Raw genomic sequence first — 230,686 nt, forward strand, 5'->3', positions numbered from 1 at the left:
CGATAAGAGATAAAATCTGACTAAAAACATTTAAATTTATCATGGCGGTGTGTTATAATTTTGCAATTTAAATATAGCAACTTTGCTATATCCAAACACCGCCACTTTTTAAACGTTTAGGACGCAAGTGTGTTTTTATGATTTATGTTATCTAAAAGATAAGTTTTGATTATTTAATGGTGTGCTAAACCTGTTTAGGTAATAATGTTGTTGATATTAATTAAATATTTGTTAACATTACGGTAAATTATAAACCAAGTCAAAGCATCAACTTTGATGCAAAATTCTAAACCAGACTAAAAATGCAAAAAACATTACTAATCAGTATGGCATTGGGTCTCTCATACCCCACTTGGGCTAATGTAGAGCGTGATTATGTCAAATTGAATCAAGAGGTGCGCAGTATTGCAGTTCAATCTACCGTGAAAGGGGTGGTAAAAGACAAAAACGGAACAACCTTGTCCGGAATTACCATTACCAATTTAACCAGCCAAAAAACAACCTCAACGAATGTAGCTGGGCAGTTCACGATCGAAGCTACTACAGGGCAAAGACTCAAATTGACAGGGATAGGTTACAGTGAAAAGATCGTCAACGTGACGGGCGGGCAGATCGATATCATCATGGAATCCAAAGATACCGAACTGGAGGAAGTTGTAGTGGTCGGTTATGGTACGCAGAAAAAAGTGAATCTTACCGGTGCGGTAGAGCAGGTTGGGTCAGAAGCTTTTGAGGGACGCGTACTGGGTAATGCAAGCCAGATGCTCCAAGGGGTGATTCCCAACTTAAATGTAACCCCAGCAGATGGTAAACCCAATCGGGCACCAAGTTTCAATATCCGTGGGACAACTTCCATTGGGCAGGGGGGAAGTGCACTTGTCCTGATCGATGGTGTCGAGGGTGATCTTTCAGCGATCAATCCCAATGATATTGAAAGTGTAACGACACTCAAGGATGCTGCTTCATCTGCGATTTACGGCTCCCGCGGTACCTTCGGAGTAGTTTTGGTCACAACGAAGCGTGCCAAGTCCGGAAAAACTTCGATCAATTATTCTGGAAGTGGCTCCTTCCAAAAACCTGTAACGTTGCCCAAATTTGTGACAGATGGTTACGAATATGCTTCGCATTTCTTTACAGCCTATAATGCCTGGAACAATTATTCTTCCATTCCGAGCAAGCTCAACAAGACACAGATCTTTACAACAGATTGGCTGGAAGAATTTAAGAGAAGAAAAGAACAGGGTATTACTGAACAGGTTACAGTAGACGATAAGGGTAATTATGTATACTACGGTAATGAAGATTATTATGGCATGCTGATCAAGGATAATACGTTTGTCCAGGATCACAACCTGTCCATCAGTGGTAATTCAGAAAAAATGGATTACTATATTTCCGGACGTGCTTACGATTATAATGGTATGTACCGCTATAATAGCGATAAATATAAAACCTATAATACGCGTGCAAAAGCCGGCCTTCAGGTGACAGAATGGTTGCGGATAAGCAATAATATCGATTTTAATTATGCCAAATACAGAGACCCATCGACTGCTGGCGAAGGTGGAAATATCTGGCGCAATATTGCCGATGAGGGACACCCTTCTTCGCCGATCTTTAACCCTGATGGATCTATGAGCTTCTCTGCAGCCTATACAGTAGGGGATTTTATCTACGGTAAGAATGGTACGAATACAGCAAATCAGGATCTCCGCAACACAACTTCTTTCGAGACTAAGTTTTTCAACAATACATTCCGCATTAAAGGGGATCTGACTTTTAGAAATCGCGATTTTAATTCGGTAAGAGTCCGTGTGCCTGTTCCGTATAGCACACAAGAGGGAAAGATGTTGCGGTTGGAAACAAGTATGAACGACAATATTTATCAAGTAGACCAACGCTACCGTTACTTGTTTGGAAATCTCTACAGTGAATATGAACGCACAATAGGCGATCATTATTTTAAGGGTTTGCTCGGATATAATTATGAGCAGCGTACGTATAATTCAACTTATATTACCAAGACAGGTCTACTCAATGATGACGTTGAAAATATCAACCTGGCAGTAGGACAGAATACCACAGCGACAGCGGGGTATAACAAATACCGTAATGTCGGTGTATTTATGCGCGCAAATTACATCTTTAAAGACCGTTATCTTTTTGAATTTAATGGTCGCTACGATGGTTCGTCCAAATTTCCGACAAATCAACGATGGGGACTGTTCCCTTCCGCATCCGTGGGCTGGCGTATTTCTGAAGAGCCATTCTTCCAGGTGGACAAAAGAGCGCTTTCTGATCTTAAGCTAAGAGCGTCCTATGGTTCATTGGGTAACGGTAATGTCGATCCGTATTCCTATTTGGATATTTACGAGATCAAGATTATGGATCGGGTATTGAATGGACAGAAGCCGGCGTATACCTCGGTGCCTAAGGTGATCCCAGATAACTTAACCTGGGAAACGGCACGCACGGCAAACTTAGGTCTTGATCTATCGTCTTTAAATGGAAAACTGACTTTTACAGGCGATATCTATCAACGCAAGACCTTAAATATGTATACCTTAGGTGTAGCTTTGCCTGACATCTTTGGTGCGGAGTCGCCGAAAGGAAACTATGCTGACATGACCACAAAAGGTTTTGAAGTGAGCCTGACTTATAAGGATAGATTCGATCTGAACGGTAGTCCTTTCAATTGGTCCGTAAGGGGTACTTTGGCTGATTATAGATCCAATATAGACCGTTACGAAAATAAAGAGGGTTTAATCAAAGATGGCTCGTATTATGAAGGTCAGCGAATCGGCGAAATATGGGGCTATGTAACGCAGGGTTTATTTCAGAATCAGGCGGAAATTGATGGTGCTGCAAAACAAAAATTGATCAAATCGTCAAACAATGGTACAATATATCCAGGTGACGTACGTTTTGCGGATCTAAATGGTGATGGTGTAATTGATTATGGAAATAATACGATTTATAGCCATGGTGACAGAACTGTAATCGGTAATGCCGATCCACGATATATCTATAGTTTTAACCTTAATCTGGATTGGCAAGGTATTTATTTCTCGTCTTTCTTCCAGGGTGTGGGTAAGCAGAATTGGTACCCGAGCAATGAATCTATTTTTTGGGGACAATACAATCGACCTTACAACAACTTGCCGGAATGGCACCTCAACAATTATTGGACTGAAGACAATCCAAACGGTTATTTTCCTCGCTATGCTGGGTACAATGAATCTATCAAAACAACGCCACAGACAAGATATCTGCAGAACGTTGCCTATATACGGATGAAAAATATACAGATCGGATATAGTTTTCCTAAATCTGTAACCAACAGGTTAAAAATTAGTAGTCTTCGGGCTGGACTTTCGGGCGAAAACTTATGGACCTGGTCGCCTCTTTACAAAAAAACGAAGGATCTCGATGTCGGTAATCTGGGCAAATCTGATCCGGAGATCGGAACGGGTTCTGGCGACGGATTTAACTATCCGATTATGAAGAGTGTTAGTTTTAATTTATCTATTGGCTTATAGTTTTTTATTATCATGAAAAAATTATTTTATATACCTATTGTTGCGCTTTTGTTCTCCTCCTGTGAACTAAACGAGCTGCCGAAGGCAGGTGCCACCGAGGAGGATATCTTCGGGAGCGAAAGTGGATTAAAAAATTACAGCAACTCATTCTATCGGAATATTACCTCTGGTAGTGACGCTTATAAAGGTGACGCTATGGCTGACTATTCGGCCGTAAATAGCCTCAATGATTTTATGGTCGGCGGCGCTTACAGTGCTGAGATCAGTTCGGGGTGGTCCTGGACTACCCTGCGTAATATCAACCAATTGATAGCTAAATGTAATAGTCCCAAATTGAGCGATGCCATCAAAAATAATTATATCGGCTTAGCCCGCTTTTTCAGAGCTTGGTTCTATTATGAGAAAGTAGTTCGTTTTGGCGATGTGCCTTGGGTAGATCACCCTTTGGCGGTTGATGAGACGGATATTCTTAAAGCACCACGGGATTCGCGCGAAGTGGTCATGAAACACATCATGGAAGATCTGGACTTTGCCTACGCCAATATCACAAATACGGCGGGCGACGGTAGTACGGTTAATAAATGGACAGCACTGGGTTTGAAGACCCGAATCGCGCTGTTCGAAGGAACATTTCGTAAATACCAAAAGCTCAATTTGGCTACACAGCCGGAAGTATTTTTCCAGATGGCGGTAGACGCTGGCAAGATTTTAATGGAAAATGGTCCTTATGGGCTTAATATCTCCGCAGATCCTAAAACATCACAGCGACAGTTGTTTACCAGTAATACTCCAGTGACAAAAGAGGTTATGTTGGCCGTAACTTTCAGTAAAGATCTTGCGCTTTTGAACGACGCCAACTGGTGGTGGACATCTGCAACCTACGGTCCACGTTTAAGTTTGGTAAGGCCTTTTATCAATAGTTTTTTGAATGTTGACGGTACTCCTTATACGGATAGACCGAACTTTCAGACTGAGGAATTCTATGAGGAGTGTCAAAATCGCGACTTGCGCTTGGCGCAGTTGATCCGGACGCCAGGATATTCCCGTAATGGACAGCCTGCTCCCCCAAATTTTGCAAGTTTTACTTATACGGGGTATCAACCGATCAAGTATACTTTAGACGATCCCTATTACGACAATGGCGGTTACAATACTAATGCAGTTCCTTTAATGCGTTATGCTGAAATACTATTAAATTATGCTGAAGCGAAACAGGAACTAGGTACGTTCAATGATGCGGATTGGTCGAAAACTATTGGAGCATTACGTTCAAGGGCAGGAATAACAAGTGGAACGAATACACTGCCAACCAAAGTGGATACCTACTTGAAAAATACCTTCTTCCCCGAAGTCAATAGCCCCGTGCTTTTAGAAATACGTCGGGAAAGACAGGTGGAATTAGCTCTGGAGGGTTTCCGTTTCAATGATTTGAAGCGATGGAAACTTGGACCGCTTATGGCAAATTTGCCTTGGACGGGAATTTATATCCCTGCTTTAGATAAGCTGATTGATATCGACCACAATGGAACTCCAGATGTCGTGTTCTATGATGGAAGTAAATCAGCTCCTTCGATAACTGTTCCTGCAGGAGTAGCCAAGGTGGCTATAGGGGGTAAAAGTACCAATTTCCAGACAATGACTTCGGACAATCACCTGGAATGGTTTAAAGCTGTGAAGCGTACTTGGGATGACAACAACAAGCAATACCTTTACCCAATTCCGTCTGCAGCGATTGTGCTGAACGGAAATCTGACACAAAACCCAGGTTGGAGTAAATAGGAATTTAACTTATTCGTCCCCATAAAAGAGGCTCCTTGCATTGCAAGGAGCCTCTTTTATGGGGACTTTAGATTATATGGACGCTAGATCTAGGTAATTTTAATTAAGTTTAGGTGGAGCAAAACCAGTATATATGAACTTAGAAATTAATTTACCCACCTATTCCGAAGAGTTGGGGCTACAGGCGTCATGGGAACCTGGATTCGAAATTGCAGTTCAAGTTGTTGCCAACGAAATTGTAATTCGAGCCAACAAACAGGGACTTATTTCATTGGCCAAGCAACTTTTGATACTCGCGCAGGATGAGGTGCCTAAAGGCGCCCATTTCCATTTGGATGAAACGAATGCCCTTGAAATGAACGCTGTTCCGATGATTTTTGAAAAACGATAAAGATCATGAAAATACATCACCTCGTAAGAAGCAGCCTACTTTTTTTATTTTTAAACTGCATGACGTTGATGGCTGTTGGGCAGGAAATTTTGTATGTATTTCCAGATTCCGTAGAGAGAATACTGGAACAACATTTAAGTAAATACAGCCTAAATAATGATAAAGAAAGGGTTTATTTGGATCTCGCTAGAAACGATAAATTTTATCGGTTAACAATCGGAACCTATTTTGTTGACCGGGATGATGATGTGACCCGTTGGATTAAAGCGAGCAATCGCTTGGGTCTAGTTAATACAAAGAAATATCCCCTGTTGATTGATGTGGATTTTGATTTCGGCGCACCAGAAGAGACGGCTTTGGGGACTTTTGGAAAACGAGAAGGAAAGGTCAAACGTACGCGGGTTCTGATGCATGGCTTTAGCGTGAAATTCACTAAAAATGAAGCGATTTTGAAAGAATAGGATAACAGGCCATGGGTACAAATCTCTCCCTATAAAAGTCGGTGGATATAGACTTTTATAGGGAGAGAATAGCAAAGACGTTTTTGATTCTTTGTTTTGTGTTAGCGTCTTTCTTGGTAAACGCCGATTTCGTTTACGACCGCATGGCCTTTTTCTGGTTTAATGCTGAAGCGTAATTTTTGTCCCAGTACTTCATCAAAGCGGAAGATCTTGATGCGGCCCTGTTGTACCGCTGTAACCGCGATAGGATGCCATTTTCCATCTTTCAGATAGGATAAGTTATACTGTGAAGGATTGTCTTTTCCTTCGGTAATAACAACACTATTGAAAGCTTTACTACGTTCAAAATCCAATTCATACCATACTTCACCTTTGACTGCCGGATTGGAGACCCAGGCACTACCAAAGTTATCGTCGTTGGCAAAATCCATAATGTTCATATCTTCGCTCCAGCTACTGTATGAAGGTACTTGTTTGGCCATATTGTGGTCGACTATTGGTGCCTGGTAACTTGGTAATGAGTTGTAGCTGGGTTTATTTTTGTATAATGTACCGATTGTCTTCAGTGCATCAAGTGCATTTTGATCCATCAGACCATCACTATTTGGTGCTACATTGAGCATAAAGTTGCAATACGCGTTGTTGTACGGAATTACAAATTTCTCGACCAATTCATTGACGTTTTTAACTGGGGTGTTCGGAAACGATGTTTTCCAGAACCAATTTTGCTGTAAGGGAAGACAGGCCATTGCCGGCAATTTGTTATGCTCCTTGGAGATAAATTGACCCGCGCCTTGTTCGTACGATTTGATATCGGTGTAAAACAACGCATCACCGGGGTATTTTGCCGAATTGAGATCCATCAATAAACATTTCGGTTGGAGTGATTTGACAAGATAATAGATGTCATCGAAAGGAACATCATCGTACGAAATACGCGACCAAGGGGCGTCCCATCCATCAATGACCAAGGCGTCGATTTCTCCGTATTGGGTCAACAATTCCGTCAGCTGATCTTTGATCAATTGGATATGCGCTTTGGTAATGGTATGTGGACGTATGCCCTGATGCATATCCAAAATGGAATAATAAAGCATAACACGCAAACCATTTTTGCGGAAAGCATCCGTAAATTCTTTAACAACATCACGATGTAAAGGCGTGTTCATTACATTATAATCTGTTGTTTTGGTATTCCAGATCGGGAAGCCACTATGGTGCTTGGTGGTTAGGCAACCATAGCTCATATTGGCCGATTTGGCAGCTTTAGCCCATTGATCTGCGTTGAGCTTCGGAGATTTGAACAGTTCAAGTGCGGCGTTGGGATCGGACCAGTCTTGTTCCATAAAAGTTGGCATGCCATAATGGATGAACATACCGAATCCAAGATTGACAAAGTCGAGCTGACTCTGTTCGAGGACCTTCTTTGAAAAACCGGATTGTGCCAATAACGTGTTGCCCAGTAAAAGAAAAGATAGGCAGTAAAGTAGGGGCTGTGAAATTTTGGACATAATTTGCTAAGTTGTTATGTTGTAAAGATAGGTCAAGGTTGTGTTATTTAAGCCTAATGGAAACCTAACGAAAGCCTAATAAAAGCCTAATAGATATCTTGATTCGACAAATTGATGTTATTTTTAAACCATGAAGAGTACCGGTAAAAATATATATCCTTGGGCATTTGGAACAAGCTTCTTGATCTTGACGGTGTTGATCGGTTTTCTGATCTTCAATACGTATAAGCTTGAAGACAAGAATTATCAGATTGGACAGCTCAACCGGATCCAGAATGCTTATGGAGCTGTTATTATGGATGATAAGATATTCCCGGGGGGAGATGCCATATTCCAGACAACATTGGTACCCTGTTTGCCGAAATGGTATGAAAAAAAAATAAATAAGTCCGCAGACGCAGACCAGTACGGTAACCATTGTATGAATGGCTTTCTCGATCAGATGCGGAGGCAGCAGTCGTTAGACAGCATTTTTCGTCGGATCGTACATCAGCAAGGGCTCGATACGACACTTGTTTACCTATTCCATTTTGATAAATTGGAAATATATAATGCAAGAGACCGTGCCTGGACGACTTTCTATGCGTTAGCAGCCGATGATCGTGCTGGTCTAATTAGTGGCAAACTCAAGCGCGGAACAAATAATAATAGGGTATTCCAACTGTCTGTTAGTGACAAGAATCCTATTCCTTATCGTTTTACCTATAGCCTGTATGTTGATTATGAAAATAGGGACTGGCGTCTTGTCCAACGGATGATGCCCGTGTTTTTACTCTCCTTAGCTTGTATTGTTGTGATCGTATTATTGAGTTATCGAACCTATCGTAATTGGATCAACCAACGTAAATTGGCGGACCTGAAAACGAGTTTTCTAAATCATATGCGCCATGAATTTAATACACCGCTGACGACAATTTTGATCAGTGCACATAGTTTGATCGATCGTGAAACAGGAAAAGACGATAAGGAGGTGGCACAACTTGGGCGCATCGTGGAAAGGCAAGCCAAACGACTCAAAGCTTATTTTGAACAGGTCATGGGATCTGTGGCATTACAGGAACAAGAGGCTAAAATTGTATCCGTTTCTATTGATCGGCTGACACAGCAAATATTGAAAGAACTTCATTTGCGCTACCGAGGTGAAATTGAAATTCAATATGAACCTTTAGCTGCCGATGTGGAGATGAGTCTTGATGAAGATTATTATTTTTCAATCTTAGATAACCTGGTATCCAATGCGATAAAATTTAACGATAATAGTAAGAAGACGATTCAGTTTAGCTGGGAGCAGCAAGGTCATCATTATAACCTCAAAATAGTGGATAATGGGGTTGGGATCGCCACTGCAGATCAGGAAGCGATATTTACAGCATTTTATAGAGGGAAACTATCCGGTAATAAACCTGGACTAGGACTGGGGCTTTACTATGTCAAATCTTATTTGGACAGGCTGGGTTGGACGATCCAAGTAGCAGGCGGTAAGTCTGGTTCCGGTACAATTTTTTATATTTACATGAGTAATGTGGCATTCAATGGCAAAAGATAAGATTGATATCCTTTTGATTGAAGACGAACCTGATTTGGGCGAAGTTTTCTCACGTTATTTGCGATACAAAGGCTTTAGGGTACGCTGGGAAAGTACGGCGCAAGGAGGCTGGGCGGCTTTTCAGTCTTGTGCCGTCAAATTACTAATTATTGATGTGCAGTTGCCCGATGGTAATGGTTTTGACCTGGCGCAACAAATGATACAATTGAATCCTGGGCAACCTATTTTCTTTTTGACAGCACTTCATGAACGCACATCGCGACTCAGAGGACTTAGTCTGGGCGCTGTTGATTACATTGCGAAACCTTTTGACATGGACGAAATATTGCTCAAGATTCGCAATTTATTGACCGTGGCAAATGCGCCCGAAGTGCAGACGAATCCGGAAATCGAACTTGCTATCGGTTGTCTGTTGCTCAACATGGAACGCTATAGTCTGCGTGATGGGATGGGAAGCATACAAAAGCTCACAGTCCGTGAAGCTGAATTGCTGCGGCATCTGGTCCTTCATAAAAATCTATTGGTCAATAAAAAAGATCTCCTGCTGCAGTTTTGGGGTAATACGGATTTTTTTAACGGTAAAAGCCTGGAGGTTTTTATCTCCCGACTTCGTAAATTGCTGCAGATGGATCGCAAACTTCATATCGAAAGTATCTATGGAGCGGGTTATATTTTACACGAAAATGAAGGTGTTTAACGACCGGATCTATTTAAAGAAATACTATGTTATACGAAAATATTCTTAACAATGTGTCCAAGTGCATTGCTTTGACAGCGGAAGAAACCGAACAATTTACTGGTTTATTGACAGCAAAGAAGGTTCCCAAAAAAACGATGCTATTGGAGGAAGGGGAGGTATGTCAGTTTGAAGGATATCTTCAAAAAGGTTGTGTCCGGATTTATTATCTGGATGAAAATGGTTTTGAAGTAACGCTGGCTTTTGCTGTCGAAGATTGGTGGATTAGTGATATTGCTTCATTTCATTATCATACACCATCTAGTTTATACATGGAAACATTAGAAGACAGTGAGTTTTTGATGTTAACACCAGAGACGAAAGAGAGATTATTAGAGACTGTTCCAAAGTTTGAGCGAGTTTTTCGTATGTTGGTGCAACGTCGGCTCGCTGTTCTGCAAAATAGGCTGATCCATACAATGGCCAAACCAGCCGCCGATCGCTATCTCGAATTTATTGAACTATACCCGACTATCTCCCAAAGGGTACCGCAATACTATATTGCATCCTACCTGGGGGTTTCACCCGAATTTGTCAGTATTATACGTAAGCGGCTTGCTGCAAAGAAATAATAAGCAGTTCGAATGGCTCCATTTTGAAACACGTAGGTGATGACATGGGCTATTCGATTTAGAAAAAAGAAGGATGCTTTCCAAAAAGTGAATGTATTTATGCGTTGAGTTTTTCGGTAGCTTGATTTGAGCTGTGTACCAACTATATTTTGAGCTTTCGGACAACTAGACTTTGCAAAAGGTATGAGATATTTGCTACCTTTAGGCTGGGACTGATTTTAGCTATCGGTACCCATAATCGCAGAGCCGTTTAAAATAAATTGTATTGAGCATGGAAGAGAAAGATTTTGGGAATGCCTTTTTGTATTCCTGTTATGTCGAGAAAGCATTTGGGCACGAACAGTTCATTCCCGAACATGTCGTTTTTTTTCAGCTATCTGGTGAAACACATCTGGACCATCAGAAAGGAAAATTGGTGGCGACAGAAGGGCAGATTGTGGTTGCCCGTAGAAACCAACTGGCCAAAGCTTTTAAATATCCCGCGAAAAATAATATTTACAAATCTGTTTCAGTATTGCTGGGGGCTGATCGGCTGAAGCAATACGCGATGGACCATCACCTCAGTTCGGACAAAAAGTATCAGGGTGAGTCCAATGTTGTACTGGAAAGTAACCTGTTTATAAAAAGTTATTTTGAGTCATTGACGCCCTATGCGGAAGCCATCGACCGAGTGAGCCCGCAGATGGAAAATATCAAGATCTATGAATTGATCACCTTGTTGTTGGAAAGCTATCCACAGTTAAAAGACCTGCTTTTTGACTTTTCGGAGCCGCATAAGATTGATCTCGAGCAGTTTATGGTTAAAAACTATCGGTACAATGTGCCTTTAGAAAACTTTGCGAAACTAACAGGGCGGAGTTTAGCAAGCTTTAAACGTGATTTTGAGAAAATATTCCAGACCTCTCCCCGAAAATGGCTGCAAGAAAGACGTCTTTCTGAGGCTTATTATCTAATTGAAAATAAGCGTCAAAAACCTGCTGATTTTTATCTTGATCTGGGTTTTGAAAACCTTTCTCATTTTTATGCTTCTTTCAAGGAGAAGTTTGGCATAACACCAGCGACTATCAATTCCGTTGCTTAAAATTATTTCTGCCACCAATAACTAGGTGTTAAAGGGGGCTGATCGAGGTCAATGACCTGGCCGATCATGGGGGTAAGCATAGGCTGTTGTTGTCGTATTGCTTCCTTGGAAATACGTTCTAGAGGTTCATTCCAGGCATGATTGGCCAATACAAACTTGGACGAATGAACCGGAAACAGTAAGGAAGCTTTGAGATCATGTGCCGCTTGGACAACCTCCTCCGGCATCATGTGTATGTGTTTCCAACTGAGGTCGTATTGGCCATTCTCCAATATAGCCAGGTCAAAAGGGCCCAATTGATTACCTATCTCTTTGAAGTGGTTATCGTAGCCGCTGTCCCCGCCTAAATAGAGCCGCATGGAAGGTGTCTGGAGCGCATAGGATGCCCATAATGTGTTGGCAGTAAATATACTGCGGCCTGAAAAATGTCTGGCGGGCGCAACTGTTACACTGAAACCATCATCCAAGTTGATTTCGTCCCACCAATCTTTTTCGATGATCTGCTCAGGACGATATCCCCAATATTCAAGATGGGAGCCAACACCAAGGCCAACAATGACTTTTCCAACCCGGGGTTGTAGTGCCTTTAACGTCTTATAATCCATGTGATCATAATGGTCATGTGATATAAATAGATAGTCAATCGGCGGTAGAGCAGATACGGTAGAGACATCGGCTCCTTTAAACGCTTTTACACTTCCTGGAATAGGGGAAGCACTGCCACTAAGGACAGGATCGACGAGTATGTTCTTACCATCGAGACGAAGGAAATAAGAGGAGTGACCAAACCAAACAAGCCCATGAGGCTGACTTAACAACTTCTCCCAGTCGATATCCACTGTTGGTATAGTATATTTGGGACTTGTTTCATTGGAGCGCTTAAAAAAATAATCGTATAGGGCGACGGTCCAGGGCTGCGTAAGCTGTGGTGTAGGGCTGCTATTCTGGAATTTTCCGTCTTTAAACTGTTTCGATAGTTGTATGCGTTGAAGTCTTTCACCCGAGGGTCTTTTGCCGAATTGTGGATGCATCATATATAGTCCGATAAGAGCGATGAGAACAGTCAGTCCTAAGATTGTTCTTTTCAAAAACCGAAGCCACTTATTGCTGTTGTTTCTTGTTGCCATCTGCATATTGTATAACAACAAAGATAAGACTGCTGAGACAGATCTATTTTTGCTGATAGCTCAAATTTATGTGCTGTATGGCTCATTTCGGCGGATTCATCCGATCCACAATATAAAGAAAGTCTTAAAGTCCATAAAAATTAATCTTTTACGCTCGGGAGTTGGTTGGATTATAGTTGGCTGGATAAAAAAAAGGGGGCAGTCCAATCTTTTTGGACGCCCCCTTCTTTTACCCTTTATAAGGTTTTTTAGCGGCTTCGATGAGCTCTTTCATCTCTAATTTAATGTAATCTACATTTGGGGTAGATCCTGTAAGAAAATAACGTATATTTCCTTCCTTATCAATAATAAATTTTGCTGGAATTCCTTTGACTCCGAATTTCGCGGCCATAACTTCTCCGGTTTGCGGATCTTTTTGATCGTCATAGAGCACTTCAAAAGGATAATTATTCTTGGTGATAAAGGATATCACATTTTCCTTATAGTTCTTATCACGCTCCCAGGTATTCATGAATAAGAATTGTACATCCTTATCATCTGCATAAGAGTCCTGTGCTGCCTTCATTCCTGGAAATGAACGGATACATGGTTGACACCAAGTTGCCCAAAAATCCAATACCACAACTTTTCCCTTTAAACTGGCTAGGGATACTTTTTCGCCTTTAAGATTGAGTAATTCAAAATTAGGTGCAGGTTTAAAAGTTGCCATTTCTTTGATATGGTTGCGAATGTTTTGCGTTAACTCTATTTTTAAGGATGCATTAAAATTCTCGTAGCCTTGAACAGATCCATTCAATTCAGTATATAATTTTTTAAGATCATTTTCGACCGCAAATTGTCCTTTAGCATATAACTTGGTGAGAATATTATATGCCTCAAGCTTTCTTCCTGTGCCCATTAAAGATTTGTAGTATACCATCGCTAGACCATCCGCTTGCTCTGGTGCTGCATTTAATGCATTTTCTATATAACCTAGCGCTTCAGTAAATTTTTTCTGTGAAACGAGTATATTGACATAAGCTGACATGGAGCTTGCATATCCCATGGCTGCAAAGCGAGCCTTATTGTCTTTTTGATCCTCTGGAAGGGTTAAATAGTAATAACTATCATCCATAGCTGTTTTTAAGAGTGGTGCTGCAGTAGTCGTATCACCTGTCCTCAGGAGGATTTGACCAACAGGGATATATCCATTTCCGCGCCAGAATCGTTCTTTCATTTCTCCTAGATAATATATTGCTTTTTGTGCATTTCCATCGTTGGCAAAACTTTGTGCTAAATTAGCCAATACATAATCATAAGTCAGTGGTTCTTCCTTGAAGTTTTTAACTGGCCATTTTTTGATAAGGTCGTTATACGCTTTTTCTTTTTGTACTGGCGTACTTGCATTGTAAAAAATATCTGTGATAAAGGCATCACGGGTTAGTGATCCTTTTGGATATTTTTTCTTAGCCAGTACTTCTGCAGATGCCTGCAGATCTTCCTTCCCTAAAGAACGCAAAATGTTGATTGTAGTACGGTAGTCTTCTTCCGATTTATACGTCTTTAATTCGCTCATTAATACATTAGCAAGCGAATCCTTTTGTACCAACGTACCTTTTTCTATAATGGGGAGATACTGTTGGTATTTGTTTTTTGCTGGTTGTTGTGCAAAAGATGCTGTTAGCGAAAACACCAACGCAGCCGTTAAGATTTTTGTTTTCATTTTTTGTCTGTATGATTTTTTAAATTCATTAATCTTCGTATCCTGGATTCTGTGTCAGTTTATTGTTGATCAAAATCTGGGCTTGTGGAATAGGATACAAGACATCCGTGGCCTGCCAGTTTGATTTGATTGGAGACAATACAGCGGTAGCACGATCGGTCCGCTTGAGGTCGAGCCAACGATGGCCGAACTCACCGAAAAATTCGTGCAGGCGTTCCATTTCTATTGCAGATAGTAATTGTGTTTGGTTTAAGCTTGAATTAAGTCCTGCAAGTCCAGCGCGAGAACGGACAGCATCCACATCTGTTCGGGCTTCGGCAAGTTTTCCCAGTTTAGCCCTCGCTTCCGCGCGAATAAGATACTGCTCGGCTAAGCGAAGCATAATATGGTATTCGGAACCTGTTCCCGAGGATATTTTATATTTGGTTATGGCATAATAGATTTTGTTGGAGACCGTTTTTGAACTTGTCCAATTTGTTTTTCTTAAGTCAACCGTCGGAGATGTCTCAAAGCTATTATACACAGCGTCCGGTAGAGTGTAGCCGGGTGTAGCTGTAGCCGCGGTAATATAATTGGAGCCAAATGTCGTTACTCCCGTTTGATTGCCAAGTTGAAGAATAACCTCATTACTTGAGTTTACAAAATTTTTATCTGGTGTCGGCATGCCATAATCAGATGACTGTAATACTTTGGTCGCATAAGATTCGGCATTTTGATAATCCTTTTGGTAGAGATAAACTCTTGCCAATAGTGCGCTTGCAGCAGTTTTGTTAGCTCTTCCTCTCGGGCTTGCCGTTGCATCATAGGCCGTCGCCATCTTACTTTCCGCATCTTTTAGATCAGCAATAATCTGATCATATACTTGCTGTGCAGAAGTTCGCGGAAGAATTGCATCTTCAAAAGCGTGGAGGTCATCACGTAATTGCAATGGCACATCACCATAGAGGTTGACGAGATAGAAATAGGTATAAGCCCTAAAAAATTTCGCTTCGCCCAGGAGCTGATCTTTTACACTTGGGGTAAGGCTGGTGGATGCTTCGAGACCCGATATCGCATTGTTTGCATTCTTGATAAGTTGGTAGCAATTTGACCAGAAATTAGCGACATTCCCATTTGTGTTCAGCAGGTTATTGCTGGCGAATTCCGAGGTATTTGCATCAGCCGCATTGTATTGAAGGTCGTCTGCAGCGATTCCTGTATAAAAGGTTGAAGTCCCAGCGAGATTGATGCTTAATGTTGTGGTATACAATCCGCGTATGACACTATTTGCAGAAGCATCTGTAGAGAATGCTTCGCCAGCTACAACTTGTGTCGGTGGAGCGCCCAATTCCACAAATTTTTCGCAGGAGCTGGTCAAAAGAGTTCCACTGGTAATTGCTAATAATAGTATATTTTTATTGATGTTTAATTTCATGATCTCTAGTTTTAAAATTGACAGTTAAATCCAAATACAATCGTCCGCAATGGAGGCAATACCTGGGCAATCGTTCCAGTTCCTAAACCAGATGGACCGCCTTGCACGGTCGTTTCGGTATCCAGGACATATTTGTTCTTGGCCCAAGTAAAGAGATTTTGCCCTTGCATAAATACATTACAATTAGACATTTTTAATCTCGAAGTCCAGCTTTTGGGCAGGTTGTAAGATAAATTGACAGACCTCAATTTAATATAGGAAGCATCCCCATAGACAGCATCAGAGCTGGTATATTGATTATAAGAGTTGCTTAATGCAACTCCATCAGCTGAAGATGCCGGTACTGTCGGGATAATTGCTCCCGGGATATTGGTATTGCTGTTATTTGGTGTCCATCTGTCCAACCAGTAATCATTTTGGTTGAGCATAGCACCCGGTCTCGTGTTGAGGATTTTAGTTACTCCAAAGCGGTGGTTAAATTGAAAAAATACGCCGAGCTCGAAGCCTTTGTAGGAAAAAGTATTGTTAAATCCACCATAGAAAGGTGTACCTAAGTTAGCAACGTATCGGTCATCGCCCGTTATAGCCCCATCGCCATTGCGGTCTTCGTATAACGCTCTTCCTGTTGTGGGGTCTACACCTTGATAGTGATACAAACGGACCATATTGAGCGGCTCACCAACTAGAAAGCTACTTGAATAAAATGTGTTTTCAATTCCAGGAAATTCGACAAGTTTGTTTTTATAAAACGTGAAATTAGCAGATGTTTTCCATGTAAAATTTTCATTTGTAATATTGGTGGTGTTCAACTCCAATTCCAAGCCTGTATTTTGGATCAATGCCGGTAGGTTTTCTTTGTAACTGTTGTAGCCCGTTTGAGTACTTAAAACTAAATCAGTTATCTGGTCAGAAGAACGATTTCTGAAAAAGTTTCCCGTAAACAAAATTCGATCTTTCAAGAAACCTAGATCTAAAGCAAACTCCAGTTTTTTGGTTGTTTCCCACTTGATATATTCATTTGGAAGTGTTCCAATATTCATGGAAGGATTATTCAGATATGCGGTTGTTGAAGAGTAGAGTGGAAGATAAAGGTAATTTGAAATTTGATCATTACCTGTAGTTCCATAGCTCGCTCTCAATTTACCAAAACTTAAAAACGTTAGATTATCTTGTATAAAATCCTCTTTTCCAAAGACCCATCCTAGCCCTATTGCTCCAAAATTTCCGAATCGGTTTTTAGGTCCAAAACGAGATGAGCCATCTCTTCTAAAAGTTCCATTAAACAAATATTTCTCTTTCCAGTCGTAATTTACTTTTCCGAATAGTGCATTGTATTTGTAATATACGAGGTTATTGCTGGCAGTGAATAATCCTGCGGCACTGAGCGAACCTAAAAGTGCATCGTTTGAATAATTAGAACCATTGGTTGTCTGTGAACGGGATGAATTTTGCTGAAAACTTGTTCCAATTAATGCCGTAAATTTACCTTCGCCGATACTTTTTACATAATCCAATGTCGGTTCAATAATCCAATTTTCGGCCTTTGTATTAGAGAAACTGGAAGATCCAAGCGGGTTGGAGACGGTGTTATTTAAGGAAGTAATTGGGCGTTGATTATTTTGGTTCAACTGTGTGATGGTATAGCCAAAATTTGCTTTTGCTGTCAGTCCAGGTAGAATTTTGTAACTCAGATTGGCGTTCGAGATCAGATTATTGGTATTACCAAAGTATTTCCGTTCGAGCAAGGCGATTGGGTTGTCAATAAAAGCTGATGACGGTAACCAATAGTATTTTCCATTGTCACCATAGATTGGATAATTGGGGGGCAAATTGTAGAGAGATGTGACATCAGAGGAAGGCATATCGGAATTGTCGTTGGCATAGCTAACTGATAAAGCGGCATTGAATTTTTTGTCAGAGGAGGTGTGATCCAAGTTTAACCGTGAGGTAAAGCGACTGTTTTTGCTATCTCCATAAAAAACAGTACTCTCGCGTCTATATCCCGAATTAAAGAAAAAACGGGTAGATTCGTTTCCACCAGACATATTCGCTTGAACGTCGGTAATATGTCCTTTGTTTCCAATCAGCATTTTCTGCCAATCTGTCGATTTGTTCTGATCCCATAACATAAGATCTGGAGCGTTATCGGCTGTAGGTGTAACTCCAGCATTAGCAAAAGCCTCTTTTCTTAGCGTGAGATATTGTTCTAGATTCAACATAGGGATAAAGTGGTTGACCTCGGTAAATCCGGTGTTAAAGTTTACACCAATGCGAGTACGACCTGCAGATCCTTTTTTTGTGGTGATCAATACGACACCATTTGCGCCCCGGCTACCATAGATCGCTGTAGCGTCGGCATCTTTCAAGACATCGATACGTTCAATATCCGCTGGATTAATCATGCTGAAGGGACTTAAGCCGCCTGAAGAAGCTGAGATACCAAATGAATTGAGGTTATCTGTTGCAGGTTGTCCGCCGTTAAAATTGGTAAATGGAACTCCATCAACCACGTATAGCGGTATTGAACCAGAGGTTGTTCCACTTAATGACGCTTGATTCCTAATCTGAATCTGAACAGCACTTCCGGGCACACCATTGTTTTGGGCGATCAATACACCGGACATTCTTCCCGATAGTGCGGCAAGGGGATTACTTACAGGTTGAGAGGTAATGTCCTTCGCTGTGATCGAAGCAACTGATCCCGTATTCAGTCTACGTGTTGTCGTACCGTAGCCAATAACAACCACTTCTTCTAAGCTTCCTTCTTCCGGTTTCAGTTTAATAGGAGTAGAATTGGCAATAAGTTGCTTCGCAGTGATATCAACCTTCTGATAACCAATAAAAGAAAAAGTAATAATGACATCGTCATTTGGAATACGCAGTCCCCATTGTCCATTGACATCCGTTGCGGTACTCGTTTGCATATTGCGGTATTCTGCTTTTTGCCAGTCCTTTATGATAACAGATACTCCTGCCAAAGGCGTTCCATTTTCATTGACTACTTGGCCCGCAATGTGTTGCTGATTCTCTTTTTTTTCTTTTATAGCGATAATGTCATTGTCCAATACTTCCCATGTTAGGTTGCTCCCGGCCAGAGACTGGGAAAGAAGATCTTTTACACTGATTTTCTTTCCAACAATATTGATTGTCGAGTTTGGGAGAGTCGATTTGCTAAAGAACATTTTGTATTTGCTCTTGTCATTGATTGTTTGAAATACATCTTCGAGTTTTCCTCCCTGGACGGAGACATCAATTTTTTCAGTTTGAGAATAGGCGAAGCTCTGTATATGCATGGCGCTAAGACAAATGAGCAGTAAAGCCAATCTTGACTCTTTTCTAAATTTGGGTTTTGTTTTGTTCATGTGAGTTATATAGGTTGATTGTTTTTAGAGTAGTTGTATTTGATTTTTCCCCGTTTTTTTAATTTGAAAGTAATTGACAGTTTGTAATGCTTTTAGGATATTTTCTAGTTGTTCGTTTTCGAATGTTGCTGAATAGCGTTGGTTAGCGACTGCTTTGTTTGTAATTTTAATTTCCACGCCATACATGCGTTCTAGTTTTAAGGCAATATCCAGTAATCTATCATCTTGAATGGTAATCCGATTTAATAACCATTCGGTTTCTAAAGCGGATCCGTCTTTTTCAGAGATGGAAAATGGCTGAATAGCTATTGCCATAGGAGCCGATGCGGTTTTAGTAGTTGTAGATGGGAATTCCTTTTCAACTCCATATACCTTTCTGATCACAAACTTTTCTTTGGGCTTTAATATAAATTTCTGATTGTCAGTTCCTTTTTTCCAGATGGATACTTTGCCACGTACCAAAGCTGTTTGGGCATTATTTTCTTCGGCATAATCGCGCACATTGAAAGCGGTTCCCAGTACGCTAATTTCCATTCTTGGTGTATGAATAAGGAAGGGCTTGGATGGATTTTTGGCGACATCGAAAAATGCTTCCCCAATCAAAGTAACTTCACGTGTGCTGGAATCTTTGAATGAGGCGGGATAGATTATTTTGCTCGAAGCATTAAGTGTAACTTTTGTACCATCTTCTAGAACAATTCGCTGCTGTTGTCCGTTTGTTAGCGTAATTTCTCGATTGTTTGGTTGCGCAATTTTGTAAAGATAAAGAGCTGTAAAAGCGATACAGAGGATAGCTGCAGCTGCTGCAATTCTAGGGAAATTGAATGTTTTCTGATTCCTCCGAGTCAGTTTCTTTATAATTCTGCCATGAATGCGTGCTTTGAGTGCTTTCTGTACATGATCGGGTAGTGTTTTGATTAAATTCGGTCGGGATGAAAATGAATCGAAAAAACGTTCCACGACGTCCATTTCTTCCGAATTGGCTTCGCCTTTTAAGTATTTGTCAATTAGCTTTTCGAGCTCTTGGTTAGGATATTGCATATGATTAGTACAATGTTCACTTAAATAGTGCCCCTAAAAGGAAAAAATGTACTAGTCTAAATTGGTGTTTATTTGTAATTTACTTATTTACAGTTGTATAAAATTATGAGTAGCGTCAAAAAATGTTGGATAACAAGTTTTTTTAATTTTTGAATTGATACTCCGAGGTGATTTTGAACTGTATTTTGGGAAGTTTCTGTCAAATCACTAATTTCTTTTGTGGTAAGTCCATCTAAGTATCTCATTTTAAAGATTTCTTTTCTTTTTTGTGGGAGATGGGCTACCCATTGTTCAATTAAAGATTTTAAATCCTTTTCGGCATACTGATCTCCTTCCAGAATTTCATAACTTCGATAAAGGTGATGATTTTCTTCGATAAGGATATTTCTGCGTTTGTTTTTCTTATAGGTTTCAAAGACTTTGTATTTCATGCATGCAATGAGGTAGGATTTCAGGTTGTGAATCTCTCTACTGGGACAGTGTTCCCAAAGTTCAATAAATACATCCTGAACAATCTCTTCACAGGAAGCTAAATCTTCGAGTCTTTTGTAAGATTCATCTAAAAGTAAAGACCAATATTTATCATACAAAATATTGAAAGCCTCTAAATCGCCTTCTCGGAGCCTAGCTAACAAGCTTGCATCATTATGAGCTGGATCTTTATCGTTTTTCATGATATGATAGTGTGAAGTTGAATTCCTTAGATTGGTAGGGTTGAGGAATGTAACTTTTTTTCAATATTACAGATTTTATTAAATAAGGTCAAGATCTGTACGTATTTTTTATTTTTTGTGTTTAATCTTTTGAAATTCATTAAACATTTGACATCATCATTTGGGCTTATATTCATAAGAAATTGGTTTTTGAGCCGTAATTAACTCAAAATTAGGTTGAATAAAATTAAAATAGAATTCACTTTTAATTTTTCGAATAAATAGTCAAAAGTACATTTGTTTTTGGATGAGTACTGAAATTTATCTTGTTTTATGCTTGCAGAGCCATAAAAAATTCGGTTTTTATTGTCAAGGTTTAATAATATTTTAAATTAATAAAAGACCCCTAATGTTCATTAAATTAGAAATGCGTGAACTGATTGAATCTGCAAAAAAAGAAAAAAAAGGATAGTTGTCAGGATAGCAACAGATTTTGCTAAATCGTATCTTCGAAGGAGAGGATAAACCAGCGAAGCCCCGATATGTACTTTCGGGGCTTCGTTGTATCGGGGCTTCGCTGTATAAGTCATCCAAGCAGGCCCCTTAATCCATCGGCTTAATTTGATCAGGATAGGGGACCTGCTGTCCCGTAGCTTTGTAGGTCGGCAACTGAGCCTTCCAAGTCCGGAGCTGATCAGAAAGTAATTTGCTGAGCTCGCTGGTTTTTCCTTTCATTTTTGGGGCAAGGTTGTTGAGTTCACCGATATCTTGCTGCAGGTTGTAAAGTTCAAGCTTCCCATTTTTCATGTCGTAAAGCAACTTATAATCTCCTTGTCTTATTGCCGAGAAAAAGTTGATTCCAGGGCCATCTGGCACTGTCCACTTGTTGGGGATATTCCATACCAATGGCCGGCTGTTCCAATTGTCGGACCTATTGCCTTCCATTAAGGGCAAAAGATTTTTTCCATCTGGTTTTTCCTGTACGAGCTGATAGTGATCTATTTTGGCTAAACTGAGAATCGTTGGAAAGAGATCTTCGACCATAACAGGGGTAGCATCTGTGCTTGCAGGGTGCTGCTTGGCCTGTTTGATCAACAGAGGAACCCGGATTCCACCTTCGTAAACCGACCCTTTCCCAGCTTTTAATGGTAGGTTCTGTGTATGGCTTGGTCCGGTGCGCATTGGGCTGAGGCTTAGTCCGCCATTGTCGCTAAGGAAAATAATGACGGTGTTATCGTACAGGTTTTTGTCTTTAAGAAATTGAACGATATCACCCATACTTTTGTCATAACCTTCGACTAGTGAAGCATAAGCTGCTTCAGTGGAATCTAAGCCGCGGTCGAGGTATTTTTGTACAAAACGTGGATCGGGTTGGATCGGGACATGCACCGCATAGTTGGAAAAATTAAGGAAAAAAGGCTCCTTACGGCGTATAGGTTCCTCCAGTGCCTTCAGCGCCTCCCGGGTTAAGGCTTCCGTTAGAAATGTGGATGTGCCATGATATTCCATAAGATCGGGAACCGCCTGATAACCTGCTTTACCAGGAAGGTTACCGTAATTCTGCTCGCCATAGTAGTTTTGTGGGTGCCCAGCGGAGTGTCCTGCAATATTGACCATAAAACCCAAATTTAAAGGGCTGGCACCAGGTGTTCCGGCAGATCCCCAATGTGCTTTGCCCACATGAATGGTATAGTAACCATTGGCCTTAAGGATGCTTGGAAATGGAGTAGCATATATCGTATGTGGTATATTGGGCACAGGGCTTAGTCCGTTGATATTCCAATCCGGTGGATTCAACAATTCATCTTTGCTATCGGTCGGGGTGTCAGCCTTGGGATGGGTCCAATTGGTGACACGATGATGAGCAGCATTTAAACCGGTCAGAAAGCTCACCCGGGAAGGTGTGCACACCGGTGTTGCATACGCATTGGTAAATTTAATGGCTTCTTTGGCCAATGTTTCCAGATAGGGGGTATGAAACTTTTCGTTGATCGGCGTTTTGACCTTGTAAAATGGTTCGGACATGTCCTGCCAACCGAGGTCATCCACAAAAAACACGACAATATTGGGGCGTTCTGTTGTGGGACTAAGTTGTGCCTTGCTTTGGCTCTGCGCCTGCAGCAATAACCCCATATTTGTAAATAGGGTCGCTAATAGGATAAATTTGCTATTTTTCTTAGAAAGTATCATAAGCATTAAAAGTATGAATAATAGGTTGGCCAATGGCCTTATCTATTGTTAATTTAATTTGTGTACAGCGAATGGGGCCTTTCAATTGAATGATACATTTGTTACCAACGGACGAACCCGTAAATAGTGTTTGCCATCCCTGCTTTGTTTTCGCAGTAATGTGGAAAGCACGTATACGTTGTCCTTGATCAAGGCTTTCTTCAATCATTAACTGGGTAACAGCTTTCGCCTTTTTAAAGCGAATAAGCTCTTGTTTTGGGTCTAGATCCTTTATCGGACTACCATATTGACGTTTGATCTCACTTCCTAGTTCTTCTAATCGCCGCCGATCTATTTGCGGCACAAGCCCCAGGGTGTCGGGTGTAACTCCTAAGATCAAAGTTGCATTTCTGCCGACAGACTTTTGATACATATCCACAAGGTGGTTAAGAGAAAATACCGAATTTTCGTCATTTGGTTCCCAAAACCATTCGTGTCGACCGTTTGCTCCGCGGAGCGGGGCATCAGCCATTGCAGGCATAAAATAGGTTCCATCCGGATCACCGGTTTTTAAGAGTAAGAAATCGTTTGTGGAAATTGCCCTTGGACAACTCTCTCCTGCGCCGGTATAAGGAAAAGGAAACATAGACCAGCATGGATAATGTACTGTTCCAGACTCGGAACCGCCCCATCTTGCTTCTGCCAGTTCGTCGTTATGATAGAAAAGGCAATTAGGTTGATATTTTTTTACAATTGGGAGCACATTTGGAGCACCTTTCTCAGGGCTGCTGGCTCCACCATCAAACCAAATCTCAAACAGTGGACCGTACCATGTGCATAGCTCCTGTACCATTCCCTCGACCATTTTATTATAGTATTTTTGCCGTTCTATTTGCTGCTGTCCAGTACCGATTGCTTTAAAATCGTGAATACCAAGGTAAGCGTTCCAACGAATCCCTACATAAATACCTGGTTTTATCCCGTGTTTGATACAGGCTTTTATAAAATCACCAACAAGATCTTCTTTCCCGTTTTTCCACCCTAAAGCACTCGTGTTATAGGGATTGACTTTTGAGGGATAAAGGGCAAATCCAGTTTCATGAGTCGCGGTAATGAGTGCGAATTTAGCCCCTGCTAATTTTGCGCTCAGCACCCATTGCTCGACATCCAGTTGTTGCGGCTGGAAAATGTGTATATCAGGAACCGGAACAATACGATTGGATTGCTGTTGATATGCCTTCCGGTCAAAGACATGCAGATCATAGTGAAAGATGATACCAAATTCGGCTCTCTGCCAAGCAAGCTGCTGTTTATTTGGGAGGGCGACAACTTGAGCATATATGCTTGGGCAGGAAAGCCCAAGCATGATAATAAACAGCAATAAATCGTGGTATGGTTTAGTAACCCTCATTTTGCGTTAAATTTGGGTTTGCATCAATTTGTTGGAGCGGGATAGGATAAACGACCTGGTATTCTTTGGCTGCATAACCTCGCTCTTTGGCTGACTGGATAAATTTTCCATGTCGAATCAGGTCTTCGCGACGCAATCCTTCAGAAAAGAACTCTCGCCCACGTTCCGCCAGTAGAAAATCACGCAACAATAATTTGTTAGTATAGTCTGCTAATTTGAGCAAAGTTGTATTGGCACGTTGACGAACCTGATTGATGAGGTCGATACTCTCTTGATTAGGACCATTTAGCTCATTAAGTGCTTCAGCACGACTTAAAAGAACATCGGCATAACGTATGTAGACAATATCGTTACCCATATTTTCGCCCACACCGTTTGGATCTGGCCAGTATTTGAAGCTTCGTACATCATTGAGGGCTTTACCATTGTTATCCTCGAGCAATTCCACATTTTTACCAGAGATATCGGTATAGTTTCGTATGAGCAGTTCACGTCTTTTATCGTTCGATTCAAAGGTTTTGTAAAATGCACTATAGGTACGGAATTGTGCACCAAAATTGACCCAGTTGGTGAGAATAGGGTAGTTTGGCGGGAAAGCATGTGCCATGTAGTTATTTTGATAGCCTGCCTGCGCGATACAAGGTGCCCTAAAGATGTATTCTTTATTGCTTTCACCTTCAATGGCAAAAAGCCGTGGATAATTACTATACAGTTCATATTGATGAAGGTCTATAATTTCCTGAGTGACATCGGTCAGCTTTTTCCAATTTTTTTCTTTGAGATAAATCTTCATTAAATACCCAAGAGCGGCACCTTTTGTTGCCCTGCCTATTGGACTTTCTGTAAGCGGTAAATATTGTTTGGCAAATTCAAGGTCACTGATGATATAGTTGACAAAGACATCTCGGTCGGCTCTTTTGGCATTTTTTCCAATTTCTTCGATCTCTTGGGGACTGGCGCCGACGGGGATATCAATCAAGGGGGTAGGGCCGAATAAATTATAGAGGAAATAATAAGATGACGAGCGGATAAACTTGGCTTCGGCTTGTATTTTGTTGAGTTTGGCCGGGTCTAAGCCATTGAGCTGATTGGATAGAATGATAACCGAATTTGCACTGGCAATGGCTTTATACATTTTCTCCCAGAATGAATTTAAAAAACTATTATTGACAGACCAATTAAACTGGATAAATGGAGCGGCATCTTTTTCAAGGCCACCACCCGTTTCAAAGGCAATATCTGTGTTGAACTCATTCATCATATAGGTATAGTTACGATGATCATAAGCAATAATACGGGATTGCGCATAAGCTCCTGTAAGCAGTGCATCAATGCCAGTCTCATCGGCTAAGAATTTGTTGGGGTCGTATTCTGTATATACTTCTTCTTTCAAAAATGAATTGCAGCCTATCGTCGATAGGGACAGCAATAATATGGTGAGATATTTGAGTTTTAATGTTGTCATGTTAGTCGAATTTAGAGTGTAAGATTTAATCCCAATCGAATCGTGCGTGCTAAGGGGTAGCTATTGTAGCTCACTTTGGAAACGGCACTAGTTCCTGTCGCACTTGCGTCAGGATCATAACCTTTATATTTGGTCCAAGTTGCCAAATTCTCTAGTGCCAGAAATATATTGACGCGATTGACTGATTTTCCATTTTTCAATACCTCGTAGTTTAAATTGATATTTTTGAGTCTTAAAAACGATGCATCTCTTACAGTCATTGAATTGATAATATAGTCGCCACCATAGGCTGTAGGGTTTACGCCGCTCGGATATTGATTGGTTGGGTTTTCTGGTGTCCACCTATTCAGGTAGTATTCGGATAACCTGTTGCGATATTCGTTGGTAGGATAGAGGGTTTCGGTGATATTGGCGTCTAACATACTAATTCCGCCTACGTATTGAAGTAGGAAGTCCAGTGAAACATTTTTATACTTGAACGTATTGGAAAGGCTCAGATTGATGGAAGGGAAAGGTTTTCCTAAAATAGTTCGATCTTTTAAGTCTATTTTCCCATCTTGGTTCTGATCTTTAAAGCGAATATGCCCCGGCTTTGCTTCAGGTTGTGCTGAATTTTTTATCTCCGCATCGTTCTGAAATATTCCCTCCGTCTCATACCCATAGAAAGATAACATGGGTTGACCACGTTCTACAAGTTGATAATTGGAGATAAAACTGGCAATAGATCCCGTAATAAGTTGTGGAATAAAATCTGGTAGCTCTTTGACTTCATTTTTTAGTAAGGCCAAATTAAATAGACTATTCCATTGCCATTGATCACGAATAATATTTTTACTGTTTAACTGAAAATCAATACCACGGTTTTCAACATTTCCAAAATTGACCATGTAATTGCTAAAGCCCACCACTGAAGAAATGGGTTTACTGAATAGTTGATCCTTAGTGTTACGTTTGTAAGCGTCGACAGACCCCGTAATTCGCCCACGCAGAAGCTCAAAATCTAATCCTAGATTTATTTCTTCCGTAGATTCCCACCGTAGATTTTTATTAGGTAGTCTCGCAGGGACAACACCCTGATAAATCTTATCACCAAAGACAGCATTTCCCGACGCGACCAAGGTGTTGATTGTTTGGTAATTGTCTATTCCTTGGTTTCCTAATCGTCCATATCCAAATCTCAGTTTAAGCGTCGTACCATTTTCTTTCAAATGGGAAAGAAAATCTTCATCCGTTAATTTCCAGGCAAAAGCTCCGGACGGAAAAAATGCAAACTTGTTTTCTTCCGAAAAGCGCGATGTACCATCTGAACGCAGAGAGGCTGTAATAAAATAACGATCGTTAAAATTATAATTGATACGGCCTAATACACCATTGAGTCTGTTTCGGCTTTTACTAGAACTTACATTGTCGCCTTTATCACCATCTCCACTCTGTAAAAGGTTGTAGGAAGTGACGTCAGATAAAAATTTCATTGAACTGGCTCCCACGCCTTCACTTTGAAACTCTTCAAATGTTGTTCCCAATAAGAAAGCCAATTGATGTTTTCCAATTTTTTTATTGTAGTTGAGTAAAAACTCGCCCAACCATTGGTGGCCACTTGACGCATTTTTTGAACCCAATCCGCCATTGGCAAGACCGTTTATGGTCGATCGGTCCGTATAACTGGAGTTCATCATGTTGGCGGTACTTCCGCCAACACGTAATGTTGCTGTAAAATCGGTAAAAGGTTTAATTTCTGCGGTAATCAATCCATAAAATGTATTGGAGATATTTCTATTCTCCTTACCATTGATTAGGGCCAGTGGATTGTCTAAAGCGATAAAATTATTAAGGTAGTATCGACCATGTTCATTGACGTATGCCGGTAGCGTGGGGTCAAATTGCAATGCGCTATTGAGCGGGCCCGCGGCTTCATTCACTCCATTGGATGTATAGATTGCTTGCTGGTTACCACGGGTATAATTTCCGTTTATATTGAATTTTATATAATCCTTTGGTCGAAATTCCAGATTTGTTCTGAAATTAATTTTAGCGTAGCCCGAGTTTTTTACTAGACCATCCTGGTTGAAATAATTTAGAGCGGTATAGAAATTACTCTTATCCCCACCGCCGGAAAAGCTAAGTTGATGATTCTGTACGACCGCATTTTTTCTAAATATTTCATTCTGCCAATTGGTTCCTTCTCCCATGTTGTTGATCTGGTCTTCCGTAAAAATGGCGTCTTTGTTTGCATCTTTTCGGATAGCATTCAGAACTTGCATGTATTGCTTTCCGTTAAGGACATCCAATTTTTTTGATACATTTTGAAACCCGATATAACTATCATATTTCGCTATAGCTGTGCCAGATTTTCCTTTTTTTGTTGTAATAAGCACTACACCGCTAGCCGCACGAGTACCATAAATAGCAGCTGCTGAGGCATCTTTTAAGATGTCTATTGATTCGATGTCATCCGGACTTAAACTACTAGGGTCGATACCAGGTAGCCCATCTACCACAATCAGGGCATCATTACTACTGTTAATGGAACCTGCACCCCTGACCTGTATTTTGGTTCCTGCCCCAGGCGCCGAATTGGTTTGGCTGATGGTTACACCTGGTGCCTTACCATTGATCAACTGAAGGGCGTTGATATTGGATCCTTGTGTGAAATCCTTAGCTTGAACGGCAGAAATTGAACCTGTGAGGTCTGATTTTTTTTGAACACCATAGCCCACAACAACGACTTCCTCCATTTCATTGATTTGAGGCTCTAAAGTAATGACGAGCTGTTGGGACCGTTGAAAAGATATTGTTTTCTCTTTAAATCCAATAAAATTAATGCGAAGCTCACCACTGGGCGGAGTCTTGGCAAATTGAAAATCACCATGTTCGTCTGTCGCCACAGATTGTCCGGTGCCGACGAGCAGAATAGTGGCTCCGGCAATAGGCTTTCCAGTATTGTCTTTTAATTTGCCCCGAAGATCCTGTTGAAATGTGTTGTCTTTTCCAGCTGTGATTGAAGCAGAAGCATTGGGATGGATCAAAATTGCATTATTACGCACGCTATAGGTCAATTGCTGATCGGCGAGTAATATGCGTAGAGCTTCGGCTAAAGGCTTGTTGGTAATGCTGAGATTCATTTTTTTGTCTTCATCAATTTGTTGAGAATTGTAAAGAAAGTCTTTGCCACTCTGTTTTCTAATCTTTGTTAAAATAGATTTGAAGCTTTCCCCTTTCACATGTAGCGAAATGTTTTGTCCATAACTATTTGCACTGACATGGAACGTGGCTATTACTAGAAACAGGATAATCAGTTTCATAAAAATCATAGTTTTTACGATAATCCTGGTCGTAGGATATCGAAATGAATAAGAAGTTTTATACATTTGAACTGGATAAATTGATTAATAATTTTCGTTTTGTTGGTCGTTATCTAACTGCGGGAGTGTTGGAGCACTTCCGTTTTTTTATTTAAAGTTTATTTATTGGTTACATAAATGCCTCCTTCTTTTATGTTGAATCTCAGGTTGGAAACTTCCTCTAGATTTTTGAGTAGATCACTTAGATCATTGGTGCGTCGATAGGTTCCTGAAAATCTATCCTCGCTTTGTGAGTTGATCTTAATAAATTTAACATCATACCAGTCTCTAATTTGTTCGGTTAATTGATAAATATCCACATTCTCGAATTTAAAATAACCTTGCTGCCATGCCAGGATATCCGTTGTATCTATTTCGGTTTTTTTAGGTGTTGTAGTTTCTCCGTATGCTTGCTGCCCAGGAGAAAGGTGGATCACAGTCTTTGGACTACTAACCTTTACTTTCCCTTCCAGTAATGAAATCCTTTCTATACTGTTAGGGTAACTTTGGATATTAAAATGTGTTCCCAGCACCTCGGTAGTATAATGTAAACCTTGTACAGAGAAGGGCTGTCGATCGAGATGAGTGACCTCAAAATACCCTTCGCCGACTAATTGTACCTGACGTTCCATTTCATTAAAGCTTCTCGGAAACGTAATCTGTGAATTGCTATTGATCCATACTTTTGAACCGTCAGGTAGAACAAGTGCTTGTGTTTGCCCTTTTTGGGTTTGAATAGTCAATTTCGTGTTGTTGGCTAAAACATGTTTGTCGGCTTGTCGAAAAACAAGAGTGCCCGCTGAATCCTTGACAATCCCATAGGTTTTGAAATCGGATTGCTTCAATGGGATGTTGTTGCCGTTAGTATTGTTGCTGGCATAAATAAGACCGCTATGTTTTTTCAGAAAGATTTGATTTACTGTAGTGTCGTGTTGAGGGGTCTCATCCTTATTTTTGTCGGTAAGCGTAAATAAAAGTGCTGCAAGAGAAATTATACCAATGAAAATGGCTGCATAAGGGAGGAAGGTTTTCCAACGGCTATTTTTTATGGCACCGGTCTGATACGGGGTATCTTGAACTAAATGCGCGTGGATATTGGACCAAATCTTGTCTTTTTTATTTTTTTCTAGCGCGACTTCCTTGGAATATTTGAGGTAAAATTTGTCAAATTTAGCCAAAAGATCGGCACTAGGATTAGTGGTCAGTAGAACTATTAATTGTCGCTCCTGTTCTGGACTAAGCTTATTTTCTAGATAGTCTTTGACTAAGTTTTCAAACTCAGAATTGGTCATCATGATATTGGTCTTTATTATAAGAACAATATTGAGTTGGGCTAAGGACTAGTCGATGAAAAAAAAAGTAAAAAATAATAGGGGATAGATGATCGAAGAATCTCCTGGAGTACCCTTGAGTTCTTCTTTGATAAATTTTAAAGAAGACACCAAATGATTTTTTACGGTATTTGTCGAAATGGATAACTGTTGCGCTATTTCCTGATGTGATAGTCCCTCGAATCGACTCATACGAAATACGAGTTGCTGTTTTTTGGGTAGCTTTTGAACCAATTGTTCCAGTGCTTCGTTCACTTCTTTTTCCGCCAAAGGGTCTTGTTCAAAAATGCAATCATGAGATCCTTCGGAGCATAGGGGTTCGAAGAGGCTATGGTATCTTTTAAGCTGTTTGAGCCTATTGAAGCATTTATTTCGACTGATTACATAGATAAATGTTCGAATATTGCTGTCTATATCTATTTTTTCTCTTGAGTCCCAGAGCTGGAGAAAAGTATCCTGTACAATTTCTTCTGCAATGTGCTCATCCTTTAAAATATGAAGCGCAAATTGGTAAACCATTTGCGCATATTTATCATAAAGTACCCTTAGGGCAATTTGATTACCCCGAGATAATTTGTGCAATATGGCAATGTTGTCTTTCAAATGCTGTTCTAAATGTTGTGTATAGCGTGCCTAGATAACCCGACTATTACACCTGGTTAGATGTTTGCTTTATTGAACGTAAGCTATTCTTTACGAAATTCGGCTGTTACGAACTTCGCGAAGAATATACTAAGATAGTAAAATCTCTATTAATCCAAGGTTTGTAAATCACTTTGTTTGCCATTTACCGTATTGTTTGAAATACTGCTATTTGCGACACGTTCAAAAAATAAGGGCTTTTTATTCCAATGAAAAGCAGGGTATTCCTTATTGGTCTTGATTTGGTTGTTGCGAAAGACCAATCCATTGACTGATTTGGCATAAAGAATAGGCTTATCGAAGGTTTCAAAGCGGTTGTCTTCGATGACGATATGGCTATGGAAGTATTTCTGCTGATTTTTTAAATCCGGAATTTCTGGATAGATCGATATAATCGCATTGGTAAATTGGAACATATTGGTCAAGGCATTGATGAAAGTATTGTTCCGGATGCGAATATCGTGACAGCTGCCAGTTTCATACCAACCATTGGCATCGCCACACAGGAGAATAGCTGTACCTGAAGTATGATCAAAGAGGTTGTTTTCTATCAGGGTCTTTTTGGGTGTACTGAATAAAGCACCTCGTGCTCTATTGTGGCGTACGGTATTGCCACTAAATAGTACACGTGGGGTCCACGTAAGGTTTTCGATGCCAATATCCATTTTTGTTGGGTCAATAGCAGGGTCCAAAGCATTACTTAAAGTAATCTTGAATTCGCGGATTGGATCTGAGGCTTTCTCGCGTAAAACGCTAATGGATTGGATCTTATTTTTTTTGTCCCAGAGTTCCATTGTACTGGATCGGATAAATTGGACCGTATCCCCCTGGTAGCCCCAGTCAAATCCGTAGGATTGATCGTGCATATAACGACCGATCAATGTTTTGTCATCTAGTCGTTTGGTGATCTTCAGGTAGGTGCCATGGATATTGATGGCATCATCCATCATATTTTCATAAAGTCCATTCTTCGATACAATAACACCCTTGCAACCCGAAAAATGTGTTGCGTCGGCCTGAGCCGTAAAATAACGGGGATCCTGATCGCTGCGAAGTGCAATTCGGAAACCTTCCAATGTGATGTTGTCCGTTAATTGAGCTAACAAACCCATGCCTTCGGCGTAATGGACGGCGATATTTTCAAGCCGTATATTTTTTCCTTTATGGACAAATATGCCCGGATTGGGACGAAATCCAGCGCGCATGGCAACGACGGTACCCGGTATAAGCTTGCTGTTCTTCCATTGCTGCGCTTGAATGATACCCGGAGAGAGCTCCTTCACTTTGGTTGTGCCCACGCGAATATCGCTTGTATTATAGACAATGCGTTTGGTCTTTTCTTCAAAGGCAATCCCCGATGTCGGTCTCAGTTGCCAGCCTTCACCGGTATTGTAAAATATACTGTCTTTAATCGTATAGGTTACCCAAGGTGCAGTTTGATAAGTAATTGTACCGTTGATTGTATCGTTTTGTAAAATCTTGACCTGGCAGATCTGGGGACGCTCAAAATCGATGTGGATATTTTTCAACGTGAGGTTTTTATTCTCGATCAATGCAATTGGTAACATGCGGCCATGATAGATAAAGTCTGATCCTTGTCCATCAATTGTGATGTTGTCGCAATTTTCAAATGCCATACCTACGGTCTTGGGGTTGTCCTGATCGTGATTGGAGATGTAATATTCGCGGATTAGTGCCCCTTCTGGATGAAAGTCATAACGTCCCTTTTTGAATTTTAAAATAATAGGTTCTTTCTTGCCAATCTTGCTGAAGATGGATTGAATAGCTTTATTGACCAATGCAGTACTATTGTTGCCCATGTTGGGAACAACACCATAGGTGGAAAGATCGATAATCTTCGTTGCGGACTGCGCAAGGCAGTTAAAATACATGAATGGTAGGAGAAGGATAAGCAAATAAGGTTTTAGGATGTTCATGATGTCCTGCTATTGATAAATTGGTTTATATCGCACAATTTCCCTATGGGATTTGGCTTGTCGAATATAGGGATAATCGTTCAACATCCAAATTAAGTCGTGAAGCGTAGCGTTTTTTTTACGCATGTGAAAACATGGTTTTACTCATAAATGGAGGCAAAATACACGATGAAGAAGAAATTTGGTGTTAGGCAAAAGATCGCTACACCCACTGCGGTAATAGTTGCAGAAATTTTAGATTTCTATTTAAAATTTTATATTTTTGAGATCAGGCTTAATCTAAATTGTGAAGAAAAAATCAAGACATCTTTTTCTGGTTTTATGGTTTGTACTGATCTGTCAGATTGGATCGGCGCAATATGGGTTAGAATTTGCCAGTCACAACATGGAAGCCGATAAGCGGACTAGTCTGCAGATCGGTACCAAGGAATCGATTTCTTTTCAACATAAACTGTCTGTTTCGTTCGATCTTTCCTTTTTGCCACTCCAACAGGATTATTTTGGTTATATCTTTCGACTGATTACGGATGATGGTGTCAATATCGATTTGATATACGATCGGCGGCTTGATCAGGACAAACATTTTAAATTGGTAGTGGGGGAGGACTTTACCCCGGTATCTTTCAATATCACAGCCTTACAGTTGTATTATAACTGGACGCCAATGCGCCTCGAGCTCGATATGGATAAAAAGGAGCTTTATTTTCAGGTTGGAACGGCCCGGTATTCCTATCGGCTCAATAAACAGTTTGCGCCTCAGTTTAAGCTCGTTTTTGGTGCAAATATGATGAAGAACTTCCAGACGATGGATGTTCCCCCCATGCGCTTAAAGGATATTCGAATTGCGGATAATAGCAAACTTAAATACTATTGGCCATTGAATGAGTCTTCAGGCACCAAGAGTTTAGATGAACAAAAAAAGAGCACAGCGGAAATCGGTAATCCGATCTGGATCAAACGGCAACGTAGTGAATGGAAAACACAGTCTTCTTTTACACTGGAAGGGCAAGCTAGTGTGGCCTTTGACAAAAATGAAGAAACACTGTTTTTTGTTGGAAATAAGCGTTTAATGATCAGTAAAATTGGTGGTAGTGACTTACGTTCGCAGGAATATGCCGATGGCAAGCTTTTGCTTGTCAATGGTAGCCAATCGCTTTTTGATCCGATCAAAAAGAACGTCCTGAATATCTCCATCGACCAAAAAATCGTTGCTGCTTATGATTCCACCAGTCGAACATGGAATAAACAATTTGATTTTCCTGCTGTAGGCACAAACTATTGGCTGTTCAACAAATATTTTAATTCGTCCGACACGAGTATCTATATGATCGGGGGCTATGGACATTTTAAATACAAAGCGGGCGTATTGCGTTATCATCTGCCCACACAATCTTGGGATAGCATTCCTTTTACAGGTGATGAAATTTTTCCGCATTATCTTGCGGGAATGGGGCAGGGAAAGGATGGGGTATACCTGGCCGGTGGTTATGGCAGTTCCACAGGAGATCAAATGTTGAATCCCCGCATTTCAAATGATTTTCTTAAGCTTGATTTTAAAAACCGAAAGTCTCTAAAAGTTTACGAATTTTCATCTGCATTCGCCGATATGGTATGGGCCAATAGTCTGGTCGTTGAAGATAGTAGTGGACTGTTTTATGGATTGATTTTCCCGAATAATAAATTCAAAACACATTTACAACTGGTGGCAGGTAGCCTCAAAGGGACACAATACCAGTTTCTGGGGAGCAGTATACCCTTCGATTTTCATGACATCCGTTCTTTTGCCGATCTCTATTATGCGCCGAAATCTAAGTCCTTCGTTGCAGTTACCTTGTTTTATGATGATAAGACCGATTTGACTAAGGCAACGATTTATACTTTGCTGGCTCCCCCTTTACCGTCTGAACAGGGTATAATACCTTTGGCTAAGCCTACGCTGCTTAAATACTGCCTTTATGCCCTCGCTGTAATGGGATTATCGCTCTTGATCTGGTGGTATCGAAAAAGAAGCAAGCAAAAAAAACAAACTATTTCCGTCATGGAAACCGATAAAATAGGAGAGCCGCACCTACAAGCAGGTCCCTTGAAGGAGACTGAACAAGATAAGAGCGGGCAATTGGTAGATCTTCCGCAACCCAAGAAAGTGGCCGAGGGATTTGAAACCCGACATGGCGCCGGAATCTACCTTTTCGGCGGCGACTTACAGATTGTGGATCTTGGTGGAAAAGAAATCACAAAGAAGTTTTCGCCATTGCTTAAAGAAATGCTGCTGATTTTTATTCTCTATACCGTACGATGGGAGCGGGGAATTAGCTCAGAGAAGTTGACTGAGCTATTTTGGTCCGATAAGAGCCAGTCCAGTGCGCGTAATAATCGATCAGTGAACATCGCCAAGCTCAATAGTTTACTCGAGCAATTGGGTGATTTTAGGGTGACCAAAAAAAGTGGTTACTGGTGCATTGAGCCAATGGATACAGTATATATCGATTACCTCCGCTTCAGCAGGATGGTATCCAATAAAAAACATTTTACAGAAACTGAAATTAGAGAATTACTCGATATAATTGACAAAGGTGGCTTCCTTTTCGAAGTGGACTATGAGTGGCTCGATAATTTTAAAAGTGAAATGTCTATTCTGGTGCTCACAACGTTGGGCAATTTTATTGAAAATCTGAATGTGCAGGATAATGCTGAACTGATTATTGAGATCTGCAATAAGATATTCTATTTTGATGAAATCAATGAGGAGGCGATGATTCATAAATGTCGTTCCTTGTTACAGCTGGGCTATCACAGCCTGGCCTTACAGTGCTATGAGAATTTCTGTCAGATCTACGCTCGTTTATATGGTGAAGCTTACCCCAAAAGTTTTAAAGACTGTCTAGATTAAGAAAAAATATTTAAAATTTTAATATGTTGATATACAGTTGTTAATGGTGTTTTTGGATGACTGTTAATCTTCTGTTAATCTTCTATTATACCCCTCGCCAATATATTCGTTTTCATACTTAATAACCAATCAAATGAAAGCGAAAAATTATCTTCAACTCTTCCCTAGGGAATAGCGGTAATGGACTGTTTGTAGCAAACAGGTCCTCCCTAAATACATAAACCTAATACATAATTCAATAACCAATTTAAAACAATACATGAAAACAAACTTCATTTTTAATGAAAGGCCACTGCCGTGGAACAAGCTCCGTAGTTACCCTTGGCAGTGGGCATTGTCCTCGCTGCTGCTATTGTCTCCAATGGCAACCATCGCGCAGCAACAGCAGATCGAAGGTAAGGTGCAGACTTCAAAGGATAAGCCGATCGCTGGGGCTTCCATTACAGACCTCCGTACCGGGCATACCACATCGTCTGATGGTCAGGGACGCTTCAAGATTAGCGCATCGCCGGGAGATAAACTCGTGATCACTTTTGTCGGTTACCGCAAGACTGAAATGATCGTTGGGCAACAACGCCTCATGGATGTGTTGCTCAACGAAGATAATACAAGCTTGGAAGAGGTCGTGGTTGTGGGATATGGCACGCAGAAAAAGGCTTCGTTAACAGGGGCGATATCATCGGTGAACAATAAAGAAATCACAGTAACAAAAAATGAAAATGTGGTCAATATGTTAGCCGGTAAGATGCCCGGTGTCCGTATCAGCCAACAGTCGAGCCAACCGGGATCGTTTGAATCAAATATCGACATCCGCGGAATGGGTGAGCCCCTGATTGTGGTTGACGGAATCCCCCGTGATAAAGATTATCTGTCACGCATGGATGCCAATGAAATCGAAAGTGTATCCGTATTAAAGGATGCTTCAGCAGCTGTTTACGGTGTGCGCTCGGCGAATGGTGTTCTTTTGGTGACCACACGCCGGGGAAGCAATGAAGATGGAAACTTTGAAATAAACTATTCCTATAATCGTGCCTGGCAAAAGTTTCTTTATGTTCCCAATACGGTGGATGCCCTTGCCTATATGCAGCTTAAAAATGAACAGATAGGCCGCGATTTTAATAGTAATTATCCGGCGAAGATGCCTCATATTTTTGGACCGGCAGATTTTGAAGCGTATCAGAACGGCACAAAAAAGACATCCAATTATGTCGATGCGGCATTTGACAAAGTATCACCACAATATCAGCACAATCTTTCCATCAACGGTGGCGGCAAGAAAGTTAATTATTTCTTCAACCTGGGCCATATGGATCAGATGGGTGCTTACAAAAGTAAGAGTCTCAACTATAATCGCTGGAATTTTCGCTCCAACATTGATGCGCAGATCACAGATCGTCTGAAAGCGTCTTTGGATGTGGGCGGGTATGCCGATGAGACCAACCAACCACGTACGGATATCTGGGCCGTCTACAAACAAGCCTGGAGACAAAGACCTATTGTGCCGATCTATGTCAACGACAATCCCCTTTATCCGAATTTTGAGATGATCGATAACGAAAATCCGGTCGTGGTAACGGACTCCAAACAGACTGGCTATCGTAAATTTTTACGTAAGCAATTCAACGGTATTATCTCTTTAGACTATAAGGTACCCTTTGTGGAAGGCTTAAATGCGAAGGCAACCTATAATTATGATTTCAAGTACAGTGACAATACGGATTTCAAAAAGTCCTATTTTTTATATAGCTATACACCACCTGTCTATGATGGTAACGGCCAGATTATAACCCCTGAAAAGTATAATGCACATGAGAAAAATGCTCCTACGACCGTGAGGCGGAGTTCCTATCCGGATACACATTCCCTGATGCAGTTCTCGTTGAATTATAACCGTCGTTTTGCCGAAAAACACCAGGTCTCCGGTTTGTTGCTTTTCGTCGAAGAATATAACAAATGGGATAGCTTCTATGCACAGCGGGAGATCATGGTCAATTCGGAATATCTATTTGCTGGTGAGGACAAGAACCAATTGGCAAATATGGAAGGTATTGCCGAACGTACAGCACGAGGTTTGGTCGGTAAGTTCAATTACGATTACTTAGGTAAATACATTGCCGAATTTAGTTTTCGTTATGATGGCTCATCTAAATTTCCAAAAGAATCGCGCTGGGGATTTTTCCCGGCAGCCTCGGTGGGTTGGCGTATCAGCGAAGAAGGGTTTATTAAAAACAACTACAATTTTATCAATAACTTAAAAATAAGGGCATCCTATGGTAAGCTGGGGGATGACCGTTCGGCAGGTAATTACCCTTCAACCATCGTTGGTTATGCACTGGAACCCAATGAAACGGGGTGGATCTTTGGTGGAAACCTCGTGAATGGGGCCCTGCCTACTGCAATTCCCAACCCTAATCTCACTTGGTATACTTCCAAAACTGCTGACGTGGGTTTGGATATGGATCTATGGAACGGCAAGCTGGGCTTGACTTTTGATTATTTTAACCGTAATCGCTCAGGCCTTCTAGCGACAAGCCTTGACTTGATCCCTGGTACTGTTGGTGCCAACCTACCGCAGGAAAATCTGGAAAGCGATCGCACGTTCGGCTATGAGCTCTCTTTGACACATCGCAATAAGATCAATGATTTCAATTATTTTATTAATGCGCAGGTCTCTTCTACCAAGAGTCAATTTCTAAACCGCGTAGAATCAAAAGCGGGTAATTCGTATGACAACTGGCGTAACCGCTATTCTAATCGTAATAAGGATATCTGGTGGGGCAAGGAGTACGCCGGACAGTTTGGATCGTATGAACAGATTTATAACCACCCAACATTGGTAAGCAGCGGCACATTGCCTGGTGATTATTACTATCAGGACTGGAACGGCGATGGAGTGATCAACGATGCCGACAATCATCCTATTGCAACGTACAATATGCCTTTGGTCAACTATGGTTTTACGTTAGGAGGATCGTGGCGGGGTCTGGATCTAACGATGAATTTTCAGGGTGCTGCAAAAGTGTATGTACAGTATAGTGAGGTACTGGCAGGACCACTGCAGTTTGACGGTGGTGCTTTGACGCAGTTTTTGGACCGTTGGAGACCAGTTGATGCCGGTGCCGATCTATTTAACCCAAGCACACAATGGCTTGCTGGATATTATCCTTCTACTGGCTCTGCCATGGCCGAAGGAACCCGGGCGGTTCAAAATGCCTCCTATCTGCGTCTTAAAACCTTAGAACTGGGTTATTCTCTCCCGCAACAATGGTTGAAGACATTAAAAATAAAGAATCTAAGGATCTATGCGAGTGCTTATAACCTGTTGACATGGACGGGTCTCAAATATACCGATCCCGAGCACCCAGGGTCTGCCGGAGGTTCTTCATCGGGTGATATTGATGTGTACAAATATCCCATCAATAAAACCTACAACATTGGAGCATCCATTAAATTTTAATCTCAAAACGAACAAAACATGAAAAAATCAATCGCTATAGCAATCATTGGCCTTTTTCTGTGCTCGGGCATGCAATCCTGTAAAAAAATGGATCTGGATCCACTAGGGGTATTAGGTGAAGATGCGCTTTTTGGAAATGAGGCTGGAGCACGTAAATATGTCGCTGGAATGTACAGCTATCTACCCATAGAAGACTTTGTATATCATCCTGAAAGAGGATTTAGATGGGACAATTATTGGCAAAATTCGGAAACGCTTGCGGCCATGAGTGGCGAGATGACCGGACAATTTTGGGGGGTAGCTGGGGCACAGGGCTTTGGTTACTGGCCATATGATCGCATCCGGAATGTCAATACCCTGATTGCAGGCCTACCTAAATACAAAGCCAATTATACCGAGCAGGGGTACAACCAGATCTTTGGGGAAGCCCATTTCCTACGGGCTTTCTATTATTTTGCTTTGGTTAAGCGCTACGGTGGGGTACCTATTATAAAAGACGTGCAGGATCCAACAGCCGATAAAGAACAGCTCTTGGTTAGCAGAAATAAAGAATCTGAGGTTTATCATTTTATCAATGAAGACTTGCAGGTGGCTATTTCAATGATGTCTGGAAGCAGCGAACGTGGCCGCGCCAACAAATATGTGGCAGCAGCTCTACTTTCCCGCGCCATGTTGTATGCCGGTAGTATTGCTAAATATAGTTCGTATAGCAATCTCTCTGGCGATGCCACAGACAAGCAGTTGGTAGGTATCAAAAAGGAAGAAGCGGAATGGTTCTTCAAACAGGCTTATGATGCTGCAACAACCGTGCTGGCAGGACCGTACAGTCTGTACAATAAAAATGCACAGGATAAGGAACTCAACTACGTAAATTTGTTTTTGGACTTAGACAGCCCTGAGGATATTCTGATCAAGGAGTATAGTCTGACCGCACCACACAACAACCGTCTCAAACATAGCTATGACGCTACGCATTTACCCAATCCGACCTTTTCGAGTGACAATGAGTCTGCGGCATACCCCGTATTGAATGTCGTGGAGTTATTCGGTGAACTTCCAATCACTGATGCGGGTGGAAAACCAGTACGCTATACGGACCGTAAACAGCTGTATGCCGATTTGGAACCTCGTCAGCGGGCCACATTTTACTTCTCGGGAATGGAATTGCGCGAAGGCGCCGAAAGACGGAGTTTTGATATTCAGCGTGGACTCTATAAAACCTTTCCCGGTAAGGCTGCTGATGCACAGATGGGCGCGGGTACTGCGGCGATAAATAGCGAGTCAAATCGAATCTTGGCTGGCCCCAAAAATAGCCTGTTTGATTACAATGGTACGAAGATCAACATAACAGGCGAGCATGGCATGTGGAAAGATGGACATGCCAACAACACCCGAACTGGATTTTACATCCGTAAATACATTAACTATAAAATGTCTACCAAGGATGTGAAGTTATATAACAGTACACAACCCTGGAAGGTCTTTAGGCTCGCTGAGATACTTTTGAATAAGGCAGAAGCTGCTTATGAACTTGGCCTGATCAAAAATGATGATGCACTTAAACAGGAAGCATTTCAATACATCGCGCAGATCCGTAATCGTGCTGGTGCCAAGCCTTATCTCTATACAGCTGCTTCGGCAAACCTCTCCGGTAAATATGGTTATCCGTTGGATGGAAATCTGCAATTTATACGCGAGGAGCGCGAACGTGAACTTTGCTTTGAAAATCACCATTGGTGGGATATGCGGAGATGGCGCATTGCAGATGTGGAGCTCAACAACTTTGTACCCAATTCGCTGATGCCTTACCTTGTATTGGATGAACTGAAATATGCTCCGGGCGGTGAACGGATCAACTCCTTTATTTTTATTCGCGAAAAGGAACCTTGGAATAAGACGTTCAACTTTGAAAAGAAATGGTATTATGAACCTATTCCGGGTGGAGAACTGAACAAAAACCCTAATCTATATCCACAGAACCCTATTTACTAACCGAGCGGAAATGAGAACGATATATTTATTTACAGCATTGACAGGCTTGTTATTTTTAAATGCCTGTTCGAAAACAGATAATTACGATGGCCCGAATGCGAGTATGAAAGGGCAGGTCATTGATAAGGTAACGAATAAACCCTTCCTGACCGGACAGGGCGAATTTAGCATCCGTTTGCTAGAAACCAGTTGGAGCGACAATCCCGCACCGCAGGATATTGCCGTCAAGCAGGACGGATCGTATAACCATACAAAACTCTTTCAGGCAACGTATACCCTCCAGCCCTATGGTGGCGCATTTTGGCCAGCACAGAAGATCGAAGGTTACCAACTGGGGGCTAATGCAGAACAAAACTTTGAGGTGACCCCCTACTTACAGATTAAAAATGTGAAGTGGACCTTAAAAGCGGAAAATAAACTGGAAATCTCCTGTACGCTTGCCGCACCTATTACAGGTGGATTGCCGCAAGTGATTGAGGTTCGCCCATTCCTGAGTCTGACACCATACTGTGGGGCTGGCAACCGTATTGATGCGTATTATAAGGATGAATATCGCGCATTGATCAATCAAAACTGGGAAAATATTGGCAATATGCAGACCGGAGAAGGGAAGGAAACTTACACGGTCAAGGATATTCCATTGAAATCAGGGTACACCTATTATGTACGGATGGGTGCAAAAGTGCGCGACACCTACGAAAAATTCAATTATTCGGAAGTGGAGGTTATTAAAGTACCTTAAGTAAAGAATCTAAACAATGAGCGGGACTTGGTGCCCGCTACTACTACTCAATACTAAATAATTATTCGGATGAAACAATTTATCAAAGCAGGTTCCAGATGCCTATTGGGCATGACATTATTTTTTGCCACACACTTGCAGGCGCAAGATAATCCATTTATCAAACATATGTATACCGCAGATCCTTCGGCACGGGTATGGGCCGATGGCCGCCTGTATGTGTATGCTTCACATGATATTGCTCCGCCTCAAGGTTGCGATCTGATGGATCAGTATCATGTGTTTTCGACGGCGGATATGAAAACATGGACCGATCATGGCGAAATATTACGCGCCTCACAAGTCCCATGGGGTAGAAAAGAAGGTGGATTTATGTGGGCTCCGGATTGTGTCTATAAAAATGGTACTTATTATTTTTATTTTCCACACCCGAGTGGTACGGAGTGGAATAAGACCTGGAAAATAGGTGTAGCTACGAGTAAATCACCAGCAAAAGATTTTGTGGTACAGGGCTATGTAAAGGGGGCCGAAGCACTTATTGATCCGCACATCTTTATCGATGATAATGGACAGGCCTATTTTTATCAAGGGGGCGGTGGTGTCTGTAAAGCGGGTAAGCTCAAAGACAATATGATGGAGATTGATGGTGAATTGCAAAAGATGGAAGGTTTGGAAGATTTTCACGAAGCTTCATGGGTACACAAGTATAATGGGAAATATTATCTGTCCTATTCTGACAATCACGATGAGAACTGGAAAGATGGAGTAAAAGGGGATAACCGCATGCGCTATGCGGTAAGTGATAGTCCAATGGGACCATGGAAATCAATGGGCATCTATATGGATCCGACGAATAGCTATACAAACCATGGCTCCATTGTCAAGTTTAAAGGTAAATGGTACGCTTTTTACCATAACAGTGAATTGTCACAAAAAAATGGCGAATTCAACGATTGGCTTCGTTCCATCTGCGTAGACCGCTTGGAGTACAATAAGGATGGCAGTATCAAGAAGGTAAAGCAGACTGGATTATTGACAGGTCCCAAATAATCGATGGACACGAAGACGATATGTTGCCAAAAAAAATTAACTTTAGGGGCGGAACAACTGTTTCGCCCTTAAACCATCGAACACTTAATTGTTTAAAATGCTAACGAAGAATATCAAACGTAAAACCAATACATTGTTACGCACAATATGTTGCTGTTCTCTTCTTTCGGTCAGTATGCTAAAAGGTTTTTCCCAAGCTAAAATGACGAAAGATTATGTTGACTATGTCAATCCTTATATGGGAAACATCAGCCATTTATTGGTGCCAACCTACCCAACGGTCCACTTGCCAAACAGCCTTTTGCGCGTTTATCCTGAGCGGGGAGACTATACGTCAGACCGTCTGTTTGGTCTGCCGCTTATCGTTACCAGCCATCGTGGAAAATCGGCTTTCAATCTTAGTCCCATGGTGAAATTGCCGGGCAGTTTGAAACCGGTACAACTGTATAGTTACGATCAGGAGGAAATACATCCGTATGCCTATTCGGTGCTATTGGATCAAGAGAATATTCAGGTAGACTATGCGCTGTCGCATCAGTCGGGGATGTATACCTTTACGTTTCCGACAACTTCGACAAAATACCTTCAGTTCAACTCACAGGAAGGGAAACTTCAATGGGATGGACGGGGACTTTCGGGTACACAGGATATTGGTAATGGTACGCACGTGTATATTTATGCTATTCCCGAATCCAAGCCTGTTGCGGTAAAGCGACTGCAAGGCCAACAACTGGAAAATGCAACAGAAACTGCCGGTAAGAATTCGTGTATGATATTGGAGTTTAGTCAGGCAGGGACTAGCTTGCGCATGAAATATGGTGTTTCATTTATCGATGTCGCACAGGCAAAAGCCAATTTAAAACGTGAAATCAGCGATTTTGATCAAAAGAAGCTAGCTGAAAAAGGGCGTAAAATATGGAACGATGCTTTAGGTAAAATTGCGGTGGAAGACGACAATGAGTCCAATAAGCATGTGTTTTATACCTCCTTATACCGCACCTACGAACGGCCAGTCAATATTTCTGAGGATGGACGTTATTATAGTGCGTTCGACGGTAAGGTACATCAGGACGAGGGCAAATCTTTTTTTACCGATGACTGGATCTGGGACTCCTACCGTGCACATCATCCATTGCGGGTACTGTTAGATCCAGGTACAGAATCCTTGATCCTCAATTCTTTTGTCCGGATGTCTGAACAAATGGAGCAGCCTTGGTTGCCTACTTTCCCTGAGATTACCGGTGATAGTAGACGGATGAATTCCAATCATGGTGTAGCAACTTTGTTGGATGCTTACCGCAAGGGAGTGCGTAATTTTGATATCAAGAAAGCCTATCTGGCAGCAAAAGGTGCGATTACAGAAAAGACACTAGCTCCTTGGTCGGGTAAAGCCGCAGGGAAATTAGACGAGTTTTTTAAGGAGAAAGGCTATATTCCAGCATTATATCCAGGTGAAAAAGAAACGATACCAGAGGTAAACGGTTTTGAACGGAGACAACCGGTCGCTGTAACCTTGGGTACCTCTTACGACTTATGGTGCTTGGCACAGCTTGCTCAAGAATTGGGTATTCAGGCTGATTATGATCTCTTTATGAAGCAATCTTTCAATTATCGAAATCTTTTCAACGAACAGACCAAATTTTTCCATCCCAAAGATGACAAGGGAAATTTCATCATGCCTTTTGATTATGTGTTTTCTGGCGGACAAGGAGCACGGGAGTATTATGGTGAAAACAATGCCTGGATCTATCGCTGGGATGTACAACACAACATTCCGGATCTGATCAAATTGATGGGGGGAAATGAATTGTTTGTCAAGTACCTCGATGAGATGTTTCAGCAGCCTTTGGGTCGGTCGAAATTTGATTTTTACGCACAGCTTCCAGATCATACAGGTAATGTTGGACAATTTTCCATGGCGAACGAGCCGGCTTTGCATATTCCTTATCTCTACAATTACGCCGGACAACCTTGGATGACACAGAAACGGATACATAAACTGATCGGTGAGTGGTTTAGAAACGATCTAATGGGGGTACCGGGTGATGAAGACGGTGGCGGGATGTCAGCTTTTGTGGTCTTTTCCCAAATGGGCTTCTATCCTGTAACACCAGGTCTGACTTCCTACAGCATCGGATCTCCATTTTTTCAGAAAGTGAGCATACAGCTTCCTAATGGCAAGTCTTTTGTAATTATCGGCAAGAATGCATCTGCAAAAAACAAATACATTCAATCGGCGAAATTAAATGGTCAGCCGCTGAACGTTCCACAGCTGACCCATGCCGATGTGCTGAAAGGTGGCACATTGGAATTTGTGATGGGGGATAGCGCAAATCGAAATTGGGGAAACTAACAAAGCTTGCTTACCGGCATGTGTATGTCAGAAAGTAAAAAAGGTAAAAAGCGCTGTTGATCATCGATCAACAGCGCTTTTGTTTATGGATAGCTTTGTCCTATTGTCTATACGCGGTAGGATATTCGCCTTGCTTTAAATCGAATAACCAAAACTTTGATAAGCAGCTCAAATATGGATGCTCCCTTATTGAAACATATCGGGGGTAATCAAGACTGCTGTACCTTTTGTTCCATTCCGTTCGATCTGTTTACCTGCATAGCTGATACAGACCGGACCATTACTGCTGGGTAGGATTTCGGCTTTTTTAAGCTTACCGTTTTCCCATTGTATATTCACCGTACGATTACCTCTTGCTTTAAGTCCGGTTACGCTTCCCTGATCCATGTTGTGGCTTAAAGCGGGTAGCAGCTCGATCAGGTAATTGTTGTTTTTGTCCCTGACCTGGCTTTGCAGCAGCATTTCGGCAATCGCTGCGGTCGCGCCAAAGTTCCCGTCAATTTGGAAAGGTGGGTGATTATCGAACAGATTGGGCAGTGTCTTGTCACTGATCAGGTTATACAATAAGCGGTAGGCATGTTCTCCGTCATGCAATCTATTCCACATATTGATTTTCCAGGCTAGACTCCAACCTGTACCATGATCGCCCCGACTTAATAGCGTCTTTTTTGCAGCTTCGGCTAGTTCGGGCGTATTAACGATTGAAATCTGGTTGCTCGGATGCAAACCAAATAAATGTGAGGTATGCCTATGATTTACCTCTGTCTCTTTATAATCTTCGATCCATTCCATAATGCGGCCTGTTTCTTTGCTGATTTGTGTTGGAATAAGTTTGGTTAAGGCAGCTTGACAGCGTTGTCTGAAATCAGGATCGCAATCTAAGAGCTTTGTGGCTTCAACACAATTTTGCAGGAGGTCGCGGATAATCTGTGTATCCATGGTGGCACCGTAGGTAAAACTGGAAACTTCACCCGATGGTAGGATAAAACTATTCTCAGGGGAATGTGAAGGGTTGGTGGTCCAATAACCGGCAAATGATTTACCTTGGGGGATTTTGACCATAAAATCCAAAATAAATTCAGCCGCTCCTTTCATAATAGGATAAGCCTGGACTTTTAAAAATTCTCGGTCGCCAGTATAGTTATAATGTTCCCAGGGGTGCTGCGCCATCCAGGCCGATCCCATGGGCCAAATGCCCTGTACGCCATCGGCTGGAGCTGTGTAGCCCCAGACATCGGTGAGATGATGTACCACCCAGCCTTTGGCTCCATAGAGCTTGCTTGCGGTACGCTCACCAAAAGGAATTAATGCCTTCGTCAGGTCAAATAGGGGCTTATGCAATTCAGAAAGATTGGTTACCTCGGCAGGCCAATAGTTCATTTGCAAATTAATATTGGTATGAAAATCAGCATTCCAAGGTGGATCCATCTGCCAAGCCCATAAGCCCTGCAAATTTGCCGGCATATGTCCTGGACGTGAACTGCTGATTAAAAGGTAACGACCAAACTGAAAGAATTTGTTGACTAAGGTATTAGGTACCTTTTGCAATTCTTTTGTCAACCGAATGAGTGAATCGGTGGGTAGTTTTGCGAGTTTATCTTGTTCTGGATCAGGAAGATTCAACTTGACCCGATTAAAATACTGTTGGTAATCTTCTATATGAGCTTGTTTTAACTGTTGATAATGCTGTTTGTTCAGGCTACTGATTACCTTGCGGCAGCTTGCAAGTGGATCAATATCCACCGGGGTTTGTGGATAGGCGATATGCTTCAATCCGGGATAATCCGTAGCAGCGGTGACGATGATGGTAATCTCATCTGCTCCGGTAATCGCTATGCGGCCGTCGGCATTGATAAGTTTACCGCCTTTAAGGATTACTTTTGCAATTGCGGCAAACTTTGTTCCGCGCTCATGGGCATGAGCAGATTGGCCAATTTGCCCCTGAAGTAGCAATTGTGTGGGATCTGTCGGATCAGCCGTGCAACTGAAATCCTGGGCTCTTTTCCAGGTGAAGTTTAGATCGAGTGCCTGTTTCTTGTTTGCTGTATAATGGATGACCATCGCGTTGGCAGGAGCTGAAATGAATGACTCGCGAAAGAACTTGACGCCATTATACACGTAGCTTGTTTGTTGCAATGCACGCTCAAGATCAAGCGAGCGCGCATACTGTTCAGCTTTAAGATGGGGCATATCAAACCATAGTTCGCCAAGCGACTGATAGGGTTTGATGTTTTTGGGTAAGCCCATCAAAGTTGTGTCTGCAAGGTCGATTGCTTCTTTATTTTTACCTTCAAAAAGAAGTTGTTGTATGCGGGGCAGATACATTTTCCCCTTGGGATTATTGGGATCCTGCGGATGACCGGCCCAAAGCGTACTTTCGTTCAGTTGGATGCGTTCATCGGCGACACCACCAAAAAACATAGCACCGAGTTGACCGTTACCGAGCGGTAACGCTTCCTCCCAAACTCCTGCGGGGCGTGCATAGCATAACGTTAAAGGGCCTGCGGAAAGACTTGCTGCCGACTGAATCTGTGTGCGGTCTGTCCAGAATTGCGTGATCTTATGTTGCCGCTGACTAGCTGGGGCATCTATTATTTTAGTGGACTGCTGTGCCTTAATTGTTGTGTTGCCCATCAGTAGCAGTGCGCAGTATAGGAGCGTTTTTATTTTCATCTTTTAGTTTCTTTTTGGTTGTTTTACGGGGACTGAGGTTTTGGTTTTTAGGTATTTGCTTGCCTGTCCGGTTAACCAAAGATAATGATCATTGGGAAGATTATCTTCAATACCGACAAATGAACCTGTTCCATTAAGTGGGACATCTTTTTGATGCAGTGTCTTGAATATGGCGGTACCTTCGTCGACTTCATCAAACATGGCGATGTAGAGCATTTGAGCACCAATAGAAAGGTTATACTGTAATTGTTTCCATAAGAAATTTCCGGAATCACGAGGGACAAAGGCACGTGAACTCCCAGTCATGTTCGTCCAGGAGAATCCAGGGAAGCAAAGTGGAGCATAATCGATTTGATGTTGTTTGCACCAGTCCATATCATCTTTGATCAAGGATTTGAACTGATCGAATCCGGCCTGATTATATCGACCAACAAACCAAGGCATAATGATATCTGATTTTTTGATGAGTTCATGCAAAAATGGATCGGATTCAGTATCCTGGCGTAATTCTCGCCAATAAGTCGGTACGCCAAGAAGTACGCTATAGCCGTTTTGTTTGAGGTAATTGACAATACGCTCGGCTGTTTTGAGATTATACTTGCGACCGTCGTTAAATCCGATACCCCAAACGGCAATCAGTGGTTTGCCATGATGAAAAAGATAGGTTTTGGCGCGATCACGCTTTTTGAGGTTCCATTCTTTTTCAAGGGCGGCTACATCGTCCATTAAGATTTTGTCGTCACCATCTTTAATGCCACTAAGGTCGTACATCACGCAGATTGCGCGGTCAAATTCATTGGCTGAATGAATAGCCGAAGTCAACACTGTGTTGAAGTGGTTGCGACCACTGGGGTTAGCGATCTCACCCACGAATCGTTGCATAAATACGCCATCGATTCCGTATTGTTGCATCCATTTAAAATGGAGGTTGACGGAAGAATAGTCATGTGCGCTATAGAGTTTAGCGGGCTTTCCCTCTTTTGTCATAAAAGAACTGTCATAGGTTATTTGATAGGCGCTGACGTCGGGCCAAAAATCGATATTTGTAGAACCGGGTTGGAATCCGTTTTTTCCACGGTAATGGTACCATCCGCGGTCTGCACCATCCGTAGGACTATTGAACCAGCCTTGGTAGCCGGCCATAACAAGGCCGCTATACGAGTCGTATTGTTTTTGTGCGAATAGTAAGCCTACCGAAAAAAGTAGACAGATGCCAAGAAGATGGAATTTGAGCGTTTTAGCTATCATATCGATTTATAATTAAGTTATGCCGCTAAATATCGATTAACCCAATTAATAGTCCATTAATAAAGTATTAATGGAACATATAAGTATTTGTTTTTAATATAACAACAGCGTTCCAGCTTGGATGCAGCCGGTTGCATTGTTTTCTATACTAAAAAAGTGACAAAGTGAATTTCAATAAATAGAAGTCAATCGATTGCGTTATTTACGCAATCGATTTCGTGACACCGTTGTTTTGTTCCCATAAAATATCCCTCTAATTTAACGGGCTGAACCAGTCAATCTAATACTAAACTGACAGACTCAATTTTACTAACTATTTAATTATGATTTCAAAATTTACAAGTAACCAAAAGGTAAGCCTGCTTGCTATTGCTCTTCTTGTTGCGTCTTCGCAAAGTTTGTGGGCCGCAGAAATGCCGATTGCATTTAAACATACAGCAAACAAGGTCGCTCAGAACCAAGTTACCGGGAAAGTAACCGCAGAAGATGGTCCTCTTGCGTCTGCGACTGTTTCGGTCAAAGGAACATCGGTATCGACATCTACAGATGCAAAGGGAACATTTGCAATTCGAGCTAAAGCTGGAGATATTTTGCTTGTTAGTAGCGTTGGCTACAAAACCAAAGAAGTGACAGTTACAGGAACGACCCTATCAATTCAGCTGGAAAGTAATAATGAGGCATTGGAGGAAGTGGTCGTTGTGGGATTCGCTAAACAAAAGAAGGTAAATTTAACCGGTGCGGTACAAGCGATCACGTCAAAAGATCTACAGGATCGTCCGGTTACCAATGTATCTTCTGCGATCCAGGGTAAATTTTCGGGTGTAACGATTACCCAAAATTCAGGACAGCCCGGTAAAGACAACGGTACGATCCGTATTCGTGGGCTGGGTACCATCAATAATGCGAATCCGCTTGTTATTGTTGATGGAATAGAAAGCTCGATGAATAATATCAACCCCAACGATATCGAAAGTGTTTCGGTATTGAAAGACGGACCTAGTGCAGCAATTTACGGCTCTAAGGCTGCAAACGGGGTTATCTTGATTACGACCAAAAAGGGCGGTAGTGGCAAGCCGCAATTGAATTATACAGGCTATGCCGGTATTCAGGATCCAACACGTCTACCGGAATATATGAACTCTTATGACCATGCTGTTATCTTAAATGAGGCCCTTAAAAATGAAGGGAAGACACAGCGTTTTTCCCAGCAGGATCTTGAACTTTTCAAAAATGGATCTGATCCGGACGGTCATCCCAATACGGATTGGTTAGGACTGCTCTACAAGGGATCGGGCTTTCAACAATCGCATAATTTGCAAGTTACAGGTGGAACAGAAGATGTGCAATATATGGCTTCGGGAGGCTACTTAGGACAAAAAGGCGTTATCAAGGTAGCGAGCTCTGACCGTTATAATTTACGCACAAATGTTGGTGCAAAAGTATCTTCAAGACTTCGATTTGATCTAGGACTGGCGTATAATTATCAACGTATCACCGAACCTGTAAATCCTTATACCGGTGATATGGCGCAGATCTTTAGACAGGTAAACCGTATTCCTAGTTTTATTCCTTATAAATACAGTAATGGTGTATATGGTCGTGGTAGCGATGGTAACCCAATTGCATGGATGGATCTCGAAGCCAAGGATAATATGACCTATAAACATACACAGGTCAATTTCTCCGGTGAATTTCAGATTATGGATGGACTGAAGATCAAACAGGTTGTAGGCTTTCAACCGATTGACAATATGTCTTCCAAATTTGTCAAAGACATCCAATACTATGCGCCAAATGGTGATTTGGGACCTAAACAAGGGGTGAATAATTTGACTGTTTATAACTTCCAATCCGAACGATTGACTTTTCAAACCTTGATGACCTATGACAAAAAGATTGGTAACCATCAGATCAATGTTTTAGGCGGTTTTATGGATGAAACATTCCGTGCGGATTACTCCAGTGCTTATGCACAAGGTTTCTTAAATAATGATTTTTCGGAACTGAATTTGGGTAGCAAGGACGGAATGAAAGTCGATGGAGGAGCCAAAAAGCTAATATTACGCTCTTTCTTCGGTCGTATCAATTATGCATTTGCGGATAAGTACCTATTGGAAGCCAATGTGAGACGTGATGGAACATCGCGATTCTTGGGAAGCAATCGTTGGAGTACATTCCCGTCGTTCTCAGCCGGCTGGCGTATTTCTCAGGAAGATTTCTTTAAAGAATCTTCTTTGTCCGATGTAATCTCAGAATTGAAATTAAGAGGCGGTTGGGGTAAACTAGGAAACCAACAATTAGCGGCAACATCAGACAATTCATATCCTTCTTCCGACGCTTATTATCCAGGCTTATTTACCATTTCTCCTGGTTATAACTATTCTTTTGGTGGTGAGATTAGTTCCGGTGGAGCCATCGTAGAATCGGCAAATCCAATATTAAAATGGGAGTCAACGACAAGTACCAACATTGGTTTGGATCTGAACTTCAAAAATAATCTGGGCTTTGTATTTGAATACTTTGACCGTAAAACTGATGGGGTGTTGTTAAAACTGCCTGTATCGAACTTATATGGTCTTCCAGCGCCTTACCAAAATGCAGGAAAAGTGCAAAATAATGGGGTAGAGCTACAAGTAAATTATCAAAATAGCATCGGAGATTTCAAATATAGCATTGCAGCAAACGGTTCTTATATCAACAACCAGATTAAAAAATGGGCCAGTGACGAACCACAGGTCAATGGAACTTTCTATATCTATGAGCAGGGACGACCAATCCGTTCGTTTTATGGCTACGAAACTGCTGGAATCTATCATTCGGACGAAGAATATAAAAACAGTGGTATTCAAGGTGTGAACGGAACTGTAGGTGCTGGTGATATTATCTACAAAGATCAGAATGGCGATAAAAAAATCGATGGAAATGACCGTGTATATCTAGGTTCGCCCGATCCAAAATTTATCTTTGGTCTGACCTCCAATATGAGTTATAAAAACTTTGATCTGAGCCTATTCTTCCAAGGTGCGGCTAAAGTACAGGGATATCTTTGGGGCGAAGCCATTGGCGGGATCTCGGGATCGGATAAACCGACAACCATTTTTGCAGATCGTTTCAATGCAGAGACCAATCCAAACGGATCTATGCCGAGGGCGTTGACCAGTTGGTCACAAAATAGTCCTTCAGGCACACCTTCTGATTTCTGGATCCAGAATGCAAGTTATGTCCGCTTGAAGAATATCACCTTCGGTTATACCTTACCAAAAACGTTTACGGATAGAATCGGTATTAAGGGGGCTAAAGTATACTATAGTGGACAAAATCTCTTGACTTTTACCGGATTTGCTAAAGGATTTGATCCGGAGGCGCCAGCGGATTCTAGAGGTAATTACTACCCACAGGTGAAAACAAATGTGTTTGGTCTTAACGTAAACTTTTAATTGAAAATCATGAAACTTAGAAATATAACGATTGCATTGAGCGTAGCCACCTTACTGTTCTCTTGTCAAAAACTCGATCAGGAACCGTTGGATGCCTATAATGCCGATAATTTTTGGAAAACGGAAGCTGAAACCGATTTTGCTGTAACAGGTTTGTACAGCGGTACAAGGGGAAGCGACGGTAAGCTGGCCGAAGGATCTGCTTGGGAAGACGGTACCCAGATCTTTTACATGGACTGTACGTCGGATAACTCCAATAGTGATTTCCCTTGGGAAGGATTCCAGGCTTTAGGAAATGGCACCGCAACACCGACAAACGCTGGAAATGCAGAGGCACGCTATACGTACGAGCATATCCGTCGAGCCAATTACATCCTTGAAAATATTGAAAAATCGCCGGTTAATGCTGAAAAGAAGAAGCGGCTGACCGCCGAGGTACGCGTTATACGAGCATACAAGTATTTTGATATGGCAACCTTATTTGGGGGAGTACCTATCATTACGAAAACTTTGACGACAGAAAATTCGTTCGTACCTGCAAATACGCAAAAGGAAGTATTGGAATTTGTGGAAAAAGAATTGAAAGAAGCTGCTGCAGATTTGTCGTTTGCTAAGGGAGGCGGCCGTATGTCCAAAGGTGCTGCCCTTGGTTTATTGGCGCGCTGTTATGCTTTTGAGAAGAAATACCAGGATGTCATCAATACAACACAGGAGATCATTTCTTCGGCTAATTATAAATTATTCGATGATTATGCGACCTTATTTGAAGAGGCAAATGAAAATAACAGTGAGGTCATGATGAATATCGAATATTTGGTAAATATTCAAGGATATACTTCACTTGGTATTATGCTGCCCAATTCAATGGGGGGATGGGGGTCTATTGTACCAACACAGAGTCTGGTAGATGCTTACGAAACTGCCGATGGACAGACTATTGGCGAGTCAAAATCTTATGACCCTGCCAGTCCATATGAAAAAAGAGATCCACGCCTGGGCGCAACAATTGTTTACCCAGGAGCACTGTACAATGGTAAATATTTCGATCCATTAAATCCGAAATCGGAAGATTATCCATCTGGTCCAGATAATGCATCCAGCACAGCTTACAACTATAAAAAATATATCCAAAATCCGAGCAGTTATGCGAACATTTGGAACGTAGGTACCAACATTATTGTGATGCGTTATGCCGAAATGCTTTTGTTAAATGCGGAAGCAAAGATTGAATTGGGTATCGTTGATAATAGCGTGTATGACAATATCGATCTAGTTCGCCAGCGCGCTAAGATGCCAAAAGTAGACAAAGCCGTATACAGTGGCCAGAGCAAACTGCGTGAATTGGTACGTCGTGAGCTGCGTGTAGAATTCGCCGGAGAAGGACGCCGTCGCTTTGATATTATTCGTTGGGGAATAGCCAAAGACGTAATGAACGCTCCTGTAAATGGCGCGCTGTCCAAAGGTACGGTGGATCCTAAAACAGGCAAGGTTACTTATACTTCGTTAACTGATCGCTTTTTCTCTGAAAATAGATCGTTCAAAGCTGGAAAAAATGAATTGTGGCCAATTCCACAAGCTGTCATCGACAATAGTAAAGGAACGTTGAAGCAAAATGTAGGGTATTAATTTTCTCCTGCTATATTTTTTACGAAGCAAGCAAGCAAGCAAGCAAGCAAGCAAGCAAGCAAGCAAGCAAGCAAGCAAGCAAGCAAGCAAGCAAGCAAGCAAGCAAGCAAGCAAGCAAGAAGGCGGTTAAGTGTTATACTCACTTAACCGCCTTTTTATTGTCATGTTATATTTCTAATTTTTTTTGTGTAATTTTTTATGGAAAAAGAAAAAATGATCATCATATATTAAAATACGTCCTACTTTAGCGTAATACGCAGTAGATAGATCAATTATGAATTATATAAACTGAGATAAATGAGAAGTGTTCTATGCGCACTTGCGGTAACGATTATCTTAATCTTATCGTTTAATAAACTTGTTTATGATGATATGCCCGTAGCCAACGCTACGATAGTATTGACCGAAGTAAATCGTCATAAACAAGACGTCAAAAGTATCTTAATGACCGATAGTAATTTTTCGGATTTAAGTTTTTTTGATGCTATGCTAAAAAACAATAGAATCCTGATGTTGGGCGAAATGATGCACAATGATGGCGAAACTTTTAAAGCGAAAGCCAGGATCATTCGTTATCTCCACGAACAGCTGGATTATGATGTTGTTTTATATGAGGCAGGGCAGTATGATATGTGGATGATGAATGCACAGATGGATACCCTGATGGATAAGTCGCAGGAAAAAACGATCGGTGGTACTGGACTATTCGACTTCTGGTGGCAAAATCAGGAAAATCAGCCCCTCTTAACGTATTATAAAAAAACAAAATCAACAGAGCGTCCAATGATCCTCGGCGGATTTGATATCCAATTTTCAGGCAGGGGCTTATCAAATATACGCGTAAAATTATTGGAAGATTTCCTGCTTAAAAACGGGATAGATTCGACCAAATATCCGTTATTGAAAAAAAATAGCAACAGGCTGGAGTATCTAACTTATGAACCTTTTGCCAGTAAACGGCTCAATGCGAACGAAAAAAAACAGTTCCTGGCAGAACTGGATGAGTTGAACCGTAGGATCCGCAGCGGCGTAAAAGACTCGGAGCATCTGATCTATAGCCGATATCTGTCTGATATGAAGCACAACTTTGACAAATCTTGGCGCTATAAAACTGGGTCGATGCAGAGCATGCATTTTAGAGATTCACTGATGGCGGAAAATCTAACCTATCAGATCGATTCGCTTTACGCCGGCAAAAAGATTATCGTCTGGTGTGCCAATATCCATAGCTTTTCTGCGCCATACAATAAAGATTATCGGCCCCTCGGGACTTATCTAAAGCGTAAATACGGCGCTCAAGCGTATAGTCTGGATTTTACTTCCTATGGAAGATATGATAAAACTGGCCGTCTTGTCGATAGAGTGGGTAAGTTGGCCGTGGAAAATGTATTTCATGCCACTAAATCACCCTATTTCTTTTTGGATCTTCGTCAGTTGCCCAACAATAGCATGTTAAAACAACGTTTTAGTTCAGTCATTAATCAGGGGATTGATGAAGAAAGAAAATGGCACGAGTTTATCGATGGCATTTTCTATATCGATATCAATAAAGATCCAATTTACCGCTAACAGCATGGAAAGTATCTTAACACAACAACTTAGCTTTAAAATAGGCGCAAAAACAATCTTGGATAATATTAGCCTACAAGTCCCAGACAGGAGTATTTATGGATATCTCGGCCGAAATGGGGCGGGAAAATCCACAACAATCAAATTGCTTTTAGGTCTTTTGGAGGATCAGGCAGATACGATTTTTATTCAGGGAAATAGTTTAAAGGCGCATCCCATAGGTGTTTATGCCAATGTTGGAAACTTGATTGAGGCCCCATGCTATTATACTAAATTGACCGTTTTTGAAAATTTAAAGTACTTGGATATCATCCACAAAAAAGGCAACAAACGCATTGATGAAGTATTGGAAATGGTAGATCTTCTTCGGGAAAAGAAGAAAAAAGCCAGTGCCCTGTCCATGGGGATGAAACAGCGGCTGGGAATAGCGATGGCGATTTTTCATGATCCGCAATTGCTTATCCTGGACGAACCATTAAATGGTCTCGATCCACAGGGAATTGTCGAAATGCGCAATTTGTTTTGTCATCTCAACGAACAGGGAAAAACGATCTTTCTTTCGAGTCATATTTTGAGTGAGCTTGAAAAAATAGCGACACACATTGGTATCATTGAAGGTGGGAAAATGATTTTCCAGGGAACCAAACAGGAGCTGCTGGGACAGGTTGACCGAGAAGTGTACCTACGTACAGCCAGTCCCGAAGCAACAGCTTCGGTTTTGCGAAATAACGGGTTTTCTGGTGTTAAAACCGATGGAGAAAGCGTTGCCGTCACTATCGGCGATGATCTGCAATTTGGTCTTATGATCAAATCTTTGGTCGAAAAGCAGATTGATATTTATGGATTGGAATCCCGTAGTGCTGATCTTGAACAAATTTTTATAAACCTTATCACTCGTGTCAATGACTAATACATGCTATACCGCTTTCTTGTCGGAAAAGTACAAACTCCTACGCAATAGGGAGATTTTTGGGGTACTGATCGTCCCTATGGTGCTCGTTTTTGCGATTGCCGGTTATATTATTTATGATGTTATAGATTCAGGAGAGGCAGTGGCGGTTCCTAACCCTTGGAAACTTCTGCTTGGCAGATATGTTTTTCAGTTTTTTTACCTGCTCTATCCCATCCTTGTTGCTTTATTCGTCTATGCCTGTTGTGATGTCGAGTATAAGAATAACAATTATAAAATACTCTTTACCCTACCCATCAGTAAATCGAATATTTTCTTTTCCAAAGCCGTCTTTATCCTGTTGACCTTACTGTTTTCAATACTCTTTGCTTACGCTGCATTTCTGATCAGTGGTTATCTGCTCAGTCTGATTTACCCCGTACTGGGGTTTCAGAATTATGATTTTAGGGTCGTAATCTTTTATACGTTTTTGAAACTTTTTATTACGCTCTCAGCTATCGCTATGATTCAGCTTGCCCTGAGCCTATTGTTCAGAAGTTTTATCTACCCAATTGGAGTAGGCATGTTTATGTTGGTCTTTTCCGTGCTTGTCGCACAGAAAAGTTTTTCGGATTTTATCCCTTATACAGGTGCCTATAATGCGGTAATGAATATCTTATCTGAGAATGATTCCTTTGCACGGCTAGACTACAGCAACTTACTGATGCTCGTCATATTTCTATTGATCAGTTTTTACTTATTCAAGCGGAAAGGACAGTTTTAATTTGCAGGCGCACCTGATGGGCTATTTTTTGTCAAGTTCTTTTTTATAAGTACTCGGAGACTGGCCATATTTCTTTTTAAAGGCCGAAGCGAAATATGATGCGGAGGAAAAACCGACACTGCTAAATATTTCGTTGATGTTTAGTCCTTCAGCCATAAGGCTTTTGGCTTTCTTTAATCTTCGTTCGATAATGTATTCATTGACGCTGCAATCAAGTAACTGTTTGACTTTACGGTAGAGCTGCACGCGGGAGAGGTGAAGCTCGTTGGCAATGCCATCGACACTCAATCGCGGGTCTGATAATTTGGATTCGACAATCGCGGAAAAATTGTTCAGAAAACGTCTATCGTTATCATTGACCTGCTCCGCTTGAGCGCTATCAAACTGTTCTACATTGCTGCTGTATTTTTCTTTAAGCTGATGGCGTGACTGTAGGATGTTTGAAATCCGTGTCCGCAGTAATTCGGCATTGAAAGGTTTAGTCATGTAGTCATCGGCCATTAATTTACTTCCTTCGAGCATCGTATCTTCATTGGCGAGTGCACTCAGTAAGATGACAGGAATATGTGCGGTCTGATAAAATGCTTTGATGTCCTTTAGAATATCCAGACCGCTACCATCAGGAAGCATAATATCCGTAATGACTAGATCTGGAAAATGTGTCTTCAACATTCCATTGGCTTGTTGCACATCTTTTGCCAGGAAAAGATTGTAATCCCTTTCTAATAGGGAGCGGAGATAATCTCTGATTTCATCATTATCTTCGACGATCATAATACTTTTTGATTTGTTGGATCGAAAAGAAAGATTGTTGTCTACCATCTTTCGTGTTGCCTCCAATATGTCGTCTTGTTGAAACAACGGTTTTTCTCCCTTGTCGAAATCGGCCAGTTCAGCAGGCTCGTAGTGACTATTTCCAATTGGCATACGTAGGGTGAATATCGATCCATGACCGGGTTTGCTACTCACAGTGATTTGGCCATGATGCAGTTCGATGATCTGTTTGGTGTAGGCGAGGCCGATTCCGGAGCCATTACGGCTACTGGCACCCTGATAAAAAGGATCAAAAATATGCTCAATATCACTTGGAGCAATCCCCAGGCCATTATCCAATACACGTAGATAGAAATAGTCTTTGAAATTGTTTTCTTCCAATATAATTTCAATTCTGCCACTTGCCGCCGTATGTTTGATCGCGTTGGACAATAAATTGGATAAGACCTGTTCCATGAGGTATTCGTCCATCCAAACCTCTTTCAAGCTTGTTTTGTTGACATAACTGACGGAGATCCTGTTTTTCTTAAATAAGGGTTTGAAACTACCTATTACCTGCTGAATAAATGGGTCAATGTAAACGATGGCCGCATGTAGCTTAATCTTCGATTTACTGATCCGATGGATATCAATGAGGTCGCTGACCAAACGTTGTAGTTTTTTTGCATTCCGTTTGATGCGCGACAACTGTTCTCTGACCTCTTCGGTAAGATCTTTTCGTAATTCAAGGTCCTCGATAGGCGCGATGATAAGGGTTAGCGGGGTTTTAAATTCATGCGAGATATTGGTGAAGAAATTATTTTTGATTTCTGCCGCTTGCTGAATTTGACTGTTCATCTCGACGATCTGTTTTTGTTGCGCAAGAATCTCGCTATTCTGGACTTCCAGATGTTTGTTCTTTTCCCAGTTGCTCCTGATCACGATAATAGAAATTCCCCCAAAGACAACAGCTAGCACCAAGCTAACGACCAATATATTAAGAACGGACTTTTGGCTTTGGTAAATCTTATTCTGTTCCGTAATAAACTCCTGCCTTTTGTCAATATCGAGCTGCTGTTGTTTTATTTTATCCGACTGCAGGGCAAGCAACTCCGCGTTGGTTTTATCGATGACAGAGGTTTCGAGTATATTCTCGCGGCGGTAGTTTTGGTGGTTGATGATAGCCAAGGCCGTTCGAATGGCTTCGGCCCCGCCAGTGGGGTAGAGTATGGAAGCGAACATTTTGCCCTGTATGATCTGTTCAAGGCCATTTCCGGGACCAGGAAGAGCATCAACACCGATTATCTTAATGTCCTTTTTGATCTGGGCTTCGTCCAATGCTTTTTTTACCCCCATGGCCATCTGATCATTGAATGTAAAGATAATATCACTCTGGCTCATGACGTTTATATGCTTACGCATTTCCAGATAGGCTTTATTTTTCTCCCAGCCGCCGTGAATGAGGCCGCTCACCTGAATCGCTGTGGCATCTCCAATTTGCTGGATAAAGCCTTTTTCACGCTCTATTGAAGCCGAGGTGCCCGATAGCCCTGTGACTAATCCGACCGAACCCTTTCCTTGTAAAATCGTGCGGCTATATTGACCGGCCAGTTTCCCGATGGCGAGATTGTCGGCGCCCACATAAGCATTATATTGGCCGGAGGAGGTCTTACGGTCTGTTACGATGACAGGTATATTGCGTTGGAATACAGAATCTACAATTGGCGTGAGTGGCTCGGCCTCATTTGGGGATACAATCAGAAGATCGATATCCTGTTTGACTAATTCGCGAATTTGATTGATCTGTACATTATTGTCGCCATGTGCATCTCGATAAAGAAAGTCAATATCCGGATTGAAGGAAAGTTCCCTTTTCATTTCTTCGAGCATGGTTTGTCGCCAGGCATCGTTTCCGATACACTGCGAAAATGCGATGACCTGCTTTTTCTTCCGGACCATTGGTTGGCATCCACAAAAAAGAAGCAGGATCAATATGCCACCATAAATGAAATATTTTCCCATGATTTTTTTCCCTTCAATATCCGAATATACATTATTTAGTTTTTTTAGGGTAACCTCGTCTTTGTTAGTGTATTCTTTACACTGATATGGAAACTTTCAAAAATGTATCATTTTCTAAATTTTCTGTTTAAAAAGTGAAAGTTTTAAAAAGTAATGCTGGTATAAGTTTCAGATTTTTAGTGTTTTAACGTTTTTTAAAAAATGTTACATAAATAAATGTTTTTGTGAAGCTCAAATTTAAGTTAAGATGAAACTAGGGTTAAATTTGGATTAATCAATTATAGATCATCACATGAACAAAAACACGGTACTAGCTTGGTCCTTTGTAGTGGCTTTAGGCGGATTTTTATTTGGATTTGATACAGCGGTTATTTCAGGAGCAGAAAAGGCCGTGCAGGAACACTGGCATTTAAGTGAGTTTCAGCATGGATTGACCATGGCCATTGCATTGATCGGAACAGTTGTTGGAGCAGCGCTGGGTGCACTGCCTTCAGATAAGTTGGGGCGTAAGAATACTTTATTTGCGGTTGCAGCTCTTTACTTTATCTCAGCAATAGGCAGCGCATTGGCGAATGACTGGACGATATTTATTTTATTCCGCTTTTTGGGTGGTATAGGCGTTGGCGTCTCTTCGGTAACTGCACCAATCTATATATCGGAAATATCTCCGGCGGCATCGCGTGGAAAATTGGTCGGACTTTTCCAGTTCAACGTCGTATTGGGGATTCTGATTGCCTATCTGTCCAATTACTTTATCGGTCAGGTAGGGGAGGAGTCCTGGCGCTGGATGCTGGGGGTGCAGTGCTTTCCGTCGTTGTTATTCTTCTGTTTGATCTTCCTCATCCCGGAAAGTCCGAGATGGTTGCTGCTGCACCGAGGGAATTTGGCCGAGGCAACGCGGATTATGAAAAAAATTAATTCGGATGGTTACGAGCTGGAGATTTCAAAAATTCAGGAGTCCAAAAACAATTCCGCAGGAGAAGGCAAACTCTTCGTTCGCGAAAATGCCAAACCTATTTTATTGGCCTTTTGTTTTGCGCTGTTCAATCAAGTTTCAGGTATCAACGCAATTATCTACTATGCCCCCCGTGTATTTGAAATGGCCGGCTTGGGCTCACAGAGTTCATTGCTTTCGACAGTTGGTATAGGGGTTGTCAATTTTATTTTTACGTTGCTGGCGATCAATTTCATCGATAAGGTGGGCAGAAGAAAATTAATGTTGGTGGGCTCGATCGGGCTGATTGTTTCATTGGCACTCGTTTCACATGCTTTTTATACCAACCAAACGACGGGTTTTGCGATCACAATCTATCTGATGAGTTTCATTGCCTTTTTCGCATTCTCGCAAGGTGCGGTGATTTGGGTATTTATTTCGGAAATTTTTCCGAACGACGTACGTGCCAAAGGGCAGACATTTGGTAGCTTGACACATTGGGTGATGGCGGCGATTATCACCTTTTGTTTCCCAGCCTTGACAGAAATGCTCGGTGGCGGGGGTACCTTCTTGATCTTTGCCCTATTTATGGTGCTGCAGCTTGTTTATGTGCTCAAGTTTATGCCGGAGACAAAAGGGAAATCATTGGAAGATCTTGGGCATACCATCAATCTACATTAGTCTTTAGCTGGACTACACCAATAGGTGTCGAAGTAGCCATGACGCGACTGGCGCCTATCGAAAGTTATTTAATCAAAGACAATGTGATAACATGTTGTGTGTATCTATTGTCAACATTGAATTTAAAGGGAAATATAATAATCAATTTGTTACTTGGTTTTTGGCGCTCGGCCGAAGCTTCGTATAAAAAGGAGAAAATATGAAAAACGGAGATAAATCAATACAGGGTATTTGTTTTGGCGAGGTTCTTTGGGACAATCTTCCTACAGGTAAAAAATTAGGCGGTGCGCCTTTGAATGTGGCTTATCACCTCAATAAATTGGGGGTTACGACGCGTATGCTAACGCGCATAGGGCGTGACGATAATGGTTACGAGTTGCGTAACGTATGTGAAGATCTGGGTATCCCGACCGATTTCTTCCAGTACGATGACCTGTTACCAACTTCAACAGTAGAGGTTTCGATCGATGCAAAACGCGACGTGCATTACGATATCGTTTATCCTGTAGCTTGGGATAGAATAGCGGTGGACAATGTTGTTCTTGAGGCAGTTGCAGCGGTGGATTTTTTGGTGTATGGTAGTCTAGCCTGTCGGGATGAAGTAAGTTTTCAAAGCTTGCTATTACTGCTGGAAAAAGCCCGCTTCCGGGTGATGGATGTCAACCTGCGTACACCTTATTTTGGTCCGGAAAAAATACATAAACTGTTGGGATACGCTGATTTTGTGAAAATGAATGCCGAGGAACTGCATGTTATTTCCGACTGGAATGGCGCAACGGATGCCTATACCGATCAGCAGCGTGTGGACTTGATCATGGAGCGTTTTGCAATTCAGGAGGCAATTGTAACCTATGGTGCAGATGGTGCGGTATATCATTATAAAAAAGACAATATCAGTTATCATTTTCCAGCCTTGAAAGTTCAGGTAGAAGATACCATCGGAAGTGGTGATTCTTTTTTGGCGGCTTTCCTGACCAAAAGGTTTCAGATGCAGGAAGGTGTTCAGCTGGAGGAAGTACTGGAATTTGCGGCCACCTTAAGTGGATTTGTGACACAGAGCCGGGGGGCTTGTCCTGAATATAACGATGAGGTCATCAATCGATTCCAATGGTTGCATCCGATCTTCAATGGAGCTCAGAAGCAACGGTAGGTAAACTGCTTCTTTACGAAGCAGTTTACCCGCTATCATAATCAAATAATCAATCTAAATCATTAACCATTTACTTATAACCAATTATGTTTACTAGACAGAAAGCAATGCTGCTCCCGTCTTTGGCACTTTTTTCTGTTGTCGCATTTGCGCAACAGACTGAAATCCGGGGAAGAATTACGGATAGTGGGACAGCAGGACCTATAGTAGGGGCATCTTTAGTGGTGAAGGGAACCACAATAGCCACCAAGACAAATGAAAAGGGAGAATTTGTCCTTCAGACTTCGGGCAATCAGGGTACATTGGAAATAAGCTATGTCGGCTATGCCTCCCAGGCGATTGCTGTAGCAGGAAGAAAGTTCCTCGATATTCAGCTTGCGCCTACCGAAAAGGGGCTCGATGAAGTGGTCGTTACGGGATATCAAACAGAACGGAAGAAGGATTTGACGGGTGCAGTGAGCGTTGTTAATGTTGCTGAGATGATGAAAGCTCCGGAAAATAACCCGATGAAAGCACTGCAAGGACGGGTAGCTGGTATGACCGTAACTTCGGATGGTAGTCCGAGTGGAGCGGCAACAGTGCGTATGCGCGGAATCAGTTCCATCAACAGTAGTCAGGATCCCTTGTATGTCATTGATGGAACCCCCACACAGGGAGGAATGCATGAACTCAATTCGAATGATATCGAAAGTATTCAGGTTTTAAAGGACGCTTCTTCGGCGAGTATCTATGGCTCGCGCGCAGCGAATGGTGTTATTGTCATCACGACAAAAAAAGGAAAGATGGGTGCCCCTAAACTTACAGTAGACGCCTATGCCACCAGTACGCATTTTAATAATCGCATGAAAGTGCTGGATGCCCAACAATATGGTCGTGCATTGTGGCAGGCCACCATCAATAATGGCGGAAACCCCAACGGAAATAATATTGGTTATCAGTTTGAATGGAATAACGACGCAAATGGCGTACCTCAGCTCAATACTGTTTTTGTTTCCAAGTATATCGACCGTGAACATACCATGTACACTTCCGATACCGATTGGTTTAAGGAAGTTTCAAAACCGGGATTGCAACAATCTTACAATGCGACATTAAGCTCCGGGACAGAAAAATCCAGCTCCTTTTTCTCCTTAGGTTATTTGCACAACAATGGGACACTCCGTTACACGGATTTCCAGCGGATATCTGCCCGGATGAATGCCGATTATAAATTGTTTGATGGACGCTTGGTGGTGGGCGAGAATTTTACGGTAAACAATACCGGTGAAGTGCAGGTACCGGGCGATGTGCTTGACCTTTCGTTAAAAGCATTGCCCATTATTCCTGTCCATACAGTAGATGGAATAGGATGGGGTGGACCAGCATTGGGAATGAACGACCGCCATAATCCCATGCGTGTACTTTATGATAACCGGAACAATAAATATAATTATTGGCGGTTGTTTGGAAATGCCTATGCGGATCTACAGCTTATAAAAGGTCTGCATGTCCGCACCAGTTACGGTTTGGACTATAGTAATTTTTACAAACGTAATTTGGAAGTATCCTATCGTTCGGGATTTATGAATAGCAGCCGGAGTGGGGTTAATATGGAACAGTCCCATGGAATGAAGTGGACTTGGTCCAATACGGCGACATATCGGAAACAGATTGATAAACATACCTTAGATGTGCTTGCCGGTATGGAAATGAACCGTCAGAATGATATCAATTTTAATGCCTATACTGCCGGAGATGGCGCCTTTGCCATAGAGACACCTGAGTATATGTGGCCAGGTGTGAGTACGGGCACAGCGGCAGTAGGCGGTGGCTCTACGGGATTCTCGCTGTTATCCTATTTTGGAAAGGCCAATTATTCCTATGATGACCGCTATCTGGCTTCCTTCACCGTGCGGCACGATGGCTCTTCCCGCTTTGGTAAAAATAACCGCTTTGCAACTTTCCCGGCGGTAACAGCGGGGTGGCGGATTTCGTCCGAGCGTTTTATGGCAAGTACGAAAAACTATATTTCGGACCTCAAGCTGCGTGTTGGATGGGGGCAGACAGGTAACCAAGGTATAGGTAATCTGGCTACCTATGCGCTGTTCGTTCCCGAATATGGTGTTGCTGATCCGACATGGAACATCGTGGATGGCACAGCATACGATCTCTCAGGCGCAGGAACGGGAAAATTACCGTCGGGATATCGCAAAATCCAAACAGAAAACAATGACCTGAAATGGGAAACCACAACGCAGACGAATATAGGCTTAGACTTTTCATTGTTTAATCAAAGTCTCTATGGTTCGATTGACTGGTATGTCAAAGCAACCAAAGATATGTTGATCAATCCAGCCTATATCGGTGTGGTCGGAGAGGGCGGTTACCGTTGGGCGAATGGTGCCTCCATGGAAAATAAAGGTTTGGACCTATCGGCTGGATATCGCAATAAAACATCGTTTGGACTGGATTATGATGTGATGGCTGTGTTCTCTACCTATAAAAACAAGGTGACACATTTACCCGAAGCGGTAGAAAACTCCTATGGAGGTCGTCAGGGAGATAATATTATCGGCCGGCCGCTGGGATCATTCTATGGCTATGTCACCGACGGTATTTTTCAGAATCAGGACGAAGTGGATGCGCACGTCAATCAGACCGGTAAGGGGATAGGGCGTTTACGTTACGTCAACGTCTATGATGCGGACAAACAGATTACGGATATGGACCGTACCTGGATCGGTAGTCCACATCCTGATTTTTCCTATAGTCTCAATATTGTGCTGAAATATAAAGGGTTTGACCTGTCGGCATACTTTCAGGGGGTACAGGGGATAGATGTCGAAAACTGGCTGAAAAAACAAACAGACTTCTGGAGTGTGGATGACGTCAATTCCAACAAAGGCCTGCGGTTGCTGAATGCATGGACACCACAAAATCCAACGTCGACGATTCCGGCCTTACAAACGACAAACAACAATGACGAGGGCCGCCTGTCAAATTACTTTATCGAGAATGGATCTTATATGAAACTCCGGAATCTGTCTCTGGGCTATACCTTGCCAACAGCAACAGCCTCACGCCTGCGTATGAGCCGGCTAAGGATCTATGTCACCGGTCAGAACCTATTTACCGTTAAGTCAAAGAATTTTACAGGTGTAGATCCTGAAAATGTAGGTTGGGGGTATCCAATTCCAACGACCTGGACAGCTGGGGTAAATATTGGATTTTAAAAAGGGGAGAAATAAGGCTATACACTTATAAATAATTTATACGGATGAAAAAAATAACCACTAAAATAGCGATACTTATGGTTCTTGCTGGACTACTTCCAGGATGTACCAAATTTTTGGATCAAACACCCAATGGTGTGCTGAGCTCCGATCAGGTTAAGGAGCCAGAACGATTATTGACAGCGACCTATGCCGCTTTGGGCAATGATCATTATGATGTCCCTTTTAGCTTATGGCCCTATGGTACGGTTCGGTCGGACGATGCATATAAAGGCGGATCGGGACCACAGGATATCCAGACCTTTCATTTTCTTGAGGTCTCAAATAACATTACAACCAATTTCGCGGAGTTGGATAAATTGTGGTTTCAATTGTACGTTGCAATTTCGCGTGCCAATACAACAATCAAGACCATACAGGAAATGGACAATTTCGACGGGAAGGAAGAAAAACTGGGTGAAGCACGCTTTCTTCGGGGGCATTTTTACTTTATGCTCAAGATCCTTTTCAAATATGTGCCTTATATCGATGAAAATGTACCAGTAGACAGCTATGAAACCGTATCGAATAGAGCCCTAAGCAACGATGCATTATGGCAAAAGATTGTAGCGGATTTTCAGTATGCGGTAGATCATCTTCCTGCTGTGCAAACGGAGGTCGGTCGGGCCAATCGTATCGCCGCTGCGGCTTATCTCGCCAAAGCCTACCTGTATAAGGGATACCGTCAAGACAATGCCGAACGTAATATGGTGACGGGTATCGATGCGGGAGATTTGGAAAAGGTTGTACAAAATACGGATATTGTGCTTTCATCGAACCATACGCTGGAAACCGACTTTGCATTTAACTTCTTGCCGGGCAAGTATGAAAATGGGACAGAAGCGCTCTTTTCAGTTCAGTTTTCAAAAGATGACGGGACAAAATTTGGGCGTGTTAACTTTTCTGATGTACTATCTGTACCTATGGGGCTGGGCTGTTGTGATTTCAATAAACCGAGTCAAAGCCTTGTCAATGCGTTTCGCACAACGGGTAAAGGTCTACCACTGGATAATTATAATGCGTTGAATAGCTTTAATACCTCCGAGAAGTACGACCCGAGGTTATTCCATACAGTTGCGATTCCGGGCTTACCGTACAAGTATAGTAGCAAAAGAACATACGAAGAAAGCTGGAATCGTAATCCGGCGGAGTATGCTGTTTACGCCTCGTTAAAAGAAAATGTTGATCCCGACTGTGATTGTTTTGTCCCCATGGTACCCTTCTATGCGAATACAAAGAATCGAATTGTATTGCGCTTTGCCGATGTGCTGTTGATGCGGGCAGAGGCGCTTATCGAGCTGCATCGTTCGATTGAAGCACTGCCATTGATCAATCAAGTGCGTACGCGCGCAAAAAATAGCACCTCACTTACGGGATATGCAAATGATAAAACGCTGATCGAAACCTACAAAAATGGAGATAATATTGTATGGACCGAAGAAAATGCCCGGAAGGCGTTACGTTGGGAAAGACGTTTGGAGCTTGCAATGGAAAATGGAAGATTCTTTGATCTGGTACGTTGGGGAATTGCAGACCAGGCCATGAATGCCTATTATGATGTAGAAAAGTCACGTCGATCTTATTATTCCTCGGCACATTTTACAGCAGATAGGAATGAATATCTGCCGATTCCCGAAGCACAGATCAGATTAAGTAAGTATCTGTACAAACAAAATCCAGGCTATTAAACAGGCATTTATTGTTGAACGATTAGTATAACCAATTATTCCAATGAACACATTAAACAATTATATAAAAGTAGGGATTACCATCCTGCTTATCGGGCTTCTCGCTGCCTGCAAGCGTGATGCGGATAGTACACTCAATTTGAGTGCAGATGTAGATGTACTTTCTTTCAAGGTCGGCAATACCATTGGGAAAGTAGATCAGGCAAAAGGTACCATTCTTGTTATGGTTCCTGAAGGTACAGATCTTTCGGCGGTGGCTCCGACAATTGAATTGCCCAGTAATGCAAAGGTTTCTCCAGCTTCAGGCATCGCCCAGAATTTTTCATTTTCTGGCACAACACCGATTACTTACCGCGTTTTTAATGGTAATCTATTTAATACCTACCAGGTAACCGTCAAAGAAATCAAAGCAGAAATAACGGCATTCCGCATCGGAGAAAAAGTAGGGATCATTGATCAGAAAAATAAAAGCATTAAAATTTACCTACCCCTGGGGACAGACCTAAAGAATCTATCACCTGCGATAGAATTTACAGCCGGAGCAAGCATAACGCCCAATCAGAGTGGGCCCGTAGATTTAAGTTCTCCCATAAAATACAGCCTTGCGTATATGGGGCAGACTTTCCAATACACGGTAACTGCCCTATTGGGTACAGAACCCAAACAAATCTTTATGATTTATAATGGTGAAACCAGCGTTCCACATTTCGACGGGTTAGGGGTGAGTACGGTAGATTCACCTTATCCCAATCCGAAAACCACTGGAATTAATGCAACACCCTTCTGTGCGTCTTTTGTACGGGACAATAAAACTGGTGAAGGCTGGCACGGTGGAGCGCTCTGGAATGCAAATAAAGTGACGATCAATCCGGCAGAATACGGGCGTTTCTCGATGATGGTATTGAAAGATGTAGCTGGTGATGTGCAATTGGAAATTCAATCGGATGGCGAACAGAATAAAGATTGGTTGCGTGCCAATTATTCGAAAGATCATGTCGGTGAGTGGCAAGAATTGGTTTTTCAGATTCCTGCCGGAAGAAAGGCTATCATTAACAATATACTGGTAATGCCACATGAGCATCCTAATGGACAGCCCGTGGCATTTCCTACCCAACGGATGTACTGGGACGAATTGAAGGCATTACCTAAAGAGTAATCGAATACAAACAAAACAAGTTATTATAAAAAGCAAAAATGATAGCTAATCCAGGGATTAATAGAAAGATTTAAATCATGAGACCAAAGATATATTTGCTTCCGACAGTATTCTTGCTAAGCTTGTTGACAAGTTGCAAGAATGGGGACGAGAGTTCGATAGGGCTGGATAGGCCCATGGAAATACTGCCTGTGGATAGTTCTACGGCTTGTATTTCGGGGCAGGAGGCGGGCCCCTATCAAAGGTTCTACAGACCCCAGCAGGGGTTTGTGGGCGATCCCATGCCTTACTACAATGCCAACGATAACAAGTTCTACTTGTTTTATCTGTATGAAAATGCCAACAGGCATCCGATTTATAGTACGCGGACAAGTGACTATGGAACATTTGAGGGCTATACCGAAGTCTTGTCGTCGGGTGCTGTGGGGAGTCAGGATGAATGGATCGGAACAGGAAGTTTTATTAAAAAAGGAACATTGTATTACTGTTTCTATACGGGGCATAACAATGTTTTTACGCCTGCGGAAAAGATTATGTTGGCTACGTCAACTGATTTAATGAATTGGACCAAGCAACCAGCAATGGCGCTGCAGGCTGCAGCGGGCTATGATCAAAATAATTTTCGTGATCCACAGGTTTATTGGGATGAAGGCCGCAATGCCTACGTCATGTTAGTCACGACACGAAAAGACGGAAAAGGAACGCTGGCACGTTATCAGTCGACAGATTTAAGCAGTTGGTCTATGATTGAACCGCTCGTTGCGACCACAGGGACAGTGGAGAAATATGGAATCGAAACAGATGCAGAACTATTGGAATGCCCGGACCTATTTAAAATGGGCAATAAATGGTATCTCTTGTTTTCGCGGATCAACCGGGATGAACATCGCAAGACATTTTATCGTGTTGCGGATTCCCCGGATGGCCCCTGGACGATCTGTCGGGATAGCGAAGGACATCATGAAACCTTCGACGGACGCTATCTCTATGCGGGCAAAACGGCTAGCGACGGTACGACACGTTATCTTTCGGGATGGTGTTCAACCGGGCAAACAGTAAATAATAACAACGAACTGCCCTGGGCTGGAAATTTAATTTCACACCAGTTGGTTCAGGGAGCTTCAGGACGTTTATATCCTAAAATTCCGGAAGCCCTAAACAGTAAATTCAATAAGGAAGTCGCCTTTGAAAAACTGAGCAATGTTGGTCAAGTTTCCGAATCGAATAAAACCTATAGTTTGACAGCGCAATCGGGCGGAAGAAGTTATGCACAATTTAACCGGAACACTTCATCCGTGAAAGTGACAATGACCATTGATGCTTCCCAATCCAGCAAATTTGGTTTTTCATTTGGCGCATGTGATGATCCGACCGAAGTGTATAGCATTGCTTTTGATCTGACTTCATCCAATCGTTGGAATATGCCGGCACTGTTTATGAACAAGGAGGCACGCGATGGCGGCGGAAGCAAAACAGAACTCAATTTTACGCCACTTACAGTACCGACCAACCGGATTTTTAACGTGAAAATTATTATTGAAAAATCGATTGGTATCGTATATGTGAATGACCGTGTTGCTTTTACCAACCGGATCTATAAAATGGATCAAAACCCTTGGACTATTTTTGCGGATCAAGGAACAGTAAAAGTGAATGGGTTGAAAATAGAAAAATCTTCCTAACAATTGAGACGATATTTGCCTATTGAAGCGAACAAGAACCTAATTAAAAATGTAAACAAAAGAAAAATGATAAAATTAAAGAAATACGGTGTTTTAATGCTCCTGCTAGGTGTTTTTGGTACAAGTCTGGCACAGACGGGACAGCATAAACAAGGAGATCCCGAAGAGAAGTATCGCCCACTTTACCATTTTACACCACAGCAGGGTTGGATGAACGATCCCAATGGACTGGTTTATCTGGACGGTAATTATCATCTTTTTTTTCAGCATAATCCCGAAAAACCCGTTTGGGGGCCTATGCATTGGGGCCATGCGATCAGTAAAGATTTAATCCATTGGGACGAGCAGAAGATCGCATTGTACCCCGATAGTTTGGGGACTATTTTCTCCGGTAGTGCTGTAATCGATAAAGATAACACGGCAGGTTTTGGAAAAGGTGCTATGGTCGCCATTTTTACCCATCACAATCATCAGGAAGAGGATCGAAAAACAGGATTGCATCAAAATCAAAGTTTGGCTTATAGTTTGGACAAGGGCCTTACCTGGACAAAGTATAAAGGCAATCCGGTATTGCCAAACCCTGGTATATGGGATTTCAGAGATCCAAAGGTGATGTGGCATGTGCATAGCCAGCGTTGGATTATGACCTTGGCTACAAAAGATTGTATTACTTTCTATTCTTCCAAAGATTTGAAAATATGGCAGAAGGAAAGTGAGTTTGGCAAAGAGGTGGGTGCCCATGGCGGTGTCTGGGAATGCCCTGATCTTATCCCCATGGATTACAAAGGAGCTACAAAATGGGTTTTGCTGGTGAGCATCAATCCAGGTGGACCCAACGGTGGCTCGGTGACACAATATTTTGTGGGTGACTTTGATGGGCATCAGTTCCGAACAGCGGATACTAAAATAAAATGGTTGGATTGGGGACCCGATAACTATGCCGGCGTAACCTGGAGTAACCTAGGGGATAGGCAACTGATGATTGGTTGGATGAGCAACTGGCAATATGCCAATGTGGTTCCTACCACAAAATGGCGTTCCTCCTCAACCATACCCCGTGTTTTATCTTTAGGAAAAGTTGGACAGTCGTTCTACGTCGCGAGTACTGTGCCCAAAGAAATTGAAACTGCATTTCGTCCACTAAAAAAATACCATGGCGGTGGAACGAAGGAAGTTTCGTTCGAGCAACATCTCCCACAAGCGTACCGTTTGGACCTCAAAGATTTGAAGCAGCAGGCTTTTAAAGTCATCTTATCGAATGAATATGGCGACGAATTGGTTATTGGTTATCGTGAAGATCAAAATGCCTATTATATCGATCGTTCTAAGTCCGGTGAAGTGTCTTTTAATGGAGAATTTCCAAAGACGGCTTTGGCACAACGGTTGCTAAATAAGGGAGCACTTTCTTTCAGTTTGTATGTTGATGTGAGCTCTGTGGAACTTTTTGCAGACGAGGGACTAACGGTAATGACCAGTTTATTTTTTCCGAACAAGCCGATAACCAAGCTGCGTATCGTGGGAGATAAAAAGTTGGAGTTTCAGGAAATCGGTATTTCTGCATTTAAGAGATAAGAGCTGGATTTTTGCCATTAAAGCGATCCTTGATAAGACAAGGATCGCTTTATACTTCGCTACTTGGTCTTATTTTCGAGGTGCAAGTGTGCTGGCATTAGTGTGGGGAAAGTCCACGCAAAATGATTTTTTTTGTAAACTATTGGACGGTACATTGAAAGATACGGATCAAATTTCGATGTATGATAAATATCCTTCATGGCCTCAAAGAGATTGGAGGGCCAAACTCCTGCTGTCCGGTCGAGGATGTCAACGTCCGGATTTTTAAACCAAGGCCATTCAGTTGGATGTTGATTGTAATAATATAAATAGTCAAGGGCCTGCGTGACCGATTTTCCGTCCTTCGTGGCGGTAAATAGGTTTTCTCCGGTGGCATTGTGTATGCACCACATGGAGGCTGTCAATGGTGCTAATGAAAAGTAGGTGTACCATAAACCTTTCTCACCCCGTTTTACTTCCTCAATAAGATGACCGTCAGCTGCGATCTTTTCAAAGAGATCAGCCTTGATTAAGGCTATTGTAAAAGAAAGCTCTTTTTGATCATCAAGAAAGTTTGCCGAAAGTAGATTCGCAAACCTCGCCCAATCCGCAATATTATTGGATTTTTCGCGTAAGAAATGTGTCGCTTTTTGAAAGACATCGATGGTCCAGACCTTAAAATGATCATGATCTTTCTTCGCCCAAAGGGGATCGTTTTTAAGTAATTCGGCAGCAATCATCAATCCGGCTCCCGCATAAGAAAGCACAACTGGTCCGTCAAACTGACTGTATTTTTTATTGATTGTGGCCCAGGAGTTAATGAAATATAAGGCCTTGGATGCATATTTTTGCTCCCCGTTTAAGGTATAGACCAAGGCCGTACAATAGGCAGCAAAAGCATCCGCATGGAGCTTTTTTGCCATAGCACGTTGGCCTTCTTTATCGCTGTAAAAGCCGGGTACACTAAAATCTTCAACAGCATGATGGTCAGTCAATAAAAGAGAATCGGCCAGCCTAATCAACTGCGTGTATGCAGTATATACAGGTTCGGATTTTTTGTTGATTTGCGATTTAACATAATTGACCTGGGTAACTGGGTGCATTAAGGATTGCCCATGACCATGTGAAGGCCAAATAAATAGGCCGACTATAAACATAAACAAGGTCAATCCTATTTTTAAAAATTGAGTGGTTTGGGCCTGTAAGCCAAAAAATAGATATATGAAATTTTGCATGGTTCTAAATGGATACGTTTATCGATTGGTTTGATCGCTATGGGGGGATTAGCTACTGCAAATTAAGAAAAAAATAACATAAGTTTACTGGTGTTCAGAAATTTCATTTGAATTATTGCAGCGAAGTAATTAACTTCATGGCTAGAATAATCAATTATGGACATCAATCAAAATCTGCCTGAGAAGGAACTCTTGTGCCAACTCCATCATGGAGATATGCAGGCTTTTGATATCTTGTACCATCGTTATAGCCAGATTATCTATGCCAATATCCTTAAGTTTCTGAAAAATGAAACTAGTGCCGAAGATTTACTTCAGGATGTTTTTCTGCGTATCTGGGAAAATAGGTCAAAAATAGATCCTGAACAATCTTTTGCAGCATTTCTTTTTACCTGTTCGCGTAACATCACATTTAATTTCAAACGACGCCTGAAATTGGAGATGGAATCTGAAGTCCAGCTCGCCTATGGCGCATTGGAATCTGAAAATACCATTGATAAGGTGCTCGATTCCAAGGAGGCCATGGTCCTGGTAGAAGACTTGTTGAGCAGATTGCCCAAACAACGCCAAAAAATATTTAGGTTATCTAAGCTTGAAGGTAAAAGCTATAAGGAGATTGCCGAAGAAATGGATATTTCTATTGCTACTGTTCGTGACCATATTGTTAAAGCAAATAAATTTATCCGACATGGTGCATTGCAGGACAATGGCTTCTCGGCCCTACTAATGATTCTGCTTCTACATGCTGCAAATTAATTTTCTACATGCTGCAAATTATTTTTTTTTCCGGAGCAGACCTTTATGCTACGAAGTGTGTATTTACTATTAAAAATACAGCTCAGTGGAGACCAATAAATCTAAAATAGACCAATTACTTCAAAAATATAAAGAAGGGAACTGTTCGCTTGAGGAGATCGAATGGCTACAGCATGCGCTTTCTGCTACCGACATCGGGGATCAGGATGCCATCGATCAGGCTATAGTCGCTAGTTTGCTTCAGCCTTCTGCTGCAGGGAAAATGAGTGAATCCAGGCAAAAAATAGTGCTCGGAAATATCAAAAAGCAAATTCAGCAAGGCACAGAGGAGCGCGATAAACCTAAGTTTTCAATCGTTTGGCCCTATTGGGCTGCGGCGGCTTGCCTGTTGCTCTTTATTTTTACAATGCTATTATGGCAGCAACAGACCAGTCCTGTTCAGGCAGACATTAACCTCGTGAGGATGCAAGACACAACGGGTGTTGTTGTAAAGCCTGGTGGAAACAGTGCTACCCTTCGTTTAGCGAACGGCACACTTTTAGAACTCGATAAACAGGCATCGGGAATTGTGATGGGAGAAAGTATTACCTACGAAAATGGAAAGTCTATCGCTGCTGCGGCATTAGATAAACAGGGGATGGCGGCAGATCCAAGTAAGGTTGTATTGGAGTTAGCCACTCCGCTAGGGGGGATATACCAGGTTACTTTACCCGATGGCACAAAAGTATGGCTCAATGCGGGCTCTTCGCTAAAATATCCGATGAGCTTTGCAAAAAATGAACGAAGAGTTCGTTTGGAAGGCGAGGCCTTTTTTGAAGTGACGAAAGATAGCGCACGACCTTTCAAAGTGCTGAGTAAAGGACAGGAAATTGAGGTGCTCGGGACTGCCTTTAACGTCAATGCTTATCCCGATAATACAGCGATTAAAACGACTTTAGTCAATGGGAAGGTTAAATTATCGAACGATAAACGATATTCAGAAGCGATATACCTGCTGCCAGGCCAGCAATCGACCAATACCAATAACGGAAAAATACAGCTCGCAAATGTGGATACAGCACCCTTTACCGCTTGGAAAGAAGGTTTGTTTTATTTTGACGAAACACCGCTTTCGGATGCACTGCAGCAGATTGGTCGCTGGTATAATGTCGAAGTGAAGTATAAAGGCGAGGTACCGCAAACACATTTCTATGGTCGTATAAAACGAAGCAAGCCGCTCCGCGACGTACTTGACGTATTGGAAGAAGGTGGGTTGCGTTTTGAGCTGAGCAAAAGCGATGAAAAGAATATCCTATATGTTAGACCGTTGTAATTAAAACCCTAAATAAAGATGAAAAAAGAAATGATCATGGATTCCACTTAATCCGGAAAAGGGTATAAGCAAAACAAAAAGGGCAGTGCTGGGGGGCACTGCCTTGAATTGGATGCATATACTTACAAGTGTTGCCCAAAGGCAAATTTTTGATAACCATTTATAAATAACATACAAACCGTACAAACATATGATTTTTTATCCATTTGTTAGGCTACACCCGTGGAGTTTAACTTTACGAAGTATACTGATTATGAAATTGATCGTACTCATTTCTTTACTGACCGCGATGCAGCTGTTTGCAGAGGGAAATGCGCAGACCATAAACTTAACCGCAAAGCATGTTACCTTAAATCAGGTGATGCGCGATATCCAAAAACAGAGTGGTGTTAATTTTTTCTTAACCGGCAAGTCATTGGCTCAGGCACGTTTGTCAGTCAATATACAGCATGCCAAATTGGAAGATGCATTAAATGCTATCGTAGCACCTTTGGATCTGGAGTGGATCAAAAAAGATGAGGTGATCGTGATAAAACCCAAGAGAAATCTGCCAAATACCGAACGCAAAGAAGTCCAGCAGCGGAGCATTGCTGGTAAAGTCGTTAATGGCAAAGGACAAGCCCTGGTAGGAACCACCATTACAGTGAAGGGAGCTAATATTTCTACGGTCACGGACCAGGATGGCAGGTTTACAATTCAGTTACCGGCGGCAAATGGCACTTTGGTATTTTCAAACATAGGCTATCAACGTTTGGAAAAAAGTGTCACTGGAAATGATGAATTAACCATTGTACTTCAGGAGGAGGTAAGTGGTCTGGATGAGGTGGTCGTCGTAGGGTATGGAAGCCAGAAACGCGCAAATGTAATTGGTGCCGTATCAACCGTGAACGGCAGTTCGGTAGAGAATAGGTCAACCTCCACACTTAGCTCTTCACTGGCTGGACTCGCGGCGGGCGTTAACGTACAGACCACAACGGGAAAACCAGGTGCAGACGGTGCTAGTATACTGATTCGTGGAAAAGGAACTTTAAACAATACGTCTCCCTTGGTTGTGATCGATGGTATTGTCGGATCTATGGATGCCGTTAATCCCAATGATGTGGAGTCAATTTCGATTTTAAAAGATGCGGCAACAGCAGCGATCTATGGATCCTTGGGGTCGAATGGCGTTATCTTAATTACGACAAAAAAGGGAGCCAAGGGAAAAAATAATGTGTCTTATACGGGCATGGTTTCGCTGTTGCGCCCCAATAATGTACCCGAATTTATTACCGATTACGCACAACATATGCGCCTTGTTAATGAAGGCTTCAAAAATTTAGGGCAAGCGGCTGTTTATACCGATGCAACAATCAACCTCTGGGAAGAAACGAAGAAAAATCCAACAGGGTTAACAGAATTTGGTATTCCCAATGAAGTCGCTTATCCAAATACCAATTGGGGCGATGTGCTTTTTGGACAACGCAAACTTTTACAAAATCACAATCTTTCTCTAAATGGTGGCAGTGAGCATACGCAATACCTCTTTTCAGTGGGCTATTTCAACAATCCGGGGACGATGCCCGAAACTGGAGCAGACAAGATACGTCTGCGTATTAACTTACAGTCTAAAGTTGCCAAGTTTTTAACTGTGGGTACCCAGACCTTTGGCGATATGCAGAATTTGAGTGTCGCCGATGTGGTCACAGCATATTCTTACCTGACCCAAACCGTGCCAGGAGTTTATCCTTTCTACAACGGGGTCTATGGTTTCCCGGCTGCGGCCGAAGAATCGGCTACTGCAAACAATGCCCTGGCTTTTCTAAATGGGATGGGTGGAAAGAACCAGGTCAATCGATTCAATACCACAATATTTGCGAAGTTAAATCTCATGAAAGGCTTGGAGTTTGAATCCAGGGTAAATTATAACCATGCCTATACCGAAACGAATTCGCATCAGGTGCCTTATGAGAAATGGAATTTTGCAACCAACAAATTAAGTACTGCGGCGCTGTCTGCGGGACAAATAACCACCCAGTATGGGTTAACCAAGAGCTACAATGTGATCGTTGATAATGTATTGCGTTATTCAGGATCTTTTGGTAAACACGATGTGGGCGGCATCTTGGGGTATAATGAACAGTATTTTAACCAATATAATATCGGAGCGGCCAAACTTGGGCTTGTGCATCCAGACCTGACAACATTTAATTCGGCGACGACAATGAGTTCCATTACCGGTGATGAGCTTGACTACGGTTTGCGGTCCTTTTTTGGTCGTGCAAATTATGCTTACGCTAATAAATACCTTGCGGAAGCGGTGGTACGGTACGATGGATCATCTCGATTTGGAACCGCCAAACGCTGGGGGCTCTTTCCGGCATTCTCTGCGGGATGGCGTATTTCGGAAGAATCTTTTATGAGTCCACTTAAATCTTTTGTGAATGATTTGCGAATAAGGGCCTCGTGGGGGAAAACCGGAAATAATGCCTCTCCGGGTAATTACGATCATCTTCCCTCGTATGGTACGGTAAACTATTCATTCAATAATCAGGCTGTTCGTGGTTTGGCACAGACTAAACTAGGAAACGATCTTTTACACTGGGAAACGACCACAACAACAAATGTAGGTTTTACAGCCACGGCATTGAAAAATAAATTAACGGTCGAATTTGATGCCTACCGTGCTTATACCGATGGAATCCTATATGTTCCGACCATTCCGGCGACAACTGGAACTGCTACTGCGGCAACGATGAATATTGCCGAAGTTAGCAAGCGGGGGATTGAATTGACGCTGGGATACCAAGATAAAATCAACGGTTTTAACTATGGAATATCGGCCAACTTCGCCTATAATACCAATCGGGTAGAAAAATATAAAGGAGCATTGTGGGAGGGCTATGTAACGGATGCGGCAGGTAATCGTGTTTACCAGTCCAATATCGGTATGGTTTCCAACGGTGTCAACCAGCGTATTTTAGAAGGGCACGAAATCAATGAATTTTACTTGTACAATGTATACCGAGGTTCGGGAAGCCATTTTTTAGCGGATGGTTCTGTCGATAAAAATGGAGGGCCACGCGACGGTATGATCCGGACGGAACAGGATATGGAATGGTTGAAGGCTATGGTCGCTGCTGGCTATTCATTTCAGCCTGCCGATGGCATAGACCCTACCAAGATATGGTATGGTGACTTGATCTATTCGGATATGAACGATGATGGTATCTACGGGAACGTCTATGATCAAAAGTTTATGGGCAAAAGAGAAACTCCAGCATTCAATTACGGCCTCAGTATCAATATGGCCTATAAAGGATTTGATGCATCCATGATTTGGTCCGCTTCTTCAGGTATGTCGTATTACTGGAATGAACTCTATCTCAATTCATCCATCGTTGCGCAGGGAAAATCGGTACCGGCATTGGTCGCAAATGACCATTACTATTATAATGCCGCAAATCCTTCCGATCCCAACAACCGGATAGCTGGTTATTATCCACGCTTAAAAGGAGTGACAGATGCACAGAATGGACGTACCAGTGATTATTATTTGTATAACGCTTCTTTTGTGAAACTACGTAACCTACAATTGGGTTATTCGCTTCCAGAAAGCTTGGCAAACCGTCTATCAATTGCAAAATTACGGATCTATTTAGCGGGTGAAAACTTGCTGACATTTACGAAATATCCTGGTTTAGATCCTGAGATAGGTTCAACAACAAATTACCCTTCAATGCGGCAATATTCACTGGGTTTGAATCTTACCTTTTAATTCGAATGACAATGAAAATGATGAAAAAAATAATAGCAATTGTATTGCTAACAAGTATATTGGGTTGCAAAAAAGATCTTTTGGATACCTCCCCATATTCATCGGTCTCCACCGCAACGATGTGGACAACCGACAATTTAACTGATTTAGGGATTGCGGGGATCTATAGTTCCTTTCGACTCTTAATGGGGCATAGCGGACTGATCTCACCTTATGAACTTTATCAGTTTGACCGTTTCTCCTATACTGGGCAGGCACGTTTTGATGAACCCTTATTGACAGGTACCATCACCGCCGGCGATCCATTATTTGTGAATGTTTGGAAGATTCAATATGAAGGTATTCAACGAGCAAACGATGCCTTAAAGAATATTCCCCTAAAGTCACCTTCTACAGCAGAAAAGAAAGCGAAATATATTGCGGAAGCTAAATTTCTACGTGCTTACTTTTATTTTCGGCTCAATCAGCTTTACAAAGGGGTACCCATCTACCTTGAGCCGTTTACTGCAGCCGAAGCCGTCAAAGGACGTAGTTCGGAAGATGATGTCTGGAATCAAATCCTAGCTGATTTGAACGATTGTATCGCAGAAACTAATTTTCCTGATCGTTATCCTGCGGGGAATGCGAATTATGGACATGCAACAAAGGCGGCAGCTTATGCCTTACGGGGTAAAGTTTATCTTTATCGAAAAGATTGGACAAAAGCTTCGGCAGATTTTCAAAAAGTAAAAGATGCTGGCCACTCACTCTTCGGAGATTATAAAGCTTTGTTTAAAGAAGCTAATGAACAGTGTCCTGAGATGATTTTTTCTATTCAGCATCGGAGTGAATCAGGCTATGGAAATAATATGCAATTGTTTTGTGGCTGGCCCTCGGTCTATTCGCGTGGCTGGAATTATTACATGCCTTCACCACATTTGGTCGATCTCTATGAAAATAACGATGGTTCTAAGTTTGAATGGGATAAAATTATTCCAGGATACAGTAGTTTAACCGAAAATGAAAGGGAGGTGTTTTTTCTGCGCAACAATCTCACGGAGGCCGAGAAAGCTGCTGCAACGTTGAGAGGTGCAAAGATGAGTCTTTACCTACCGCAAGGCAATGAGGAGCGTATAAAAAAAGCCTATGAAAATCGTGATCCCCGTTTGCAGGCCAATGTCGTGACGCCTTATTCGACTTTTAGGGGTGCCTATAATTTTACGAATGTTGAAAGTCTTCAATTTATGCGCTGGCCATTTCGCGGGCAGGCACAGGTAGACGGCGATATTCAGAGCGATACACAGATCAATTTCTTCTATTTCTATCGAAAATTTGTCGCTGAAGGAGTCAATGAGATTGTGGATCGCAATTATGGTCCTATCGATTTTCCGATTTTCCGCTATGCTGATATTTTATTGATGTGGGCCGAGGCCTTGAATGAAGAGGGCAAACTAAATGAAGCTATAGCAAAAGTTAACGAAGTTCGTCAGCGTGCAGGTGTAGCACTTTTAAATGCTAATGCTTCAACTGCCGTCGGTGGGAAGGAAGACTTACGCCTGCGTATTCGTAATGAACGTCGGGTTGAGTTCCCGAATGAGGGAATCAATTACTTTGACGAATTGCGCTGGGGAACCTGGAAAGAGAAGGTGTTTCAAGCAGGCAATGGACGTAAGCAGGTTTGGGGGACAAATGTTGGGAATTATAGCTATAAGGGTGACTTTTTGAACGTATGGCCTATCCCGACCTCAGAAATACAGATGAACGTAAACCTGGTGCAGAACCCAGGTTGGATCGATTAGTTTTATGGATATAAAATGAACCTAAACATGATTTTTTTTAGATATAGCCTATACTTTATTTATTTTTTGAGCCTTTTTCATCCTTTTTTTCTACGTGCGGATACAAGCGATATGGTAAAAAAAGGATTTGATTTGGCTCAGCGACAGTACGCTTTGTTGTATAAAGATCATAGCGATCTGCGTAAGTATCCACGATCGGCAGATCCCAAGGGGAAAACAACTTTTACTGATATCCGGGACTGGACGGGTGGTTTTTGGCCAGGCTGCCTTTGGTATGTCTTTGAGTATACCGGCGAGGATCAGTGGCGGGACGCTGCACTAAAATGGACGAATTCATTGTGCCAAAATCAATATAATACACAGCACCATGATATTGGTTTCGTGATGAACTGCAGTTATGGAAATGCCTATCGGTTAACTGGTGATACTACATTCAAATCAATTTTAATCCAGAGCGCCAAATCGCTATTGACACGTTTCAATCCGAAGGTTGGTGCAATTAAGTCTTGGGATACCTTTTCCTCTTGGGATGGTAAACATACGTATGAATTCCCTGTCATTATCGACAACATGATGAATTTGGAACTTCTTTTTTTAGCTTCCAAATTATCTGGGGATTCTGTTTATCGTAATGCCGCTATTCGACACGCCGAAACGACGCTGAAAAATCAATATCGCGCAGATTACAGTTCTTATCATGTGGTTACCTATGACCCCAATACCGGTGCTGTATTGAGCCGGGAAACGGCACAGGGGTTTTCGGACAATTCAGCTTGGGCTAGAGGGCAAGCCTGGGGATTGTATGGGTTTGTCGTGATGTACCGTGAAACGAAGGACCCTAAGTTTTTACAGGCTGCGCTAAAAATGGCTGAGTTTTATATAAAGCATCCGCGCCTGCCTCAAGATAAGGTGCCACAATGGGACTTCGATGTAAATCAAGCTGGATTTGTCCCAAACTGGAATTATCGCAAAGCAGATTTTGAGACTATTCCACGGGATGCGTCGGCAGCAGCGGTTACTGCTTCGGCATTGCTGGAACTGGTTGACTACATGGGAACTGGACAACAACAGGAATATTTGGATGTCGCCGAAGCGATCTTGCGCTCATTGGGTTCACCGCAGTACTCCAGTGCGGTTGGAGCAAACGGTTTGTTTGTGCTGAAACATAGTGTAGGCAGTATTCCGCATAAAGGGGAGATTGACGTCCCGCTAGTGTACGCAGATTATTATTATCTAGAAGCATTAATGCGCTGGAACAAGCGAAACCATCAGCTTACACAATTGATGAACGAATGGGGGGAGATGAATAGACAGAAGGCAAAGGCATTAAAAGATTTTCAGCAGCAGAAATTTGGTCTATTTATCCATTGGGGGCTGTATGCTATTCCGGCAGGTATATGGAATGGGCAAAAAATGGAAGATTTGGGTAGCCCGAGTGTTGCTGAATGGATTCAACTGGTTGCAAAAATTCCTCGGTCTACTTATGCAAAATTGGCGGATCAATTCTCCCCGCAATCTTTTGATGCCGATAAAATTGTTAAAATGGCCAAGGGTGCAGGGATGAAGTATCTTGTTGTGACGAGTAAACATCACGACGGATTTGCCCTATATGGTTCAACGGTTAGTTCATTCAATAGCAAACAGGCTACGCCCTTTAAACGCGACATCATTCAGGAACTTTATGATGCTTGTCTTCGGCATAAACTCGATTTTGGTATCTATTATTCACAGAATATCGACTGGCGGGATGGTAGCGACGGGCAATATGCGGTAACAAAGGCACAGCATGATCTTGTTCATGCCAAAACCGATGCTTTCGGTGTCAATCTTTGGGATCCCAGCGAAAATTCTTTCGCTTCGTATCTCAACGAAAAAGCAATTCCTCAGGTAAAGGAAATTTTGACGCGGTTTAAACAGTTGAAATATATCTGGTTTGATATGCCGGGATTGATGACTGCAGAACAGAGCTTTCGGTTCTATAAAACTGTGTATGATTGTAATCCACGTGTTATTGTCTCCGAGCGAATTGGCAATGGTATGGGCGATTATGCCATTCCTGGGGATAATCGGATTCCTGACTCTTCTGAGCGTTTTACCAGACCTTGGGAAGCCATTGGAACATTCAACCATTCCTGGGGCTATAAATCTTATGACCACGATTGGAAAAATGTGGATGAATTAAGGTATTGGCTCCTTGAAATTGTCAGTAAAGGAGGAAATTATATGCTTAATATTGGTCCAGATGCACAAGGAAATGTAGCCACACCGGTAAAGAAAAATCTTGCTATCTTAGGGAAATGGTTGCGGCGCAATGCCGAAGCGGTTTATGGGACATCGCCTTGGACCATTTCGCATGAGGGACCAACAACAGTTCGGATAACAGATACCGAGCAACGGGAAAGGGAAGGATTTAAAGTATCTTTTACAGCCTTGGATTTTTGGTTTACACAGAAGAATGATTTTGTATATGCGATGGCTCTTGTAGTACCCAAAGATGGAATCGTCAACGTACAGTCCCTGAACCAAAATATGGCTAAAGTGAAATCAGTGGAAATTCTAGGGTTTGGTCGGATCGATTTCCAGCAGGATAACCATGGATTGCAATTGAAATTACCCAAGAAGATACAAAACAGCAGCTTGGGCTATGCGCTAAAAATAAAACTAAGCTAATCCCGCTATTAGCTTTATCAATTATAACGATGTTGAATCTATTATTAAAAACAAAAAAAATACGCTTTTTGCCATTATTGCTCTGCTTTAGTATATGGTATGTGCAAGCGGTTGGACAAAAAAAAACGGATAATTTTCGCTGGGACGATGGACAAAAAGTACTTTTTTTAGGCAATAGCATTACTTACGCGGGGCAATATGTCGCTATGACAGAAAGTCTATTCCTGAGCAGTCACCCGAAAAGGAAACCTCAGTTTATTAATTCGGGCTTACCAAGTGAGACCGTTTCTGGACTCAGTGAACCGAATCATGCCGATGGAAAATTTCCACGCCCCTGTCTATTTGATCGACTGGACAATGTGCTTGATAAAATAAAACCTGAGGTTGTTTTTGTTTGTTACGGTATGAATGACGGCATTTATCTCCCTTTTGATGCTATCCGTTTTGAAGCCTATAAAAATGGAATTATCCGTTTGCACAAACGTTTGGTCGATCAGGGCGTCAAACGCATCCTATGGATGACACCTCCAGTGCATGATGATCCGCAGCTTCGGCTCAATGGCTACAATAAAGTATTGGATCGTTATGCCGAATGGCTTATTGGCTATGCCAAGATGCAGTCCTGGGAAATCATAGACCTGCATTTTCCCATGCGTCGTTACTTGGAAGCTAAGATCGAGAAAGACGCTCAGTTTAAACTGGCCGCAGATGGGGTGCACCCCGGAGAGTTGGGGCATTGGCTAATGGCTAAGGAAATAGTACAGCACCTGATGCCTGATTTCCCGATTGAAAGCGCATGGGATGACAATTTGCGCAGTCAACCAAAACTTCGCCAGTTATATACGCTTGTTTTGAAAAGGCAGACGATGATGAAAGACGCATGGCTCACCTATACAGGTCATAAACGACCTGGACTATCCAAGGGAATTCCAGTAGAAGATGCAAGCAAAGCATATGCTGTTATTCAGGATGAAATTAAAGCGTTGGGTTTCTGATCGGCGATAGCTTGCAATCCGAATAAATGAACTTTTATGTATAAATCTATATCATGATGAAAATCAATTTTTTTAAATGGAAGTGTGCAGCAGCTGTGGGAATGTTGCTGTGTATGACCGATGTTGCTATTTCACAGACCAAATCGCCACCGTATGAAGGTGTTGCAGGTTGGCAGGAGACGCAAGATAAACGTATGGAATGGTTTAAAGAGGCCCGTTTTGGGTTATTTATCCATTGGGGATTGTACAGTGCTGCAGGTGGTTCTTTTGAAGGGAAACAATATCCACAACATTATGCCGAATGGATACAAACCTGGGGGAAAATTCCCAGTAAGCAGTATGCCGAAGTACTGAAACCAAAATTTACTTTAGGTTCTTTTGACCCAAAGTCCTGGGCACGCCTTGCGAAAAAAACGGGAATGAAGTATATGGTACTGACCTCCCGACACCACGAAGGCTTTAGCCTGTTCAATAGCCAGCAACCTTATGCTTTGAAAAATGATGTTACGGGTACGGCAAATTTATCGCCGAAAGGAAGAGATCTTTACCGCGAAATTATGGATGCTTTCCGTCAGGAGGGAATGAAAGTAGGAGCTTATTATTCGCTCTTGGATTGGCAGCATCCCGATTCTTATGAAGCTTTTCAGCTGAACCCGAATGTGAATAAGCATCAGCCAGATCATGAACGTTACAAAGCCTATCTCTATGGGCAAATCAAGGAACTTGCACAAAACTATGGGCGGCTGGACGTGCTGTGGCCCGATTTCAGCAGTAAACAGCATGAGGGGGAAGCCTGGGGGACAAAGCATATTTTGACAGACCTGATCAAATGGCAGCCTAATATTATTATCAATAATCGATTTTGGAACGGACTCGAAAATAAGAACGGTGATATCGGAACTCCCGAAAAATATATTCCACCAACAGGTTTGCCGAGTATGTACTGGGAGGTAAGCCATACCATGAATGAAAGTTATGGGTATAGCGCCCATGACCAAAATTGGAAAAGCTTTTCCAAGATCATGCAATTATTTGTGGAAACGGTGAGTAAAGGGGGAAATTTCCTGTTAAATGTCGGACCCGATGGTGACGGAGCCATTCCTGAACCTGCGGTGCGGATTATGGAGCAAATCGGGGAATGGATGAAGGTCAATGGCGAATCTATTTACGGTACCACCGCGAGTCCTTTCCAAGCCTTGGATTGGGGGTATTGTACCCAAAAAAATGGGAAGCTGTATCTGCATGTTTTTGATCGTCCGGCCGATGGAAAAATAAATCTGCCCATCAAAAATAAAGTGACGGCTGTCTACGCCCTAGCTTCACCTAAAATGAACTTAGAATCCACTTTAGAAAACGGAAGACCAGCAATTCCTGTCGATATCTTCGACAATAAGAAAGGACCGAAGGTTATTGTGGTCGAAATCCAGGGAAAGCCAATTGTTGAGGAAAGCCTGACCCAAACACAGGCAGATGGACGTATCGTGATGAACGCAAATAATGCAAAATTACAGGAAGGAAAGGGATTAAAAATTATTGGTGCACATACCCATGATCCAAACCGCCCGAACGCCATTGGTCAATGGAAAGACCTTGCGGATAAAGTTTTTTGGGATATCAAAATTCAAAAACCAGGGAAGTATCGTGTGCTCGTCAATTATCTGGCGAATAGCAAGCAGCACGGAAAAATTGTACTCTCGATACTCGGGCAGCAGATCCAGTGGACATTCGTAGCTGAAAAAGAAGCTAAATTTAAGGAAGTGGCTATGGGGATCATTGAGGTATCCCAGCAAGTAATTGGTGAGCCCAGTACCAAGGTGATTTTGCAGGCTACAGCCATCGAAGGCGATACTTTGCCAGAGATTGCTTCGATTACTTTGGTTCCTATACAAGAATAAACTATCTTTAAGAAAACCTGAACAAATCATCCATACATAAACCATTTTGCCGCCAAGAAACGGATAAATACGTATAAGGCAAGCAGAAAAATAAACTATCCATAAAGAATGAAAAGAAGAGAATTTATAGCCAAGGGAATTGTGTCCTCTTTGGCTTTTACAATTGTTCCGCGCGTTGTGTTGGGAGGCAATGGATTTCTTGCCCCAAGTGATCGAATCAATCTTGGGTTTATTGGTGTCGGAAAACAATCCTATACCTTGATGAATGGCCTCAATCGCTGCAAGGAAATCGCAAGTCTGGCTGCCTGCGATGTAGACCGTAATAAGTTGGCCGCATTTATTGCTGCGACAACGAAAAAACAAACGGAATTGTCAAAAGCACAGACCGAGATCAAGGCCTATCATCATTATCGGGAACTATTGGATCGGAAAGATATTGATGCTGTTGTCATTGCTACACCCGATCATTGGCATGCGCAGATTGCAGTTGATGCCGCTAAAGCTGGCAAAGATATTTATTGTGAGAAACCCCTTGCATTGACCATTGCCGAAGGTCGTGCCATGGTCGATGCAACCCGAAAATATAAACGTGTATTTCAGACGGGCAGCATGCAGCGTTCTTCCTATAATTTTAGACAGGCAGCAGAACTGGTTCTCAATGGCTATATCGGCAAAATCAAGGAAATCAATGTTTCTGTGGGCGAACCGGTCAAACAATGTGACCTTCCCTCTATGCCAGCCCCCGATTATCTCGATTGGGACATGTGGGTAGGACCTTCACCATATCGGGGTTATAATCCGATATTAAGCCCACCTTTGGAAGATGATAAATGGGCCTGGTGGCGCGGTTACCGTGATTTTGGTGGCGGTTACATCACCGATTGGGGTGCACATATGTTTGACATCGTACAATGGGCCTTGGGCATGGATGAATCGGGCCCTGTTCAGTTTAATCCACCCAAGGAAGCCAACAGCAATAGCGGGCTCTCGTTTAGCTATGCCAATGGCGTTCGGGTAAACCATGTGCAGTGGGGAGTACATAATGCGATCCAATTTATCGGTGAAAAAGGTAAGATTGAAGTAAGCCGCGAATTTATCCGCTCGAATCCAGAAAATCTGGCGAATCTTAAACTGACTTCTTCTGATCGTCGTTTGTATTATAGTGATAATCACTATCAGGACTGGGTTGATGCGATCAAAAAAAGAAGTAAGCCTATCTGTGATGTTGAAATAGGTCACCGGACGAGCTCAGTGTGCAATGCCATCAATATTGCGTATGAACTTCAAAAGGATTTAAAATGGAATCCACAAAAAGAACAGTTCGACAATGACTATGCTAATCTCATGCGCAGTCGCCCTTATCGCGGGGAATGGGATTTTAGAAAGTTCTAGTCTTTAAGACAAGTTTTCGATACAGACCTGACAAGATTTTTTTGTCAGGTCTGTATGTTTATTGATCAATAAATCCACAACAATTTAGTGCCGAAGAATCTTATTTTCGACAATAACTAGTGATAGAAATCGAATTGCCTACTTGACAAGTTTGAACTCCTATTTTCTTATGGTCACCTTCGCTATTTACTCGTTTTATAAACGGATCTTACTCGGAGTTTAGTCGGTATTTATTCGCTAACAACCGAAGAAGCACCGAACAAGCATCGAACAAAGTTATAACTAAGCCCGAAAAAGGTATCAAGTAAAACTAATTTTTTGACAGGCCGAAATTGGCATTCGAAGTTGCTACGAATCAGTCCTATTTAATCGAAATTACTCCTGTTGTGACAAGTGATTTCAAAAACTTACCCGCAGGTAGGTATTTCTTCAATTGGGATGAAGAAGCTACTTTTGAAATATTCAAATTGACGATTAAAGGGAAAGACGATATATTGGGCTTGATTTCATTTGAAAGAATTTCAAAGGAGATGCGAATCCATGTGAGGTTATTAACCGCATCAGTAGAAAATGTAGGGGCAGCTAAAATTGAAGATTGATGAGTACTTGAACTCCGGTGAAAGTGATATGGAACATCAGTTTACGTCATTTTTAAATGTCTATATACATCAACGAAACAATGGCATATCAAGATGAGTGGCGAGAAGAACTTGAAAAGAAAATTTGCTATTCTGGACAGATAATTGCTTTATTTGTATCCAACAATTATTACATTCAAACAGCAAAGGGAATCTTGATATGTCGCAATTAACAATAGTAGATCTGGCCAAAAAACTCGGCTTGTCAAAATCGACCGTTTCCCGTGCATTTCGGGATAACGTGGACATTAATCCAGCGACAAAAGCTCGGATTTTGGCTATGGCCGAAGAAATCGGTTTTTCGCCAAATGTTTATGCGAGTAGTCTAAAGGCAAATAAAAGTCTGACCATTGCGATTATTATTCCCGAATTTGGTAATAAATTTTTCTCGCAAGCCATCAAAGGAATTGAGGCTGTGGCGCGCTCCAAGGGTTATCATACCTTGATTTATGTGACGGATCATCAGGTGCAAAATGAAGCCTCAATCGTACGTTCACTAGCCAATGGACGGGTGGATGGCGTTATCATTTCGGCTTCGGGTGAGGGTAAAGACCATTCGCATTTACAACTTTTGGCAGAGCGCGGCATTCCGGTCATGTTTTTTGACCGTGCATACGACGATTGGAAGGGGGGGTACATTACGGGTAATGACTTTGATTCAGCTTACCTGGCAACCAAACACCTGATCGATAATGCCTGTAAACGGATCGCTTACCTTGCGATTAATCCGAATGTCTCTATTGGTAAGGTGCGTAAGGATGGCTACGAAAAGGCGCTGCAGGAAGTGGGGATTCCGATCAGACCAGCGCTTATTTTGGATACGGTCAATGATGCCGATCAGAATATGAAAGATATCGCCGACTTGATCGAACAGGAGAAACCCGATGCCATATTTGCCTCGGTAGAACGTCTTGCTATTTCGAGTATACGAGTCGCCAAGCAGCTCGCAATTCGTATTCCTGAAGATCTTAAAATCATTTGTTTTTCTTGTTTGGATATCGCCGATCTGATTGACCCGGCACTGAGCGTAGTGAAACAACCAGCCTATGAAATGGGGCAATTAGTAACAAAATACCTATTGGATAAGATGGAAGACCCCGAAAATACTAAGTTTGCTAATTCGGTTTACCTTGATTCCCAGCTTATTTTTCAAAAATCTAGCCTGAAATAAGAAAAAAAATATTTGTTTTTTGTAATCCCATTATTTAGCTTTGAATACTTTCGGGAACATTCCCGAAAGTATTTAAATAATCAATTTGTATAAAATATTGGATAGGGGAATCCAGCAATCGCCATAAGCGATTGCTTTTTACCTTGATTTCGGGAACGTTCCCAATTTCAGATTCCAAGTAAAGCTAATTATCGATGGGGAAGCATATCTCTCGTTTAATAGGGTATCTCTGGGTGATTGTCCTATTATCATCATGTGCAAATAAGAAAGATATCGTGGATGTCGAGCAACCTCCTGTTATAGAACAGCAGGGATCTGGTTTGCTCAATCTTTCCGACCCATTTATCTACTGGGATCAGGAAATTACTATTCAATTTGATTTTTCGAAAGGAAATGCGGCTTTAAAAGGAAGCACTACCGACCTGTACCTACACACCGGGTTGATTCCTGTCAATGGGGGCAGCTGGCAACATGTAGCAACAGATTGGTCTAAAAATGATAATGCCTATAAACTTAAATTTGTTTCTGCTGGTTTATATTCATTCACATTTACCCCCTCCAAATTTTTTAACCTGACTAATGGCGGAGAATTTGGTCAGATGGCACTTTTAGTCCGCAATGGTGATGGGTCGCTGGTCCAACGAAACAAAAATAATTCAGATCTATTTCTTCCTCTTGTAACGAGCAATACACAGGCCATTCGTTTTGTTTCGCCTACGCTGCAACCCACAGATCCAATTACCCTGGAACAGATGTACACCGTTGGGGATAATCTGAAGCTAAAAGTACAGGCAACGCAGTCCGGGAAAATCAGTATCTGGGATAATGGTTTATTGCTTGCTGAATCTTCTGCGGTACCGTCATTAGAAAAATCGCTCAGCCTACAGAGCAATGGCCTGCACGAGCTTGAAGCACGTCTTGAGGCTGGGGGCAAAATATATTTCAGTAAAGCACAGTTATTTGTGCAATCAAAACCTACCATCGCCGCACTCCCGATCGGCATCAATCCAAACGGAACAACGATAAACAGGGAAAAAGGGGAGGTCAGTTTTGCGCTCACAGCGCCATTAAAAACGAGTGTGTATGTCTTGGGCGATTTTAATAACTATAAAGCGTTACCAGCCTATGCGATGAGCCAGACACCAGATGGCAAAACCTGGTGGGTTACCGTATCGAATCTGGATTTCTCTAAAAAACAGACTTATCAGTTTTTGGTGGACGGTCAGCTGAATATCGCCGACCCCTATGCTGAGCTGATTCTTGATCCGCAAAACGACGCGGCACTCGGACTGACCGCGGCGGCTGTACCCACTTATCCCGCTGCTGCGCAGGGAGTAGTTGGTGTATTGGATCTTCCAGCCAAGTCTTACTCATGGAAAACCACGCTATTTAATAAGCCAGCTCAAGGTGATTTAGTTATTTACGAACTCTTGGTCCGTGATTTTATCAAACAACATCAATATACCACATTGAAAGACTCTTTGCCTTATTTAAAACGGCTGGGTGTAAATGCGGTCGAGCTTATGCCTGTACAGGAATCGGAGGGGAATTCGACCTGGGGTTATAATCCTTCTTTCCACCGCGCTTTGGATAAATATTATGGTTTGAAAAATGACTTGAAAGCCTACGTAGACGCTTGTCATGAAAATGGTATTGCCGTGATTTTGGATGTTGTTTTTAATCATGCTTTTGGTCAATCCCCGCTAGTACAGCTTTATTTTGAGCAGGGCAACGTAGCTGGCAATAGCCCTTGGTTCAATACGGTTGCCAAGCATCCGTTCAATGTTGGCTTCGACTTTAACCATGAAAGTAGTTATACACAGACTTTTGTCAAGGATGTTTTGACCTATTGGATGCAGGAGTACAAGATTGATGGGTTCCGATTTGACTTGTCTAAAGGGTTTACACAGAAAAATTCGGGTACTTCAGAAAGTGATTTGAGTGCATGGAATGCTTACGATGCGTCACGTGTGGCTATCTTGAAGCAATACCAGCAGCATATTCGCAGCATCGATCCCTCGTGTTATATTATTCTCGAACATCTTGGTGGAGATCAGGAAGAGGCCGAACTTGCGCAATCGGGGATGTTACTATGGAACAACATGAATGGGGTCTTCAATGAGGCGGCAATGGGCTGGAATGCCAACAACGGCTCGGATTTAGGCAGATTATTCCCTTCGGGCCATGGCATGACACAACCTTCGTTTGTGTCTTATATGGAAAGCCATGATGAACAGCGGTTGCTGTTCAAATGCCTGAATTACGGCAATTCATCAGGTAGCTATAACGTCAAGAACCTCAGTACGGCATTAAAACGTATGGAACAGGCCGCCGTGTTTTTATTGGCTTCGCCAGGACCTAAGATGATCTGGCAGTTTGGTGAATACGGCTATGATGTGTCTATCGATGAAAATGGGCGCACAGGCGAAAAACCATTGTTGTGGAGCTATCTACAACAAGATGATCGCAAAAAGCTCTTTGAGACCTATGCCAAACTTACACGTTTCAAAACCAAAAATAGCATTTTCCAAAACGGGACGATTATCACATCGGCTATGAAAGATGCCGTTAAATATTTTGTTCTCGAAAAGGAAGGACAACAAGTAGGGGTACTTGGCAATTTTGGGGTAGAAAGTGTGGACTTTGCCTTGCCGGCAGCGTTGCAGGGGCAGTGGGTCGATAATTTTACGGGAAAAGAGCTCAATTGGTCAGGCCAGTCAAAATTGAGTCTCCTACCTGGGCAGTACCAATTAATAAGCAAAACAAAACTAAATAAATAAATAAACAGTTATTTTATGAACAAACAGCTATCACGTCCATTTTGGGCTCTGAGCATGCTACTCGGTGTAAGTGCTTCGGCATTCGCGCAACAGGCAACGCTAAAAGGGCGAGTAATGGACCAGAAGGGGAGTTCCTTGGTCGGTGCTACACTGCGCTTCGAGGATATTCAAAAATCACTGTCTACCAATGCGAATGGGGATTTTAGCTTGGATAGACTACAAACAGGGAAATTACGTCTGAAAGTAAGTATGGTCGGATACGCGACCTTGGATACCTTGATCCAGGTCAACGATGGACAACATCCGTTAAACCTTTACCTTAAATCCAATACCAGTGCACTGGAAGAGGTTGTAGTAATTGGTTATGGTACACAAAAGAAAAGTGACCTGACGGGTTCAATCAGCACAGTATCTGCAAAAGATTTTCAAAAAGGACAGATCTCCTCGCCGGAGCAACTCATTATGGGGAAAGTTCCAGGCGTACAGATTACAACAAGTGGGGGGCAGCCGGGTGCAGGAAGCACCATCCGTATTCGTACCGGAGCTTCATTGAACGCCAGTAACGATCCGTTAATTGTCGTAGATGGAATTCCATTGGCAGGTGGTTCTGTATCTGGGGTAGCTAACCCATTAAGTTTGATTAACCCAAATGATATCGAGACATTTACAATTTTGAAAGATGCCAATGCAACAGCCATCTATGGTTCGCGAGCGTCGAATGGGGTTATTTTGATTACGACAAAAAAAGGCAGTCGCTCAGGAACACAAATCAACTTCTCTACACAGAATTCATTGGCTACCGTAGCCAATAAAGTAAAGTTGCTCAACGCCGATCAAATCCGCGATTACGTCAATACAAATGGTAGTGATGCCATGAAAAAGTTGTTGGGAACAGCAAATACCGACTGGCAGGATGTGATTTATGGCAATGCATTTACAACGGATAATAACGTTAATATTGCTTCCAAAGCGGGCAATATGCCTTACCGTATATCTGCGGGCTATATGAACCAGGATGGGGTATTGAAAAATGATAACTTAAAACGAACTACTGCTGCATTGGCATTAACACCAAAATTTCTGGACAATCATCTTTCATTGGATGTAAATGTCCGTGGTACCTGGTCAAAATCGAAATTTGCGACACAGGATGCAATTGGTTCTGCTATTCAGTTTGATCCGACTCAACCGGTTTATGTGGATGATAAAAATAGTTTTGGCGGGTATTATGAGTGGATTCAAGGGGGGAAACCTAATCCCAATGCACCACGAAATCCTTTAGCCTTGTTGGATTTACGCAAAGATAATGGCGATGTGTTTAGAAGTATTGGAAATGCAAAGGTGGATTATAGTTTTCATTTCCTGCCGGAGCTGCATGCCAACTTAAACGTTGGATACGATCTGGCGCGTTCGAAAGGGAACACATTTACACCAGCGATAGCTGCACGTAATTTTAATGAAGGGGGTGAAAGAACCCAATATAAAACCGATATCAACAATAAAACGCTGGAGTTTTATTTAAAGTATGATAAGGAATTACCTACAATCAAAAGTACGATAGACGCGACATTGGGCTATGGCTACTATAAAAATAGTAGTAAGGTTTACAATTTTAACCGTACAAATGCGGAAGGTGATAAGATCCTAAATGAACCTACTCGGCCTTTTGATAAACCCGAAAATCTGTTGATCTCTTATTATGGGCGTCTGATTTATACCTATGACAACCGGTATGTTCTGTCGGGAACTTTGCGGTCGGATGGTTCTTCCCGTTTTAGTCCTGATAACCGTTGGGGATATTTTCCTTCTGTAGGATTCACCTGGCGCGCCAAAAATGAAGGCTTTTTAAAAGATATAGCTGCAGTATCCGAACTGAAGCTCCGTCTAAGTTATGGAAAAACCGGGCAGCAAGATGGCATCGCCAACTATTCTTATTTGCCTAATTATACCATCAGCGGCAACGAGTCCATGTATCGCTTTGGTGATGAATACTACTATTTAAATTCACCTGTGGCCTACGATAAAGACATTCGTTGGGAAAATACAACAACCTATAATGCCGGCGTTGATTTTGGCTTTAGCAACAATCGGGTCTATGGTAGCGTGGATTATTATTCGAAAAAGACCAAAGACCTGCTCAGCACGATTCCCGTTCCTGTAGGCTCTAACTTTAGCAATTTCCTGTTGACCAACGTGGGTAACATGGAAAACCAGGGGCTGGAGTTTAATGTACACTTCGTCCCGCTAAAAACGGATAATTCGACTTTGGACATCGGTTTTAACCTAACTTATAATAAGAGTAAAGTAACCAATCTGACACAGAGTGATGATCCAAACTTTATTGTAGAGACAGGTGGTATCCGTGGTGGTACAGGCGGAAATATCCAGGCGCATAAGGTTAATTTCATGCCAAACAGTTTCAATGTTTTCCAACAGGTATATGATGAACAAGGGCATCCTGTCGAAGGTGTCTATGTTGACCGTAATGGAGATGGCGTTATCAGCGATAACGATCGCTATCTGTATAAATCACCGTTACCGAAATATCTTTTGGGTTTTACAGCGGCATACAGCTATAAAAAATGGTCGGCAACAACGGTATTGCGCGCAAATTTGGATAATTATGTCTACGACAATGTTTCCTCTAATTTGGGAAGCGGGGCAAATATCAACGATCAGGCCGTTTTGGTGATCAATAATGCACCTGTGGATTTCTTTAATACCAATTTTCTGCTCAAACAGCTCCGAAGTGATTACTACATTAAGAACGCTTCGTTTTTGAAAATGGATAATGTCAACCTGAGTTATAACCTTGGAAAATTTATCCGGAATAGTAACGCTTCAATGTCGATTTCTGCAACTGTACAAAATGTATTTACGATCACCAATTATAAAGGTGTTGACCCCGAGATATCGAACGGTATAGACGATCGCTTCTATCCGAGGCCAAGGACTTATGTATTGGGTGTAAATGTGAGTTTTTAAACGATATAACAATGAAAAAATTAAATAAATATATAGGTGTATGCTTGCTGGCTATAGCACTGAGCAGCTGCCATAAGGATTTGGATCTAAAACCGACCAACGACGTAACTGCAGATGTAGCCTACAGTGATTTTAAAGGCTATACCTCGTCTTTCGCAAGATTATATGGATCATTGACCTTAACCAGTACATCGGGGCCGAATAACTCTGATCTGGGAGGATTGGATGCCGGTACATCGGATTTTTTACGCCTCTTTTGGAACGCACAGGAACTTACAACCGATGAGGCCGCCTGTGCCTGGCTCAATGATTCGGGGATTAGCGGACTGGATTACCTCGATTTTGACGATAGCAATCCCATGCTCCGTGGTCTTTATACCCGCTGTGTCTATAGTGCCACACTTGTCAATGAATTTTTAAGAGAAAGTACAGATGCTAAATTGGCCGAACGCGGTATTTCAGATACCGATAAAAAAGAAATCGCTTATTATCGTGCCGAAGCAAGATTCTTACGTGCTTATAATTATTGGGTGCTGCTTGATTTGTTTGGAAATCCACCATTTGTAACCGAAGAAACTCCTGTCGGAAAAGTGTCGCCGCCCCAGATCAAACGACCTGAACTTTTTGCGTATGTAGAGAAAGAGCTGTTGGAAGTTGCAGGCCAGCTAAAAGGTGCCAAACAGAATGTATATGGTCGTGTCGATCAAGTTGCGGCATGGGGGCTGTTAGCTCGTTTATACCTCAACGCTGAAGTTTACCTGGGTGCCGGTAATAAGAAATATACCGAAGCGATTACATACGCAGAAAAAGTACTGAACTCGAGCTATAGTTTGGGGACAAATTATCGGGAGCTCTTTTACGCGGATAATGATGTGAACAACCCCGAATTTATTTTCTATCTGCCTTATGATGGAACCAAAACACAGAGCAAGGGTGGTACAACTTATCTGATCAATGCAGCTATTGACGCAACCATGGATCCCACTTCTTTCGGTGTACCCGGCGGCGGTTGGGCCGGAAATCGGACACGCGACAATATCGCAACGATTTTCGGAGACTACAGCGGAGCAACGGACAAGAGGGCAATGTTTCACTTAAATACAAGCGTTAAAATTGAAGATATCGCTGTCTATAAGCAAGGGCTGGCGGTTACCAAATTCCGCAATGTGAACAAGGACGGAAAAACTGCTCCTCCGGCAGCTGAAGGTTTCGTTGCTTCGGTGGATTTCCCGTTGATCCGTTTGGCAGAGATGAACTTGATCTATGCTGAGGCGACATTGCGTGGCGGCTCTGGCGGCAGCTTGGCCAAAGCACTGGACTATGTCAATAAACTGCGTGTACGTGCCTATGGAAACAACAGTGGGAACTTAACGAATCTTTCTTTGGATGATATTCTCAATGAGCGTGTGAAAGAATTATACTGGGAAGGATTTAGACGTTCGGATTTAATCCGCTATGGCAAATTTACGGGTGATAATTACCTCTGGCCTTTTAAAGGTGGTGTGCTTGCAGGTCAGGCAGTTGCCGGGTATAGGACGTTGTTTCCACTTCCTGCTTCGGATATTATTGCGAACTCCAATCTTGTACAGAATCCAGGCTATAATTAATCAGCATCGGACAGGAAGAACGGCGAGTCTCTTCCGGTCAATGTAGCCTTACCTGTAATAAGACAATTGTTGACAGATGAAACCGGGCAATATCTATTGTTCGACGCATTGGCGAATGGTCAGTTACCCGGGCTTTCATCAGCTATTGAAAACAAAAATTAAACAGATGAAAATTAGACACTATATCGGAATCATGCTGCTATTTATCGTGGCGTTCCAAAGTTGTAAAAAAGACGAGACGCGCGCTATATTGGCTAGCGGGGAGAGCATAAAGCCGGCAACTTTAAGCCTCGATAAAACGAATGTAACCTTGTCAAAAGATAACGCAAAGGATACGGTACTGCACCTCAATATGATTCAGCCTGACTTTGGTTTTCAGGCCGCAGTAACCAACGTCCTGCAGTTTGGACTTAAAGGAGACAATTTTAAAACAGTAAAAGAAGTTGTCATTCCCAACGGCCGGACACGCCTTGGATTTACAGGCTATGAATTGAACGGCTATTTACTTTCTCTTGGTGTTCCGACGGGAACGGCTTCGGACTTTGATGTACGCCTCAAGTCGAGTATCAATACTAAAATTACGGTGGTGTTTTCTGCGTTAGCTAGTCTTAAAGCAATCCCTTTTGCTTCGACCAGCTATTTGTACGTTCCAGGAGCTTATCAGGGATGGGATCCGGCTACTGCTGAATCAATAGTCTCCCCAACAAGCAACGGCATCTATACGGGCATTATCTCCTTTCCGGAAGCGAATTCGGAATTTAAGATTACGACAGAGCGCAATTGGGCAAATTCCTATGGACAGACTGCAGATGGTAAACTCGCTTTTAATGGCGGTGGAAATATAAAAGCTCCACGTGCAGGAAATCTGGAAATAGAAGTCAATACGACAGCAAATACCATTTCATTTAAAGATCACAATTGGGGCATTATTGGTAGCGCCACGCCAAAGGGCTGGGATGCCGATACGGATATGAAATTCGACAATGCCAATCAGGTATGGAAGCTCACAGTGAGCTTAACTGCAGGCGAGATCAAATTCCGTAAAAACCACGATTGGGGAACAAATTTCGGCGGAGCTAACGGCAGTCTGATTGCCGGCGGGGCCAATATCGCGGTTGCGAATGCCGGTACGTATGATATCGTCGTGGATTTCAATGCAAATACATATACGTTGACAAAGAAATAAAAAACGATGTTTAAACTAAATAAAAAGATTACCACAGTATTCGTGGCACTAACGGTGCTTGGATGGAGCCCCCTAATGGGGCAATCCATCCAACGTGTAGAACCCCTAAACTGGTGGGTAGGAATGGAAAATCCGACCTTGCAGCTTGTCGTCTATGGACCTCAGATAGGGAAAAGCGAGGTACAGGTGGAGGATAAAGGGATAGAACTTGTCAAAGTCAATCGCGTAGAAAATCCCAACTACCTCTTTTTGGATGTCAAGGTGGCTGCTTCGGCCAAACCAGGATGGTCAACTTTTACCTTTAGTCAGGGAAAGAAAAAACTAACCTATCGTTATGAGTTGAAGCCAAGGAATCAAAAAGTACAAGCACAGGGTGTGAACAGTGCCGATTTGATCTACCTGATTATGCCCGATCGTTTTGCCAATGGAAATAGAGAAAATGATCAGGTGAAAGGTATGTTGGATATGAGTTTAAACCGAGACTCGATGTATCTGCGTCATGGCGGTGATCTGGAAGGAATTATCGGAAAGCTGGATTACCTACAAGATCTTGGGGTGACATCCTTGTGGTTGACTCCTGTGTTGACCAATGACATGCCCCAGGCTTCATATCATGGTTATGCCAACACCGAAACCTATCATATTGATCCCCGTTTTGGTAGCAACGATACCTATGTCCAATTGGGGGAACAGCTGCATAAACGTCAGATGAAACTGATTTTTGATGTGGTGCCCAATCATATCGGAAGTTATCATTGGACGGTAAAAGACAAGCCGATGGCCGACTGGCTCAATGAATGGCCTACCTATACGCAGACATCTTACAAAGACCAGGCAGTTTTTGATCCTTATGCCTCGGCAGATGACAAAAAGAAAATGGTCAAAGGCTGGTTTGTTCCCACAATGCCCGATATGAACGAACAAAACCCATACGTTCAAAATTATCTGACCCAAAGCCATATCTGGTGGATAGAGACTGCGGCAATAGATGGATTCCGAATTGATACCTATCCGTACAATGATCTGGATTTTATGGCCAAATGGACAGATCGCATTCTGCAGGAGTATCCAAAATTCACCTTTTTTGGTGAAACATGGGTACATGGTGTGGGGAACCAGGCCTATTTTCTGGGTGGAAAACGAGTTGGCCAGGAGGTCGATTCCAAGCTGATGGGTGTCACGGATTTTCAGCTTAATTATGCCATAGGTGATGCACTCAACCAAAAGACAGAATGGACCGCCGGAGCCAATAAATTGTATTCAACCCTCGCTTCAGACTTTCTGTACCCACATCCCGAGCAAAATGTGCTTTTTTTGGATAACCACGATAAAGATCGTTTTTTCTCCGTTGTCGGTGAAAATGTGCAGAAATATAAATCGGCAATGGCTTGGCTTATGACAACAAGGGGCATCCCACAATTGTACTACGGGGCTGAAATTCTGATGAAGAATTTCTCAAATCCAGATGGTTTATTACGGGAAGACTTTCAGGGTGGTTTCGCGGGTGACAAACTGAACAAGTTTACCGCAGGCGGAAGGACTAAGGCAGAGCAGGATATGTGGACTTTTGTTCAAACGCTAGCCAATTATCGTAAACGACATGCTGTATTACAAACTGGTAAAACGATGCAGTATGTGCCCGAAGATGGTGTGTATGTGTATTTCCGCTACAACGAGCAACAGACGGTTATGGTCGTGATGAATTGCAATGATTCGACGAAAGAGATCAAACTGGATCGTTTTAAGGAAAGAAACAGCAGGGTCAGATCCTATGTTGATATTATCCAAAAACAGGAAACCGCTCCAGCTGACAATACCTTGAAACTGGAAGCTTATGAGACTAAAGTTTTGGAGCTTAAGTTTTAATACAATTTAAAATTCTATAGAATTCATTTTTCAATGATTAATTATACTACTGTAAAAGCCGTAATATTTGATTTGGACGGTGTGTTGGTGGATACGGCAATCTACCATTTTCAAGCTTGGCATAGATTGGCCGAAGACTTGGGCTATTCGTTTTCCATTGTTGACAATGAGCAGCTGAAAGGTGTCAGCCGGATCGAATCCCTGGAGCTTATTTTAAAATGGGCCGGGGTGGAAAAGTCTGAAGCTGAAAAAGCGGATTTACTGGTGCTTAAAAACCAATGGTACCTGGAGTTGATTGAGCAGCTGAGTCCTGACCACTTGCTTTCGGGTAGTTTGGAACTTTTGAAAAAACTACAGCAAAAAGGAATTAAGATTGGACTTGGTTCGGCCAGCAAGAATGCAATGGGTATCCTTGAAAAAACCGGAATTATACCCTATTTCGATGCGCTGATCGATGGGAATGTAGTGCAGCTTTCTAAACCCAACCCGGAAGTTTTCCTTAAGGGGGCCGAGGTGCTGGAGATTGCGCCGGCCCACTGCCTGGTGCTGGAAGATGCACAGGCTGGAATCGATGCAGCACGGGCAGCCGGTATGCAGGTAATAGGTATAGGCCTGAAAGAACATCTCAGGGGAGCGGATTTGGTCGTAGCAGATTTAGGGACCTTAGTCGATAAATTTTAAAATTTAGGAGAAATTCAATAGCGGAAAGCATGCTGTAGATGGTATCGGTAAATAGGGCAATCATTTATTTGCCTTCGATTCCGAGCATGCGGTGAAAAAAATAAAAAGATGAAAACATATATCAAACATAACCCTTGGCAAATTATCGAAGATACATTTCGCCCCGAACATAATGAATTTTCGGAAAGTATCTTCGCTATTGGTAATGGTCGGATGGGACAGAGGGCTAATTTTGAAGAACAATTCAGCGGGAAATCTTTGCAAGGGTCGTATTTGGCCGGTATTTATTATCCGGACAAAACACGTGTAGGCTGGTGGAAAAATGGCTATCCGGAATATTTTGCCAAGGTCATCAATTCCATCGATTGGATAGGCCTGGATATTCTGGTCAATGGGCAAGTGTTAGATCTGAATAAAGTTACGGTCAAATCTTTTGAACGCCGACTGGATATGCAGCATGGCGTTTTATACCGCAGTTTTGCCGTGGAAATGCCAGACGGAGCACAGCTTAAGGTAGAAGCAAGCCGGATGTATCATCTGTTTGCTTCCGAAACAGCTTCATTGCAGTACAACATCCAGGCGCTTTCTGGTCCAATTACATTGGAGATCAGGTCGCAGTTAAATGCTGAAGTCGTTAATCGTGATAGTAACTATGACGAGCAATTTTGGGAAAGTACAGCGCAGGGTAGGGATGGTGAAAATACCTTTGTGGTGGCGCGCACCAAGAAAACGGGGTTTGAAGTCTATGCCATGCTTACAACGAGCGTAACTGGTCCAACAGCGGTCGTGGAAGTGCACGATACCGTCGCAAGTCCGGGCTGTATGACAGAGATCTATCAGACAGATCTTGCTGAATCTCAAATTTGTCGTGTTGAGAAGCGCGTTGCCATTGTCACCTCGCAGAATCACCTGCAAGCTCAGCTAAAAGAAGCTGCTTCGGTTAATCTACACCAATTGAATGGGCTGAGTTATGAGCAGTTAAAGGCTCAACAGGCAGCAGCCTGGCAAGCGATCTGGGCAGAAAGTGATATTGAAATTAGTGGTGATGTCGCAGCACAGCAGGCAATACGCTACAATATTTTCCAGCTTAACCAGACTTATACCGGCGAAGATGAGCGCCTCAATATTGGCCCTAAAGGTTTTACAGGTGAAAAATATGGTGGTGTCACGTATTGGGATACCGAAGCATATTGTATTCCATTTTACCTGGCAACACAGTCACCAAAGATTGCCCGTAATTTGTTGATTTATCGTCATCAGCAATTGGAAAAGGCAATCGAAAATGCGGCTAAACTCGGCTTTAATCGGGGCGCAGCACTCTATCCCATGGTTACGATTAATGGTGAGGAATGCCATAATGAATGGGAGATTACCTTTGAGGAGATTCATCGCAATGGAGCCATAGCATTTGCAATCTATAACTATGTCCGTTATACCGGAGATCAGGATTACATCTGGTCGCACGGATTGGAAGTTTTGGTTGCGATAAGCCGATTCTGGGCACAGCGTGTCAATTGGAGTGCCGAACGCCAGCAATATGTGATGTTGGGCGTGACGGGACCAAACGAGTATGAAAACAACGTGAACAACAATTGGTATACCAATCGGATTGCATCCTGGTGCCTGGAATATACACTGGACTGTTTAAACAAGCTGGCGCAGCTAAGCTCCAACAATGCTGACGCACTGAACACGAAGTTGGCCGTAGCATCGGAAGAACAACAAAAATGGCAGCACATTGTCGATAATATGTATTATCCTTTTGATGCGCAACGGAATGTATATTTGCAGCAAGATGGCTTTTTGGACAAAGAGCTGATTCCTGTGGCAGAACTTGATCCATCGCATCGCCCTATTAACCAGCATTGGAGTTGGGATAGGATTCTGCGTTCCTGTTATATCAAACAGGCCGATGTATTGCAAGGTTTTTACTTCCTTGAGGATCAATTTGACCTGGAGACCCTAGGTCGACATTATGAATTCTATGAGCCTTTTACGGTGCATGAAAGTTCGCTCTCTCCCTGCGTACATGCGATACTGGCCGCTAAATTGAACAAGCCGGAAAAAGCGTATGAATTCTATCTGCGCACCTCACGTTTGGATCTGGACGATTACAATAACGATACCGAAGACGGTTTACATATTACGTCGATGGCGGGTACCTGGATGACAATCGTAGAGGGCTTTGCAGGAATGCGAATTAAGGACGGACAATTGTATTTAAATCCGATGTTGCCCAAAGAATGGGAAGGATATAAATTCCGGGTGTTATTTCGAGGAGCGACTTTACTGATTGCAGTAGATGCCGATGGCTATACGATCGAAAATGTCAGTGATACTGCAGTCCATATCCAGACGGTAACCGAAGCTTTCGCGCTGTCTGGGCAAAGCAAAAAAAAGGTGCTTCAGCGGAGATAAACCCTAGTTTTCAGCAGTGAAAGAACCTCTTATGCTGCTGAAAATAGGGGTTAAATGGTAATTAAATTGTATTTTGTCTTAAATTTTTATAGCCTATTATGGGAAATAAACCTGAATTAAGCATTAGCCAGGTCATCAATATGAGTTTTGGATTTCTGGGGATACAAATGGGTTTTGCTCTGCAAAATGGCAACGCCTCCCGTATTCTCCAAACATTTGGTGCTGATGTGGAGCATCTTTCACTTTTTTGGCTTGCTGCTCCGATTACGGGGATGATTGTACAGCCAATTATAGGCCATTATAGTGATCGAACCTGGAATAGATTGGGCCGGCGGCGACCTTATATTTTGGTGGGGGCACTGTTGACTACGCTGACTTTATTTTTAATGCCCAATGCGGCATTATTGACAACATTATTGGCGCCACTTTGGATCGGTGCAGGCTTATTGATGTTTATGGATGCTTCCATCAATGTGACGATGGAGCCCTTTCGGGCGCTGATCGGTGATAATCTGCCGAGCAGTCAGCGAAGTTTGGGCTTCTCGGTACAGACCTTTTTAATCGGGATTGGCGCTGTTCTTGGCTCGCTACTTCCCTTTATGTTGACGAAGTATTTTCATGTAGCAGGAACTTCTGAAGCCGGGCAAGTACCGAGTAATGTTATCTACTCCTTTTATGTAGGCGGTTTTGTCCTGCTTCTAACGGTGTTATGGTCTGTGTTCAAAACAAAAGAGTACTCACCAGCAGCGCTTCAGACTTTTTCGGATGCGGTTGCTATTGAACAGGATGCGACACCAAAGTTTGGCTTGCGTTCTATCTTTAGTGATATCGGTAAGATGCCATTGATCATGCGCAAATTGGGCTGGGTCCAGTTTTTCTCCTGGTTTGCCCTTTTTATGATGTGGGTGTATACAACTCCTGCTATTGCTGATTCGGTTTTTTACCTGCGGGAAGGAAATCGGCAGGATCTCTATATGGAGGCTGCCAATTGGGTAGGTGTGCTTTTTGGTATTTACAATGGAGTCTCGGCCTTGTATGCCTTGTTTATTCCGCGGATAGCTAAACATTTTGGGCGTGGAAAAACACATGCTCTTGGGCTTTCCATTGGTGGGCTTTCGTTAATTTCATTATTTCTGATCAAAGATGCCAATCTACTGATTCTTCCTATGATCGGTATTGGTATCGCTTGGGGAAGCATTTTGGCAATGCCTTATGCAATTTTGAGCGATCATTTGCCTTCGGGTAAAATGGGGGTTTATATGGGGCTATTTAATTTTTTCATTACCCTACCTCAGATTGTGTGTGGATTTTTTGGCGGAATGATCATCAAATATTTTTTTCATAGCCAATCCATTTACGGCTTGTTGTTGGCCGGCATATTTATGTTGCTGGCGGCATTCTTTGTTCCAAAGCGTAAGAATTAAGTGCATGCCATTATCGTAGACGTAGGCTAAACCTTCTACGTCTACGTGTTTTTGCCTCGCTCGGGTTCCTCAATTGGATTTTCTTGGTCCCTTCTATTTGTCCCCGATTCTTTCTTTACCTAGGGGCGATTTCTATCTTTATCAGTGCCGATATTCTTTCGGCATCTCGGCAACAGTTTTTACGCCATTGGAATAATCTTCTTCCTGGTGCTAGAACTGGTGTTTATCACTTGCTGTTTTCAAGAATATAGCTGCTTGGCGACATGCCATAGTGCTTATGAAAGTCCCTTGAAAAATTGGATTGCACGGTATAACCGACCATCGTTGATACCTGGGTGATGTTATATTCTTTTTGGGTGAGTAGTTCTGCCGCCTTTTTCAACCGTGAAATATTGATCAATTCATTGGGTGTGAGGTCAGAGAGTCCTTTGATTTTACGGTAAAGGGTTGGACGGCTCATATGCATCAATTTGGCCAGTTCATCCACATTGAGATCTATCGTTGAAATATTCTCATAAATAACCGTATTCAGCTGACTGATAAAATCTTTGTCGGGTGCTGAAACGTTAATATCCATTAAGTTGGAGCTGGAAGAATTGGTTAGGTAATTCTTGATAATTTTACGGTTTTTGAGGATGTTGCGTATCTGTACCATGAGGAATTCAAGCGAAAAGGGTTTTTCGATATAGGCATCGGCACCATTTTTTAATCCCTGAATTTTTGAATCCAGCGCATTTTTTGCCGTTAGAAAAATAACGGGAATATGGCTATACAGAATATCTGTTTTGATGCGTTTGCATAGCGCCAGACCATCCATAATGGGCATCATAATATCTGTTAGTACAAGTTGTACATTCTCTTGGTCTAATATTTCGAGGGCCTCGGCACCGTTCCCTGCCCGTAGAACAGTGTAGCTGGTTTTCAATTCTTTATTGAGGTAGGCCAGTATTTCTTTATTATCCTCGACGAGCAGAATCACCGGCTTTTCTTCCTCCTGTTCATCGGATCTATCATGCAATACCTGATCGTCGTTATCTTCCTGAAAAGATTTGATGTCGAGCGATTGTTCCTGAAAAATTGGGATTGATAGCAGGAATATATTCCGGTTTTCCTCCAGATGTACAAGGGATAAGTTTCCTTGGTGTAATTCGACCAAAGAGCGGGACAAAGGAAGACCAATGCCCGTCCCCGTATCTTTATCCGATTCATTTAAGCGATAAAATGGTTCAAATATTTTCTCCCTTTTCTCAAAGGGAATGAGCTCACCATCATTCTTAAACTCGATATTGAACATAATATCATCGCTATTAAAAGGGAGGAGTTTGACATAGACTTCTTGATCCGCATATTTGATGGCGTTGTGAATCAGGTTTGTAAAGATCTTTCGAAGGGCTTCCTCATCCACATAAGCCGTGAGACTGATACGAGGGAGACTGAGGTCATAGTGCAGCTGTTTATCTTTTGCGAGATAATTTAAATCGTGAAATACTTCGGATAGGAGGGCATTAATATCCGTTTTAGTAAAAATAAGGCTCATATTGTTGGTTTCTGCTTTTCTAAAATCCAGTAATTGGTTGGTGAGGCGAATTAATCGCGCCGTATTTTTTTCAATCAGTGCAAGATCTTTGGCTGTGTCGCGATCGGTAAATTTATGGTTATTGATTATTTTCTCAAGGGGCATTTTGATCAGCGTGAGTGGCGTACGAATTTCGTGGGCCAGGTTGGTGAAGAATTCCAGCTTGAGGTTATATATTTCCTGTTCTTTTTTTCGTTCATAACTATCCATCTTTTGGGCATTGTTGGCTTTTATAAGGAGAAAGTAATACCGTAATACGAGCAATGCAATGGTGCCGAAGCTCAAAAAATAAAGTAAGTATGCCCAATTTGACTGCCACCAGGGTGGCGAAACGATGATGAGCAGTTTTTTTTCATCCGGATTCCAGACGCTGTTGTTATTTGCACCTCTGAACTTAAACGTATAAGTGCCCGGAGGAAGTTTATTGTAATAGATTTTTTGATTGCCTGTAATATCGGTCCAGTCTTTATCGTAACCTTCCATGATATAACGATAAGGATTGCTCTTTGGGGAAACAAAGCTCAAGGCGGCGATATTGAAGCTAATATTGGAATTGTCGTAGGTCAGTTGGATCTCTTCTGATAGGGAGATGGATTCTTTCAGTATGCCATTTTCACCAACCGGTACGTTGACATTGTTAATCTGAATGCCGCTGATGAATATAGGTGGAATAAAGCTGTTCTTAATGGATTTTGTGGGATTGAAGCTAACCATTCCTTTAATCGTCCCGAAATATAAAGTTCCATCGCTATCTTTATAAGCCGAATTATAATTAAACTGATCTGCGGGAAGCCCGTCTCTCGATGTATAGATGACCCTACGCGGGACACCTTCATCCAGTCTGACCAGTCCACCACCGGTAGATATCCAGATGCTCCTGTTGTCATCTTCCAGGACCTTGAATACCTGATTGGAAGGTAAACCGGATTCGGTCAGATAATTGGTGAAGCGACCATCACGACGGTATTTTGAGAGGCCGCTTTCGGTGCAAAACCACAAGTTATTTTTGCTGTCTTCAAATAGACCGTTGACGTAATTATTGACGAGTGTATTTTGTTTACCTTGTTCAGATAACAGATGCTGAATTTCTCCCGAACTGCGGTTATATTGGTAGACCCCACTACCGTAGGTGTTGATCCACAGTATACCATATTGATCTTCATAAATGCCTTGTATCCATGCGGTAATTGGAAGGAGGTCAAAACTGTCGCTATTTTTGTTGTAGCGGTATAGTGCGCGGTCTGTCCCGACAAACATGCTGTTGTCTTTAGACTTATAGAGGCATACGGCAAAGCTGCTTTGTAAGGGGCCTTTGCCGATGCGATCATAGTGTTTTTTTAGTTTTCCGGTTTTTACGTCTAGAACGTCTAGTCCATGTGTTGTGGAGCCTACCCAAAGATCGTCGCCGATTGTTGCCAGGCCATGAACATTGTTATGCGCTATACTTCCCTTTTTTCCATTGGCAAGGAAGTGCTGAATCTGTTGTGTTTGAGCATCAATTTTGTTCAGGCCACCATCTTCTGTTCCTATCCAGAAATTTCCATAGCGATCTTTTTTGATATCGTGTACAATATTGCCTGATAAGGCCGATTTTCCGAATCCGGATAGATATTTTTTGAAATTGTCGAATTGGTTGCTGTATTGGTTAAAGCCGCCGAAAAATGTTCCAAACCAGATATTGTCTTCACGGTCCCGATAGAAATTCAGGACAGCATTGTCAGATATGGCAAATGGATTGAGCAGATCTTTTTTGATGTGCTGGCTCTGACCCGTGTGAATATCATAGGTATATATTCCAGTTTCTGTTCCGATCCAGTATATCGACTCCGTCTGTTGAATAATACAGTTTGCCTGGATGACTTTATTGGGGTAATGATTTGCAAATAGATTTTTTAACCGGCCATTTTTGAAATCAAACAAATAAGCCGAATTGATTGTCCCAACCATCAATAGGGAATCATTGATGGCGTAAACGGTTTTTGTATTTGCCAATGCTTTTCGATCGATCTTTTTAAGGTCAACTTCGACAAATTTGCTCGTATTTACCTGGTACCGTTGTATGGTACTGTTATTGTCCGTTGTCCACAACCCGCCTTTCTTGCTGCTGGTAATCGCTACAATGGTATTTTTGTTCTGATCAAATGGAATTATTTCTGTTGTATAAGAATTATAGCGATAAAGTTTTCCGTTCGAAAGCAGCCAGATAAAACCGGCGTATTCGTGTATGGCATTTACTTCACCGATTGGTACTCCCCTGAATGGTGTGAAATTTTCTTTAATAGGATCGTAACAATAGGTACCGCGTGTGGTTCCCACCCATAGTATTCCTTTGCTGTCTGTGAGAATACTTAAAATGGACGAACTTCCGATACTTGTAGAGTCTGAAGCATTGTGTCTAAATATCTTAAATTGATTGCCATCAAAGCGATTGAGACCATTCCTTGTCCCTAACCATAGAAAACCCTGAACATCCTGTGTAATACATTTGACCGTGCTATTGGAGAGACCGTCGTGGGTTTGATAATTTTTAAAATAGATCGATTGTGCCTGCACGTTAATACATGCTAGCAAGATATATAAAAGGAGTATGGTGGTTATTCTTTTCAAAACTGATTACGTTGAACTAAAAATAGTCAATTAAAAGATAAAAAAGAGTTTTACTGATACGCTTTGATATAAAATTGAGACGCTCTGATTGGACTAGCTACAAGGATTTACGCATTTTTATAAAACAATAATAACCAAATATAAACGTATGTTTCGCCCTAGAATTATGACAGGTAAGTCCTGTGTCCTTGTTTTTCAGTTTGTTAGGTTTTTGTTTTTACATGTGAGACATGATGTTCACGATGCTTTGGTTTTGAATTTTGGCTTTAAAGGCCTTGATACCGAGCGCTACGTCTTTGCCATTATTGGGGAAGACTATACGCATTTCAAAAGGGCTTTGGAGCAAAAAAAATACCATTAAAATCACTTAGTATCATTTGTGTATCCTAGATGCATGATATAAAAATCAATTAAACCACCAATCAAAAAGCGTATGAAAAATAAACTACTTGCACAATGCGTAATGACGCTTACATTTTTGCTTGTATCTTTTATTGTAGTTGCCCAGACGAAAGTCTTGAAGGGAAAGGTTGTAGATGAGACTCAAGGTCCATTGGCAGGAGCTACAATTAAGGTAAAAGGGGGAACCGCGGCTACAACAACAGACACGGAAGGTTCCTTTACATTTACTGTTCCCAGTGAAGCGAAAACGCTGGAAGTATCCTTTATTGGATACACTTTAAAAGAAGTACCCATTGTGGGAAACGATATCACCGTAGCGCTGGAACCTAGTGCCGGTCAGGGTCTAGATGAGGTCGTTGTGATCGGTTATGGTACCGCCCGTAAAAAAGATCTCACGGGGTCTATGGTCACTATTGGAGCGAAAAACTTCAATAAGGGGATCATGACGAGTCCCGATCAATTAATACAAGGAAAGACACCAGGGGTTATGGTGATTAATAATACGGGGCAACCTGGCGGATCAACCACAGTACGTATCCGTGGAAACTCATCGATCCGTGCCAGTAACAACCCATTATTTGTGCTGGATGGTGTGCCTATGTCGGGTAATTCGCCTCTGCCTGAAGGAAGAGGAGGCTTTTCTTCCGACAGAGGAAATCCTTTGACTTACTTGAATCCGGGTGACATTGCTAGTATGGACATCCTTAAAGATGCATCGGCTACGGCAATTTATGGTTCACGTGGGGCAAATGGCGTTGTCATTATTTCGACGAAAAGAGGTAAAGTAGGGCAGCCCGAGGTTTCTGTAGGAGCCTCTGCAGGTGTTTCGACCATGCGGGAATATCCGGATGTGTTAGATGCTGCTCGATTTAGAGAAGCGTTGAAATATTATACACCATCTGAAGTCGCAAATGCTGATTTTGGTGGCAATGAGGATGCCTTTAAAGCGATCACAAGAAAAGCGATCACGCAAAATTACTATGCTGATGTAGCTGGCGGAACTGAGTATGGTAAGTATCGCCTTTCAGGTGGATATTTAAACCAAAACGGTATTATTCGTGGATCACAGCTGAAGAAATACACAGCCAATTTTAACGGGAATTTCCGTTTTCTGGAAAACAAACGATTGGGATTGGATTTTGCAGTCTTTTTGACGCAAATGGATAATAAATACGCACCGATCAATGCGATGGTAGGTTCGGAAGGAAATGTGATTTCTCAAGCGTTACAATGGAATCCGACACGACCATTACGGGACGATCAAGGCAATTTAACCTTTGTCAGTTCAACTACGCGAAACCCATTGACAAGTATTGATGCCTTTAAAGATTTGGCGACAACAAATACCATGGTAATCAACTTGGCGCCATACTATAAAATTACAGACGATTTGGAATATCGTTTTATCTATAGTGCAATGCGACAAACTGGAAACCGTGAAGGGATGTACCGCGCAGGACTTATTGATCCTTCAGCTGTGAACAATGAGCAGGCCTTTATTTCCAATAACGGAGAAACCAACTTGCAAATGACGCATATGCTCTCTTACAATAAACAAATCAATTCAGATTGGAGTGTCAATGCGGTAGCAGGTTACGAGTATTTGGATTATAACTACAACAACAACATTTCCTTTGGCGGTGGATTTCGTTATATGGGACTAGATTATTTTGACTATCTACAATATACACCTGTTTCCACGCGTGAAATATCGTCGTATAGAAGTCCAACCAACCAGTTGCAATCACTTTTCTTGCGTGGCGGATTCAATTACTTGGATCGCTACTTATTGACTGCAACAGTAAGAAGGGATGGCTCGACGAAATTTGGTTCAAACAACAAATACGCCATGTTCCCTTCATTGGCCGTAGCCTGGAATGTGAATCAGGAAGAGTTTTTGAAATCTACCGGTATTTTTGATCAGTTGAAAGTAAGGGTAGGCTGGGGAAAAACAGGTAACCAAGAATTCCCATCTGGGGCATCGTTAAATAGATTGGTTTTTGGTAACCAAAGTGTAAGCCAGGCAAACTATGGTAATCCTGATTTGAAATGGGAGACTTCGACCACGATCAATGCAGGTATTGATTTTGGAATTTGGGGTAACCGTCTGTATGGATCCATTGATTATTTTAATAAGAAGACCACAGATGCACTATTTGAGCAAACTCTTGCACAGCCAGCTCCAGCAGGGCGTATCTGGGTAAATTTGGATGGCGAGATTGTCAATAAAGGGGTAGAGGTCGCGTTGACCGGTACAATTATTAAAAATGACAATTGGACTTGGGATTTGACAGGTAATGCAACTTTCCTGAAAAACAGTGTAAGCGGTCTAGTGGGCTATTACGAAACAGGGGCATTGCGTGGACAAGGTTTTTCAGGTGTATTGGGACAACGTATGGTAAATGGGCAACCATTGAATGTTTGGTACCTGGCCGATTACCAAGGTATTGATCCGCAGACAGGCATGAGCATGTATCGCGGACAGGATGGTAGTATCAGTACGGCCAACGACCCTGCAATTAATAAATTCTATATGAACAGTCCAAATCCGACGACTTTATTGGGTATTTCTACCAACGTAAATTACAAACAGTTTTCTTTGGCTGCCAATATGAATGGTGCTTTTGGACATTATCTATTCAATAATACGGCCGCGACAACTTTAGGATTGAGTAATCTATCATCACGTAATATCGGTTCAGCATTCTTTAATACAGCTGTAAAAGAGTCTACTTCCAATTCGGCTGCGCCTTCGACGCGATTCCTTGAAAAAGGTGATTATCTAAAAATGGCTAATCTTACTTTAAGCTATCGTGTTGGAAATGTAGGTAGAACACTTAAGAACTTAAATGTATCCCTTACTGGACAGAATCTTTTCATCATCACGAAGTATACAGGATTTGATCCTGAGGTGAATACAGATGGTGCAACAAATGGTATTCCTTCGTTGGGTATCGAATATTTACCCTATCCACCGGCAAGAAATATCCTATTGGGGGTTAACTTCTCACTTTAAGCGTATACTGTAGATCATTAGATAATAAAAAGAGGAGAGCATCAAGATGGATTTAAACGTATTAGTGAATGAATAAAAATGAATAAATCTGATCGCCTCATTACGAATGAAACACCAAAGGCAGTATGAATGCCTTACAGTCAAAATGGATGAATAAATAATCAAATTTAGACGGATGAAAAAGATGAAATTAAGAACTTTATTATATATCGGAATAATTAGCTCCATTGTAACAAGTACATTTTCTTGTACTAAACTAAAGGAGGAATTTAAAGGAGAATTAGAGGAAGGGACATCCAATGTGGATCCTGGAAGCTTGTTGATCACAGCTTACAATTCATTGAATACCCCTTATCAGCAGGAACAGCGCTGGGTGATGCAGGAAATATCAACGGACGCAGCCATGGCCCCTACACGGGGTGGCGACTGGGATGATAATGGTATGCATCGTGCGATCCATTTACACACCTGGAATGCAGATAATGGCTACATGAACAATACTTTTGTCAGTTTGGGTACAGCCATCTATAATGCGGGCAATGTGTTGCGGTATAATCCGAGTGCGCAACAAGGCGCTGAAGCGAAGTTTATTCGTGCGTTGGTCATGTTTGATATGTTGGATCTTTATGGCGTAGTACCCGTCCGGGAAGGAGCCTCTTTTGAAGATTTTAGAATCGCACCAGAGGTGTTGCAGCCACAGGCGGCTATTGACTATATGGTGAAGGATCTCAACGAAATTATAGCAAGTTTGCCTGCAAACGGGCCGAGAGCGGCATATGTAGCCAATAAAAATGCGGCGAAAGCATTATTGATGAAGATTTATTTGAATAAGGGAACATTTTTAAATAGACAAGCTCCTTCTTTTGCTGCCGAGGATATGAATAAGGTAGTGACCTTAGCCAAAGAAATTACCGCTTCGGGATCCTATACGATTTCTGCGAAGGGCAAATACTTTGATAATTTTGCGCCGGATAACGACGAGAAGTCTACCGAAAATATTTTCACTTTATACAATAAAAATGGAGATAGAGGTGGAAATGTGGACCGTACCTGGAATACCGTTGCTCACTATAATATGAATCCAGGGGGTTGGAATGGCTGGTGTACCTTATCAGATTATTACGATAAATTTTCGGATACTGATGAGAGAAGGGGAATTTATTATAATTATCCAGCTGATACGACTTCTAACAGAACAAAAGAATTCAAACGTCAAAATGTTGGTTTTTTTGCTGGACAGCAATACAATTGGAGTACAAACAAACCTTTAATGGCGCGGAACCCAGCGAATGCGCCTTTGGTCTTTACGCGTGAAGTGACCATCCGTACATCGGGTGCAACCCTGGAAACAGCTGGTATCCGTCCAATGAAGTATGCTTTTGATTATGCCGTCACTGGTCAACGAAACAACGACTGGGTTGTATTTCGTTATGCCGACGTATTGCTGATGCAAGCAGAGGCTATTCTGAGAGGTGGAACAGGAACAGCAACAGAGGCACTCGGTTTGGTCAATACTATTCGGACGAACCGTGGTGTTAATAACCTGACGGCATTGACGCTCGATAATTTATTGGATGAGCGTGCTCGCGAGTTATATTGGGAAGGCTGGAGAAGACAGGATTTAATTCGTTTTGGTAAGTTTTTATTGGCCTGGCAAGAAAAGGCTGCGGATGCCGATCCCAAAACATTGGTTTATCCAATCCCGAGCCAACAGATTGCCGTCAATCCAAATTTGAAGCAAAATACGGGTTATTAATTTGCTATATATGCATCAGTAAAACAAGCAACTTCAAGAAGTTCGTTTTATTTTAAAAGGTATTTAGCTGATAGGAACTTACTCTTATCAGCTAAATACCTTCTTTTTTTGAAACAATTCGTTTCTTACAATTCGTTTCTTTTGACCAGAAAGAACCAGCAGTTTACTTTCATGACAGTTGGTTCTTGTGAGACCAAAAAGCTTTTAGGAAAGAAGGTGCTTAAAATAGAGATAGAAGCAATTGCTTTATTGAAAAATATTGTCTTGTTTTTTTGATAAAAAATAATCACTTTAGAGGTGGATAACTAGCCAAAAAGCATGGGTCATATTGATGGATCAAATTGAAATTCTGTCAGATACCAATTTCGATATTCTTTGTGAAAAGGATAACAGCATTGAAACAAGACTATCTAAATGTAGATTATGATTAATAAAATCCTACAGCGGGCACCTACAAACGAAAAAGAGTTTTTTTTAGCTTATCGTTATTGGTACAGGAAATTATACTATTTTCTGTATCAGAAGACCCAATGTTCGAATCTTGCTGAAGATGTCGTCCAACAGACTTTTTTAATTGTTTGGGAACGTAAAAATAATGCGAATCAGCAAATCCAATTCAGTACCCAGCTCTTCCAGATTGCGCGCACAAAATTGATTGATGAATTGCGCCGGCGTGCATTGAATAGAAAATATGTAGCGTTTGAGAAACCATTTGTACTGACCCAATATGAAGATCTTGAACGACAAATTGCCTATAAAGGAGAGTTAGAATACGTAAAAGAGCTGATTACACAAATGCCTTTTATGCGGCAACAGGTGTTTTATCTTCATAAAATTGAAGAATTGAGTTATAAAGAAATTGCCGTCAAATTGTCCATCTCCCCGAAGACTGTAGAAAACCACGTTAGCATTGGCCTGAAATTTATTAAAAAATTTTTTAAGTTGTCTTAGGGGACAAGCCCATCACTATTCGTATAACAGTTATATACCTATCCCGCTAAAAGGATAGAAACTGTTATGAATCGCAAATCCTTATTAAATAAATTCCTGGCGAATGAATGTTCTGCTGAGGAAGCGAAACTTGTGTTCACCTGGCTGAATGACGATCCGACATTATTGGACGATCTCATTTCGGAAGATGATTGGGTATCCTATATCAATCAGGAAAATAAGTCAAAACGTGGTGGCGATAGCCTGTTGAGAATTATTACTGTATTCGTCCTGTTTGGTTTCCTGTTTGTTTTATCCAATCTTTTGGGCATATCAACCGATAAACCTCTACAAACAGCAAGCTTCATTCAGGAAATTTACTACAACCCTTCTGCTCAGCCTAAAGAAATTATTGCAGCAGACAATTCAATTTTAACCTTGGAACCCGGTGCACTGATTCAGCTAGGTATAAAACCGGATCTTGATTTTCGGCGGGTTAAACTATTCAGTGGAAGAGTCAATTTTAAAGTAGCAAAGGATCCTTCAAAACCTTTCATCGTCGAAAGCGGCACGTTGATGACCACAGCGCTGGGAACAGAATTCATCGTGGATTATAATGCGGCAGTTGAACATGTTCTGATCCGATTATTTGAGGGGAAAGTTCGCGTTGAATCGATAGAACCGTCCGTAGTAGAGACAAACATTTTGAAACCTGGCCAACAGATTTATTTTGGCGGGGCGAACAAGATGCTTGTTTCAAATTTCAAAGGTACGCCAAAAATGAGCGCAAGGGAAAGTCTACCGGCCCAGCTTATGCTTTCCGCAACGGAAAAACCGTACCGCAATCCGGCAACAATTCACCAGAGCGCCAATTGGCTCCAATTGGAAGAAACCGCTGTATCTGATATTATCCAATATATCAATCATGAGCTTGATGTACCTATATCTTATGATTCATTAATCGTTAAAAACTATCGGATAAAGGGGCGGTTTAGCAAGAATCCAACAATGGACCTGAAAGACAAAACGGATCTTGCGGCGTCTATTCTGCAGTTGATTGTTGAGGTGAATCCGTTTATTCTTGAAAAACAACATAATACATATATACTCAAACCTAAAAAATAGAATCATGGTAAATTTCAACTTAACCAAGAAACCATTTTTTGTTTTTCTTGTCTTGACACTGTTATCTTTTCGATGTCTAGCGGGAACAATAAATGGTGTAATCAAAAACTCGTCGGGGCAACGGCTGGCAGGGGTAAGTATACTTTTGAAAAATCCCGGCAGCAGTTTTTCAACAGCAGCTTCCAGTGCGAGTGATGGGAGTTTTCGTTTTGCAGATGTACCGAATGGAAAGGGGTATGAACTGACTTTTTCATACATCGGGTATCAAAGCTATGTAGAACGAAATGTGCAGGTTTCAGCTGATGGAGCCACCACTCTTTCCATTATTTTGGAGGATCAGGTGAATCAGCTAGAAGATGTTGTCGTGATCGGATACGGTAAACAAAAGAAAAGCGATCTGACAGGGGCCATTGCATCGCTTTCCAGCAACGAACTAACGAAAGGCGGAGCGGTGAGCAATGTAGGGCAGGCCCTACAGGGTAAAGCTTCCGGTGTCGTTGTAACCCAGAATTCAAAGGCACCGGGTGGTAGCACGTCTATCCGGATTCGCGGAACCAATTCGATTAGTGGAAGTAATGATCCACTCTATGTGATCGATGGATTTCCAACAAATAATGGTATCAACATCAATCCTGATGATATTGCTTCCATGGATATCTTAAAGGATGCTTCGGCAACGGCTATCTACGGTTCCAGAGGTGCCAATGGTGTTATTATCATTACCACAAAACGTGGTCTTACGGATAAAAACAACATTACCTATAGTGGCTATGTGGGAACACAGAAACCGATTATACCGTTCACCTTTCTCGACGGTAAGAAATATATGAATCTTGCCAATGCACTTTATAAGGAGATTCAGGGGCAAGAAAATCAGGAATATGCAGTCTACACCAAATCACAGCTCGAGTCTGATGTCAATACGGATTGGGTAAAGGAGACCATGCGGAACGGCATTTTGCAAAACCATAATTTACAGTTTTCCGGAGGTGGTGAGAAAACCAAAGTGTTGACGAGCATAGGTTATTTTGATCAAAAGGGTGTTTTGAAGACGACAGACTTTAATCGAATCTCGGGACGTATCAACGTGGATCAAAAGGTAAACGATTATATCCGCACTGGGGCGAGCCTATCCGCGCAACGGGAAAAATCAAATATGCAGGTGTATGACGGAAATATCCTGAATTCAAATGTTTTGTATAGCATATTGACCTATGATCCGACTGTACCTGTTTACAATGCAGATGGAAGTTTTGGAAGACCTCCAGGGGGGCAGGGTGACAATCCCTTGGCCAACCTGATGTCACGGATCAATGATGTGCAAAGGGACAAGTTGAATGGAAATATTTTTCTTGAGGTAAATCCGATCAAGGAACTGACCTTGCGCATGGATGCAGGAACAGAAATAACACATGATCAATTGGGCAGTTATCTGACTCGTGACTCTTATCAGGGTGGGATAGATGATGGTGTGGCAAGTCAGGCCGATTATAATGAAACCCATAACCTGATTGATTTTTATGCCACCTATGCAAAGGTGTTTAATGAGAAACACAATTTGAGTGTGATGGGAGGCTATTCGTATGAGAAATATGTGCGCAACAATAAAGGGATCAATGTGAAAGGTTTTTCAACGGATCTGCTGGAATACAATAATTTAGGAATGGCCTCTAGTATTACGGGAGTAAATTCTGCTAAGGCGGAGAATTTGGTCATCTCTTTTTTCGGGCGGGTAAATTACGCCTATGCTGATAAGTACCTGTTGACTGCAACCTTACGTCGTGATGGATCATCGCGCTTTAGTCCCAACCATCGTTGGGGAACCTTTCCTTCAGCAGCTTTTGCATGGAAGGTCAACAATGAGGATTTCATGAAAGAGCAGCAGCTATTTTCGGATCTGAAATTTAGGTTGGGTTACGGACAGACGGGTAATGATCGCGTTGCGGATTATGCTTCTTATGGATTGATGGATAATGGACACTATACGTTTGATGGTGTGACCAATTCGGGTGGCGTTAAACAAAACCCAACTTATCCTGAAAACGATAAATTAAAATGGGAATCCACGACGCAATATAACGTCGGACTTGATTTTTCATTTTTTAAGAATCGATTAGCCTTTACCGTAGATGCCTATTATAAGAAAACCAATGATCTTTTGATTAAGAGTATATTGCCTTATTACACAGGATATACCTCCGGACAGCGCAATCTAGGTACGATGAATAACAAAGGGTTGGAGTTTTCGGTAACCAGTAAGAATATGACCGGAGCATTTACCTGGGAGACAAAATTGAATTTAGCGATGAACCGCAATAAGGTGTCAAGCTTGGGTGGAGAGCCGGAACAGTTGTTGACTTCGTCAAAACCAATGGGTAATGTTTCTGAAGAAGCTTATTCGGTTATTCGTGTTGGGGAATCGTTGGGCTCTTTATTTGGCTATAGATACCTGGGGGTTATCCAACAAGGAGAAAACTATGCACCACAGCCAAATTCTAAACCCGGCGATCCGAAGTTCGCGGATGTGAACGGCGATGGTACAATCAATTCAGCGGACCGGACGATCATCGGTCGTGGTTATCTGAAGTTCAATTTTGGTATGACCAATACATTCGCGTATAAAAACTTTGATCTGACGGCCTTCATATATGGAAATGTCGGAAACGATCTACTCAATATGACACGCATGAATCTGGAGTGGAAACGTACCACAGAAGCTTTAAATCGATGGACTCCGACAAACACCAATACGGATATTCCAAGAAACGGATTCTACTACATGAACTATGGTGGTTATATCAATGACCATTTTATTGAGAATGCTTCTTTTTTGCGGTTGCGTAATCTGACACTCGGTTATACCATTCCATTGAAAACAAAAGCGGTTCAATCGATACGGGTATATGGTATGGCGGAAAACTTATTTACGATTAGCAATTATTCTGGATGGGATCCTGAGGTGGATACCAAGGGATATGAAAATGATGCGCTGGTTAAAAATAGAGCTGGAAATAATCAGAGTGCCAATGCAGGGGTGGGGCTGGATTTTAATTCATATCCTTCGATGCGCTCGTTTACTTTTGGTGTAAGTGCAACATTTTAATAGCTAATATCTAAATCAGAAATGACATGAAGACGTTTAAAAATAATATCAAATATATCTTGGGTATGGCAGGTTTGGCCATTGTTTTGGGCCTCAGCTTGAATAGCTGTACCAAGCTGGACCCTAAATTATACAGTGATCTGACGACAAAAAATGCCTACTCAACAGAAAGTGATATCAATGCGGCCCTGACGGGTGTCTATACGAGTTTATCGCCTTATCCGGGGGATGCCTATTTATACTATGCGGGTTATCTGGTGATGATCACCGATTATGCAACAGATATAGGCTTTTCTACCGCGGCAGGTGATCCTACACGGATGAGCAACTTTACCTATGATGATAATAACAGGTATTTTAAATTTAATTATCAGAATATGTACCAGGTGATCAGCAATGCCAATATGTTGATTGATCGTATTGAGAGTGTAACTATTCCCGACGATCGCAAGAAGAAAATTATCGCCCAGGCCAGGTTCTTGCGGTCATTATCTTATATGGATCTTACAGATGCCTGGGGACCGGTACCACTGATAACGACAGTCAAGAATCCGACGGAAAGCTACAATGAACCCTTGGTTGCTGTAGAGAAAATTGATGCACAGATTGCTGAAGATTGTCAGTATGCAATCGATAACTTGCCGGAGAAATGGTCGGACGAACTGGGCATTGGCCGTGCTACAAAAGGTGCCGCGTTGACCTTAATGGGAAAGATGTATATGCGTTCGCACAATTATGAAAAAGCAAAAACGTATATCGATCAGGTTTTAGCGTTACGTGATAAAGGTGTATACACGCTGAATCCAGATTTTAAGAAGGAATGGTCCGACAATAATAAAATGGATATGGGGCTGATATTTGGCATCTTGCATGAGCCTACATTAAATGGAGGCGAGATTACTAATCACTTTGGTCCGACCGACAATCCTGAAGTACCGGATAGATGGCAGTACTATGGTGTTTCCCTTGATTTTTGGCGAAAATATAGTGATCTCGATCCGCGTAAAAAGTTTTTCTATTATAATTACACCGGAAAGGCTGCACGGGACAAGAATACAAAGTATGGATTTTTTTACATGTTGCCTGCTAAAGGACAGACTACTCCACCAAGTGATACCGTAAAATTCCTGCAAAATGTGGCGACGAAAAAGTATTCTTATGATATGGTCAATAACTCCTATCTGGATGGGCGCACGATTCAGGTTCTCCGTTTGGCGGATGTTATTTTGTGCAAGGCTGAGATTGAAAATGCACTGAACGGACCCGCGGCAGCATTGCCTTATATCAATGAAGTCCGGAAGAGAGCTGGAGCACCTGAATATGGTAAGCATCCTGATTTCCCCAGTCCTGCAAGTAAGGAGGCTATGATCGATGCGCTTGTTGACGAACGTGGTTTTGAGCTTGTCTTTGAATACAAAAGACGTCAGGATCTGATCCGCCTGGGCCGCTATGAAAAAGTAAGCAATGCTTATCTGAAAGGCCGCGGACTGAAAGAAAATGTCACTGAAGCCATGCGCTATTTCCCTTATCCATTGGAAGAAGCACGTTTGCATCAAGAAATGACGACAGCCAATCCATCGCGATTGCCTAAATAACCCAAACTAAAGCGCATTATAGTCGGTAATGCGCTTTGTTTGATAGACCAGTGGAATTGAAATTATTTAAAGATGAAACCAATTAAAGCAATTATTGCACTGATTGTGGTGGCTATAGCAGTATTTGCTGCTTACTATTATTATGCACATCAGGTTGACATTGAAAATATTGAGGTGAGCTCACCCAATAATTTGCCGCTCAACGCTGCTATTCAGGTGAAACTAAATAAGGCAGAAGCCGTGTATGTGGAGTATTGGAAAGAGGGGGATAAACAGTCTTATAAAACAACTGTTTCAAATGCTGCTGTTCAGCATAACATTCCGTTAATGACGCTTGAACCAAATACAAGCTATAAATTTAGGGTTATCATAGACCGGATTATTCCCATAAAATCCAGCGAACAATCTTTTAAAACAAGAGCGCAATCGCCATGGATGGTGCACGACTGGATCAAGGCCGATCATCCGCATGATGAAAAGGCCCTAGGTAATGGTATGGTATTATTATGTTATCGCGGATTTCCGGGCTACATGGCCATGGTGGACGGCAAGGGGACGATTCGTTGGTATTGGCAGGACGAAAAGCTGGGCGTGCGTCTTGCCTCTTTGACCCCAAGGGGTACTATCCTTGCCTTATTGGCTCCAGCGAGTAAAGATGAATTCAACAAACCCAATCAGCCAAGCAAGAAATCGACCAATGCAAGTTATTATTTAAGAAGTGGTCGTATCGGATTTGTCGGTGGGACTGTACTTGTTGAAATTGATCTTACGGGTAAAGAAATAGCACGTATCGATTTGGATAAAAAAGGGATCATCATGCACCATGACGTGCAGATGGATCACAATAATAATATTGTCGGTATCGTGCGGGATTTTAGGATCGACGATCGGCCCAACCATCCAAAAGATACCCTTTGGGGCGATGCTATTTTGACGATGGATATAAAAGGTAATATCTTGAAGAAATGGTCTCCCTGGGAAAAATGGGATATTCAGCAGGATAAAAAATTAGACAGCCTGAAGCATGACCGATTTCATTTTAATACCATTTCCTTCGATCGTGACAACAATTATTTGACTTCTTCACCAATTGAAAATCAGGTCTGGAAAATTGATGCTAAAACTGGTGATATTCTCTGGAAATTGGGAAAGGGTGGCGATTATAAATTAAAGGACCAGGAACTATTTTATTTCCAGCATGCACCGCATATCACAAAAACTGGTGAGCTGTTGCTTTTTGACAATGGTGATTTTTCTCCGCGTGACAGCACAACAGCCAATAAGCAATCTCGGGCGATCGCTTTTAGGCTTGATCAAAAGAATAAAACGGCAACAGTAGCTTATGCGGCCCCAATTCCGAAAAAGCAGTTTACAGCAAGAATGGGCAGTGCCTATGAACTGGATAATGGTAATTTACTGCAGACTAGCTCAAAAACAGGTAGTGTACTGGTGACGGATAAAATGGGGAAAGTTCTTTGGGAATTAAACGCTTATTTTATTCCGTATCGCGCTATTTATGTGCCTGAGGAAACCTGGCATAAATACAGGCAAAACTAAGTTAAGATGTTAGGAATAAAACTTAATTTTAGTCCTCTTATTGACCAATAAAAGTAGCTGCACTATAGACTCATGTTGGGGAAGCAGTGCAGCTTGTAAATCGTATCAGGCTTATGGAAAAGCTTGGTAAAGACAAAAATATTTTGAATAAATACTATTCGCATGAAAAAAAGAACAGCCTCTTATAAGCTGGCAATTATCCTTGCCGTATCCTTATGCGCAAACTCGGCCCGGGCGCAATTGACCTATCCTCCGGAAACACAAAAGTGGGATGCGGACCAGCTGGGTAATCATCGTGCAGTGCTGCAGGTAAACACGGATCAGAAGGAGGTGCAGGTTACTATTCCGTGGCGAAATCGCTGGGTTGAGGCAAATCAGCAAGTTATTATCGTCGACAGTGCCAGCAATAAGCAGATCGCACCCAGCTCTTATCTTTGGATGAATACGGAATCTGGTGGACTACGGTTTAAGCCAATTTCCGGGAAGGGCGTTTACTATGTCTATTATTTACCGTATCAGATGGGTGGCCGCAGCCGCAATTATCCGGATGCAATTTATCTTAAAAATGCCGTTTCAGCACCAGCGAAAGTAGCACAGCATGCGGCAGGGAACTCAAAAGGAGTTACTGTTGCACGCTTTGATGCCGTAGATAAATACAATAGTAATGATCCGATGGAACTGATCGCGAGTGCCGAAGAAGTGCGAGGCTTTGTGAATAGAAATGCGAATGCCGCTTATTATCTTTTTCCTGAATTGCGGGAGTTTCCGATTAAAATGGAAAGCGATCTTCCGCAACGCTGGCTTATGAAAGGTAAAGCCATGACTAAGTTGCAGGGCACAGGGCAGAAAGGTGAATTTTATGCATTTCAACTTGGGGTATGGTCTCCAAAGCAGGACCTCCATGAAATCCAAATTTCTTTCTCGGATTTTAAAGCAAGTGATGGGGCTATTATTCCCGCGAATAGCCTGAATTGTATCAATACCCAAGGTACGGATTATACCGGAAAAGCAATGGCACTCCAGGTTGATATACCAAAAGATAAGGTTCAGGCTCTGTGGTGTGGTATACAGATTCCGGAGGTCACTGCAAGCGGAACTTACCATGGCGTGGTTACCGTAAAACCAAAAAATGCAGTAGCGAAACAGGTCAATGTGGAAATAAGGGTTTCAGATGCTTCAGGTGATATATCCGGTGTTGATCAACCATGGAAAATGACGCGACTACCATGGCTCAATTCGACATTGGCTCAAAAAAATACAGTGGTCGCGCCTTATACAGCTATTGAATTAAAAGCAGATTCTACCTTGCATATTTTAGGCCGCGAAGTGAAACTCCATGCGAGTGGTTTTCCAAAACAGATCAGCACGTTTTTTACACCCGAATTGACTGAAATATCATCCAAGGCGAATAACCTCTTATTTGAACCGCTTCATTTTCATTTTTATAGTGCTTCAGATGGAAAGGAAATTCAACTTAAACCAATCGGGATCCGATTTGAAACCAAAAGTGACGGTGAATATAGTTGGACGGCCAAAAATGAGTCTTCCGATCTGACAATGGAAGTAGAGGGTAAATTGGAATTTGATGGCTATATGCATTATGTGGTCAAGCTGACGGCGCTGAAGGACCTGTCATTAAAAGATGCCACGATGCATATCCCGATGATGCCCGATAAGACGGATTATTTTATGGGACTTGGGCAAAAGGGAGGAAAGAGGCCCGAACAGCTTACCTGGAAATGGGATGTAGCTCATAAAAATCAGGATGGTGGCTGGATAGGTGCTGTAGATGCCGGACTCCAGTTTTCACTCCGTGACGAGCATTATTCCCGTCCGCTCAATACGAATTTTTATCTTCAAAAGCCTCTTGTGCTGCCACAGTCCTGGGGTAATGAAAATAAAGGGGGAATTGATATTGGCCTGAAAGGAAAATCGGTTTTGATCAATAGTTACAGCGGAGCCCGTGAACTCAAAAAAGGCGATGTGCTTTATTACAATTTTAACCTGCTAATTACCCCTTTTCACCCGATCAATACGGAAGCGCAATGGAATGAACGGTATTACCATGCCTATAAACCCGTTGATTCTGTTGTTGCAAGTGGATCTAATGTTATCAATATCCATCATGGAAATGAAATAAATCCATATATCAATTATCCGTTTATTGCGACAAAAGAAATGAAGCAATATATCGATCAGGCACATGATAAGGGTTTAAAGGTCAAGATCTACAATACCGTTCGTGAGGTTTCAAATCGGGTTTATGAGCTCTATCCATTGCGTAGCCTGGGCACCGAGGTGTTTTCACCTGGAAAAGGAGGCGGATATTCCTGGTTGCAGGAGCATGTGGGTAAAAATTATATCGCTGCATGGTATGTTCCCCAATTTAAAGACGCGGCTATTATCAATAGTGGAATGAATAGATGGCACAATTATTACGTCGAAGGCATGAATTGGCTGGTAGATCATATCGGTATCGATGGGATTTATTTGGATGATGTTGCCTTTGATCGGGTAACCATGAAAAGAATAAAACGTGTACTGACAAAAAATGGCAAACCTGGTCTGATCGATTTGCATTCGGCAAATCAATATAATAAAAGTGATGGATTCAATAATAGCGCGAATCTGTATCTGGAGCATTTTCCGTACATCAATAGATTATGGTTTGGTGAATACTTTGACTACGAGAATAACCAACCCGATTTTTTCCTTACCGAGGTGAGCGGCATTCCGTTTGGTTTAATGGGTGAAATGCTACAGGATGGTGGAAATCCTTGGCGAGGTATGCTCTATGGCATGACCAATAGGATGCCTTACCAAAAATTGACACCTGCTGATCTATGGAGAGCGTGGGATCAATTTGGCATCAAAGGGAGTAAAATGATAGGCTATTGGTCGCCAAATATTCCTGTTAAAACCGATCATGATAAGGTTCTTACAACTGTTTATAGCCGTGCGGGCAAGGCGATGGTAGCTATCGCTAGCTGGGCGGATGGTGATGTGGATGTAAAATTGGCCATTGACTGGGGAAAATTGGGGATTGATTCTGGAAAGGCAAAATTATCCGCACCATTAATCCCTAATTTTCAAAAGGGAGCGCAGTATAAATTAGGCGATGCGATTCCGGTAGCAAAGAATAAAGGACTTTTGTTGATTATTGAATAGCAGTACGATATTGCTACAAGATGCAATTTATCATAGGCTTTTTGTTGATGCAAAGATGCAAATAACCTATGATAGATTCATTTATGTTGAAGTTCGGTGAAGTTAATGGCTTACATGACGGATTTAATCAGATCGGACAAATCAACGATTTGGGGAATGCCATTAAAATTGTGAAATTTTTAAATTAAAATGCCAATGAAAAAGTGGATTATGTTATGGGCAATGGGCAGCTGTGTGCTCGGAGTTTTTGCACAGCATCCGGCAAAGGTTTCTGAGCTTAAGAAACGTTATGTAACCTATCCCTTTACGGATCCGGATCCCATAGCTTCAGCTCAAAAGTTGTATCCTTATTTCCGCTTTGACGGTTTTACAAATACGGCTATTGAAAAGGACTGGAAAACCGTTATCCTGGAAAACGATTATATTCGGGTACAGGTGATGCCAGAGATCGGTGGGAAAATTTGGTCGGCCTATGATAAGGTCAATAAGCGGGACTATATTTACAACAATGGCGTTGTGAAATTTAGGGATATTGCCATGCGGGGACCATGGACGAGTGGTGGTATCGAAGCTAATTATGGTGTTATTGGACACACGCCCAATACGTCTACACCGGTCGATTACCTTACGCAGGAAAATGCGGATGGAAGCGTAAGTTGCTTTATCCACGCTTATGATATGCTGAGCCGTAGTAACTGGACCTTGGAGATCCGATTAGAAAAAGACAAAGGTTATTTTTCTACACGCTCCTTTTGGTATAATGCCAATGCGGTTGAACAACCTTATTATACCTGGATGAATCTGGGTGTTGCTGCGGGACAAGATCTGAAGTTTTTGTATCCCGGAAATCAATATATCGGTCATGATGGGGATGCGCATGCCTGGCCTATCGATAGCCAGGGACGGGATCTTTCTAACTATAGCGAAAATGCTTTTGGCAGTTCTAAATCATATCATGTATTGGGCGCGCATAGTAATGCTTTCGGGGTTTACTATACAGATCATAATTATGGAATGGCCCGTTATGCCCTCCGTGAAGATAAATTAGGGAAAAAGATATTTCTTTGGTCGCAGGCTGGAGATGGCAAGATCTGGGAAAATTTACTGACTGATCAGAGTGGGCAATATGTGGAAATCCAAAGTGGACGCCTGTTCAATCAAAATGTTCCTTCCAGCAGCCAGACCCCCTTTAAACAACTTGGATTTGCTCCTTATCAAAGTGACAGTTGGACGGAATACTGGATGCCATTTTCAGGGATAGGAAAACCGAAGGAGATACAACTGTCAGCAGCAATTCAGATAAAACGTGAGAACAATAAGCTATTATTGGATCTTGATCCAAAGCGACCTTTAAAAGATAGTATATATGTGCTTGATAGCATAGGTACTGTATTAAATCGAAGTTTTATTGAAGCCCAATTGGGCGAACCTACCAAATTATCCTTGATGGTAGCAACCGACTCAAGACCTCGCTATCTGAAATTGGGACAGGATTATTTTAATCTCAGAACGGATACATCTTGGTCAAAACTGAATAGACCTACTGTAATTTCAGCGGAAGTAAGCTTAGATACGGGGCAGACCAAATTATTGGAGATACGTGATCTCATTCGCTTTAGGCAATATACGCTTGCGGAAGTAAAATTAAAGGAACTGATCCAGCATGGCGCTACTTCGCAGACCTACCTTGAAATGGCCAAACTGGCCTGGTTTAAAATGGAATATCAGCAATGTTATGCCTATGCCCGGCAAGCATTGTCTATGGATACTTATGAAGCACAGGCAAATTATTACTATGGTTTGGCAGCGATTAAGCTAAAAAAAGATAACGATGCTTTAGATGGTTTTGAAGTCGCTTCATTAAATCCAACTTGGCGAAGTGCTTCCTTTGTGCAAATGGCCAAATATTACTATCGGATTAAACAATATGAACGTGCAGGGGATTATATCGCAAAAGCTGTGGTTGCCAATCCGCTAAATATAGATGCCTTGCAGATGGACGTGTTGGTTCAGCACAAAAAAGGAGCTGTAACAGATCGTCTTTCCCGTCAGACAATTCTCCAATATGATCCGTTTAATGCCTTTCTCCAATTTGAGGAAAAGAAGACATTTTCATCCCGGCAAGAGTTTGCCGCTGAAAAGCTGATGGAACTGGCGATATGGTATGCTGATCTTGGAGAGTTTGAATCGGCCACCGATCTACTCCGCTCGGGACAGAAGAATACGGAAGCATTAATTTGGCTAGCTTGGCTGACACGATCGAATAAGTCGATCAGTCAGGAATGGTTAAATCAGGCAACGCAAAGTAAGCCAGCTTTTGTCTTCCCATTTCGAGAAGAAAGTAACCAAGTATTCCAATGGGCAAAAGAGAACAGTAAAAGTTGGACGATCGATTATCTGACTGCACTATTGTATCGTTTCAGGAATCAGCCCCAAAAAGCAAGAGAAATTTTGTCGGCAGTAGCGCAGGAGCCAACAGATTTTGCCGCCTATTATGCGCTGAAATCAAGTTTGCAAGATACGAGCCGTATAGATCTGGCGGTACAGATGATGCAGCAGGCAACCTTGATGGAACCACAAGAATGGCGATATGGGCTACATTTGGTGGAGCTCCTAAACAATAGTCAGTCTTATAAAGAAGCCCTTAAGGTGAGTACAGCATATCATCGCAAATTTCCGAAGAATTATATACTAACCTTGGCACAGGTACGTACATTGTTATTGGGGAAAGAATACATGCGGGCTGAGAAAGAATTGGAAGAGGTGACCATACTTCCATTTGAAGGCGCAACTGAAGGCCATCGGTATTATGTACAGACCAAATTAATGTTGGCCTACCAATTTATCCTTGAAAAAAAATATAAAGAGGCAAAGTTGAAAATTGCGGAATCGAGATTATGGCCTATGAATTTGGGCGTTGGGGAGCCTTATGCCGATGAAAAAAATGAAATATTGGCCGACTGGCTTGAACTGCATTTGCAGCAAGGGAATAATCAGGGAAATCCAGATCTTTTGAAAAAAATTGCCCAGCGTAAACCTTCAAAAAATAGGTATGAACTGATGCTTCGAAAACTTGCAGAAGAACAATTAAAGCTGTCGAAAGGGGAAGGATCTGCCGCGAAGAAGGATGATTTAAAAGGAATGATTCCTTCGGATCATGATCTTTTCATGCAGATTAAAGAAGGAACCCTTGCAAGTTATTGGCCTGTATTGATCCGAAAAATCTATTTTGAACAGGATCAACGGTTATTCTGATGCGGTGTTAACGTTGCAAGGATATGTTAATCACATTAAAAAGTAGTCGCTTTTGCGACCACTTTTTAATGTGATATTTTCAGATTAATCTAAGCCTATACGAATGGCTTGTTCAACTGGAGTATATCCTTCTGTGGAATCCGAGATTGCTAATTCCTCCCTCAACAACAAGGGCGGTTGTGCCATAAATTTAGGAAGAGTTCCACTGTGTGGTTGAGCTGAATGGACTAGAAACGGATGGCAAAGATAAACTGTACCTGCTTTACCCGTTGCATACACCTCTTTCCTTTTGGGCAGCTCGTCCAACTTATTCGCAAGCTGCATAAACGAAAGACCAAACTCTCCCTCCTTGGCTAAGAGCTTTGCCACATCAATGTGAGAACCTTCATATATGATCGTAGGCGCATCATTTTCGCTTACCTCCGAATACAACACAAGCATTAATAAAGCTCGACCTTTGGATCTGACATTGATACGCCACTCTAAATAATTGTTTGGGTCATGGCCAGCGAAACTTGCGTCGACGTGCTTACCCGTATCATTTGGTTTCTGGATAGATGGAAACCTTATAGGGAAGGTACCCACATTTCGACAGGGTATCCACCTGTCTTTACCCACCAATTGATCAAAAATTAAATGTATTTTTTTTGTATTTAATGATTCGATAAAAGGTGGTTGAGTATACATACCCAAGCGTATAACTGGTTCGGTCCAAGTTTGCGGATTAGACCTTTCACAGGGAAGGTCATTCCATAGGATATCTAAAACTGCATCCGCTGTTTCTTTTGAAAATGCATTTTCAATGCGAACAAAGCCACTAAGAATGAATTGCTCTATTTCCTTTTTACTTAGTATTTCTGACATAATTCTTTTGATATATAACCTATTTAGGGACAATAATTGCGTATTGACCTATTTGTTTAGATAATGAATAAAATTTTAAAATAGAAATCTACGCTATGTGGATAGTACACAGCGCCATGCTTAAGAACTAAGCAAGAAAAGGGTGTTATAACATTACAGTCATTTTCATAGTGCAAATGTAAAGAATTATTTTGAGATCGAAACGTATCATATGGGGCCGGGTAGTAGGTTCTGTACTAGCTTAGATAAAAAAAGCCCTAACATTCGTTAGAGCTTCTCCCGTCGGGATGGCCGGATTTGAACCGACGACCTCCAGCACCCCATGCTGGCGCGATACCGGGCTACGCTACATCCCGTTTATTCCAATTTGATTGAAAGTCGTATTTAAATAGGACGATTAGCCGGAATAATTTTTTTGTAGGGCTAAAATAGTAATTATTGACAAAAAATAAAATGTAAATACGAAAAAACGCCATTTTAAATCGAATGGCGTTTTTCTTAGTTAATAGATGCTGATTAGAACTTATAACCGACCATAATGCCGATTGTTTTATTTTTTGCGTCTAAGGTCTTGTCGATACTCGTAAAACCATGGCTGTAATAAGCATCTAATGTAAGGTGACTGATATCTACACCGATCCCCACTCTACCATCAAATGAAAATTTCTTATAATCGGTATTTGCGCTGGACTTCACTGTTTTTACATCATAGTTTAACTGCGGGCCCAATAGCCCACGGAGGTTGAAGTCGCCATTTTCCAAAAATTTATAACCGACCTGTAATGGTAGATTTATTTGATAGAATTTAGGTGTTTTCTGCACATTTTCGAAGGTATATTCTTTACGCAACAGACTGGCACCGATTCCGGGCTGGAAGAAAACGCGATCTCCAATACGGGCAAATCCTGCTACAGATACGCCGACTTTGCCATTATTATCTTTGACAGACTTGTTGCCAAAGGAACTCATATGATAGTTGCTTCCGACCTGTAAACCATAAGTGATATCTTGCGCTTGTGTAGTACCTGCAATTCCTAATAATGTCAATCCCAACAGGGCTACTTTGAATGTTGTTTTCATTGTCAAATTATTTTTTGTGATCAATTGTATGTTGTTCTTTCCTTTATGACAATGGAAAATCCATATACCCTTAGAAAAAAAATATTTTATAAAATAGATGGCTTACCTTTAGTCGTCACAAAAGCCTTTTTATAAAGTTTTTTGGGTAAATATCATTGGCCGATGGGAGGATGTCATGTACTCGCCTGAGCATCTATACGAAAAGAATTACGAATAGGTATAAATAAGGGATTTGAAATTATATGGCGGATGTATCGAAGTTGATATTAAAAAAAGTGAAAAATTTGTAAGGGTAATAGTCTATTGGGGTGTCTTACTAATAAAGTGGATTATTTAAACAATAAGACAGATTTGATCAATGTCGGAAAATAAAGAAAAGAATTTTGAGCAGCTTTTTCGGGCGCACTACAAAGAGTTACATCGTTATGCCTACCGGTATCTAGGCGATAGTGATGTGGCGGAAGAGGTTGTGCAACAGGTGTTTTTGCGGCTTTGGGAACGCGATTGGGAGGAGCAGATACATACTTCATTAAAAGCGTATTTATATCGGGCTATTTATAATGAAAGTATGAATGTGCTGAAAAAAGAGCAACGTAAGCTAAAATATCAATCCCACGAACTGCATAGGCAGGATTTTGTACCTGCGGTTGATGAAAGTACGCGGGATTTGGACGAAAAGCTACAGGTCGCATTGGCGGAATTACCTGAAAAAAGCCGTACGGTCTTTGAGTTAAGCCGTTTTCAGGAAATGAAATATAAGGATATCGCAGTAACCCTGGATCTGTCGATTAAAACTGTTGAGGGACATATGAGCAAGGCACTGAAGCATTTGCGTATCGAACTTATGGATTATTTAACATTGATTATTTGCTTTCTTATCTATACGCTATGAATAAGGAACTGTTAGAAAGATATATCATTGGCGAGACCAATGAAATAGAGAATATCATGATACACGATTGGTTAGAAGAAGACGCTAACAATAAGGAGGAGTACATAAAAATGAAAAAAATGTGGGATAGTTTGCCCAAACCCCTGGATGTTCCTGATGTGAACGTAGATAAGGCTTGGGCTGACTTCAAAGTTGTGCGAGATAAAAGAGCGGCAGAAGCTGCGGTAATCCCCCAAAAAAAGACTTCTGTAATTCAATGGAGCTGGTGGTTAGCAGCAAGTATCTTGGTCTTTTGTGCTGTAGGATTCTATGTGTTTGATCAATCTCATCGTGAGGAAATGTTTCTTTCGAGTATGGAGCAAGTGCGCCAAGATTCCCTACCTGATGGTTCGGTAGTTACCTTAAATAAAAATACGGAGCTGGCTTATTCAAGCAGGTGGACCAATAATAATAGAAATGTGGCATTGAAAAGAGGGGAAGTGTTTTTCCAGGTCCACAAGGATAAAAAACATCCCTTTGTCATTGAGACAGGGAAAACCAAAATTACGGTATTGGGCACCAGCTTTAATGTGCGCCGAACATCAGATGCGACGGAAGTTATTGTTGCTACAGGATTGGTTAAAGTCGGTTATGCAAAAAAGGAAGTCTTTTTGCGACCACAACAAATGATTACAATCCGGGATAGTGATACAATAAAAGTAGGAAAGGAACCTGTCAAGGATCAGTTTTATAAATATTATGTGGATCGTGTGTTTGATTTTGAGAATACCCCATTGCAGCGTGTTGTTGAGCTGCTAAATCAAGCTTATGCGTATAAGATTATTATTGACCATCCTGCTGATCAGAAATTATTATTGACAGCAAAATTCGAACAAAATAGTTTAACTGAAATTTTGAAAGTCATTTCTAGCACATTTGGATTAAACGTAAATGTGAAAGACAGCGAGATTCATCTGACGAGGTGAGCCAACAGATAGATATATTTTCAGAACAAAATTGTATAGAAAACAACATGATACTATTTTTTATAAAGAGGGTAGAGCTTTATCTCTTAATTTTAATGCTGTGTTCGTTCCATTTGGGAAGGGCACAGCAAAAGCTCGCTGCAACGATTCAAATACCAGCCTTTCCAGAGACTACTGTAGGTGAAGTTTTTCGTTTGTTGAAGGAGCAGCAGGATGTATTGTTCTCCTTTAATGGAAATATCCTACAGACAGACAGTGTGATTCATACTAAAGCCTTCAAAGGGAATTTGTATGATTATCTGGATCGGATTTTGGGCAAGGAATATAGTTTTAAAGAACTTGGACGGCATATTATTATTCAATATACACCTCAGCGGATGTCGGTGGAGTTTGAAGTGAAGACACCTCATAAAAACAAAGTTGTTATAGCGGGGTATATCAAAAATATTCGGACTAATAATCCGATTTCCAATGCCAGTATCTTTGATCGAAGTGCTTTATTGTCTACGTTGACGGACCGAAATGGCTACTTTGAGCTGGACGTAAAGAAAAAAAGTAATCTCATTGCAGTGAACGTTAGTAAGGAGGCTTTTCGGGACACCAGTGTTATGGTGATTTTTCCGATAGAAGCGCAAATTGGCGATAAGAAGAAGCGTGAATATGGCTATTTTGAAGGGTATGAAGAAGATCATGGTCTTTATCGATCTTTTTGGGGACGGGTATTTCTGTCTCCTGCCCAAAAGATCCAAAGTATGAATTTGGGCGGGATGTTTTTGTATAGCCCATACCAAATTTCGATGACACCGGGATTAAGTACACATGGTTTTATACAATCGCAAATTGTGAATAAATTTTCCATAAACATTATTGGTGGATCTACTGCGGGGGTAAAAGGTATTGAGCTTGGTGGCGTATTTAATATTAATCAATATGATATGCAAGGCTTGCAAATGGGCGGTGTTTTCAATGCCGTTGGGGGAAGTGTGCGTGGTGTACAACTTGCCGGTGTAGGAAACCGTGTGTTCGGAGAAATGAAAGGTTTGCAAGTGGCAGGCGTCTTCAATGGTGTAGGAGAAAATGTAAGTGGGGTACAGATCGCCGGTGTGGGAAACCATGTTTCCGGGGAAGTGAAAGGTCTGCAAATAGCGGGTGTTTTTAACAAAGCGGATACGGTTAGAGGTGTTCAAATCGCTGGTGTTGTAAATTTAGCCAATGAGGCTCCAGGAACGACACAGCTTGCTAGCATACTTAACAATAGCGAATCGACTGTTGGAAGTCAATTAGCAGGCATCGCTAATAAAGCTAAAAAAGTAAGCGGAGTTCAGGTGGCAGGTATCGTTAATATTGCCGATAGTAGTGATTATCCCATTGGTCTGCTTAATTTTATTAAAAATGGTGAGCAGAGTCTTTCAGTAGCGGTCAATGAGGATAGCTATCTCGGATTACAATTTCGTTCAGGTGGTCGTGTACTCTATAGTATATTATCGATCAATAGGGCACTCGATGGCAACAGACCGGATAAATATGCCTTTGAAGCAGGTTTAGGTGCAGTATTGATCAATAGGACCAAGTTTAGTCTGCGTACGGAAATAGCTACACGTAATTATCTGACAGAGAAATTTAAAAGCCTGGATAATCATCAGTCCTCGCTGCGGGTAATTCCGGCGTTTAAACTAAGTGAGCGCATGTCTATATTTGTGGCTCCCAGCTTGAACTATGCGGAAAGAGACGAGAATTCAATTTATGGTGGTAGTACATTGTGGAAAGCTTGGCGGAGAGACCGTACCCGAAATACGTTTTATGGAGGTGGAATGGCAGGTCTTATGCTAAAATTATAAAACTAAAAACTATTTGGCAATAGCATTGTTCTATAGATAGCTTTTAAACATTTAACATTTTACGTAAACGCCCTATATCAATCTGATAGAGGGCGTTTATCTTTGTATAGCTGAGAAAGAACAGTGTTTAAGCAACTGTCGCAGTCTTTAATACATTGCGGTAAGGATAAGAATGGAAGATGTGTCTACGGGCAAATCGACCTAAAGAATCTGCGTTGACAAATTTAATATAGTCATTCCGCTGAACACCGAAATATTCATATTGACTGCCGTCATGAAAAGTGACTGTCAATATTTGTGCTTTCCAGTCAATATCCTGAATGCCAGAATTGGTAATTGTCTCCGTGTAGATCGGCAACTGTTGCTCTAATGTTTCTGGACAGATGCTTACCAGGAAATGGTAGGCTTCAATCATTTCCACACTTTTTTGCTCTGCAGCCAAACGACCTTCTTCATCATTGACAAATTTATCTGGATGACATTCTTTCATGATTGTCCGGTAGGTAGATTTTAGGGTTTTAAGATCCACAGATTTCTCTACGTTAAGTAACTTCCGGTAGTCGGCAATTTTTTTCATGGCGGCAAAGATATGCTTAATAATCAGATTATTCGTTATGAAATATGAAAAAAACTTATTTCTTCAACAAGGTTTTTACATAGAGCTGTTCGACCTTCTCTCTAGCCCAAGGTGTTTTCCTTAAGAAAGTTAGGGAGGATTTGACGCTCGGATTCTCATTGAAGCAACGGATGGATATGCGTTGTCCCAACTCTTCCCAACCATAATACTCCACTAAATATTCAATGATCGTGTCGAGCCTTTTTCCGTGTAATGGATTATTAATTTGTTCTTGCATGTCGTAAAGATAATAATCTTCAAATTATGGATTGCGCTAATTTTTATGGTTTGGATGAAAATGGAGCTGAACCTAGTGTGTATTAATCTTCTTTAAGTTGTGTTGCCAGCTTTTCTAGTTCTAAATTGAGCTGTTCGTCCCAAATTGCCCCAGTGGCATCCAGTTTCCCTTTGACTCCTTGTATCAGCAGATTTCGTTTTTCATCAATTTGAGCGCCCAGTCCCTGCAGGATACGTTGTAGTTCGATATGCGCTGTTTCGCCTTGCGCAGCAGCGGTAATGATACTAACGGGTTTATCGGTGAAAACCGTGGTTGCGGCGCACCATTCAAGTAGATTTTTTAATCCACTGGGTACACTGAAAATATATTCAGGGCTACTGATCAATACCAAATCGGCATCGTTGATTACCTGACGAAGTGCAATAATTTCGATTGGTGGATGGGTCTGGCTTTCTTCAGGATCAAAATGAGGCAGTTCTTTAAGACGGTCAAATAGCGTGAAATGGATATTGGCACTAATCTCCTGTTGGAGGTGACTTACAATATGATGATTGGATGAATGTGCACTGGCGCTACCTACAATGGCAAAAATAGTTTTCATGTGAGTTTAAATCTAGTCAACGGCTGTATACTGCTGTTGTGTTTTTACTTTTTATATCCTTAATGAAGGAACTAAATTACAATATTCAATTCAAACGATTTACTTTGTTCTTCGCTTCAATGTAATTTTTCGTTTCTTTCTCCTTTTACCGATTAAGTTTATACTTTTGGAACTGAGGACTTATTATTGGCTTTTTTCGGATTATATGCTTTATTATGAGAAATAAAATGGGGTACCGCTTATTGTGGGAACGTATTCGTACAGGAGACGAGACGGCTTTCTTTGATCTATACGCGGCGCTCTATCAAGAGCTTGTCAATTTTGGAATACGCACTTGTGGCGACAGTGACTTGGCAAGTGAAGCAACCGATCAGGTATTTGTTAAAATTTGGGAGAAAAGAGAACAGCTAGATCGGGTAGAAAATGTACAGTCCTATCTCATTACTTTTTTAAAAAGACGTATTCTGCGTCTACTGGAGAAACAACATAAAATCAATACAGCCCTTCAAAATGTGAAAGCTGAAGATGATTGGGTGGAGATGCCCTATGAGGAGTTTGTCATCAAAGTACAGACGAATGAAATTATACAGATCCGTTTGAAGGAGGCGCTGGAGAAGTTGTCTTTTCGTCAGAAACAGCTGGTGAATCTGAAGTTTTTTGAGGGCTATTCCTATGAAAAAATAGCTGAAACTACGCAGATGTCCGTGAAAACTGCCTACAATACACTTTATGATGCTTTAAAGATTCTGAGGGAGGAATTAAAAGATATCTAAGTTTTGTGTCTGGCTTTTTATTTTAAGCCTTCAATAATAACATGCTCGTACGATGTTTGCAAAAGTAGGTGTGTTGATATTTTTTATTTAAAATAATTGATTGATTTTCAGTTGATTGAAAAATAATTTAAATTTTCCTTAGGAAAAAGCCATGCTTTAGGGCACTATAGAGTAAATACCCAAAAGAATGAGCCAAAAAGATTATAAACAGTTAGAAGATTTTTTGATTGATGATACTTTTCAGAAGTATTGTTCGGGAGAAGATAAAAACTGTATTCTATACTGGCAACAATATAGCCTGAATCATCCAGAACAAGCGGAGACGATTCTGAAAGCCAAACGCCTATTTCAACTCTTGGTTGGTAACCGTAGACCTGTGAATGAGCAATTGGAAAAATTGAAGACAGATCTGCAGAATGCTCCAGTAGAACATCGCGTGTCCTATCGGTTTAACTGGCCTAAATGGGCAGCCATTGCCGCTGTATTTGTCGCTTTGGTATCGGGTGGTATCTGGTATTATGCTCAACCAGGCAAAGTTGATACGACATTACCAATAAGCGCAATTGGCCAGGTCTATCAAACAAAAAATGGTGAAAAAAAGACCTTCGAATTAAGTGACGGAAGTACAGTGACATTAAACTCTGCTAGTAAACTGGAGTTATCGGCAGATTTCAATCAGGAATTGCGTGTGGTGCGGCTTGCGGGTGAAGGTTATTTTCAGGTGGCCAAGAATAAGGAAAAACCTTTTGTGGTACAAGCATCTGATTTTGATATCAAGGTCCTGGGAACAACATTTAATGTGAAGAGTTATTCCGATGAACCTACAGCAGAAGCACTGCTTGTAGAAGGTTCGATTGAAATGACGAGCAAAGGACAGCGTGAAAATTCTGTGGTCATCAAGCCGAATCAAAAAATCACGATCTTTAAGAATCAAGCTGAAATAGCAGTCGCTCGTAAAACCAATAAACCAACCGCGAGCAAATTACCGATTAAGGAGATTGCCATAGAGAACATCCCTACAATAGAATCCAATACAGCTGAAATACCAGATATTGCATGGCGTGAAAATAGATTAGAAATCGTGGACCAAGATTTTGAATCGCTTCGCCGGACATTAGAACGCTGGTATGATGTGGATATCCAAATCCAAAATGATCAATTAAAACAATACCGTTTTACGGCAACTTTTAGTAGGGAGAATATTGCTCAGGTACTGAGTGCTTTACAGAGCGTTGAACCTTTTAAATTTAATGTATATGGGAGAAAAATAACTATATCAGAAAAGTAAAAAGGATGGTGGACCAACACCATCCTTCATTGAAAAAATGATTAACCAAAAGCAGCAACATTGGGGCGTGCTGCTTAATATTAATTTTAACCAACACTAAAATATGATTAAAAATTGCTTATTGCAAATGCGCAATGGATATATTGTGCATTTTAGATTCATTATCCGGATGAAACTAGCCTTAATTATGACTACGTGTGCTGTTATGAATGTTTCGGCAAATGTATTTTCCCAACAAAAAGTCTCCTTGGATGTCCAAAAAACAAAACTGAGCAAGGTACTTAAAATGATCGAAGAGCAAAGTGATTATTACTTTGTTTATAATTCGACGAATGAAAATTTAAATAAAGAAGTGTCAGTCAATGCGAATAATACCAAGGTATTGGATGTGTTGGCTAAGCTTTTCAATAAAAGTGGATTGGTTTATTCCGTTTCTAAGGAAGGTCTTGTGGTTGTCAGTCAACAGCAGCAGGTGGCTGTCGCAGGTGTCGTCACTGACGATAAAGGCAATCCCTTAGCTGGTGCTACGGTACGTGTTAAGGGAACCGCGGTAGGACGTGCAACAGATATCAATGGACGCTTTATGATCGATGCGGCAACGGGAAACACCTTAATTATTTCTTTTGCAGGTTACACTTCGCAAGAAGTGGCCGTAACCAAAGAGGGTGATCTGAAAATTGTTTTATTGGAAGATAATCGGATGCTCAATGAGGTCGTTGTGACGGCATTGGGTATGAAGAAAGAGAAGCGCTCATTGGGGTATTCTGTTACGCAGGTTGCCGGTGAATCGCTAACCACAGCCCGTGAAAATAATGTGATGAATTCACTCGTAGGAAAGGTGGCCGGGTTGGATATCAGTTCTACTTCTGGCGGTGCCGGAGCTGCGTCCAATGTGACCATCCGCGGGGTATCGAGTTTGAATCAGACAAATCAACCATTATACGTAATTAACGGTATTCCTATGGAAAGTAAGCCGGTAGGTATCGGAAACGCCAATTCCAAAGGAAACTCAGGGAGCCAATGGGATAATGCACCCGATCTTGGCGATGCAATCGGCAATATCAACCCAGACGATATTGAAAGTATTTCGGTATTGAAAGGTGCTGCAGCATCTGCATTATATGGTTCAAGAGCCAAGGCAGGGGTTATCCTTATTACAACAAAATCAGGAAAAGGCAATTCGATCGATTTTAATAGTAACCTTGTTGCCGAGCAAATTATAGACAACACGAATTGGCAAACAGTCTATGGTCAGGGGGCAAACGGTGAGAAGCCAACGACCCAAGCAGGCGCAGCCCAAGTGGGAGGTTCAAGCTGGGGAGCTAAATTAGATGGAACACCCGTCGTACAATTCGATGGCGCATCAAGACCTTATTCATTACAAAAGGGAAATTTAGATCGGTTTTACCGCACTGGTTCGACATGGACTAATACATTAGCGTTAAATAAATCATTTGATGGTGGCTCTATTCGTCTGTCAGGGACAGATGTCAATAACAGATCTGTTGTTCCAAATTCGGGACTGAAAAGACAGTCGTTCAATTTGGTTGGACTTTTTGAGCCACTCAAAGGTTTGACGATTGATGCACGCTATAATATGATTCTGGAGCAAGTCAAAAATCGTCCAATGGTTTCTGACGGTGCTGGAAATGCCAATTACAACGTCATGTTTTTGCCAACGAGCATCAATGTAAACGATTTGAAGCCATGGAAAGATGACAATGGAAAAGAAATCCTTTATAATTCGGGGAATGTGTATGCAACCAACCCTTGGTTTGCAGCAAATGAGTTTATCAATAATACGAACCGGGATCGTTCGATCGCTTCCGTAACAGCAAAGTATACCATGGGTAATGGTTTGTTTGTTCAGGGAAGGGCAGGAAGAGATGGTTATACCGATCATTATAAGAATGTTGTTCCTTCTGGCACCGGCTATTATGAGAATGGTAAAATTGCAGAGCAAGAAACTAAATTTGCAGATATTAATGCCGATGTTTTGGTCGGTAAGTCATTCACTTTCGGAGATTATACCCTTACACCTAATCTTGGTGCGAGTTACCGAAATACTAAAATCAGACAGACGACCAATTTAGGTACCGACTTCGCGATATTTGGTGTGTATAATATTTTGAACGCAAAAAATAAGTCGGTAGCGTATCTCGAAAGTGAATCGGAGACACAGTCTACTTATGGTACCTTAGAATTTGCTTATAAAGATATAGCTTATTTGACTGGTAGTTTACGCTCTGACTGGTTTTCTACCTTAGCCACACCTGGAGTAGATAATAAATTAAACTCTGTTTATCCCGCAATCTCGGGTTCATTTATCTTTTCAGAATATCTAAAACCATCATGGTTGAGTTTTGGAAAGTTGAGAGCAGGTTTTGCTCAGGTAGGACAGGCAACAGATCCTTATCAAACCTTGTTAACCTATAATTTTAGAAGTGAGGTACTTAACGGACAACCTTTAGGGGTTATTAACAATGTGAATATTCCGAACTCTTCTTTAAAAGCTTCTACAGCAACAGAGTTGGAAATCGGAACGGAGTTGCGTCTTTTTAATAATCGTGTAAATTTGGATCTAACATGGTATAACAAAAAGTCGAAAGATGAGATTTCCTTTATCACAACGCCTTCCGCAAGCGGATATGCCGGTGCCGTACTCAATGCCGGTAAAATGCAAAATAAGGGATTTGAAGCATTGATTTCAGCCACAGTTGTCAAAACGGAAGATTTTAAATGGGTATCCTCATTGAATGGTTCTTACAACGACAATAAAGTGATTTCATTGGCTGAAGGAATGGACGAGCAGACGGTAGCGACTTCGCGTTCGGGTGTAGGTTACTTAATGAATAAAGTTGGTATGCCTGCTTTTCAGATCATGGCTTTCGATTATAAATACGATAGTAATGGTGAGATCGTAAAATTGGCCGATGGTTCTCCTGACCGGGGTGAGTTAAAGTCCTACGGTTCGGCAATGAATAAATGGTTTGCTGGCTGGAATAATGAGTTTAGCTACAAAAGGTTCAATTTTTCTTTCTTGGTTGATGGAAAATGGGGAGGAAAGCTTTTCTCGGGAACAGATTACTACGGTTATATTTTTGGATTACATCAGGAAACTGTGGCTGATCGTGAAAGCTTGGGCAGAACAGCTTCTACTTATTATACCAATACGGCAAATAATGTATCTAAGATATTTGTAAACAGCGCTGATTTTGTAAAATTGAGACAGGTCGTTATGGGCTATACTTTCCCATCCAATCTATTTAATAACAAAGTTAAATCGATTACAGTAAGTGCTGTAGCGCGCAATCTCTGGACGATCATGAAGAAAACAAATAACATAGATCCAGAGTCGAGCTATAATGCAACTTTCCCGGGCCTAGAGCTTGGAGGTGTACCAGCTGTACGTACTTACGGTGTTAATTTAAGTGTTAAATTCTAATTGCAAACAATCATGAAAAGATATATTAAACCGGTAGTTATTAGTTTAATGGCAGCGACGTTATTTATGGAAAGTAGCTGTACAAAAGATTTTGATAAGATAAATACAGATCCAGTTGCTTATGGTAAAGAAAATTGGGATCCAAATTATACATTGAGCTCTGCACAATTATTTTATACAGGAAGTTTTGATTTTGCATACGATACATGGCGTGGAAATCTAATTTACTCGTCGACAATGATGCAGGGTCTATCGACTGTAGTGAGTTATTGGGCCGGCGATAAATATATGCTGAATGAAAGCTATACCGCGGCGTATTGGGGTACGGGTACAGTTGGGGCCTATATTGAGCAGGTTCGTAATATTGTGGATGTGGTTGAGTTTACAAAAGACAAACCAAAATATGCAAATCTGTACAATGTCGCACGTATTTGGAAAGCTTTAATTTTTGCTCGCTTAACTGATTTGTATGGTGATGTCCCCTATTCGGAGGCGGGACTGGGGTTTTATACCAAAGTTTATAAACCGAAGTATGATAAGCAGCAGGACATCTATAACGATTTGCTAAAGGAACTTGAAACGGCTACTGCAGCATTAAAGGATGATGGTGATAAAGTCACTGGTGATGTTATTTATAAAGGTGATATTGCGAAATGGCGTAAATTTGGCAATTCTCTGCTCTTACGAACAGCGATGCGTTTGGTTAAAGTAGACGAATCTAAAGCGAAGGAGTATGTACAGAAGGCTGTGGGTAAGACAATGGACAGTAATGCCGACAATGCATTTATTTTACATGATGAATCAGGATCTAGGGTTACTCAGAATAGAAATAGCCAGGTTTTATTGGGCGATGGTGGCCAAGAGAATTATTATGTAAAATGGTCTAAAACGTTTATTGACTATCTAAAAAGCAATAATGATCCGAGGTTACAAAAGGTTGCTGTTACAAAACTATATTTATCAGAAAAGGACAAAACACAGAACGGGAGTTTTATCACAGATCCAACCAAGCAAAAGGGGATGCCGAATGGAAAAGATTTGGGATCAAATGCACAGTATAACATTAGTAGCGACCCAAGTTATACGACATTTGCAGAATATTCTTCGCCCAATCCTAATATGATCAAGCGGACCGGTGCGACATTTATTTTGACCTATGGTGAATCCGAGTTGCTGTTGGCTGAGGCAGCCCAACGTTGGGGAATAGGTGGTAGTGCAAGCGATCATTATAAAAAAGGTGTGAAGGCAAGCATTACCTATCTGAATCAGTATGATGGTTCTTTGACAATAAGTGATGCAGATGCTGAGACTTATTTGGCTGCGAATCCATATAATGCTGCTGATGCCCTAAAGCAGATCAATACCCAATACTGGGCACATACGATAACGATGATGGATTTTTATGAAACTTGGAGCAACTGGCGCAGAAGTGGGTATCCGGCGTTAACTCCTGTGAATTATCCAGGAAATGCTACTTCGGGGACTATTCCTAGAAGATTCCCTTATCCTTCTACTGAAGCGGCTATCAATGGCGAAAACTACAGAGCAGCTTCGGCCGCAGTACCTGGCGGAGATAAGTTGTCTGGTCGAGTTTGGTGGGATAAATAATTACAATGGTTTGTTTTTGATTGAGGCTGAACTTTCGTAGTTTGGCCTCTTTAAACCTTTTATAAAATATGATAAACCTAAAAAATCAACTGCTATTTGCGATTGCGATTTCCTGTCTTGTTTTTTCCTGTAAAAATACTACCGAAAAGAAAGATGTGGATGCAGTAAAAGCCAAATCCTTGACCGGTACCTATAAGCTTATTGAAAGCAAAACAATCAAAGGGAAAGATACGGTGACTGCTTTTACGGACACGAGCAAAACCGAAATGTTTAAAATGTTCAATGATGACCATTTTTCCTTTTTTAACCACGATAAGGAAAAAGGTAAAGGTAAGGAACCGTTGTTTGTCGCAGGTGGGGGGACCTATTCTTTTGATGGTGTCAACTATCAAGAAAGATTACAATATTGTTCAATGCGCGATTGGGAAAGTAATAAGTTTGATTTTCAACTTACTTTAAAAGGAGATACATTGGTTCAGACAGGTGAGGAAAACTTACCTGAATTGGGAGTTAAACATACCATTGTGGAGACCTATCTAAAAGTTAAATAATCGATAATCTTATACCTGGAGTTTTAAAATCCTTATTAAGTTTATTTTATTAATGCAGACACTCAAGTTCATTCTTGAGTGTTTTTTGTTGAAAGGAGGCCCTTTAATGGGCTTTTGTGCATTTTTAGAATTATTTTAGAAAAAAAATAAAATTATATTGCAACATTTTCAGCAGAGCCCCGACTACATAGTAGAAACATAAGAATTAACAGTATTAATTTTAGAACGTGCAAAATCAGCTTAGCGATAAAGATTTATTAGCGATGTGCCAAACGGGCAATGAGTCTGGATTTGCACAGCTCTATCATCGGTATGCAAAAAAGATTTTTAATTCTATTTATCGGATTTTGTCCAATCAGGAAGAAAGTGAAGATATTTTACAGGAAACCTTTGTTGACTTTTTTTCAAGATCAGATAAATGGCATTTAGTTCTCAGTGTGGAAGCCTGGTTGAGAAGGATGGGGGTGAATAAGGCAATCTCACTGTTACGGAAGAATAAGCAATATTTTACGCCGGTGGATGATTTGGAAATTAAGGATGATGGCGAAGACGAATTGCTGGAAAAAGAATGGCGTGAATGTCGTTTGACAGATTTAGAGCATGTGATCGATCAATTGACAGGCGTACCTAAGATGGTTGTTAATCTTTACCTGTTTGAAAACATGAGCCATGATGAGGTTGCGGAAACATTGGGGATGACAGCGGTTGCTGTACGTAGTCAATATCACCGTGCTAAAAAGAAAATTTACGAAGAATTGAAGGAAAGGTATAATTATGCGGGATAATTTAAAAGATTTTGTGAACGCTAATCGGGAGGCATTTGATCAAAGAGAACCTTCGGCTGACTTATGGAATAAAATAAGACCACAAGTAGTTCCCCCTGTTCAGGAAAGAAAGATTAAGCCTTTATGGAAGTGGGCTAGTATTGCGGCAGCAGCCCTGTTAGTTGGGACAGCAACTTTTAATGCTTTTAATCAACAACGAGCAATAGAAGTAGAGAAGCCTGTGGCTGCGGTACATCCTATTACTGTTCCGGAAAAAGAAGACAATGCAAAAGCAGTTGATGCTGAGGTGATGGGAATTCATACTGGTACCCAAGAGGCTTCAGCTCCCGTTAAGGCAATCGCCGGTATCGAAAGCAAAGGAAAACAATTGGCAAAAGTAAGCGTATCGGAAACTGCTCATCGTGAAATGGAAGAGAAAATGGATTACGTTCAGATGCTTCAGGATTCGAGTTCCGCAAGCACGCGTTTAAGTGCTGTCTTGGCGATGAAAGATGGGGGTAAGTTAGATCGGAATAGTGTGGGAGCTTTGGAAAAGACAGCTGTGTCAGATCAAAGTAGTAATGTCCGCATGGCTGCAATCGAAACCATATTAAGTGGACTTAGTCCAGAAGAACGTCAGCAGAAAGTTCAGGACTTCTTTGTGGAGCAAAATGACCCCACTTTACAAATGGAACTGATGCAAATGATGGCTCAACAGGAGGATCCGACGATGAAAGCAACAACAAAAGAAAAATTAAATGAAATTGTGGAAGATCCATTTACCCTGAAATTTGTGAAGGAGCAAGCATATGCGGTATTATTAAATCAATAATAGGATATATTAAGGTAGAAGTCAGATTGTGTAGGTTAATCTATGAAAAAGCTTAAAATGCATTATTTGACAAATAATGAAGATAAATTAAAACGAAATGAAAAAGATAAGGATAATGATGATTGGGGTCGCACTGATCTTTGCAAGTGTATTGCAGGCCCAAGTAAATGAAACTGTAGAAAGTGTGGCTGCGCCAAAGCCTCCTAATCCTCCTAAAAAGGCTAGAGCGGTTTCAGGAGTTGTTGTTAGTAATACTAATAATTTTACATACAGTTCTGCCGGATTCGGCCGTAAAAAGGGACCGAAAAACTGGAAAGAAATTAAAGTGCCCAACTTGGGGAATAAACTTTTACTAAAATTGGATAATGTTTATATTGAAGGTTATAAGGGAAACGATGTGCTGATTACAGCCAAGGTAGAGGAAAGTGAAGAAAATGACCGTGCAAAAGGCCTACGTGTGATCAATGGCTCGGGATTATCGGATAATTCAGGACTTGGTATGAACATCAAAACAGAAGGTGGAGTGACTGAAATAAGTATGGTTGGGATGCCCTTAGAAGATTCTATTCGTATCAAGATACCAATGGATTTACCTGTGACGATCAAAGGAGGGCGTGGGGCTATGTTTAATGCTGGAGTTATCGAATTAAAAGATATCCGGGCTGAGGTTGAAGTTGCTAGTACGATAGGCGACGTGAATTTATTGAATGTTACCGGGCCGATCAATGTAAAGGTTTCACAGGGAGATGTTACAGCCAAATTTGTTCAACCTGTCAAAGGACCGATTTCTTTAGTCGCTGCCATGGGCGCCGTAGATGTTGCCTTCCCAAAGAATTTCGGCGCTAATGTGGATGTAAAATCTGCTATGGGGAATATCTATGCTGCGGACGAATTTCAATTCGAAAAACCTGCCGAGGAAGCCAAATCAACTCCGATGGGTAACGCCGTGAAAGGCAAAATGAATGGTGGTGGACAGGATGTTATTTTAAAAACATCCATGGGAGATATCTATATAAGAACACAGAAATAATATATATAATAACATAGAAATAATAAAAAAAAATAGCCTGTTATAAACAACAGGCTATTTTTTTAGTTCCATGCGGACGAGGTATTGATCATTCTCATCTTCATACAAAATTTGTACAACCCAACCCAGTTCGTGCGAAATTTTGATCAATAAATCCTGGTCTAAATAGAGCCATTTGAAAAGATTTCCTCGAGTTCCTTTGTACTCATACTGGTATTGAATTTCCCCAAAATAATGCGCTGGTTTTTTGATGTTGTAATCTTTGTACAAATAACTGATGTCTGAAGAGTCAAAAATCAGTTGGCCATTTTCAGTCAGTAACTCTTTACTATGCTGTAATAGTTTTCGAAAACCATCTACGTCGCCGGCAAGACCTATTCCGTTCATTAAAAGCAATAGCGTATCATATTTTTGGCCTTCGAATTTATAGAAATCTTCGCAGATAATATGTTGTACCCCGCGTTGTTGCATAATATGGCAAGCGGTTTGCGAGAGTTCCAGTGCATCTACTTCAAAACCTTTTTCTTGGAGATACAGGCTATGGCTGCCAACTCCTGCTCCAACATCCAGTACACGTCCATCACATAAGGATAGTCCAATAAATTCCAGTTCAGGAAAATCATCGGGTTCCCGAAAGAAAATCTCAACGGGCATTTCATCTTGGTCGCCATAACTTGTATGGAGTATTAAAGGGAACTTTTCTTCTTGATGTACAAAGTAATCATCTAAGGCCTCACCGTATACATCTCTATGCATTGTCATCATCAATCATTAATACTTTTTTTGCAATATATATGGAGTCCTCATCTCCTGTATGTTTCATCGGTTCGTCAGATAGTTTGATAACTGGCGTCCATTGATCATCTTCTGGTAAAGCGTCAGTCATCTTAATGACGATATTCATGGGTTTGAGTCCCACATCATTGGTGAAATTGGTGCCAACGCCAAAGGAATGCAAGATTTTCCCCTCACAGTAGCTCGCGATTCTTTCGACCTTCTCATAGTCTAGGCCATCCGAGAATATGATTGTCTTTGAGAGGGGATTGATTCCATTTTTCTTATAGTGTGCAATAACCTTGTCTGTAAATTCAAGCGGGTCGCCGCTATCGTGACGGACTCCATCAAATAATTTGGTTAACTTTTTGTCAAATTGCTGAAAGAAAACTTCCGTAGTATAGGTGTCCGATAGTGCTATTCCGAGGTCACCTCGGTAGACATCAGACCAATGTTCAAGACCAAGTAGATTGGCCATTTTATAACCGTATTTGGCGGCGTGAAACATAAACCATTCATGGGCGTGTGTGCCAATTGGTTTCGTCTCATATTTCATTGCCAAATGTACATTGCTGGTCCCTATAAATGTTTTTTCGCCATATTGCTTCAGTGTGCGAACGACCATATCATGGACTTCATAAGAATGACGTCTGCGGGTGCCAAAATCAGCAATTGTGATATTGAGTTTTTTATATTTTTCGATTTTATCTTTGGCTGTGGCGATTACTTCTGCATCCGAGGAACGTTGTAGACCTTGGGATTCATAAAAAAGTTCACATATGAGCGACATCAACGGAACCTCCCAAAGAATAGTACGGTACCAGTACCCTTCGATAATGACTTCAAGGTCGGGGCCATCCTGGAATATTTTGATCTCTTCGGGATCGTAGCGATAACCTTGAAGAAAGTCAAAATAGGTTGGGTCTATATAAGGACATGTTCTGGCAAAAAATGCCTTTTCTGCTTTTGTTAACTTCAAATTAGCCATCTCATTGACAGCTTCCTTCAGGAGCACGTCAAAACCATCGGGAAATTTATGATGTCCCCGGTTAATAAAATGATAACGTGCCTTGGCCTTTGGAAACAACTTAACCACAGCATGCTGCATGGTGAATTTGTAAAAGTCATTATCTAATATAGAGGTAAATGAAGCCATCTTTATCGATCTGTTTTTTTGTTTGAAGCGGTAAATTTACTAATTAACGTGAAAATGTATGGATTGTTCATGATAAATATAAAAAGACATGCATATAAAAGGCGGATAAAATTTTTCATTTTACCCGCCAGATATGAATTATTATTTTACTCGGCTGTCATTATCTTGTTCTAGATCTTTCTGATCCTTGTGAAGAACGTCCAGAGTTACGTTCACCGGAGCTTTCTGAAGACCTTGATCGCGATACGGACGATGAATTGTCTGTATTTGATCTACTTCTTGTGTTTTCGTAGCTCCGATTTTGAGTTGGTTGTGCTACAGGTTGCGATACCGGTTGGCTCGAACGGCTCCTGCTGCCAGCGTTGTTATTTCCATTTTGGACAGGCTGTGACACCGGTTGGCTTGAACGTGTTCTACTGCCATCATAATTTCCATTTCGTTGCGGCGTTGTTGTCGGTACTCGTGGAGGCACAGTCTGATTAGAGCTGCTTGCATTTGACCGCGAACGTGAATTATAATCTGTGTTTCTATTGTAGTCTGTACTTCTGCCGTTTACAACACCATTATTATCAACGGAGCCATTTTGTCTATTTCTACTGGTAGATGTAGGGTTGTTATTGTTTGAAGCATCCGATTGGCGACCTGATCGTGTTCTAAAATCATAGTTATTCGAATTAGGTTGTGTACCGTTCGTATTTCTATTTACAGTTCCATTGTCGCTGCTTCTCGTATTATTATTTGAACTACGACTCGAGCCACCGCTGTTGGCATCATTACGAGACCTTACAGAAGCATTTCCACTGTTATCGATATATAACTCACGACTTCCTGATCTTGAATCGATGTTGTCTCGATTGCTGATAACACGATTGGTACGATCTGAAATCTCACTATTGTTATTACGTGTTCGGGTAGATGCATCCACGACATTTGTAGGACGTGCAGAAGATCTTGTATTACGGTCTACATTTGGACGGTACATACTGATTTCATTACTACGATTGCTGCTACTGCGGGCAGATCCAGGTCGATCGGCATTTGCAATTCTATTAACTGTTACGCTTCTTCCTGTCGAACGTTCGATGTCAGATCTTCGAGGGCCACCAACATAATAGTTGTTGTTAATTATCGTTGTATTGTTGATAATGGTGGTTCTGTTATAGATATTATTGTAATTTCTTCGATTAACATAATATCTATCCATATCCCTATTCATAAAGTGATTGACTCCCACAAATGTCCAAAAGTTCATTGGAATATTAACAGATACATTTATACTCATGCCCGGGCCCATTGGTGCCCAACCGTAGTAGTCGTTACTTTGACGCCAATTTACCCATGCTGGCCCCCATTCATAGTCAGGAACCCATCCCCATCCATAACGGTCATTGTAGTTCCAGCGACCATAGTGAAATGGAGCCCAACCCCAGTCATAGTTGGATACCCAGGTATTACCATAGTCGGTCATTGTCCAATAACCATTGGTTGCATAAGGCTGGAAGTTCGGGCCAACGTCCGGAATCCAGACATAACCATAATTGGGATCATTAACCCATTGTCCGTAAGGGGAGAGTTGATCATAGAACATCTGGAACGAAACTCCAGCATTGTTATAATTGTTATAACCATTATATCCACTCCGTTGGGCCATTGAAGTCGCGCAACTTGAAAAAGAAGCGATACCTATAAAACCAAGTACCCAATATTTTATGTTGCCTAAATTTTTCATGACTGTAATATTTAAAAGTGTGACAAAACTCTATTGTATTGTCTTTGTTATTATGACAGCATAACGTATAAAATGGTTTAATCGGTACACTGGAAATCTGATTTTTTTTATATAAAAGTCAAATTGATGATCTTTTTACATAAACGACAATTTTAGATACATATTTTTTATTTACCTTTACCGCTCGAATTGCTACGTGTTTGTTCAGCATAAGACGTGTTTTATGACACATTAATTTGAAATAGACATCATTTAAATGGCTAAAAAACTTCAGACTTTTTTTCTAGAATTCGCAAACATTCACCGTTTTTTGCTACGGTTTTGGCGCGAATTGGTAACTCCACCATATGAATTTAAAGAAATTGTCCGCCAGTGCTATGAAATAGGCTACAAATCTTTGCCTTTGATCAGTTTAACGGGGTTTATTGTTGGATTTGTCTTTACAAAACAATCGCGTCCTTCTTTGGAAGAATTCGGGGCGACTTCGATGTTGCCTTCGCTTATTTCGATTGCTATTGTTCGTGCTCTTGCACCGCTGGTGACAGCTTTAATAGCTTCGGGTAAAGTGGGCTCGCAAATCGGTGCGGAACTAAGTTCGATGAATGTCACGGAGCAAATCGATGCCATGGAAGTTTCGGGAACTAATCCATATAAGTATCTTATTGTAAGTAGAATATTAGCTACAACTATTGGGATTCCTGTACTATGTTTTTATGTAGCGGGTATAGGTCTTTTAGGCGGTTACCTAAGTATGATGAGTAAAGACGACTTAAGCTTTTTGAGTTTTTTTACGCAAGTATTTGAGACGATAGCATTTAAGGATTTAGGTGCTATGGTTTTGCGTGCGGTTATATTTGGTTTTACTATTGGAGCTGTAAGTTGTTATTGCGGTTATTTTTCTTCAAAGGGGACTGAAGGTGTGGGTAAGGCAGCCAATGCTGCCGTTGTAGCTTCGATGTTCCTTGTATTTATTGAGGAAATAATTATTGTTCAAGTTTTATCGTTCTTTGGATAGCGAGCTATGGAAAAGATTAAATCAACCATCGACCATTCGAAGCCGGTCATTGAAATTAGGGATGTTAGCAAGTCTTTCGGTGATAATCACGTCCTACGTGGTGTCAACCTGGATTTATATAAAGAAGAAAATCTCGTTGTGCTTGGACGTTCTGGAACGGGGAAATCAGTGTTGATCAAATTGATTTCTGGTTTATTAAGACCGGATGAGGGGACGATCAATGTTTTGGGAGAGTCAGTTCTTGAATTAAATGATCGCGAACTGCGTGAATTACGCTTAAAAATAGGGTTTTCTTTTCAGAATAGTGCGCTTTATGATAGTATGACTGTGCGCGAAAATTTGGAATTTCCATTGGTTCGAAATAAACGGAACTTAACACGTTCGGAGATCAACTACGCTGTAGAAGAGGTTTTGGATGGAGTAGGGCTTTCGCAAGCTATCAATCAGATGCCATCGGAGTTGTCGGGTGGACAACGTAAACGAATTGGTATTGCGCGCACACTGATTCTTAGACCTGAAATCATGATGTACGATGAACCAACAGCAGGACTAGATCCGATCACTTGTTTGGAGATTAATGGATTGATTAATGAGGTTCAGGAGAGGTATAAAACAGCATCAATTATTATTACGCATGATTTAGCTTGTGCGAAAGAGGTGGGAGACCGTATTGTAATGTTGTTGGATGGCAAGTTTGAAAGACAGGGGTCTTTTGAAGAGATTTTTGATACAGATGACGCACGTGTAAGAGCGTTTTATAATTATAATTTTATTCTATAATATACATGAGTAAGGCAGAAAATAAAAGAGCAATCATTGTCGGTATTTTTGTTTTTTTAGGCGTATTGATTCTTTTAGCGGGTATTTTTATTTTGGGTAGCCAGCAAAAGAAATTTACTAGAAATATCGAAATTACGACTTCATTTCCCGATGTCGCTGGATTGAAAGTGGGGAGTAATGTGTGGTTTTCTGGGGTTAAGGTAGGGATCATTAAGAATATACATTTTAAAAGCGTGCAGGATGTTGAGGTGGTATTGACAATCGAGGAGAAATCTGCTGAATATATTCGTAAAGATGCTGTAACAAAATTGGGCTCGGACGGTTTGATTGGTAACAAGATCGTAGTGATTTCTGGAGGGTCGCAAAATGCGCCAACAGTGGAGACAGGTGATTTCTTGCGTTCGGCGAAGACTGCGGACATGGAAGCAATGATGGAAACATTGCAGGTAAATAATGAAAACTTAGCAAAGATTACGACTGACTTTGTAGAAATATCACGTGGATTGGCGGACGGAAAAGGAATGGTTGGAGCGATGTTGACCGATACTTCTATGGTTAATACATTGCGTGCTACATTATTGTCAATCAGTGCTGCAATGAATAATGCGAATAAAGCATCTGCTAATTTGGTTACCTTGACAAACTCTTTAAATAGCAATAAGGGCTTGATTCATGATTTAACGACTGATACCGCTATATTCTCTAACCTGCGTCAGTCTGCAGCGCAGTTGCAAGGAGTTTCTCAGACAGCAAATGCATTGATAAACAATTTGAATAATGCTTCAAGTCGATTGAATGATAAAGATAATGCGGTGGGTGTGTTATTGAATGACCCGGCATCGGCAAATCAAATTAAATCGGCAATCAATAATTTAAATTCGAGCACATCCAAACTGGACGAGAATATGGAGGCATTGCAGCATAATTTCTTGTTGCGTGGTTTCTTTAAAAAGAAGATGAAGGAGGATGCGAAAAAAGCTGAGTTGCTTAAAGCGGACACTGCAAAGTAAGTTGTGTTAAAAAAGAACATAAGGAAAGGCTGTACGCTTGCGTAGGGCCTTTTTTAATAAATAATAGCGTCATTATGGGATCCAACTCAACAGGTCTTAGCACTGTATAGTATTTGGATAACCCTTTTATATTTGAAAGAAATGAATCACAGCGAAATAACCGATAAAGACGTCATTTACGAAGACAATCATCTCATCGCTATAAATAAGAAAGCCGGGGATATTGTGCAGGTGGATGAAACAGGAGACCTATCTTTAGAAGATATGGTGAAAGTATATTTGAAAAAGAAATATGATAAGCCAAATGAAGCATTTGTTGGTGTTATTCATCGATTAGATAGACCTGTTAGTGGTATGATTTTGTTCGCCAAAACAAGCAAGGCGCTAGAGCGAATGAATAAATTTTTTCAGGATAGACATGTGAAAAAGACCTATTTGGCAATCGTTAGACAGCGTCCGCGAAAAACTGAGGGGAAACTTATCAATTGGTTGGTTCGGAATAGACAAACAAGGGTAACAAAGGCCTTTCCACGCGAGGTGAAAGGCGGAAGTTATGCCGAGTTGGATTATACATTGGTGGGTGAGTTGAATGGATTCTATTTGCTGCGCGTAGAGCCTTTAACAGGTCGTACACATCAGATTCGTGCGCAACTTGCAGCGATGGGATGTCCTATTGTTGGTGATAATAAGTATGGATATCCAAGAGGCAGTTCTTTGGGCAGTATTTGTTTACATTCTCGTTCATTGACCTTTACGCATCCAATAAAAAAGGATAAGATGGAATTGATCGCTTCTTTGCCGAAAGATGGCTTTTGGGATAAATTTGAATCTTTGGCACGCTAATCGTTAAAATTTCAGTACCTTTGTGCTATGAAATGGTTTAAATATTTACTCCTAATATTTACCTTAAGCTGCTCGGCTGTGTCTGTTTCGTACGGACAGTGTGCGATGTGTACATTGAACGCTGAGAATTCTACGAAGGAAGGAAATATGCAAGGAAGAGGTCTGAATGACGGTATTTTGTTTCTATTGGTAATACCTTATCTAGCCGCGGCGGGCCTTGGTTATTTATGGTATAAAAAATACCGCAAGAAGAACCCCGTAACAAAGAAATTTTTAAACGAAATAAAATAGATTCTTAATGCCCACATCCAAATTCCATGCAATGATACATTCCAAATGTCCGAAGTGTCATATTGGTAATGTATTTGTAGGAAAGGTATACAGTTTACACAAGCAGCATATGAATGATACTTGCCCTTATTGTGGTGTCAAGTACGAGGTTGAGCCGGGGTATTTCTATGCTGCCATGTATGTGAGTTATGCTTTGTCTGTCGCTGAGATTGTTACTGTATCTGTTGCTATCGCAATTTTGACAGGAAGCGAGTCTCCTTGGTCTTATCTGATTGGTCTAGCTGTAACCATTTTGGTCTTCGCACCTTTTAATTTTAGATATGCCCGTTTGATTTTACTTCATTTTTTAACGCCAAAAATCAGTTATGATCCGCGCTATGAATTGGCGGCAGAGATAGGTGAAAAGAATAATAAGAACTTTGAAGAAGATGGTAACGATATTAATGAAATAAAAAAATAAAAGAGCTCTACAGAGCTCTTTTATTTTTTTAGATACTTCATGGTACTGTCGAAAAGGAACACCTTGTCTTTATATACTTCCGAAATGAGTTGTTGTAATGGAATTAGATGCACTTGCTGAAAATCTGCTATATGGTCTTCTGTAGGGAGTATAACTTGAATGCAGTAGGTCATACCTTCGTGTGGAGACTGTAGCATTTCCAGAAAATGCACTTGAAATTTTTGGGATTGCACGATATTATCCTGAATCCATGAAACGACCTCTTGATGGATTGTTTCTTCTGCTATAACGGAGACATTGTATAAAAACATATGCAAAAATACGCTATTTTTCTGCGATAAAAAAGATTCTAAAGGACAGAACCGAGATAAGTTTGAATATTACATTTAATTACTATATCTTGTAAAAATAAGGTTGCATTTCATACAATTCCGTATTTAATTGCAATATTTGGAATAAATGATAAGGATGTATTTGGGATTATGAGGATGAAATTTTGGATAGGTTTGTTTTTTTCTGCCATGATCATGTTGGGGTGTCAACGACATAGTGTTGATCTTATTCCAATAAATCAATTTTTTTCTACACCTGAAAAATCAAATTTTAAGATTTCTCCAAATGGTCGATTTATCGCTTACATTGGCTTAGATAATCATTGCAAAAATATCTATTTAATAGATTTGATCAATAAGGATAGTTCCAAACAGCTTACTTATCAAAATGATATTAATGTAAAATCCTTCGCTTGGAACAATGATTCAAAAATTTCCTTTTTGACGGAACAATCTTCGCAGGACAGTTTACGTTTATATGCTGTGGACATCAACACAGAAAAGATTTGGCCATTGATTAAACCGGTACGAGGTCGGTTTCGATGGATTCATGCTATGGCGACCGGAGGTGATAGTTTTATAGCGGGAATCAACGATAGAGACTCTTCTTTTTTTGACCTTTATCGTATCTATTTAGACGGGAGGCCTCGGGAATTGGTTTTACAGAATCCGGGAAATATGAGCTCCTGGGTTGTATCTAATGATGGGCAGGTACGATTGGCTGTGGCCAACGATTCTGTACAGCAATCTGTGCTCTATAGAAGTTCAGAAAAAGAACCATTTAAAGAGATTATACGATGTGATGTTGAAAGTAGTTTTACTCCACTGGGTTATAAGGATAGTTCAAATGCCATCATTTATGCTTTATCCAATATAGACAGGGATAAACTGGCCTTGGTAAGTTATGATTTAGTAAACCAAAAAGAGCTGGGCGAGCTATATAGTCATAAAGATGTTGACGTGAGCCCTGGGGGGTATTTCACTGAACAGAATAAGCTGTTATTTGTCAATTATAGCACATCAAGACAGAACAGACATTTTTTTGATGAGGCTACCAAAAAGAAATATGATCAATTGTCGAAGCAGATTGATGGCTTTGAGTTTCAGGTATTGAATACTGATATTTCGGGGAACAAGGTCATTATCAAAACCTATACGGACGTAAACCCGGGCGGGATTTATTTCTATGATTTTTCGACTCAAAAATTAACGAAGCTAACAGATAATAATTCCGATCTAAAAGACAAAGAACTTTCTCCAAATGAGTATATCACTTATACGGCGAGAGATGGCATTCAGATTTCGGGTTATTTAACTTATCCCATTCATTCCAATCGCAAAAATCTGCCTATGGTTGTATTGCCCCATGATGGACCTAACGGACGGGAGGTTTGGGGATTCGATAACGAAGCGCAGTTTTTGGCGAACAGGGGTTATTTGGTTTTTCAGATGAACTATAGGGGATCGACCGGTTTTGGTAAGAAGTTTTGGACTGCGGGATTTAAGGAATGGGGCGGGAAGATTCAGGATGATATTACTGATGGAGTAAAATGGTTGATTAAAGAAGGAATTGCTGATCGGGAACGTGTCGCTATTGTAGGGAAAGGTTTCGGAGGCTATTCGGCGCTACACGCTGCTTGTTTTAATTCTGATCTTTATAAATGTGCCGTGTCTTATTCCGGCTATACCAATCTGTTCACTTACTTTAGAGATATACCGCCATATTTTAAATCGTATGTGCAGAAAATGTATCAAGTAGTTGGGAATCCGATTCGGGAGGCTGAGCTATTTAAAAATATTTCACCTGTATTTCATTCGGATAAAGTAAAGATACCGGTGCTATTGGTACAGGGAGGAAAGGATCGGTTTAGTTCGGTAACAGATGCAAATCAATTTGTACAGAAATTAAAGAATAATAATATTCCCGTACAATACATCCTAAAAGAGGACGAGGATAGAACTTTTAAACGGGACGAGAATGTCTTTGGTTACTATAATGAGTTGGAGCGATTTTTGGCGAAATATCTTGTAGACTAAGGGCGGGAGATTATGAAAGCAGAGAAATATAGCTATCGAAAAAATTACGGATTATTGTTGATGTTTTTCATCGTGATTAGTGGTCTGTATATATTTGCCCTTTTTCTTTCGCGTAATTATACAGAATCGCATATTAAGAACGAATTTACCAATCGGAAATCGGAGATATTTGATCAAACCTTAGTCCCTTTCAATGATTTTTTTCAGAATAGAATTCCTGAAGTATCTTTTTATCAAGGTTTTTTGGATTCAGTCCAGGCGGGAAAATATGCATATAGTATATTAAGTTCCTACCCATTCGTTAGAGAAATTGGTTTTTTTGATTTACAATTTAATAATGATCATAACTTGAACTATGGTTTTATTGTTAATAACCTTAGAATTCAACCGAAAACCATTACTTTTTTTACCGTTTCCAGGTCTGGCCTGAATAAAAATACGATTCGGGATCGAGGGCAGATGGGCTTGCATTCCGAAGAGATTAATAATATTGGTGTGAAGCTGGCAACTTATATCGATAAATTGCAACCGAATGCCAAGCTTTCTGATAAGGATATTCTGAAGGTTTTTTATACCATAAGACCTGGACAGATTACCTATCTGAATATTCCAAGGGTCAACGACTTAATAGTCTATAAGTCTATTATGGAAGGTAATTTGGATCATACTGTCGGATATGAACAGGATATGTTCAATTTTCAGATTGATCCAATGTATCTGGAAGTAAAAAATAGTTATTCAAATCTTTATGAGAAAGTAGAAATAGTGCCACTGGTTGGTGCTCCGATCACGCCGGAAAATGACGAGATTTCAACGGAGATGCCGTTACCTGGAGCCTTAGCAGACTACAAACTTCTTTTTAGGTCGAGTAAAAGTTTTCTGTCAAAAGAGATAAATCGCAGTTTTTGGCCGGTATTGGGAGGGGTATCCCTGATTTATATTATTTTGATTGCAATATTATATTTAATTTATAGAAATTTAGAAATTAACGGAAGACTTTTTAAATTGCAGTACGATTTCATCAATAATCTTACCCACGAGTTTAAGACGCCTGTGAGTGTTATTAAAATTGCTGGAAATAATATTAAGAGTGCGCAGGTACTCTCTGATGAAGAGCGGAAAATGTATGGAAATATATTAGATCAGGAGGCAGACCGATTAAATAACTTGATGAATAAGCTGTTGTCTTTTAGTCAGATCGAAAATAAAACCATAAAATTAAATAAAGAAGAAGTTGATTTGGAGGAATTTACCGAAAATCTAGTAGCTTCGTCAAGAATAAAATATGCGGATTTCAAGATTAGCACAAAAATTGATGTAAGGACATCAATGCTTGCAGATCCGGTACTGTTAAGTAGTGTGTTTCAAAATATGATCGATAATGCCTATAAATATTCGAAAGCGGGGCATAAAATCTTAGATATTGCGATACAACAAAACAAGAAGAATTTTGTTATCACTTTTAAGGATGAAGGAATAGGTATTGAGAAGGCAGAGTTTAACAACATCTTCAAAAAGTTTTATAGAATAAAAAGTCAATATAATCAGCAAGGAAGTATCGGTTTGGGCTTGGCTTTCTGTAAAGAGATTACCGAATTTATAGGCGGTGATATTACAGTAAAAAGTCAATTGGGACAGGGGACCACCTTTACCTTGGTATTTCCGGTTTAAAAAATAAATTTAAATATGAATAAAGACATCACTGTTGCTGTTATTGAAGATGATGAGAACTTACGGTTCTTGGTAAAACATCGATTGGAATCCGAAGGCTATCAGGTCATTCAGAGTGGAAATGGGAATGAAGCGGAAAGTTTGATCTTGGAAAAGAGACCCGATGTGGTTTTGTTGGATTGGATGCTTCCAGGAAAAGAAGGCAACGAAATCTGTGAAGATGTCCGTAAAGCCGGGTTTGAGAATATCATTATCATGATGACAGCGAAGTCTCAAGATGTGGACAAAATTGAAGCCTATAGCTTTGGTGTGACTGATTACATTAGTAAGCCATTCAATATGGATGTGCTTATTGCTATGATCGATAATAAGGTGAAATTTTTCTTACCTAAGAACAGTCCCGAAGTATATAAATTTGGGCAAACGGAACATCATCCGAATATTCATTCCTTAATACGTGACGGAAGGAAAGTTGAGTTGACCATTTTGGAAAACCGAATTTTGCTTCATTTTTTACAAAACTTAGGCCGGGAGATTACACGCGAGGAGTTAATGGAGGTTGTCTGGGGTTATAGCTCCAATGTCAACACACGTACTTTGGATATGCATGTGGTTCGTTTAAGGAAAAAGATCGAAACAAATCCAGATAAGCCACATTATCTACAAACAGTTCGGGGGCTGGGGTATAAATTTGTTGATGAGGAAGAGATTTAATTTTATTTAACGGGTAAGAATTTGTTTTGTTGAAAACAATTATTATCTTCGTATAGATTCAAAGCAAGACCATGTTTCCTGACGAGGGAAATATGGTCTTGTTTCTTTTTTAAAAAGTAGAAAATAAGAAAAAAGATAAAATTATGGCAGAAGTAACTTATTTTACGGAAGAAGGATTGCGTAAGCTTAAAGAAGAATTGGCTTATCTGAAGACGGAAGGAAGGTCTAAAATTGCCAATGCTATTGCAGAGGCTAGAGACAAAGGAGATTTGTCAGAAAATGCAGAGTATGATGCAGCTAAAGAAGCTCAGGGGCTTCACGAAGCTAAAATTGCCAATTTGGAGAATACATTGGCGACTGCACGTTTAATTGATGAGTCCAAATTGGATACATCTAAAGTTTTGGCCTTATCGATTGTTAAGATCAAGAACAAAAAGAATGGTGCTGAAATGACTTATCAATTGGTGGCGGAGTCAGAAGCAGATTTGAAGTCGGGCAAGATTTCAGTTAAATCTCCTATTGCCCAGGGTTTGTTGGGAAAATCGAAAGGTGATACAGCTGTTATTGAAGTGCCTGCCGGTAAAATTGAATTCGAGATCGTAGAGATTTCAAGATAATATATGTCGGTTATGTGCGGTATGCCATAACCGCACATCCACAAATTAACTTTATATTAAGAAGGTCGTGATATAGTAATCGCGACCTTTTTTGTTTATATTTGTTGGCAGTAGAAAAACAGGGTGTGATAAAATCTGCAGTTAAATTTTTAATTGCTAACATACCGAAGGCTTTGCATTTTAAAGTCTGTTTTTTGCTAATTATTGTTTAAAAGATTTATTCCAAGATTAGAATAATATGTCGACAATTTTTTCAAAAATCGTTGCTGGGGAGATCCCAGCTTACAAAGTTGCAGAAAGTAATGATTTTCTAGCTTTTTTGGATATCAGTCCATTGGCTAAGGGGCACGTTCTTGTGATCCCTAAGAAAGAGACCGATTACATTTTTGATATAGAAGATGATGAATATATGGCGCTTTGGGTCTTTGCTAAGATTGTTGCTCAAGGTATTAAAAAGGTAATTCCCTGTGTAAAAGTTGGTGTTGCAGTTGTTGGTTTAGAAGTGGCTCACGCACATATACATTTGGTGCCTATTAATAAAATTAGTGATTTAAACTTTGCTGGACCTAAATTGAGCTTGGCAGAGGACGAACTTCATGAAATTGCGACTACTATTCGCGAGTCTATCGTCAGTATAACTGCTCAAAATCAATAATTAGAAAGGATTATATTACACTTGATTTACGTTCGTTTTTTAGAAGAATGCTATATTTGTACCTTGTCGTTTCAAATTTGTACAGAGATAAGCGTGGAAGTTGTTCTAAAAAAGGAACGCAACATTGATTTTTACTAAAGGTTATGCATGAACTCTTGTTGTCATTTCAACAATTATTAAACCCGGAGGAGCTATTGAGTTCAGGAGGGTTTTATCTGGTTATCTTAATTGTATTTGCTGAGACGGGCCTATTTTTTGGATTTTTTCTACCTGGGGATTATTTATTATTTCTTGCAGGATTATTTTGCGCGCTAAATAAAATTGACGTTAATATATACACGCTTTGTTTGGGCTTGTTTATAGCGGGAGTGTTAGGGAATTTTACAGGGTATTGGTTTGGTTATCGAGCGGGGCCGATGCTGTTTAAGCGAAAAGATAGTTTCATCTTTAAGCGAAAATATGTGGTCATGGCCGAAGAATTTTACCATAAATATGGTGGAACTGCTTTAATTATAGGAAGATTTGTTCCAATAGTTCGTACTTTTGCACCTATCTTTGCAGGTGTTGTAAAATTAGATTTTAAGAAGTTCGTTCTGTATAATGTTGCCGGAGCTGCCATTTGGGTACTTGTATTGACCCTGTCTGGATATTTCCTTGGTATTGAGTTCCCTTGGATTATACATTATGTAGAATATGTTGTCGTTGGTATGATTGTGATCGCATTTTTACCAATTGCAATAACGTTGTTAAAAAAGCGTATAAAAGATAAAAGAAACAAACAAAATATACAGTAAAATAAAAAATGAGTAAACAAAACCCTTGGCACATGGTTTCTCCAGGTGAGAATGTTCCAAATGCCGTAAATGCTATCATTGAGATTACAAACGGATCCAAAGGAAAGTATGAATTAGACAAAGAAACTGGTTTGTTGCTTTTGGACAGAGTAATGAGTTCATCTGTCGTTTATCCTGCCAATTATGGTTTTATCCCACAGACTTATTGCGATGACAAAGATCCTTTGGATATTTTGGTCATTTGTTCAGTGGATATTTTACCATTAACATTGGTTGAAGCACAGGTCATTGGTGTGATGAATATGGTTGATGGTGGAGAACAAGATGATAAAATTATTGCGGTAGCTAAAAATGATCCCGTTTTTAATTACATTAAAGATATTGATCAGTTACCTCCGCATACCATGAAGGAGATTGTACAGTTCTTTGAGAGTTATAAAGCACTTGAAAAGAAGCATGTCATTGTTGAGGGTGTAAAAGGACGTGAAGAAGCACAAAGAATCTTGATCGAGGCTATCGATTTGTACAAAAAAGAATTTGTTAACAAATAACCCCAAGCATGGCGCTCGATATATTTTGGACATTGTTTTTAGTATTGGCCAACGGCTTTTTTGTCGCGGCAGAATTTGCTATTGTCAAGGTCCGAGTCTCCCAAATTGAAGTTCAGGCAAAAACAGGTAGCAAAGTTGCTACAATAGCCAAAAGTATAACGGAGCATTTGGATGGTTATTTGGCCGCTACACAATTGGGTATTACACTTTCTTCACTGGCCTTAGGTTGGGTAGGAGAGGCTGTAATGACCCAAATTGTGCAGGGGGTACTAGGTTTTTTCGGTGTTGAATTGACAGGTACAATCGCGACGAATGCAGGTCATATATTGGCTTTTACGATTATTACCGTGTTACACATTGTATTTGGAGAGCTCGCTCCTAAATCAATTGCGATTCAAAAACCTGTTGCAACAACAATGAAAATTGCGGTTCCACTGCAATTTTTCTACTTTATCTTTAGACCATTTATTTGGATTTTAAATGGTTTCGCTAATTTTCTGTTGAAGATTTTAGGATTTGAAGTTACTAAAGGGGAATCTGCGCACTCTTCTGAAGAGTTGCAATATCTTTTGGATAAAGGTAAAGAGTCTGGTGCTTTGGATATTTCTGAGCACGAGTTGATCAAAAATGTATTTGATTTTAACGAACGTATCGTTAAGAATATTATGGTACCTCGTACCAAAATTGTGGCTGTGGAGGTCACGGCTGATGCCTCTGAGCTGATAGAAACCATGACTGAAGAAGGGTACTCTCGTCTGCCAATTTATGAGGATAATATTGATCAAATCGTTGGTATTGTCCATACGAAAGATATTTTACCCCTCTTAGCTAAAGGAAAAGAGGTTGTCATGAGAAATATCATGCGCAAACCTTATTTCATTCCTGAGACGAAGAAGATCAATGATCTAATGGCTGAGTTCCAGCAAAAGCGTCTACAGTTAGCGATTGTATTGGATGAATTTGGTGGAACTGCGGGTATGGTTACCCTGGAAGATATTGTTGAGGAACTTGTTGGTGAGATTCAGGATGAATACGATGAGGAAACTCCAGTTGTCGAACGTATCTCGGAAACGGAATATATGGTCGATGCAGGCGCTAGTATTCATGATGTGAATGAATTTCTCCCGATAGAATTACCCGAGAGTCAGGATTACGATACGATGTCCGGTCTGGTGAGCGAAATCTTTGATAAGATTCCTGAAGTCGGTGAGCGTAAAGAAGAATATGGTTACGTATTCACTATTATCCGTAAGGCCCAGCAGAACATAGAGTTTGTCAAATTGGAATTGGTCGAATCGGCCGATGATGATACAGAAGAATAAAACAATAACGAAAGCACATGCAGTTATTTTTTACACCGGATTTAAACCCTTCATTAGAAAATTTTATCCTTAGTGAAGAAGAAAGTAAACATGCTATTCGTGTGCTTCGTATGGATACTGGTGATCGTTTACATCTCATAGACGGTCGCGGTGGTTTGTACGAAGCTCAAATTATTGACCCTCACCCCAAACGTACTGTTATCACGATCTTAAATGTTGAGGAGGAGTTTCAGCGGCCAAAATATCATTTGCATATTGCTGTTGGTCCAACGAAGAATATTGATCGCATCGAATGGTTTTTGGAAAAGGCGACTGAGGTTGGAATTCAAGAAATAACTCCAGTTATCTGTGAGCATTCTGAGCGAAAAGAGGTGAAATTAGATCGTCTAAATAAGGTGGTTGTTGCAGCGATGAAACAATCGTTGAAAGCCTATCTTCCGAAGCTAAATCCAGCAGTATCGTTTAAACAGTTTTTGAGGGAAATCCCAAAAGAAGGTGTTCAAAAGGCAATTGCACACTGTGTTGACGCTGAAAAGAAGTATTTAAACCAGGTTTTGGAGCCAGACCAGCATTATATTATCCTCATTGGTCCGGAAGGAGATTTCTCTGAAGAGGAAATTGATTTGGCACTACAGATGGGGTTTCATCCGATTTCGTTGGGAGAAGCGCGTTTAAGAACCGAAACGGCTGCTTTAGCAGCTTGTATGGAAGTTTCCCTGCTGAATAGAGGATAGGGGATAAAAGACGGACCCTGGCCCACTAAATGGGCTGTGAGAGATCTGCAAAGCCCATTTAATGGTTTAATAATAGACGCTAGTTTATTTTATTGGTTCTGCATCTACAATCTGGATTTCAGCATTTCCTTTAAGCGGATCTTTGGTAAAGATCATTTTCCCTTTTAATTTAATCGGATCTTCAGAGAATTTTATTGCATTGCCCTTTAATGTTACTTCAACCATTGGTGGTATTCCGTTGGATCCACAGAATTGGCATTGCATCACGGGTAATACAGACATCATAAAGTTTTTATGATTACGACCACTATGAAGAGGAACCATATAACCTGGTAATTCAACAATTTTATTTTCAAGCGCTTTAAGTTCTTTTGGGTAGAAAGGAGTATATACTTTCTTTGCCCCATTATAAGTTACTTTATAAGCCATTTTATCAATTGCTTCCCAAGTTTTGTTCATCATAGGTGTATGATCGGGAACATCCGGATTATTGCCTATTTGGGCTTGGGACTGTATGGTACAGAATAATATAAATAAGAATACTGTCAGTGTTTTTTTCATGTGTTATGCTATTGTTATGTATCGAGTGTTATGTATCGAGAAGCTGTTCGAATGTATTTTCCGTTTTCCTGCCTAGAGGATAAGCTGCTCTTCTTATTGCGATCTTTTGTCGTTGTGTAATCTTAGTTAAACTTATTTATTTGATAGTGTTCCAGAAATACTTGTCCTGTAGGCCTTGATCGCCGGAATAAGTGCTGCGAAGATACCTATTAGACAAGCAACAAACAAGAAAATCAGTTCTTTAGGATGAAGTGTAAAAGCCTCTATAAAATCGGCGCTTTGACTTGTCTGATTACTGATATAGTAAAGCGCTAGATGTGCCATTATAAGCCCAATTAACCCACCAAGAATCGTAATGATTAGTCCTTCAAGAAGCACAATGGCAAAGAGTTTTCCTTTGGAGGCTCCAAGCGTACGCATGATGGCAAGATCGTATTTACGTTGCTTTAATGCGTTATATAAATTAATAAAGACGCTTAAACCTGCAATAAACATAATTACATAAGCGAGTATCGATAAAGAATCTATCCCTACGCCTAATAACGAGAATAGACGAGTGCTTTCCATGGCGGGAGATGCGGCCTGCATGTCTGTTTGCTGATCAATCAATTTTGGCAAAATTCCGATCGCTGCAGGAGATTGATATTTTAGTAGAATGGCGGTTATTTCCAGTCCATTCTGTTTTACCATGTCGGCACCTATTGACTTCACAAACATGCCTTCCTCTGCGTGCTCATGATGGTCTTCCTGCTCCTGATGTTCTTTTTCGTTCGTTTGGGCTGGAGCAGATGAATTTTCTGCTATATCTTCACCATGATGGTGCAGATGTGCTTTGAGGGTTTCCTCCCGGTCTTCTTGGCGTTCCCGTAATTCTTTCTCTACTGCTGTTTCTTGATGCTCATGTTTATGTGCAATGCCATGTACATCCCAAACACTTTCTAAGTTGGTTAGTATTAAGTTATCGGTAACGTTATTGTTATGTTTTAGAATACCAACAATGGTAAACGGATGTTCGTCATGATGATGTCCATCTTTGCTCAAGCCATGTGAACTATGGATCTGATCGCCAATTTTGAGCTGTTGTTTTTTTGCAACTTGATCACCAATGACTACTTCAAAGTTATTTTGCCAGATACGGCCTTCAGTTATTGCTGTTTCATAAATAGCTAAGAAAGATGAATCTGTTCCAACAATGCGATGGCCTTTGAAATTGTCACCTAAAGATAGGGGCACTGCAAGCTGAACAAGGGGATTTTGGCGTAATGGTTCCAGTTCGTCCAGTGGGATATTGCCGGTTGGATTGTCAATATGATAAATACTTGATAAGATCAATTGAAGGGGGCTTCCCTTGGCTCCAACAACCAAATCAATATTTTTACTGTTATTGTCAAGCTGCTTTTCAAAAGTTTCGCCGGTAATTGAAAGCACGGCAAGGATGGAAATTCCAAACGCCGTTAACAGAATGCTTAGAAAGACCGAGCCAAACTGCCTAATTAAATTTTTCCAAACCAATTGTATCGTGTTCATAACAAATTCTAAAAACTAAGGGTGACGCGTAAATTAAAGTAAAACAATTATTTTAAAAGGTACATTTTGGAGAACTGATCTTTTATTCTCTTGTCGTGTGTTGTTATCAATAAAGTCGATCCTGCAGTGTCAGCTATCGATAATAACAGTTCTAATACCCTGTAGGTATTGTTGTCATCTAGAGCGGCAGTTGGCTCGTCAGCAATAAGTAGAGCTGGTTTATTAATGATGCTGCGTGCAATAGCAGCACGTTGTAATTGGCCGCGACTCAATTCGTTCGGGTAGGCATCACTTTTTTGATCTAATTGCAGTTGCGTCAATATGAAATGTATTGCATTAAGGTCTATTCTTTTCCCTGCTAAAGACTGTGCCAACTTGATGTTTTCCAAAAGTGTTAAATTTCTTAGGAGGTGAGCTTCTTGGAATATAAATCCGATATATTGCGCACGAAACTGATCCAATTTGCTGTTTGATAATAAGGATAGGTCTTGGTTATTTATTTTGACTAGACCTGTCTCTGGTCGTGACAAGCCTCCTAATATATTAAGTAACGTTGTTTTTCCAGAACCCGAATCCCCTAATAACAGCGTATGCTGACCTTTCTCGATGTGAATATCTGGAAATTCAATTGGCGTTGAATTAGGATACTGAAATGATAACTGTGTAGTCGATACGATTGGAGTGCTCATGAGGATCAGAAATTGAAAATATATTCAAACTTAGATAAATTGCTTTTTATATGCAATATAATTGCAATTATATTGCATATAAAAAGCAATTTACTGCAGTGAGTTAACAGTTGGCAATGGAAGATGATCGGTCTCTCTCAACTAGCAGTACCACTTATCTATATAAGGCCGTAAATGGCATTCATTAAAGTGTAATTTAGAAAAATAACCTTATTGTGTTAATAAATTAAGTGCTTAATAATTTTCTTACACTTCATTAATATGCTGACCGCTTAAGGGGGGTAAATATTCGTATAAATAGCATTAAAAGGCCTTTTTTGCTGAAAATCAAAAAAAACAGGAGGTAAGTAACATTAATTTAACAACTGGTTTACGCAATGGTAATTTGTTGTTAATGTTAATCTAATATTCTGCTAATAGCTTTGCAGAAACAAAAAACAAATAAATTGGAACCACAATTACAACTTAAAAGAATCGCTGCAGTCGTAACGCTAGCAGTAGCTGCGTCAACAACAGTTTATGCACAGGGCAGTGGAAAGGTGGCGGGTAAAGTAACAAATGTCAAAACAGGTGAAACAATCACAGGGGTGACTGTTAAGGTACTCGGTACGGCGAGAGTGGGAAGTTCAGATGTGACTGGTAATTATAATATTCCTGCAGTACCTGCAGGGAAGTATACATTAGAATTTAGTTATGTAGGCTTTGCTACTAAGCAAATTACTGATGTAGAGATAAAGGATAAGGATGTTACGACGCTAGATGTAGTACTCGATAATACTGGGGGAACTGTATTGGATCAGGTTGTTGTTACGGGAACTTTCAAAAAAGAGTCGATAAGTGCTTTGTACTCGCAGCAAAAAAATAGTGCTAGAATTTCCAGTGGTATTTCGACCGAACAAATTAAGAGAAGTCCAGATAGAAATACGTCAGAGGCAATTAAGCGTGTAAGTGGTGCTAGTATCCAAGATAATAAATATGTTATTGTAAGGGGGCTGAGTGATCGTTACAATTCAGCTATGTTGAATAATGCGATTTTACCCAATACAGAAGTAGATAAACGTGCTTTTTCTTTTGATATCATTCCTTCAAATTTAATTGAATCAATCATAATTAATAAAACTGCAACCCCAGATATCCCTGCTGATTTTTCCGGAGGTGTAGTTCAAGTGAATACTAAAGATTTTCCAGAGAAAAATTTCTTTGATGCATCCATAGGTACATCTTATAATACACAATCCACATTTAAAGATTTTACCTCAGCAAAAAGAGCTGGTGGTGAAGCGTTTGGTTTTGCAGGAAGTGACCGTGAAATTCCTAAAGGTTTTCCTTCCACAAAGGATTTTCAATCTTTACAAAATAATTCAAATGAAATTTTTGAGTATTCTAAATTGTTTAAAAACAATTGGGGTTATGATACGAAGAAGTCAACATTAACGCCTAATTTTCAACTGAATTACGGTTCCACTAAGAATTTTAAAGATGATTCTAAATTTGGAGCTATTTTTTCATTGACTTATCGTTACGACCAAAGGAAACGCGAAGCAGACCAAAAAGCGTATGTTGGCCAGTCGTTGCCAGAAGTATTCCATGACGATCAATATAGTTACAATACAAATTTAGGAGCCCTTGCAAACTTCGCGTATTCTTGGAAGTCAAACAAAATCTCTTTCAAAAACTTATATAATCGAATTTTAGAGAATCAATTTACGTTCCGTGAAGGAAAAGATGATTCGGGGAGTGAATTTTATCGCACGGGAGATTATCTATTACAACGATCTATTTTAACAAATCAATTATCTGGTGAACATATCCTTTCAGATAACAGTAAATTAAAATTGGATTGGTCCTTGAATTATGGTCGTACGGATAGAGATGAGCCCGGTTATAAGCGGATGGAATATTCAAAAGATGGTATTGCATCGATTTCTGCGACCAGTTCATCTACAGCGGACAGAGCAGGTAATTTCAATTCGACAATGACTGAGAATTCGTATGGTGGGGCTTTAAATTTGACATTACCGATCCGTTTATTCTCGGAAAATGATAAATTAAAAGCAGGTTATTTCAATCAATTGCGTGACAGAAATTTTAATGCAAGGGTAATCGGATTTATTCGAAATGGAAACTTTGATGCGAGTTTGCTGAAACTACCGCAAGACAAAATTTTTGATCAAGCCAATATTCGTCCAAACGGCTTTATATTAAATGAAATAACCAACGGTGGTGATCATTATGATGCGAAAGCATTTTTGAACGCAGGCTATTTGATGTATGATGGATTTGTGATGGAGAAATTGAGGGTAATTGCTGGAGCACGTCTTGAGTCATATAATTTGAAATTGAATAGTGAAGACAATGGCAATCCAGTAGGTGTCGACACAACGACAATTTCACTACTACCATCGTTGAATTTAATCTATAATTTAGATAGTAAGCAAAGTTTTCGCTTTGCAGCCTCACAAACGGTGGGAAGACAGGAGTTTAGAGAAATGGCACCTTTCCCATTTTATGACTTCAATAAAAACATGAACGTTCGTGGAAATCCCAATTTGAAACAATCAAAAACGTCAAATTTTGATCTGGGATATGCGTATTATCCAACAGCTGGTGAAGTTTTATCGGTGGGAGCTTTTTATAAATATTTTGAAAATCCGATCGAACAAGCTTTACAATTAGGAAACTCAGGCCGTTCATTTAATTATACCAATTCAAAGTCTGCGGATGTGTTTGGAGTGGAAGCAGAAGTAAGAAAGAATCTGAAATTCATTGATGAGCGATTGGATAATTTTGTCATCAACGCGAATGGATCATACATTTATTCGAAAGTTATTGTTCCAACTACTGTGAACTCAACAGGTAAAAGAAAACTACAAGGACAATCACCTTATCTAATCAATGCTGGATTATCGTATACGACCAAAAATCCAAATACGACAGCGATTACACTCTTGTATAATAGAGTGGGACCAAGAATATGGGCAATTGGTAATGCTGAAGATCCAGATATTTATGAATATTCTAGAAATATTCTTGATTTACAATTGGCGCAAAGATTTGCGAACTCCAGAGCCGAAGTAAAATTAAATTATAGTGATATTTTAAATAATAAAGCTTATTTCTATCAAAAACCAAAAGGTTCTGATCCAAACGCAGCATTCAATAAAAACACAGATAATATCAATAGAGCTGAGAAATATGGATCTACTGTGTCTCTTACAATCACTTATAAATTTTGGTAGTCTATTGTTAATTCATAAATACTTAACATAGAGTTAATTGTATCGTTAAATTAAATTATTCTTTTTGTATAAATAAAACATGAAAATGAAAACGAATTTAAACTTAAATCTTTTAGCTGTTTTAGCGGCAGGTTTAACTGCATTTGCAAGTTGTAGTAAGAGTGATCCTTCGGTAATTGAACCTCCTGTTACCCCAGGTGATTCAAATGAATCGCTTGCTGATTCTTTCTTTGAGAAAGTAGCCTACAAAGGTGCATTTGGATCTACTGACTGGACATCAGGATGGGTTAATTACGAACCAAATAAAACTGCATATTCTGCTGCTACAGAGGAGCTTTCAGGTGAAATAACTGCAGATAAAACTTTAGATGCTTCAAAAACATACTTGTTAAAAGGTTTTGTTTACATTAAAAGTGGTGTTACATTAACGATTCCAGCTGGAACAGTAATTAGAGGAGATAAAAATACTAAAGCAACATTGGTTGTTACAATGGGCGGTAAAATCAATGCAGAAGGAACTGCTGCTAAACCAATTGTATTTACTTCAAACCAACCCGCTGGTACAAGAGCTCCAGGTGATTGGGGCGGGATTATTATCTTAGGTAAGGCACCTAATAATATCCCAGGTGGAACAGGTCTTATTGAAGGCGGTTTAACAGTTCCATACGGAAATCATGGTGGAACTATTGCTGATGATAACTCAGGAGTTCTTAAATATGTACGTGTTGAGTTTCCAGGTATTGCTTATACAACAAACAACGAGATTAACGGTGTCACATTTGGATCAGTTGGTTCTAAAACAACTGTTGAATACGTTCAAGTTGCTTATTCTGGTGATGATTCTTTTGAGTGGTTTGGTGGTACAGTAAATGCTAAGCACCTTGTCTCTACTGCAAACATTGATGATGTTTTCGATTTCGATAATGGTTACTCAGGAAAACTTCAATTCTTAGTAGGTCTTAGAGATCCGAAATTAGCGGATCAAGCTGGTCAATCAAATGGTATTGAATCTGATAATTCGGAAAAAGTATTTGATTCTTCTCCAAGAACACGTCCTGTTATATCAAATATGACATTAGTTGGACCTGGTAATACAGAGGTTGATCCAAAACATGAGTATGCAAATTTGTGGAGAAGAGGCAGTAAGATGATCCTTGCTAACTCTATCTTTATCAACATGCGTTATGGTATCGATATACGCGATAAAGAAACTGGTGATGCTTTGACAGATAAAACATCTTTGATCAAAAACAACATTTACCAATCATTTACGGCAGGTAGAGACGTTATAGCCGATGGTACAGTACCTTCATTTGCTACTGTTGATTTATTGAAAACGTATTTGACTACAAATAATAATACATTCTTGGACGATGCGGCAGCTAAAAATCTTTTGGTTAATCCATATAGTTTAACAGCGCCAAACTTTATCTTGAAATCAGGATCAGTAGCTGCTACTGGTGCTTCTTTCTAAGAAATAGATAATTATAGTTTAGTAAAATAGATGGAAAATCCTGCCTTGGCAGGATTTTTTTTGACCAATTTTTCACGGTGGTCAATGAACAATCGCAGCTCATTTTCATGAATGGTTGATTTGTCGAATACATAACCTTATCCATTCAAGTTATTTGGTTACAACAGTGAAATATAATGTGACATTAACGAGAGCTATTAATCCTTCAGGTGGTCCATGGAGTTGGTGTCCAACAAATATGCTAATTGGACTTGGAACACAAATCAAAGGACAATTTGTTTGGTTGGATGGTTCTAAAGAAATTACCAATTCGAGTTTTGGGCAATATAATTCTATTTTGGATAAGGAATATACAGCTAACCTAGATCATTCAAAACTTCCTGCAGGAGGTAAGATCTATTTTATCAGATGCAAATCCAAGTATCAGTGATATGACAAAAAAGTTTGATTATTACCAAGACTAACTCAGTGGAAATTGACATTGATTTAATCTTTTTTTACCCGGAAAATGGCTATCTAAGGGAATGCGATAAATTTAGGTGCAAGTAGATCTTTACTTGCATCTAATTTAATGAAACCATTTTTTCTTATAGTTTGTTTATGCCAAGAAAAGGCTTATCTCGGCTCGTAATGATAAACAATTTGATAAGACTGATTTTTAAGCTCCTCAGACAATTGACCTATATCTAGTGTTTGCGCTTGTGGTGTAGGTTCACAGACAGAATAATATTTTCCATTGTACAAAATAGCTTCACCGATAGGATGTTCAAATTGGACGGCCATCGTTACATGAGTGGGATAAAGCAAGGTGATCATGGGGAGATTATAGATTTCCTTTACCAAGTAAAAAAACAAGGCGACACGATCATCACAGTCACTGTATTTATTCAATAGAGTTTGTTCTGCAGAAAGGCGCTTTTCGGATCCGAAATTCTCTTCGTCATTTTCGTATAGGAATGCATATCTGGTAAACCGCATTAAATAATCGACACCTTCCTGCTGATTTTTTCCTTTTAAATTTTCCTTGAGCGCAGGAATCAGTGATTGATAAGTTTCTTTGCTGAGTGGAATATTGAAATAAGTTTCAAAATCTACGCCAGGATAGTTTTTAAAAAGATCACTGATATCTTCATTCAACTTGACATTGAAATGATAGGCTTTATGCCCATAGTTGAACTCAATTTGCTTTTCTTTATAATTTGCTGGTACAAAATCGGGTAGTTTGGTGATTTTGTAACTGAAATCTTTGATGGCTTCCGGCACTTTAATTTTGACAGGAATATAGGTGTCTGCGCGTTGAAAGAGCTTTCCATAGTCATGGAAGTTTAAACAGGTGTATTTCTTGCCATCAATTTCAAAAAAGGGAATATCAGAGATATCTTCTTTGTTCTGAATGAAAAATATGATCTGATTACTACCCACAGCCAAGCGGGCATCATAACCAGATTTACACATTAAAAACCATTTATATAATGTGTAGCGGGTGTAATTTTCCGTTTTGGGAGCAATCTGTTGTGCGGTGCGGCGAATCAGCTGATAATATACCCAATCATTTAGATGATGTTCATCTTTGTATTCGAGAAGGCTATTTATAAGCTGTATGTAATTAGTTTGATCAGCTATTTGATAGAATTTTTGTATGTGAGCTATGGTTAGGCTGTCATTGAATGGAATATTAAAGGACGATGGAATATCAATAGATACTTTGCCATCATAAAAATCGAAATCATGATGCTGCGCCCTAACGAGTTTTGGACTGTAGGTTAACCAAAATAAAATGGTTAAAAACGCAATATAGTATCCTTTGATATTCAATTATTAACAATTTGATAACATTAATGTAATGTAAATTTAACAAATTATAGTTGCTTTTTATACCGATTATTGAAAAATGTTTTTGGGATTGCAATAAGTCTGTTATTTCTACTAAATATTGTGGATATGATTCATTTGTGAGTGTTTTTTACTAAAACATCAAAATACATTAGTATGCTTTCTGATTTTGGCTGGAAGCTATATTTTGGACGGGAGGAAAATAAAGACAATTTAATCAATTTGTTAAATAGTCTGCTTGAGGGAGAGCATGTGGTCGTGGATCTCAGTTACAGCAATGTTGAAGAAGATGGCGATTTGCCGTATGATCGGAAAGTGATTTTTGACCGTGGGGTAAGCTATACCTCCCGAACGATTAGTCGCTTGACCAAGAAAGCAACTGCGGGAAATAATTATGAGCTGCCACCGGTATATTTTATTGCCGTACTGGGGTTTCGGCTTGATCCATTGAACAGGGCGAAATATTATTACAGTGCCAAGATCTTTGATGAACTTGACCAAGAAGTTCTTTATCCCAAGCTGAGCTATAAGATGTTTGTCTTGCCCAATTTCATTAAGCCACTGTCCAGGTTGGATACAATCATAGATCAATGGATGTACCTGATGAAGCATCTGGATGAGCTGGACGGATCACCTAAGTATTTGGATAAAAGAATGTTATCGCGTATTTTCATCCGACTTAATAATATGTATAAAGCGGATGAGAGATCGCTAAATTTCTTTCGTATTGAAATTTAGCTTAGTTTTGCTATAGGAGAACTGGCAAATTTAACGCTGGAAGAGAAGATGTCATACATATCAAGCTTAGAACAGAAACGTGTCTATAATGCTACAATTGCGTATGCTGAAAAGGAGGGTATGGAGAAAGGCCGATTGGAAGAGCGTGCCAAAGCCGAAGCTGAGAAATTAGCTGAAAAGCTTAAATCAGCGTTAGAATTTAAGAAAATTGTTGTAGCTGTAGAAGATATTGCTAAAGCTTTAAGACTGACTGTCGAACAGGTGGAGGAGCTGAAATAGGATTTTTTGCTTATAAAATATTATAGAGCCATTCTTTAGAGGATGGCTTTTTCGTTTGATACAGATGGTCTGAATAATCTTGGATTGTATCATGTTGATTTCATTTAGTTTTTCAAAAACGCATTGCATCTTCAATAACATTAAAAAGAGCATTATTAAACATTTCGGTCATCGATGATAAAAGATGGTGTTTTCAGCCGGCCTACGTGGACATTATAGCCAATATAGCTTTCCCGAATAAAAAAGGGCCGCGCTGGTAACATGATTTTCCTAATCGATCAGCTTGAGCGTCTTTAAATTTTCCAACTGCCGCATTTACTTTATTCGTAAATTTCTGGACTTTATCAAGATCAATGTCTTGCAGATCAACGCCGTGTGCTGGATAAGAATCCAGCGACACTTACTACGATTGAAGATTCATGATTTTATAAATTTTCACCTTGCTTTTAAGAATCTAATTTTATTGAGTCATAATCTTCATTAAAAAACTCTGGAAAGGAATAACCAATGGCATTTAGATGTTTAATGAAAACCTTTAGTGTCATGTTGGACGATCCCGCTTCGATTTTTCCGTATTGAGCTCTGTCAAGATTGTAATCATAAGCAAAGTTCTCATGACTAGAATAGCCCATGGTTTTTCTTATTTGCTTGAAACGCAGGCCAATTAGTTTTTGTTCAACATCAAGAACTAGTATATTATTATTGTTTTTATGTTCCATTCTATAAAAGAACGGAAGCTGTAGGTAAAACACCACTCCATAAAACGATACGTTTTATTTGGAGTTATTTAAATGATTTTATATATTTGTGGTGGTTAAATATAATTATCTGAATTTAATGGTAAAAAATAAAAAGTAGGAATTAAACTAAACTTAATAGCGAACTCTCGTAGCAGGATCTGGCGATTATTGTGATATGGAGGGTGAGTAATGCGTCAATTTATCCTATCTTTGGAAAATATTCCTAGGGTAGGATGGCGCTTGCTTGATCTTTGGCATCACCCATTATTTTTTAATAATGGTACTGAAAGTTATTTCCTAGGGTAATGAGTAAAGGTTCCGCCAGAGCCTCTGCTGCTACGACAAGCAAGTAGTCATCCATTTTTGACTATTTCTTTGAGTTCGTTTTAATTTGACGAATTATGAGAAATAAAATCAAAAAAATAAAGAACCAATTAACATTACAAAAATGTGATTTTATCGGTGCTTTTGTTTTTCGGAAGCAATTACAAAAAAACATCATCACAGCTCCCGAATAGCTCGGCTGGCTCTGCCAAATACTATTTGGTCTCTTTTAGTCATTGATCGCGTAACGCCAATATATTTACCTGTGTGACCCCTCATTCAAACGCGATCTGGCTTACTGAATTAATTAAATTATTGTCAAACTGACCTGAGTATGATCAGGCCTCAAAAAAGCTGATTTCGATCGGAAAGGGGATCTTATGTACTTTGGGTTACGGATTTACAAACTGAAAAATGAAAAGGATTTTGGTGCTACAATTTGCTTTTGATTGGATGATTTACGATGTCCACAAGGTCGATTATGGCTCTATAAAGGAGATCGAAATATTCTGAGATCGGTATGCCTTAAATGCGATATCTGCTAATATCCTAGTGCTGTTGAGTGCTTATGTTGATGATGGAGTAGAAAGGCGTCAGCTTTTGAAAGATGAAGAAATGCAGGAGTTTGCAATTGCAGTGTATCGTCTGTTGATCGTATACTGTATCGTCAATCATCGTAAACTAGATATTACTAAAGCTGAGCTGTAATCGGAAGCAGACGAGCTTATAGAAAAAGAACTGGAATTGAGCAAAAAAATCGCTGATTTTTTCAGTCGGTTATCGAAATAACCAATAACAAACAAATTATGAATACGTTAAAATTATTGACGCTAGTCAAGATAAATATAAATACCTACATCTGCCAAGCACTGGCCAGATACTCGAGCAGATCCTATTGTAAGGGTACTGGCCGAGTGCTGAAAAAAGTACGCCTACTGGCTTTGGACTTTTTCCCAGTTAATACCGGCCTTTCTTCTGCCTTTTATGCTATTCGCTTCGAATTGGCATCGGGTTTTCATCGGTGTGACCCACTGAAATTCCGCAGCCGACTCGATGAAAACCCGCGGAAAGGGCGAAGTTGGTCAGGAGTTGGTAGGGGATTGCTTCTGCTTACAGCTATAGTTTTTCAATATTTATATTTTTCTTTTAAGGCATTGAAGAACATAAGAGCGTTTATCTTATTAGCTCTTATGTTTTATATGTTTGGTTTATCTGCTCAGACGCTCCGCCAAGACAGCGGGGCGGATGGGCTAAATAGCATCAAGCCATTACAAATCGGAGATACCATTCCAGACGCATTGTGGGGGCTCCACCTACTGACTGTAAACCACCCAGACGGAAAACAAAGGATTACATTGAATGATTTTGGAAAGCAGGAACTCATTGTACTGGACTTTTGGGCAACCTGGTGCGGAAGCTGCCTGAATTCACTGCGAAAGCTAAAAGAAATAGAACTGCCAGCATCCGTTTCCGTGATACCTGTTACTGCGCAAACTACCGACGAAATCGAACATTCAAAGACCATTTTATATTGGTTCAAGGACTACAAGCCCTTCTCTGTAGCCGAAGATTTCGTTTTGACCTATTATTTCGGAGTACAGTCTGTACCGCATATTGTATGGATCAAGGGCAATAAGATCAGGGCAATCACATCTGCCAAATATCTTGACGTTGAAAACATAATAAAGGCACAAGCCGATGACTGGTCAACAATAAGCTCCAAAGCAGCCGGAAATATCCAAAGCCGAAAACAGGTCAATACTCAAAAGAAAGGGGGGCTGCTTTGAAAATATGGACAACACTCCTGCTGCTGATATTGTGGAGCTCATTATCTGCGCAGACCAATATCACAATTTCAGGAAAGATAGTGGATAAATCCAACGGAAGACCTATCCGGGGCGCAACCATTATGCTTAAAGGGAACAATGTGTCGACATCATCAGACCTTACAGGTAATTTTACCCTTGTGCCGACTGCCCGTGGCCAAGACACGATCCTGATCAGGGATGTGCAATATGTACCGGTATCCCGACCGATTTTATTGGGAAACGCGCAATATATTTCTGTTGAATTGCTCCCAAGGTCAAACACGCTGGAGGAAGTGAAGATCAACACCGGATATCAGCGTATTGACAGAAGGGCTTCTACCGGCTCCGTAGCAACGATCAGCGAGCGAGAAATACAGTATAATACATCGGGAAACCTACTTGACAGGATAGATGGTCTTATTTCAGGTGCCTATACGGATAGGACCGGCTATAATTTTAATGGAGCGGCGCAACAGCCCAACCTCACCATTAGGGGACAGTCCAGCCTTATGGGCCAGACCTTTCCCCTGATCGTTGTGGATAACTTCCCTTTTGAGGGCACGCTTGAAAATATCAATCCCCAGGATATAGAAACAGTTACCGTGCTAAAGGACGCTGCCGCCGCCTCAATCTGGGGTGTACGGGCCGGAAATGGTGTACTGGTCATCACAACAAAAAAAGGCAAACTGAACCAGCCTCTTTTCGTAGATGTTTCCTCCAGCTTGATGGTTTCGAGAAAACCGGACCTGTTCTCGCGCCAGACCGCCTCGTCCAGTGATTTTATTGACATGGAGAGGTTTCTTTTTGAAAAAGGTTTTTATGGTACACAGATCAATGACAGCAAAAAGCCGGTGATCACGCCAGTCGTAAAGCTTCTCATTCAGCAACAGAAACAGGAAATCAGCGAAAAGGAGCTCGAGGAACGATTAGGAGTACTGCGGGGAATTGACGTAAGAAATGATTTTCTGAACTTTGTTTACAGAAATGCTATTGAAAGCAGCTCTTCCATAGGCCTGCGTGGAGGCGGGGATAAGGTAAGCTATTCTTTTTCGCTCGGTTACAATAAAAATACCTATAGTATGCCAACAAACGGCCAGGATAGGATCACGGCCAGATTTAGCCAGACCTACAGGCCGGTATCAAAACTGACCCTTTCGACAGACCTTTCTTTTAGCAGGATCACGGGCACCATGTATAACACTTCCAATATGGTAGGCTACGGCCACATCAAGGTCAACAACAAAGAACTCTATCCATATGCACAATTGAAAAACAGCGACGGGGTTAATGACATACTCTACACGGACTATGACAGAACGTTTATCGACCAAAATCAGGGGCTGGTATCCAGGAATTGGAATTTTGTCCCCCTGGATGAGCTCGAAAGAACCGGTAGCAGGTCAGAAAATCAGCAGATTGTCGCGGGGCTTGATCTGGGTTACGACTTAGCTAAAGGCCTACGGTTCACCCTTCAGTCGCAGCTGAACCGTGCCCTAACAGAATCCTCGTCATTACTGGAAGAAAACAGTTATTATACCCGGAACCTGTACAACCGCTTTACAGCCATAAACGGAGGCAAGACGACCTATGGGATACCTGATGGTGGCATACAGGACAGAAGCAATGCCAAACTATGGGGCTATTCCCTCCGGACCCAGCTGGACATCGACAGGCAGCTGGGCAGGGGGCACCGCCTTCAGGGGATAGCCGGGGCCGAGGTAAGGGAAATCAATAACAGCAATTCATCCTACCGAACTTATGGGGTCCAGGCAGACAGGAATACTTTTTCGCCAGTCGATTTTGCCAACACATATCCCCTGTTCCCCGCCATCGGCGGTAAAGGTTATATACCAAATGGGCTGGGGACAGGAAGAACGGCAAATAGATATGTATCCATCTACTCAACTGTAAATTACAGCTTTGCCGACCGGTATTTTCTGTCTGCCAGTGCCAGAAGCGATGCCTCCAATATATTCGGCGTGGACACAAGAAATAAATGGTCCCCGCTTTGGTCCCTGGGCGGTGGATGGGAAATATCGGGGGAACCATTCTATCATTCCGATGCGGTGAATTATCTTAAAATACGTTCTTCCTTCGGCTATAGCGGAAATGTGGATGCAAGTATCCCTGCTGAACTTGTACTCCAACAGGCCAATTATCTGGATTTTTATTCGAACCAGCCGTTTACCAATATCCTGTCCTTGCAGAATCCGGGGCTGCGCTGGGAGAGAGTTCAAACTTTCAATGCAGGCATAGAATGGAAAATGTGGAATAAAAGACTGGATTTTACATTTGATTATTACAGAAAGAAATCGCTCGACCTGATCGGTTTCGCTCTTGTCGATCCAACACTGGGTACCTCCTCCGTGACAATGAATTCCGCGGAACTCAAAGGCCAGGGATTAGACCTCACCGTCTCGACGGCTATAAGCAGCCGCAACTGGTCATGGAACGGGGTATTACGGACCGGGTACAACAGGACCACCCTGGAAAAATATCATGGTAGGATATTGGCTGTGACCAATCAGGCGATGTATGCCGGGTATTTTGTGGGAAAGGACCGAAATATGCTGACCAGCTTCCGCTGGGACGGATTAACAGCTGATCAGGGAGCTCCAAGGGGATTCGAAAATGGAGAACCTTCGATCAATTATCAAAATATAATCAGAAACACGGATCTGGATGATCTGGTATATCATGGCTCAAGTGTACCCCGGCTAACGGCATCCTACCGGAACAGGATAGGCTACAGGAACCTGGAGTTTGCATTCACCGTCTCAGGGCAATTTGTTTACTTTTTCAGAAAGAACAGCATCAACTATTCTTCCTTTTTCAGCAACTGGTCAGGGCATTCAGATATTTCCATACGATGGAAAAAGACAGGTGATGAACTGCACACCGATGTACCAGCAATGTACTATCCCCTGAATACAGACCGGGAAACTTTCTATAGCCTCAGCGAAGTTCTTGTCAGGCGGGGAGACCATATCCGGCTACAGGATATCAGGCTTTCCTACCGTTTCTCCAACATCGCAAGACAGCGGATAAGGTCATTGGAACTATTTCTCATGGGTACAAATATGGGGCTGATCTGGACAGCGAACAAAGAAGGGATAGACCCCGTATCCAACGGTGCGATAGCACCTCCGCTGACACTAACGGGAGGGTTTAAGATTGGATTTTAAAACACGTAGAAAACAATGAAAAAACTTAAATTTTTAAAAAGTGGCGCAATTATTAGCCTTGTAGCATGCGTCCTCTCAGGCTGCTCCCGATATCTTGACTTAAAACCTGATGACAGTTTCTCCATTCCCAGCAGCCTGCAGGACCTGCGGGGCCTGCTTGGCAACAGCGAGGTGGTAATGAACTTTGCCACAACAGGCCTTGGGGAAACAGCCTGTGACAGTTACTACCTAAATGAAACTTCGTGGGCAGGAATGACCAACGAAAGAGATAGGCTGCTTTATCTCTGGCAACCGTATAGTCCCGTGGCCAGCCAATGGACCGGCCCCTATCAGGCGATCTTGTATGCCAATACGGTACTAAAATACCTGCCTTCTATAAAAACGGCCACCAGTGATGAAGCGGAGGTGAATACGCTTCGGGGGGCAGCCCTTTTTTATAGGGCGCACCAGCTCTTCAACCTGCTGCAGGTATTTTCCCTTCCTTATGATCCTTCGGGGAGCAATGCCCAGCTTGGAGTGGTCTTACGGACTGAGCCATCCCTGGATGAACAGATCTCAAGAAGTACTGTCCGTCAATGCTATGATTTTATCATCACTGACCTGAAAACATCCATTGGGTTATTGCCAGACAGAACCGATATCCCGACAAGACCTTCAAAAGCGGCATCCTATGCAGAACTGGCCAGAATATACCTGGTCATGTCCGAATTTGAAACTGCTGGACGGTACGCGGATTCCGCCCTGATGATCCGGTCAGAAGTTATGGACTATGGAACGGAAATAACCGCTACCGCGAGTCTTCCTTTTTCCAAATGGAATAAGGAAGTGATTTTCGACGTAGCCATGAACGGCGGCGTAGCCCTTGCGCCTTCAAGGAGACGGGTAAACATGCTTGAATATGACAATTATGAAAAGGGGGATCTGAGGAAAGTGGCATTTTTCTCCCTGAACAACCTCGGGGAAATCCTCTTTAAGGGAAATTATAATGGTTTAAATTCCTCCCAGTTATTTTGCGGGACAACGACGGCCGAAATGTACCTTATCCGTGCGGAGGCGAATATCCGCCAAAACAGGCTGAACGATGCGGCAAAAGACATCGATTTGGTTCGGGCAGGGCGTTTTTCCACAGATGACTTTAAACCCGTAGTGTTTACAGACCAAAGGAGGGCACTGGAATACATAAAAAAGGAACGTCAAAGGGAACTGATATTTAGGGGACAGCGGTGGTCAGATATCAGAAGGTATATCCTACTCGGTGAACAGGTGGAAACAATGACCAGGACCGCCGAAGGGAAAACATATACAATGAAGCCGTCCGATGTGGTCAGGTATCTGTATAAACTACCTGATGAAGTGATTGATAATGGGTCGCTCACTCAGAATTGACAGTAAAAAGAGAGGAAAAACAATCAGTCTTTCCTCTCTTTTTCAGGAGTAGTCAGATTATTCCCTCACCCGTACGTTTGCCGAATGTTGCTCGTTTGAAGTCGCAGTCTGTATTTCATTCTGCAATGTGCTGTCTATATCGGGCTGCCCGTTTAAATCTACAGGTGCCCGTAGTGCACATACCTGATCCCCTGGGTTACAGGTCGGCATCGGTTCATCTTCTTCTATGAGCCGATACTTAGTTGGATCGGTCGGGGAATCCGATGAAGACCCGATAAATTCAAACCATTGCGTTGCAAGCATCTTTGGTGCTACAGTAGGCTCCGTTTTGTTCTGGTTCGCTCTCACAATATAGAAAGCTCCGAATAATAGTATTAATGCTGTAAATCCAGCTATGATTTTTGATTTTAACGTTATCATGGTGTAATGTTTTAATTTGAAATTCTGTTGGTAATCATTTTGCACATCGGTTTTGCCTCACAGTTATGCAATCGAGGGTTCCTATTGTATGGTCGGCCAGCTTCCTGGAAGCCGAGAAGCCAGCTAACTCGGGAACAGTGCAAACTTACGCGGATACAACATCTTGCTTGCGACTCTCTTTAGGGCCAAGGATAGACAGATAGGAGCATAGCGCAGTGTGCTGAACCAAAGAATGGCTCTATACCTGAATCGAAGGACAAACTGCCCAAACAGTAGGATCCCTAAGGACTGGAGCCCCGACCTGATCTGCAGGCCTAGCTGGCTGATTTTCGTTTTTACTGTTTGTAGACTTTTCATCTTCGTTCATTTTACCTATCCATAACCTGTAGCGCAGCGGCACATCCTGGGTGCGGCCTGCCCTCTGTGTTGTTTTGCACTTTATCGCTGTACCCGCGTCCCTATTTTATTTTGCTCCAGCTATCTCCTCCCAACCTTTCGCAGACGTACCGAAGATAGCTGGACTCCCAGTCGGGAAAGACGGGGATCGCATGGCACTTGTACGCCTGCCATCTCTTTTGCTTTTCGTTCTTTAAGCGTATTTCAAAGGTAAGGCAGCCTCGGTGAATTCATTTATCCATTTTTGATCATATGATGTATTCATTTTTGTCATTGTCGGGATTACGATGGAGTTCAATATAATCGGAGGGATACAGGCCTACCCGTTTTTCAAAATATTTGGAGAAACCACTTGGGTATTTAAATCCGCAAAAATTGGCTACTTCGCCAATACTATAAGTCGAAAGCAATCTTTCTTTTGCCAGCGGAAGGAGTATTTCGTCCCTATACTGTAAAAGAGTCTGTCTGTAATGGCGTTTATGGCAGCGCGTCAGGTGGGCATCAGAAACGCTTAGGATAGTGGCAATCAGGCTTATATTCACTTCCTGAAAACCTTGGTTGACGATATCATGGATCATTGTTCTAGCTTTTCTGGCCAGTATTTCACTTTCGCTCAGTTTCTCATAGAATGCAAATTGTTTTGATTCGGCGATATCAAATAACTGGTAAATCTGCTCGACAACCTTTGCTTCGTTTTGTTTGCTATAGTTGAAAAAGATTGTTTCAATGCGGTTGAGCTGGTAATCAGTCAGCTCTTTGATCGGCCATAAGGCGGTCTGGTAAAGACTGGATTTATCCCTTTTTCTGGCATTTTTTAATTCGGATAGAAAGTGGCCGTGATGGTAGATGATGTCCCGCACCAGGCCGATATCAATCAATAGCCCGTAGACCAGGTAATTCCCGGGCTTTAGCAGTATATCGAATTTACTGCGCGGAATGTAGGTAAAAGTACTATGTCTATGGGGAAGTACTATTTCGTTTTTGGTACCATGTTTTTGAACGATAATATCGTCCGTCGCGTTCTTGGTATAAATCAGGTGAAAGTCTGGCCTGTTTGTTTTAAGTTGCACGATACAATCAGTGGGCACATGGGCCTGTAGCCGATATAATATGGTCTGCCGGTAATCTATGTATTCCTCTACAAGCTGGATAGAAGGATCCTCATATAGATTACGCTTGGCACCAGGTAATTGGGTGAGAAATGGGTGTTTTTCGTCCTCGAAATAAGCTACTTTTGGTAATATAAATTTGAAGGTCTTCTTCATAATTGATCGTGGTTTATTTTTCAACTTTTACGGTATGGAAAAGTATTTATAATTTATTTACTAAATACTACCGTCCAGCACATGTTTATTTAATATATTTTTGCTATTTTATAGCTCGGTTTGACTGTTATTTATTGACTACGCCTAAATCCCAGCTAATGGATGAGTGAATTCAAACATAGAATTTGTGATTGTTTTATATTGTAGAATTAATTCCTAAATCAACTGCATTACTTCTCAATTGATCGACACTACTTCCTGTCACTGCTGAATTGATCCCAAATATATCGAGTATATAAGGTTAAAAGTTGTCCAAATCTGGAGAAAGAGTTGTACATTTTCCGTACTAGCCCACTAGTTTTCAAAATACATAATACTGGATTTTAGTGGGAATGCTCGCACCTCTTGCGAAATAAGGACACTTTTGGAGAAATTAGGACAAGACTAGGACATGCTCGCACTGAACAATGGCTGTATGGCGCTAGATTTTTTTTCATTTTCCTGAATTTTTAACTGTTACCAGTTCAAGGATATGGAAGGTTTTTTGGCCGAAAAGCGGCCATATGGTGGCCGAAAATTGGCTAATCATTATGCTCTTTTTCTCTCCCCTTTATTCACCATTTTTTCGTGTCTGGTTCGTGCCATCTTCGGAATGCGCCTACATATTTCCTACAGATTATCTACATATTGCCTACATAATCAGTAGGGAAGGAGTAGGGAAACAGTGGAGAAGAAGCGGGCGGCCTCCGAATAAGGGGCGAGGCAGGTACGAAGGATTTATGAAAAAGGATGAACTAGTTGCGATATCATCATTTAACTGCCAATTTTTTTGTTTTTTTTAATGTCCCGCAAAAATCCCCAAAATATGGGAAGTGAAAGAAAACACCACGGTTTGTCTTAGTATCTGCGTAAACTGTGAATTGAGATGTTACAATAATGTTGTTTCGTTTTGTTTTGGTGATGTTTCTTTTTGTTTTTTTTTCTTAAATATGAGACTAACTACTTATTTTTAAATTAAAACAATGTTAACAATATGGTAATCATTGTTATGGTAGTTTTTGTGGTCTTGTTTGTTAGTTTTGCAGCGTTTTAATCTAAATCTTATACCTGTTTTAACTTGTGTTGTTTATTTCTTATTCTTTCAATTTTTAAGAAATACATTTGTTTTGTTTGTTTTGAAATATTTGTTTTGTTTGTTTTTCTGAATTGTATTCGATCTCAAGTCAGAACCAGTTATAGATTTGTTTAACCAAAATTATTATGAAAAAATATAATCAATTAACATTCTCTTTGTTATCGTTGCTGTTTTTTTCTTATTGTAAAGAAGATGTTGCAACAAGGCAAGGTGAGCATGATCCCAATAAACCGGTCGTGCTCTCTTCTTTCTATCCTGCAGAAGGCGGAGCTAAGGATAAAATCTTATTAGATGGTCAAAACTTTGGATCCGATCCAAATAAGATCAAAGTGTATTTTAATAATGCACGGGCTGCAGTAGTCTCCTCAAGTGGAGAACGTATTTATGCTATTGTGCCACGTCTTCCTGGTGATGATCCCAAAATTTCGGTTGTCATCGGTAAAGATTCATTGATTTATGATAAATCATTTACTTATCATATCCAGGCGCAGGTCAGTACAGTTACCGGTACAGGGGATAAGGACTTTTTAGCAGGTACACTCGATCAGGCACATGTCTATGGCAAATACCTAGATATGGACGCGCAAGGCAACCTATTTATGACCTGGCGTGATGGTGGATCATTTGGGATAGCGCGTATCAACGAAAAGGAAAATATCGTTACCCCTTTATATTCAGCTGCATCCTCACCAAACCCTTATGCCAACGGGGTGACAGTGGATCGGGAAACAGGTATTATGACAGTTTCGCACGAGTCGGTTGCGGAAGTGTTTTTTTCCTTTGATCCAAGAGAAGCTTGGACACTTCGCCAGCGGAATGCACAGTTCTCAGCAGCTGATTACGGCAAAATTGTTCAGGCGGATAGATATGCCAACTTTGTGACTTTTTGCCCCTACGATGGCCATTTATATACACGCTTCCGTGATGGTCATATCGCTAAAATAGATCCGGTGACATATGCTGCGACGATCGTGCACAAAGGGCCTTATGGTTCACAATATGGACAGGCTATTAATCCAGCAAAACCTTGGGAGTTGTATATTACGTTACACTCAAACGCTAGCCCGAACACGTTTGCACAAGGAATTTCTGTATTAGACCTACGTCCTGAACATATCAACGAAGGCTTCAAACGTATCAATGCACCGGGTGGGTCGGGATTTCGCGACGGCCCCGTTAAAGATGCAATTTTCAATTATCCAAAGGATATCAAATTTGACAAGACCGGAAATATGTTTATTGCCGATTATGGTAATCACTGTATCCGTATGCTATCGGCTGATGGAATTGTTTCTACTGTTGCCGGACAACCGACTAAAGCTGGTTATAAAGACGGTGGGCCTGTAGAGTCGCAGTTCAACCAACCTTGGGGAGTTGCGGTGAATGATCAGGGCGATATCTATATCGCCGATTGGAGCAATGCGCGCATCCGTAAATTAGTTATCGAATAATTAACCTACTTATTATATTATGAAGATTTTTTATTTTTTGTGCATGCTGCCGCTGTGCCTCTGGCTATCACCTGCGCTTGCACAACAAACAGAAGAACAGTTAACGATTGCCGGAACTGTCGTTGATAGCAAGGGGCAACCTATATCTAAAGTATCAATCTATGTCAAGGATAAACCGAAAGGAGCAACTTCTACAGATGATAAGGGAAAGTTTACTATTAAAGCTGTGTATGGAGACTGGTTGGTATTTACCAGTGTGGGCTATGACGTTGCCGAGCATTTGGTGGTAGAATCCACCAGTAATCTTGAATTAAAGATGCTGGACAAGAGCACCAATATCGACGAGGTTGTGGTTGTCGGTCTGGGAGCCAAACAGCGAAAAATTAGTTCTGTAGGTGCCATTACAACAGTAGATGTAAAACAGTTACAAAGTCCCGCACCTTCTATCGCGAATATGTTAGGGGGCCGCGCCGCTGGTATTATTTCGATGCAGACCTCGGGTGAGCCTGGAGCAAATATTGCAGATTTTTGGGTGCGTGGTATTGGTACATTTGGTGCCAATGCGAAAGCCTTAGTGCTTATTGATGGACTTGAAGGTGATTTAAATACGATCGATCCCGCTGATGTAGAGAGTTTCTCCATTCTGAAAGATGCTTCGGCAACAGCGGTATATGGTGTGCGGGGTGCAAATGGCGTTGTATTGGTAACCACTAAACGCGGTACCGTAGACCGTATCCAGATTACAGGGCGAGCAAACTCTACGTTATCACGACTTAATCGCCTACCGAAATACCTACGTGCTTATGATTATGCCCTATTGGCTAATGAAGCTTCCGTAGTGCGGGGGAGCGAGCCCTTGTTTAATGATACAGAATTAGGTATTATACAACAACATCTAGATCCAGATATGTATCCAGATGTCAGTTGGCAGGATGAGATTCTAAACCGAAGCTTTTGGCGTCAGAGCTATTATGCCTCTGGGCGCGGCGGTTCTGAGGTAGCACGATACTTCCTGAGTTTGGGCGGTAATAGCGAAACAGCAGCGTACAAAGTCGATAAGAATAGTATTTACAGTTCTAATGTTGGCTACAATACTTACAATTACCGTGTTAATCTTGATATTAACTTAACCAAAACAACGAAGGTATTTTTGGGTTCAGATGGCTTTCTATCTGTTAAAAAAGAACCTGGTTATGGTAATACGGATGATATCTGGAAAACACAATCGACACTTACGCCCATTTCCATCCCGCTTCAGTACTCTAATGGCTTATTACCCGGGGTTGGATCAGGGCAGCGTTCATCACCTTATGTGATGATCAACCGTACAGGTAACTATAATAATCAAAACTATAAAGGTAAGGTAACACTGGCATTGGATCAGGACTTGAGCAGTGTGCTTGAAGGGCTGAAAATCCGTGGTCAAGGTGCTTATGATATCCAGAGCTATTTTTCTGAACGTAGGTGGATGCAGCCTGCATTGTATGAAGCAACAGGCCGTAATTTGGATGGGTCATTGATCATGGTTCAAAAGGTACAGGAAAGGCCCGCGTCCTATTCAAAATTCGTAAGCCAATATCGAAAGTATCATTTTGAGTCTACACTTAATTATGATAAAAAATTTGGAGAAGATCATCGTACTTCAGCTTTAGTTTATTATTACCTGAGCGATGCCAAAAATACGGATGATGCAACCAATAATTTGACGGCGATACCTGTTCGTTATCAAGGTGTTTCCAGTAGATTTACCTATGGTTATAAGGATACTTACCTATTGGATGCCAATTTCGGTTATACCGGTTCCGAGAATTTTCAACCTGGTCGCCAGTATGGTTTTTTTCCTTCGGTAGCGATAGGATGGGTACCTACAAGTTACCAATTTATGAAGAATGTAGCTCCTTGGTTAGATTACTTCAAAATCAGGGCGTCTTATGGTACTGTAGGTAACGATAGAATTGTAGATGACGTACGTTTCCCCTACCTCACTAAGGCGGATATAGATCGGAATAAGGTCTGGGGAATTGATGGGATAGAAACGATTACCGAAACCCGTATCGGTGCAGACAATCTAGCGTGGGAAAGAGCTATTAAATCCAATTTGGGTATTGAAGGAAAGCTCTTTAATAATAAAATTGATTTTGTGATTGATTTTTTCCAAGATCAACGGAACGGTATTTTTCAACCGCGGGTGCAAGTGCCGGATTATGTGGGCGTAATTTCTAATCCGTATGCCAATGTGGGGCGTATGAAGAGCTCGGGTGCTGATGGTAATATTAGCTACACCACCAAGTTGAATAGTGATATGACCCTTACTTTGCGGGGTAACTTCACTTATTCAAAAAATGTTGTGCAAAACTGGGAACAGGCTTACCTAGAGTATTCTTACCTAGAGTATAATGGTTATCCTCATAATTCCATTCGTGGTTATCAAGCATTAGGCTTATTTAAAGACGAAGATGACATTAAATACAGTCCGACACAAAGCTTTGGAACGGTATTACCCGGTGATATTAAATACAAGGATGTGAATGGTGATGGTATCATTAATACCCTTGATAAAGTACCATTGACCCATAGTAACTATCCATTAATCATGTATGGATTCGGGGGAGAGTTCCGTTACAAAAATCTATCATTAGGTGTCCTTTTCAAAGGAACAGGTAAGACTTCCTTCTTCTATGTTGGGCAGCCGATGAAATATAAAGATGTTACTGAAAATACGGGTATGGGCTATATGCCCTTCTTCGGCGGTACAGATGGTAACGTCATTACCATGGCTAATGATCCTGCCAATCGTTGGATCCCGAGAGATTATGCGCTACAGCATGGTATTGATTTATCCTTAGCCGAAAATCCAAATGCCAAATTCCCGCGTTTGCAATATGGTAATAACAGGAACAACAGTCAGTTATCCTCCTTTTGGATGGATGATGCCCGCTATTTGCGATTGCAAGAACTTACGTTGAGCTATAATGTAAGCCCGAATTTCTTAAAGCGATTAGGTGTCAAATCCATGGATCTTCAGTTTGTTGGAAACAACCTATATATCTGGGATAACGTTAAGATTTTTGACCCTGAACAGGCGGCTTGGGGTGGACGTAAATACCCAATTCCGACGACTTATTCGTTACAGGCTTATATTAATTTTTAATACCATAGAAATAATCGAAAGACATGAAAACGTCAATAATCATGAATAGAATTGCCAAATCCAGCTTAGCGATACTAGTGTTGTTTATGGTGACATCTTGTAAGGACTATCTAAATATTGATCAGTACTTTGACGATGAATTTAATATTGATTCGGCATATGCAAATACACGTTACTTAGAAGCGTATATGTGGGGGGCGGCAGCAATGTTCCCTGACGAATCCAATACGATCAGATCCAACTATACACCAGGGCCAATGGCGACAGATGAAGCTATAAATGGCCTTACAGGTACTGGGACAACCAATATTTACTACGGGATGGATTTTGTCACCGGAAATATTACGCCTGATTTTTATGGTGGACTTAACCAATGGGGAAAATATTATAAAATTATCCGCAAGGCGAACAATGTATTGAAAAACATTGATGTGCCAAAGGACATGAGCTACGCAGATCGTAACCGTATCGAAGGATATACACGTTTTATTAGAGCTTACGCATACTATAACCTCATTATAGATTTTGGCCCACCAATCTTGTTGGGAGATGAAGTTGTGAATACCAATGAGGATATTGCGTATTATGACCGGCCCCGGGCGACGTATGATGAGGCTATGGAATACATCTGTGGTGAATTTGAAAAGGCTGCTGTACAACTTCCTGTTGATGTTAGTCTATTGGATTTCGGCAAACCGACAAAAGGTGCCGCATTTGCATTGATCGCCCGTTTGCGCTTGATCCATGCCAGTCCATTGTTTAATGGCGGACCTGTTGCCGCATCCTATTTTGGTAGCTGGATTCGCAAGACCGATGGCACACATTATGTATCACAACAATACGATGAAAAACGTTGGGCAGTAGCCGCTGCCGCTGCTAAGCGTGTTATGGATATGGGCCGGTATAAATTATATACAGTGCCTGCGGACGAAAGAACGCCTACACTTCCAGCTGGCGTAACGTCCGATCCCAACTTCTATGGAAGCTTTCCGAATGGGGCGGCTGATATTGATGCATTTAGATCATATTCTGACGTCTTTACCGGTGAGGCTGTCGCTTCAATCAATCCCGAATACATTTGGGGGCGTAATACAGAATATTTTAGAACGGATTTGAATCAGGGGGCATTTCCGCCAACTTTAGGAGGATGGGGACGTTTCTCGGTGACACAAAAAGTTGTAGATGCTTATCTGATGGATGACGGACGTACCAAAGAAGAAGCACGTGGCGATACGTATTTTGAGGCGGTGGCTGATCTTCCTGCCGGTGGAACCTTTGGCGATTTATTTACGGCTCAACCGCGTAAATTTTCAGGTTACCCACTGAATGCGGGGATATTTAAGATGTATGCAAACCGTGAAATGCGTTTTTATGCATCGATAGGTTTCAACGGTGCTGTGTGGCAGGCTTTGTCGAGTACAACGTTGAATACACATACGGCTAAATATTTTTATCAGGAACCTGATGGTCGAGGTGGTGTCTCGGCATCGTCGCCTAACTATCCATTAACTGGTTATGTTATTAAGAAATGGGTAAATCCATTTGATGCAATCAGTGGCACGGGGGCCAGAATGATGCCCAAAGCATATCCTATTATACGTTATGCAGAAATATTGTTATCCTACGCTGAAGCACTAAATAACCTTACTGGAAGCCATACGGTACAGCTTGGTGATAAAACCTATACCGTGAGCCGGGATGAAAGTGAAATAAAAGGTTCTTTTAATGCTGTTCGATACCGTGCGGGTTTACCAGGATTGTCTGCTGCGCAGCTTGCCAACAAGGCAGAGGTACAGAAGCAAATAGAACGTGAGCGTATGGTGGAGTTTCTATGGGAAAACAGACGCTTTTACGACGTACGCCGCTGGGGTAAATACGAAGAGACTGAACGCGAACCAATTCGTGGTATGAACCCCGATGGTGCGGACCGGGAATCTTTCTACAAGCGAATTTCACCAGGTACATCGTCATTCTTGACACGTCAGGTAGACAAAAAATTAATTTGGGTGCCTATACCTCGTGCCGAAATGCGCAGATTACCATCATTGGATCAGAATCCGGGCTATAATTAGGATTAAGCATTAAAAAAGGAAAATATAACCGTCTTCCATAACCGTTTTGGTTTGTGGAAGACATTAAAATATTAAATTATGAAACGAAGTTTTATCGCTATACTGACAGCTTCGATGGCTTTAGTTGCCTGTAAGGACAATGAAGTATTCGAAAAGGAAATGTATAAAAATGAGGTAGCATTAATAAGTTCTGATTATCACAATACGTTTAAAGAAGTGGTTCGCTTGACGGGAGAAGAGGTAATTGGCTATGTAGCGGCATCTTCAGGAGGTACCCATGCGCCTGATAAAGATCTTGTTATTGCACTGGAAGAGGATTCAGAACCTTTAGTAAAATACAATTTTGCTGTTTACGATAATTCGGAAGATCTGTATGCCAAATTACTTCCTAAAGAGAAGTATGACATCATGGACAAAAGGATTGTGATCAAAGCAGGCGAGCTAACAGGCCGTACCATGGTTAAATTGCGACCAGATGGATTATCTCCGGACTCTACCTATTTTATTGGGCTGAAAGCAACAGGTTCATCCGGTGTTGAAATCAATCCTAAGAAAAGCACCATATTGTATCAGGTCATCATAGAGAATGAATATGCATCACAGGCCAAAAATACCATGTATTCAATGGTGGGGTTTGCCAATGGTTTGTCTACAGCGGCGAATAAACAGCTATTTCCATTAACCAGCAATAGCGTGCGGATGGTCGCCGGAAATGAAACCTTTATATCTAAAGTACCTAATATTACGAAAAACTGTCTTACGTTGGAGATAGATGATTTTAATAACGTAAAGATAAAGCCCTACAAAGATATTCAGGTCGTACAATTGGACAATGACCCAATGTATCCGAATAAATTCAAAGTGGAAGAAGCATTTGGTATGCGCACAAACGTGTTTTTATTGTCATATCAATATACGATAGGCAATGTGACGACAATTATGAAGGAACGTGTTGAAATGCAGGTTAAATAAAATTATGGAATTCATGAATACGATTAATTATTATAAATTGGATACGTTTCCAAAATCAATAGTTGTCTTTTGTCTTAGTTTGATAATGATACTAACATCCTGTAAAGACGATCTTGCGGTAGATGGTGCTTTTGCACTAAAAGATAACCCATCAAAATTGACCGCTGCGGCTGATGGTTTATCTGAAACCTACACTGTTCAGGCGACAGGCAAATGGAAGGTTGAGCCCCTCCGAAAAGAAAACTGGCTTAAAATCGATCCAATGGAGGGGAATGGAAATGGAACATTTACCGTTACCGTCCACAAAAATACCGATCCCGAAGCGCGTGAACTGACTTTGTTTTTTACTTTAGATGGAAAGTTACAAAATAACGTGCTGAAGGTAGAACAGGCAGGAACCACAGATCAAGGACAGGTGAAAGATCCCTATTTAAAAATAGATGGCATATCCAACCGTTTGGAAGTTCTGGAAGAGGGAAGTAATGGACAATATATTCTCCGTTCTACAGGTAAGTGGAAAGTTGCGGTGGAGGACGAGTCTGACTGGGTTAAGGTTTCCCCTATGGAAGGTGAGGGCGATACCCCGATAACAATCACTGTAAATAAAAATACCGACATTGAGCGTACAGCAAATCTATTGTTATTTTTAGACGATGTGCAACAGGCATCTCCGCTAACGGTATATCAGAAAGGCCAAAAATTGCAAGTAGAGGGCGATGTCGTTCTTCAGGAGGACTTTAACTGGCTGACCTATGGAAGCGAGATCTTTAATGCGACTTCAGGCGAAACCAGGATTGCTTTATGGAGCACGGAAGAGTTGGCCAAAGGCTGGACCAGTACGATCAATACGACAGAAGGTGGCGGTAATTATGCATCGATTTATGCGCGACCAGGCTTTATTAAATTAGGGCGTACGAACTACGGCGGCGATCTAATTTCGCCGAAGCTGGCCAATGTACAGCGTACAAAAAATCTATTGGTTACCTTCAAAGCTGTACGATATGCCACTGGTGATCATTATCTACTCAACGTTGGTGTCAAAGGACCGGGAACGGTCAGCGTGAGCCAATTTAATGTGATGAACGTTGCAACTCCTAATTCGAATCTAGAATCGTGCAGGGCTGCATGGCAAGCTCCAGAGGCGACCTATTCTTTTGTTGTTACGGGAGCTACTGCGGAGACTCAAATTTGGTTATTGGGTGGCGCTTTTGATCAGCGTGCTGGTAATTGGCCAGCTACTGTTAACCGTATCTTTGTCGACGATATCGTTGTTACCGTCGCTAAATAATAAACCTGGCCCATGCATACTTTCTCTTCAGAAAAATTGCATGGGCTATTTTGTGCCCCCTGCTAAGTAATTGTTAATAGCCTTTAATCACCTATTTTTTATGAAAAAAAAAGAACAATATAACCGACGGGTCTTTATTCGAACTACATTGGTAACCGGACTTGGCCTAACATTAAACTTATACAGCTGCACCAAAGCTTCAGCTATTCCCGAAAATAAGCCCGGTGAACCCGAACCGGAGAATGAAGATAATACATTACGGATAACCGGTGTGCTATTGTCCGCCCGGATAGAATCTTCCAAGGGGGGCGAATATACAATACAAGGAATGGGATTCAAGACGGGAGATCAGCTATATTTTGAATCACTGAATAAACCCGGTGTAATGGGGAAATTTACCGTCGCAAGCAAATCTGCTTCTGCAGATCATATTGTTTTTGTTTTCCCAACGGACTTGCCATCGGATAGTTATCGGATATCCGTAAAACGCGGAGCCCAGTCATTTTTGTTGGGATCAACCATTGTCAATTTATTTTTTAATGCGAATATCCCCGACAAAACAGGAATGACTGTAAAGGGTGTTGTTTACGCTAATGGTGTAGGTGTTGCCAATGTTGTGGTATCAGACGGCTTTGAAGTGACAATGACGGATGCAGCTGGTATATATTATTTACCTTCTTCCAAAAAAGGAAAATATGTGTTTATCTCCATACCGGGAAACTACGAAGTTGATTCAAACGTCAATGCGCCTCAATTCTTTCAACGCCTTTCGCAGCCGGCTAATATTGTTGAGATTAAAGATTTTGAGCTTAAGGCTGTAAATAATGAAAAACATGTGGTCATGGTGTTGGGGGATATGCACTTGGCTAAACGTACGGATGACCTGAATCAGTTTCAGAAAGGATTCCTGCCCGATGTTAATCAATCAATACAAAACTATAAAAATGCGGGCAATAAAGTGTATGCGCTGACATTGGGAGATATGACTTGGGATGGGTACTGGTATACCAATAATTATGCACTGCCGCAGTATATTGTTGAAATGAATAAGATCAACGCGATGGTATTTAATACCATGGGCAATCATGATAACGATCCAAAGTTTTATGAAGATTGGGGGGCTGAAGATAAGTTCCGTGATGTATTGGGGCCGACTTATTATTCATTCAATATCGGTAAGGTACATTACATTGTTTTAGATAATATTGAATATATTAATGCCGGTGATGCAAGGAACTATAATACAAAAATTGTCGCTGATCAGATTGAATGGCTCAAAAAAGATCTAGCAACCATTACGGATAAGGATACGCCGATTGTGATCGCCATGCATGCACATTTACATACCAATCCAAGTCTCAATACGAACGGTGCCGAAACGACAGGATATCGGATAAGCAATGCGCAGGATTTTGTGAACGCCTTGAATGGATTTAAAACCGTGCATGTGCTCACGGGACATACGCATATCAATTATAACGTGGAAACTGCTGCTACGCCGCATATCATGGAGCATAATACAGCTGCCATCTGTGCGACCTGGTGGTGGACCGGTAACGCGGGATATGCAGGCAATCATATTTGTAAGGATGGGGCCCCAGGAGGCTATGGAATATGGGCGATAGACGGAAGAGATTTAAAGTGGGGGTATAAGAGTATTGGTGAGCATGCTGATTATCAATTTAGGGCTTATGATCTTAATCAGGTGCATCTTACCAAAGATAAATATGCCCCAAATTTTAAGCCTACAAGTGATCTGAAATGGCAGAGTTATGCGGCGGAATATGCGAATCCCAATAACAACAATGAGGTACTGATCAATGTTTGGAACTACGATAAAAATTGGAAAGTCGAAGTGAGTGAAAATGGTCAACCGTTGACAGTCTCCCGTGTCCGTATGCGAGATCCATTGCATATTGTTTCCTATTCAGCACAGCGGCTTAATCGAAATGCTACCCCCACCGAGGACTTTGTCAGCACCCTGACAGCGCATATGTTTAAAGTGAAGGCCTCTTCTCCCACCAGCACCTTGTTAATTAAAGTAACTGATCGTTTTGGTAAGGTTTATCAAGAAACTATGGTTAGACCCAAAGCTTTTGGATACCTGATGAAGTAGTAGAGAGCTAGATAAAGCTCCGTCACCTGAAGACTGAGCTTTATCTAAATCAAGTTATTCCTATAAAGAATGATCTGTATTATCGAATATAAGATTTGATGGTACAGGGTCTATTAATAGGTAATCTTAGGCTTGCCATTTTCAAAAACCACCCCTTTGGCTGGTTTGTCATTTTTGTCTGGACAGTTCAAGCTTTTGTCCAGCACTCTTTTTGCATGATCCAAATGATTATACTGTTCTGCCATATTGCCAAACTCAGCAAAGTTTTCTTTGTCAGTATACAATATAGAGATAAATTCACAGTCTTTACGAAAGGGGGCGATATGCCATTTACTTGGGTCGGTACAGGGAATGTCATTGAAAAATGTGGTCATTTTAGGTAACAGTTCATCCAGCCGCTGGTTAATTTCAGGCAGCTCCAGATCCCTAGCGCTGGCGACTTTGACTTTGCCTGCAATGCAGCGTATTCCAAAATGAGGCGGAAGATAATTTTCAGCTGGACTGGTATTGTAAACAATAGGCCCTTTATATACTTTCTGTGCCCTTTCTTTAAGGTCTGCAGCTTCGGCAATTAATTTATTATAAGCTTGCTCAAAGCTCGGATGTACGGGGACATAGGTGTAATAAAGCGTGTCAATACGACATTCCTTTAGGTCATTGCAGGAAAGATTTTCAGTTAGTTTAACAGCTTGTTGGATTTTATCGTCTGCTAGGCTAGTGAGTTCTCCATAGTCGTCTTCTTTTTTACAGCCTACAAATAAAAATGTACTAAATAACAAAAAGTAAAATAGGTGTGTTAAGTGCTTCATAAATTTGGTTTTTGTAAGATTAACGAAAGCTATTAACTATCTGCTACAGTCAAAGGTATTCTAATGCAGGGATATATTGCTTTTTATTATCAATAATTAATAAAGTTGTTTTCGAATAGTCTTTAGTTCGGCGAAATTAACATTTAAAAATGACTTAGTCTAAAACACTTTAGTGTAGTATTATTGCTAACCATCTCTATACGACTTGTTTTGATACAATGTGCAGGTAGGCAAGGGTTGTCCATAATTACTTTGTACAGGGATGTCTTTTTTTATGCCAGAAAATGAGATAATACCGCGAAATTGTCGCACTCCACTACCGCTACAAATTAATGTTACGTAGAAAAATAATATTAAAATTCGTATCTTCGTGCAATGGATAATTTTATTGTTTCTGCACGTAAATACCGCCCGATTACCTTTGATTCGGTTGTAGGTCAGCAACACATTACTGGTACCTTAAAGAATGCGATACACAACAATCAGTTGGCGCAGGCATTTTTATTTTGTGGTCCCCGCGGTGTGGGGAAAACTACCTGTGCGCGTATTTTAGCTAAAACAATAAATTGTGAAAATATCTTAGCAGGCACTGAACCTTGTGGTGCATGTGCTAGCTGTAAGTCTTTCCAAAATGGAAATTCTTTCAGTATTCATGAACTGGATGCCGCATCCAATAATTCCGTAGATGATATCCGCAACCTGATTGATCAAGTACGCATACCACCACAGGCTGGAAAATATAAAATCTATATCATAGATGAGGTGCATATGCTTTCTCAAGCGGCTTTCAATGCTTTTTTGAAGACATTGGAGGAACCTCCTTCCTATGCTATCTTTATCCTGGCGACTACTGAAAAACATAAGATTTTACCAACGATTCTTTCGCGCTGTCAGATTTTTGATTTTAACCGGATCAAAGTGGAAGATATGGCCAGTCATTTGGCCCGTATCGCTGACAGGGAAGGTATTGCTTATGATCAGGACGGATTACATATCATTGCCCAAAAGGCCGATGGTGGCCTTCGGGATGCCTTGTCGATGTTCGATCAGATCGTCAGTTTTTCCAATAAAAATGTCACCTATCAAGCGGTAATCGATAATTTGAATATCTTGGATTACGATTATTATTTTAAGCTAACGGATGCTATTTTAACTGAGGATGCAGCACAAACTTTATTGATTTTCAATGAGATTTTAAATCACGGGTTTGATGGCAGTCATTTCATAGCCGGTCTGTCTGCACATTTTAGAAATTTGCTGGTTGCTAAAGAGCCGGCTACGCTAAAATTATTGGAAGTCAGTGATAGTATTCGTCAAAAGTATCTGCAGCAGTCCCAAAAAGCTTCTCCAGGATTTTTGTTATCTGCATTGAATATTTCCAATCAATGTGAGATCAACTATAAGACAAGTAAAAATCAACGCCTGCAAGTTGAACTTTCACTCCTCAAGACATGTCATATCGCAAGTGCGATTAAATTGAGCCAGCTTGGATCCGTACAGATTCCTTCGGCAACCGAGGGCGTAAAAAAAAAACTTCCTGAGCCAGTAGTTGGACAAGCGCAACAAACCTCGGTAGTCCCTACTCCGCAAGCGACTTCTCCAGCGAATGCTCCTGTCGTTGAAAACCCTGTGACACCGCGTTCGCAAGCTAACCCCGTAAATTATCAGGCTTCCGAGACTAAGGAAGAGGTGAAAAAAGATCCTATTTCCAACGTGCCTCCTAAAGTAAAAAAAGGCGGGTGGGGAGCATCTACTGCAGCAATTATTCCGTCTTTGCCGGATTTGAATACCATATACGATAACAATGCGGTTGCCAAAGAAGGTGATGAGCCAGAATTAATACGTGGAAGCGAACAACGTGATGTTTCATTCGGTCAATTTATTGCTGTTTGGAATAGTTATGCTGAACAGCTGAAAGCGGAAAACAAGATTAACTTGTATACCATGATGACGGCTATGCAACCGCGGTTAAATGGGGTATTGATTGAAATTGATGTCGAAAATGGTGTTCAGATGGATGTATTGCAAAGTGCAAAGGTTGATGTGTTGAACTACCTACGTGTGAAACTCCAGAATTTTTCGTTGGATCTGCAGGGGGTGATGATGGAACATACGATTTCACGCAAGCCCTATACTTCCCAGGAGAAGTATCAAGCGATGGTCAACAAAAACCCGCTTTTAGATACTTTGCGGAAGGAGTTTAACTTGGGGCTAAGCTAATTCAAACACGCTAGTTGTTTTTTATTTTTGTACATTTGCAAACTCTTCCATGAAGAGGGAAATATTTAGTATTTATTATGCAAGGAAATTTTCAGAGACGTGATCGCGACCACGGGGAAAGACGTGAAGTGAATCAGATGGTATTTGGTATTCGTGCTGTCATCGAAGCAATCGATAGTGGTAAAGAGATCGAGTCATTATTTATACAACGCGGTTTGAGCGGCAGTTTGATTCTAGAATTGAAAGCCTTGTTAAAGGAACATAATATCGCTTCTCAACAGGTGCCAATTGAAAAATTAAACCGCATAACACGTAAAAATCATCAAGGTGTAATTGCGGTTATTTCTCCAATTACCTATCATGATATAGAAGAACTTCTCCCTCAGATTTATGAAAAAGGTGAAACTCCTTTACTTCTGATGTTGGATGGAGTGACAGATGTGCGCAATTTGGGTGCTATTGCACGTACAGCGGAATGTTCTGGAGTACATGCCATCATTGTCCCTAAAAAGGGCTCAGCTGAGGTTAACCCTGATGCCATTAAAACATCTGCTGGAGCACTTTATAAAATCCCTGTCTGTCGCCATGATAGCTTGTCCAAAGTTGGTAAATTTTTGATTGATTCAGGTGTGCAGTTAGTTGCCAGTACAGAAAAAACAACCTCGAGCATTTACGATGTGGATTATACAGCTCCAACCTGTGTAATTATGGGGGCAGAGGACGTTGGTGTTTCCAATGACCTAATTCGTATTGCCGACCACCTGGCCAAGATACCAATGTACGGTGAAATAGGTTCGTTAAATGTATCTGTGTCGGCCGCAGTAGTGATCTATGAAGCGATTCGTCAACGGATTGTTAAAAAATAAAGAATATAATTTAGTTGATTACAAAAAGCCTTTGTTTTTGACAAAGGCTTTTTTGTAGACTAGTTTTGATAAATATCTTCAATCTCTTGTTCGTATTTTTGCAAGATAACTTTTCTTTTCATTTTTAACGTCGGTGTCAATTCACCGGTTTCAACGGTCATTTCGTCGGGAACTATGATGAACTTCTTGATCTGTTCCCAGCTGCCAAAATTTTGATTAATACGGTTGAGTTCCGATCCCATTTTCTGTTTCAGTTCTGGGCTATTTAGAAAATCTAGTCTAGAAAGATTGGCAAGGGCGGGAAAAGCACTTCTTGACCATTCTAGAAGATTATTATAGTTGGGAACAATCAACGCCGCAGGAAATTTGCGGCCTTCTCCAAGTACCATAGCCTGTTCGATAAATGAAGATTCGACCAGTTTAGATTCGATCTGCTGCGGAACGATATATTTTCCTCCAGAAGTCTTGAACATCTCTTTCTTTCGGTCTATAATTTTAAGAAATTTACCGTCTACCCATTGGCCAATGTCCCCAGTATAAAGCCAGCCATCCTTGATCGCTTCTGCTGTTGCCTCTGGATTTTTATAATAGCCAATCATATTATTCTCGCCTTTAGTCAATATTTCTCCATCGTTAGCAAGCTTTATTTCGATATTAATTAACGGTAAGCCTACAGTACCAATTTTCATACCTCGTTTATAGCAGTTTACAGCGATACATGGTCCCGCCTCAGTGAGGCCATAACCTTCATATATTGGAATCCCTGCTGCCATATACAGACGGATTAATCTTTCCTGTAAAGCAGCACTCCCGGAGGCAATCCCTTTGATGTCACCACCTAATGCTTCGCGCCATTTTGAAAAAACTAATTTACGGGCAATGTTCAGTTGAAAGTCATACCACCATGTACGTCCCTCCAGTTTGTATTGTTCGCCGACGCTCAAGGACCAGAAGAATAGCTTACGCTTGACTCCTGTTAATTGCTCTCCTGTAGCCATAATCTTCTCATAAACTTTCTCCAATACACGAGGTACAGCGGAAAAAATATGTGGTTTAACGGATTTAAAATCTTCACCTATCGTATCCATCGATTGAGCAAAGAAGATTGTCAAACCTTTGTACATATATACATATTGGAATACGCGTTCATAGGCATGACAAACTGGAAGAAAGGAGAGGGCACGATCACCTCGTTCGACAGGAAAGGAATATTCACTACTCAACGTATCTGCCAATAAATTTTTATGAGACAACATAACACCTTTGGGATTTCCTGTTGTGCCAGAGGTGTAAATGATGGACGCCAATGTATCGGTTTTTATACCATCACGTAGTTGGTTTAGCGTTTCATCTGTAATGATCTCGCCCTTGGAAACGAAGTCATGCCAATGGTTTAGACCATCCTCTTTGTCTAGACTGTAAATAGCATTTAGTTGCGGACAATTATCTTGTATCGTTAATATCTTTATGTATAGTGTCTTTGAACTAACAATACACTTCCTGATTTCGGCATGATTGAAGATATACGTGTAATCTAAGGTTGAAATATTAGGGTAGATGGCGACTACTACAGCTCCAATTTGTTGAATGGCAAAATCAAGGATATTCCACTCGATGCGGTTCTCACTAATTAATGCTACTTTCTCTCCAGGCTGAACGCCTAATGCGATCAAACCTTTAGATGTCTCGTTGATCTGTTCAATAAATTGAGTATTGCTTACTTGTACCCATTCGTTATCTTTTCTGAAAGAAAACATTGGGAAATCCGGGGCAATACTATATTGCAGGTATGCTAAATCAAATAATCTTGTTGCTACTATTGGCATGTTAGAAGTCCAGTTCGTATAATACAGCCAATTTACGCTTTTTTATAGAGACTATTATATTGGCAGGAGATATTAGTGCCTGTACTGTTAGGAGGGGAAATAAAAGAAAAGACTCTGGCATCTCAAGCTGATCGCTTTTGTACCAGAGTCTTTAACTCTTATGCTAAGTACTAATGATTAGTATTTGCTTTTTGATTCTTTACGTTTTCCAGAGAAATCACGGAAGCCGCCGCCATTGCTGCTACGCTCGCCACGATCACGACGCTCACCACTGAATCCGCCTTCACGTCTTCCGCTGCGTTCGCCGCCACCATATCCACCTTCACGTCTTCCACCGCGATCACCACCACGGTATCCACCTTCACGTCTTCCGCCACGATCACCACCACGGCTTCTTCCGCCACGGTCGCTACGACCTTCACCTCTTGCTTCACCAGATACTTCGATACGTACTTGACGACCGTTGTAATCTACACCTTGGAATCCTTGGAATACTTTTTCTACTTCTGCATCTTGAACTTCGAAGAATGTGAACACGCCTTTCAAATCAATTTTACCGATTGATTTTCCTGAAATATTCGCATTGTTACAGATGAAGCCCAACATATCTCCACGAGAGAATTCGTCTACTGAACCTAAATTCATAAATAAACGCGTGTAGCCTTTTGAACCTTCACGTGAACGACCATCACGTCTATCACCGCGGTCTTCACGACCACCGTCACGCGCTTCGATATTTAAATCAGGTGCATTTTTGTAATAATCCAAGAAACGGTTGAACTCAAGAGAAGCGAATCTTTTGATGATATCTTCTTTTGAAAGTGACTCCAAATTTTCCATAATTGCAGGCAAGAATGGGCTGATTTGTTCGTCGTTTACTTCAACATTTTCAATCTTTTTAACGATAGAAAATAATTGTTTTTCGCAAACTTCAGCACCTTGAGGTACTTGTTTTTTCTCAAAAGGCTTACCGATGATCTTTTCAAGATGACGGATTTTGCTTAGTTCTTTTACGTTTACCAAAGAAAGTGAAATACCAGTTTTACCTGCACGGGCTGTACGGCCTGAACGGTGTGTATAGTTTTCTGTTTCATCAGGTAAAGAGAAGTTAATAACGTGAGTTACATCACTTACATCAATACCACGAGCGGCTACGTCTGTTGCGATCAACAATTGTAAACTACGGTCACGGTAACGTTTCATTACTTTATCACGTTGTTGTTGGGATAAATCACCATGTAATGAATCTGCATTGTAACCATCTTTAATCAACGCTTCAGCGATATCCTGTGTTTCGATTTTTGTACGACAAAATACGATACCAAAGATATCAGGGTTTGAATCCACAATACGTTTGAACGCAGCATATTTATCTTTTGCTTTGATCAAATAATAGTGGTGTTCAATGTTGGCATTACCGGTGTTTTTTGTACCCACAGTAAGCTCAACTGGATCGGTCATATAATTCTTTGCGATACGACGTACCTCAGAAGGCATTGTCGCCGAAAATAACCAAGTTTTTTTCTCGTCAGGAGTTTCTGACAAAATGTTGTTGATGTCTTCTTTGAAGCCCATATTGAGCATCTCATCCGCTTCATCCAATACAACATATTTTACATTTGAAAAATCAATCGCATTTCTGCCGATGATATCCAACATACGACCTGGGGTCGCTACTACAATTTGCACTCCACGTCTAATTTGACGTAGCTGGTCTGAGATATTTGCACCTCCATATACAGCAACAACATGTACGTTGTCAACGTATTTAGCAAATTTTTCTAAATCTTTTGAGATTTGTAAACATAATTCCCGAGTAGGGCAAAGGATTAATGCCTGTGGGTGTTTTTGAGAAAAGTCTAATTGCTCTAATAATGGAAGACCAAATGCCGCGGTCTTTCCTGTGCCAGTTTGGGCTAATCCGACAAAATCGTCGTTACCAGTCAATAAAACAGGAATGGCTTTTTCCTGAATTTCAGAAGGTTTTTCGAAACCTAATTCTGAGATGGCATTAACAACTTCCTCACGGATTCCCAGTTCTAAAAATGGGTTCATGAAATATTTTATACAATAGGCACTATTGCCTAAGGCGTTGCAAAGGTAAGAATAATATTGGAATAAACAAATAATTTAAATAATTGATTTTTAAGGGAATCTGATTCTTTTATACCAGGTGATAATAAATTGAGCGCTGTTATATAGATTTAGCTCACTTTGAAAAGTATTATTTCGAATGTGAAACTATTTTATATACCTACAGTTTCTTTATTCATTTATTAATAGAAACTTAATATCTCAACCTTAATTTTGGTATTAGCATGAATCAAGGACCAGTTGTACATCAGCGTTGGCTACAAGCTATTAAAGAGTTTAACGATACTTCTGCTTATGAGGAATTGTATCGCTATTGCTGGAAAGATCTTTATCAGCACGCTGCCCGTCGGATCCTAGACCGACAGGATGTGGAGGATATTCTACAGGAGCTGTTTGTCCAATTTTGGGAAAGGCGGCATACAATCGACATCCAAATGAATCTTCCAGCCTATTTGAAAGGGATGCTCAAATATAAAATTATAGATTTCTTTAATTCCAATAAAGCCAAAGACAGATTGTTGGAGCACTGGAGTAAACATATATTCGACTATGTGCAGCAGCATCCAGAGGATCTCAACACGTATTTAGCCCTTGAGAAGTTGTTGGAGGAAGAGCTGGAAATTATGCCACAGAATATGCGGCAAGCGCTTTTATTAAAATGGGAATATTTATCCATTCGAGAGATAGCCATGCGTACGGGGCTGTCTGAGCAAACGGTCAAAAATAATCTTACGGAAGCATCCAAACGACTACGGAAAGCTATTTTGGGCTATCAACATGTTCAAAACGGTAGTTTTAGCCTTCTTTTGGTCTTTATGATAGACGAGCTCGCTAAGTAGCTTACCCACCTTGCCATATTCCTATTTTCTGAACTTTGATCCTTTAACAATTCTTTCATACAACATTAACTATTTCTTGAAGTACTTTGGGGCTTTTTTGCAGACTTGTATATAAACAGCAGGCATAAAAAGTGAAAAGAAGAATTTTTGAATCCTTAATCTATAGATACCAGCATAATAATGCGAACAAGGCTGAGAGGTCCCTGATTGATCGCTGGTATGATACGCTTGATCGGGAAGAACTTTCTGAAGGGGAGATAGATGAGGTTCGATTATGGAATAATATACAGCAACGTATTGGAAGTACTGCGTCTAAAAAATCAGTGGGTCGGAGCATAATCTACTGGAGCGGAGCGGTTGCGGCAAGTCTACTGTTATGTGTTGGCGTTTTATTTTGGACAAAACAGCATGATCTGAATTTCTCCCAAAGAGAAGCGAATTTAAAACCCGGTTACCGGATTTTTGAAACAGGGGCCTCACAACGTAAGCGGATATTTTTGGCCGACGGATCAACCGTTGTAATGAACGCATATTCCAAAATTAAATTGGATACCGTCTCTTACAATAGGCGTGATCGAGTTGTGGAACTTATGGCTGGAGAGGCCTATTTTGAGATCAAGAAAGATTCCTCAAAAGCTTTTGTGGTGAATGCCCGACAAATACAGACAAGGGTGCTGGGGACCTCCTTTACCGTGAAAAACTATGCGGAATTGGATGAGATATCGGTGTCCGTATTTACAGGTAAAGTGCAGGTTACTGCCAATAACAATCCGCTGGGTGTACTGACCCGTGGCGAACAGATCCGTTATACCAAAAATAACCACAATAGTCATCAGGAGACTTTTGATCTGACGACACGGAATAGCTGGATTGAGGGAAGAGTTTATCTTAAGCAAAGCAGTTTTGCAGAATTGGCACTGGCGGTCAAAAGTATCTATGATGTGGATATTAAAACTGACGATCAGCGGATTGCCCAACAACGGTATAGTATGCCGATATCAAAGCAGCTGTCCTGGACGGCAACCCTGGAAAGTATCAAAGCAATTCATCACAACAAATCAAGGAAGGAGGGCAGGATAGTGCATATTTACTAATTCGGGAATAAAAAAAGAGAGCTGACGACGGCCATCGTCAACTCTGCATCATGTACCATTTGGAGATGGTATAAATAACATATACAACAACTTAAGAGATATTATATACGCATACAAATTTATGAAATTTAAGCAATACGTTACGCAAAACGATATTAAGTTTATGATAAGGACATCGTTGGTAGGTCTATTTCTTTCGATCGTGTCGGCCGAAATGCTCTTAGCTTCGGTCGCATACGGGCAGTTACTCGATAAAAAGATTACAGTTTCTTTTAGTGAATCTAATATTCCGGCGGCTTTCGAACGTTTGGAATCCCAAAATATACATATCGCTTTCGATGCAGCGAAATATAATCTGGCAGAGAAAAAGATAAATGCCAAAATTTTTAAAAGTAATAGTGTCCGCGATGTCATGCGTTATCTGCTCAGGGAGACTGACCTGATGGCTCAAGACAACAGTGTCTATATTACATTAGTCGAAAAACCGGTACAGCAGAATGGGTATATTTCAGGTAAAGTTATTGATGATCGCGGTCAGCCTTTGGCTAATGCCAGCATCAAACTGATCGGTACCAATAAATCAACACAGAGCGGTATCGATGGGAGCTATCTTTTGAATGCTGAACCGGGAACCTACATATTGGAAGTCAGTTACCTCTCTTACCAGACCCAACGTATTGAAGGGGTCAAAATACAGTCCGGACAACGGACAGGGTTAAACATTGCCATGAAGACGCAGGTAAATGCGCTAGAGACGGCAGTTGTCAATGTATCGTTTAAAAAAGCTTCCGTAGCCGGTCTTTATGCGGCGCAAAAAAACGCAGCGTCGGTGACGGACGGAATATCCGCCGAACAGATCGCACGTACACCGGACAATGATATGGGGCAGGTTTTAAAACGTGTTACCGGATTGACCACTGTTAATAACCGGAACGTCATTGTGCGGGGGATGTCCGACCGCTACAATCAGGCCATGTTGGACGGTGTGGTGATTCCGAGTACTTCGCAGAATAGACGGGATTTTTCCTTTGATATTATACCGACAGAAATGGTGAGCTCGGTGGTGGTCAATAAAACGGCAACACCGGATGTATCCGCTGAATTTTCTGGCGGACAGGTTTCGGTAAATACATTGGATATTCCGGAGAAGAATTTTACGACAATACAATATGGGATAGGTGGTAATTCCCGCACAACTGGCAAAGACTTTTATCGGCTGGGGGAGCGGAAAGCATCGGAATTTTTTGGTTTTAATCATTCTTCTTCAAAACAACCTGAGGGGATATTGCCTTGGTATTGGAATGGTGAAGCCCGACGTCTGGATGCCCCCCCTGGGTATGTACTGGACGATCCAAAGTTAAATGAAGAATTTTTAATGCCGGGTTCAGATGTCAAGTATAATGACATTGATGCAATATCCCAATCTAAACAGGTCAATGCAGACGCTATGAAACTATATCGTTATAAAGCCAATCCCAACCAAAATTTTCGGTTTGCATTGGGGCGACGATATAATCTTTCAAATGGATTATTGTTTGGTTTCTCTGCTTCTGCGAATATTCGAAATGAACAAAATATTGTAGCCTTCAATAATGTGAGAGGATCCGCTATTAATGGAGCACACTATATTGACAGTACAGGAGTCGGTTTAAATGGAGCGGGTACTTCTTATCGTTTTAATAGTAGTAGTGGGTTAGTTGCGAATTTTGGGTTACAAGGGCAGGATTTTAAGCTCGCATTCAAAAATATATATGCCCGTACTTATAACAACTCCTATAATGAAAATATTCGAGCGGCCTTTGCAGACCTAAGTAATGCTCCAACAAAAAATCAGTATCAGCTGCCTGAAGCAATGTCTTTACAACAGCATCAATTAAGCGGCGAATATAAATTGCCTTGGAAAATTAAAGCGGAAGGCATGTTTGCCTATAATAAAATCAAACAACAGATTTTAGATGAGCGGAAATTGAGATATAGATTGACTACTGTATTCGATGATCAACATCTATTTCAGACTCCAAATTTGTTAAATCTTTCAGGATGGTCAAATTCATCTGTGCTGGGAAAAGATTCCCGTATGTGGACACAGATCAATGAGGATGATTATAATTGGGCAATGGCATTTTCCCGCATTTTTGGAGAAGGACGATCTGTCAGTACTTTGGTTAAAGTTGGTTATCAGGGCTGGTCTAAGAAGCGAGATTTATCCATATTTCGTTTGTTGCCCTTTACGCGTTCCTATATGCCTAATGATCCGTCAACCGCAGCACCTGCTATCGAAGCGCCTTATGATGTGTTGTTTTCGTCGGAAAATATTGGCAACGGCATTGGTCAGGCTTATTATTATCCCGAGCTTATTGGCGGAAATGTATATGACGGAAGTATGCAATCGCACGCAGGATATTTTATGTTGGATCAGAAATTATGGAATAAATTGCGCTTGGTGTATGGTGTTCGTGCTGAATATTATAACCTAAAAAATCGTCAGGACGAAATGTTTAGAAAACAGAATGGTGATCCGAATGATGACAAAAATAAATTTATAGCATATAAATTGCTTGTGCGTGAAAATAATTGGAAATTTTTACCATCCATTAATGCCACTTATAGTGTTACTAATACCTTTAATGTTCGAGGTAGCTATTCAAAAACTGCAATCCGTCCAGATTTTCGAGAAACAGGTTTTTTTGGATTTTATGACTTTGAACTGGATGCGATTATTTCAGGGGATAATGTGGAATCGACCTTTATTGATAATGTAGATCTGCGGTTGGAATGGTACCCAAGTCCGGGAGAAATTATATCATTAACGGGATTTTATAAATATCTGGATAAACCCATTGAACTGGTCGAAGATGAATCATTTACGGGTGGGGCCTATTATGTCTTTAATAATATGGAATCTGCTAAAAATAATGGGTTAGAATTTGAAATTCGTAAAAATTTAAGTTTTATAGGTGATAAAGATTGGTTAACAAATTTTTTTATCTCAGCGAATGCAACGCTTTTAAGCTCCAAAGTAAATGTATTGAGTTCGTGGAAGTATAAGATTGTTGACGGAAAGGAGTTGCCTGAGCGGATTAAAGATCGTTCTCCCGGTCAGGATCGTCCTTTGATCGGTCAATCACCATGGTTGTTGAATTTGGGAATTGGCTATTGGGGAAATTCATTCGGAACGACGGTTAGTTATAACCATAGAGGATACAGAACGAATATTACTTCCATTGATCCCAATAGAGTGGAATATGAATTAGCGCCTAAGCAACTGGACCTGCAGATATATAAACGTTTTCTCAACAATAAATTAGAAGCTAAGTTGAATATGGCGAACCTATTAGATGATTGGACTCGCTATTATCAGAATACAGAGGGATACAGTGTCGGAAATGAAAATGGAATTTATACAATCAAAAAATTTAAAGGGGACAATAGATACAATAAAGCTGATGGGGATATTATAACCTATCGAAAAAAAGATGGAAGAAGATTTAATCTTTCATTGACATACAATTTTTAATAAGATAAAACTATCTGCGCGAGGCAGTTTCATATCACTCCTCAATAATGTACATAAGTTCCGGGTTTGTCCAAGTCGCACAACAGGGAAGTAAAATAGAAAAATACAGAAAACGGGTGATTGAAAACAACTATGCAACCTTATGAAATGCTATCCCATAGGGATGCATAGTCTAAAAAATGATCTTGTGATGGCAAAGCTAGTAATTATTTAACACAAAATGAAAAAAATCTTAACAGTAGCAAGCGTATGCGCAATCGCATTAGCTTCTTGTAACAAAGACAACGTAGGACCTAATTCAGATTTGAATGCTGGTTTGCCAAACAAACCTCAGGCAAAGATCCCAACAGATGCTGCCGGTATTATTACTAAAACTACGCTTTCTGCAGATACCGTATGGAAAATTGATGGAGTTGCTTTCGTAAAGCCGGGTGCGACATTGACAATTCAAGCGGGTACTTACATTACTTCTGGTAATACTAAAGCCTACACTGATAATGTCTCTGGAAAAACACACGATATTAAGGGAGTATTAGTTGTTCCAAAAACAGCGAAATTGATCGCTAATGGTACTGCTGCATCGCCTATCGTGTTTACTTCTCCGAATGCATCTGGATCCCGCAATCCTGGCGATTTCGGTGGATTGATCATATTGGGATCAGCAACAACAAACCAGCCTGCGACAACAAAAATCGAAGGATTACCGCAACCAATAGGAACAGATGTATCTTATGGTGGTTCTAGTCCAGCAGACAATTCAGGTTCATTGAAATATGTGCGTATTGAATTTGCCGGTTACAACTTGAACGATAACAATGAAATCAATGGATTAACGCTAGGTGGTGTTGGTAGCGGAACTACCCTAGAAAACATTCAAGTATCCTGGGGTAAAGATGATGGCTTCGAATTCTTCGGAGGTACTGTAAATGCGAAGTACTTGGTTGCATTATCGAATGACGATGATGACTTTGATTTCGATCATGGATACACTGGAACAATTCAATATGCCTTATCATTAAAGGATCCTAATTCAACAAATAGCACATCAAGCGGTAGCTCGGATTCAAACGGTTTGGAGTCGGATAACGAAGGTACAGCGCCATATGCAGCGACACCTAAGACTCGTCCGGTATTGAAAAATTTCACATTCTTGGGTATTAAAGATGCTAGTGTAGCTACGACTAAGCTGAAATTTGGTAACCGTTGGAGAAGAGCTTCACAGTATGATATTCAAAATTCGATTATCGCAGGTTATGCCACAGGTGCTGCATTTCAGGATGGTGCAACAGGTACTTTTACAGGTAATGTTGTACATGCTTATACTGCGGCATTCAGTGGTGCTACACCTACAGGAAACCAAACAAATGTGTCAACAGATGCAACGACATATTTGAATTTAGCAGGAGCTGGAAATATTTTTTATCCAACAACATCTACATTTAATCCTGCTTTTTTAAGACCATTGTCAACTTCACCTGCATATGGTGATGGAAGTACAACTTATAAAGGTGCATTCCATCCGACAACTGCTCCTTGGACTGCAAACTGGACTCAATTTGCTCCAAAAACTTATTAATATTGATTATTTAATTGAGTGAGCCATGCAATGGCTCACTTCTTTATCCTTTATAGATGATTAAAAATTTATTTCTCTGTTTTATAGCCCTTTGGATTGGATCCCTATTGTCTTCCTGTCAAAAAGGTGAACCTATTGTAGAAACTGAAGAATTGGCCCGGATTGCTTTTAGATCCTATAGCACTGCGTCGGTGGATGTAAAAAGAGTAACGATAGATGGAAAAGTTGCTAATCCAAGCGATGCTAATTTTATTTTTATACGAAATAAAGATGCCGATTCTTCATCGGTCGTTGCATATAATAGTAATGATCAGGTCGTCCTAGAGCAACGGCTTCCGCTCAAATCAGGATTAAATACCTTTGGTGTACATAGTAAAAGTCCCATTGATCCGTCACTCGTTGTTGGGCCAAATCCCTTGGGAGATGATGTTGAATCGATTCCGCGTGTGAGGCAAGTAAAGATCTTAAATTATAATAAAACAATTTCACCTAATGGTGAGCCAATTCGATTGGCGGTTTATCAAGGTAAGCCTGTCTATGATGAAAGTTGGGGAATGGATATGGTCAAGTATGACGAAAATCCAATCCTGATTACCGACTTGATATCAGATAAAATTCCCGAAGAATTTATCAAAATACCGATTGACGCTACTTTTGTGCCAAAGGCGCAAGTATTAGATAAGGATTTAAAACCGATCCTTATAGATGGACAAAAAGTCTTTTTGTTTTTTAATTTTTCGGTAGATATCGGTATTGTATATCTCCCTCAAAAAGAATCCGATGCATATTTTGATGTTGATGCATTCTCAGAAATTGGAGGGATAGGCTATGGTTTGGATAATATCTGGCTACAGAAATAAAACTCATTACAAAACAAGCACAGATACCCGTCAACACTTACATCAATGGTAAACCATTAATTCAAAAAAATAGTCATTATGAAAGGCATCAATGCTATAAAACATCGCAATTTATTTGCTATCTCCCTGAAAATTCAGGGAGATGTAGATCAGTCCGTTGATGCGGCTGCGCTGCTATCCTTAAGGAATGAAATGGCGGAGCTGAATGAACTTTATCGGCAATATTTGGAACAGTTGCAGCAGCTGGAAGACATCGTACAGTACTATGAATCGAAGGAGCGAACCATTCGTTCGAAAATCTTGTCTCCTTCTCTTCGCAAATTAGCCAAAAATGGACAGACTGGAGCCGATCTACGTATGATCATCACCTCATTAAATTCTTGTGCCCACTGATAAAATTATTTTTCGGTCTTATCCTCTGTACTCACTTCGATAGGTATTACCTGATAAGTACTTCCTCTATATTTTGGGGATAAAATGTTCGTCTTTTCTGTTGTATTGATAGTGCCCTTGACTCTGGTGTCTTTATCACGAATTGTTCGTAACACTTCCCGGATCAATGGATCTCTGGTGTCACCTATTGGGGTCAAAGGTAAAAAGGCAAACTCGTCGATCTTGGTAGAAGGAGTAATTCCGTTGCTATAATCTCCTTGTCCCATTTTATTGTATATTTTATAGATCATGGGAATCAAATGCCAAGCACGTTCAGTGCCATGAATTTCCTCAGGTGTAGATAGCGTGGTCGATGCCATATCTTTTCCATAGGTTTTATCGCCAACCTGTACAACCTGTACATAGGGATGTAATCCATTAATTAACATTTCGGACGCAGATGCCGTGTTTGGCCCTGTGAGTATAAAAATTCTTTTTAAATGTAAACCTTGTTTTAGAACATCTTTTGCTGAAAATGAATAGCCATCGGGCTGACCTTGCAGTGCTGCTGCGAAGCTGTCTTCTCTATTTTTGATATTTTTGTTGCCTTGGTATTTGGCAAAAATGTCGTTTTCCTTGATGTCTGCCAATAAGAGTGCGCAAAATGAGGCGAAAGCAACCTGTCCACCGGGGTTATAACGTAAATCGACAATAAGTTCTTGTACCTGTTGGGACTTGAAATTTTGGACCGCTTCCAATAATGAATATGCCCCACTAAAGTCAAATTGACTTAAAAATATATAGCCTACCGTGGGGGAGGAGGAGATGAGTTTAGCGGTATAGAGGACAGGCTGGGAAATATAGGAAGAAGGCAGATGAAAGATTTTGCCATCGTTTCGCGTCAAATGCATTGCCGGTAAAAGCAAGGATTTGCTTAGTAGCGATTTCAGGTTGCTGTGGTCGATAGGCTCGTTGTTGATGTGGCTTATGCTGTCTCCCCGTTTGAGTCCCATTAAATCTCCTTCGCTGAAGGGAACAATCTGGGTGATCAGTTGGATGGTTTTACCTGTTGTTTGGAGTTGTACCATATCGAATCCAAAAGTATTTGTTAGCGTATTTCCATAGGTATCACTATTTAGGGTTTGTAAGATAGTGGAAAAATGATCTTCGGGGTATAGGATACTTTTGAAAAATAAATCTGGACTCTGTTGGTAATCTTGGGTTGATCCAATTTTATCATTCCAGTAGTAGTAGCGTTTCATTTGGTCTAATGTCCACTGGTTGATGGTTTCATTTGAGCCGGGTTGGTGAAGTGATGGATCCTTTTCACAAGAGGAAAAAATCAACGAAAAGAAAGCCAATACAAGAGCATGGGGTCTACGCATTTTTTAAATTTTGCTTTATTAAAAATACGTGTTATGTTGTTTGTTTGGAAGTTATCTTTTTGTTGCTCAAATGTTGATTTATTTTAAATAGGGGGATCCTTTTACGTTTACCTTATCAAAGAATAAGATTTCGATAAGAAAAGGAGTAATAAAAAAGGCATCACGTGAAGTGATGCCTTTGGCTTGTATGAATCAAAGAATATCGATTAATAAAGCGTGAACTCTACGCGACGGTTTTGTTGACGACCATCAGCGGTTTTGTTTGATGCGATCGGTTGGTCAGGGCCATAACCTGTCGCTTCAATACGTGATGCATTAGCACCTTGAGATACTAAATAAGCTTTTACCGATTCAGCGCGTTCTTTTGATAAACGCATGTTCAATTCACGGGAACCTGTATTATCGGTGTGACCAGCTAGTTTTAAGCTAAAATTTTTCTCGATTAACAGTTCGGCTACTTTATTTAATGTCGCGTATGACGTAGGACGTATGGTTGCTTTTCCTAAATCGAATTCCAGGTTTTTAATGGCATCTGCAACGACTTTTCGGTCAGCTTCTGTCACAACAACCTTTTCAACCACTCTAGTTTCGTTTTTCACAACGATTGGACAACCTGCACCGTCTACTTGTACACCTGAAGGTGTGCCTGGGCATTTGTCATATTTGTTAGCTACACCATCGCCATCATCATCTTTCAGGTCACTGTTTAGGCCATCCAATTGATTTTGTAGTGCTTGGTTTTTAGCATTTAAAGCATCATTTTGTGCTTTAAGATCATCATATTTCAATGTGTAGTCGTTAACTAAGGTCGCTACTGGATTTGAATTGTTCAAAGCCGGTTTGCTACCATTACCCAATGCAAATTCTAAACCACCATGGATGTAAGTAAACAAGTCATTCTTATATTGACCACCTTGAATACCGTCAAAGTTTTGGTTAACCCAATTTAACTGATAACCCAACTCGAAGTTGATCCCTTTGGCAACAGCAAATTTAAGTCCCATGTCCAATGGTACGTAAATTTTGGAAATGCCATCCGATTCTTGGGAAGTTGTTCCTGTCGTCAACGTAGTTTTGCTGTTCATCACACCAACACCTATTGATGCATAAGGTTTGATGAAACTGTTAAAGAATCTCCAGTTGGTATTGGCTGCTTGGAACTCTCCAGATAAGGCCACTGACCAAGGGGTCTTTGCCTCGAATGACTGATCTGCTGTTTTCGTTAAGAAAGCACCTCCTGTTTTACCTCCGAAATAACTTCCTTTAATACCGAACGAAGGAGAAATTTGTTTTTTAATATAGGCACTGTAACCCAGGTTCCATGCCAAATCTTCATAACCTGCACGGTTGAAACCAGCAATATTGGTTTGATTAGTCACCCCTGCACCGATACCAATAGACCATGTTCTGTATTGCGTAACCGGACCAAATGGTGTTGTTCCTTCAATGGATGATCCCTTCGCATTTTGAGCAATTGCATTATTGGCAAATAAGCCCGCTGATGCTAGAGCAAGTACTAATTGTAATTTTAGTTTCATATAATTTGTGTTTGTATAAACCGATGCAAAAGTAATAAGTTAAAAATTAAATTCACTATAGGTTTGTAGTTGAAATATGATATTTGGTAAATAAAAAGGTGTTTCTATTAAAAACACCTTTTTATTAGTGTAATTTGTTAGTTATTAATAAAGTGTAAATTCAACACGGCGATTCTGTTGACGACCCGCTGCGTTTTTATTGGATGCAATCGGTTGGTCTGGACCATATCCAGTTGCTTCGATGCGCGACGCGTTAGCACCCTGAGATACTAAATATGCTTTTACAGACTCTGCACGCTCTTTAGATAAACGCATATTTAATTCACGTGAACCTGTATTGTCGGTGTGACCTGCGAGTTTTAAACTAAAATTCTTCTCGATCAATAATGCAGCAACTTTATTCAATGTTGCATACGAAGTGGAGCGAATCGTTGCTTTACCTAAATCGAATTCTAAGTTTTTGATCGCTTCAGCAACAACTTTTCGATCGGCTTCGGTAACGACTACTTTTTCAACAACTTTGGTTTCGTTTTTCACAACAATTGGACAACCTGATCCGTCAACCTGAACACCTGAAGGTGTGCCCGGACATTTATCATATTTGTTGGCAACACCGTCACCGTCGTCATCTTTTAGATCATTGTTTAGACCGTCCAATTGACCTTGCAAAGCTTGGTTTTTAGCATTCAATGCATCATTTTGAGCTTTTAGATCATCGTATTTTACTGTATAGTCATTCACAAGGGTTGCGACAGGATTTGAATTATTCAACGCAGGTTTGCTGCTGCTGCCTAAGGCAAACTCTAAGCCGGCATGTGCGTAAGTAAATAAGTCATTTTTATATTGTTGATCAACTGTTCTGTTGTCAAATCTTTGGTTTGCCCAATTCAATTGGTATCCCAATTCAAAGTTAATACCTTTGGCAACAGCGAATTTCAAACCAAAATCTGCGGGAACATAGATCTTAGAATAAGAATCTCCATATTCACCTTTGTTACCACCAGCGATTGCAGCAGTTTCAGCATTCATTACCCCAACACCAATCGATGCATAAGGTTTAATAAAACTGTTGAAAAATCTCCAATTCGTGTTTGCTGCTAAAAACTCACCTGATAAGGCAACTGACCAAGGAGTTTTGGTTTCGAATCCAGTTTGCTTGTCGCTGTTATCATAACCAGCTGTCTTTCCGCCAAAATAAGTTGCTTTTAATCCGAATGATGGCGAGATTTGTTTCTTGATATAAGCACTATATCCTAAATTCCAGTCTAGTTTGTCATAACCACCATTGTTAAACTTGGCGATATTCTGCAAGCTTGTTACACCGGCCCCTACACCGATAGACCAGGTTCTATATTGTGTTGCCGAACCTAATGGAGTTGTGCCTTCAATAGATGCTTCTTTTGTGCTTTGCGCAAAGGATGCGGTGGATAAAATTCCTGCCGCAACAAGTAATCCTGATTTTTTAAGGCTAATTTTCATAATGCGTGTTTGTAAAATTATCTACTATAATACTGTTGTTAAATTAACTCACTGAACACTCTTGCAATAAATTTGCCAAAAATTATTTGGTTACTCTACTCGCCCAAAAAAGTTTGGCACCTCAATTTCAAAAGCCAGATGCTTAACAATATTTTCTGTAAAAATGTTTTGGAAAAAAGTCTTTCTGCTTTTTGTGATCAAAATAACATCGATATCTTCATCCCGGATAATGGTATGGATACCGTTAGCAATATTCTCTCGTGAACCTGCAAAATAACTTGGCGACTTGATGATATAGGAAATATCCTCGATACCAGTTTCAGCAATAATCTGTTCAATCCAGTTTTCAAGTTTTTCTCCTAATATATTGATTTCTAGTTCGTTTTTATTGATATGTATGAGCTGTAAATGGAAATTTTTCCCATATAATGGTATCGCTTGTTTAAGCACTTCAAGTTCACCGGGTTTGAAATTTGTCAATAGAGCGATGTTGTCATTTTTGAATTTAATCGCGTTTTTTGGGATGGCTAGAACAGGGATCTTTGACTCTTTAATGACATCATATGTATTGCTTCCAATCAATACAGATTCAAGTCCGGTCACTCCTTTTGTACCCATAATCACCGTTTGATAGACCTCTTTTATCTCTTGTTTATCCAGTGTTTCAGCCAAAATACCGTTGGCAAATAAGGTAGAAATTTTAAGCGAAGGATATTCCTGTAGAAGTTCGGCTACAAGTTTTTCCATCTGATGACGAGCTTCTCCCTCGGTTGGGTCTACTAAATGCTTCGCATTTGCAAATTTGTTGATATGCGAAGTGAACGAATGAAAGAGTGTAATCTCATCATTTGTTGTCGTCGCAATTTGAGCTGCATAAAATGCGGCAACTCGTGCGTTTTCGGAATAATCTACTGGTATTAATAGTTTAGACATGGCTATAAGGTTATGCTTTAGTAAAAAATATTGGAACTAAGGGGTGACTAAATAATGCTTTTGCAACGGAACGCGTAAAAACACGTTCAAAGAACGATTTCCTCGATCGTGTCACCAATAATATGTTGATCTTTTCCTCATGGATCATCTCATTAATCACTTCCGGAACCGTATCTAAGTCCTCAATGTCGCCTTGTATTGAATCCACTTCAATAGCAATATTGGTCACACCAATATATTTTTTGATCTTATATTTCCATACTTCAAGCTTGTCTTCGATTCTGTTTTCTGATGAATGATCGTAGTGAACATGCATAAGTTTTAGTTCAAAGTCTTTGCCGATAATGTTGACAAAATCCTGCACGGTCTGTACCTCTTCTTCTTTAAAATTAGACAGTAAGCCAACTTTGTCAATAGGTGTAAAGGACGCTTCAGTTGGGATGGCCAAGACAGGTATTTTGGCTTTTTTGCTAATGACATAGGTCGTGCTGCCAATAAGTTGGCTATCGTCATTGGTGATGCCTTTAGTCCCCATGATAACAAAATCAAATCGATCAGGAGTGGCAAATTCCGGTAGTGTTTCTGTTATCATACCACGCTCACATTGGGTGGTTATTTCAAGTGCAGGATGTTGTAATTTTATTGATTCTGCTAGGTTTTTGATAAGGATATCAGCTTTGAATGTTTGGGAAGTTGCCTCGTTACGGCTGTTTTCTTCCTCAAACACTGCTGAAGCTGAAGTGTAATTGTGATAAAGGTGGAGAGAATACCCCTTTTCGAGGGCAAGGTCCACTGCGTAATTTACAGCATTATTAGAATGAGCCGAAAAATCTACCGGTAGTAGAATGTTTTTTTTCATTAGAAGGAATTTAATCTACAAAATCTAATCTTATATATTTTGCATATAGGGAATGTGCGTGAAAGTGCACTAGATTCCCTATTTTACTATCAAATGTAATAAAACAAATGTAATTGTGAATGACCTTAAGTCAAATAGTTTTTTTTGTTTTACGTATTGAATTTGACTCGCTTTAGACAAATATGAATAACGAATAACACTTTTAAAATGTTGTATTTAATATCAGTTTGTGATTTCTGTCATATCTAAAATAAGTGTACCCTAATTGTCTGTATGTTATCTCCTGATTTTTTTGTTTGAAAAGTCAATATTGATTTTTGCTCGTTTAGAGAAAACAGTCGTTTCAAGGTCAATATATGGAATTCTACATTGCATAACCTACCAATTTTGAGTAAGTTTGCACATATTTTTAGATAATTAAATGACAAGTAGAGAAATTCGTCAAGCCTTTCTGGACTTTTTTAAAAGTAAAGGGCATCAGATAGTACCTTCAGCACCAGTAGTTGTAAAAAATGACCCGACATTAATGTTTACCAATGCGGGGATGAATCAATTCAAAGATTTGTTTCTTGGTGAAGCACCCATCAAATTTCCGCGTGTTGCCGATACGCAACGTTGTTTGCGTGTTTCCGGAAAGCACAATGATTTGGAAGAAGTAGGGATCGATACCTACCACCATACGTTGTTTGAGATGTTGGGAAATTGGAGCTTTGGTGATTACTTTAAGAAAGAAGCTATTGCTTGGGCTTGGGAGCTGTTGACAGAAGTATATAAATTAGACAAAGATCGTTTATATGTCACTATTTTTGAGGGGGATGCAAAAGAAGGCTTAGAACGTGATATGGAAGCTTTCGATTTCTGGAAAGAATGGATTGGTGAAGATAGAATTCTCCTGGGTAACAAAAAAGATAATTTCTGGGAAATGGGCGAGACAGGGCCTTGTGGACCTTGTTCCGAAATCCATTTCGATATGCGTAGTACGGAAGAGCGCGTACAGACTTCAGGGCAGAGTTTGGTCAACGCAGACCACCCTCAAGTAATTGAGATCTGGAACCTTGTTTTCATGCAATTTAATCGGTTGAAAGATGGTTCACTTCAGTCGTTACCAGCTAAACATGTGGATACGGGAATGGGCTTTGAGCGTTTGGTGCGATGTATACAGGGGAAGACCTCCAATTATGATACAGATGTATTTACGCCTACCATTGATTTTATTGCTGAGAAATCAGGTATAAAATATGGTATAGATGAAAAGTCTGATATTGCCATGCGGGTAGTGTCTGATCATATTCGTGCGGTTAGTTTTGCAATTTCCGATGGTCAACTGCCATCCAACAATAAAGCTGGCTACGTGATCCGTCGTATTTTACGTCGTGCAGTACGCTATGCGTATACATTTTTAGGCTTTAAGGCTCCTTTTATCAATGAACTTGTACCTGTATTGGCAGCTCAGTTCGCCGGAGTATTTGACGAATTGATCCAGCAGCAGGATTTTGTGCAGAAAGTAATCTTGGAAGAAGAAGTTTCATTCTTAAGAACTTTATCTACGGGCGTACAACGTTTTGAAAATTATGTGGAGGACCACAGCGTAATTAACGGGGATTTTGCTTTTGAATTATATGATACTTATGGATTCCCGATCGATTTGACGGAATTGCTAGCGCGCGAAAAAGGTTTAACGGTTGATATGGAAGGTTTCAACCAAGCACTTCAAATTCAGAAAGACCGTTCTCGTGCTGCCACTGCTATAGATACGGGTGATTGGGTTGTGGTAAATGATGAAGAAGGATTTGAATTTGTAGGCTATGATACGTTAACTGCCGTTACTGAGGTTATTAAATACCGTAAAGTTGTTGCGAAAAATAAAGAGCAATTTCAATTGGTGCTTTCTGTTAGTCCTTTTTATGCCGAAGGTGGTGGTCAGGTAGGCGACTCGGGAGAATTGGTTTCCGAAGAAACTGGAGAAAAGATTTATATCACAGATACGAAAAAGGAAAACGGTCTATTTGTACATTTTACAAACAAATTGCCGCTGGAATTAAAAGGAACATTTGTTGCACAGGTCGATAAAACCAAAAGAATCGATACTGAAAACAATCACTCCGCAACCCATTTGTTGCATGCTGCCCTTAAGCAGGTGTTGGGAAGTCACGTGAATCAAAAGGGATCGTTGGTCAACGCTGATATTTTGCGCTTTGATATCTCTCATTTTGCAAAAATGACAGAAGAGGAGATCAAACAGGTGGAAGATATTGTCAATGCCAAAATTCGTGAAAATATTCCACTGAAGGAGGAACGAAATGTCCCTTATCAACAAGCATTGGATTCGGGCGTAACAGCACTATTTGGTGAGAAGTATGGCGATTTTGTTCGTGTAATCACCTTCGAAGATCAATATTCTAAAGAATTGTGCGGTGGTACACATGTTACAGCAACGGGGCAAATAGGTTTTTTCAAAATTGTTTCTGAATCTGCTGTAGCGGCTGGTGTACGTCGTATAGAAGCAATTACTGGAACTCGCTCTGCAGCTGTTATCCGTGAGCATTTCGAATTGGTTCACCACCTGAAAGAGCTGATGAATAATCCGAAAGATTTTGTTTCTGCACTGGGTAAAATCATCGATGAGAATGGTGCTTTGAAAAAAGAGGTAGAGAAAAGTATTACAGAAAAATCCTTAGCGTTAAAGTCAGATCTGGAAGCAAAGATCCAGCAGGTCGGCGAGATTAATTTCTTGTCCACAATCGTCGATCTACCGAGTGCAGAGGCGGTGAAAACCTTGGCTTATGCGGTAAAGGGGGCTGTTAATAACTTGTTTCTGGTTATCGGCGCTGAATTTGATGGTAAACCAAGTTTGACCGTTGTCATATCAGACGAATTGGCCAAAGAAAAAGGGTTGAACGCAAGTAATATTGTGCGTGATTTGGCTAAGGATATCCAAGGTGGTGGCGGTGGTCAGCCATTCTTCGCAACAGCTGGAGGTAAGAACCCCGCCGGATTAAAAGGTGCCATTGAGCGAGCAATAGATTTCTTGAAATAAATTTTAGGGGTAGTTGAACAGGCTACTTAGCTAAACTAGGATATAAATAGATGATTTTATTTCCTAAATATTGAAGCCATCAGATTTATTCGACTTCTTCCTTGGAGGATCCGAATAAATCTGATAGTTTTTACGATTCTTTAAGCTGTGACATGTAGCGTGAATCAAAGAGAGCAAAGCCATTTGCGTAATTGGGAATAGGTACTTAACAAATAAAAATAAACGGATGAAAAAGGCAGTTTTTTTAGCAGTAGGGATCGTTGGTTTGATGATGGGTTGCCAAAATAAAGAACAGTTTACCATCGCTGGAAATGTCGAAAATCCTGGCAATATCAAAGTTATTTCATTGTATGAAGGTGATACCAAGCTGGATTCTATGTTTTTTGGCGATAATAACAAATTTCAGTTCGTACGACCTGCTAGCCAATCCAGATTGTTGTCCTTGCGTGTCGGTAAAAATCGGTACGATTTAATTGCTTCTCCGGGGGAGACAATTACATTTAAGACAGATTTGCATAAAGATGTAAATGATTACCAGGTTGATGGTTCTGAATTGTCAAAGACTATACAGCCTTTTGCCAAAGAGCGAAATTATCGCGATTATCTACAGGACTCATTGCAGACGGTGTTTTCAAAGCTAACGGCCAATTCCACAGCAGCTGAGATCGAAAAGATTCGTGCTGAATATAAATCAAAGTTTGCAGAAGAATTGCGTGCATATACAAAAAAAGCAGTCGATTTCTCGAATAAGCACAATGATCTTGCAGGTTTTTATGCAATCTCTACCTTAGATCCTGAAGTAGCCGAAAATGAAATCATTACCTATGCAGATAAAATAAAAAATGAATTTACGGAGAACAGATATGTAACACAGTTTAAAGAGGAGACCCAAAAACTGAAAAAAATGGCAATTGGGCAACCTGCTCCTGAGTTGACTTCTTTTACACCATCAAACAAAGAAGTTAAATTATCGAGTTTTAAAGGGAAATATACTTTGGTGGATTTTTGGGCTTCATGGTGTATGCCCTGTCGCCAGGAAAACCCTAATCTCGTTAGGTTGTACAATACCTATCATGGTAAAGGCTTTGATATACTCTCCGTTTCATTTGATGATAATCCTGGTTCGTGGATGCGTGCTATCGAAGATGACAAGTTAACTTGGACACATGTGTCAGATTTGAAGGCTTGGAGCTCACCGGTTGTCATTGATTACCGTGTTAAAGCCTTGCCTACCTCATACATTCTCGATCCGAACGGCATTATTATAGCAAAGAACTTGCGTGGAGAGGAACTGGAGGCATTTTTGAAGAAAACAATTAAGTAATCAATGTGTTATTGTTAAATATTATATTACTTAATAATTTGGTAACATTAGATTAACTGATTGTTATCATTTTGTTTATAATTTAGCAAAAAAAATAAGACAAATGAGTTCTTCGAAACAAAAGATTTTAATTGTTGATGACGAAAAAGATATCTTGGATTTAATTGCATTCAACTTAAATCGTGAAGGTTATCAGGTCTCTACAGCGCAAAATGGAGAAGAGGCAATCAACGTTGCTAAACAAGTAAATCCGGACCTTATCATTTTGGATGTGATGATGCCAAAGATGGACGGAATTGAAGCTTGTCGCATCATGCGCGCAATGCCTGAATTCAAAAGTACATTCATGGTATTTTTGACTGCAAGAAGTGAAGAGTATTCGGAGATCGCAGGATTTCATGTCGGTGCAGACGACTATATAGCAAAGCCAATTAAGCCGCGTGCTTTAATGAGTCGTATAAACGCTATTTTAAGAAGAAATACTTCTGAAGAGTCAGATGCCACTGTTCAAGATAAGATTGAAATTGCCGATTTGGTCATTGATCGAGATTCTTTCTTAGTTTACAAAGGGGAACAAAAGATTGTTCTTGCAAAGAAAGAGTTTGAGTTATTGTATCTATTGGCTTCAAAACCAAACAAGGTGTTTACGCGTGAGCAGATCTTAAAGAGCATTTGGGAAGATTCTGTTGTTGTAACCAATCGAACAATTGATGTTCACATTCGCAAGTTGCGCGAAAAGATAGGTGATGATTATGTAACCACCGTAAAAGGAGTAGGATACAAATTCGATAAAGAATAAAAAGAGAGGCTAGGGCCTCTTTTTTTTTGCGATTAACTTTCCGGAGTTTAGATTTAATGCGATTCGTCTTGCGCCAAATCTCGACAAATACGAGTAGGATATTTCAAATTTGACATAGGAGGAAGGAGAGAATTTAAGGAGAAATTTGTCCTCCATATAGGCAACTCTTTATCGAGATAACTTGATATCACCACAACAAATCTTTACTTTTGACCTAAAGCAAAGTAAAAATTTCAACATGTCATCTATTCTTATAAAATCTGCGCAACTTGTCAATGAAGGTAAAGTTGAGGTTGCTGACGTATATATCAGCAATGGTCGAATCGAAATGATTGCTCAGGAAATTAATCATCCTGCTGATCAGGAAATAAATGCTGAGGGGCTACACTTGCTACCTGGACTTATTGATGACCAGGTTCACTTTAGAGAACCCGGTTTAACTTATAAAGCGGATATATGGCATGAGAGCCGTGCCGCAGTTGCCGGTGGGACAACCTCCTTTATGGAAATGCCTAACACTGTTCCTAATACGTTGACCCAACAATTGCTTCAAGATAAATATGATATTGCAGCAAAAAATGCGCTGGCCAATTATTCATTCTTTATGGGGGCAGCTAATGATAATCTTGAGGAGGTACTTAAAACGAATCCAAGAAATGTCTGTGGTATAAAAGTTTTTATGGGCTCCTCTACTGGCAATATGCTGGTTGATAATGAAAAAGCGTTGGAAGGTATTTTTGCGAATGCTCCGACCTTGGTGGCTACGCACTGTGAAGATGAGGCAACGATAAAGGCGAATTTGGCCCTATTTAAGGAAAAATATGGCGAGGATGGATTAAAAATTGAGATGCATCCATTGATTCGTTCTGAGGAAGCTTGTTATTTGTCTTCGTCGAAAGCTGTCGAACTGGCAAAAAAGCACAATACACGCTTGCATATCCTTCATATTTCAACCGCCAAAGAAATTGCATTATTTAATAATGATATTCCGCTAAAGGATAAAAAAATAACTGCTGAAGCCTGTATTCATCACCTTTGGTTTTCGGATCAGGATTATGCCTCAAAAGGTAATTTTATCAAATGGAACCCAGCGGTAAAAACTGCCAATGATCGCGATCAGATTTTAAAAGCTGTACTGGATGGACATATCGATGTGATAGCGACTGATCACGCTCCGCATACAATTGAGGAGAAATCTCAACCCTATACTTCAGCACCAAGTGGAGGGCCTCTTGTACAACATGCGTTGCAAGCCTTGTTAGATATGGTCAAAGCAGGAAAAATGACCCTGGAACAATTAGTGCAAAAATCTGCACACAATACGGCTACATTGTTTCAAATCGAAGATAGAGGATACATTCGTGAGGGATATTGGGCGGATCTTGTGTTGGTCGATCTCAATAAACCTTATACGGTATCGAAAGCGAATATCCTGTCGAAATGTGGCTGGTCACCATTTGAGGGGCACACGTTTAGTTCAACGATTGAACATACTCTCGTATCAGGTAAACTTGCTTTCTCCAATGGACAACTTATTGAAAAAGGTGCTGGTGAACGTCTGTTGTTCAACCGATAGTATTTAGCAATGGAAAAAAGAACCTTTCTAAAATCGATTGCTTTAAGCGTGTTGTCTATTCCTGTACTGGGAATGGGGCAGCCAACCGGAGATAGAGCCGAATTGTACGGTCAGGCTGTTTTGCTTGCAACGAGGTTAAAATTGGGGGATACCATAGGTTTAATAACGCCCGCAGGTGTATTGGATGATGAAGAATCAATTAGTATTGCACGTGAGATATTTGAGACCTTAGGTTTTAAAGTAAAAGAAGGTAAACATATACGCAGCCGCTACGGTAATTTGGCCGGTACAGATCAAGAGCGTATTGCAGACATTCATGATATGTTTGCAGACAAGACCGTCAAAGCGATTGTTTGCATCAGAGGAGGTTCGGGTACATCACGTCTTTTAGATCGATTAGATTACAGACTGATCGCCAATAACCCCAAAATTTTATTGGGATATTCAGATATAACAGCATTAATTTTGGCATTATATGCCAAGACAGGGCTTATAACGTTTCATGGTGCAGTGGGTATCAGTACCTGGACTAAGAAGCTTGCAGAGGCTTTCAATGCCCAATTTGTAGCCAATCAGCCAGCAATATTTGAAAACCCCAAGTCCAAAGGTGATAGCATTGTGCAGACCAAAGACCGAATTGCCACAATTCATCCTGGTATAGTAGATGGGGTATTGCTGGGTGGAAATATGACCGTGTTGACCGGCTTATGTGGTTCACCTTATCTGCCAGATTTTAACGATAAAATTCTTTTTCTTGAAGAGGTCGACGAAGATATGGAACGTGTTGACCGTATGTTCTGTCAATTGAAAAATGCGGGTGTACTGGGTGCGATTAAGGGTTTTATTTTTGGCAAGTGCACCAATTGTAAACCATCCGGTGGCTATGGATCCGTAACACTTGACCAATTGTTCAATGATTATATCAAACCGTTAAAAATACCTGCTTATACAGGGGCTGTCGTTGGGCATATTGCCGAACAGTTTATTTTGCCCGTAGGAGCAAAAGTCCGTGTAGATGCTTCGCAAGGAACGATTGCTTTAATGGAGCCTGCATTAAAAGATTAATATGAAATTAGTAAAAGTTGATTTCATCAAAGCCTTTTCTTTATATGAAGAAAAGGCTTTGATGCATAGAAGATTTAAACATGCTGATATTTTACCGTTATTAGAAAATATCCGGAGCTATGGACGTTTCACTGTAGCGGAAATTGGGAAGTCCACTGAAGATCGTTCGATCTTTCGACTACAATACGGACAAGGGCCAATCAAGATACTTTTATGGTCACAAATGCATGGTGATGAACCTACGGCGACAATGGCCCTGTTTGATCTATTTAATTTTTTCAACGGGAAAAATGATGATTTTGATGCCTTTAGAGATGACATCGCATCAAAAATGACCCTATATTTTATTCCGATGCTAAATCCTGATGGAACCGAAAGGTTTCAGCGTAGGACAGCCATGGATGTGGATATGAACAGAGATGCAAGGGCAGCAGCAACAGTGGAAGGAGCCTTATTGAAGGCGCAAGCCATGTTGCTAAAACCTGATTTTGCTTTTAACCTGCATAACCAAAACAATTACTACAACATTCCCGGAACAAATACGCCAGTGACAATTTCCTTATTGGCGCCTGCTTATGACTATGCGCGGAGTATCAATAAAACTCGGGGAGATGCGATGGGGGTGATTGTCGGAATAAACAAGATCCTTCAGGAATTTGTTCCAAATGCAGTGGCAAAGTATGACGATGAGCATACACCGCGCGGTTTCGGTGATAATTTTCAAAAATGGGGCGCCAGGACGATTTTAATTGAATCAGGAGCTTATGTTGGTGATACCGAAAAAATGATGGTCCGAAAATGTAATTTCGTGGCATTGTTAAAAGCATTTGAGGAAATTGCTGACCAATCCTTTAAACAGCATTCGATTACCGATTACGATGCAATTCCCTTCAATGATGAAAAGCTCCATGATGTGTTGCTGAGAAATTTGACCATTGAGCGAAGTGGAAAACCATTGCTTGTCGATGTTGCCATTCGGCAGAATGAAAAGACAATTGGATCAGACTATTACGTAGAGGGTATTGTTGAAGATATTGGCGATCTGCAAGATTTTTATGGTTATGTAGATATTGATGTTGCAGGAATGGAGTTTGGCCCAGCCAAGATGTATATGGAGCCATTTGCTTCGTTGGCAGATTTAGATGATGCCGTCGTGATGGGATTACTTGAAAAAGGCTATGCCGCTGTTATGATTGAAAATGTGATTCCGGGAGAAGTTTTGCATAACCTTCCAATTCGTGTATTAACTAAAAAAGCTATAGAATTTTCACAACAATTAGCTCTCGGAGCTCAGGCGGATTTTTTCCTTCGGAAAGAAGGCAAGATCATTTACGCCGTAGTTAATGGTTGGGTGGTCGATTTGAAAAAACAAGGCAACAGCAGTATAAAAATCAGATAAGTTAGGAATGCTTAATATAGCTCAAAAAAGAAAAAAGGTCACAGCATAGGCTGTGACCTTTTTTCTTTTTTGAGACTACTAGTAGCCGGTATTCTGTTGATTTGCTATAGCTGGGTTTGCATTCATCTCATCCAGTGAAATAGGAAGAATGGTTTTAAAGAAGGTTCTATCGATCGTTTTTTGTCTATTTGTTGTGCTTATATTTCCTAAATCATCGTCAAAAGTTATCGATTTGTTCCAGCGCATCATATCAAAGAAGCGATGACCTTCTCCAAGGAGCTCTTTGCTTCTCTCATCGGCAATCATATCTAAAGTAATCGTGCCTGAGGTCGCGACATCTAATTTTGGAGAACGTTGGCGTATTGCATTCAGGTAATTTGCTGCAAGGACCTTGTCAGGAGATGATTTTAATAGAGCAGCTTCAGCAGCGATAAGATATACTTCGGACAAACGGATGACCTTAATATTGACAGCGGTACTATTTGCTGTTGAATTTTTATCACCGGCAAGCGTGGTGCTACCGCTATATTTATAAACCGCTCCTAAATGGGTGGTGCCGACTTCATCGTACGCCATAACACCCCATCTGACATCTGTCTCGTCTTTCTTAAGTTTGGCCAAGAATGGATCTGCGGCTATAAAGTTTCCCAATATGGCTGTACTGCCATGTCCTTTTCTGCGGAACATCGCACCCAGTGAACTAGTCCCTGCATCAGCTTCATTCGGATAAACACCCAATTCTAGAATAGATTCAGTTCCAAACATACCTGTCCAGGATTTTACCCAGTTTTCATTGCTATACAATGTGTAGACTTTGGAGTCTATGACTTCCTGTGCTGATTTTAACGAGTTATCATAATCATTCATATAGAGGTACACACGAGCTTGCAGTGCTTTATTGGCGAAAAAACTGAAATATCCATCCGATTTGGATTTTGGCAATAAGCTTTCTGCATCCTTTAGATCCTGTACTATTTGTTTGTAGTTTTCCTCTACGGAGATACGTTTTTCCTGCGTACTATATTCGAGGACTTTTGTCACATTAGGAATACCAAGGGCAGATTTTTCCATGTTGTAGGGTTTGCCATACAACCTGACAAGATCAAAATTGATGAGGGCTCTTGCGGTCAATGCTTGTCCTTTATACGTATTAAAATTTTCTGTCGAACCGGCAGCGATTAGTTTATCGATATTTGTCAAAAGATTATTGATCTGCACGAGTGTATGAAACCCTTGTGTCCAGATGCCTGAATAGGGATTGGAAGAGGCGGAATGATTGAATACATAAAGATAGTCATAACCGCGGCCTTGGGATGCAATCGTAAAGTCACCCCCTTTGGCATCAGCATAGAGCGGAAAATTTCGTCCATAGTAGGCCACATTTGCCATTTTACTCATTAATCCATTCATAATAACCTTTGCGTCAGCAGCAGTTTGGATGGAGGTATTGGAGTCCCCCATATTGGTCGGTGTGACATCCAAAAAATTGCTACAAGAGCTGATTGCTAATGATATTGTTATGCACGAGGCAATAAAAAGCTTTTTCATAATACTGTTTTTTTTCATTAAAAACTAAATTCAACACCGAAAGTGTAGGTTTTTGCCAATGGTGTTTCCCAGCCCCGCGTACCAAATTGGTTAACTTCTGGATCCATATACTTGTATTTCGAAACAGTCAATAAATTGCTTCCATTGAAAAATACCCTTGCATTGGAGATGCCAGCTCGTTTTAAAAATTCATTTGGTAATCTATAGCTCAACGAAATGTTCTTTAATCTAAGATATGACGCGTCAAACAGTTGTCTACTGCTGATCTGGTTCACATCTTCCAGATCTCTTCCGGTAACCATTGGGTAAGTTCCATCCGTATTTGAAGGTGACCAGCTATTTTCTGTAAAATAAGCGGCATGAATTCGTTCCCAATAATAGCCGTCATCGGCAACATCTTTGGATGTCGCATCATAAAGTTTGCCGCCAATTTTATAAGCAAAGTTCAATCCCAATGAAAAGTTTTTATAATCGATGTCAGAATTTATACCGCCATATAGTTTAGGATTAGCATTTCCGATGATGGTTTGTTTAGCTTTTTTGTAATCATAACTTGCAGCTTTTCCGTTAAAGATAAAATCGCCATCAGTGCCGTCGTTTGTATACCAGACGTTTTTGCCATTGGTTTGATCGGTACCTGCCCATTCTAGACCAAAGAATGATAAAGACGATTCTCCTTCGCGATAAATAAATCGAGCTCTATCGTCTCCACCTGTGGGATCATACCAGACGATATCACGTCCACCATATAGTTTTGTAATCTTGGATTTGATGATTGCTGCATTTGCACTTAATGTCCATTTCCAATTTTCATTTTTAACAATATCTGACCCCAGTTCAATCTCTATACCTTTATTGTTCATTTCGCCAACATTTCGCAATATGGAGCCGAAACCGGTAATTGTGGAGATCGGAACATTCTGTAAAAGATCCTTCGAGTCTCTGTTAAAATATTCAATTGTACCGAATAGTTTATTGTGGAACAGACCAAATTCCAAAGCGATGTTTGTGGAGTAATTTTTCTCCCAAGCTACATCCGGATTGCCTAAATTATTAAGCCCACCACCTGGCTGCGTCATATATTTGTTGGAATAACTTGTTAAATTGCGCCAAGCAAAAAGATCCGTAGGTAATGTTCCATTTACCCCATAGGAACCTCTAATTCTTAGGTTATTGATTTCCTCGATCTGTTTAATAAAAGATTCCTTGGCTAAATTCCAGGAAGCTGCTAAAGACCAAAAGTTGCCCCAACGAGGGCCTGGTGCCAAGCGGGATGAACCGTCCCTTCTAAAAGATGCCGAGGCAAAATAGCGTTCATCGTAGTTAT

153 protein-coding genes and 1 tRNA gene (1 of these 154 cut by a window edge) are annotated in these 230,686 nt (G+C 40.9%); 107 read left to right on the plus strand and 47 right to left on the minus strand.

Translation table 11 applies throughout. The features are described 5' to 3' along the window. Positions 1–302 precede the first annotated feature (302 nt). The 4 genes from L1283_RS03445 (at position 303) to L1283_RS03460 (ending at position 6,170) form a co-directional block, all read left to right on the plus strand. On the plus strand, positions 303–3,539 hold the full coding sequence (locus L1283_RS03445; protein WP_429625749.1) for a SusC/RagA family TonB-linked outer membrane protein: 3,237 nt from the start codon (positions 303–305) through the stop codon (positions 3,537–3,539). A 12-nt stretch (positions 3,540–3,551) separates the two neighbouring features. Then, positions 3,552–5,318: a RagB/SusD family nutrient uptake outer membrane protein gene (locus L1283_RS03450; RefSeq protein ID WP_070567448.1), complete on the plus strand. Its 1,767-nt coding sequence runs from the start codon at positions 3,552–3,554 to the stop codon at positions 5,316–5,318. 133 nt (positions 5,319–5,451) lie between these two features. Then, positions 5,452–5,709: an Imm32 family immunity protein gene (locus tag L1283_RS03455; RefSeq protein ID WP_286841225.1), complete on the plus strand. Its 258-nt coding sequence runs from the start codon at positions 5,452–5,454 to the stop codon at positions 5,707–5,709. Between the two features lie 5 nt (positions 5,710–5,714). Further along, positions 5,715–6,170, plus strand: coding sequence for a hypothetical protein (locus tag L1283_RS03460; protein WP_429625750.1), 456 nt, complete (start codon positions 5,715–5,717; stop codon positions 6,168–6,170). A 101-nt stretch (positions 6,171–6,271) separates the two neighbouring features. Here the strand turns inward: L1283_RS03460 and L1283_RS03465 are convergent, their stop codons facing one another. Then, complete coding sequence (locus L1283_RS03465) at positions 6,272–7,681, minus strand: alpha-L-fucosidase (RefSeq protein ID WP_429625751.1); 1,410 nt, start codon at positions 7,679–7,681, stop codon at positions 6,272–6,274. A 130-nt stretch (positions 7,682–7,811) separates the two neighbouring features. Here L1283_RS03465 and L1283_RS03470 point away from each other — a divergent pair, with 130 nt between their 5' ends. The 4 genes from L1283_RS03470 (at position 7,812) to L1283_RS03485 (ending at position 11,616) form a co-directional block, all read left to right on the plus strand. Then, positions 7,812–9,227 (plus strand): sensor histidine kinase, encoded by a 1,416-nt coding sequence (locus L1283_RS03470; RefSeq protein ID WP_429625752.1) that lies wholly within the window; start codon positions 7,812–7,814, stop codon positions 9,225–9,227. After that, positions 9,214–9,924, plus strand: a complete 711-nt coding sequence (locus L1283_RS03475; protein ID WP_286841233.1) for a response regulator transcription factor — start codon at positions 9,214–9,216, stop codon at positions 9,922–9,924. Before L1283_RS03470 ends, L1283_RS03475 begins: the two co-directional genes overlap by 14 nt. 26 nt (positions 9,925–9,950) lie before the next feature. Continuing rightward, positions 9,951–10,535, plus strand: a complete 585-nt coding sequence (locus L1283_RS03480; protein ID WP_429625753.1) for a Crp/Fnr family transcriptional regulator — start codon at positions 9,951–9,953, stop codon at positions 10,533–10,535. Between the two features lie 271 nt (positions 10,536–10,806). Beyond that, positions 10,807–11,616: a helix-turn-helix domain-containing protein gene (locus tag L1283_RS03485; RefSeq protein ID WP_070567440.1), complete on the plus strand. Its 810-nt coding sequence runs from the start codon at positions 10,807–10,809 to the stop codon at positions 11,614–11,616. A gap of 2 nt (positions 11,617–11,618) precedes the next feature. Here L1283_RS03485 and L1283_RS03490 read toward each other — a convergent pair whose 3' ends face one another. From L1283_RS03490 to L1283_RS03550, 13 genes are all read right to left on the minus strand, one after another. Beyond that, positions 11,619–12,743, minus strand: coding sequence for an MBL fold metallo-hydrolase (locus tag L1283_RS03490; protein ID WP_429625754.1), 1,125 nt, complete (start codon positions 12,741–12,743; stop codon positions 11,619–11,621). Between the two features lie 229 nt (positions 12,744–12,972). Next, entirely contained in the window at positions 12,973–14,445 is a 1,473-nt protein-coding gene (locus L1283_RS03495; protein WP_153845086.1) for a TlpA disulfide reductase family protein, read from the minus strand. Between the two features lie 28 nt (positions 14,446–14,473). Next, positions 14,474–15,859, minus strand: coding sequence for a RagB/SusD family nutrient uptake outer membrane protein (locus L1283_RS03500; protein WP_201670482.1), 1,386 nt, complete (start codon positions 15,857–15,859; stop codon positions 14,474–14,476). A gap of 11 nt (positions 15,860–15,870) precedes the next feature. Further along, positions 15,871–19,221 carry a SusC/RagA family TonB-linked outer membrane protein gene (locus tag L1283_RS03505; RefSeq protein WP_083663527.1) on the minus strand — a complete coding sequence of 1,117 codons (3,351 nt, stop codon included), beginning with the start codon at positions 19,219–19,221 and terminating at the stop codon, positions 15,871–15,873. Between the two features lie 24 nt (positions 19,222–19,245). After that, complete coding sequence (locus tag L1283_RS03510; protein ID WP_075991592.1) at positions 19,246–20,262, minus strand: FecR family protein; 1,017 nt, start codon at positions 20,260–20,262, stop codon at positions 19,246–19,248. An 83-nt stretch (positions 20,263–20,345) separates the two neighbouring features. Further along, positions 20,346–20,936 carry an RNA polymerase sigma factor gene (locus L1283_RS03515; protein WP_075991593.1) on the minus strand — a complete coding sequence of 197 codons (591 nt, stop codon included), beginning with the start codon at positions 20,934–20,936 and terminating at the stop codon, positions 20,346–20,348. 582 nt (positions 20,937–21,518) lie between these two features. Beyond that, positions 21,519–23,105 (minus strand): sulfatase, encoded by a 1,587-nt coding sequence (locus tag L1283_RS03520; protein ID WP_429625755.1) that lies wholly within the window; start codon positions 23,103–23,105, stop codon positions 21,519–21,521. After that, the gene (locus L1283_RS03525; protein ID WP_075991594.1) at positions 23,092–24,495 is read right to left on the minus strand and encodes an alpha-L-fucosidase; all 1,404 of its coding nucleotides are present in this window, start codon (positions 24,493–24,495) and stop codon (positions 23,092–23,094) included. The genes L1283_RS03520 and L1283_RS03525 overlap by 14 nt, the downstream gene beginning before the upstream one ends. Next, positions 24,482–25,960: a RagB/SusD family nutrient uptake outer membrane protein gene (locus tag L1283_RS03530; RefSeq protein WP_075991595.1), complete on the minus strand. Its 1,479-nt coding sequence runs from the start codon at positions 25,958–25,960 to the stop codon at positions 24,482–24,484. Before L1283_RS03530 ends, L1283_RS03525 begins: the two co-directional genes overlap by 14 nt. An 11-nt stretch (positions 25,961–25,971) precedes the next feature. Next, on the minus strand, positions 25,972–29,262 hold the full coding sequence (locus L1283_RS03535; RefSeq protein WP_429625756.1) for a TonB-dependent receptor: 3,291 nt from the start codon (positions 29,260–29,262) through the stop codon (positions 25,972–25,974). Between the two features lie 158 nt (positions 29,263–29,420). Then, on the minus strand, positions 29,421–30,596 hold the full coding sequence (locus L1283_RS03540; RefSeq protein WP_429625757.1) for a FecR family protein: 1,176 nt from the start codon (positions 30,594–30,596) through the stop codon (positions 29,421–29,423). Positions 30,597–30,641: 45 nt separating this feature from the next. Beyond that, positions 30,642–31,235: an RNA polymerase sigma factor gene (locus L1283_RS03545; RefSeq protein ID WP_333888539.1), complete on the minus strand. Its 594-nt coding sequence runs from the start codon at positions 31,233–31,235 to the stop codon at positions 30,642–30,644. Between the two features lie 149 nt (positions 31,236–31,384). Next, positions 31,385–33,211, minus strand: a complete 1,827-nt coding sequence (locus L1283_RS03550; protein ID WP_429625758.1) for a right-handed parallel beta-helix repeat-containing protein — start codon at positions 33,209–33,211, stop codon at positions 31,385–31,387. Between the two features lie 286 nt (positions 33,212–33,497). Here L1283_RS03550 and L1283_RS03555 point away from each other — a divergent pair, with 286 nt between their 5' ends. The 6 genes from L1283_RS03555 (at position 33,498) to L1283_RS03580 (ending at position 45,695) form a co-directional block, all read left to right on the plus strand. Further along, a complete protein-coding gene (locus tag L1283_RS03555; protein WP_333888537.1) occupies positions 33,498–36,101 on the plus strand; it encodes a hypothetical protein in 2,604 nt (867 codons plus the stop codon). Positions 36,102–36,360: 259 nt separating this feature from the next. After that, positions 36,361–39,558, plus strand: a complete 3,198-nt coding sequence (locus L1283_RS03560) for a SusC/RagA family TonB-linked outer membrane protein (protein ID WP_429625759.1) — start codon at positions 36,361–36,363, stop codon at positions 39,556–39,558. A gap of 18 nt (positions 39,559–39,576) precedes the next feature. Next, positions 39,577–41,550, plus strand: coding sequence for a RagB/SusD family nutrient uptake outer membrane protein (locus L1283_RS03565; protein WP_313184378.1), 1,974 nt, complete (start codon positions 39,577–39,579; stop codon positions 41,548–41,550). A gap of 10 nt (positions 41,551–41,560) precedes the next feature. After that, positions 41,561–42,292, plus strand: coding sequence for a DUF3823 domain-containing protein (locus L1283_RS03570; RefSeq protein WP_429625760.1), 732 nt, complete (start codon positions 41,561–41,563; stop codon positions 42,290–42,292). A 69-nt stretch (positions 42,293–42,361) separates the two neighbouring features. Then, a complete protein-coding gene (locus L1283_RS03575) occupies positions 42,362–43,342 on the plus strand; it encodes a family 43 glycosylhydrolase (RefSeq protein WP_120336608.1) in 981 nt (326 codons plus the stop codon). A 97-nt stretch (positions 43,343–43,439) separates the two neighbouring features. Continuing rightward, on the plus strand, positions 43,440–45,695 hold the full coding sequence (locus tag L1283_RS03580; RefSeq protein ID WP_429625761.1) for a GH92 family glycosyl hydrolase: 2,256 nt from the start codon (positions 43,440–43,442) through the stop codon (positions 45,693–45,695). Between the two features lie 186 nt (positions 45,696–45,881). Here L1283_RS03580 and L1283_RS03585 read toward each other — a convergent pair whose 3' ends face one another. Both L1283_RS03585 and L1283_RS03590 read right to left on the minus strand, forming a co-directional pair. After that, positions 45,882–48,368, minus strand: a complete 2,487-nt coding sequence (locus L1283_RS03585) for a glycoside hydrolase family 95 protein (RefSeq protein ID WP_286849758.1) — start codon at positions 48,366–48,368, stop codon at positions 45,882–45,884. Between the two features lie 3 nt (positions 48,369–48,371). Then, entirely contained in the window at positions 48,372–49,616 is a 1,245-nt protein-coding gene (locus tag L1283_RS03590) for a glycoside hydrolase family 71/99-like protein (RefSeq protein ID WP_286849756.1), read from the minus strand. Positions 49,617–49,939: 323 nt separating this feature from the next. Here L1283_RS03590 and L1283_RS03595 point away from each other — a divergent pair, with 323 nt between their 5' ends. The 5 genes from L1283_RS03595 (at position 49,940) to L1283_RS03615 (ending at position 57,921) form a co-directional block, all read left to right on the plus strand. Further along, the gene (locus L1283_RS03595; RefSeq protein WP_429625762.1) at positions 49,940–53,053 is read left to right on the plus strand and encodes a SusC/RagA family TonB-linked outer membrane protein; all 3,114 of its coding nucleotides are present in this window, start codon (positions 49,940–49,942) and stop codon (positions 53,051–53,053) included. Between the two features lie 9 nt (positions 53,054–53,062). Further along, positions 53,063–54,679, plus strand: coding sequence for a RagB/SusD family nutrient uptake outer membrane protein (locus L1283_RS03600; protein WP_429625763.1), 1,617 nt, complete (start codon positions 53,063–53,065; stop codon positions 54,677–54,679). A gap of 297 nt (positions 54,680–54,976) precedes the next feature. Continuing rightward, the gene (locus L1283_RS03605; RefSeq protein ID WP_429625764.1) at positions 54,977–56,248 is read left to right on the plus strand and encodes an erythromycin esterase family protein; all 1,272 of its coding nucleotides are present in this window, start codon (positions 54,977–54,979) and stop codon (positions 56,246–56,248) included. Positions 56,249–56,252: 4 nt separating this feature from the next. Further along, positions 56,253–57,158, plus strand: a complete 906-nt coding sequence (locus L1283_RS03610) for an ABC transporter ATP-binding protein (RefSeq protein ID WP_429625765.1) — start codon at positions 56,253–56,255, stop codon at positions 57,156–57,158. Continuing rightward, positions 57,151–57,921: an ABC transporter permease gene (locus L1283_RS03615; protein ID WP_429625766.1), complete on the plus strand. Its 771-nt coding sequence runs from the start codon at positions 57,151–57,153 to the stop codon at positions 57,919–57,921. Before L1283_RS03610 ends, L1283_RS03615 begins: the two co-directional genes overlap by 8 nt. Before the next feature lie 21 nt (positions 57,922–57,942). Here the strand turns inward: L1283_RS03615 and L1283_RS03620 are convergent, their stop codons facing one another. Continuing rightward, positions 57,943–60,696 carry a substrate-binding domain-containing protein gene (locus tag L1283_RS03620; protein WP_429625767.1) on the minus strand — a complete coding sequence of 918 codons (2,754 nt, stop codon included), beginning with the start codon at positions 60,694–60,696 and terminating at the stop codon, positions 57,943–57,945. A 292-nt stretch (positions 60,697–60,988) separates the two neighbouring features. Between L1283_RS03620 and L1283_RS03625 the strand changes: the two genes are divergently transcribed. From L1283_RS03625 to L1283_RS03655, 7 genes are all read left to right on the plus strand, one after another. Continuing rightward, a complete protein-coding gene (locus L1283_RS03625; RefSeq protein ID WP_075991614.1) occupies positions 60,989–62,311 on the plus strand; it encodes a sugar porter family MFS transporter in 1,323 nt (440 codons plus the stop codon). A gap of 199 nt (positions 62,312–62,510) precedes the next feature. Further along, positions 62,511–63,461, plus strand: coding sequence for a carbohydrate kinase family protein (locus L1283_RS03630; RefSeq protein WP_429625768.1), 951 nt, complete (start codon positions 62,511–62,513; stop codon positions 63,459–63,461). A gap of 86 nt (positions 63,462–63,547) precedes the next feature. Next, positions 63,548–66,673 (plus strand): SusC/RagA family TonB-linked outer membrane protein, encoded by a 3,126-nt coding sequence (locus L1283_RS03635; RefSeq protein WP_429625769.1) that lies wholly within the window; start codon positions 63,548–63,550, stop codon positions 66,671–66,673. Positions 66,674–66,717: 44 nt separating this feature from the next. Then, positions 66,718–68,400, plus strand: a complete 1,683-nt coding sequence (locus tag L1283_RS03640; protein ID WP_313184409.1) for a RagB/SusD family nutrient uptake outer membrane protein — start codon at positions 66,718–66,720, stop codon at positions 68,398–68,400. Positions 68,401–68,443: 43 nt separating this feature from the next. Beyond that, positions 68,444–69,556 carry a hypothetical protein gene (locus L1283_RS03645; protein WP_075991618.1) on the plus strand — a complete coding sequence of 371 codons (1,113 nt, stop codon included), beginning with the start codon at positions 68,444–68,446 and terminating at the stop codon, positions 69,554–69,556. Positions 69,557–69,633: 77 nt separating this feature from the next. Beyond that, the gene (locus L1283_RS03650) at positions 69,634–71,238 is read left to right on the plus strand and encodes a glycoside hydrolase family 32 protein (RefSeq protein WP_145327668.1); all 1,605 of its coding nucleotides are present in this window, start codon (positions 69,634–69,636) and stop codon (positions 71,236–71,238) included. A gap of 66 nt (positions 71,239–71,304) precedes the next feature. Beyond that, entirely contained in the window at positions 71,305–72,810 is a 1,506-nt protein-coding gene (locus L1283_RS03655) for a glycoside hydrolase family 32 protein (RefSeq protein ID WP_429625770.1), read from the plus strand. A 59-nt stretch (positions 72,811–72,869) separates the two neighbouring features. Here L1283_RS03655 and L1283_RS03660 read toward each other — a convergent pair whose 3' ends face one another. Next, positions 72,870–74,024: an alginate lyase family protein gene (locus L1283_RS03660; RefSeq protein ID WP_429625771.1), complete on the minus strand. Its 1,155-nt coding sequence runs from the start codon at positions 74,022–74,024 to the stop codon at positions 72,870–72,872. 156 nt (positions 74,025–74,180) lie between these two features. On the opposite strand from L1283_RS03660, the gene L1283_RS03665 reads away from it, so the two are divergent. From L1283_RS03665 to L1283_RS03750, 18 genes are all read left to right on the plus strand, one after another. Continuing rightward, positions 74,181–74,780 (plus strand): RNA polymerase sigma-70 factor, encoded by a 600-nt coding sequence (locus L1283_RS03665; RefSeq protein WP_075991620.1) that lies wholly within the window; start codon positions 74,181–74,183, stop codon positions 74,778–74,780. Positions 74,781–74,865: 85 nt separating this feature from the next. Continuing rightward, positions 74,866–76,092 carry a FecR family protein gene (locus L1283_RS03670; RefSeq protein ID WP_088160629.1) on the plus strand — a complete coding sequence of 409 codons (1,227 nt, stop codon included), beginning with the start codon at positions 74,866–74,868 and terminating at the stop codon, positions 76,090–76,092. Positions 76,093–76,345: 253 nt separating this feature from the next. Then, positions 76,346–79,849, plus strand: a complete 3,504-nt coding sequence (locus L1283_RS03675; RefSeq protein ID WP_429625772.1) for a SusC/RagA family TonB-linked outer membrane protein — start codon at positions 76,346–76,348, stop codon at positions 79,847–79,849. A 17-nt stretch (positions 79,850–79,866) separates the two neighbouring features. Next, positions 79,867–81,627 (plus strand): RagB/SusD family nutrient uptake outer membrane protein, encoded by a 1,761-nt coding sequence (locus L1283_RS03680; RefSeq protein WP_232475706.1) that lies wholly within the window; start codon positions 79,867–79,869, stop codon positions 81,625–81,627. A gap of 27 nt (positions 81,628–81,654) precedes the next feature. After that, positions 81,655–84,297 (plus strand): alpha-L-fucosidase, encoded by a 2,643-nt coding sequence (locus tag L1283_RS03685; RefSeq protein WP_429625773.1) that lies wholly within the window; start codon positions 81,655–81,657, stop codon positions 84,295–84,297. Positions 84,298–84,326: 29 nt separating this feature from the next. Beyond that, entirely contained in the window at positions 84,327–85,292 is a 966-nt protein-coding gene (locus tag L1283_RS03690) for an SGNH/GDSL hydrolase family protein (RefSeq protein WP_083296006.1), read from the plus strand. Between the two features lie 53 nt (positions 85,293–85,345). Beyond that, entirely contained in the window at positions 85,346–87,187 is a 1,842-nt protein-coding gene (locus L1283_RS03695) for an alpha-L-fucosidase (RefSeq protein WP_429625774.1), read from the plus strand. Positions 87,188–87,295: 108 nt separating this feature from the next. Then, complete coding sequence (locus tag L1283_RS03700) at positions 87,296–88,579, plus strand: Gfo/Idh/MocA family protein (protein ID WP_333887730.1); 1,284 nt, start codon at positions 87,296–87,298, stop codon at positions 88,577–88,579. Positions 88,580–88,911: 332 nt separating this feature from the next. Continuing rightward, the gene (locus L1283_RS03705; protein ID WP_429625775.1) at positions 88,912–89,178 is read left to right on the plus strand and encodes a hypothetical protein; all 267 of its coding nucleotides are present in this window, start codon (positions 88,912–88,914) and stop codon (positions 89,176–89,178) included. Positions 89,179–89,377: 199 nt separating this feature from the next. Continuing rightward, the gene (locus L1283_RS03710) at positions 89,378–90,388 is read left to right on the plus strand and encodes a LacI family DNA-binding transcriptional regulator (protein ID WP_286883232.1); all 1,011 of its coding nucleotides are present in this window, start codon (positions 89,378–89,380) and stop codon (positions 90,386–90,388) included. 194 nt (positions 90,389–90,582) lie between these two features. Further along, a complete protein-coding gene (locus L1283_RS03715) occupies positions 90,583–93,168 on the plus strand; it encodes an alpha-amylase family glycosyl hydrolase (RefSeq protein WP_429625776.1) in 2,586 nt (861 codons plus the stop codon). A gap of 15 nt (positions 93,169–93,183) precedes the next feature. Next, positions 93,184–96,153, plus strand: coding sequence for a SusC/RagA family TonB-linked outer membrane protein (locus L1283_RS03720; RefSeq protein WP_429625777.1), 2,970 nt, complete (start codon positions 93,184–93,186; stop codon positions 96,151–96,153). Between the two features lie 11 nt (positions 96,154–96,164). Further along, positions 96,165–97,760 (plus strand): RagB/SusD family nutrient uptake outer membrane protein, encoded by a 1,596-nt coding sequence (locus L1283_RS03725; protein WP_088160638.1) that lies wholly within the window; start codon positions 96,165–96,167, stop codon positions 97,758–97,760. Positions 97,761–97,926: 166 nt separating this feature from the next. Continuing rightward, positions 97,927–98,946 (plus strand): SusF/SusE family outer membrane protein, encoded by a 1,020-nt coding sequence (locus L1283_RS03730; protein WP_172840659.1) that lies wholly within the window; start codon positions 97,927–97,929, stop codon positions 98,944–98,946. Between the two features lie 6 nt (positions 98,947–98,952). After that, complete coding sequence (locus tag L1283_RS03735) at positions 98,953–100,812, plus strand: glycoside hydrolase family 13 protein (protein WP_429625778.1); 1,860 nt, start codon at positions 98,953–98,955, stop codon at positions 100,810–100,812. 33 nt (positions 100,813–100,845) lie between these two features. Further along, the gene (gene pgmB / locus L1283_RS03740; protein ID WP_075991631.1) at positions 100,846–101,493 is read left to right on the plus strand and encodes a beta-phosphoglucomutase; all 648 of its coding nucleotides are present in this window, start codon (positions 100,846–100,848) and stop codon (positions 101,491–101,493) included. Positions 101,494–101,601: 108 nt separating this feature from the next. Further along, on the plus strand, positions 101,602–103,911 hold the full coding sequence (locus tag L1283_RS03745) for a family 65 glycosyl hydrolase domain-containing protein (RefSeq protein ID WP_429625779.1): 2,310 nt from the start codon (positions 101,602–101,604) through the stop codon (positions 103,909–103,911). Between the two features lie 98 nt (positions 103,912–104,009). Beyond that, positions 104,010–105,335: an MFS transporter gene (locus L1283_RS03750; protein WP_286732454.1), complete on the plus strand. Its 1,326-nt coding sequence runs from the start codon at positions 104,010–104,012 to the stop codon at positions 105,333–105,335. A 226-nt stretch (positions 105,336–105,561) separates the two neighbouring features. Here L1283_RS03750 and L1283_RS03755 read toward each other — a convergent pair whose 3' ends face one another. Next, the gene (locus L1283_RS03755) at positions 105,562–109,518 is read right to left on the minus strand and encodes a hybrid sensor histidine kinase/response regulator transcription factor (protein WP_429625780.1); all 3,957 of its coding nucleotides are present in this window, start codon (positions 109,516–109,518) and stop codon (positions 105,562–105,564) included. A 433-nt stretch (positions 109,519–109,951) separates the two neighbouring features. On the opposite strand from L1283_RS03755, the gene L1283_RS03760 reads away from it, so the two are divergent. The 9 genes from L1283_RS03760 (at position 109,952) to L1283_RS03800 (ending at position 129,425) form a co-directional block, all read left to right on the plus strand. Next, entirely contained in the window at positions 109,952–112,936 is a 2,985-nt protein-coding gene (locus tag L1283_RS03760) for a SusC/RagA family TonB-linked outer membrane protein (protein WP_201639534.1), read from the plus strand. 184 nt (positions 112,937–113,120) lie between these two features. Then, on the plus strand, positions 113,121–114,692 hold the full coding sequence (locus L1283_RS03765) for a RagB/SusD family nutrient uptake outer membrane protein (RefSeq protein WP_286851434.1): 1,572 nt from the start codon (positions 113,121–113,123) through the stop codon (positions 114,690–114,692). Positions 114,693–115,115: 423 nt separating this feature from the next. Further along, complete coding sequence (locus L1283_RS03770) at positions 115,116–115,643, plus strand: RNA polymerase sigma factor (RefSeq protein ID WP_075991636.1); 528 nt, start codon at positions 115,116–115,118, stop codon at positions 115,641–115,643. A gap of 66 nt (positions 115,644–115,709) precedes the next feature. Further along, a complete protein-coding gene (locus L1283_RS03775; RefSeq protein ID WP_286732458.1) occupies positions 115,710–116,747 on the plus strand; it encodes a FecR family protein in 1,038 nt (345 codons plus the stop codon). A gap of 4 nt (positions 116,748–116,751) precedes the next feature. Next, a complete protein-coding gene (locus L1283_RS03780) occupies positions 116,752–119,850 on the plus strand; it encodes a SusC/RagA family TonB-linked outer membrane protein (protein WP_429625781.1) in 3,099 nt (1,032 codons plus the stop codon). Between the two features lie 26 nt (positions 119,851–119,876). Further along, the gene (locus L1283_RS03785) at positions 119,877–121,445 is read left to right on the plus strand and encodes a RagB/SusD family nutrient uptake outer membrane protein (RefSeq protein WP_429625782.1); all 1,569 of its coding nucleotides are present in this window, start codon (positions 119,877–119,879) and stop codon (positions 121,443–121,445) included. Between the two features lie 72 nt (positions 121,446–121,517). Then, positions 121,518–123,002, plus strand: a complete 1,485-nt coding sequence (locus tag L1283_RS03790; RefSeq protein WP_286732462.1) for an aryl-sulfate sulfotransferase — start codon at positions 121,518–121,520, stop codon at positions 123,000–123,002. A 162-nt stretch (positions 123,003–123,164) separates the two neighbouring features. Then, positions 123,165–126,170 carry a glycoside hydrolase domain-containing protein gene (locus L1283_RS03795; RefSeq protein ID WP_429625783.1) on the plus strand — a complete coding sequence of 1,002 codons (3,006 nt, stop codon included), beginning with the start codon at positions 123,165–123,167 and terminating at the stop codon, positions 126,168–126,170. 195 nt (positions 126,171–126,365) lie between these two features. Beyond that, entirely contained in the window at positions 126,366–129,425 is a 3,060-nt protein-coding gene (locus L1283_RS03800) for a DUF5107 domain-containing protein (protein ID WP_286732465.1), read from the plus strand. Positions 129,426–129,509: 84 nt separating this feature from the next. On the opposite strand, the gene L1283_RS03805 is transcribed toward L1283_RS03800, so the two are convergent. From L1283_RS03805 to L1283_RS03815, 3 genes are all read right to left on the minus strand, one after another. After that, on the minus strand, positions 129,510–130,289 hold the full coding sequence (locus tag L1283_RS03805; RefSeq protein WP_333887760.1) for a phytanoyl-CoA dioxygenase: 780 nt from the start codon (positions 130,287–130,289) through the stop codon (positions 129,510–129,512). Positions 130,290–130,571: 282 nt separating this feature from the next. Continuing rightward, positions 130,572–130,645 (minus strand) — tRNA-Pro (locus L1283_RS03810). A 160-nt stretch (positions 130,646–130,805) separates the two neighbouring features. Beyond that, positions 130,806–131,369, minus strand: a complete 564-nt coding sequence (locus L1283_RS03815) for a porin family protein (RefSeq protein ID WP_088160652.1) — start codon at positions 131,367–131,369, stop codon at positions 130,806–130,808. A gap of 358 nt (positions 131,370–131,727) precedes the next feature. Between L1283_RS03815 and L1283_RS03820 the strand changes: the two genes are divergently transcribed. Genes L1283_RS03820 through L1283_RS03830 form a run of 3 tightly spaced genes read left to right on the plus strand, consistent with a single transcriptional unit; the run spans position 131,728 to position 135,064 of the window. Beyond that, positions 131,728–132,261 carry an RNA polymerase sigma-70 factor gene (locus tag L1283_RS03820; protein ID WP_075991645.1) on the plus strand — a complete coding sequence of 178 codons (534 nt, stop codon included), beginning with the start codon at positions 131,728–131,730 and terminating at the stop codon, positions 132,259–132,261. Further along, positions 132,258–133,226, plus strand: coding sequence for a FecR family protein (locus L1283_RS03825; RefSeq protein ID WP_088160653.1), 969 nt, complete (start codon positions 132,258–132,260; stop codon positions 133,224–133,226). The genes L1283_RS03820 and L1283_RS03825 overlap by 4 nt, the downstream gene beginning before the upstream one ends. A gap of 47 nt (positions 133,227–133,273) precedes the next feature. Next, a complete protein-coding gene (locus L1283_RS03830; protein ID WP_145327596.1) occupies positions 133,274–135,064 on the plus strand; it encodes a carboxypeptidase-like regulatory domain-containing protein in 1,791 nt (596 codons plus the stop codon). 127 nt (positions 135,065–135,191) lie between these two features. Here L1283_RS03830 and L1283_RS03835 read toward each other — a convergent pair whose 3' ends face one another. The 3 genes from L1283_RS03835 to L1283_RS03845 form a co-directional block, all read right to left on the minus strand. Next, a complete protein-coding gene (locus L1283_RS03835) occupies positions 135,192–135,641 on the minus strand; it encodes a KTSC domain-containing protein (protein WP_088160655.1) in 450 nt (149 codons plus the stop codon). 55 nt (positions 135,642–135,696) lie between these two features. Then, a complete protein-coding gene (locus L1283_RS03840) occupies positions 135,697–135,918 on the minus strand; it encodes a VF530 family DNA-binding protein (RefSeq protein ID WP_046674232.1) in 222 nt (73 codons plus the stop codon). Positions 135,919–136,000: 82 nt separating this feature from the next. After that, positions 136,001–136,519: an NADPH-dependent FMN reductase gene (locus L1283_RS03845; RefSeq protein WP_075991649.1), complete on the minus strand. Its 519-nt coding sequence runs from the start codon at positions 136,517–136,519 to the stop codon at positions 136,001–136,003. A gap of 215 nt (positions 136,520–136,734) precedes the next feature. On the opposite strand from L1283_RS03845, the gene L1283_RS03850 reads away from it, so the two are divergent. The 8 genes from L1283_RS03850 to L1283_RS03885 all read left to right on the plus strand — a co-directional run bounded on the left by L1283_RS03850 (position 136,735) and on the right by L1283_RS03885 (position 146,810). Then, a complete protein-coding gene (locus L1283_RS03850; protein WP_075991650.1) occupies positions 136,735–137,292 on the plus strand; it encodes an RNA polymerase sigma factor in 558 nt (185 codons plus the stop codon). Between the two features lie 187 nt (positions 137,293–137,479). Further along, positions 137,480–138,580, plus strand: coding sequence for a FecR family protein (locus L1283_RS03855; RefSeq protein ID WP_075991651.1), 1,101 nt, complete (start codon positions 137,480–137,482; stop codon positions 138,578–138,580). A gap of 103 nt (positions 138,581–138,683) precedes the next feature. Then, positions 138,684–142,025 (plus strand): SusC/RagA family TonB-linked outer membrane protein, encoded by a 3,342-nt coding sequence (locus L1283_RS03860; RefSeq protein WP_232475711.1) that lies wholly within the window; start codon positions 138,684–138,686, stop codon positions 142,023–142,025. Between the two features lie 12 nt (positions 142,026–142,037). After that, positions 142,038–143,633: a SusD/RagB family nutrient-binding outer membrane lipoprotein gene (locus L1283_RS03865; protein ID WP_075991652.1), complete on the plus strand. Its 1,596-nt coding sequence runs from the start codon at positions 142,038–142,040 to the stop codon at positions 143,631–143,633. 68 nt (positions 143,634–143,701) lie between these two features. Further along, a complete protein-coding gene (locus tag L1283_RS03870; protein WP_075991653.1) occupies positions 143,702–144,184 on the plus strand; it encodes a hypothetical protein in 483 nt (160 codons plus the stop codon). A gap of 227 nt (positions 144,185–144,411) precedes the next feature. Continuing rightward, positions 144,412–144,969 (plus strand): RNA polymerase sigma factor, encoded by a 558-nt coding sequence (locus L1283_RS03875; RefSeq protein ID WP_075991654.1) that lies wholly within the window; start codon positions 144,412–144,414, stop codon positions 144,967–144,969. Continuing rightward, positions 144,959–145,780 (plus strand): hypothetical protein, encoded by an 822-nt coding sequence (locus L1283_RS03880; protein WP_429625784.1) that lies wholly within the window; start codon positions 144,959–144,961, stop codon positions 145,778–145,780. The genes L1283_RS03875 and L1283_RS03880 overlap by 11 nt, the downstream gene beginning before the upstream one ends. A gap of 97 nt (positions 145,781–145,877) precedes the next feature. Then, a complete protein-coding gene (locus L1283_RS03885) occupies positions 145,878–146,810 on the plus strand; it encodes a DUF4097 family beta strand repeat-containing protein (RefSeq protein ID WP_083663539.1) in 933 nt (310 codons plus the stop codon). A 54-nt stretch (positions 146,811–146,864) separates the two neighbouring features. Here the strand turns inward: L1283_RS03885 and L1283_RS03890 are convergent, their stop codons facing one another. From L1283_RS03890 to L1283_RS03900, 3 genes are all read right to left on the minus strand, one after another. Then, positions 146,865–147,566: a class I SAM-dependent methyltransferase gene (locus L1283_RS03890; protein ID WP_120336751.1), complete on the minus strand. Its 702-nt coding sequence runs from the start codon at positions 147,564–147,566 to the stop codon at positions 146,865–146,867. Further along, complete coding sequence (pncB, locus tag L1283_RS03895; protein ID WP_429625785.1) at positions 147,559–148,740, minus strand: nicotinate phosphoribosyltransferase; 1,182 nt, start codon at positions 148,738–148,740, stop codon at positions 147,559–147,561. The genes L1283_RS03890 and pncB overlap by 8 nt, the downstream gene beginning before the upstream one ends. A 160-nt stretch (positions 148,741–148,900) precedes the next feature. Then, positions 148,901–150,469 (minus strand): DUF6600 domain-containing protein, encoded by a 1,569-nt coding sequence (locus L1283_RS03900; protein WP_429625786.1) that lies wholly within the window; start codon positions 150,467–150,469, stop codon positions 148,901–148,903. A gap of 256 nt (positions 150,470–150,725) precedes the next feature. Between L1283_RS03900 and L1283_RS03905 the strand changes: the two genes are divergently transcribed. The 6 genes from L1283_RS03905 to L1283_RS03930 all read left to right on the plus strand — a co-directional run bounded on the left by L1283_RS03905 (position 150,726) and on the right by L1283_RS03930 (position 154,868). After that, on the plus strand, positions 150,726–151,484 hold the full coding sequence (locus tag L1283_RS03905; RefSeq protein ID WP_075991659.1) for an MlaE family ABC transporter permease: 759 nt from the start codon (positions 150,726–150,728) through the stop codon (positions 151,482–151,484). 6 nt (positions 151,485–151,490) lie between these two features. Further along, positions 151,491–152,264: an ABC transporter ATP-binding protein gene (locus L1283_RS03910; protein WP_075991660.1), complete on the plus strand. Its 774-nt coding sequence runs from the start codon at positions 151,491–151,493 to the stop codon at positions 152,262–152,264. A 5-nt stretch (positions 152,265–152,269) separates the two neighbouring features. Then, positions 152,270–153,274: an MlaD family protein gene (locus L1283_RS03915; protein ID WP_070567326.1), complete on the plus strand. Its 1,005-nt coding sequence runs from the start codon at positions 152,270–152,272 to the stop codon at positions 153,272–153,274. Positions 153,275–153,415: 141 nt separating this feature from the next. Further along, a complete protein-coding gene (locus tag L1283_RS03920; protein ID WP_070567324.1) occupies positions 153,416–154,117 on the plus strand; it encodes an RluA family pseudouridine synthase in 702 nt (233 codons plus the stop codon). Positions 154,118–154,144: 27 nt separating this feature from the next. Continuing rightward, on the plus strand, positions 154,145–154,408 hold the full coding sequence (locus L1283_RS03925; protein ID WP_070567322.1) for a hypothetical protein: 264 nt from the start codon (positions 154,145–154,147) through the stop codon (positions 154,406–154,408). 109 nt (positions 154,409–154,517) lie between these two features. Further along, a complete protein-coding gene (locus tag L1283_RS03930) occupies positions 154,518–154,868 on the plus strand; it encodes a DUF983 domain-containing protein (protein WP_232475712.1) in 351 nt (116 codons plus the stop codon). Positions 154,869–154,888: 20 nt separating this feature from the next. Here the strand turns inward: L1283_RS03930 and L1283_RS03935 are convergent, their stop codons facing one another. Beyond that, a complete protein-coding gene (locus L1283_RS03935) occupies positions 154,889–155,179 on the minus strand; it encodes a DUF4286 family protein (protein WP_070567317.1) in 291 nt (96 codons plus the stop codon). 177 nt (positions 155,180–155,356) lie between these two features. Here L1283_RS03935 and L1283_RS03940 point away from each other — a divergent pair, with 177 nt between their 5' ends. From L1283_RS03940 to L1283_RS03980, 9 genes are all read left to right on the plus strand, one after another. Beyond that, positions 155,357–157,237: an alpha/beta hydrolase family protein gene (locus L1283_RS03940; RefSeq protein WP_112374257.1), complete on the plus strand. Its 1,881-nt coding sequence runs from the start codon at positions 155,357–155,359 to the stop codon at positions 157,235–157,237. A gap of 12 nt (positions 157,238–157,249) precedes the next feature. Further along, entirely contained in the window at positions 157,250–158,908 is a 1,659-nt protein-coding gene (locus tag L1283_RS03945) for a sensor histidine kinase (RefSeq protein ID WP_088160664.1), read from the plus strand. Between the two features lie 15 nt (positions 158,909–158,923). Beyond that, on the plus strand, positions 158,924–159,622 hold the full coding sequence (locus L1283_RS03950; protein ID WP_046674214.1) for a response regulator transcription factor: 699 nt from the start codon (positions 158,924–158,926) through the stop codon (positions 159,620–159,622). Between the two features lie 143 nt (positions 159,623–159,765). Beyond that, positions 159,766–160,239: a transcription elongation factor GreA gene (greA, locus tag L1283_RS03955; RefSeq protein WP_046674213.1), complete on the plus strand. Its 474-nt coding sequence runs from the start codon at positions 159,766–159,768 to the stop codon at positions 160,237–160,239. Between the two features lie 238 nt (positions 160,240–160,477). After that, positions 160,478–160,894, plus strand: a complete 417-nt coding sequence (locus L1283_RS03960; protein WP_075991665.1) for an HIT family protein — start codon at positions 160,478–160,480, stop codon at positions 160,892–160,894. A gap of 143 nt (positions 160,895–161,037) precedes the next feature. Beyond that, the gene (locus tag L1283_RS03965) at positions 161,038–161,688 is read left to right on the plus strand and encodes a DedA family protein (RefSeq protein ID WP_075991666.1); all 651 of its coding nucleotides are present in this window, start codon (positions 161,038–161,040) and stop codon (positions 161,686–161,688) included. 8 nt (positions 161,689–161,696) lie between these two features. Then, positions 161,697–162,239: an inorganic diphosphatase gene (locus L1283_RS03970; protein WP_075991667.1), complete on the plus strand. Its 543-nt coding sequence runs from the start codon at positions 161,697–161,699 to the stop codon at positions 162,237–162,239. 8 nt (positions 162,240–162,247) lie between these two features. Continuing rightward, a complete protein-coding gene (locus L1283_RS03975; protein ID WP_088160665.1) occupies positions 162,248–163,561 on the plus strand; it encodes a hemolysin family protein in 1,314 nt (437 codons plus the stop codon). A 17-nt stretch (positions 163,562–163,578) separates the two neighbouring features. Then, on the plus strand, positions 163,579–164,295 hold the full coding sequence (locus tag L1283_RS03980) for a 16S rRNA (uracil(1498)-N(3))-methyltransferase (RefSeq protein WP_112374256.1): 717 nt from the start codon (positions 163,579–163,581) through the stop codon (positions 164,293–164,295). A gap of 84 nt (positions 164,296–164,379) precedes the next feature. On the opposite strand, the gene L1283_RS03985 is transcribed toward L1283_RS03980, so the two are convergent. The 3 genes from L1283_RS03985 to L1283_RS03995 form a co-directional block, all read right to left on the minus strand. Next, positions 164,380–164,856, minus strand: a complete 477-nt coding sequence (locus L1283_RS03985; RefSeq protein ID WP_070567302.1) for a hypothetical protein — start codon at positions 164,854–164,856, stop codon at positions 164,380–164,382. Positions 164,857–164,988: 132 nt separating this feature from the next. Then, a complete protein-coding gene (locus tag L1283_RS03990) occupies positions 164,989–166,383 on the minus strand; it encodes an ABC transporter permease (RefSeq protein ID WP_429625787.1) in 1,395 nt (464 codons plus the stop codon). A 47-nt stretch (positions 166,384–166,430) separates the two neighbouring features. Next, complete coding sequence (locus tag L1283_RS03995) at positions 166,431–167,072, minus strand: ABC transporter ATP-binding protein (RefSeq protein ID WP_070567298.1); 642 nt, start codon at positions 167,070–167,072, stop codon at positions 166,431–166,433. A gap of 446 nt (positions 167,073–167,518) precedes the next feature. On the opposite strand from L1283_RS03995, the gene L1283_RS04000 reads away from it, so the two are divergent. From L1283_RS04000 to L1283_RS04010, 3 genes are all read left to right on the plus strand, one after another. Further along, positions 167,519–170,311, plus strand: coding sequence for a TonB-dependent receptor (locus tag L1283_RS04000; RefSeq protein WP_333887766.1), 2,793 nt, complete (start codon positions 167,519–167,521; stop codon positions 170,309–170,311). 85 nt (positions 170,312–170,396) lie between these two features. Continuing rightward, positions 170,397–171,785 carry a hypothetical protein gene (locus L1283_RS04005; RefSeq protein ID WP_333887767.1) on the plus strand — a complete coding sequence of 463 codons (1,389 nt, stop codon included), beginning with the start codon at positions 170,397–170,399 and terminating at the stop codon, positions 171,783–171,785. A 238-nt stretch (positions 171,786–172,023) separates the two neighbouring features. After that, positions 172,024–172,215: a hypothetical protein gene (locus tag L1283_RS04010; RefSeq protein WP_429625788.1), complete on the plus strand. Its 192-nt coding sequence runs from the start codon at positions 172,024–172,026 to the stop codon at positions 172,213–172,215. Between the two features lie 185 nt (positions 172,216–172,400). Here the strand turns inward: L1283_RS04010 and L1283_RS04015 are convergent, their stop codons facing one another. Beyond that, the gene (locus tag L1283_RS04015) at positions 172,401–173,600 is read right to left on the minus strand and encodes a hypothetical protein (protein WP_333887770.1); all 1,200 of its coding nucleotides are present in this window, start codon (positions 173,598–173,600) and stop codon (positions 172,401–172,403) included. Between the two features lie 174 nt (positions 173,601–173,774). On the opposite strand from L1283_RS04015, the gene L1283_RS04020 reads away from it, so the two are divergent. Continuing rightward, positions 173,775–174,356 (plus strand): PD-(D/E)XK nuclease family transposase, encoded by a 582-nt coding sequence (locus L1283_RS04020; protein ID WP_333887772.1) that lies wholly within the window; start codon positions 173,775–173,777, stop codon positions 174,354–174,356. A 48-nt stretch (positions 174,357–174,404) separates the two neighbouring features. Then, the gene (locus tag L1283_RS04025; RefSeq protein WP_070567291.1) at positions 174,405–174,635 is read left to right on the plus strand and encodes a hypothetical protein; all 231 of its coding nucleotides are present in this window, start codon (positions 174,405–174,407) and stop codon (positions 174,633–174,635) included. Between the two features lie 446 nt (positions 174,636–175,081). On the opposite strand, the gene L1283_RS04030 is transcribed toward L1283_RS04025, so the two are convergent. Next, positions 175,082–175,354, minus strand: coding sequence for a helix-turn-helix transcriptional regulator (locus tag L1283_RS04030; RefSeq protein ID WP_070567287.1), 273 nt, complete (start codon positions 175,352–175,354; stop codon positions 175,082–175,084). A 1,151-nt stretch (positions 175,355–176,505) separates the two neighbouring features. On the opposite strand from L1283_RS04030, the gene L1283_RS04035 reads away from it, so the two are divergent. Genes L1283_RS04035 through L1283_RS04045 form a run of 3 tightly spaced genes read left to right on the plus strand, consistent with a single transcriptional unit; the run spans position 176,506 to position 182,078 of the window. Continuing rightward, positions 176,506–177,486 carry a TlpA family protein disulfide reductase gene (locus L1283_RS04035; protein WP_112374241.1) on the plus strand — a complete coding sequence of 327 codons (981 nt, stop codon included), beginning with the start codon at positions 176,506–176,508 and terminating at the stop codon, positions 177,484–177,486. Next, positions 177,483–180,692: a SusC/RagA family TonB-linked outer membrane protein gene (locus tag L1283_RS04040; RefSeq protein ID WP_333887775.1), complete on the plus strand. Its 3,210-nt coding sequence runs from the start codon at positions 177,483–177,485 to the stop codon at positions 180,690–180,692. Before L1283_RS04035 ends, L1283_RS04040 begins: the two co-directional genes overlap by 4 nt. A 15-nt stretch (positions 180,693–180,707) precedes the next feature. After that, on the plus strand, positions 180,708–182,078 hold the full coding sequence (locus L1283_RS04045; RefSeq protein ID WP_070567280.1) for a RagB/SusD family nutrient uptake outer membrane protein: 1,371 nt from the start codon (positions 180,708–180,710) through the stop codon (positions 182,076–182,078). Between the two features lie 57 nt (positions 182,079–182,135). On the opposite strand, the gene L1283_RS04050 is transcribed toward L1283_RS04045, so the two are convergent. The 3 genes from L1283_RS04050 to L1283_RS04060 all read right to left on the minus strand — a co-directional run bounded on the left by L1283_RS04050 (position 182,136) and on the right by L1283_RS04060 (position 184,159). Continuing rightward, a complete protein-coding gene (locus L1283_RS04050; protein ID WP_070567277.1) occupies positions 182,136–182,498 on the minus strand; it encodes a hypothetical protein in 363 nt (120 codons plus the stop codon). A gap of 123 nt (positions 182,499–182,621) precedes the next feature. Continuing rightward, positions 182,622–182,855, minus strand: coding sequence for a hypothetical protein (locus L1283_RS04055; RefSeq protein WP_139145028.1), 234 nt, complete (start codon positions 182,853–182,855; stop codon positions 182,622–182,624). A gap of 287 nt (positions 182,856–183,142) precedes the next feature. Further along, the gene (locus L1283_RS04060) at positions 183,143–184,159 is read right to left on the minus strand and encodes a helix-turn-helix domain-containing protein (RefSeq protein ID WP_070567275.1); all 1,017 of its coding nucleotides are present in this window, start codon (positions 184,157–184,159) and stop codon (positions 183,143–183,145) included. A gap of 1,260 nt (positions 184,160–185,419) precedes the next feature. Between L1283_RS04060 and L1283_RS04065 the strand changes: the two genes are divergently transcribed. From L1283_RS04065 to L1283_RS04090, 6 genes are all read left to right on the plus strand, one after another. Continuing rightward, positions 185,420–186,745, plus strand: a complete 1,326-nt coding sequence (locus L1283_RS04065; protein WP_070567272.1) for an IPT/TIG domain-containing protein — start codon at positions 185,420–185,422, stop codon at positions 186,743–186,745. Between the two features lie 19 nt (positions 186,746–186,764). After that, the gene (locus L1283_RS04070; protein ID WP_070567270.1) at positions 186,765–189,896 is read left to right on the plus strand and encodes a SusC/RagA family TonB-linked outer membrane protein; all 3,132 of its coding nucleotides are present in this window, start codon (positions 186,765–186,767) and stop codon (positions 189,894–189,896) included. A gap of 23 nt (positions 189,897–189,919) precedes the next feature. Continuing rightward, a complete protein-coding gene (locus L1283_RS04075; RefSeq protein ID WP_070567268.1) occupies positions 189,920–191,968 on the plus strand; it encodes a RagB/SusD family nutrient uptake outer membrane protein in 2,049 nt (682 codons plus the stop codon). Between the two features lie 78 nt (positions 191,969–192,046). Beyond that, positions 192,047–192,940, plus strand: coding sequence for a DUF1735 domain-containing protein (locus tag L1283_RS04080; protein ID WP_070567266.1), 894 nt, complete (start codon positions 192,047–192,049; stop codon positions 192,938–192,940). Positions 192,941–193,025: 85 nt separating this feature from the next. Continuing rightward, on the plus strand, positions 193,026–194,228 hold the full coding sequence (locus L1283_RS04085; protein WP_254667725.1) for a BACON domain-containing protein: 1,203 nt from the start codon (positions 193,026–193,028) through the stop codon (positions 194,226–194,228). Positions 194,229–194,328: 100 nt separating this feature from the next. Then, a complete protein-coding gene (locus L1283_RS04090; RefSeq protein ID WP_429625791.1) occupies positions 194,329–196,344 on the plus strand; it encodes a calcineurin-like phosphoesterase C-terminal domain-containing protein in 2,016 nt (671 codons plus the stop codon). A gap of 113 nt (positions 196,345–196,457) precedes the next feature. Here L1283_RS04090 and L1283_RS04095 read toward each other — a convergent pair whose 3' ends face one another. Beyond that, positions 196,458–197,153, minus strand: coding sequence for a hypothetical protein (locus L1283_RS04095; protein WP_429625792.1), 696 nt, complete (start codon positions 197,151–197,153; stop codon positions 196,458–196,460). Between the two features lie 375 nt (positions 197,154–197,528). Between L1283_RS04095 and L1283_RS04100 the strand changes: the two genes are divergently transcribed. Together L1283_RS04100 and rlmB are read left to right on the plus strand one after the other, a co-directional pair. Further along, positions 197,529–199,373, plus strand: a complete 1,845-nt coding sequence (locus L1283_RS04100; RefSeq protein ID WP_070567258.1) for a DNA polymerase III subunit gamma/tau — start codon at positions 197,529–197,531, stop codon at positions 199,371–199,373. A gap of 77 nt (positions 199,374–199,450) precedes the next feature. Further along, positions 199,451–200,239, plus strand: a complete 789-nt coding sequence (rlmB, locus tag L1283_RS04105; RefSeq protein WP_046672182.1) for a 23S rRNA (guanosine(2251)-2'-O)-methyltransferase RlmB — start codon at positions 199,451–199,453, stop codon at positions 200,237–200,239. Positions 200,240–200,298: 59 nt separating this feature from the next. Here the strand turns inward: rlmB and L1283_RS04110 are convergent, their stop codons facing one another. Both L1283_RS04110 and L1283_RS04115 read right to left on the minus strand, forming a co-directional pair. Beyond that, complete coding sequence (locus tag L1283_RS04110) at positions 200,299–202,065, minus strand: AMP-dependent synthetase/ligase (protein ID WP_429625793.1); 1,767 nt, start codon at positions 202,063–202,065, stop codon at positions 200,299–200,301. 177 nt (positions 202,066–202,242) lie between these two features. Beyond that, entirely contained in the window at positions 202,243–204,120 is a 1,878-nt protein-coding gene (locus L1283_RS04115) for a DEAD/DEAH box helicase (RefSeq protein WP_075991675.1), read from the minus strand. A 263-nt stretch (positions 204,121–204,383) separates the two neighbouring features. Here L1283_RS04115 and L1283_RS04120 point away from each other — a divergent pair, with 263 nt between their 5' ends. The 6 genes from L1283_RS04120 (at position 204,384) to L1283_RS04145 (ending at position 212,438) form a co-directional block, all read left to right on the plus strand. Further along, on the plus strand, positions 204,384–204,998 hold the full coding sequence (locus L1283_RS04120) for an RNA polymerase sigma factor (protein WP_429625794.1): 615 nt from the start codon (positions 204,384–204,386) through the stop codon (positions 204,996–204,998). A gap of 131 nt (positions 204,999–205,129) precedes the next feature. After that, the gene (locus L1283_RS04125) at positions 205,130–206,092 is read left to right on the plus strand and encodes a FecR family protein (protein WP_429625795.1); all 963 of its coding nucleotides are present in this window, start codon (positions 205,130–205,132) and stop codon (positions 206,090–206,092) included. Positions 206,093–206,255: 163 nt separating this feature from the next. Further along, positions 206,256–209,609, plus strand: a complete 3,354-nt coding sequence (locus L1283_RS04130) for a TonB-dependent receptor domain-containing protein (protein WP_429625796.1) — start codon at positions 206,256–206,258, stop codon at positions 209,607–209,609. 220 nt (positions 209,610–209,829) lie between these two features. Next, positions 209,830–211,185: a hypothetical protein gene (locus tag L1283_RS04135; protein WP_429625797.1), complete on the plus strand. Its 1,356-nt coding sequence runs from the start codon at positions 209,830–209,832 to the stop codon at positions 211,183–211,185. Positions 211,186–211,241: 56 nt separating this feature from the next. Continuing rightward, positions 211,242–212,045: a hypothetical protein gene (locus L1283_RS04140; protein WP_429625798.1), complete on the plus strand. Its 804-nt coding sequence runs from the start codon at positions 211,242–211,244 to the stop codon at positions 212,043–212,045. Positions 212,046–212,123: 78 nt separating this feature from the next. Further along, positions 212,124–212,438, plus strand: coding sequence for a hypothetical protein (locus L1283_RS04145; protein ID WP_429625799.1), 315 nt, complete (start codon positions 212,124–212,126; stop codon positions 212,436–212,438). Positions 212,439–212,443: 5 nt separating this feature from the next. Here the strand turns inward: L1283_RS04145 and L1283_RS04150 are convergent, their stop codons facing one another. The 5 genes from L1283_RS04150 to L1283_RS04170 form a co-directional block, all read right to left on the minus strand. Beyond that, positions 212,444–213,802 (minus strand): S41 family peptidase, encoded by a 1,359-nt coding sequence (locus tag L1283_RS04150; protein WP_429625801.1) that lies wholly within the window; start codon positions 213,800–213,802, stop codon positions 212,444–212,446. 206 nt (positions 213,803–214,008) lie between these two features. After that, on the minus strand, positions 214,009–215,340 hold the full coding sequence (locus tag L1283_RS04155) for an OmpA family protein (RefSeq protein WP_286736433.1): 1,332 nt from the start codon (positions 215,338–215,340) through the stop codon (positions 214,009–214,011). Positions 215,341–215,484: 144 nt separating this feature from the next. Next, a complete protein-coding gene (locus L1283_RS04160; protein WP_075991683.1) occupies positions 215,485–216,819 on the minus strand; it encodes an OmpA family protein in 1,335 nt (444 codons plus the stop codon). 90 nt (positions 216,820–216,909) lie between these two features. Beyond that, complete coding sequence (locus tag L1283_RS04165) at positions 216,910–217,752, minus strand: universal stress protein (protein WP_341832711.1); 843 nt, start codon at positions 217,750–217,752, stop codon at positions 216,910–216,912. Between the two features lie 10 nt (positions 217,753–217,762). Next, positions 217,763–218,611 carry a universal stress protein gene (locus L1283_RS04170; RefSeq protein ID WP_341832710.1) on the minus strand — a complete coding sequence of 283 codons (849 nt, stop codon included), beginning with the start codon at positions 218,609–218,611 and terminating at the stop codon, positions 217,763–217,765. A gap of 421 nt (positions 218,612–219,032) precedes the next feature. Here L1283_RS04170 and alaS point away from each other — a divergent pair, with 421 nt between their 5' ends. The 6 genes from alaS (at position 219,033) to L1283_RS04200 (ending at position 227,811) form a co-directional block, all read left to right on the plus strand. Continuing rightward, on the plus strand, positions 219,033–221,648 hold the full coding sequence (gene alaS, locus L1283_RS04175; protein ID WP_429625803.1) for an alanine--tRNA ligase: 2,616 nt from the start codon (positions 219,033–219,035) through the stop codon (positions 221,646–221,648). Between the two features lie 226 nt (positions 221,649–221,874). Beyond that, positions 221,875–222,972: a TlpA family protein disulfide reductase gene (locus L1283_RS04180; protein WP_333626351.1), complete on the plus strand. Its 1,098-nt coding sequence runs from the start codon at positions 221,875–221,877 to the stop codon at positions 222,970–222,972. 103 nt (positions 222,973–223,075) lie between these two features. Further along, a complete protein-coding gene (locus L1283_RS04185) occupies positions 223,076–223,771 on the plus strand; it encodes a response regulator transcription factor (RefSeq protein ID WP_088160705.1) in 696 nt (231 codons plus the stop codon). 238 nt (positions 223,772–224,009) lie between these two features. Continuing rightward, entirely contained in the window at positions 224,010–225,347 is a 1,338-nt protein-coding gene (locus L1283_RS04190) for a dihydroorotase (protein WP_312352705.1), read from the plus strand. Between the two features lie 9 nt (positions 225,348–225,356). Further along, positions 225,357–226,412: a S66 peptidase family protein gene (locus L1283_RS04195; protein WP_286850701.1), complete on the plus strand. Its 1,056-nt coding sequence runs from the start codon at positions 225,357–225,359 to the stop codon at positions 226,410–226,412. Between the two features lies 1 nt (position 226,413). After that, complete coding sequence (locus L1283_RS04200; protein ID WP_286850699.1) at positions 226,414–227,811, plus strand: M14 family zinc carboxypeptidase; 1,398 nt, start codon at positions 226,414–226,416, stop codon at positions 227,809–227,811. Positions 227,812–227,889: 78 nt separating this feature from the next. Here L1283_RS04200 and L1283_RS04205 read toward each other — a convergent pair whose 3' ends face one another. Together L1283_RS04205 and L1283_RS04210 are read right to left on the minus strand one after the other, a co-directional pair. Next, positions 227,890–229,359, minus strand: coding sequence for a RagB/SusD family nutrient uptake outer membrane protein (locus tag L1283_RS04205; RefSeq protein ID WP_075991692.1), 1,470 nt, complete (start codon positions 229,357–229,359; stop codon positions 227,890–227,892). A 17-nt stretch (positions 229,360–229,376) separates the two neighbouring features. Next, positions 229,377–230,686, minus strand: partial view of a SusC/RagA family TonB-linked outer membrane protein gene (locus tag L1283_RS04210; protein WP_312352706.1) — the end only. The gene runs 1,897 nt beyond the window's last position; only the last 1,310 of its 3,207 coding nucleotides appear in the window; its start codon lies beyond the right edge, outside the window; it ends in the stop codon at positions 229,377–229,379.

Origin of the sequence: Sphingobacterium sp. HSC-15S19 (assembly GCF_050433745.1) — a bacterium.
Classification (GTDB): domain Bacteria; phylum Bacteroidota; class Bacteroidia; order Sphingobacteriales; family Sphingobacteriaceae; genus Sphingobacterium; species Sphingobacterium siyangense.

Coding starts and splice junctions, on each gene's coding strand:
- L1283_RS03445 (WP_429625749.1), top strand. CDS start 303: ATGCAAAAAACATTACTAATCAGTATGGCATTGGGTCTCTCATACCCC.
- L1283_RS03450 (WP_070567448.1), top strand. CDS start 3,552: ATGAAAAAATTATTTTATATACCTATTGTTGCGCTTTTGTTCTCCTCC.
- L1283_RS03455 (WP_286841225.1), top strand. CDS start 5,452: ATGAACTTAGAAATTAATTTACCCACCTATTCCGAAGAGTTGGGGCTA.
- L1283_RS03460 (WP_429625750.1), top strand. CDS start 5,715: ATGAAAATACATCACCTCGTAAGAAGCAGCCTACTTTTTTTATTTTTA.
- L1283_RS03465 (WP_429625751.1), bottom strand. CDS start 7,681: ATGTCCAAAATTTCACAGCCCCTACTTTACTGCCTATCTTTTCTTTTA.
- L1283_RS03470 (WP_429625752.1), top strand. CDS start 7,812: ATGAAGAGTACCGGTAAAAATATATATCCTTGGGCATTTGGAACAAGC.
- L1283_RS03475 (WP_286841233.1), top strand. CDS start 9,214: ATGGCAAAAGATAAGATTGATATCCTTTTGATTGAAGACGAACCTGAT.
- L1283_RS03480 (WP_429625753.1), top strand. CDS start 9,951: ATGTTATACGAAAATATTCTTAACAATGTGTCCAAGTGCATTGCTTTG.
- L1283_RS03485 (WP_070567440.1), top strand. CDS start 10,807: ATGGAAGAGAAAGATTTTGGGAATGCCTTTTTGTATTCCTGTTATGTC.
- L1283_RS03490 (WP_429625754.1), bottom strand. CDS start 12,743: ATGGCAACAAGAAACAACAGCAATAAGTGGCTTCGGTTTTTGAAAAGA.
- L1283_RS03495 (WP_153845086.1), bottom strand. CDS start 14,445: ATGAAAACAAAAATCTTAACGGCTGCGTTGGTGTTTTCGCTAACAGCA.
- L1283_RS03500 (WP_201670482.1), bottom strand. CDS start 15,859: ATGAAATTAAACATCAATAAAAATATACTATTATTAGCAATTACCAGT.
- L1283_RS03505 (WP_083663527.1), bottom strand. CDS start 19,221: ATGAACAAAACAAAACCCAAATTTAGAAAAGAGTCAAGATTGGCTTTA.
- L1283_RS03510 (WP_075991592.1), bottom strand. CDS start 20,262: ATGCAATATCCTAACCAAGAGCTCGAAAAGCTAATTGACAAATACTTA.
- L1283_RS03515 (WP_075991593.1), bottom strand. CDS start 20,936: ATGAAAAACGATAAAGATCCAGCTCATAATGATGCAAGCTTGTTAGCT.
- L1283_RS03520 (WP_429625755.1), bottom strand. CDS start 23,105: ATGATACTTTCTAAGAAAAATAGCAAATTTATCCTATTAGCGACCCTA.
- L1283_RS03525 (WP_075991594.1), bottom strand. CDS start 24,495: ATGAGGGTTACTAAACCATACCACGATTTATTGCTGTTTATTATCATG.
- L1283_RS03530 (WP_075991595.1), bottom strand. CDS start 25,960: ATGACAACATTAAAACTCAAATATCTCACCATATTATTGCTGTCCCTA.
- L1283_RS03535 (WP_429625756.1), bottom strand. CDS start 29,262: ATGAAACTGATTATCCTGTTTCTAGTAATAGCCACGTTCCATGTCAGT.
- L1283_RS03540 (WP_429625757.1), bottom strand. CDS start 30,596: ATGATGACCAATTCTGAGTTTGAAAACTTAGTCAAAGACTATCTAGAA.
- L1283_RS03550 (WP_429625758.1), bottom strand. CDS start 33,211: ATGAACATCCTAAAACCTTATTTGCTTATCCTTCTCCTACCATTCATG.
- L1283_RS03560 (WP_429625759.1), top strand. CDS start 36,361: ATGAAAACAAACTTCATTTTTAATGAAAGGCCACTGCCGTGGAACAAG.
- L1283_RS03565 (WP_313184378.1), top strand. CDS start 39,577: ATGAAAAAATCAATCGCTATAGCAATCATTGGCCTTTTTCTGTGCTCG.
- L1283_RS03570 (WP_429625760.1), top strand. CDS start 41,561: ATGAGAACGATATATTTATTTACAGCATTGACAGGCTTGTTATTTTTA.
- L1283_RS03575 (WP_120336608.1), top strand. CDS start 42,362: ATGAAACAATTTATCAAAGCAGGTTCCAGATGCCTATTGGGCATGACA.
- L1283_RS03580 (WP_429625761.1), top strand. CDS start 43,440: ATGCTAACGAAGAATATCAAACGTAAAACCAATACATTGTTACGCACA.
- L1283_RS03585 (WP_286849758.1), bottom strand. CDS start 48,368: ATGAAAATAAAAACGCTCCTATACTGCGCACTGCTACTGATGGGCAAC.
- L1283_RS03590 (WP_286849756.1), bottom strand. CDS start 49,616: ATGATAGCTAAAACGCTCAAATTCCATCTTCTTGGCATCTGTCTACTT.
- L1283_RS03595 (WP_429625762.1), top strand. CDS start 49,940: ATGATTTCAAAATTTACAAGTAACCAAAAGGTAAGCCTGCTTGCTATT.
- L1283_RS03600 (WP_429625763.1), top strand. CDS start 53,063: ATGAAACTTAGAAATATAACGATTGCATTGAGCGTAGCCACCTTACTG.
- L1283_RS03605 (WP_429625764.1), top strand. CDS start 54,977: ATGAGAAGTGTTCTATGCGCACTTGCGGTAACGATTATCTTAATCTTA.
- L1283_RS03610 (WP_429625765.1), top strand. CDS start 56,253: ATGGAAAGTATCTTAACACAACAACTTAGCTTTAAAATAGGCGCAAAA.
- L1283_RS03615 (WP_429625766.1), top strand. CDS start 57,151: ATGACTAATACATGCTATACCGCTTTCTTGTCGGAAAAGTACAAACTC.
- L1283_RS03620 (WP_429625767.1), bottom strand. CDS start 60,696: ATGGGAAAATATTTCATTTATGGTGGCATATTGATCCTGCTTCTTTTT.
- L1283_RS03625 (WP_075991614.1), top strand. CDS start 60,989: ATGAACAAAAACACGGTACTAGCTTGGTCCTTTGTAGTGGCTTTAGGC.
- L1283_RS03630 (WP_429625768.1), top strand. CDS start 62,511: ATGAAAAACGGAGATAAATCAATACAGGGTATTTGTTTTGGCGAGGTT.
- L1283_RS03635 (WP_429625769.1), top strand. CDS start 63,548: ATGTTTACTAGACAGAAAGCAATGCTGCTCCCGTCTTTGGCACTTTTT.
- L1283_RS03640 (WP_313184409.1), top strand. CDS start 66,718: ATGAAAAAAATAACCACTAAAATAGCGATACTTATGGTTCTTGCTGGA.
- L1283_RS03645 (WP_075991618.1), top strand. CDS start 68,444: ATGAACACATTAAACAATTATATAAAAGTAGGGATTACCATCCTGCTT.
- L1283_RS03650 (WP_145327668.1), top strand. CDS start 69,634: ATGAGACCAAAGATATATTTGCTTCCGACAGTATTCTTGCTAAGCTTG.
- L1283_RS03655 (WP_429625770.1), top strand. CDS start 71,305: ATGATAAAATTAAAGAAATACGGTGTTTTAATGCTCCTGCTAGGTGTT.
- L1283_RS03660 (WP_429625771.1), bottom strand. CDS start 74,024: ATGCAAAATTTCATATATCTATTTTTTGGCTTACAGGCCCAAACCACT.
- L1283_RS03665 (WP_075991620.1), top strand. CDS start 74,181: ATGGACATCAATCAAAATCTGCCTGAGAAGGAACTCTTGTGCCAACTC.
- L1283_RS03675 (WP_429625772.1), top strand. CDS start 76,346: ATGAAATTGATCGTACTCATTTCTTTACTGACCGCGATGCAGCTGTTT.
- L1283_RS03680 (WP_232475706.1), top strand. CDS start 79,867: ATGATGAAAAAAATAATAGCAATTGTATTGCTAACAAGTATATTGGGT.
- L1283_RS03685 (WP_429625773.1), top strand. CDS start 81,655: ATGATTTTTTTTAGATATAGCCTATACTTTATTTATTTTTTGAGCCTT.
- L1283_RS03690 (WP_083296006.1), top strand. CDS start 84,327: ATGTTGAATCTATTATTAAAAACAAAAAAAATACGCTTTTTGCCATTA.
- L1283_RS03695 (WP_429625774.1), top strand. CDS start 85,346: ATGATGAAAATCAATTTTTTTAAATGGAAGTGTGCAGCAGCTGTGGGA.
- L1283_RS03700 (WP_333887730.1), top strand. CDS start 87,296: ATGAAAAGAAGAGAATTTATAGCCAAGGGAATTGTGTCCTCTTTGGCT.
- L1283_RS03710 (WP_286883232.1), top strand. CDS start 89,378: ATGTCGCAATTAACAATAGTAGATCTGGCCAAAAAACTCGGCTTGTCA.
- L1283_RS03715 (WP_429625776.1), top strand. CDS start 90,583: ATGGGGAAGCATATCTCTCGTTTAATAGGGTATCTCTGGGTGATTGTC.
- L1283_RS03720 (WP_429625777.1), top strand. CDS start 93,184: ATGAACAAACAGCTATCACGTCCATTTTGGGCTCTGAGCATGCTACTC.
- L1283_RS03725 (WP_088160638.1), top strand. CDS start 96,165: ATGAAAAAATTAAATAAATATATAGGTGTATGCTTGCTGGCTATAGCA.
- L1283_RS03730 (WP_172840659.1), top strand. CDS start 97,927: ATGAAAATTAGACACTATATCGGAATCATGCTGCTATTTATCGTGGCG.
- L1283_RS03735 (WP_429625778.1), top strand. CDS start 98,953: ATGTTTAAACTAAATAAAAAGATTACCACAGTATTCGTGGCACTAACG.
- pgmB (WP_075991631.1), top strand. CDS start 100,846: ATGATTAATTATACTACTGTAAAAGCCGTAATATTTGATTTGGACGGT.
- L1283_RS03745 (WP_429625779.1), top strand. CDS start 101,602: ATGAAAACATATATCAAACATAACCCTTGGCAAATTATCGAAGATACA.
- L1283_RS03750 (WP_286732454.1), top strand. CDS start 104,010: ATGGGAAATAAACCTGAATTAAGCATTAGCCAGGTCATCAATATGAGT.
- L1283_RS03760 (WP_201639534.1), top strand. CDS start 109,952: ATGAAAAATAAACTACTTGCACAATGCGTAATGACGCTTACATTTTTG.
- L1283_RS03765 (WP_286851434.1), top strand. CDS start 113,121: ATGAAATTAAGAACTTTATTATATATCGGAATAATTAGCTCCATTGTA.
- L1283_RS03770 (WP_075991636.1), top strand. CDS start 115,116: ATGATTAATAAAATCCTACAGCGGGCACCTACAAACGAAAAAGAGTTT.
- L1283_RS03775 (WP_286732458.1), top strand. CDS start 115,710: ATGAATCGCAAATCCTTATTAAATAAATTCCTGGCGAATGAATGTTCT.
- L1283_RS03780 (WP_429625781.1), top strand. CDS start 116,752: ATGGTAAATTTCAACTTAACCAAGAAACCATTTTTTGTTTTTCTTGTC.
- L1283_RS03785 (WP_429625782.1), top strand. CDS start 119,877: ATGAAGACGTTTAAAAATAATATCAAATATATCTTGGGTATGGCAGGT.
- L1283_RS03790 (WP_286732462.1), top strand. CDS start 121,518: ATGAAACCAATTAAAGCAATTATTGCACTGATTGTGGTGGCTATAGCA.
- L1283_RS03795 (WP_429625783.1), top strand. CDS start 123,165: ATGAAAAAAAGAACAGCCTCTTATAAGCTGGCAATTATCCTTGCCGTA.
- L1283_RS03800 (WP_286732465.1), top strand. CDS start 126,366: ATGAAAAAGTGGATTATGTTATGGGCAATGGGCAGCTGTGTGCTCGGA.
- L1283_RS03805 (WP_333887760.1), bottom strand. CDS start 130,289: ATGTCAGAAATACTAAGTAAAAAGGAAATAGAGCAATTCATTCTTAGT.
- L1283_RS03815 (WP_088160652.1), bottom strand. CDS start 131,369: ATGAAAACAACATTCAAAGTAGCCCTGTTGGGATTGACATTATTAGGA.
- L1283_RS03820 (WP_075991645.1), top strand. CDS start 131,728: ATGTCGGAAAATAAAGAAAAGAATTTTGAGCAGCTTTTTCGGGCGCAC.
- L1283_RS03825 (WP_088160653.1), top strand. CDS start 132,258: ATGAATAAGGAACTGTTAGAAAGATATATCATTGGCGAGACCAATGAA.
- L1283_RS03830 (WP_145327596.1), top strand. CDS start 133,274: ATGATACTATTTTTTATAAAGAGGGTAGAGCTTTATCTCTTAATTTTA.
- L1283_RS03835 (WP_088160655.1), bottom strand. CDS start 135,641: ATGAAAAAAATTGCCGACTACCGGAAGTTACTTAACGTAGAGAAATCT.
- L1283_RS03840 (WP_046674232.1), bottom strand. CDS start 135,918: ATGCAAGAACAAATTAATAATCCATTACACGGAAAAAGGCTCGACACG.
- L1283_RS03845 (WP_075991649.1), bottom strand. CDS start 136,519: ATGAAAACTATTTTTGCCATTGTAGGTAGCGCCAGTGCACATTCATCC.
- L1283_RS03850 (WP_075991650.1), top strand. CDS start 136,735: ATGAGAAATAAAATGGGGTACCGCTTATTGTGGGAACGTATTCGTACA.
- L1283_RS03855 (WP_075991651.1), top strand. CDS start 137,480: ATGAGCCAAAAAGATTATAAACAGTTAGAAGATTTTTTGATTGATGAT.
- L1283_RS03860 (WP_232475711.1), top strand. CDS start 138,684: ATGATTAAAAATTGCTTATTGCAAATGCGCAATGGATATATTGTGCAT.
- L1283_RS03865 (WP_075991652.1), top strand. CDS start 142,038: ATGAAAAGATATATTAAACCGGTAGTTATTAGTTTAATGGCAGCGACG.
- L1283_RS03870 (WP_075991653.1), top strand. CDS start 143,702: ATGATAAACCTAAAAAATCAACTGCTATTTGCGATTGCGATTTCCTGT.
- L1283_RS03880 (WP_429625784.1), top strand. CDS start 144,959: ATGCGGGATAATTTAAAAGATTTTGTGAACGCTAATCGGGAGGCATTT.
- L1283_RS03885 (WP_083663539.1), top strand. CDS start 145,878: ATGAAAAAGATAAGGATAATGATGATTGGGGTCGCACTGATCTTTGCA.
- L1283_RS03890 (WP_120336751.1), bottom strand. CDS start 147,566: ATGCATAGAGATGTATACGGTGAGGCCTTAGATGATTACTTTGTACAT.
- pncB (WP_429625785.1), bottom strand. CDS start 148,740: ATGGCTTCATTTACCTCTATATTAGATAATGACTTTTACAAATTCACC.
- L1283_RS03900 (WP_429625786.1), bottom strand. CDS start 150,469: ATGAAAAATTTAGGCAACATAAAATATTGGGTACTTGGTTTTATAGGT.
- L1283_RS03905 (WP_075991659.1), top strand. CDS start 150,726: ATGGCTAAAAAACTTCAGACTTTTTTTCTAGAATTCGCAAACATTCAC.
- L1283_RS03910 (WP_075991660.1), top strand. CDS start 151,491: ATGGAAAAGATTAAATCAACCATCGACCATTCGAAGCCGGTCATTGAA.
- L1283_RS03915 (WP_070567326.1), top strand. CDS start 152,270: ATGAGTAAGGCAGAAAATAAAAGAGCAATCATTGTCGGTATTTTTGTT.
- L1283_RS03920 (WP_070567324.1), top strand. CDS start 153,416: ATGAATCACAGCGAAATAACCGATAAAGACGTCATTTACGAAGACAAT.
- L1283_RS03925 (WP_070567322.1), top strand. CDS start 154,145: ATGAAATGGTTTAAATATTTACTCCTAATATTTACCTTAAGCTGCTCG.
- L1283_RS03930 (WP_232475712.1), top strand. CDS start 154,518: ATGAATGATACTTGCCCTTATTGTGGTGTCAAGTACGAGGTTGAGCCG.
- L1283_RS03935 (WP_070567317.1), bottom strand. CDS start 155,179: ATGTTTTTATACAATGTCTCCGTTATAGCAGAAGAAACAATCCATCAA.
- L1283_RS03940 (WP_112374257.1), top strand. CDS start 155,357: ATGAAATTTTGGATAGGTTTGTTTTTTTCTGCCATGATCATGTTGGGG.
- L1283_RS03945 (WP_088160664.1), top strand. CDS start 157,250: ATGAAAGCAGAGAAATATAGCTATCGAAAAAATTACGGATTATTGTTG.
- L1283_RS03950 (WP_046674214.1), top strand. CDS start 158,924: ATGAATAAAGACATCACTGTTGCTGTTATTGAAGATGATGAGAACTTA.
- greA (WP_046674213.1), top strand. CDS start 159,766: ATGGCAGAAGTAACTTATTTTACGGAAGAAGGATTGCGTAAGCTTAAA.
- L1283_RS03960 (WP_075991665.1), top strand. CDS start 160,478: ATGTCGACAATTTTTTCAAAAATCGTTGCTGGGGAGATCCCAGCTTAC.
- L1283_RS03965 (WP_075991666.1), top strand. CDS start 161,038: ATGCATGAACTCTTGTTGTCATTTCAACAATTATTAAACCCGGAGGAG.
- L1283_RS03970 (WP_075991667.1), top strand. CDS start 161,697: ATGAGTAAACAAAACCCTTGGCACATGGTTTCTCCAGGTGAGAATGTT.
- L1283_RS03975 (WP_088160665.1), top strand. CDS start 162,248: ATGGCGCTCGATATATTTTGGACATTGTTTTTAGTATTGGCCAACGGC.
- L1283_RS03980 (WP_112374256.1), top strand. CDS start 163,579: ATGCAGTTATTTTTTACACCGGATTTAAACCCTTCATTAGAAAATTTT.
- L1283_RS03985 (WP_070567302.1), bottom strand. CDS start 164,856: ATGAAAAAAACACTGACAGTATTCTTATTTATATTATTCTGTACCATA.
- L1283_RS03990 (WP_429625787.1), bottom strand. CDS start 166,383: ATGAACACGATACAATTGGTTTGGAAAAATTTAATTAGGCAGTTTGGC.
- L1283_RS03995 (WP_070567298.1), bottom strand. CDS start 167,072: ATGAGCACTCCAATCGTATCGACTACACAGTTATCATTTCAGTATCCT.
- L1283_RS04005 (WP_333887767.1), top strand. CDS start 170,397: ATGAAAACGAATTTAAACTTAAATCTTTTAGCTGTTTTAGCGGCAGGT.
- L1283_RS04010 (WP_429625788.1), top strand. CDS start 172,024: ATGCTAATTGGACTTGGAACACAAATCAAAGGACAATTTGTTTGGTTG.
- L1283_RS04020 (WP_333887772.1), top strand. CDS start 173,775: ATGCTTTCTGATTTTGGCTGGAAGCTATATTTTGGACGGGAGGAAAAT.
- L1283_RS04025 (WP_070567291.1), top strand. CDS start 174,405: ATGTCATACATATCAAGCTTAGAACAGAAACGTGTCTATAATGCTACA.
- L1283_RS04030 (WP_070567287.1), bottom strand. CDS start 175,354: ATGGAACATAAAAACAATAATAATATACTAGTTCTTGATGTTGAACAA.
- L1283_RS04035 (WP_112374241.1), top strand. CDS start 176,506: ATGAATACGTTAAAATTATTGACGCTAGTCAAGATAAATATAAATACC.
- L1283_RS04045 (WP_070567280.1), top strand. CDS start 180,708: ATGAAAAAACTTAAATTTTTAAAAAGTGGCGCAATTATTAGCCTTGTA.
- L1283_RS04050 (WP_070567277.1), bottom strand. CDS start 182,498: ATGATAACGTTAAAATCAAAAATCATAGCTGGATTTACAGCATTAATA.
- L1283_RS04055 (WP_139145028.1), bottom strand. CDS start 182,855: ATGAAAAGTCTACAAACAGTAAAAACGAAAATCAGCCAGCTAGGCCTG.
- L1283_RS04060 (WP_070567275.1), bottom strand. CDS start 184,159: ATGAAGAAGACCTTCAAATTTATATTACCAAAAGTAGCTTATTTCGAG.
- L1283_RS04065 (WP_070567272.1), top strand. CDS start 185,420: ATGAAAAAATATAATCAATTAACATTCTCTTTGTTATCGTTGCTGTTT.
- L1283_RS04070 (WP_070567270.1), top strand. CDS start 186,765: ATGAAGATTTTTTATTTTTTGTGCATGCTGCCGCTGTGCCTCTGGCTA.
- L1283_RS04075 (WP_070567268.1), top strand. CDS start 189,920: ATGAAAACGTCAATAATCATGAATAGAATTGCCAAATCCAGCTTAGCG.
- L1283_RS04080 (WP_070567266.1), top strand. CDS start 192,047: ATGAAACGAAGTTTTATCGCTATACTGACAGCTTCGATGGCTTTAGTT.
- L1283_RS04085 (WP_254667725.1), top strand. CDS start 193,026: ATGATACTAACATCCTGTAAAGACGATCTTGCGGTAGATGGTGCTTTT.
- L1283_RS04090 (WP_429625791.1), top strand. CDS start 194,329: ATGAAAAAAAAAGAACAATATAACCGACGGGTCTTTATTCGAACTACA.
- L1283_RS04095 (WP_429625792.1), bottom strand. CDS start 197,153: ATGAAGCACTTAACACACCTATTTTACTTTTTGTTATTTAGTACATTT.
- L1283_RS04100 (WP_070567258.1), top strand. CDS start 197,529: ATGGATAATTTTATTGTTTCTGCACGTAAATACCGCCCGATTACCTTT.
- rlmB (WP_046672182.1), top strand. CDS start 199,451: ATGCAAGGAAATTTTCAGAGACGTGATCGCGACCACGGGGAAAGACGT.
- L1283_RS04110 (WP_429625793.1), bottom strand. CDS start 202,065: ATGCCAATAGTAGCAACAAGATTATTTGATTTAGCATACCTGCAATAT.
- L1283_RS04115 (WP_075991675.1), bottom strand. CDS start 204,120: ATGAACCCATTTTTAGAACTGGGAATCCGTGAGGAAGTTGTTAATGCC.
- L1283_RS04120 (WP_429625794.1), top strand. CDS start 204,384: ATGAATCAAGGACCAGTTGTACATCAGCGTTGGCTACAAGCTATTAAA.
- L1283_RS04130 (WP_429625796.1), top strand. CDS start 206,256: ATGATAAGGACATCGTTGGTAGGTCTATTTCTTTCGATCGTGTCGGCC.
- L1283_RS04135 (WP_429625797.1), top strand. CDS start 209,830: ATGAAAAAAATCTTAACAGTAGCAAGCGTATGCGCAATCGCATTAGCT.
- L1283_RS04140 (WP_429625798.1), top strand. CDS start 211,242: ATGATTAAAAATTTATTTCTCTGTTTTATAGCCCTTTGGATTGGATCC.
- L1283_RS04145 (WP_429625799.1), top strand. CDS start 212,124: ATGAAAGGCATCAATGCTATAAAACATCGCAATTTATTTGCTATCTCC.
- L1283_RS04150 (WP_429625801.1), bottom strand. CDS start 213,802: ATGCGTAGACCCCATGCTCTTGTATTGGCTTTCTTTTCGTTGATTTTT.
- L1283_RS04155 (WP_286736433.1), bottom strand. CDS start 215,340: ATGAAACTAAAATTACAATTAGTACTTGCTCTAGCATCAGCGGGCTTA.
- L1283_RS04160 (WP_075991683.1), bottom strand. CDS start 216,819: ATGAAAATTAGCCTTAAAAAATCAGGATTACTTGTTGCGGCAGGAATT.
- L1283_RS04165 (WP_341832711.1), bottom strand. CDS start 217,752: ATGTCTAAACTATTAATACCAGTAGATTATTCCGAAAACGCACGAGTT.
- L1283_RS04170 (WP_341832710.1), bottom strand. CDS start 218,611: ATGAAAAAAAACATTCTACTACCGGTAGATTTTTCGGCTCATTCTAAT.
- alaS (WP_429625803.1), top strand. CDS start 219,033: ATGACAAGTAGAGAAATTCGTCAAGCCTTTCTGGACTTTTTTAAAAGT.
- L1283_RS04180 (WP_333626351.1), top strand. CDS start 221,875: ATGAAAAAGGCAGTTTTTTTAGCAGTAGGGATCGTTGGTTTGATGATG.
- L1283_RS04185 (WP_088160705.1), top strand. CDS start 223,076: ATGAGTTCTTCGAAACAAAAGATTTTAATTGTTGATGACGAAAAAGAT.
- L1283_RS04190 (WP_312352705.1), top strand. CDS start 224,010: ATGTCATCTATTCTTATAAAATCTGCGCAACTTGTCAATGAAGGTAAA.
- L1283_RS04195 (WP_286850701.1), top strand. CDS start 225,357: ATGGAAAAAAGAACCTTTCTAAAATCGATTGCTTTAAGCGTGTTGTCT.
- L1283_RS04200 (WP_286850699.1), top strand. CDS start 226,414: ATGAAATTAGTAAAAGTTGATTTCATCAAAGCCTTTTCTTTATATGAA.
- L1283_RS04205 (WP_075991692.1), bottom strand. CDS start 229,359: ATGAAAAAGCTTTTTATTGCCTCGTGCATAACAATATCATTAGCAATC.